Source organism: Oerskovia flava, from assembly GCF_026163685.1.
Lineage (GTDB): Bacteria > Actinomycetota > Actinomycetes > Actinomycetales > Cellulomonadaceae > Oerskovia_A > Oerskovia_A flava.
Window position 1 is genome coordinate 1 of the sequence record NZ_JAOXSR010000003.1, and the last position, 226709, is coordinate 226709.

General features: G+C 73.0%; 206 protein-coding genes and 4 pseudogenes (1 of these 210 running past the window's edge). 103 read left to right on the top strand and 107 right to left on the bottom strand.

Annotated features, from left to right (window positions below; all coding sequences use genetic code 11):
- From OHL10_RS06915 to OHL10_RS06945, 7 genes are all read left to right on the top strand, one after another.
- A partial coding sequence (locus OHL10_RS06915; protein ID WP_265521468.1) for a sugar phosphate isomerase family occupies window positions 1-366 on the top strand: 366 nt, incomplete at its 5' end.
- Between the two features lie 161 nt (window positions 367-527).
- Window positions 528-2762 carry a sialidase family protein gene (locus tag OHL10_RS06920; RefSeq protein ID WP_265521469.1) on the top strand — a complete coding sequence of 745 codons (2235 nt, stop codon included), beginning with the start codon at window positions 528-530 and terminating at the stop codon, window positions 2760-2762.
- Window positions 2763-2835: 73 nt separating this feature from the next.
- Window positions 2836-3411, top strand: a complete 576-nt coding sequence (locus OHL10_RS06925; protein ID WP_265521470.1) for a DUF2087 domain-containing protein — start codon at window positions 2836-2838, stop codon at window positions 3409-3411.
- 32 nt (window positions 3412-3443) lie between these two features.
- Window positions 3444-3968 carry an aminoacyl-tRNA deacylase gene (locus OHL10_RS06930; RefSeq protein WP_265521471.1) on the top strand — a complete coding sequence of 175 codons (525 nt, stop codon included), beginning with the start codon at window positions 3444-3446 and terminating at the stop codon, window positions 3966-3968.
- Between the two features lie 120 nt (window positions 3969-4088).
- A complete protein-coding gene (locus OHL10_RS06935; protein WP_265521472.1) occupies window positions 4089-4496 on the top strand; it encodes an STAS domain-containing protein in 408 nt (135 codons plus the stop codon).
- Between the two features lie 90 nt (window positions 4497-4586).
- On the top strand, window positions 4587-5804 hold the full coding sequence (locus OHL10_RS06940) for an exonuclease SbcCD subunit D (RefSeq protein WP_265521473.1): 1218 nt from the start codon (window positions 4587-4589) through the stop codon (window positions 5802-5804).
- Window positions 5804-8878 carry an AAA family ATPase gene (locus OHL10_RS06945; RefSeq protein ID WP_265521474.1) on the top strand — a complete coding sequence of 1025 codons (3075 nt, stop codon included), beginning with the start codon at window positions 5804-5806 and terminating at the stop codon, window positions 8876-8878. Before OHL10_RS06940 ends, OHL10_RS06945 begins: the two co-directional genes overlap by 1 nt.
- Before the next feature lie 35 nt (window positions 8879-8913).
- On the opposite strand, the gene rbsD is transcribed toward OHL10_RS06945, so the two are convergent.
- The 9 genes and pseudogenes from rbsD to OHL10_RS06990 form a co-directional block, all read right to left on the bottom strand.
- A complete protein-coding gene (gene rbsD / locus OHL10_RS06950; RefSeq protein WP_265521475.1) occupies window positions 8914-9297 on the bottom strand; it encodes a D-ribose pyranase in 384 nt (127 codons plus the stop codon).
- Window positions 9294-10256, bottom strand: coding sequence for a ribokinase (locus OHL10_RS06955; protein ID WP_265521476.1), 963 nt, complete (start codon window positions 10254-10256; stop codon window positions 9294-9296). The genes rbsD and OHL10_RS06955 overlap by 4 nt, the downstream gene beginning before the upstream one ends.
- Window positions 10253-11215 carry a substrate-binding domain-containing protein gene (locus tag OHL10_RS06960; RefSeq protein ID WP_265521477.1) on the bottom strand — a complete coding sequence of 321 codons (963 nt, stop codon included), beginning with the start codon at window positions 11213-11215 and terminating at the stop codon, window positions 10253-10255. Before OHL10_RS06960 ends, OHL10_RS06955 begins: the two co-directional genes overlap by 4 nt.
- Before the next feature lie 92 nt (window positions 11216-11307).
- Window positions 11308-12297, bottom strand: coding sequence for an ABC transporter permease (locus OHL10_RS06965; protein ID WP_265521478.1), 990 nt, complete (start codon window positions 12295-12297; stop codon window positions 11308-11310).
- Complete coding sequence (locus tag OHL10_RS06970) at window positions 12294-13340, bottom strand: sugar ABC transporter ATP-binding protein (RefSeq protein WP_322645534.1); 1047 nt, start codon at window positions 13338-13340, stop codon at window positions 12294-12296. Before OHL10_RS06970 ends, OHL10_RS06965 begins: the two co-directional genes overlap by 4 nt.
- Window positions 13326-13838: pseudogene (locus OHL10_RS06975) on the bottom strand (ATP-binding cassette domain-containing protein); the annotation flags it as partial. The gene OHL10_RS06970 and the pseudogene OHL10_RS06975, both read right to left, overlap by 15 nt.
- Window positions 13835-14851, bottom strand: coding sequence for a LacI family DNA-binding transcriptional regulator (locus OHL10_RS06980; RefSeq protein ID WP_265521479.1), 1017 nt, complete (start codon window positions 14849-14851; stop codon window positions 13835-13837). The gene OHL10_RS06980 and the pseudogene OHL10_RS06975, both read right to left, overlap by 4 nt.
- Before the next feature lie 172 nt (window positions 14852-15023).
- A complete protein-coding gene (locus tag OHL10_RS06985; RefSeq protein ID WP_265521480.1) occupies window positions 15024-15341 on the bottom strand; it encodes an ArsR/SmtB family transcription factor in 318 nt (105 codons plus the stop codon).
- Complete coding sequence (locus OHL10_RS06990) at window positions 15338-15808, bottom strand: SRPBCC domain-containing protein (RefSeq protein ID WP_265521481.1); 471 nt, start codon at window positions 15806-15808, stop codon at window positions 15338-15340. Before OHL10_RS06990 ends, OHL10_RS06985 begins: the two co-directional genes overlap by 4 nt.
- Before the next feature lie 216 nt (window positions 15809-16024).
- Between OHL10_RS06990 and OHL10_RS06995 the strand changes: the two genes are divergently transcribed.
- Entirely contained in the window at window positions 16025-16186 is a 162-nt protein-coding gene (locus OHL10_RS06995) for a hypothetical protein (RefSeq protein ID WP_265521482.1), read from the top strand.
- A gap of 20 nt (window positions 16187-16206) precedes the next feature.
- Here OHL10_RS06995 and OHL10_RS07000 read toward each other — a convergent pair whose 3' ends face one another.
- Together OHL10_RS07000 and OHL10_RS07005 are read right to left on the bottom strand one after the other, a co-directional pair.
- Window positions 16207-16965: a uracil-DNA glycosylase gene (locus OHL10_RS07000; RefSeq protein WP_322645528.1), complete on the bottom strand. Its 759-nt coding sequence runs from the start codon at window positions 16963-16965 to the stop codon at window positions 16207-16209.
- An 80-nt stretch (window positions 16966-17045) separates the two neighbouring features.
- On the bottom strand, window positions 17046-18296 hold the full coding sequence (locus OHL10_RS07005; RefSeq protein WP_265521483.1) for a multidrug effflux MFS transporter: 1251 nt from the start codon (window positions 18294-18296) through the stop codon (window positions 17046-17048).
- Window positions 18297-18560: 264 nt separating this feature from the next.
- Here OHL10_RS07005 and OHL10_RS07010 point away from each other — a divergent pair, with 264 nt between their 5' ends.
- On the top strand, window positions 18561-18959 hold the full coding sequence (locus OHL10_RS07010) for a VOC family protein (protein WP_265521484.1): 399 nt from the start codon (window positions 18561-18563) through the stop codon (window positions 18957-18959).
- On the opposite strand, the gene OHL10_RS07015 is transcribed toward OHL10_RS07010, so the two are convergent.
- On the bottom strand, window positions 18893-19615 hold the full coding sequence (locus OHL10_RS07015; protein WP_265521485.1) for a helix-turn-helix transcriptional regulator: 723 nt from the start codon (window positions 19613-19615) through the stop codon (window positions 18893-18895). The two genes, OHL10_RS07010 and OHL10_RS07015, sit on opposite strands and share 67 nt — an antisense overlap.
- A 117-nt stretch (window positions 19616-19732) precedes the next feature.
- Window positions 19733-20518 carry an LLM class F420-dependent oxidoreductase gene (locus OHL10_RS07020; RefSeq protein ID WP_265521486.1) on the bottom strand — a complete coding sequence of 262 codons (786 nt, stop codon included), beginning with the start codon at window positions 20516-20518 and terminating at the stop codon, window positions 19733-19735.
- Between the two features lie 184 nt (window positions 20519-20702).
- On the opposite strand from OHL10_RS07020, the gene OHL10_RS07025 reads away from it, so the two are divergent.
- The 8 genes from OHL10_RS07025 to OHL10_RS07060 all read left to right on the top strand — a co-directional run bounded on the left by OHL10_RS07025 (window position 20703) and on the right by OHL10_RS07060 (window position 28202).
- The gene (locus OHL10_RS07025) at window positions 20703-21392 is read left to right on the top strand and encodes an LmeA family phospholipid-binding protein (protein WP_265521487.1); all 690 of its coding nucleotides are present in this window, start codon (window positions 20703-20705) and stop codon (window positions 21390-21392) included.
- A gap of 108 nt (window positions 21393-21500) precedes the next feature.
- Window positions 21501-22802 (top strand): D-arabinono-1,4-lactone oxidase, encoded by a 1302-nt coding sequence (locus OHL10_RS07030; RefSeq protein WP_265521488.1) that lies wholly within the window; start codon window positions 21501-21503, stop codon window positions 22800-22802.
- Window position 22803: 1 nt separating this feature from the next.
- The gene (locus tag OHL10_RS07035) at window positions 22804-23481 is read left to right on the top strand and encodes an esterase/lipase family protein (protein WP_265521489.1); all 678 of its coding nucleotides are present in this window, start codon (window positions 22804-22806) and stop codon (window positions 23479-23481) included.
- Between the two features lie 67 nt (window positions 23482-23548).
- The gene (locus OHL10_RS07040) at window positions 23549-25123 is read left to right on the top strand and encodes a sodium-dependent transporter (RefSeq protein WP_265521490.1); all 1575 of its coding nucleotides are present in this window, start codon (window positions 23549-23551) and stop codon (window positions 25121-25123) included.
- Window positions 25120-25287 carry a methionine/alanine import family NSS transporter small subunit gene (locus OHL10_RS07045; protein WP_265521491.1) on the top strand — a complete coding sequence of 56 codons (168 nt, stop codon included), beginning with the start codon at window positions 25120-25122 and terminating at the stop codon, window positions 25285-25287. Before OHL10_RS07040 ends, OHL10_RS07045 begins: the two co-directional genes overlap by 4 nt.
- 171 nt (window positions 25288-25458) lie before the next feature.
- Complete coding sequence (locus OHL10_RS07050) at window positions 25459-26379, top strand: ABC transporter substrate-binding protein (RefSeq protein ID WP_265521492.1); 921 nt, start codon at window positions 25459-25461, stop codon at window positions 26377-26379.
- Window positions 26380-26424: 45 nt separating this feature from the next.
- On the top strand, window positions 26425-27426 hold the full coding sequence (locus tag OHL10_RS07055) for an amino acid ABC transporter permease (RefSeq protein ID WP_265521493.1): 1002 nt from the start codon (window positions 26425-26427) through the stop codon (window positions 27424-27426).
- 11 nt (window positions 27427-27437) lie between these two features.
- A complete protein-coding gene (locus tag OHL10_RS07060; RefSeq protein WP_265521753.1) occupies window positions 27438-28202 on the top strand; it encodes an amino acid ABC transporter ATP-binding protein in 765 nt (254 codons plus the stop codon).
- 51 nt (window positions 28203-28253) lie between these two features.
- On the opposite strand, the gene OHL10_RS07065 is transcribed toward OHL10_RS07060, so the two are convergent.
- Window positions 28254-28490 (bottom strand): hypothetical protein, encoded by a 237-nt coding sequence (locus OHL10_RS07065; protein ID WP_265521494.1) that lies wholly within the window; start codon window positions 28488-28490, stop codon window positions 28254-28256.
- 56 nt (window positions 28491-28546) lie between these two features.
- Window positions 28547-29503, bottom strand: a complete 957-nt coding sequence (locus OHL10_RS07070) for a hypothetical protein (protein WP_265521495.1) — start codon at window positions 29501-29503, stop codon at window positions 28547-28549.
- A gap of 138 nt (window positions 29504-29641) precedes the next feature.
- Here OHL10_RS07070 and OHL10_RS07075 point away from each other — a divergent pair, with 138 nt between their 5' ends.
- A complete protein-coding gene (locus OHL10_RS07075) occupies window positions 29642-31132 on the top strand; it encodes a carboxylesterase/lipase family protein (protein WP_265521496.1) in 1491 nt (496 codons plus the stop codon).
- 109 nt (window positions 31133-31241) lie between these two features.
- Complete coding sequence (locus tag OHL10_RS07080) at window positions 31242-34925, top strand: TM0106 family RecB-like putative nuclease (protein ID WP_322645529.1); 3684 nt, start codon at window positions 31242-31244, stop codon at window positions 34923-34925.
- A gap of 76 nt (window positions 34926-35001) precedes the next feature.
- Here OHL10_RS07080 and OHL10_RS07085 read toward each other — a convergent pair whose 3' ends face one another.
- The 7 genes from OHL10_RS07085 to OHL10_RS07115 all read right to left on the bottom strand — a co-directional run bounded on the left by OHL10_RS07085 (window position 35002) and on the right by OHL10_RS07115 (window position 41910).
- Window positions 35002-35808 (bottom strand): SCO4651 family lipoprotein, encoded by an 807-nt coding sequence (locus OHL10_RS07085; protein WP_265521497.1) that lies wholly within the window; start codon window positions 35806-35808, stop codon window positions 35002-35004.
- Window positions 35809-35976: 168 nt separating this feature from the next.
- Window positions 35977-36180 (bottom strand): cold-shock protein, encoded by a 204-nt coding sequence (locus OHL10_RS07090; protein WP_265521498.1) that lies wholly within the window; start codon window positions 36178-36180, stop codon window positions 35977-35979.
- A 213-nt stretch (window positions 36181-36393) separates the two neighbouring features.
- Window positions 36394-37389, bottom strand: a complete 996-nt coding sequence (locus tag OHL10_RS07095) for an ABC transporter ATP-binding protein (protein ID WP_265521499.1) — start codon at window positions 37387-37389, stop codon at window positions 36394-36396.
- On the bottom strand, window positions 37386-38447 hold the full coding sequence (locus OHL10_RS07100) for an ABC transporter ATP-binding protein (protein ID WP_265521500.1): 1062 nt from the start codon (window positions 38445-38447) through the stop codon (window positions 37386-37388). Before OHL10_RS07100 ends, OHL10_RS07095 begins: the two co-directional genes overlap by 4 nt.
- Entirely contained in the window at window positions 38447-39346 is a 900-nt protein-coding gene (locus OHL10_RS07105; protein WP_265521501.1) for an ABC transporter permease, read from the bottom strand. The genes OHL10_RS07100 and OHL10_RS07105 overlap by 1 nt, the downstream gene beginning before the upstream one ends.
- Entirely contained in the window at window positions 39343-40287 is a 945-nt protein-coding gene (locus OHL10_RS07110) for an ABC transporter permease (protein WP_265521502.1), read from the bottom strand. The genes OHL10_RS07105 and OHL10_RS07110 overlap by 4 nt, the downstream gene beginning before the upstream one ends.
- Window positions 40288-40356: 69 nt before the next feature.
- Window positions 40357-41910, bottom strand: coding sequence for an ABC transporter substrate-binding protein (locus OHL10_RS07115; RefSeq protein ID WP_265521503.1), 1554 nt, complete (start codon window positions 41908-41910; stop codon window positions 40357-40359).
- Between the two features lie 124 nt (window positions 41911-42034).
- Between OHL10_RS07115 and OHL10_RS07120 the strand changes: the two genes are divergently transcribed.
- On the top strand, window positions 42035-42679 hold the full coding sequence (locus OHL10_RS07120) for a DUF1028 domain-containing protein (RefSeq protein WP_265521504.1): 645 nt from the start codon (window positions 42035-42037) through the stop codon (window positions 42677-42679).
- An 18-nt stretch (window positions 42680-42697) separates the two neighbouring features.
- Here the strand turns inward: OHL10_RS07120 and OHL10_RS07125 are convergent, their stop codons facing one another.
- A complete protein-coding gene (locus OHL10_RS07125; protein ID WP_265521505.1) occupies window positions 42698-43312 on the bottom strand; it encodes a helix-turn-helix domain-containing protein in 615 nt (204 codons plus the stop codon).
- A gap of 244 nt (window positions 43313-43556) precedes the next feature.
- On the opposite strand from OHL10_RS07125, the gene OHL10_RS07130 reads away from it, so the two are divergent.
- Together OHL10_RS07130 and OHL10_RS07135 are read left to right on the top strand one after the other, a co-directional pair.
- Window positions 43557-44846, top strand: coding sequence for an ABC transporter substrate-binding protein (locus OHL10_RS07130; RefSeq protein WP_265521506.1), 1290 nt, complete (start codon window positions 43557-43559; stop codon window positions 44844-44846).
- 221 nt (window positions 44847-45067) lie between these two features.
- Entirely contained in the window at window positions 45068-45781 is a 714-nt protein-coding gene (locus OHL10_RS07135; RefSeq protein ID WP_265521507.1) for a class I SAM-dependent methyltransferase, read from the top strand.
- Between the two features lie 127 nt (window positions 45782-45908).
- Here the strand turns inward: OHL10_RS07135 and OHL10_RS07140 are convergent, their stop codons facing one another.
- The 5 genes from OHL10_RS07140 to OHL10_RS07160 form a co-directional block, all read right to left on the bottom strand.
- A complete protein-coding gene (locus OHL10_RS07140; RefSeq protein WP_265521508.1) occupies window positions 45909-46682 on the bottom strand; it encodes a LytR/AlgR family response regulator transcription factor in 774 nt (257 codons plus the stop codon).
- 6 nt (window positions 46683-46688) lie between these two features.
- A complete protein-coding gene (locus OHL10_RS07145; protein ID WP_265521509.1) occupies window positions 46689-48017 on the bottom strand; it encodes a histidine kinase in 1329 nt (442 codons plus the stop codon).
- The gene (locus OHL10_RS07150; protein WP_265521510.1) at window positions 48004-49704 is read right to left on the bottom strand and encodes a sodium/solute symporter; all 1701 of its coding nucleotides are present in this window, start codon (window positions 49702-49704) and stop codon (window positions 48004-48006) included. The genes OHL10_RS07145 and OHL10_RS07150 overlap by 14 nt, the downstream gene beginning before the upstream one ends.
- A complete protein-coding gene (locus OHL10_RS07155) occupies window positions 49701-50036 on the bottom strand; it encodes a hypothetical protein (protein WP_265521511.1) in 336 nt (111 codons plus the stop codon). Before OHL10_RS07155 ends, OHL10_RS07150 begins: the two co-directional genes overlap by 4 nt.
- A gap of 73 nt (window positions 50037-50109) precedes the next feature.
- Window positions 50110-50571: a hypothetical protein gene (locus tag OHL10_RS07160; protein ID WP_265521512.1), complete on the bottom strand. Its 462-nt coding sequence runs from the start codon at window positions 50569-50571 to the stop codon at window positions 50110-50112.
- A gap of 268 nt (window positions 50572-50839) precedes the next feature.
- Between OHL10_RS07160 and OHL10_RS07165 the strand changes: the two genes are divergently transcribed.
- The 3 genes from OHL10_RS07165 (at window position 50840) to OHL10_RS07175 (ending at window position 54072) form a co-directional block, all read left to right on the top strand.
- A complete protein-coding gene (locus tag OHL10_RS07165; protein WP_265521513.1) occupies window positions 50840-51163 on the top strand; it encodes a DUF4212 domain-containing protein in 324 nt (107 codons plus the stop codon).
- A complete protein-coding gene (locus OHL10_RS07170) occupies window positions 51160-52836 on the top strand; it encodes a sodium:solute symporter family protein (RefSeq protein ID WP_265521514.1) in 1677 nt (558 codons plus the stop codon). Before OHL10_RS07165 ends, OHL10_RS07170 begins: the two co-directional genes overlap by 4 nt.
- A gap of 783 nt (window positions 52837-53619) precedes the next feature.
- A complete protein-coding gene (locus OHL10_RS07175; RefSeq protein WP_265521515.1) occupies window positions 53620-54072 on the top strand; it encodes an Hsp20/alpha crystallin family protein in 453 nt (150 codons plus the stop codon).
- A 39-nt stretch (window positions 54073-54111) separates the two neighbouring features.
- Here the strand turns inward: OHL10_RS07175 and OHL10_RS07180 are convergent, their stop codons facing one another.
- The 5 genes from OHL10_RS07180 to OHL10_RS07200 form a co-directional block, all read right to left on the bottom strand.
- Window positions 54112-55038 (bottom strand): ABC transporter ATP-binding protein, encoded by a 927-nt coding sequence (locus OHL10_RS07180; RefSeq protein WP_265521516.1) that lies wholly within the window; start codon window positions 55036-55038, stop codon window positions 54112-54114.
- Window positions 55035-56009 (bottom strand): ABC transporter ATP-binding protein, encoded by a 975-nt coding sequence (locus OHL10_RS07185; protein WP_265521517.1) that lies wholly within the window; start codon window positions 56007-56009, stop codon window positions 55035-55037. Before OHL10_RS07185 ends, OHL10_RS07180 begins: the two co-directional genes overlap by 4 nt.
- Complete coding sequence (locus tag OHL10_RS07190) at window positions 55999-56985, bottom strand: branched-chain amino acid ABC transporter permease (RefSeq protein ID WP_265521518.1); 987 nt, start codon at window positions 56983-56985, stop codon at window positions 55999-56001. The genes OHL10_RS07185 and OHL10_RS07190 overlap by 11 nt, the downstream gene beginning before the upstream one ends.
- 14 nt (window positions 56986-56999) lie before the next feature.
- Window positions 57000-58424, bottom strand: coding sequence for a branched-chain amino acid ABC transporter permease (locus OHL10_RS07195; protein WP_265521519.1), 1425 nt, complete (start codon window positions 58422-58424; stop codon window positions 57000-57002).
- Window positions 58425-58670: 246 nt separating this feature from the next.
- Complete coding sequence (locus OHL10_RS07200) at window positions 58671-58808, bottom strand: hypothetical protein (RefSeq protein WP_265521520.1); 138 nt, start codon at window positions 58806-58808, stop codon at window positions 58671-58673.
- A 7-nt stretch (window positions 58809-58815) separates the two neighbouring features.
- Between OHL10_RS07200 and OHL10_RS07205 the strand changes: the two genes are divergently transcribed.
- Genes OHL10_RS07205 through OHL10_RS07220 form a run of 4 tightly spaced genes read left to right on the top strand, consistent with a single transcriptional unit; the run spans window position 58816 to window position 63503 of the window.
- The gene (locus OHL10_RS07205) at window positions 58816-60276 is read left to right on the top strand and encodes an amidohydrolase family protein (RefSeq protein WP_265521521.1); all 1461 of its coding nucleotides are present in this window, start codon (window positions 58816-58818) and stop codon (window positions 60274-60276) included.
- A gap of 37 nt (window positions 60277-60313) precedes the next feature.
- The gene (locus tag OHL10_RS07210; protein WP_265521522.1) at window positions 60314-61981 is read left to right on the top strand and encodes a S41 family peptidase; all 1668 of its coding nucleotides are present in this window, start codon (window positions 60314-60316) and stop codon (window positions 61979-61981) included.
- Window positions 61978-62772 carry a uracil-DNA glycosylase family protein gene (locus tag OHL10_RS07215; protein WP_265521523.1) on the top strand — a complete coding sequence of 265 codons (795 nt, stop codon included), beginning with the start codon at window positions 61978-61980 and terminating at the stop codon, window positions 62770-62772. Before OHL10_RS07210 ends, OHL10_RS07215 begins: the two co-directional genes overlap by 4 nt.
- The gene (locus tag OHL10_RS07220) at window positions 62769-63503 is read left to right on the top strand and encodes a DUF4440 domain-containing protein (RefSeq protein WP_265521524.1); all 735 of its coding nucleotides are present in this window, start codon (window positions 62769-62771) and stop codon (window positions 63501-63503) included. The genes OHL10_RS07215 and OHL10_RS07220 overlap by 4 nt, the downstream gene beginning before the upstream one ends.
- A gap of 15 nt (window positions 63504-63518) precedes the next feature.
- Here OHL10_RS07220 and OHL10_RS07225 read toward each other — a convergent pair whose 3' ends face one another.
- Window positions 63519-63806, bottom strand: a complete 288-nt coding sequence (locus OHL10_RS07225) for a hypothetical protein (protein ID WP_265521525.1) — start codon at window positions 63804-63806, stop codon at window positions 63519-63521.
- A gap of 220 nt (window positions 63807-64026) precedes the next feature.
- On the opposite strand from OHL10_RS07225, the gene OHL10_RS07230 reads away from it, so the two are divergent.
- Genes OHL10_RS07230 through OHL10_RS07250 form a run of 5 tightly spaced genes read left to right on the top strand, consistent with a single transcriptional unit; the run spans window position 64027 to window position 70787 of the window.
- Window positions 64027-64461: a hypothetical protein gene (locus tag OHL10_RS07230; protein ID WP_265521526.1), complete on the top strand. Its 435-nt coding sequence runs from the start codon at window positions 64027-64029 to the stop codon at window positions 64459-64461.
- 30 nt (window positions 64462-64491) lie between these two features.
- Window positions 64492-66039, top strand: coding sequence for an outer membrane protein assembly factor BamB family protein (locus OHL10_RS07235; RefSeq protein ID WP_265521527.1), 1548 nt, complete (start codon window positions 64492-64494; stop codon window positions 66037-66039).
- Between the two features lie 28 nt (window positions 66040-66067).
- Entirely contained in the window at window positions 66068-67528 is a 1461-nt protein-coding gene (locus OHL10_RS07240; protein WP_265521528.1) for an outer membrane protein assembly factor BamB family protein, read from the top strand.
- A gap of 32 nt (window positions 67529-67560) precedes the next feature.
- Window positions 67561-69798, top strand: a complete 2238-nt coding sequence (locus tag OHL10_RS07245; protein WP_265521529.1) for a S9 family peptidase — start codon at window positions 67561-67563, stop codon at window positions 69796-69798.
- The gene (locus OHL10_RS07250; protein ID WP_265521530.1) at window positions 69795-70787 is read left to right on the top strand and encodes a hypothetical protein; all 993 of its coding nucleotides are present in this window, start codon (window positions 69795-69797) and stop codon (window positions 70785-70787) included. The genes OHL10_RS07245 and OHL10_RS07250 overlap by 4 nt, the downstream gene beginning before the upstream one ends.
- A gap of 26 nt (window positions 70788-70813) precedes the next feature.
- Here OHL10_RS07250 and OHL10_RS07255 read toward each other — a convergent pair whose 3' ends face one another.
- The gene (locus OHL10_RS07255) at window positions 70814-71725 is read right to left on the bottom strand and encodes an NAD(+)/NADH kinase (protein ID WP_265521531.1); all 912 of its coding nucleotides are present in this window, start codon (window positions 71723-71725) and stop codon (window positions 70814-70816) included.
- Window position 71726: 1 nt separating this feature from the next.
- Window positions 71727-72755 (bottom strand): SPFH domain-containing protein, encoded by a 1029-nt coding sequence (locus tag OHL10_RS07260; protein ID WP_265521532.1) that lies wholly within the window; start codon window positions 72753-72755, stop codon window positions 71727-71729.
- Window positions 72756-72844: 89 nt separating this feature from the next.
- Here OHL10_RS07260 and OHL10_RS07265 point away from each other — a divergent pair, with 89 nt between their 5' ends.
- From OHL10_RS07265 to OHL10_RS07275, 3 genes are all read left to right on the top strand, one after another.
- A complete protein-coding gene (locus tag OHL10_RS07265) occupies window positions 72845-73603 on the top strand; it encodes an NUDIX hydrolase (protein ID WP_265521533.1) in 759 nt (252 codons plus the stop codon).
- Window positions 73604-73742: 139 nt separating this feature from the next.
- On the top strand, window positions 73743-75005 hold the full coding sequence (locus tag OHL10_RS07270; RefSeq protein ID WP_425498975.1) for an inorganic phosphate transporter: 1263 nt from the start codon (window positions 73743-73745) through the stop codon (window positions 75003-75005).
- A gap of 14 nt (window positions 75006-75019) precedes the next feature.
- Window positions 75020-75334, top strand: coding sequence for a hypothetical protein (locus tag OHL10_RS07275; RefSeq protein ID WP_265521535.1), 315 nt, complete (start codon window positions 75020-75022; stop codon window positions 75332-75334).
- 27 nt (window positions 75335-75361) lie between these two features.
- Here the strand turns inward: OHL10_RS07275 and OHL10_RS07280 are convergent, their stop codons facing one another.
- The 6 genes from OHL10_RS07280 to OHL10_RS07305 all read right to left on the bottom strand — a co-directional run bounded on the left by OHL10_RS07280 (window position 75362) and on the right by OHL10_RS07305 (window position 80245).
- Complete coding sequence (locus tag OHL10_RS07280) at window positions 75362-75976, bottom strand: DUF1775 domain-containing protein (RefSeq protein ID WP_265521536.1); 615 nt, start codon at window positions 75974-75976, stop codon at window positions 75362-75364.
- A complete protein-coding gene (locus OHL10_RS07285) occupies window positions 75973-77670 on the bottom strand; it encodes a copper resistance protein CopC (RefSeq protein ID WP_265521537.1) in 1698 nt (565 codons plus the stop codon). The genes OHL10_RS07280 and OHL10_RS07285 overlap by 4 nt, the downstream gene beginning before the upstream one ends.
- Window positions 77671-77677: 7 nt before the next feature.
- The gene (locus OHL10_RS07290; RefSeq protein ID WP_265521538.1) at window positions 77678-78355 is read right to left on the bottom strand and encodes a YcnI family copper-binding membrane protein; all 678 of its coding nucleotides are present in this window, start codon (window positions 78353-78355) and stop codon (window positions 77678-77680) included.
- A gap of 102 nt (window positions 78356-78457) precedes the next feature.
- Window positions 78458-79009 (bottom strand): hypothetical protein, encoded by a 552-nt coding sequence (locus OHL10_RS07295; RefSeq protein ID WP_265521539.1) that lies wholly within the window; start codon window positions 79007-79009, stop codon window positions 78458-78460.
- 143 nt (window positions 79010-79152) lie between these two features.
- Window positions 79153-79773: a hypothetical protein gene (locus tag OHL10_RS07300; protein WP_265521540.1), complete on the bottom strand. Its 621-nt coding sequence runs from the start codon at window positions 79771-79773 to the stop codon at window positions 79153-79155.
- A 10-nt stretch (window positions 79774-79783) separates the two neighbouring features.
- Window positions 79784-80245, bottom strand: coding sequence for a MarR family winged helix-turn-helix transcriptional regulator (locus OHL10_RS07305; protein WP_265521541.1), 462 nt, complete (start codon window positions 80243-80245; stop codon window positions 79784-79786).
- 115 nt (window positions 80246-80360) lie between these two features.
- Here OHL10_RS07305 and OHL10_RS07310 point away from each other — a divergent pair, with 115 nt between their 5' ends.
- Window positions 80361-80810: a nuclear transport factor 2 family protein gene (locus OHL10_RS07310; RefSeq protein ID WP_265521542.1), complete on the top strand. Its 450-nt coding sequence runs from the start codon at window positions 80361-80363 to the stop codon at window positions 80808-80810.
- Here the strand turns inward: OHL10_RS07310 and OHL10_RS07315 are convergent.
- Together OHL10_RS07315 and OHL10_RS07320 are read right to left on the bottom strand one after the other, a co-directional pair.
- Complete coding sequence (locus OHL10_RS07315) at window positions 80794-81588, bottom strand: transglutaminase-like domain-containing protein (RefSeq protein ID WP_265521543.1); 795 nt, start codon at window positions 81586-81588, stop codon at window positions 80794-80796. The genes OHL10_RS07310 and OHL10_RS07315 overlap by 17 nt on opposite strands.
- Before the next feature lie 55 nt (window positions 81589-81643).
- Window positions 81644-82882, bottom strand: coding sequence for a glycoside hydrolase family 3 N-terminal domain-containing protein (locus tag OHL10_RS07320; RefSeq protein WP_265521544.1), 1239 nt, complete (start codon window positions 82880-82882; stop codon window positions 81644-81646).
- Window positions 82883-83156: 274 nt separating this feature from the next.
- On the opposite strand from OHL10_RS07320, the gene OHL10_RS07325 reads away from it, so the two are divergent.
- Entirely contained in the window at window positions 83157-85703 is a 2547-nt protein-coding gene (locus tag OHL10_RS07325; protein ID WP_265521545.1) for a DUF5979 domain-containing protein, read from the top strand.
- Window positions 85704-85739: 36 nt separating this feature from the next.
- On the opposite strand, the gene OHL10_RS07330 is transcribed toward OHL10_RS07325, so the two are convergent.
- Window positions 85740-86153, bottom strand: coding sequence for an SRPBCC family protein (locus OHL10_RS07330; RefSeq protein WP_265521546.1), 414 nt, complete (start codon window positions 86151-86153; stop codon window positions 85740-85742).
- Window positions 86154-86286: 133 nt separating this feature from the next.
- On the opposite strand from OHL10_RS07330, the gene OHL10_RS07335 reads away from it, so the two are divergent.
- Together OHL10_RS07335 and OHL10_RS07340 are read left to right on the top strand one after the other, a co-directional pair.
- On the top strand, window positions 86287-87852 hold the full coding sequence (locus OHL10_RS07335; RefSeq protein WP_265521547.1) for a tyrosinase family protein: 1566 nt from the start codon (window positions 86287-86289) through the stop codon (window positions 87850-87852).
- Between the two features lie 3 nt (window positions 87853-87855).
- Window positions 87856-88635, top strand: coding sequence for a copper chaperone (locus OHL10_RS07340; protein WP_265521548.1), 780 nt, complete (start codon window positions 87856-87858; stop codon window positions 88633-88635).
- Here OHL10_RS07340 and OHL10_RS07345 read toward each other — a convergent pair.
- From OHL10_RS07345 to OHL10_RS07370, 6 genes are read right to left on the bottom strand one after another with little or no spacing between them, the layout of a single operon-like run.
- Window positions 88625-89782, bottom strand: a complete 1158-nt coding sequence (locus tag OHL10_RS07345; protein WP_265521549.1) for a threonine aldolase family protein — start codon at window positions 89780-89782, stop codon at window positions 88625-88627. The genes OHL10_RS07340 and OHL10_RS07345 overlap by 11 nt on opposite strands.
- A gap of 30 nt (window positions 89783-89812) precedes the next feature.
- Window positions 89813-91495, bottom strand: a complete 1683-nt coding sequence (locus tag OHL10_RS07350) for an ABC transporter ATP-binding protein (protein ID WP_265521755.1) — start codon at window positions 91493-91495, stop codon at window positions 89813-89815.
- Between the two features lie 14 nt (window positions 91496-91509).
- A complete protein-coding gene (locus OHL10_RS07355) occupies window positions 91510-93189 on the bottom strand; it encodes an ABC transporter ATP-binding protein/permease (protein ID WP_265521550.1) in 1680 nt (559 codons plus the stop codon).
- Between the two features lie 3 nt (window positions 93190-93192).
- Complete coding sequence (locus tag OHL10_RS07360; protein ID WP_265521551.1) at window positions 93193-94218, bottom strand: ABC transporter substrate-binding protein; 1026 nt, start codon at window positions 94216-94218, stop codon at window positions 93193-93195.
- Complete coding sequence (locus tag OHL10_RS07365) at window positions 94215-95027, bottom strand: ABC transporter ATP-binding protein (RefSeq protein WP_265521552.1); 813 nt, start codon at window positions 95025-95027, stop codon at window positions 94215-94217. Before OHL10_RS07365 ends, OHL10_RS07360 begins: the two co-directional genes overlap by 4 nt.
- Window positions 95024-96142 (bottom strand): FecCD family ABC transporter permease, encoded by a 1119-nt coding sequence (locus OHL10_RS07370; protein ID WP_265521553.1) that lies wholly within the window; start codon window positions 96140-96142, stop codon window positions 95024-95026. Before OHL10_RS07370 ends, OHL10_RS07365 begins: the two co-directional genes overlap by 4 nt.
- Window positions 96143-96390: 248 nt before the next feature.
- On the opposite strand from OHL10_RS07370, the gene OHL10_RS07375 reads away from it, so the two are divergent.
- The 3 genes from OHL10_RS07375 (at window position 96391) to OHL10_RS07385 (ending at window position 98249) form a co-directional block, all read left to right on the top strand.
- Entirely contained in the window at window positions 96391-97269 is an 879-nt protein-coding gene (locus tag OHL10_RS07375) for a hypothetical protein (RefSeq protein WP_265521554.1), read from the top strand.
- 66 nt (window positions 97270-97335) lie between these two features.
- Window positions 97336-97968 carry a hypothetical protein gene (locus OHL10_RS07380; RefSeq protein WP_265521555.1) on the top strand — a complete coding sequence of 211 codons (633 nt, stop codon included), beginning with the start codon at window positions 97336-97338 and terminating at the stop codon, window positions 97966-97968.
- Window positions 97965-98249: a hypothetical protein gene (locus tag OHL10_RS07385; RefSeq protein WP_265521556.1), complete on the top strand. Its 285-nt coding sequence runs from the start codon at window positions 97965-97967 to the stop codon at window positions 98247-98249. The genes OHL10_RS07380 and OHL10_RS07385 overlap by 4 nt, the downstream gene beginning before the upstream one ends.
- On the opposite strand, the gene OHL10_RS07390 is transcribed toward OHL10_RS07385, so the two are convergent.
- The 8 genes from OHL10_RS07390 to OHL10_RS07425 all read right to left on the bottom strand — a co-directional run bounded on the left by OHL10_RS07390 (window position 98222) and on the right by OHL10_RS07425 (window position 107704).
- The gene (locus OHL10_RS07390) at window positions 98222-98632 is read right to left on the bottom strand and encodes a YchJ family protein (protein ID WP_265521557.1); all 411 of its coding nucleotides are present in this window, start codon (window positions 98630-98632) and stop codon (window positions 98222-98224) included. The genes OHL10_RS07385 and OHL10_RS07390 overlap by 28 nt on opposite strands.
- Window positions 98629-100335: an alpha-amylase family protein gene (locus OHL10_RS07395; RefSeq protein WP_265521558.1), complete on the bottom strand. Its 1707-nt coding sequence runs from the start codon at window positions 100333-100335 to the stop codon at window positions 98629-98631. Before OHL10_RS07395 ends, OHL10_RS07390 begins: the two co-directional genes overlap by 4 nt.
- Window positions 100332-101327 (bottom strand): TIGR03885 family FMN-dependent LLM class oxidoreductase, encoded by a 996-nt coding sequence (locus OHL10_RS07400; protein WP_265521559.1) that lies wholly within the window; start codon window positions 101325-101327, stop codon window positions 100332-100334. The genes OHL10_RS07395 and OHL10_RS07400 overlap by 4 nt, the downstream gene beginning before the upstream one ends.
- A gap of 81 nt (window positions 101328-101408) precedes the next feature.
- Window positions 101409-102329, bottom strand: a complete 921-nt coding sequence (locus OHL10_RS07405; RefSeq protein WP_265521560.1) for a glycoside hydrolase family 19 protein — start codon at window positions 102327-102329, stop codon at window positions 101409-101411.
- 277 nt (window positions 102330-102606) lie between these two features.
- Window positions 102607-104214, bottom strand: coding sequence for an asparaginase (locus OHL10_RS07410; RefSeq protein ID WP_265521561.1), 1608 nt, complete (start codon window positions 104212-104214; stop codon window positions 102607-102609).
- Window positions 104215-104374: 160 nt separating this feature from the next.
- Window positions 104375-105508 (bottom strand): ScyD/ScyE family protein, encoded by a 1134-nt coding sequence (locus tag OHL10_RS07415; RefSeq protein ID WP_265521562.1) that lies wholly within the window; start codon window positions 105506-105508, stop codon window positions 104375-104377.
- 256 nt (window positions 105509-105764) lie between these two features.
- Window positions 105765-106088 carry a hypothetical protein gene (locus OHL10_RS07420; RefSeq protein WP_265521563.1) on the bottom strand — a complete coding sequence of 108 codons (324 nt, stop codon included), beginning with the start codon at window positions 106086-106088 and terminating at the stop codon, window positions 105765-105767.
- A gap of 164 nt (window positions 106089-106252) precedes the next feature.
- Window positions 106253-107704 carry an LVIVD repeat-containing protein gene (locus OHL10_RS07425; RefSeq protein ID WP_265521564.1) on the bottom strand — a complete coding sequence of 484 codons (1452 nt, stop codon included), beginning with the start codon at window positions 107702-107704 and terminating at the stop codon, window positions 106253-106255.
- Between the two features lie 145 nt (window positions 107705-107849).
- Here OHL10_RS07425 and OHL10_RS07430 point away from each other — a divergent pair, with 145 nt between their 5' ends.
- Window positions 107850-108617, top strand: a complete 768-nt coding sequence (locus OHL10_RS07430) for a DUF305 domain-containing protein (protein ID WP_265521565.1) — start codon at window positions 107850-107852, stop codon at window positions 108615-108617.
- 19 nt (window positions 108618-108636) lie between these two features.
- Here OHL10_RS07430 and OHL10_RS07435 read toward each other — a convergent pair whose 3' ends face one another.
- Genes OHL10_RS07435 through OHL10_RS07445 form a run of 3 tightly spaced genes read right to left on the bottom strand, consistent with a single transcriptional unit; the run spans window position 108637 to window position 110374 of the window.
- Window positions 108637-109140, bottom strand: a complete 504-nt coding sequence (locus OHL10_RS07435) for an ASCH domain-containing protein (RefSeq protein WP_265521566.1) — start codon at window positions 109138-109140, stop codon at window positions 108637-108639.
- 5 nt (window positions 109141-109145) lie between these two features.
- Window positions 109146-110132 carry a phosphotransferase enzyme family protein gene (locus tag OHL10_RS07440; RefSeq protein WP_265521567.1) on the bottom strand — a complete coding sequence of 329 codons (987 nt, stop codon included), beginning with the start codon at window positions 110130-110132 and terminating at the stop codon, window positions 109146-109148.
- 56 nt (window positions 110133-110188) lie between these two features.
- On the bottom strand, window positions 110189-110374 hold the full coding sequence (locus tag OHL10_RS07445) for a hypothetical protein (protein ID WP_265521568.1): 186 nt from the start codon (window positions 110372-110374) through the stop codon (window positions 110189-110191).
- Between the two features lie 116 nt (window positions 110375-110490).
- On the opposite strand from OHL10_RS07445, the gene OHL10_RS07450 reads away from it, so the two are divergent.
- Window positions 110491-111825 carry a hypothetical protein gene (locus OHL10_RS07450; RefSeq protein ID WP_265521569.1) on the top strand — a complete coding sequence of 445 codons (1335 nt, stop codon included), beginning with the start codon at window positions 110491-110493 and terminating at the stop codon, window positions 111823-111825.
- A gap of 48 nt (window positions 111826-111873) precedes the next feature.
- Here the strand turns inward: OHL10_RS07450 and OHL10_RS07455 are convergent, their stop codons facing one another.
- Complete coding sequence (locus OHL10_RS07455; RefSeq protein WP_265521570.1) at window positions 111874-112551, bottom strand: histidine phosphatase family protein; 678 nt, start codon at window positions 112549-112551, stop codon at window positions 111874-111876.
- A gap of 249 nt (window positions 112552-112800) precedes the next feature.
- Between OHL10_RS07455 and OHL10_RS07460 the strand changes: the two genes are divergently transcribed.
- The 10 genes from OHL10_RS07460 to OHL10_RS07505 all read left to right on the top strand — a co-directional run bounded on the left by OHL10_RS07460 (window position 112801) and on the right by OHL10_RS07505 (window position 128475).
- Window positions 112801-114696, top strand: coding sequence for an alkaline phosphatase (locus OHL10_RS07460; protein ID WP_265521571.1), 1896 nt, complete (start codon window positions 112801-112803; stop codon window positions 114694-114696).
- Between the two features lie 120 nt (window positions 114697-114816).
- Window positions 114817-115929 (top strand): hypothetical protein, encoded by a 1113-nt coding sequence (locus OHL10_RS07465; protein ID WP_265521572.1) that lies wholly within the window; start codon window positions 114817-114819, stop codon window positions 115927-115929.
- 119 nt (window positions 115930-116048) lie between these two features.
- Window positions 116049-116651: a hypothetical protein gene (locus OHL10_RS07470; RefSeq protein ID WP_265521573.1), complete on the top strand. Its 603-nt coding sequence runs from the start codon at window positions 116049-116051 to the stop codon at window positions 116649-116651.
- A gap of 68 nt (window positions 116652-116719) precedes the next feature.
- A complete protein-coding gene (locus tag OHL10_RS07475) occupies window positions 116720-118390 on the top strand; it encodes a hypothetical protein (protein ID WP_265521574.1) in 1671 nt (556 codons plus the stop codon).
- Window positions 118387-119250: an alpha/beta fold hydrolase gene (locus OHL10_RS07480; protein ID WP_265521575.1), complete on the top strand. Its 864-nt coding sequence runs from the start codon at window positions 118387-118389 to the stop codon at window positions 119248-119250. Before OHL10_RS07475 ends, OHL10_RS07480 begins: the two co-directional genes overlap by 4 nt.
- Window positions 119247-119831, top strand: a complete 585-nt coding sequence (locus OHL10_RS07485; protein WP_265521576.1) for an MmcQ/YjbR family DNA-binding protein — start codon at window positions 119247-119249, stop codon at window positions 119829-119831. The genes OHL10_RS07480 and OHL10_RS07485 overlap by 4 nt, the downstream gene beginning before the upstream one ends.
- Before the next feature lie 78 nt (window positions 119832-119909).
- Entirely contained in the window at window positions 119910-120206 is a 297-nt protein-coding gene (locus OHL10_RS07490) for a nucleotidyltransferase family protein (RefSeq protein ID WP_265521577.1), read from the top strand.
- A gap of 455 nt (window positions 120207-120661) precedes the next feature.
- On the top strand, window positions 120662-121795 hold the full coding sequence (locus OHL10_RS07495; protein WP_265521578.1) for a multicopper oxidase domain-containing protein: 1134 nt from the start codon (window positions 120662-120664) through the stop codon (window positions 121793-121795).
- Between the two features lie 78 nt (window positions 121796-121873).
- On the top strand, window positions 121874-125884 hold the full coding sequence (locus tag OHL10_RS07500; protein WP_265521579.1) for a ThuA domain-containing protein: 4011 nt from the start codon (window positions 121874-121876) through the stop codon (window positions 125882-125884).
- A 110-nt stretch (window positions 125885-125994) separates the two neighbouring features.
- Window positions 125995-128475 (top strand): OmpL47-type beta-barrel domain-containing protein, encoded by a 2481-nt coding sequence (locus OHL10_RS07505; protein ID WP_265521580.1) that lies wholly within the window; start codon window positions 125995-125997, stop codon window positions 128473-128475.
- A 79-nt stretch (window positions 128476-128554) separates the two neighbouring features.
- Here the strand turns inward: OHL10_RS07505 and OHL10_RS07510 are convergent, their stop codons facing one another.
- Both OHL10_RS07510 and OHL10_RS07515 read right to left on the bottom strand, forming a co-directional pair.
- Entirely contained in the window at window positions 128555-129097 is a 543-nt protein-coding gene (locus OHL10_RS07510) for a hypothetical protein (protein WP_265521581.1), read from the bottom strand.
- Window positions 129094-130203 (bottom strand): WXG100 family type VII secretion target, encoded by a 1110-nt coding sequence (locus OHL10_RS07515; RefSeq protein WP_265521582.1) that lies wholly within the window; start codon window positions 130201-130203, stop codon window positions 129094-129096. The genes OHL10_RS07510 and OHL10_RS07515 overlap by 4 nt, the downstream gene beginning before the upstream one ends.
- A 222-nt stretch (window positions 130204-130425) precedes the next feature.
- Here OHL10_RS07515 and OHL10_RS07520 point away from each other — a divergent pair, with 222 nt between their 5' ends.
- The gene (locus tag OHL10_RS07520) at window positions 130426-130707 is read left to right on the top strand and encodes a helix-turn-helix domain-containing protein (RefSeq protein ID WP_265521583.1); all 282 of its coding nucleotides are present in this window, start codon (window positions 130426-130428) and stop codon (window positions 130705-130707) included.
- A gap of 569 nt (window positions 130708-131276) precedes the next feature.
- On the top strand, window positions 131277-133184 hold the full coding sequence (locus OHL10_RS07525) for a DUF2075 domain-containing protein (RefSeq protein ID WP_265521584.1): 1908 nt from the start codon (window positions 131277-131279) through the stop codon (window positions 133182-133184).
- A gap of 35 nt (window positions 133185-133219) precedes the next feature.
- On the opposite strand, the gene OHL10_RS07530 is transcribed toward OHL10_RS07525, so the two are convergent.
- A complete protein-coding gene (locus OHL10_RS07530) occupies window positions 133220-134005 on the bottom strand; it encodes an excalibur calcium-binding domain-containing protein (RefSeq protein ID WP_265521585.1) in 786 nt (261 codons plus the stop codon).
- A gap of 300 nt (window positions 134006-134305) precedes the next feature.
- Between OHL10_RS07530 and OHL10_RS07535 the strand changes: the two genes are divergently transcribed.
- Entirely contained in the window at window positions 134306-135553 is a 1248-nt protein-coding gene (locus OHL10_RS07535; RefSeq protein ID WP_265521586.1) for an ATP-binding protein, read from the top strand.
- Between the two features lie 214 nt (window positions 135554-135767).
- Here OHL10_RS07535 and OHL10_RS07545 read toward each other — a convergent pair whose 3' ends face one another.
- The gene (locus tag OHL10_RS07545) at window positions 135768-136664 is read right to left on the bottom strand and encodes an HNH endonuclease (protein WP_265521587.1); all 897 of its coding nucleotides are present in this window, start codon (window positions 136662-136664) and stop codon (window positions 135768-135770) included.
- An 89-nt stretch (window positions 136665-136753) separates the two neighbouring features.
- A pseudogene (locus OHL10_RS18720) lies at window positions 136754-136924 on the bottom strand (response regulator transcription factor); the annotation flags it as partial.
- A 402-nt stretch (window positions 136925-137326) separates the two neighbouring features.
- Between OHL10_RS18720 and OHL10_RS07550 the strand changes: the two are divergent.
- Window positions 137327-139501 carry a family 43 glycosylhydrolase gene (locus tag OHL10_RS07550; RefSeq protein ID WP_265521588.1) on the top strand — a complete coding sequence of 725 codons (2175 nt, stop codon included), beginning with the start codon at window positions 137327-137329 and terminating at the stop codon, window positions 139499-139501.
- A 79-nt stretch (window positions 139502-139580) separates the two neighbouring features.
- Here the strand turns inward: OHL10_RS07550 and OHL10_RS07555 are convergent, their stop codons facing one another.
- Both OHL10_RS07555 and OHL10_RS07560 read right to left on the bottom strand, forming a co-directional pair.
- Window positions 139581-139925: a hypothetical protein gene (locus OHL10_RS07555; RefSeq protein WP_265521589.1), complete on the bottom strand. Its 345-nt coding sequence runs from the start codon at window positions 139923-139925 to the stop codon at window positions 139581-139583.
- Window positions 139909-140895 carry a hypothetical protein gene (locus tag OHL10_RS07560; RefSeq protein ID WP_265521590.1) on the bottom strand — a complete coding sequence of 329 codons (987 nt, stop codon included), beginning with the start codon at window positions 140893-140895 and terminating at the stop codon, window positions 139909-139911. Before OHL10_RS07560 ends, OHL10_RS07555 begins: the two co-directional genes overlap by 17 nt.
- 120 nt (window positions 140896-141015) lie before the next feature.
- Here OHL10_RS07560 and OHL10_RS07565 point away from each other — a divergent pair, with 120 nt between their 5' ends.
- The 5 genes from OHL10_RS07565 to OHL10_RS07585 all read left to right on the top strand — a co-directional run bounded on the left by OHL10_RS07565 (window position 141016) and on the right by OHL10_RS07585 (window position 145847).
- Window positions 141016-141396: a hypothetical protein gene (locus OHL10_RS07565; RefSeq protein ID WP_265521591.1), complete on the top strand. Its 381-nt coding sequence runs from the start codon at window positions 141016-141018 to the stop codon at window positions 141394-141396.
- A 95-nt stretch (window positions 141397-141491) separates the two neighbouring features.
- Entirely contained in the window at window positions 141492-142151 is a 660-nt protein-coding gene (locus OHL10_RS07570) for a DUF305 domain-containing protein (RefSeq protein ID WP_265521592.1), read from the top strand.
- A gap of 76 nt (window positions 142152-142227) precedes the next feature.
- Window positions 142228-142917 carry a histidine phosphatase family protein gene (locus OHL10_RS07575; RefSeq protein ID WP_265521593.1) on the top strand — a complete coding sequence of 230 codons (690 nt, stop codon included), beginning with the start codon at window positions 142228-142230 and terminating at the stop codon, window positions 142915-142917.
- 159 nt (window positions 142918-143076) lie between these two features.
- Window positions 143077-145221, top strand: a complete 2145-nt coding sequence (locus OHL10_RS07580) for a purple acid phosphatase family protein (RefSeq protein ID WP_265521594.1) — start codon at window positions 143077-143079, stop codon at window positions 145219-145221.
- 107 nt (window positions 145222-145328) lie between these two features.
- On the top strand, window positions 145329-145847 hold the full coding sequence (locus tag OHL10_RS07585; RefSeq protein ID WP_265521595.1) for a heme-degrading domain-containing protein: 519 nt from the start codon (window positions 145329-145331) through the stop codon (window positions 145845-145847).
- A 24-nt stretch (window positions 145848-145871) separates the two neighbouring features.
- Here the strand turns inward: OHL10_RS07585 and OHL10_RS07590 are convergent, their stop codons facing one another.
- Both OHL10_RS07590 and OHL10_RS07595 read right to left on the bottom strand, forming a co-directional pair.
- Complete coding sequence (locus OHL10_RS07590; RefSeq protein WP_265521596.1) at window positions 145872-146537, bottom strand: hypothetical protein; 666 nt, start codon at window positions 146535-146537, stop codon at window positions 145872-145874.
- A 79-nt stretch (window positions 146538-146616) separates the two neighbouring features.
- Window positions 146617-148902 carry a hypothetical protein gene (locus OHL10_RS07595; RefSeq protein WP_265521597.1) on the bottom strand — a complete coding sequence of 762 codons (2286 nt, stop codon included), beginning with the start codon at window positions 148900-148902 and terminating at the stop codon, window positions 146617-146619.
- 183 nt (window positions 148903-149085) lie between these two features.
- On the opposite strand from OHL10_RS07595, the pseudogene OHL10_RS07600 reads away from it, so the two are divergent.
- A pseudogene (locus OHL10_RS07600) lies at window positions 149086-149196 on the top strand (mycothiol transferase); the annotation flags it as partial.
- Window positions 149197-149222: 26 nt separating this feature from the next.
- Here the strand turns inward: OHL10_RS07600 and OHL10_RS07605 are convergent.
- Together OHL10_RS07605 and OHL10_RS07610 are read right to left on the bottom strand one after the other, a co-directional pair.
- Window positions 149223-150020, bottom strand: a complete 798-nt coding sequence (locus OHL10_RS07605; protein WP_265521598.1) for a hypothetical protein — start codon at window positions 150018-150020, stop codon at window positions 149223-149225.
- A gap of 90 nt (window positions 150021-150110) precedes the next feature.
- Window positions 150111-150728, bottom strand: coding sequence for a DUF6318 family protein (locus OHL10_RS07610; protein ID WP_265521599.1), 618 nt, complete (start codon window positions 150726-150728; stop codon window positions 150111-150113).
- A gap of 152 nt (window positions 150729-150880) precedes the next feature.
- Here OHL10_RS07610 and OHL10_RS07615 point away from each other — a divergent pair, with 152 nt between their 5' ends.
- Window positions 150881-151354: an AAA family ATPase gene (locus OHL10_RS07615; RefSeq protein WP_265521600.1), complete on the top strand. Its 474-nt coding sequence runs from the start codon at window positions 150881-150883 to the stop codon at window positions 151352-151354.
- Window positions 151355-151506: 152 nt separating this feature from the next.
- On the opposite strand, the gene OHL10_RS07620 is transcribed toward OHL10_RS07615, so the two are convergent.
- Together OHL10_RS07620 and OHL10_RS07625 are read right to left on the bottom strand one after the other, a co-directional pair.
- Window positions 151507-151932, bottom strand: coding sequence for an Hsp20/alpha crystallin family protein (locus OHL10_RS07620; protein WP_265521601.1), 426 nt, complete (start codon window positions 151930-151932; stop codon window positions 151507-151509).
- Between the two features lie 56 nt (window positions 151933-151988).
- On the bottom strand, window positions 151989-152936 hold the full coding sequence (locus OHL10_RS07625) for a hypothetical protein (RefSeq protein ID WP_265521602.1): 948 nt from the start codon (window positions 152934-152936) through the stop codon (window positions 151989-151991).
- Window positions 152937-153070: 134 nt separating this feature from the next.
- On the opposite strand from OHL10_RS07625, the gene OHL10_RS07630 reads away from it, so the two are divergent.
- Entirely contained in the window at window positions 153071-153517 is a 447-nt protein-coding gene (locus OHL10_RS07630) for a PASTA domain-containing protein (protein ID WP_265521603.1), read from the top strand.
- A gap of 68 nt (window positions 153518-153585) precedes the next feature.
- The gene (locus OHL10_RS07635) at window positions 153586-155109 is read left to right on the top strand and encodes an amidohydrolase (RefSeq protein WP_265521604.1); all 1524 of its coding nucleotides are present in this window, start codon (window positions 153586-153588) and stop codon (window positions 155107-155109) included.
- A 59-nt stretch (window positions 155110-155168) separates the two neighbouring features.
- On the opposite strand, the gene OHL10_RS07640 is transcribed toward OHL10_RS07635, so the two are convergent.
- On the bottom strand, window positions 155169-156416 hold the full coding sequence (locus tag OHL10_RS07640; protein WP_265521605.1) for an exonuclease domain-containing protein: 1248 nt from the start codon (window positions 156414-156416) through the stop codon (window positions 155169-155171).
- A 48-nt stretch (window positions 156417-156464) separates the two neighbouring features.
- Between OHL10_RS07640 and OHL10_RS07645 the strand changes: the two genes are divergently transcribed.
- The 4 genes from OHL10_RS07645 to OHL10_RS07660 all read left to right on the top strand — a co-directional run bounded on the left by OHL10_RS07645 (window position 156465) and on the right by OHL10_RS07660 (window position 161068).
- Window positions 156465-157517, top strand: coding sequence for a zinc-binding metallopeptidase family protein (locus OHL10_RS07645; protein WP_265521606.1), 1053 nt, complete (start codon window positions 156465-156467; stop codon window positions 157515-157517).
- Between the two features lie 10 nt (window positions 157518-157527).
- Window positions 157528-158352, top strand: a complete 825-nt coding sequence (locus tag OHL10_RS07650) for a hypothetical protein (RefSeq protein WP_265521607.1) — start codon at window positions 157528-157530, stop codon at window positions 158350-158352.
- 158 nt (window positions 158353-158510) lie between these two features.
- Window positions 158511-160241: a M20/M25/M40 family metallo-hydrolase gene (locus OHL10_RS07655; RefSeq protein ID WP_265521608.1), complete on the top strand. Its 1731-nt coding sequence runs from the start codon at window positions 158511-158513 to the stop codon at window positions 160239-160241.
- Between the two features lie 185 nt (window positions 160242-160426).
- Window positions 160427-161068 (top strand): dihydrofolate reductase family protein, encoded by a 642-nt coding sequence (locus OHL10_RS07660; RefSeq protein WP_265521609.1) that lies wholly within the window; start codon window positions 160427-160429, stop codon window positions 161066-161068.
- Between the two features lie 37 nt (window positions 161069-161105).
- Here OHL10_RS07660 and OHL10_RS07665 read toward each other — a convergent pair whose 3' ends face one another.
- The 3 genes from OHL10_RS07665 to OHL10_RS07675 form a co-directional block, all read right to left on the bottom strand.
- The gene (locus tag OHL10_RS07665) at window positions 161106-161816 is read right to left on the bottom strand and encodes a DUF429 domain-containing protein (RefSeq protein ID WP_265521610.1); all 711 of its coding nucleotides are present in this window, start codon (window positions 161814-161816) and stop codon (window positions 161106-161108) included.
- A 2-nt stretch (window positions 161817-161818) separates the two neighbouring features.
- Window positions 161819-162145 (bottom strand): hypothetical protein, encoded by a 327-nt coding sequence (locus OHL10_RS07670; protein ID WP_265521611.1) that lies wholly within the window; start codon window positions 162143-162145, stop codon window positions 161819-161821.
- Between the two features lie 65 nt (window positions 162146-162210).
- Window positions 162211-162867 carry an NAD(P)H-binding protein gene (locus tag OHL10_RS07675; RefSeq protein WP_265521612.1) on the bottom strand — a complete coding sequence of 219 codons (657 nt, stop codon included), beginning with the start codon at window positions 162865-162867 and terminating at the stop codon, window positions 162211-162213.
- Window positions 162868-162962: 95 nt separating this feature from the next.
- Here OHL10_RS07675 and OHL10_RS07680 point away from each other — a divergent pair, with 95 nt between their 5' ends.
- Window positions 162963-163961 (top strand): adenosine deaminase, encoded by a 999-nt coding sequence (locus tag OHL10_RS07680; RefSeq protein WP_265521613.1) that lies wholly within the window; start codon window positions 162963-162965, stop codon window positions 163959-163961.
- Window positions 163962-163985: 24 nt separating this feature from the next.
- Here OHL10_RS07680 and OHL10_RS07685 read toward each other — a convergent pair whose 3' ends face one another.
- The 3 genes from OHL10_RS07685 to OHL10_RS07695 are packed head-to-tail and all read right to left on the bottom strand — an operon-like array spanning window position 163986 to window position 167081.
- Window positions 163986-164873 (bottom strand): ABC transporter permease, encoded by an 888-nt coding sequence (locus OHL10_RS07685; RefSeq protein ID WP_265521614.1) that lies wholly within the window; start codon window positions 164871-164873, stop codon window positions 163986-163988.
- On the bottom strand, window positions 164860-165834 hold the full coding sequence (locus OHL10_RS07690) for an ABC transporter ATP-binding protein (protein ID WP_265521615.1): 975 nt from the start codon (window positions 165832-165834) through the stop codon (window positions 164860-164862). Before OHL10_RS07690 ends, OHL10_RS07685 begins: the two co-directional genes overlap by 14 nt.
- Entirely contained in the window at window positions 165831-167081 is a 1251-nt protein-coding gene (locus tag OHL10_RS07695; protein WP_265521616.1) for a LolA family protein, read from the bottom strand. Before OHL10_RS07695 ends, OHL10_RS07690 begins: the two co-directional genes overlap by 4 nt.
- Window positions 167082-167185: 104 nt before the next feature.
- Between OHL10_RS07695 and OHL10_RS07700 the strand changes: the two genes are divergently transcribed.
- The 8 genes from OHL10_RS07700 (at window position 167186) to OHL10_RS07735 (ending at window position 175970) form a co-directional block, all read left to right on the top strand.
- Window positions 167186-167848 (top strand): response regulator transcription factor, encoded by a 663-nt coding sequence (locus tag OHL10_RS07700; protein WP_265521617.1) that lies wholly within the window; start codon window positions 167186-167188, stop codon window positions 167846-167848.
- Window positions 167845-169242, top strand: a complete 1398-nt coding sequence (locus OHL10_RS07705) for a sensor histidine kinase (protein WP_265521618.1) — start codon at window positions 167845-167847, stop codon at window positions 169240-169242. The genes OHL10_RS07700 and OHL10_RS07705 overlap by 4 nt, the downstream gene beginning before the upstream one ends.
- Window positions 169243-169396: 154 nt before the next feature.
- Window positions 169397-170488, top strand: coding sequence for an ABC transporter substrate-binding protein (locus OHL10_RS07710; protein ID WP_265521619.1), 1092 nt, complete (start codon window positions 169397-169399; stop codon window positions 170486-170488).
- A gap of 8 nt (window positions 170489-170496) precedes the next feature.
- The gene (locus OHL10_RS07715) at window positions 170497-171549 is read left to right on the top strand and encodes a FecCD family ABC transporter permease (RefSeq protein ID WP_265521620.1); all 1053 of its coding nucleotides are present in this window, start codon (window positions 170497-170499) and stop codon (window positions 171547-171549) included.
- Window positions 171546-172586, top strand: a complete 1041-nt coding sequence (locus tag OHL10_RS07720) for a FecCD family ABC transporter permease (RefSeq protein ID WP_265521621.1) — start codon at window positions 171546-171548, stop codon at window positions 172584-172586. Before OHL10_RS07715 ends, OHL10_RS07720 begins: the two co-directional genes overlap by 4 nt.
- A complete protein-coding gene (locus tag OHL10_RS07725) occupies window positions 172583-173398 on the top strand; it encodes an ABC transporter ATP-binding protein (protein WP_265521622.1) in 816 nt (271 codons plus the stop codon). The genes OHL10_RS07720 and OHL10_RS07725 overlap by 4 nt, the downstream gene beginning before the upstream one ends.
- Window positions 173399-173554: 156 nt before the next feature.
- Window positions 173555-174922, top strand: a complete 1368-nt coding sequence (locus OHL10_RS07730; protein WP_265521623.1) for a hemolysin family protein — start codon at window positions 173555-173557, stop codon at window positions 174920-174922.
- The gene (locus OHL10_RS07735) at window positions 174915-175970 is read left to right on the top strand and encodes a hemolysin family protein (RefSeq protein WP_265521624.1); all 1056 of its coding nucleotides are present in this window, start codon (window positions 174915-174917) and stop codon (window positions 175968-175970) included. The genes OHL10_RS07730 and OHL10_RS07735 overlap by 8 nt, the downstream gene beginning before the upstream one ends.
- A 76-nt stretch (window positions 175971-176046) precedes the next feature.
- On the opposite strand, the gene OHL10_RS07740 is transcribed toward OHL10_RS07735, so the two are convergent.
- The gene (locus tag OHL10_RS07740; RefSeq protein WP_265521625.1) at window positions 176047-176355 is read right to left on the bottom strand and encodes a hypothetical protein; all 309 of its coding nucleotides are present in this window, start codon (window positions 176353-176355) and stop codon (window positions 176047-176049) included.
- A gap of 164 nt (window positions 176356-176519) precedes the next feature.
- On the opposite strand from OHL10_RS07740, the gene OHL10_RS07745 reads away from it, so the two are divergent.
- The 3 genes from OHL10_RS07745 to OHL10_RS07755 all read left to right on the top strand — a co-directional run bounded on the left by OHL10_RS07745 (window position 176520) and on the right by OHL10_RS07755 (window position 180530).
- A complete protein-coding gene (locus tag OHL10_RS07745; protein ID WP_265521626.1) occupies window positions 176520-177320 on the top strand; it encodes an ATP-binding cassette domain-containing protein in 801 nt (266 codons plus the stop codon).
- A 65-nt stretch (window positions 177321-177385) separates the two neighbouring features.
- Window positions 177386-179905 (top strand): YhgE/Pip domain-containing protein, encoded by a 2520-nt coding sequence (locus OHL10_RS07750; protein ID WP_265521627.1) that lies wholly within the window; start codon window positions 177386-177388, stop codon window positions 179903-179905.
- A gap of 25 nt (window positions 179906-179930) precedes the next feature.
- Complete coding sequence (locus OHL10_RS07755; protein ID WP_265521628.1) at window positions 179931-180530, top strand: TetR/AcrR family transcriptional regulator; 600 nt, start codon at window positions 179931-179933, stop codon at window positions 180528-180530.
- Here the strand turns inward: OHL10_RS07755 and OHL10_RS07760 are convergent, their stop codons facing one another.
- Entirely contained in the window at window positions 180531-181148 is a 618-nt protein-coding gene (locus OHL10_RS07760; RefSeq protein ID WP_265521629.1) for a class I SAM-dependent methyltransferase, read from the bottom strand.
- A gap of 85 nt (window positions 181149-181233) precedes the next feature.
- Between OHL10_RS07760 and OHL10_RS07765 the strand changes: the two genes are divergently transcribed.
- Window positions 181234-181911, top strand: a complete 678-nt coding sequence (locus OHL10_RS07765; RefSeq protein WP_265521630.1) for an MOSC domain-containing protein — start codon at window positions 181234-181236, stop codon at window positions 181909-181911.
- 50 nt (window positions 181912-181961) lie between these two features.
- Here OHL10_RS07765 and OHL10_RS07770 read toward each other — a convergent pair whose 3' ends face one another.
- Window positions 181962-182531: a PH domain-containing protein gene (locus OHL10_RS07770; RefSeq protein WP_265521631.1), complete on the bottom strand. Its 570-nt coding sequence runs from the start codon at window positions 182529-182531 to the stop codon at window positions 181962-181964.
- Between the two features lie 40 nt (window positions 182532-182571).
- Window positions 182572-183225: a histidine phosphatase family protein gene (locus OHL10_RS07775; protein WP_265521632.1), complete on the bottom strand. Its 654-nt coding sequence runs from the start codon at window positions 183223-183225 to the stop codon at window positions 182572-182574.
- Window positions 183226-183427: 202 nt separating this feature from the next.
- Here OHL10_RS07775 and OHL10_RS07780 point away from each other — a divergent pair, with 202 nt between their 5' ends.
- The 3 genes from OHL10_RS07780 to OHL10_RS07790 are packed head-to-tail and all read left to right on the top strand — an operon-like array spanning window position 183428 to window position 184980.
- Complete coding sequence (locus tag OHL10_RS07780; protein ID WP_265521633.1) at window positions 183428-184042, top strand: DinB family protein; 615 nt, start codon at window positions 183428-183430, stop codon at window positions 184040-184042.
- 56 nt (window positions 184043-184098) lie between these two features.
- Window positions 184099-184776 carry a DsbA family oxidoreductase gene (locus OHL10_RS07785; RefSeq protein WP_425498976.1) on the top strand — a complete coding sequence of 226 codons (678 nt, stop codon included), beginning with the start codon at window positions 184099-184101 and terminating at the stop codon, window positions 184774-184776.
- 33 nt (window positions 184777-184809) lie between these two features.
- Window positions 184810-184980, top strand: coding sequence for a hypothetical protein (locus OHL10_RS07790; RefSeq protein WP_265521634.1), 171 nt, complete (start codon window positions 184810-184812; stop codon window positions 184978-184980).
- Window positions 184981-184998: 18 nt separating this feature from the next.
- Here the strand turns inward: OHL10_RS07790 and OHL10_RS07795 are convergent, their stop codons facing one another.
- Window positions 184999-185928 (bottom strand): DNA-3-methyladenine glycosylase family protein, encoded by a 930-nt coding sequence (locus OHL10_RS07795; RefSeq protein WP_265521635.1) that lies wholly within the window; start codon window positions 185926-185928, stop codon window positions 184999-185001.
- A gap of 116 nt (window positions 185929-186044) precedes the next feature.
- The gene (locus OHL10_RS07800) at window positions 186045-186641 is read right to left on the bottom strand and encodes a ribonuclease H family protein (protein WP_265521636.1); all 597 of its coding nucleotides are present in this window, start codon (window positions 186639-186641) and stop codon (window positions 186045-186047) included.
- A gap of 150 nt (window positions 186642-186791) precedes the next feature.
- Between OHL10_RS07800 and OHL10_RS07805 the strand changes: the two genes are divergently transcribed.
- A complete protein-coding gene (locus OHL10_RS07805) occupies window positions 186792-187502 on the top strand; it encodes a DedA family protein (protein ID WP_265521637.1) in 711 nt (236 codons plus the stop codon).
- Here the strand turns inward: OHL10_RS07805 and OHL10_RS07810 are convergent.
- Window positions 187495-187866, bottom strand: coding sequence for an FKBP-type peptidyl-prolyl cis-trans isomerase (locus tag OHL10_RS07810; RefSeq protein WP_265521638.1), 372 nt, complete (start codon window positions 187864-187866; stop codon window positions 187495-187497). The two genes, OHL10_RS07805 and OHL10_RS07810, sit on opposite strands and share 8 nt — an antisense overlap.
- A gap of 161 nt (window positions 187867-188027) precedes the next feature.
- Here OHL10_RS07810 and OHL10_RS07815 point away from each other — a divergent pair, with 161 nt between their 5' ends.
- Window positions 188028-189110, top strand: a complete 1083-nt coding sequence (locus tag OHL10_RS07815; protein WP_265521639.1) for a VIT1/CCC1 transporter family protein — start codon at window positions 188028-188030, stop codon at window positions 189108-189110.
- A gap of 46 nt (window positions 189111-189156) precedes the next feature.
- Entirely contained in the window at window positions 189157-190866 is a 1710-nt protein-coding gene (locus tag OHL10_RS18625; RefSeq protein WP_322645530.1) for an acyltransferase, read from the top strand.
- A 61-nt stretch (window positions 190867-190927) separates the two neighbouring features.
- Here OHL10_RS18625 and OHL10_RS07825 read toward each other — a convergent pair whose 3' ends face one another.
- A complete protein-coding gene (locus tag OHL10_RS07825) occupies window positions 190928-191905 on the bottom strand; it encodes an LLM class flavin-dependent oxidoreductase (RefSeq protein WP_265521640.1) in 978 nt (325 codons plus the stop codon).
- A 120-nt stretch (window positions 191906-192025) separates the two neighbouring features.
- Here OHL10_RS07825 and OHL10_RS07830 point away from each other — a divergent pair, with 120 nt between their 5' ends.
- From OHL10_RS07830 to OHL10_RS07840, 3 genes are all read left to right on the top strand, one after another.
- Window positions 192026-193285 carry a hypothetical protein gene (locus OHL10_RS07830; RefSeq protein WP_265521641.1) on the top strand — a complete coding sequence of 420 codons (1260 nt, stop codon included), beginning with the start codon at window positions 192026-192028 and terminating at the stop codon, window positions 193283-193285.
- A gap of 85 nt (window positions 193286-193370) precedes the next feature.
- On the top strand, window positions 193371-194774 hold the full coding sequence (locus tag OHL10_RS07835) for a hypothetical protein (RefSeq protein WP_265521642.1): 1404 nt from the start codon (window positions 193371-193373) through the stop codon (window positions 194772-194774).
- Between the two features lie 156 nt (window positions 194775-194930).
- Window positions 194931-197414, top strand: a complete 2484-nt coding sequence (locus OHL10_RS07840) for an AAA family ATPase (protein WP_265521643.1) — start codon at window positions 194931-194933, stop codon at window positions 197412-197414.
- Here OHL10_RS07840 and OHL10_RS07845 read toward each other — a convergent pair.
- Window positions 197401-198783: a GntP family permease gene (locus OHL10_RS07845; RefSeq protein WP_265521644.1), complete on the bottom strand. Its 1383-nt coding sequence runs from the start codon at window positions 198781-198783 to the stop codon at window positions 197401-197403. The genes OHL10_RS07840 and OHL10_RS07845 overlap by 14 nt on opposite strands.
- A 45-nt stretch (window positions 198784-198828) precedes the next feature.
- Complete coding sequence (locus OHL10_RS07850) at window positions 198829-199305, bottom strand: gluconokinase (protein WP_265521757.1); 477 nt, start codon at window positions 199303-199305, stop codon at window positions 198829-198831.
- Between the two features lie 242 nt (window positions 199306-199547).
- Here OHL10_RS07850 and OHL10_RS07855 point away from each other — a divergent pair, with 242 nt between their 5' ends.
- Entirely contained in the window at window positions 199548-200240 is a 693-nt protein-coding gene (locus OHL10_RS07855) for a FadR/GntR family transcriptional regulator (RefSeq protein ID WP_265521645.1), read from the top strand.
- A gap of 101 nt (window positions 200241-200341) precedes the next feature.
- On the top strand, window positions 200342-201841 hold the full coding sequence (locus OHL10_RS07860) for a sugar porter family MFS transporter (protein ID WP_265521646.1): 1500 nt from the start codon (window positions 200342-200344) through the stop codon (window positions 201839-201841).
- A gap of 37 nt (window positions 201842-201878) precedes the next feature.
- Here the strand turns inward: OHL10_RS07860 and OHL10_RS07865 are convergent, their stop codons facing one another.
- Window positions 201879-202607, bottom strand: a complete 729-nt coding sequence (locus OHL10_RS07865) for a response regulator (RefSeq protein ID WP_265521647.1) — start codon at window positions 202605-202607, stop codon at window positions 201879-201881.
- A complete protein-coding gene (locus tag OHL10_RS07870) occupies window positions 202604-203944 on the bottom strand; it encodes a sensor histidine kinase (RefSeq protein WP_265521648.1) in 1341 nt (446 codons plus the stop codon). Before OHL10_RS07870 ends, OHL10_RS07865 begins: the two co-directional genes overlap by 4 nt.
- Before the next feature lie 138 nt (window positions 203945-204082).
- Between OHL10_RS07870 and OHL10_RS07875 the strand changes: the two genes are divergently transcribed.
- Window positions 204083-204886: a GAP family protein gene (locus OHL10_RS07875; protein WP_265521649.1), complete on the top strand. Its 804-nt coding sequence runs from the start codon at window positions 204083-204085 to the stop codon at window positions 204884-204886.
- A gap of 68 nt (window positions 204887-204954) precedes the next feature.
- Here OHL10_RS07875 and OHL10_RS07880 read toward each other — a convergent pair whose 3' ends face one another.
- The 6 genes from OHL10_RS07880 to OHL10_RS07905 form a co-directional block, all read right to left on the bottom strand.
- The gene (locus OHL10_RS07880; protein ID WP_265521650.1) at window positions 204955-206439 is read right to left on the bottom strand and encodes a flotillin family protein; all 1485 of its coding nucleotides are present in this window, start codon (window positions 206437-206439) and stop codon (window positions 204955-204957) included.
- 81 nt (window positions 206440-206520) lie between these two features.
- Window positions 206521-206991, bottom strand: a complete 471-nt coding sequence (locus tag OHL10_RS07885; protein ID WP_265521651.1) for an NfeD family protein — start codon at window positions 206989-206991, stop codon at window positions 206521-206523.
- A 185-nt stretch (window positions 206992-207176) separates the two neighbouring features.
- The gene (locus OHL10_RS07890) at window positions 207177-208190 is read right to left on the bottom strand and encodes a phosphotransferase family protein (RefSeq protein ID WP_265521652.1); all 1014 of its coding nucleotides are present in this window, start codon (window positions 208188-208190) and stop codon (window positions 207177-207179) included.
- 72 nt (window positions 208191-208262) lie between these two features.
- On the bottom strand, window positions 208263-210071 hold the full coding sequence (locus tag OHL10_RS07895) for a pyruvate dehydrogenase (protein ID WP_265521653.1): 1809 nt from the start codon (window positions 210069-210071) through the stop codon (window positions 208263-208265).
- Window positions 210072-210159: 88 nt separating this feature from the next.
- Complete coding sequence (locus OHL10_RS07900; protein ID WP_265521654.1) at window positions 210160-211131, bottom strand: NAD(P)/FAD-dependent oxidoreductase; 972 nt, start codon at window positions 211129-211131, stop codon at window positions 210160-210162.
- 49 nt (window positions 211132-211180) lie between these two features.
- The gene (locus OHL10_RS07905; protein ID WP_265521655.1) at window positions 211181-212050 is read right to left on the bottom strand and encodes a class I SAM-dependent methyltransferase; all 870 of its coding nucleotides are present in this window, start codon (window positions 212048-212050) and stop codon (window positions 211181-211183) included.
- Between the two features lie 47 nt (window positions 212051-212097).
- Here OHL10_RS07905 and OHL10_RS07910 point away from each other — a divergent pair.
- Window positions 212098-212613, top strand: a pseudogene (locus OHL10_RS07910) (helix-turn-helix domain-containing protein); the annotation flags it as partial.
- A 54-nt stretch (window positions 212614-212667) separates the two neighbouring features.
- On the opposite strand, the gene OHL10_RS07915 reads toward OHL10_RS07910, so the two are convergent.
- The 3 genes from OHL10_RS07915 to pgm all read right to left on the bottom strand — a co-directional run bounded on the left by OHL10_RS07915 (window position 212668) and on the right by pgm (window position 216583).
- Complete coding sequence (locus OHL10_RS07915) at window positions 212668-213966, bottom strand: MFS transporter (protein ID WP_425498977.1); 1299 nt, start codon at window positions 213964-213966, stop codon at window positions 212668-212670.
- A gap of 96 nt (window positions 213967-214062) precedes the next feature.
- Window positions 214063-214809 carry a hypothetical protein gene (locus OHL10_RS07920; RefSeq protein WP_265521656.1) on the bottom strand — a complete coding sequence of 249 codons (747 nt, stop codon included), beginning with the start codon at window positions 214807-214809 and terminating at the stop codon, window positions 214063-214065.
- A 91-nt stretch (window positions 214810-214900) separates the two neighbouring features.
- A complete protein-coding gene (pgm, locus tag OHL10_RS07925; protein WP_265521657.1) occupies window positions 214901-216583 on the bottom strand; it encodes a phosphoglucomutase (alpha-D-glucose-1,6-bisphosphate-dependent) in 1683 nt (560 codons plus the stop codon).
- A gap of 105 nt (window positions 216584-216688) precedes the next feature.
- Here pgm and OHL10_RS07930 point away from each other — a divergent pair, with 105 nt between their 5' ends.
- Together OHL10_RS07930 and OHL10_RS07935 are read left to right on the top strand one after the other, a co-directional pair.
- Window positions 216689-217513 (top strand): DUF5926 family protein, encoded by an 825-nt coding sequence (locus tag OHL10_RS07930; RefSeq protein ID WP_265521658.1) that lies wholly within the window; start codon window positions 216689-216691, stop codon window positions 217511-217513.
- A 338-nt stretch (window positions 217514-217851) separates the two neighbouring features.
- The gene (locus OHL10_RS07935; RefSeq protein WP_265521759.1) at window positions 217852-218571 is read left to right on the top strand and encodes a glycosyltransferase family 2 protein; all 720 of its coding nucleotides are present in this window, start codon (window positions 217852-217854) and stop codon (window positions 218569-218571) included.
- Here OHL10_RS07935 and OHL10_RS07940 read toward each other — a convergent pair.
- Together OHL10_RS07940 and OHL10_RS07945 are read right to left on the bottom strand one after the other, a co-directional pair.
- Window positions 218513-223090, bottom strand: a complete 4578-nt coding sequence (locus OHL10_RS07940; protein ID WP_265521659.1) for a hypothetical protein — start codon at window positions 223088-223090, stop codon at window positions 218513-218515. The genes OHL10_RS07935 and OHL10_RS07940 overlap by 59 nt on opposite strands.
- Window positions 223091-223175: 85 nt before the next feature.
- Window positions 223176-224324, bottom strand: coding sequence for a diacylglycerol/lipid kinase family protein (locus OHL10_RS07945; protein WP_265521660.1), 1149 nt, complete (start codon window positions 224322-224324; stop codon window positions 223176-223178).
- A 141-nt stretch (window positions 224325-224465) separates the two neighbouring features.
- On the opposite strand from OHL10_RS07945, the gene serS reads away from it, so the two are divergent.
- Together serS and OHL10_RS07955 are read left to right on the top strand one after the other, a co-directional pair.
- Window positions 224466-225740 carry a serine--tRNA ligase gene (gene serS, locus OHL10_RS07950; RefSeq protein ID WP_265521661.1) on the top strand — a complete coding sequence of 425 codons (1275 nt, stop codon included), beginning with the start codon at window positions 224466-224468 and terminating at the stop codon, window positions 225738-225740.
- A complete protein-coding gene (locus tag OHL10_RS07955; protein WP_265521662.1) occupies window positions 225740-226573 on the top strand; it encodes an HAD family hydrolase in 834 nt (277 codons plus the stop codon). Before serS ends, OHL10_RS07955 begins: the two co-directional genes overlap by 1 nt.
- A gap of 103 nt (window positions 226574-226676) precedes the next feature.
- Here the strand turns inward: OHL10_RS07955 and map are convergent, their stop codons facing one another.
- Window positions 226677-226709 carry the 3' portion of a type I methionyl aminopeptidase gene (gene map / locus OHL10_RS07960; RefSeq protein WP_265521663.1) on the bottom strand. Its footprint extends 747 nt past the window's final position, so 33 of the gene's 780 nt are visible here — the last part of the coding sequence; the start codon falls outside the window, past its right edge; its stop codon occupies window positions 226677-226679.

A 226709-nucleotide genomic window follows, 5' to 3' on the forward strand; every position in this document is an offset into this window, starting at 1 on the left:
TTCAACGAGCCGGGGTCGTCGTTGGCGTCGCGGACGCGGATCAAGACGTTGACGGCGCAGACGCGTGAGGACAACGCGCGGTTCTTCGACGATGACATCGAGCAGGTGCCGCAGCACTGTCTGACGCAGGGGTTGGCGACGATCATGTCGGCGGGGCACCTGGTGCTGCTGGCCACGGGCAAGGGCAAGGCGGAGGCGGTGCACCAGCTGGTGGAGGGTCCGGTGAGCGCGTTGTGGCCGGCGACGATCATGCAGATGCATCCGCACGCGACGGTGCTGGTCGACGACGCTGCGGCGTCGCGGTTGCAGCTCGCGGGGTACTACCGCCAGACGTACCTGTCCAAGCCCGGCTGGCAGGGGCTCTAGACCTCCACGCATCTCTTGACCCGGCCGGGGGACCGCGATACCTTCTGGACGTCAGACATCTGACATCATCTCTCCAGCAGGACTCGGCAGCGTCGCCACGATCCGTTCCCTCAGGGGCCGTCCGGCCCGCGCCGAGCCGTGCACCGACCGGAAGGAACGGCATGATCGGACACCTCCGCAGACCAGCCCGCCGTGCGCTGGCCGTCGCCACCGCCCTCACGCTCGGGGTGAGCGCCGCCGTCGTCCCCGCGACGACCGCGGCCGCGCACCACGAGACCCCCGCCCCCGACTACGACGCCGCCCCGGCGACGGGTGGCGCGGGCACCTACACCGAGCAGCAGCTCGCGACCAACGGCCAGGGCGGCTTCCCGAACTACCGCATCCCGGCGCTCACCGTCACCAACAGCGGCGACGTCCTCGCGTCCTACGACGGCCGGCCCACCGCCGCCGACTCGCCCGGCCCGAACTCGATCCTCCAGCGGCGCTCCACCGACGACGGCGTCACGTGGGAGCCGCAGGAGGTCGTCGCCGCCGGGAAGACCACGGCCCCGATCGAGGGCTACTCCGACCCGAGCTACATCGTCGACCGCGAGACCGGCACGATCTTCAACTTCCACGTCAAGTCCTTCGACGCCGGCTTCGGCAGCTCTCAGCCCGGCGTCGACCCGGCCGCGCGGAACGTGATCCACGCGAACGTCGCGCAGTCCGACGACGACGGCCGCACCTGGACGCACCGCACCATCACCGCTGACGTCACGGGCGACCTCGGCTGGCGCTCGCGCTTCGCGGCGTCCGGGCAGGGCATCCAGCTCAAGTACGGCGAGCACGCCGGACGGCTCCTGCAGCAGTACACGATCATCAACGCGGCCGGACAGTTCCAGGCCGTCTCCGTGTACTCCGACGACCACGGCGCGACGTGGGAGGTCGGCGCGCCCGTGGGGACGGGCATGGACGAGAACAAGACCGTCGAGCTGTCCGACGGTCGTGTCATGCTCAACTCCCGCGACTCCGCGGGCTCCAAGTACCGCAAGATCGCGTACTCGACCGACGGCGGCCTCACCTACGGCCCGGTGACGATCGACACGGAGCTGCCCGACCCGACGAACAACGCGTCGATCGTGCGCGCCTACCCCAACGCCCCGCAGGGGTCCGACGAGGCCAAGGTGCTGCTCTTCTCGAACGCGGGCTCGACGACGTCGCGCAGCAACGGTGTGATCCGCTACAGCGACGACGACGGCGACACGTGGTCCGTCTCGCGCGTGTTCCAGCCGGGCGGGATGGCGTACTCGACGCTCGCGACGCTGCCCGACGGCACGGTCGGCCTGCTCTACGAGCCGAACAGCGGCAACGGGGGCATCCGCTTCGCCAAGCTCGACCTCGACTGGCTGCTCACGCCGCCGACCGTGACGCCCGGCGAGATCGAGGTCACCGGTGGGACGGTGACGAACCCGCAGTCGGACGCCTACGAGGTCGGCGACGTCGTCACCTACAGCTACACGGTCACCAACCTGTCGGACGCCGTCACGACGGTCTCCCCGACGGGGAACCTCGAGCGCTTCGACCCGGTGTCGGGCGCACCGAACTGCCGGTACCGCAACCTCCCGGCCCGCGGCTCGTACACGTGCACGTCGGCCCGCCGCACGCTCACGCAGGCCGACCTCGACGCGGGGCACTTCACCCCGCAGACCACGTGGACCTCGACCTCGGGCACCGACGTGACGACGGTCGAGCACACCGGGCAGAGCGTGTACTTCGGGGCGCCGGGCAACATCGTGGTCACCGGCGGCGAGGCGGCCGAGACGCAGGACACCTACGCCGTGGGCGACGTGCTGCGCTTCACCTACACCGTGCGGAACCTCTCGACGGCCGTGACGACCGTCGTGCCCACGGGCAACCTCGCCGGCCTCGACCCGGCGCAGGGCGCGCCGAACTGCCGCTGGCGGAACCTCGCGGCGGAGGCGTCGTACACCTGCACGTTCGCCTACCACGAGGTCACGCAGGCCGACCTCGACCGCGGGTCGTTCACCCCGGTGACGACGTGGACGTCGACCTCGGGCACGGACGTCACGGTGGTCGAGCACGAGGGGGAGACCGTCGCGCTCGACGCGGCCTCCGCCGTCGACCTGGCGGTCGCCGCGACCGTGCGCTGCACCGCGGGCAAGGCCTACCTGGCGCTGACGGCACGCAACACCGGGGACGAGCCGGTCGACGTCGTGCTCAGCTCGCCGTACGGCGAGCGGTCGGTCACCGCGGTCGCACCGGGCCGCTCCGCCTACCAGTCGTTCGCGACCCGCGCCGTCGACGTCGACGCGGGGGTGGCCAGCGCCGTCGGCTCCCTCACCGAGGGTGCACCCCGGGGGGTCGAGGCCGCCTACGAGGGGACGAGCTGCGCCTGAACCTCGGGGCACGTGACAGGTGGGGCCCGGTCGTCCGACGACGGCCGGGCCCCACCCGTCCTACGCTCGTGCCATGAGCAACGAGTGGCGGCAGGTCGTGGCCGCGCTGGCGGACGAGGACCGGCTGAGGCTGTTCGCGCGGATCGTCGACGGTGGCCCGGACCCGCTCACCGCGGACGGACTGACCACGGACGACCGCCGCCGGTTGAGCACCTTGCGCGCCGCGGGGCTCGTGTCCGTGCAGGACGAGACCCTGCGAGCGGAGCCCGGGCGGTTCCGGGAGCTCCTCACGGCGGCCGCGTCGGCCGAGCCGGAGCCGCCCACAGGTCCGGAGCGCTTCCTCACGGACGGACGGCTCCAGGGGATGCCGCGGCGCCGGCGGGACCGGGAGGAGGTCGTGCGCTACCTCGCCGCCCAGGTGCTGGCGCTGCACGAACCCGTCAGCGAGCGCGCGCTCACCGACCGGTTGCACCGGCGCACGGCCGACCCGGTCGGGCTGCGCCGCGCCCTGGTCGACGCCGGGCTCGTCACCCGCACCCGCGACGGCGCGGAGTACTGGCGCACGACGGTCACCGAGTTCGACAGCGGGCTCGAGCCCGACACCGGGCTCGACGAGCAGGCCGAGGAGCAGGGCGCCGAGAACCCGTGACCCCCGGCGCGTCGCGCCGTAGTCTCGTCGCCATGAGCGAAGAGCGCGCACGCGCGGCGCTGGAGTCCTCGGGCATCGAGTTCACGGTGACGCGGCACGGACCGGTCAGGTCTCTCGAGGAGGCTGCTGCCGCGCGCGGCGTGGCGCCGGGCGACATCGTCAAGACGCTCGTGGTCCGCCGGGGCGAGGACGACTACCTGTTCGTCCTCGTGCCGGGCGACCGGGGGATCTCGTGGCCCAAGCTGCGGGCGCTGCTGGGCGTCTCGCGCCTGTCGATGCCGGACAAGGACGTCGCCCGCGAGGTCACGGGCTACGAGCGCGGGGCGATCACGCCGTTCGGCTCGACCCATGCCTGGCCGGTCGTCGCGGACACCCGTGTGGTCGCGAGCGTGGGCGACGTGTCGCAGGATGGGGTGCCTCGTGGTGAGGTCGGCGGCGGCGCGCAGCATCGCGTGTCGATCGGCGGCGGAGCGCACGGGGTGGCGGTCACCGTCGACGGCGCACGGCTCGTGGAGAGCCTGGGGGCGCGGGTCGCGGACGTGACCGAGCCGCTGTGAGAAAGAACCTCACGCAGGTGCTCCCGGCGCCTTCCGGGAACACACCCGCAGTGACTACGGTTGCACCGACGGGGCGGATCGTGAGGACCTCGTTACCGACTGATGGAGCCACGGAACCGCATGGACGGCACTGACACTGAGACAGGCAATGCTCCCGCAACCTCGGGGATCTCGTACCAGCCGACGGAGTCTGGTGCGGTCGTCACGCTGTGGGGGGACATCGACGCCGCGCTGAGGACGCGCGCGAGCGAGACGATGGCCCGCGTGATCGAGCGCCCCGGTCCGATCACGGTCGACGTCGCCGGCGTCGACTTCGTCGACTCGTCCGGCATCGCGTTCGTCCTCCAGCTGTACATGGTGGGACGCGAGGAGGGCTTCCCGGTCGAGCTGCGGGACCCGCCGCCCGCCGTCGAGGAGCTGCTCGAGATGATCGGGATCGGCGGTCAGATCCCGGTCGTGCGCTCGTCGTCCCCGACGATCACCTCCGGGGCGTCGGTGACCACACCACGCACGGTCAGCGCCGGCTGAGCGGTCCGGACGAGCGGTCCGGACGAGCGGCCCCGACTCCCGGCGGGTCGCCCGCCGGACCTGTGGGTAGGCCGCGGTACGGTCGCGGCCATGAGGATCCTGCACACGTCGGACTGGCACCTGGGGCGCACGCTCCACGGTGTCGACCTCATCGAGCACCAGGCCGCGTACGTCGACCACCTCGTCGAGCTGACCCGCACCGAGGGCGTCGACGCGGTGCTCGTCGCAGGTGACGTCTACGACCGCGCGATCCCGCCGGTGGACGCCGTCTCGCTGCTGTCCGACGCGATCTCGCGCCTCGCCGAGCACGCCGCGGTCGTCATGACGCCCGGCAACCACGACTCCGCCGTCCGCCTCGGCTTCGGTGCGGGCATCATGCGTCCGGGTGTGCACGTGCGGGCCTCGGTGCCCGACGTCGGTGCGCCCGTCCTCCTCGACCCCGCCCGGGGCGGGGGTCCGGTCCTCGTCTACCCCCTGCCGTACCTCGACCCGGACGCGGTGCGCCGCGAGCTCGCGGACAGGACGGGTCCCGACGAGGAGGTGACGCCGCTCGCCCGCTCGCACGAGGCGGTCACGGCGGCCGCGATGCGGCGGGTCGGTGCGGACCTCGCCCGCCGCCGCGACGCGGGGACGAGCGCGCCGGCCGTCGTGATGGCGCACGCGTTCGTCGTCGGCGGGCAGGCGTCGGAGTCGGAGCGCGACATCCGGGTCGGTGGTGTCGATTCCGTCCCCGCAGGAGTCTTCGGCGGGTGGGGCCTCGACTACGTCGCGCTCGGCCACCTGCACGGCCCCCAGGTCGTCACGGTCCCCGCGGACCACCCGCCGGTCGCGCGGTACTCCGGGTCGCCCCTCGCGTACTCCTTCTCCGAGATGCACCAGAAGAAGTCGACGGTCCTGGTCGACCTCGCCGCGCGCACCCCGGGCGCCGCGCCGCCGCACGTCGAGCTGGTCCCGGCGCCCGTCCCCCGCCGGCTCGCCGAGGTCACCGGGACCCTCGAGGACCTGCTCGGCGCCGCCGGTGAGCCGCACGTCGAGGACTGGTCGCGGGTCGTCGTCACGGACCCCGCGCGGCCCGCCGAGCTGTTCGCCCGCGTCCGGGCACGGTTCCCCCACGCCCTCCAGATCCAGCACCGCCCGCCCGCCACCGCCGAGCGCGAGACCATCGCGCTGATCGGCGCGGGTCACGACCCGCTCGAGGTCGCGCGCGACTTCGTCGACCACGTCACGGGCGCGCCCCCGAGCCCGGACGAGGACGCCGCGCTGCGCTCCGCGCTCGAGCTCGCCGTGGCGAGCGAGCGGAGCGCCTGATGCACCTGCACTCGCTCACGCTCCGGGCGATCGGGCCGTTCCCCGGCGAGCACCGGATCGACTTCGCCGAGCTCGGCGCGTCCGGGATCTTCCTCCTCGAAGGCCCGACCGGTGCGGGCAAGTCCACGATCATCGACGCCGTCGTCTTCGCGCTCTACGGCAAGGTGGCGTCCGAGGCGGCGAGCGAGGACCGCCTGCGCTCGGCGTACGCGCCGGACGACGTCGAGTCGTTCGTCGACCTCGTCTTCGAGACGGGCTCGGGCGTCTACCGGGTCCGCCGCACGCCCGAGTTCCGACGAGCGAAGAAGCGCGGCACCGGGACCACGACGCAGCAGGCCGGCGTCCGGCTCTGGCGGCTCGCGACCGTCCCCGAGCCGCCGCGGCCGGGCACGGACGAGGAGCCGCTCGGCGAGCTCGTCTCCGCCCGCCTCGACGAGGCCGGCGCCGAGATCCAGCGGGCGGTCGGGCTCGACCGCCGGCAGTTCGTCCAGACGGTGGTCCTCCCGCAGGGAGAGTTCGCGAGCTTCCTGCGGGCCGACCCCGAGCAGCGCCGCGGCCTCCTGCAGAAGGTCTTCGGCACGGAGGTCTACGAGCGGGTGCAGGCGCAGCTCGCCGACCTGCAGCGCACGGCGCAGAAGTCCGTCAGCGCCGCACGCACGGCGGTGACCGGAGCGGTCGAGCACTTCTGCGGCGCCGCCGGGCTCGCGACGGACGCGGTCGATGCCCTCCGGTCGTCCGACGACGAGGCCGCAGCGGACCTCGCCCGCGTGCACGTCGGGCAGCTCGCCGCCGCCGCGGGCGACCTCGCGGCGCGCGAGCTCGCCGCGAACGCCGTGCTCGTCGCGGCGCGCGCCGACCTCGACGCCGCCCGAGAGCTCGAGTCCGCGACGTCCCGCCGCACCGCGCTCCGCGCCGAGCAGGCGGTGCTGGTGGGGCGCGCACCCGAGGTGAACGCCGACGTCGTGCGGCTGGACGCCGCGCGCCGAGCCACCGTCGTCGGACCGGCGCTCGACGGGGTGCGCGCCGCGGAGCGAGAGCTGGCCGCCGCGCAGGAGGCCCGGTTGCTCGCCCGCACGGGCGTCCCGGAGCGGCTCGCGGACAGCGACGTCAGCGCGCTCGAGGCGATCCGGTCCGACGTGGCGGCAGCCACCGTGCGCCTCGAGCGGCTGCGGCCGATCGGTGCGGAGCTGCCCGCGCAGGAGCGCGAGCTCGTCGACGCGCGCAAGGACCTCGCCCGCGACCAGGAGGAACGGGCGCGCCTCGCCGCCGACCTGGCCGAGCGGCCGGCCGCTCGCACGGCGCTCGACGCACGGATCGCCGAGCTCACCCAGGTCGCCGGTGAGCTGCCGCTGCACCAGGAGCGTGTGCTCTCGGCCGAGGCCGTGCTCACCGCCGCGCGGCACGTCGACTCCACGCTCGTCGAGCTCACGGAGGCGCGCGCACGCCGTGACGCCGCCGCCCGCGCCGCGACGACGGCGGTCGACACCGAGCGCGCCGTGCGGACGGCGCGCATCAACGGCATCGCCGGAGAGATCGCGACGGGCCTGGTCGACGGCGACCCGTGCCCCGTCTGCGGCTCCGCCGACCACCCCGCCCCGGCCGTGGTCACACCGGACCACGTGAGCAGCGAGGACGTCGAGGCGGCCGAGCACGTCCGCGCCGCGGCGGAGGAGGCGCTGCAGGTCGCGGGCGCGGCCGTCCACACGCTGACCGAGCGGCTCGAGGCCCACCGGCGCGCGGCCGGCGGGGTCGACTCCGCGGCCGCGGCCGAGCGCGTCGCCCAGGCGCGCGGCGCCGTCGCCGCCGCACAGCAGGCGGCGACCGAGCGCCGGGCGGCGGCGGCCCTCCTCGCGGACCACGACCTCGAGACGGCCGCGCTCACCACCCGTGCCGCCGAGCTGGCCGAGCACGTGGCGTCCCTCGACGCACGGCTGGGGTCGCTCGCCGAGCAGGTCGCCCGCCGCCGGGAGGAGATCACCCACGAGATCGAGGCCGCAGGCCCGCTGCTCGAGGAGACCGAGCTCCCGGACGTGCTCGCCGACGAGGGCTCGCCCGCCAACCCCGTCGCCGTGCTCGAGGGCGCCCTGCGCGACCGCGCCCGGTCGATCGACGCGCTCCTCGAGGCCGAGCACGACGTGCGGGCCGCGACCCGTTCGGTGGCGGACCGGCAGGCCGAGCTCGTGCGGGTGACCCGGGAGAACGGCTTCGAGGACGTCGCCGCCGCCCGGGCCGCACGCCTCGCCGGGCACGAGGTCACGGAGCTGGAACGCAGGATCGCCCAGCACGAGGCCGCGGTCGCGCGCGTCGAGTCCGGGCTCGCCGAGCCGCAGGTCGCCGACCTCGCCGAGGACGTCCTCGCCGACGTCCCGGCCGCGCGGGCGACGGTCCGGCAGGCCGAGGCGGAGGCTACCGGCCTCGCGCGCCAGCACGAGTACGCGAGCCGTCGCGCGGCCTCGGCCGCCGAGGCGTGCACGGGCATCGAGCGACACCTCACGGCGTGGGAGTCGGCCCGTGCGCAGGCTGCGCCGGTGGCGCGGATGGCCGCGCTCACCTCGGGTGCGGGCGGGGACAACACCAAGGCGCTGTCGCTCGCGACGTTCGTCCTCGTACGACGCTTCGAGGACGTCGTCGCCGCCGCGAACGCCCGGCTGCTCGAGATGTCCGGGGGCCGCTACGAGCTGGTGCGCAGCGACGAGCGCGAGGACGTGCGCACACGCCGCACCGGGCTCGCGATGAAGGTCGTCGACCACCGCACGGAGGCGGCGCGGGACCCACGCACCCTCTCCGGCGGGGAGACCTTCTACGTCTCGCTGTGCCTCGCGCTCGGCCTCGCCGACGTGGTGACCGCCGAGGCCGGGGGAGTGGAGCTCGGGACGCTGTTCGTCGACGAGGGCTTCGGGACGCTCGACCCCGAGACGCTCGATGCCGTCCTCGGTGAGCTCGGCAAGCTCCGGGCCGGGGGCCGTGTCGTGGGCGTCGTGTCGCACGTGGAGGCGCTCAAGCAGTCGATCGCCGAGCGCATCGAGGTGCGGAGACTACCGAGCGGCGCCAGCGCGCTGAGCGTGCGGGCCTGACCGCACCTGACTCCCGGCTGTCGCCGGCCGAGGTGTCAGAACGGCACGCCGCAGCGCAGCACGACGTTGGCGAACGGTGTCGCCTCGCCGGTGCGGACCACGAGCGCCGCGGCGTCGAGCACTTTTTTCAGCGTCTCGTGCGGCACGAGCTCCGGGGCGAGGCCACGCTCGCCGAGCCAGGTGCTCACCACCGTGCCGGTGCTCTCCGTGGCGGCCAGGCTGCCCTCGACGACGATCTCGCCGAGAACCGCGTCGAGGACCTGGGTGAACCCGGGAACGCCGTGCACGAGCGCCAGGTCGACGACCGTCGCCGACCGCGGCAGCGGCAGCCCGCAGTCGGCGACGACGACGAGGTGCCCGTGGCCGAGGCGGGCCAGCCCTTCGGCGAGGGCGGGGTTGAGGACACCGGTGCGCCTCACGCGGTGACCTCGGGCAGCTCGTCCGCGCGACCCGGGTAGGACGACTGCGCCCCGACCGACCGCACCGCGAACGCGCCCACGCGCGCCGCGAACCGTGCCGCCGTCACGAGGTCGTCACCGGCGGCGAGTCCGTGCGCGAGCGCGCCGACGAACGCGTCGCCGGCCCCGGTCGTGTCCACGGCGTCCACGCGCGGGGACGGCACCGGGACCAGGAGGTCCCGCGCGCCGACGAGCGCCCCCCGCGGTCCGAGCGTCATGACGACCGACCGCACCCCGCGGGCGAGGAGCGCGGTGACGACCGCCTCGTCCGTGCCGGCACCGTCCGGCGCACCGTCCGACGCGCCGAGCGCCCGCGCGACGAGCGCGGCCTCGTGCTCGTTGACCACGAGCGGGTCCGCGGCGAGCAGCACGTCGGGGTCGACGTCGATGACGGGGGCGAGGTTCACGACGAGCCGGCCGCGGGTCGCGCGCGCCGCCTGCTCGATCCCGCTGCGCGGGATCTCGCCCTGCAGCACCACGACCGCCGCGTGGGCGACGACGTCGTGGTGCGCCCGGACGGCGTCGGCGTCCACCGTGGCGTTGACGCCGGGGATGACGACGATCGAGTTCTCGCCGTCGGCCGCGACGGTCACGAGCGCGATGCCCGTCGTCCCGCTGCGCACGGCGAGCGCCGACAGGTCCACCCCCGCCTCCCGCAGGCCCGCCAGGGCGGGCTCGGCGAACGCGTCGTCGCCGACGGCCCCGACCAGCGCGGTCGGCGAGCCGAGCCGCGCCGCGGCGACGGCCTGGTTGGCGCCCTTGCCGCCGGGCAGGACGTCCATGCTCTCGCCGAGGACCGTCTCGCCCGGCGCGGGGTGCGCGGCGACACGGGCGAGGAGGTCGGCGTTCGTCGACCCGACGACGACCACGCGGGCGGGCGGGCCGTCGTGCGGCGGGGAGGAGGGGGTGGGAGTGGTCACTGCAGGAAGTCTCCGACGTTCTCGGTGGTCACGGTCTGCACGGGCACGGGGATCTCGGAGTCGACGGCTTCGCCGGCCAGGACCTGGGCCATGACCTCGACGGCCTGGCGACCGAGCTCGGTGGGCTGCTGGGCGATGGTCGCCACGAGCGTCCCGGACTCCACCGCGGCGAGGCCGTCGTCGGTGCCGTCGAACCCGACGACCATGACGTCGTCGCCGGCGCGGTCGCCGAGGGCCTGGATGGCGCCGAGCGCCATCTCGTCGTTCTCGGCGAAGATCCCGACGGTGTCCGCGTGGGACTGCAGGAGGTTCGTCGCGACGTCGAGCGCCTGCGCACGGTCGAAGTTCGCGGTCTGGGTCGCGACGACCTCGATGTCCGGGAACTCCGCGATGCCCTCGGCGAAGCCCTGGCCGCGGTCGCGGCTCGCGGAGGTCCCGGCGACGCCCTGCAGGACGATGACCGTGCCCTCCTCGCCGATCGCCGCGGCGAGCGCCTCGGCGGCCTGGCGTCCGCCGGCGACGTTGTCGCTCGAGACGAGGGACGTGATCTCGGCGCCGTTGACGGCGCGGTCCACGCCGACGACGGGCAGGTCGGCGCCGAGGGCGGGCTGCACGGCGGCACCCGCGGCGTCGGAGTCGACGGGGTTGACGATGACGCCGTCCGCGCCGCCGGTGACGGCGTTGGCGATCTGGTTCGCCTGGGTGGTGCTGTCGTTCTGCGCGTCGACGACCTCGAGGTCGATGCCGAGCTCGTCGGCGGCCTCCTGCGCGCCGTCGCGGACGTCGACGAAGAACGGGTTGTTCAGCGTCGACAGCGCGATGGTCACGCTCTGCCCGGCGGCTGCGTCGTCGCCGCCCTCGGCGGCGCCGCCGTCGCGGCCGCACGCGGCGGTGGTGGCGACCAGCACGGCGCTGATCGTGATGGCGGTGGTGAGCCGTCCTCGCTGGGAGAACTTCATCGTTCGCTCCTTCGTCGTGGGCCGGGTGGCCCGTGATGCCTGGGGGTCAGGCGGGTGGGGGTCGGGGGTGAGGGGGGTGGTCGTGCGGGTGGCTAGTGGCGGGTGTTCTTGCGGCGCAGGACGTCGATGCCGACGGCGATCGCGATGACGAGCCCGATGACGACCTGCTGCCAGAACGACGAGACGTTGAGGAGGTTGAGCCCGTTGCGGATGACGGCGAGGATGAGCGCGCCGACGAGCGTCCCGGACACGCGCCCCACACCACCGGCGAGCGACGCGCCACCGATGACGACGGCGGCGATCGCGTCGAGCTCGTAGCCCGCCGCGGCCTGGGGCTGGGCGGAGTTGAGCCGCCCGGCGAGCAGCATGCCCGCGAGCGCGGCGTAGAGGCCGGCGAGCGCGAAGACGGTCACGAGGACGCGCTTGACCGGGATGCCGGAGAGGCGTGCCGCCTCGGCGTTGCCCCCGACCGCGTACATGGAGCGGCCGACGACGGTGCGGTTGAGGATGAACGCGGCGACGAGCCCGGCGGCGGCGAGCACGAGGATCGGCACGGGGATCCCGGCGACCGTGCCGCCCAGGAACGACACCTCGGGCGACGTGGCGATCGGGCGCCCGTCGGACACGACGAGCGTGAGGCCGCGGGCGACGCTGAGCATCGCGAGGGTCGCGATGAAGGACGGCAGCCGGCCGAACGCGATGGCGATGCCGCTGATCGAACCGAGCGCCGCACCGGTCGCGAGCCCGGCCACGAGGGACGTCCAGCCGGGCATCCCGGCGGACGAGTACACCCAGGCGGACGCCATCGCGCTGAACGCCGCGACGGACCCGACCGACAGGTCGATCCCGCCGGCGACGATCACGAACGTCATGCCGAACGCGAGGACCGCGATCGTGGACGCCTGGATGCCGATGTTGAGCAGGTTCGGCCCGGTGAGGAAGTTCGGGGTCGCGATGAACAGCGCCAGGCACAGCAGGACGAGTCCCACGAGGGCGCCGTTGTTCGCGAGGAACGCGCCGGCCGTGGTCCGCAGCCGCGACGACGAGGTCGGGGACGTGGTCGAGGTGGTCGGTGTGGTCATGGGCTCGTTCCTTCGGTGTGATCCTCGGCGTCGCGGTCGACGTCCCGGACAGCCAGGGCCATCACGCGGTCCTGGGTGGCGTCCTCGGCCGAGAGCTCGCCGGCGAGGTGCCCGCCGCTCATGACGAGGACGCGATCGCTCATCCCGAGGACCTCGGGGAGGTCGCTCGAGACCATGACGACCGCGCCGCCGTCGGCCGTGATCGCGTTGATGAACTCGTAGATCTCGACGCGCGCGCCGACGTCGACGCCGCGCGTGGGTTCGTCGAGGAGCAGGACCTGCGACCCGGCGAGCACCCAGCGGGCGAAGACGATCTTCTGCTGGTTGCCGCCGGACAGGTCGCGCGCGGTCTGGTCGATGTCCCGCATGCGGATGCGCAGCCGGTCGGCGACGTCCTGCGCGCGGCGGCGCTGGCCCGAGCGGTCGACAAGTCCCGAGCGGGCGGTCGAGCGCAGGGTCGCGTAGCCGATGTTCTCGTTGACCGACGCCCCGAGCACGAGGCCCTGGGTCTTGCGGTCCTCGGGCACGTGCCCGAGGCCGGCGGCGATGGCCCGGCCCACGTCCTTCGCGGGAAGCGTGCCACCGCGGACCGTGACCGTGCCGGAGTCGTACGGGTCGGCGCCCGCGACGGCCCGCAGCAGCTCGGTGCGCCCGGCCCCGACGAGACCGGCGATGCCGACGACCTCACCGGCCCGCACCTGGAAGCTGATGTCGTCGACGACCCCGTGACGGGTCAGGTGCTGCACGTCGAGCAGGACGTCGGCCGGGCCCGCGTACTCGCGGCGGCGCGGGTGGTGGTCGGCGATGTCGCGACCCACCATGAGCCGCACGAGCTCGTCCTCGTCGGTCGACGCGGGGACCTCGGCGACGAGCGACCCGTCGCGCAGCACGCTCACGTCGTCGCCGATCCGGGTGATCTCCTCCAGGTGGTGGCTGATGAAGACCATGCCCACGCCGTCGGCCCGCAGGTCCTGGACCACCGCGAACAGGGCGTCGATCTCACCGTGGGTGAGCGCCGCCGTCGGCTCGTCGAGGATGAGCATCCGGGCGTCCAGGCTCAGCGCCTTCGCGATCTCCACGAGCTGCTGACGGGCCACGCCCAGCTCGCCGACCGGCTGGTCCACGTCCACGTCGAGGCCGATGCGGTCGAGCGCACGGCGCGCCGTGGCACGCATCGTGCGCTTGTCGAGCAGGCCGCCGCGCGAGGGGAGCCGGCCCATGAGCACGTTCTCCGCGACCGACATCGTCGGCACGAGGTTGAGCTCCTAGTGGATCGTCGCGATCCCGTGGGACTCGGCGGCGCGCACGCCGTCGAGCACGACAGGCTCCCCGTCGACGAGGATGCGACCCGCGTCGGGCTGGTAGATGCCCGACATCATCTTGATGAGCGTGGACTTCCCGGCACCGTTCTCGCCCAGGAGGACCTGGACGTGCCCGGGCCGCACGTGCACGGTGACGTCGTCGATGACCCGGACGGGGCCGAACGACTTCGAGACGTTCTCGAGGGTGAGCAGCGGCGCGCTGCTCGGGCTGGCGGTCATGCGGTCCTCCGCAGGTCGGGGGCGCCGGTCGAGCCGCGCACGACGAGCGTCGTGGGCAGCACGGCCGAGGTGACGGGCTCACCGGCCAGCACGTCGCGGATCATCTCCACCGCGAGCGCCCCCATCCGGGCCGGGTCGTGCGCGATCACGGTGAGCGCGGGGCTCACCAGGCGGAACGTGTCGATGTCGTCGTAGCCGACGAGCGAGAGCTCCGAGCCGATCTGCACCCCGCGGTCCCGGCAGACCTGCAGGACGCCGAACGTCATGAGGCTGTCGGCCGCGAGGATCGCCGTCGGCGGCTCGTCCAGGCCGAGGAGGAGCTCCGCGCCCTCGACACCGCTGGCCACCTGGAAGTCGCCCTGGTGGACGAGGCGCGGGTCGGTGTCGAAGCCGTGCTCGGCGACGGCGTCGCGGTAGGCGAGCAGGCGCTCGCGGCCGGTCGACGTCTCCTGCGGGCCGGCGACGTACCCGATGCGGCGATGGCCGAGCTCGGCGAGGTGACGGGCGGCGTCGGCGATCCCGGTCCGGTTGTCCGAGGTGACGCTCGGGACGTCGACGCCGTCGATCGTGCGGTCGACGAACACGACCGGCATCCCCAGGGTGAGGATCTCGCGCAGGCTGCCGCTGCCGTCGCCCTGCGGCGCGACGATCATGCCGTCGACGCGCTGGGAGACGAGCAGGTCGAGGCACAGGTCCTGCTGGTCCGTGCTCTCGTTCGCGTTGCACAGGAGCGTGGCCATGGTGGCGGCGAGCGCGCTCTGCTCGACCGTGTGCGCGATCTCCGCGAAGAACGGGTTGCGCACGTCCGAGACGAGCACCCCGATCGTGTTGGTCCGGGTCTTGCGCAGCGAACGGGCCTGCGCGTTGAGGCGGAAGCCGAGCTCGCGGGCGGCGTCGTCGACGCGGCGGCGCGAGTCGGGCGAGGTGGCGGGGTGGCCGGACAGGACGCGGGACGCGGTCGCGACGGACACCCCGGCTCGCGCCGCGACGTCGCGGATGGTCACCGACTGCATCGCAGCCTCCTCGCTGGAACGGAACGTCAGTGGTCTGGTCGGTCCTGCATGTAACCGATTCCATGGAACCGATTACACGGAGAGTACGCCGCAGGGCACCGGACGTGCAAGCGTGCACGTCAGGTGCCCTGCGGGGTGGGGAGGCGGGGTGGTTCGGCGGGTGGGCAGCCGGTTACGGCGCCTCGGCGATGCGACGGATCGCGGCGAGACGGCGGTCCCACTCGGTGCCGATGGCCTCGAGCGCCCGGGCCGTCTCCGTCAGCCGTGAGCCGACGGCGCGGTGCCGCACCTCGCGACCCGCCCGGTACGACTCGACGAGGCCGCACTCGGCCAGGACCGCCAGGTGCTTGGTGATCGCCTGCCGGGTCACCGGCAGGCGATCGGCCAGCGCGGAGGCGGACAGCTCCGCGCTGCCGAGCTCCTGGAGGATCGCCCACCGCGTGTCGTCGGCCAGCGCGGCGAACACGGGCGTGAGGGTCGTCGTGCTCACGACGCGGGCTGCGCGTCGAGGAAGGCCGCGAGCTCGTCGAGCTCGCTGGTCCAGCCGCCGCGGTTGCTCTCCATCGACGCGACCGGGTCACCGAGGTGCTCGAACCCGGACTCGACCACGCGCAGCACCGTGGCCGCGCCGTCGGCCTCGAGGGTGAAGCGCACCAGGGTCGAGCCGTCGGGCCGCAGCGGCTCGCCGGCGACGTCGCTCCACGTGAAGGCGAAGGTGGTGGGCTCGTCGTACTCCTCGATGCGGATCGCGAAGTCGCCGTGCCCGTCGAAGCCGACGGACCCCTCGCCGCCGACACGCAGGTCGGGCAAGGAGGCGCGCTGGCCGAACCACTGCGCGACGAGGTCGTCGCGGGTCAGCGCCGCCCACACCTTCTCGCGCGGGGCCCGGATGAGCACCGAGCGCGTCACCTGGAACGCCTCGGAGTCGATGACTGCCTGCTGGTCGGTGGTCGTCATGATCGTCCTCTCGGGAGGCGTTGTGTGCAACTCCAGAGTTGCACATGCTTACCCGTACATGCAACCCCTTGATTGCACGTGGGTCGCGGGCCTCGCCGCTGCTGCACCGGGTGTCACAAAGTTGCGCCGCGCCGCTCTCCACCAGGGAGCGGACCCGCCACCGGGCCGCAGGTGGCCGCCGACGCACGCGGCCCTGGGAAACGAGGGAGAGCTCACATGGCAGCACCGATGCCGCCGACGTCGCCGCTCGAGCGGGAGCTGCGCCGGATGGAGATCCTCGCGCGTCGCGAGCAGCTGCGCGTCGTCGGCCGGATCCTGCCGCGGCTCACCGAACGGCGCCGGCTGAGCACGCCGGAGCGCGCGCGACCCGGCCACTGAGGCGCGGTCGCCGCGACCGGTCAGGCGGCGAGCTCGCGAGCACGCAGCAGCACGGCGTCGAGCATCGCGGGCGTCAGGCGACCGGTGAAGGTGTTCTGCTGGCTCACGTGGAAGCACCCCACCAGCGTGAGCGTGCGAGCGTCCGGTGACCCACCGTCGTCGGGCACCCGCGTGAGCGTGACCTCCGCGCCGTGCGCGAACCGTGGCCGCGGGCGCGGGACGCTCCATCCCTGCTCGGCGAGCGTCGTGAGCAGCGCCTGCCACCCGAACCCGCCGAGCACGACGGCGACCCGCACCACCTCGCCGAGGAGCTCGATCTCCCGGCCCAGGTACGGGCCGCACGCGTGCCGCTCGGCGGGCGTGGGCTTGTTGTCGGGCGGTGCGCACCGCACCGGGGCCGTGACGCGGATGCCGGTGAGCCGGAGGCCGTCGTCGGCGGACACCGACGTCGGCTGGTTCGCGAACCCCGTGCGGTGCATCGCCGCGAACAGGAAGTCGCCGCTGCGGTCACCCGTGAACATCCGGCCCGTGCGGTTCGCGCCGTGCGCCGCCGGAGCGAGCCCGACGACGAGGACCCCCGCCCGCTCGTCACCGAAGCCCGGCACGGGGCGGGCCCAGTAGTCGTCGTCGCGGAACGACGCCCGCTTCACGCTCGCCACGTGCTCGCGCCAGGCCACCAGCCGCGGGCAGGCACGGCACTTAACGAGCGTGGCATCGAGGTCCCGGAGCGTGGTAGCGGTGCCGGCGGTCAGGGGGTAGTGAGGGTCGGCGGGGTCCACCTGCTCATCCTGCGCCCCTCCCGCGTGCGTCGCGCCCCCGGCGCGCGGTCTCGGGACGGGGAGGGCTCGGGACGGCGGGCTCAGGCCGGTGCGGGACGCCAGGTGCGCAGCAGACCGAGGACGAGCAGCCCGGCGATGGTGATGACGGCGAACATCACGGCCGCCATCGTCACGGCGGGCTCGCCGCCGAGCAGGCCCGGGACGGGCGCGATCCCCGCACCGATGCCGAACTGCATCGCGCCCAGGAGGGCTGCGGCGCTGCCGGCCCGGTGGGCGTTGCGCTCCAGCGCGATCGCGGGGACCGCCGGCATGACGAACCCGGCCGTCCCGAGCGTGAGCACGAGCAGCGCGACGAGCACCGTGAGACCGGCACCCGCGAGCGCCGCGCCGAGCAGCGCCGCGGACAGCACGAAGCCGGCCGCGACCGCCACCTTGAGGATCGCCTCCGGCGTCACGCGGCCCACGAGGGCGCCGTTGATCTGGCTGCCCGCCGTCACCGCGATCGCCCCCAGGCCGAACACGACCGCGTACTGCTGCGCGCTCATGCCGAACCCGTCCTGGAAGACGAACGTCGACGCCGAGATGTACGTGAACATCGCGGCCATGTAGAAGCCCATGACGAGCGCCAGGCCGAAGAACGACCAATCGGTGACCAGGCTCCGGTACGAGCGCAGGGCCGACACCGTGCCGCCGCTGCGACGCATCGTCGCGGGCAGGGACTCCTGGAGGCGGAAGAACACGATGGCCAGCATGATCGCGCCGAAGACCGCGAGCGCGACGAACATCAGACGCCACGAACCGAGCAGCAGGAACTGCGCACCGATCGTCGGCGCCAGGATGGGTGCGACCCCCACCACGAGCATGAGGCGGGCGATGACCTTGCCGACCTGGAAGCCCTCGAAGTTGTCACGGACGATCGCCATCGACAGCACCATCCCGGCCGCCGCCGAGAGCCCCTGCACGAACCGCAGACCCGTGAGCATCCCGACCGAGCCCGCGAACACGATGCCCGCCGAGGCGAGGACGTACACACCGAGCGCGACCAGCAGCGGCGCGCGGCGCCCGACGGCGTCCGAGATCGACCCGACGAGGAGCTGCCCCAGCGCGAGACCTGCCAGCGTCGCGGTCAGCGTGAGCTGGACACGGCTCTCCGTCGTGCCGAGCTCGGTGACGATCTGCGGGAACGCGGAGAGGTACAGGTCGATCGTCAACGGACCGATCGCGGTCAGCGCCGACAGCAGCAGCACAAAGCCCGCGGCGATCCGCGTCGGCTTCTTCACGGCTGTCGCCGCCGCGGGGTCGGTCGCGGCAGCAGGGTCGGCTGTGGCCACGGTGGGCGCTGCAGGGGGAGAGGTCGTCACCCAGGCCGCAACGCCCGCCACCGGAACCTTGTTCCCGCACGCCGTACGCCATCCACAACCTGAGACCCGGTCTCTGCCCTCCCCCTACCCCCCCCGCCGAACACGACGTTGCTGCCGTTCTGGCGGACTTCGCGGCAGCAAGGTCGTGGTCGACGCCGAGGAACGTCGTGGTCGGCGGGTACCTGGCCGTTTCGTTCAAGAGGTGGGGCGGGGGAGCGGCCTAGCGTCGGGGCCATGACACTGACACTGGGATTCATCGGCATCGTGACGCGCGACATGGCGGCGTCGCTGAGGTTCTACCGTGCCCTGGGGGTGCCGATCGCCGAGGTGCACGACGACGCCCCGCACGTGGACGCGCAGCTCGACGGTGGCGTGGCGCTCGCCTGGGACACGGTCGACACGATCCGCGGGTTCGACCCGGGCTACGAGCTCCCCTCGGGTGGGCACCGCATCGCCCTCGCGTTCGACAAGGGCACCCCGGCGGCGGTCGACGAGGCCTTTGCCGAGCTGGTCGCCGCGGGGTACGCGGCGCACGTCGAGCCGTGGGACGCGCACTGGGGGCAGCGCTACGCGACCCTGCTCGACCCGGACGGCAACTCGGTCGACCTCTTCGCGGCGCTCGCCGCGAACTGAGCCGGGGTCGCGCCGACCAGCCTCCGGAACTCCCGGGTGAGGTGCGGCTGGTCGGCGTACCCGGACGCGACGGCGGCGTCGCTCAGCGTCGCTCCGCCCTGGATGAGCGCCTGCGCGCGCTGCACCCGCTCGATCCGTACGAGCGCGCCGTAGCCGTACCCGAAGCGCGCGAGCATCTGCCGACGGAACTCCCGCTCCGACCAGGACAGCTCTGCCGCGGCGCTCCGCGCAGACGTCCCGCGCTGCGCTCTGCGCCGCACCTGCGCCGTCCACCCGGGGGCCGGTCCGAGCGGGAGGTCGGCCCGTTCGAGCAGGCCCAGCGCCCGCGGCGACGACCTGGCGCGCAGCAGCACGTCGCGCAGCGTCGAGACGGTCTCGCCCCCCGAGACGTCGCGCAGCGACACCAGCTGGTCCCGGAGCTCGGCCAGGTCGAGCGGCAGGGTCGTCGTCGCAGCACCTGGCGCGAGGCGGATCCCGACGGTGTCGTCGTCCGCGTCGGGGAGCGTCGAGATCCACCGCGTCGAGGGCCCGGCCACGAGGATCTCCTCACCGCGCAGGATGAGGTCGACGCACCCGTCCGCCGAGATCGCGGCCGGCCCACCACCGCGGGACCGCCACAGGACCGCACCCGACGCCATCAGTTCCTCGGAGTACACGGCACACCCTCCCTGCTCGTCCCCCCGTCTCGATCACGCACCTAAGAGCGGTCGAGCACGACGTCGCTGCCGTTCTGACGGACTTCGCGGCAGCAGGGTCGTGTTCGGCGGGGGCTCTTAGGACTGCGCGTCGCGCCAGTTCAGCCATTCCTTCGTGAGGGAGAGGTCGTAGTCCGGGCCGCTGGTGTCGGTCGTGAAGAGCGTGGCGCCTGCCGCGACGAGGTCGTCCGCGACCTCCGACGGCGGCCTCGACACCCCGACCGACCGCTCGACGAGGGTCGTCGTGTCACGCCCGACGGCCGCGCCGTGCTCGTCGAGGATCCCGCTCTTGCGGGCGAGCGTGGACGCGTCGCCGAACGAGTGCCAGACGTCGGCGTGCTCGGCGACGATGCGGAGCGTCTTCTTCTCCCCGCCGCCGCCGATCATCACGGGGATGTCGCGGGTCGGGGCAGGGTTCTTCGCCGCCCACCGGGCGCGGATCCTGGGCATGGCCGACGCGAGGTCCCCGATGCGCGACCCCGCCGTGCCGAACTCGTAGCCGTACTCGTCGTAGTCGCGCTCGAACCAGCCCGCGCCGAGCCCGAGGATCAGCCGGCCCCCGGAGATGTGGTCGACCGTGTGCGCCATGTCGGCGAGCAGGTCCGGGTTGCGGTAGCTGTTGCACGCGACGAGCGCACCGATCTCGACGCGCTCGGTCTGCTCCGCCCACGCGGCGAGCATCGTCCAGCACTCGAAGTGCTTGCCGTCAGGGTCGCCGCTGAGCGGGAAGAAGTGGTCCCAGTTGAAGATGATGTCGACCCCCAGGTCCTCGGCCCGCAGCACCGCGTCGCGGATCTGCGCGTAGTCCGCGTGCTGGGGCTGGAGCTGGACACCGATGCGGAACGGTCGCTGCGAAGACGTCATACGCAGCAATCTACGACCCCCCGCCACTCCTCACCGCCCCCGCCCGCCCCGGCGCCGTCGCCCCGCCGCCGTCGACCACGACGTTCCTCTCCGTCGACCATGACCTTGCTGCCGCGAAGGCCGCCAGAACGGCAGCAACGTCGTGGTCGGCGGGGGCGGGGTGGGGCGGAACTAGGGTGGGCGCATGAAGCGTCTGGTCGGTGGGGTTGTCGCGGTGGTGGTCCTGCTGGCGCTGGGGGTCGTGGTCGACCGGGTCGCAGTCGGGGTGGCGGAGAACCGGGTGGTCTCCTCGCTCGAGGAGGGCGCCGACGCCGTCAGTGGTGCGACGGCGGACGTCGCGGGCTTCCCGTTCCTCACCCAGCTCGCAGCGGGCCGGTTGTCGGACGTGGTCGTGACGGCCGAGTCGGCGACGTTCGGCGGGTACACCGTGACGGACGTGCGCGCCGAGGCGAGCGGCATCTCGACGGCGGAGCCGTACGTCGTCGAGCAAGGCACTGCCTCGGCGCTGCTGGGGATCGACCAGGTGCAGGACGCGGTGCGCGAGCAGTCGCGGCTCGCGGTGGACGTCAGCGCCGACCGCTCGGCGCTGCGTCTCGACCTCGACGCGTTCGGACTCGAGGTCGCGGTCGCCACGCGCGTGCGGGTCGCGGGCCCGACGACGATCGCGCTCGACATCGAGACCGTGACGCTCGGCCCGGCGGTCGTGTCCGTCGACGACCTGCCCGGTGTGCTCGCGGACGCCCTGACCGATCTGGAGGTCGCGCTCGAGCTCCCGTCCGGTGTCGCGCTCGAGCAGATCGTCGTGGAGGGCGACGCGCTCCGCGTCGACGTCACGGGCACCAACGTTGTTCTCGACGAGCTGGTCACGTCCTAGACCCCCCGCGCCGAACAGGCGGTTTCTCGGCACGACGGCCGCGACGTGCCGAGAAGCCGCCTGTTTGGCACCCGGGTGGGGCCGGTGCGTGCGTGGCACAGTAGGGCCGTGACGACGACGCACCCGCACAGCCCGCGACCGACGAACTGGGCCCGCAACCTCACCTACTCCTCCGCCTCGCTCGCCCGCCCGGCGACGCTCGAGGAGCTGCAGGACCTCGTGGCGGCGAGCCCGCGCGTGCGGGCGCTCGGGTCTCGGCACTCGTTCAACGACGTCGCCGACACCCCGGGCGTGCACGTCCAGGTGGACCTGCTCGACGACGGTCGCCCCGCCGTCGAGATCGGCCCCACCTCGGACCCCACAGCAGCGGGCACCACCCACGTGTCGGTGAACGCCGGTCTGCGCTACGGCGAGGTCTCGCGCCACCTGCAGGACCACGGCCTCGCGCTCGGCAACCTCGCCTCCTTGCCGCACATCTCCGTCGCCGGTGCGGTCGCCACGGCGACCCACGGGTCGGGTGACGGCAACCAGAGCCTGGCGAGCGCCGTCGTCGGGCTGGAGATCGTCACGGGCGACGGCGAACTCGTCACGCTGTCCCGCGGCGACGCGGACTTCCCGGGCGCGGTGGTGAACCTCGGTGCGCTCGGGGTCGTCACCCGCCTGGTGCTCGAGGCGTCGTCGACGTTCGACGTCCGCCAGGACGTCGACGAGGCCCTGCCGTGGGACGACGCCGTGGAGCACTTCGACGCCCTCACGGCCAGCGCCTACTCGGTGAGCATGTTCACCGACTGGGGTCCTGACGGCGTCGCGATGCTGTGGCGCAAGTCCCGCCTGGCGCCGGGGACCGAGGGGTCCGCGCCCGCCGTCGCTCCCGGTGCGCGGCGCGCCGAGGTGCCGCACCACCCCGTGCCCGGCATCGACCCCGTGCACTGCACAGCGCAGCTGGGGCGGCCGGGGCCGTGGAACGAGCGGCTCGCGCACTTCCGCCTCGACTTCACGCCGTCCAACGGCGACGAGCTGCAGTCCGAGTACCTCGTGCCACGCCGCAACGCACTCGCCGCGATCGAAGCCCTGCGCGCGCTCGGTCCGCGGATCACCCCGCTGCTGCAGGTGGGAGAGATCCGCACCGTCGCCGCCGACGACCTGTGGCTCAGCCCGTTCGACGAGGACACCGTCGGCTTCCACCTCACGTGGTTCCAGCGGCCCGACGACGTCGCTCGCGTCCTGCCCGCCATCGAGGACGCGCTCGGCCCGCTCGGGGCACGACCGCACTGGGGCAAGGTCTTCACGGTCGCGCCCGCGACGCTGCGGGAGCTGTACCCGCGGTTCGGGGACTTCCGGGCGCTCGCGGACCGTCTCGACCCGACCGGCAGGTTCCGCGGCGGGTACGTGGCGGAGCTGCTCGGCTGACGTGCGGGTCGCGACGGCGGGGTGGGCGTGGGCGGCCGACTACGCGTACGCGGCGCGGCGCCAGCTGCGCCGGGTGTTCTCGCGCGCCGGGCTGCCGGTGGGCGACGGCGGCCGGGCACCGGTCGTGCTGCTCCCGGGCGTCTACGAGACCTGGCACTTCCTCGAACCTGTCGCCCGGGAGCTCGCCCGCGGCGGGTACCGGGTGAGCACCGTCCCCGGGCTCGGCGACAACCGTCGTCCGGTGGCGGACGCCGCCGGACGCGTGGCCCGGTACCTCGAGGAGCAGGACCTGCGCGACGTCGTCCTCGTCGCGCACAGCAAGGGCGGGCTGGTCGGCAAGCAGGTGATGGTGTCGGGCAGCGGTCACCGGGTGGCGGGGATGGTCGCGATCGCCACGCCGTTCCGTGGGTCGCGCTGGGCGCGCTACGTCGTAGGCCGGACCTTGCGGGCGTTCGCACCGGGGGACCCGGTGCTGCGCGCGCTCGCTCTCGAGCTCGACGTCGACCGACGGATCACGGCCGTGTACCCGCAGTTCGACCCGCACATCCCGGAGACCGGGAGCCTGCCGGGCGCCCGGAACGTCGAGCTACCCCTCGCCGGCCACTTCAGCCCGCTCGGCACGAGGCTGCTCGTCCGCACCGTGGTCGACGAGGTGGCCCGGCTCGAACGCCAGGACTAGGCTTGAGGACGTCCGCGTGAGCCGGCAACGTCGCCGTGCTCCTTTCCCCGACAGAACGAGGAAGCTCGTGACCGCATCGAGTGGTGCTCCCGCGGCGGCAAGGCCCCGCGAGCAGTGGACAGGACAGGTCGGGTTCATCCTGGCCGCGATCGGCTCGGCAGTCGGTCTGGGGAACATCTGGCGGTTCCCCGGCGTCGCCTACGAGAACGGTGGCGGCGCCTTCCTCATCCCGTACTTCGTCGCCCTGCTGACCGCAGGCATCCCGATCCTGTTCCTCGACTACGCGATCGGCCACCGGTTCCGCGGGTCGCCCCCGACGGCGTTCCGTCGCCTGACGAGGGGCGGCGAGGCCCTCGGCTGGTTCCAGGTGATGATCTGCGTCGTCATCGCGCTGTACTACACGGCGGTCATCGCCTGGGCGCTGAGCTACTTCGTCTTCTCGTTCGACCTGCGCTGGGGCGACAACCCGGGCGCCTTCTTCACCGGGGAGTACCTCCAGGTCGCGGACCCGGGGATCAGTCTCGACTTCGTCCCGGGTGTGCTCATCCCGCTCGCGGCGGTCTGGGTGATCGCGATCATCGTCCTCATGGCCGGCGTGGCGCGCGGTGTGCAGCGCGCGAACGTCATCTTCCTGCCGCTCCTCGTCGTCGCGTTCCTCATCCTCGTGGTGCGGGCGCTCTTCCTCGACGGCGCGGTCGACGGCCTCAACGCGCTCTTCACCCCGGACTACTCGGCGCTGGCCGACCCGAACGTGTGGATCGCGGCGTACAGCCAGATCTTCTTCTCGCTGTCGATCGCGTTCGGGATCATGATCACCTACGCCTCCTACCGCAAGCGTCGCGCGAACCTCACGGCGCCGGGCTTCGTGGTGGCGTTCGCGAACTCGTCGTTCGAGATCCTCGCCGGCATCGGGGTGTTCGCCACCCTCGGCTTCTTCGCCTTCCAGCAGGGCGTGACGGTCCCGGAGCTCGAGGGGCTCACGGGCGTCGGGCTGTCCTTCGTCACGTTCCCCGCGATCGTGTCGCAGATGCCGGGCGGCCCGCTCTTCGGAGCACTGTTCTTCGGCTCCCTGACGATGGCGGGCTTCACCTCGCTCCTGTCGATCCTCCAGGTGATCTCGGCCGGGTTCCAGGAGAAGTTCGGCCTGTCGCCGCGGCAGGCGGCGCTGCGCATCGGTGCGGTGGCCGCGGTCGTCTCGATCCTGCTGTTCTCGACGACGACCGGCCTCCACGCCCTCGACACGGCCGACCACTGGGCGAACAACATCGGCATCGTGGCGTCCGCCGTCCTGTCGTCGGTCCTCGTCGTCTGGGTGCTGCGCCGCGGCGGTGAGCTGCGGCACCACCTCAACGCGGTCTCGACGTTCCGTCTCGGTGGCTGGTGGACGTTCCTCGTCGGTGTGCTGGCCCCGGTGATCTTGGGCTACATGCTGGTCTCGCGGATCGTCACGCTCATCAGCGAGGGCTACGAGGGCCTGCCCGGCTGGTACCTCCTGGTCGTCGGCTGGGGCGCCGTGGCGTTCATCGTCCTGGCGGCGCTGGTGCTCACGGCACTGCGCTGGAAGCGCAGCCCCGACGACTTCGTGCCCTGGCCGACGTTCGGACCGGGCGTCGACACCGACCACAAGGAGGTCCGGTCATGACCGGCGAGGCGACCATCTTCCTCGTGCTGGCGATCGTCATCGTGTGGGGCGGACTGCTCGCGAGCATCCTGTTCCTGCGGTCCCGGCCCGACTCCGACTCCATCCCGGAGGGTGGCGAGGACGACCACCGCGAGGACGACGCACCGGTCGAGCGCGACACCTGACGGCGCCGGCCGCCCGGTTTTGCCTCGGCCCGGCCCGCGGGGTCACACTATGAGGCGGACCTGTCGCAGCCGACCCTCGCTGCGCGGACCGCTTCCCCGACGACGTGCCGGTCATCGCCGGCCCCCGCAGGGTGCGCGGTTCGTCCCCGACACCCTCCGGGAGACCTCTCGATGCGCACGCTTCCTGCCCTCGTCGCCCTCGCCGCGGCCTCGACCCTCGTGCTGTCCGGCTGCACGGACGCCTCCCAGACGGGCGCCGGCACCGGTGACCCCGCGGCCGACCAGGAGGCCGCGTTCGACACGTCGGCCGTCGAGACGGTCGACGAGATCGCGGCGCTGCTGCCCGCAGACGTCGCCGAGTCGGGCACCCTGCGCGTCGGGTCGAGCACGGACTACGCGCCCGCCGAGTTCATCGGCCCCGACGGTCGCACCCCTGTCGGCTACGACATCGACATCATCACCGCGGTGGGCGCCGTCCTCGGCCTCGAGGTGGACGTCCAGTCGGCCGACTTCCCGTCGATCATCCCCGCCCTCGGCTCGAAGTTCGACGTCGGGATCTCCTCCTTCACGATCACCGAGGAGCGGGTCGCCCAGGCGAACATGATCAGCTACTTCAACGCGGGCGAGGCGTTCGCCGTGCTCGCCGGCAATCCCGAGGGCATCGACCCGGCCGACGTGTGCGGCTACACCGTCGCCGTGCAGACCGGCACGGTCGAGGACGAGGGCGCCGACGCCCTGAGCGCCGAGTGCGAGGCCGCGGGCGACGAGCCGCTCGACGTGCTGCGCTACGACAGCCAGGCCGACGCCACGACGAACGTCGTGGGCGGCAAGGCTGACATCCTCTACGCCGACTCGCCGATCGTCGCGTACGCGGTGCAGCAGACCGAGGGCGCGCTCGAGCCCCTCGGCGACACGTTCGCCTCGGCACCGCAGGGCGTCGTCACGGCGAAGGACGACACCCAGCTCGCCGAGGCCGTCCAGGCCGCGCTGCAGCACCTCGTCGACGACGGCACGTTCGCCGAGATCCTCGAGACCTGGGGCAACGAGGACGGCGGGCTCGAGACGATCGAGCTCAACCCGACCCTCCCCTGACGAGCGAAGCGACCGGGCGGCAGCGCCCGGCGAGATGAGGCAGTCATGGCCGTGACCACCGAGGGCGCGAAGGTGCCCGACGACCGGGTCCCCGAGCGGATCCACGCCGTCCCCGTGCCCCGTCCCGGGAGGTGGGTGGCCGCCGTCGTGCTGCTCGTCCTCGCGGCGATGGCCGTGAACGGGCTGGTGACGAACGAGAAGTTCCGCTGGGACGTCGTCTGGCTCTACCTGCGCGACGTGCAGATCGTGCGCGGCGTCGGGTGGACGCTGCTGCTGACGTTCTCCTCGATGGCGATCGCGATCGTGCTCGCGGTGACTCTCGCGATCATGCGGCGCTCGGACAACCCGGTGATGCGCAGCGCGAGCTGGTTCTACATCTGGTTCTTCCGGGGCACGCCGATCTACACCCAGCTCGTGTTCTGGGGGCTCATCGGGGTCCTGTACCCGCGGCTGAGCGTCGGGGTCCCGTTCGGCCCGGAGTTCTTCGTCTTCACGACGTCGGACGTCATCACCGCGATGTGGGCGGCGATCCTCGGGCTCGCGCTCAACGAGGCGGCGTACCTCGCGGAGATCGTCCGGGCGGGGCTCGGGTCGGTCGACCCGGGCCAGGCCGAGGCTGCCAAGGCCCTCGGTATGGCCGACGCCGCGATCCTGCGCCGGATCGTGCTGCCGCAGGCGATGCGGGTGATCGTGCCGCCGACGGGCAACGAGACGATCTCCATGCTCAAGACGACGTCGCTCGTCCTCGCGGTGCCGTTCACGCTGGACCTGACGTTCGCGTCCGGCGCGATCGCGAACCGGACGTTCCTGCCGATCCCGCTGCTCCTCGTCGCGGCGATCTGGTACCTGCTCATCACGAGCATCCTCATGGTCGGGCAGCACTACGTGGAGCGTTACTACGGTCGTGGTTTCGGCGAGACGTCCCGCCCTGCCCGGCCGGGGCCGCGAGGACCGCGGGGACGCGACGGGCGGCCGAGCCGCCAGGCCGCGATCGCGGCGTCGGGCACGACCAAGGACGCCGACCCCTTCCTGGAGGTGACCCCGTGACGGACGTCCCGATGGTGGAGATCACCGGTCTGCACAAGGCGTTCGGCGACGTGCACGTGCTGCGCGGCGTCGACCTGGAGGTCACGCGCGGCTCGGTGTGCGTCGTCCTCGGCCCGTCCGGGTCCGGCAAGTCGACGCTGCTGCGTTGCGTCAACGAGCTCGAGGAGATCACGGCGGGGCGCATCCACGTCGACGGTGAGCTCATGGGCTACCGCGAGGTGACGAGCCGGGGCCGCACGCGTCTGCACCGGCTGCATCCGAAGGTCGTCGCGCGGCAGCGCTCCGGCATCGGCATGGTCTTCCAGCGCTTCAACCTGTTCCCCCACATGACCGCGCTCCGGAACGTCATGGAGGCACCCGTCCAGGTGCGCCGCCGGTCGAAGGCCACGGCCCGTGCCCGGGCGGTCGAGCTGCTGGAGCGCGTCGGCCTGACCGACCGCGCCGACCACTACCCGTCGCAGCTCTCCGGGGGTCAGCAGCAGCGGGTCGCGATCGCCCGCGCGCTCGCCATGGACCCCGAGCTCATGCTCTTCGACGAGCCGACATCGGCCCTCGACCCGGAGCTCGTCGGCGAGGTCCTGGCGGTCATGCGGGACCTCGCGGCGAGCGGCATGACGATGATCGTCGTCACGCACGAGATCGGGTTCGCCCGTGAGGTCGCGGACACGGTCGTCTTCATGGACGAGGGCCGGATCGTCGAGCAAGGTTCGCCCGAGCAGGTCCTGGGCAATCCCTCGCAGGAGCGGACCCGGGAGTTCCTCGCGCACGTGCTCTGACGCGCGCGCTCCGGCTCACGCACCGCAGACGAGCGGACGGCGGCCGTCCCGTCAGCTCGCGAGCGCGCGGCTCTCGTCGACCGGGAGGGTGCGCTGCGGCAGCGGCTCGGCGTCGCCCGGCGTCGCCACGACGGGGTCGAGACCGGTCGCGCTGCCGGACGCGACCGGCTCGTCGGTGGCCGCGCCGTCACTCAGCGCGCGGGCGAGGTGGATCAACGGGCGTGTGCGCTCCAGCTGCTCCACGAGCTCGTCGTAGAGGGGTGTCTCGTCGTCCGCAATCTTCAGCACCCTCCTACGGTCCGTGATGGAGACCGATTTCGCTACCCGAAGCGCCGGGGCGTGCCCTACCCGCCCCACCAGCTCCAGCCGCCGTCGTCGTCACCGTCGTCGTCACCGTCACCGTTGCCGTTGCCACGACCCCGGTCCCGGTCCCTGTCGGACAGGTCCTGCTCGCGCTGGTCGAGGTCGCTCTGCCGCTGGTCGAGCTCGGAGGCGCGGCCGTCGAGCGCGGTCCGCGCCTCGGAGATCTCCGACTCCTGGGAGGCGACCGCCTTCTCGCGGTCCGCGAGTTCCTCGCGCGCCGTGGCGACCTCCGCCTGGAGCTGCTCCAGCTCGGCACGCTCGGCCTCGATCTGGCTGCGCTCTGCCGCGGCCTCCTCCTGGATCCGCTCGGCCGCGGCACCGACGCGCTCGGCCTCGGCCTGCGCCGTCATCGTCACGCCCAGACCACCGAGCAGACCGACGGCGACCCCCGCGACCCCGAAGATGATGGGCACGAGCCAGCGTCGCCCGCCGGACTCGGTGCTCGACCCGTGTTCCGACCCTTCCTCTGCCGCGGGAACCGACAGACCCAGGGGGCCGACGGGACCGGACGGGACGGGGGCGACGCGGGGGGCCGACGCCTGCATCGGCGTCGCAACCGGCGTCGGGCCTGACGGCCGGTGCACGGGCGGGTACGTGGCCTCCGTGCGCACCGCGGGCATCACCATCGTCGAGCTCGCGGCAGGCACGTGCGCGGGTGTCAGCGCCTGACCGTGCGTCGACCCCTGGGTCGGTACGGATCCTCGGTCCAGCGGCGCGGTCGGAGTCACGACGTCGTGCCCCTGGTCTCGCATCGACCGGCGGGGTGGCACCGTCACGACGGGAGGCGGCAGCGGCGGTGACGCCGCGGCGGCGTCGTCGGTCCAGAACACCCACCCGGGCGGCGCGGGCGGCCAGGACGGGTCCGGGTGCCACTGGTCCGTCGGGGTGAAGCCGGGAGGTGTGGGCCAACCCGGCGGGGGGTTGAAGCGCACGGGCATGGCTGCTCCTTCGGCGAGGCGGTCGGCGACGTACGGTCGACGGGGAACACTATGGAGCAGGCGGTGCCTCGGGTGCCAGTCGCTCCCACGTCCCGCCCATGGCCCGCCCCCGTCCCGCCCGCACCGGAAGGACCGTCCATGAGCACCGAGGCACCTGTCGTGCGCACCCGCTCGGGTACGGTCCGTGGCGTGCGACGCGGTCCGTCGTCCGCCGCGTTCTGCGGCATCCCGTTCGCCGAGCCGCCCGTCGGTGAGCTGCGGTACGCCGCCCCCGTGCCGCGCGCACCGTGGGGCGGGGTGCTGGACGCGACGGCCATGGGCTCGACGCCGCAGCGCCGCCCGCTCGCCGAGATCACCGCGATCCCGGAGCCGTCCGTCCCGGGTGACGACACCCTGCGCCTCAACGTGTTCACGCCCTGCCCGGGAGACGACGCCGCCCGGCGTCCCGTCCTCGTGTGGTTCCACGGCGGCGGCTACGTCGCGGGCTCGCCCGCCTCACCCTGGTACGACGGCGCGGCGTTCAACCGCGACGGCGTCGTCACCGTGAGCGTGTCCTACCGGTTGGGCTTCGACGGCTTCGGGTGGCTGCCCGACGCCCCGCCCAACCGTGCGGTCCTCGACTGGATCTGTGCGCTCGAATGGGTGCGGGACAACATCGCCGCGTTCGGTGGGGACCCCGACCAGGTGACGATCGCGGGCCAGAGCGCCGGCGGGGGCGCCGTCCTGACCCTCCTGGCGCTGTCCCGGGCGCAGCAGCTCTTCCGGCGCGTCGTCGCGCACTCCGCTGCGCTCGGGGACGTCCCGCTCGACGCGGCGGAGCAGACGACGCGGCGGCTCGCGGACGTGCTGGGGGTCGAGCCGGTCCGGGCCGGGTTCCTCACCCGCACCGAGGCGCAGGTGCTCGACGCGCAGCGGACGGCGACCGCTCCCGACCGGGCCACGGGGCCCCGGGACGTCCTCGGCAGGCTCGCCGCCCGGTCGGGGGGCGTCCTCGCGTTCGGGCCCGTGGTCGACGGCGAGACCGTGCCGCTCCCCGTGGTCGAGTCGCTGCGCCGGGGGACCGGGGCGGACAAGGCCCTGCTCGCGGGCACCACCGCCGAGGAGATGAACGACGTCGCGTCCTCCCTCCCGCGGCTCTTGCGGGTCCTTCCCGCGACCCTCGTGCTCACCCGCACCGGCCTCTCCCGTCGGGTGGCTGCGCAGTACGTGCGCGACCGACGCGGCCTCGGCACCGCCGGTGTGCTCGGCCAGCTCTTCACCGACCTCGTGCTGCGCGGCCCGCTCACCGAGTACACCGCCGCGCACGCCGGTGACACGTGGGTCTTCGACTTCCGGTGGCCCAGCCCGGCGCACCACGGGAGCTCGCCCCACTGCCTCGACCTGCCCTTCGCGTGGGACTGCCTGGCCGCGGACGGGGTCGAGCGCAGCACCGGCCCGCACCCGCCCCAGGTCCTCGCCGACGAGATGCACGGGGCGTGGGTCCGGTTCGTGAGCACCGGCGACCCCGGCTGGCCGCAGTACGCCGCCCCGGACTTTCAGGGCCGCGTGCTCGACGGCCGTGTGCCCGACGACGACGGCGGGGTCGCGGGGGACCTGTACCGCGCCGAGCGCGCGCTCGCCGCCCGCTGAGGCGTTCCGTGGGCGGTCCGTGGGCGTCGGCTGGTAGAACGGACACCAGCCGGCGACCAGCCGGTCTGCCGACCTCCCGCCGGCACAGACCTGACGCACGGAGGCGCCGGTGTTCCTCGTCGACGAACCGCTCGCCCCCCGCGCGGACGCCACGTCATCCGGCACAGCACCCGGCACATCGCCTGGCGGGGCCGCGGTGCGCACCCGGACCCTCGTGCACTCCGTGAGCGACCTCGTGGTCGCCGCCGAGTGCGAGTACCGCCTCCTCTGCCGCCTCGACGAGACCCTGGGCCGGGTACCGGCCCGCGAGCCGGGCGACGACGCGATGCTGGACCGCACCGCGGCGCTCGGGGAGCGCCACGAGCTCGCCGTCCTGGCCGACCTCGAGCGGCAGCACGGGCCGTTCGACCCCGCGACGGGACGTGGTGTCGTCCGCATCGAGCCCGCGCGCCGCTCGACGTACGCCGAGCTGGCCGACGCCCATGCGCACACGCTCGCCGCGCTCGAGGCCGGCGCCGACGTCGTCTACCAGGCGGTGCTCTTCGACGGCGAGTTCTCCGGGCGGGCGGACTTCCTCGTCCGGCGCGGCGCGGCCTACACCGTCGTCGACACCAAGCTCGCCCGCCGCGCCAAGGTGCCCGCGCTCCTGCAGGTCGGGGCGTACGCCGACCAGCTCCTCGCCGCGGGGGTGCCCGTCGCGCCGACCGTGTCGCTCGTGCTGGGGGCGGGCACGTGGTCCGACCACCGCGTCGCGGACGTCCTGCCCGTCTACCGCGACCGTCGTGCACGGTTGACGGCCCTCACCGCGGCCCATCTGGCCCGCACCGACCCGGCACCCTGGGACGACCCGGACGTGCAGGCGTGCGGGCGCTGCGACCGCTGCGGTGAGCAGGTCGCCGCACGCCGGGACGTGCTCCTCGTCGGCGGCGTCTACGAGACGCAGCGCGAACGCCTCCGCGGCGCGGGCATCACCACGATCGACGAGCTCGCCGCCGCGACGACGGGACCCGCGGACATGCCGCACGACCGGTTCGTCCAGCTGCGTCGCCAGGCCGCGCTCCAGCTCGGCGACCCCACGGACGACGCCGCGTGGGCGCACGGCACCGTCCGGTGGGCCGACGCGAGCGGACCGCGCGAGCTCGCCTGGCGCATCGACGACCCCGCACCCGTCCAGCGGCTCCCACCGCCGAGCGCCGGCGACCTCTTCTTCGACTTCGAGGGCGACCCGCTGTGGAGCGACGACGACGGGACCGACTGGGGGATCGACTACCTCTTCGGCTGGGTGGAACGCCCCTCCACGCCGGGTGCGGACCCTCCGTTCCACGCCCTGTGGGCGCACGACCTCGTCGCCGAGCGGGACGCGCTGATCGCGTTCGTCGACCACGTCGCCGACCGGCGACGCACCCACCCGGACCTGCACGTCTACCACTACGCGGCCTACGAGAAGACGCACCTGCTCGCCATCGCCGCGCGCCACGGCGTGTACGAGGAGGAGGTCGACGACCTGCTGCGCGACGGCGTCCTCGTCGACCTCTACGCGGTCGTGCGCCAGTCGCTGCACATCGCGAACAAGTCCCGCTCCATCAAGAAGCTCGAGCCCCTCTACATGGGTGACGAGCTGCGCACGGGCGACGTGACGGACGCCGCGGCGTCCGTCGTCGCCTACGCCGAGTACTGCGCGCTGCGGGACGCGGGCAGGGCCGCGGAGGCCGACGCGCTGCTGCGGGGCATCGCGGACTACAACCGGTACGACTGCGTCTCCACGCTGCGCCTGCTGGAGTGGCTGCAGGGCGCGGTCCAGGGCGCTGATCGCGCCGAGCCCGTGCGGGAGACCGCACTCGGGCCCGTCACCCCGCCCACGGATGCCGATCCGGCCCTGCCCGCCGAGCCGTCCGCAGGGCTCGTGCTCGAGGAGGAGATCCGGGGGGTCATCGGCGAGGACCGGGCCCGCCGGGACGACGTGGCCCAGGCGCTCGCGATGTACGGCGCCGCGGTGGGGTACTACCGGCGCGAGGCCAAGCCGTTCTGGCACGAGCACTTCTCGCGGCTGACCATGCCCGTCGACGAGTGGCTGGGTCGGCGCAACGCGTTCCACGTGGAACGCGCCGAGGTCGTCTCCGACTGGTCGGTCGAGCCCGGCCGGCGCAATCCGTCACGGCTGCTCGAGCTGACCGGCCGGCTGCCGGAGGGGACCGACCTGCGGGCCGGTGCCGCGCCCTACCTGCTCTACGACCCGCCGCTGCCGCCGTGCGCCAAGACCTCCGCCGACGGCTCACGCGGCTGGCTCACGGGTGCGTCCGTCCTCGCCGCAGATCGCCGTGCCACGACCGTCGGGGAGCGTGACGTGCTGCGCGTCCGCGAGCAGCTCCCGGGCGGGGCCGAGCCCTTCGACGCCGTCCCCATGGCCCTCACCCCCGCTGCTGGTCCCGGGACCGCCCCGCTCGAGGCCGCCACCGAGGGCGCCGCACGCAGCGCGCTCGAGCGGTGGCGGGCGGACGGGTCGCTGCCGCGCGGGGCGGCGAGCGACATCCTCCGGCGCACGCCCCCACGGCTGCTCGACGGCGCCCCGCTCCCGACGGTCGAGGACGGAGACCTGGTCACGGCGATCACCGCGGCCCTGGTCGGGCTCGACGAGTCGTACGTCGCGGTCCAGGGGCCGCCCGGGACGGGCAAGACGTACGTCGGGTCGCGTGTCGTGGCCCGGCTCGTCGAGTCCGGCTGGCGGGTCGGGGTCGTCGCGCAGTCGCACGCGGTCGTCGAGAACATGCTGCGCGCCGTCGTCGCGGCCGGGGTCCGGTCCGAGCTGGTCGCGAAGAAGAGGGCCGCCGACGGGTCGTCCGACACCGCGGTGTGCGCCGAGCTCGCAGGGCCGGCACTCGCAGCGTTCGCCGCCGAGCCTGGGCCACGAGTCGTCGGCGGTACCGCGTGGGACTTTGCCGGGGAGCGCATGCCGCCCGGCGGGCTCGACCTGCTCGTCATCGACGAGGCCGGGCAGTTCGCCCTCGCGAGCACGGTCGCCGTCGCCCGGAGCGCGCAGCGCCTGCTGCTCCTGGGGGACCCGCAGCAGCTGCCGCAGGTCAGCCAGGGAACGCACCCCGAACCCGTCGACCGGTCCGCGCTCGGCTGGCTCACCGACGGGCACGACGTCCTCCCCGCCGACCGCGGCTACTTCCTGCCGACGACGTGGCGGATGCACCCCGCGCTCGCCGCCGCGGTCTCGGCCCTGTCGTACGAGGACCGCCTGCACGCCCACCCCGTGGCGGCCGCCCGCGACCTCGACGGTGCGCGCCCGGGGATCCACCACGTCCCCGTGGAGCATCGCGGAAACCAGGTGAGGTCACGCGAGGAGGCCGATGAGGTCGTCCGGCAGGTCGAGCGCTTCCTCGGCCGCGCCTGGACCGCCGCCGGCGTCACCCGACCGCTCGACGAGGGCGACGTGCTCGTGGTCGCGGCCTACAACGCGCAGGTGCGGGCCGTGCGGCAGGCGCTGGCCGCCGCGGGGCACGCGCAGGTGCAGGTCGGGACGGTCGACAAGTTCCAGGGCCGGGAGGCGCCCGTCGTGATCGTCACCTTCGCGGCGTCCTCCGCCGGCGACGTCCCGCGGGGGATGGGCTTCCTGCTCTCGCGCAACCGGGTCAACGTCGCGGTCTCGCGCGCGCAGTGGTGCGCCGTCGTGGTCCGGTCGCCCGCCCTCACGCAGTACCTGCCGCACTCGCCCCGCGGGCTCGAGGAGCTGGGTGCCTTCATCGGCCTGTGCGAGCGGGGCGACCGACCGGGCGCAGAGGGTGGCTGACGAGCACGGCCCGGTCACGCCGTAGGGCGTGACCGGGCCGTGCTCGTGGAGCGGGTCGGTCAGTACAGCGGACCGGTCAGAAGAGCGGCTCGGTCGTGATCTCGTCGGCGCTCGGCGCGACGACGTCGAGGTCCTCGCCCCAGTTGCTCATCGTCATCTCGCTCGTCGACCCGGCGACGTCGAAGGTGACCTTGCGCATGAGGTCGTCGGCGTCGATCCAGTACTGGTACGTGATCTCCTCAGGCAGCTCGGCCCCGGCGGCCTGCTCCTCCATCATCCCGCTGACCTTCGCGACGTCGACGACCACGTCGTAGGGCTGCGAGGGCACGCCGTCGATGTCGACCGGGTCGCCGGCCTTCTCGACGCTCTTGATGGCACCGTCGAGGTCACGGATGCTCTGGTTCGGGTCCATCTGCTCGGTGAGCCCGTCGAAGGACTGTGCCAGCGGGTCCTCGGGGTCCGAGGGGTCGACCTGGACGAACAGGCCGCCGCTCAGCTCGCCCATGTTGACGTAGAACATCTCGTCGACGACGCGGATCTCCATCTCGTCGCTGCCCGGGATGGTCATGGTCATCGCCATGTCCATGGTCGACTCGTGGATGACGAGGTCCCCGAGCATCTCCATGGTCATGCCCTCGGCCTCCATCACCATCGACATCGTCACGGAGCCGGCAGCGACCTGGGCGTCGACGATGCGCTGCGCGAAGTTCTCCGGGGTCAGCTCCTCGTCCGAGGACTCCTCGCCAGCAGCCTCCTCATCGGTGGACCCGGTGGTTCCGGAGCCGGACGGCTCGGTGCCGGTCGAGCACGCGCCGATCCCGAAGAGGCCGAGCGTGAGGACGGAGAGGGTGGCGACGGTACGGACGGTGCGTGCTGAGCGCATTGAGCAGACTCCCTGGATGCAGAACCGGCACGACGGACGTCGCACCGCGGACGTGCGGGAGGTTGCTGACGACCCCCCGCGCACGAGTGCCCCTGGTCGCGGAACGACCAGGGGCACTCGGTGATGATGATGTGGTCAGCTCACCCGGAGGTCAGCCGACCGACAACGTCAGACGAGGCGGATGTTCTCCGCCTGGGGGCCCTTGGGGCCCTGGGTGACGTCGAACTCGACGCGCTGGTTCTCCTCGAGGGTACGGAAGCCCTGGGCCTGGATGGCCGAGTAGTGCGCGAACACGTCAGCGCTGCCGTCCTCGGGAGCGATGAAGCCGTAGCCCTTCTCGCCGTTGAACCACTTCACGGTTCCTACTGCCATGGTGTTACTCCTTCAAGAGTCGGGATCACACCCCCGCACCTCGCGGGGAGTACATCACGGTGTTCGTCGTCAACTCTTGGGGTAACAAGGTCCGCTAGGGTTCCGCCGGGTGACGGCAACCTGCGCGCGAGGACAAGCGAGGCACTGCAATCTCGGGAACTACGGTACAGGGTTCGGGACGGTTGTGCTATGCGCTGACCCAGAGAATTTTTGTCAGGTTCCCGCGGGCACACGCTCGCCTGCCCGGACGCAGGCCGCGACGTGTCCCGCCCCCAGCCCGACGGGCTCCGGGACACGCTCCGCGCACACGTCGATCGCCAGGGGGCAGCGGGTGCGGAACACGCAGCCCGACGGCGGGGAGACGGGGGAGGGCACGTCGCCCCGCAGGAGGATGCGTCGCCGACCGCGCTCGACGACGGGGTCGTCCGCCGGGATGGCCGACAGCAGCGCCTGTGTGTACGGGTGCCCCGGCGCCGCGTAGATCTCCTCCCGCCCGGCGCTCTCCATGAGGCGCCCGAGATACATGACCTGGACGCGGTGGCTCATGTGCTCGACGGCCGCGAGGTCGTGCGAGATGAACAGGTACGACAGGCCGAGGTCGCGCTGGAGGTCCTGCAGGAGGTTCATGATCTGTGCCTGGACCGAGACGTCGAGCGAGGCCGTGGCCTCGTCGAGGACGACGATCTCGGGATCGCCCGCGAGGGCGCGGGCGATGCACACCCGCTGACGCTGGCCGCCCGAGAGCTCGTGCGGGTAGTGGTCGGCGAACCGGCGTGGCAGCCCGACGAGGTCCAGGAGGTCCGCGACGCGCCGTCCCCGCTCACGACCCGGCGACAAGCGGTGGATCTCGAGCGGCTCGCGCACGCTGTCCTCGATGGTCCGGCGCGGGTCGAGCGAGGCCAGGGGGTCCTGGAAGACCATCGTCACGCGGCGCCGCAGCTCACGCAGGGAAGGTCCGCGGGCGGACGTGACGTCGTGCCCGTCGAGCAGGATGCGCCCCGCCGTGGGCGGCACGAGCCCGAGGAGGGCGTTGCCGATGGTCGACTTGCCGCTGCCGGACTCGCCCACGAGTCCGAGCGTCTCGCCGTGGGCGAGCGAGAAGGACACGTCCTCGACGGCGTGGACCCAGGCCTTGCGCCGTTCGGTACGGACCGGGAAGCGCACCTGCAGCCCCTCGACCTGCAGCAGGGGTGCGTCGTGGACGCTCATGCGGTCTCCTCGGGGTCGAGCGGCGCGTCCCGCACCGGCGTCGCGCAGAACGAGCGCACGAGGTGCCCCGGGGCCAGCGGGACCAGCTCGGGGCGGTGGGTCGCGCAGCGGGGGTCGGAGCGCAGTGTGCAACGGTCGTAGAACACGCACCCGGCCGGCAGGCTGCGGGGGTCAGGGGGCGATCCGGGGATCGTCGTCAGGTGGCCGCCCGCGGACCCCAGGCGTGGCCGCGAGGCGAACAGCCCTTCGGTGTACGGGTGCGAGCGCTGCGCGAAGAGCGTCAGCACGTCTGCCTGCTCGACGACCTGGCCGCCGTAGAGGACGACCACCTCGTCGGCCAGGCCGCCCACGACGCCGAGGTCGTGGCTGATCCACACGACGGCGGTGCCCAGGCGCTCCTGCAGGTCCCGCACGGCGTCGATGATCTGGGCCTGGATCGTCACGTCGAGCGCGGTCGTCGCCTCGTCCGCGATGAGGACGTCCGGGTCGCAGGACAGCGCGATCGCGATCATCACCCGCTGCCGCATCCCGCCCGACAGCTCGTGCGGGTACGCCCGCAGCCGCCGCTCGGGGTCGGGGATACCGACCATCTCGAGCAGCTCGAGGGCGCGGCCGCGGGCTGCGCGCCGGGTCATCCCCAGGTGCTCCTCCAGGCCTTCGGTGAGCTGCCGCTCCACGTCGAGGATGGGGTTGAGCGACGTCGCCGGGTCCTGGAACACGAACCCGATCCGGCGTCCGCGCACCGCGCGCCGGCCCGCGGGCGAGAGGGTCAGCAGGTCCTGACCACCGCCGTCGGGCAGCGTGGCCGACGCCGGACCGTCCGGACCTCCGGACGACCGGCCCGACGAGTGGGGCGCGCCGAGCACGGCACGACCCGTCACCTGGGCGAGCGGCGGGCCGACCAGCCCGGTCGCGGCGAGCACCGTCATGGACTTGCCCGAGCCGGACTCGCCGACGATCCCGAGGGTCTGGCCGTGCTCCACCGACCACGAGACGCCGCGCAGGATCTGCGCGTCCTTGATCCGTACGTGCAGGTCCTGCACCGAGAGGGCGGGCATCAGTCGTTCACCGTCTTCCGGACGTCGAGCACGTCGCGCAGCGCGTCGCCCACGAGGTTGAGGGCCAGCACGGTCACGAAGACCGCGAGGCCGGGGAACACGCCCATCCACCACGCCTGGTCGAGGAACGCCTTCGCGTCGAACAGCATGCGCCCCCACGACGGCGCGGGCGGCTGGACCCCGAGGCCGAGGAAGGACAGGGCGGCCTCGGAGAGGATCGCGAACGCGAGCGAGAGGGAGGTCTGCACGATGATGGGCGCGCTGACGTTCGGCAGCACGTGCCGCACGATGACGCGGCCGGGGTGCGCCCCGAGCGAGACGGCGGCACGCACGTACGGTTCCTCGCGCACGGACAGCACGCTCGCGCGGGTCACGCGCGCGAAGATCGGGACGTAGACGACGCCGATCGCGATCATCGCGGTCGTGAGGCCTGGTCCGAGGACCGCCACGATCGCGATGGCGAGGAGCATCACCGGGAAGGCGAACATCACGTCCGCGACGCGCATGACGACGGTGTCCGGCCAGCCGCCGAAGTACCCCGCGACGAGCCCGAGCAGGACGCCCACGACGAGCGCGATCGTCACCGACACGACGCTGACCTGCAGCGAGACCGACGCGGCGAGGATGACCCGGGACATGACGTCCCGCCCCAGGTCGTCGGTGCCGAAGGGGTGCGCCGTGCTCGGGGGCTGCAGCGCGCGGGAGATGTCGACGGCGTTGGCGGGGTAGGGCGCGAGCTGCTCGCCGAAGAGGGCGCACACGACGAGCACCGCGAGGACGACGAGCCCCGCGACCGCGACCTTGTGGTGCAGGAGCGCGACGAGCGAGCGCACCCAGGGCGCGCGGCGTCGGGCCGTACCGTGCGTGGGCTCGGGGGCGAGCCGGGGGGTGGTGGTCATCGGGACACCTTGATCCTCGGGTCGACCCGTGCGTAGAGCAGGTCGACGACCAGGTTGACGAGCAAGAACATCGCCGCGACCAGGAGCACCGCTCCCTGCACGACCGGGTAGTCGCGTGCCGCGACGGCGTCGAGGACCAGGCGCCCGAGCCCGGGCCACGCGAAGACGACCTCGACGACGATCACGCCCCCGAGCATCGTCGCGAGCTGGACGCCGACGATCGTCAGGACGGGCACGAGCGCGTTGCGCACCACGTGCCGGCCGAGGACGACGCGCTCGCGCAGCCCCTTCGACTCGGCCGTGCGCACGTGGTCGGCGCCGAGCACCTCGAGGACGGAGGAGCGGATGTACCGCGTCATGATCGACCCCGCGACGAGGCCGAGGGTGACGGCGGGCATGGCCACGCGCCGCGCCCACTCGACGGGATCCTCGGTGAGCGGCACGTAGCCGGACGGCGGGAGCCAGCCGAGCGTGGAGGAGAACAGCAGGATGAGCAGCATCGCCATCCAGAAGTCCGGGACGGAGACGCCGACCTGGCTGACGATGCGCACGATGACGTCCGACGCCTTGCCGTGGTGCAGGGCGGAGTAGACGCCCAGGGGGAAGGCCACCACGAGCGCCACGACGAGGCCGGCGACGGCGAGCGAGACGGTCGCGGGGAGGCGGGACAGCAGGATCGTCGTGACGGGCTCGCCCGAGCGGAAGCTCACACCGAGGTCACCGGTGAGGGCGCTGCCGAGGTAGGCCACGTACTGCTCCAGCAGCGGTCGATCGAGGCCCGACGCCTCGCGCAGGGCCGCGTAGACGTCCGGGTCGTACCGGGTGCCCATGGCGATGCGTACCGGGTCGCCGGGGACCAGGTGCACCAGCGCGAAGACGACGACGGTCACGCCGAGCAGGACGACGAGGGAGTGCCCGACGCGTCGCAGGACGAACGCCACAGGGATCCTTCCGTGATCGGGCCGGCGCGGGGGCGGCGCCGGCCCGATCGGTTCGGGGGGTGGGGCAGGTCAGCGGTCGAGGCTGACGTCCGCGAAGCGGATCGCGCGGTCACCGCGGGCGACGTAGCCGACCACGTCCGGCGACCAGGTCTGCACGACGGCCGGGTTGTAGAGGTAGATGTAGCTGGCGTCGTCCGCGATCTGGGTGGCCGCCTCGGCGTAGATCTCCTGGCGGGCCTGCTCGTCGGTCTCCGTCCGGCCCGCGTCGAGCAGGTCGTCGACCTCCGGGTTCGAGTACCCCTGGTAGTTGTTGGGGCCGTCGGTGTGGTGCTGGCCGTAGTAGAAGTCGTCCGGGTCGATGTTGCCCAGCCACCCCAGCATGAGCATGTCCCAGTTGCCCTGGCCCTGTTCGTCGAGCCACGTGCCGAAGTCGAGGCTGCGGATCTCGACGGCGATCCCGACCTCGGCGAGCTGGCTCTCGATGACCTGGGCCGCCGTGACGGTCTCCGGGTAGTCGGCCGTGACCATGAGGTCGATCGTCAGGTCGTCCACGCCAGCCTCGTCGAGGAGGTCGCTCGCCCGCGCGGTGTCGAGGGAGTAGGTGTCGTACTCGGTGTACCAGGCGCTGCTGACGGGGATCGCGGTCTGGTTGACGGTCGCGTTGCCGTACATCGTCGCCTCGGTGATCGCGTCGCGGTCGATCGCGTACGCGATGGCCTGCCGGACCCGGACGTCGTCGAACGGTGGGTTCGCCTGGTTCGTCGCGAGGTACCAGTAGTCGTTGGAGCCGACCTGGGCGATGTCGATCGAGGAGTCCTCCATGAGGGACCCGACCTGCTGGGGCGGCACCGAGTCCGTCCAGTCGATCTCGCCCGCGGCGAGCGCGGCGAGCGCCGTGGTGGGCTCGGGGATGAACTGGAAGGTCACACCGTCGAGGTGGGGCGCGCCGCCCCAGTGCTCCTCGTGGGCGACGAGCTCGATGCGCTCGCCCGAGGAGTAGGCCGAGAGCTCGAACGGGCCGGTGCCGACCGGCTGGGTGGTGATCTCGCCGGACTCGACGTTCTCCTGCTGGACGATCGCCACGCCCTTGTAGCCGCCGATGCTGGCGAGCAGGTTGGGCGAGGGGTTCGTGACCGTGATGACGACGGTGCGCTCGTCGGTGGCGCTGACGTCCTCGACGGCGGCGAAGCGCCACGAGCTGGCCAGCTCCTCGTCCATGATGCGCCGGTAGGAGTACACGACGTCGTCGGCGTCGAACGCCGTGCCGTCGTGCCAGGTGACGTCGTCGCGCAGCGTGAAGGTCCACGTGAGCTGGTCGTCGCTGATCTCCCAGGACTCGGCGAGGGCGGGCTGCATGACGAGGTTCTCGTCGGGGGCGACGAGGGTGTCGAAGACGTTCTCGAGGACCTGGAACGAGAAGTAGGAGCTCGTGGACTGCGGGTCGAGCTGGTCCGGCTCGCCGGCGATCGCGGCGACGAGGATGCCACCTGCGTCGCCCGAGCCGCCCTCGCCGGAGCCGTCGACGTCGACACCCTCACCGGGGCTGCAGGCTGCGAACAGGGCAGCGGTCGCGACGGTCGCCACCACGGCCAGTCCCGCTCGCCTCGTGGTGCGTGTGGTCATGGTTCGTCTCCTCGTTCGTCCGGGGTGCCATCACCATAGTGAAGGTTTCATCATTCTGTTAGCGTGGTCAGCGGGATGCAAGGAGTCGGCACGAGCCGTAACACAAACGTCACATGGGAGTTCGATGACCTTCTCGATCGTCGCGCGGAGTGCCGACCACGCCTGGCTGGGTGTGGCGACGGCCACCCGGTCGCTGGCCGTGGGTGCGGCCGTCCCCGCCGCCGCCGCGGGCGTCGGTGCGCTCGCCACCCAGGCGTTCACCAACCGTGCCTTCCGTGCCCAGGGCCTGGAGAGCTTGCGGGACGGCGCGGCTCCCGACCACGTCCTCGACCTCCTCGGGCAGGGGGACCCCGGCTGGGCGCGCCGACAGGTCGCGATCGTCGACGCCCGGGGGCGCTCCGCCGTCTGGACCGGGCCCGGCTGCACCGCGTGGGCGGGCTCCGAGCACGGCGACGACTATGCCGTCGCGGGCAACCTCCTGACGGGATCGCAGGTCGTCGAGGCGATGGCCCGCACCTTCGTGGCCGCGGACGGCTCGACCGCCTTCGCGCACCTGCTCGTCGACGTGCTGCGCGCCGGCCAGGCGGCCGGCGGTGACGCGCGTGGCCGGCAGAGCGCCGCCCTCCTCGTCGTGCCGTGCCAGGGTGCCCCGGGTACGCCGGCGCACGTGGACCTGCGGGTCGACGACCACGCGGACCCGGTCGCCGAGCTCGCGCGGCTGCTCGACCTGCACGACGCGGACCTGCCCGCGACGGTCGACCCGGCCTGAGCCCGGTGCGACGTCCGGTCAGGTCGCGTAGGGCGTGACCGAGCCGAGCACGACGGTCGGCCCGTCGGCGAGGTTCGCCCACCAGTGGGCCTGCGTGCACTCGTACGTGATCGAGTCGCCCGGGCCGAGCTCGTGCCGGTCCGCGCCGAGCGTGACGAGCAGCGCCCCCGAGAGCACGTGCACGCACTCGAGGCCGAGGTGCCGGAACGGACGGGACTCGTTGGTGAAGCCCGGCGGCATCTCGGTGCGGATCACCTGCAGGGGCAGGTGCAGGTGGGGCGTGAGGAGCTCGCGGACCATGCCGGGCGGGTCGTCGTCGGACGGGTCGAGGTCGGGCATCCGGGTCCGAGCGCTCGCGCGCACCACGGGGTCGACCCGTTCCTGAGCGCCCTGCAGCAGCGCCACGAGCGGCATGCCCAGCCCGTCGGCGAGCCGCGTGAGGGTCTGGAACGACGGGTTGCCCTGCCCGCGCTCGAGCTGGGAGACGAGCCCGAGGCTCACGCCCGAGCGGTCCGCGAGCTGCTCGACCGAGAGCCCGAGACGCTGCCGCGTCCGCCGGATCTCGCTGCCGAAGGCGCCGATCCCTGCACCGGTCGAGGTGCTTCGCCCGTCCGGCTCCCTGTGCGCGCTCACCCTCGCATCGTAGGGGGAGCGTTCCCATGACGCCGCCCACGCCGCGCGTCGTCAGCCGTGCTTCGGCGCGTGAGACCCAGGTCACAGCGTTGTAACGATCTGCGAGACGCGACCGATCGATACACCATCGTCACATTGGCCAACTACGGTTCACCGCACCGAGCGGTCGACTCGACTGCGCACCACATCAGCACGGCACATCGGATTCCACCCGGATCCTCGGTCTCCCGCAAAGGGGAATGGAATGACTCAGCGTAAGTTCGTTCATCGGGGTATCGCGCTCGCTGCGGCGGTCACCCTGGCACTGACGGCCTGTGGCGACGGCAACGGCGGGTCCGACGACCCGACCGAGGGCGAGGGTGGCGGCTCCGCAGAGCCGCTGGTCGTCGGAACCCTCCTGCCGATCACCGGCACGCTCGCCTTCCTCGGCCCGCCCGAGGTCGCCGGCGTCGGTGTCGCGGTCGACGAGATCAACGAGGCCGGCGGTGTGCTCGGCAACGACGTCGAGCTCGTCGAGACGGACTCCGGTGACACCACCGACCTCAACGTCTCGACGCAGAGCGCGACCGAGCTCATCAGCCAGGGCGCGAACGTCGTCATCGGCGCGGCCTCGTCCGGTGTGTCGCTCAACGTGGTCGACCAGCTCACCGAGGCCGGCGTCATGATGATCTCCCCGGCCAACACGTCCACGACCCTGTCCGGGTACAGCCCGCTCTACTCGCGCACCGCCCCGCCGGACACGGTGCAGGGCGCCGCGCTCGGCTCGCTCATCCTGGACGAGGGCTACACCCGCGTCGGCATGCTCGTGCAGAACGAGGACTACGGCACGGGCCTGCGCAACGTCGTCGAGGACACGCTCACCGCCGGTGGCGGCGAGATCGTCTACGGCGGCGCGGACGGCGGCCAGGAGTTCCAGCCCGGCGAGACGAACTTCTCCGCGCAGGTCACGTCACTGCTCGCGCAGGAGCCCGACGCGATCCTCATCATCGCGTTCGACGAGACCCAGGCCATCATCAGCGAGCTCGTCGGCCAGAACTGGGACATGACCACGACGTTCTACACGGATGGCAACACGGCCAGCTACGAGGACGGGTTCGACGCCGGCACGCTCGCCGGTGCGCTCGGCACCATCCCCGGCGCCCGGGCCAACGACGAGTTCCGTGCGCTGCTCAGCGACTGGTACGAGGAGAACGAGGGCAGCCCGCTCACCGACTACTCCTACGGTCCTGAGTCCTACGACGCCGTGATCCTCGCCGCGCTCGCGGCGATCCGCGGCGGGGCTACCGACGGCCAGACGATCGCCGACAACCTGCGCGCCGTCTCCGGCTCGGAGGAGGGCTCGGTCGAGGTCGCGACCTTCGCCGAGGGTGTCGAGGCTCTCGAGAACGGCGACGAGATCAACTACCAGCCGGTCTCGGGTGTCGGCCCGATCAACGAGGACATGGACCCGTCGTCCGCCTTCATCGGCATCTACGAGTTCGACGACAACAACGTCCCGATCTACCAGCGCTCGATCGAGGGCAACATCGGCTGACGTCCCTCCGCTCCACCCGGACCGAGAGGCCCGGCACCGTCACGGTGCCGGGCCTCTCGCGCGTGGGACGCTGCGTCGGGACGAGGCCTCACGTGCCGAGCTCGTGCGACGGAATGCTGTGGAGTTCGGGCTCAACGTGTGAGCGTCCTGGCGTCACAGCCCCGTCATCGCCGTGGCCGGGATAGCGTCCCGGCATCGGACCGTCCGAGCGAGGGGGCACCATGAAGGCCGACCACTACGATCACTTCGCGGCCAGGTACGACGCCGAGAACGCGTCGAGCCTGCTCAACGCGTACTACGACCGGCCGGCCATGATCCGCCTCGCCGGCGACGTGCGCGGCCGACGCATCCTCGACGCCGGGTGCGGCTCCGGGCCGCTGACAGCGGCGCTGCGCGACAGGGGCGCCGTCATGACCGGGTTCGACGGCAGTCCCGCGATGATCGAGCTCGCGAGCCGCAGGCTCGGCGACGACGTGCCGCTGCACGTCGCGGACCTCGCTCGGCCCCTGCCGTTCGCGGACGGTGCGTTCGACGACGTGGTCGCCTCGCTCGTGCTCCACTACCTCGAGGACTGGGTGGCGCCGTTGACGGAGCTCCGGCGGGTGCTCGCGCCTGGTGGTCGGCTCATCATCTCGGTCAACCACCCGACCGCCAGCGTGGTCAACTTCCCGGGCGAGGACTACTTCGCCACCCGGCAGTACTCCGAGGAGTTCCTGTTCGACGGCGCGCCGGGCGTGCTGACGATGTGGCACCGGCCGCTGCACGCGATGGTCGACGCATTCACGGCCGCGGGCTTCGGCATCGAGATCCTGAGCGAGCCGCGGCCCTCACCGCAGACCCCGCCCGAGCTGCTCCCACCACGCATCGTCAGTGGTGAGCGCTCGGCGTTCTTGTGCTTCATCTACTTCGTCCTCAGGAGCAGGGCCGACAACTGACACGGGGGATGCCGCGTTCGCCACGGCGAGGAACGTGGCCGCCGGGACGAGCAAGGCGCGCACGGCCACCGTGCTGCGCACCATCGTCGCGACCCCGGCCCGCCTCGCGACGACCGGACGGGCATGGCTACATGCCGAAGCGGCGGCGCAGCTCGCGCGCGTGCCGTCGCGAGACCTCGACGCGCGAGCGCTGCCGGTCGGCCATGACCACCACCAGCGAACCCTGGAAGTCCGGGACCAGCTCCCGCACGTGGTCGAGGTTCACCAGGTACGACCGGTGCGCCCTGAAGAAGTGCCCGCGCAGGCGTCGCTCCAGTTCGTTGAGGGACATGGTCACCAGCAGGCGCTCGTCGGCGAGCTTGAGGTAGGAGTACCCGCGAGCCGCGCTCGCGTACACGATCGAGGCGCCGTTCACGAGGACCGTGCGCCCGTCCTTCTGCACCGGGATGCGGACCAGCGGCTCGACGTCACCGCGCGGCGCCGGGTCGGCGGACGACGGCGGAGCGGAGGCCGTGATCCCGGGCGCCGCGCCGTCGTCGGGGCCCAGCGCCCGGTCCAGCGCCCTGCGCAGCCGGTCCGCGTCGAAGGGCTTGAGGAGGTAGTCCGCCGCGGCGAGGTCGAAGGCATCGACCGCGTGGTCCGGGAAGGCGGTGGTGAAGATGACCTTCGGGGGGTCGGGCCGGTGCCGCAACGTCGCGGCGACCTCCAGCCCGGACCCACCGGGCATCCGCACGTCCAGCAGCACCAGGTCGTAGTCGAGCGAGCTCAGCAGGAGCAGGGCCTCCTCGCCGTTGGTGGCCTCGCCCACGACCTGGACCTGCCCGACCTCCTCGAGCAGGTAGCGCAGCTCGGCCCGCGCAGGGGCCTCGTCGTCGACGATCAGGGCCTTGGGTCGCATCATCGGGCGTCACCTTAGCGGGATCTGCAGGTCCACGGTGGTCCCCTTCCCCGGGGTGGAGGCGACGTCGAACGAGTAGCGGTCGCCGAACAGCGAGTCGAGACGTTGGGAGATGTTCCACAGGCCGACACCCGAGTGCTGCAGCCCGGCGGTGCCGGGACGTTCGCCGGCCAGCAGCCGGTCCAGCACCGTCGGGGCCATCCCGACGCCGTCGTCGGAGACGCGGATCGACGTGGTCCGGGTCAGCGGGTCCACCCGGGCCCGCAGGTGGACCGTCCCGCCGGTGACCGAGTCCGCGATCCCGTGCTTGACCGCGTTCTCCACGATCGGTTGGATGACCAGCACCGGCACCCGCGCCGTCAGCACCTGCGGGTCGAGGTCGTAGCGCACGCGCAGCCGGTCGCCGAACCGCGCCTGCTCCAGCGAGACGTACGTCCGCACGAAGAAGTACTCCTGGCTGAACTCCGCGAAGTGGCCGTCCTGGCGCACCGCGTAGCGGAAGAAGTCGCTCAGCCGCAGCAGGAGCTGGCGCGACTCCTCGGGGTCGGTGCGCGACTTCGAGGCGATGGTGTTGAGGATGTTGAACAGGAAGTGCGGGTTGATCTGCGCGCGCAGCGCGTCGAGCTTCGCGTCCGAGGCGAGATGACGCTCCCGGTCCATCTCGGCCAGCTCGAGGTGCAGCGACAGCATGGACGCCATGTCGTCGACGAGCACGCGCGGTGCCGGCTCGTCGTGGACCCGGTAGACCTTGAGCGTACCGACCACCCTGTCGGCGACGGCCAGCGGAGCGACCACCGCGGTGCGCAGCGGGCAGTCTGGCTCCGGGCACCCGATCCCGTCGCGGCCGTGCACGACGACGGTGCGCTTCTTGCCGATGGCCAGGCGGGACACCCGGGTCTGCAGCGTCCCGCCCACGTGGTGGTGGTCCGCGCCCGGTCCGACGAACGCGAGCACCTGCTCGGTGTCCGTGATGGCGATGGCGTCCCCGCCGAGGAGCGGTCGGATGAGCTGGGCGGTCCTGCGCGCAGCGTCGAGGGTGAGGCCGTTGCGCAGCGGCATCGAGCGGCCCGCGGCGGCGATGGTGAGCCCGTCGCGCACTCCGCGCGGGTCTCGCGGTCGGCGCGCCGAAGATCGCGACCGCTTCCGTGTGGTGGCCCCGCTGCGCGGCCCACGCAGGGCGGACGGGTACCCGAGCACCACGACGGTGGTCACCACGAGCCCCGCCGCCAGGGTCGGCAGCACCCCGAGGGCGGGAGCGACCAGGACCTGTGTGATCAGGTAGACGGCTCCCCACGCCACGACGAGCACCCCGGCCAGCAGCCGGCTACCCCCGCGCACGTCGCTCCCTCCGATCCGCTCGTTGCCGCCGGTTCTCCGCCACGACCAGCCGAGCCAGGCGCTCCGCGTGCCGGTCCGCGGCGGTGCCGTGCATGATCAGCCAGGACTTCTCCACGTCCGGTGGCGGTGTGGTGCGCAGGGAGACGAACACGGCCACGGCGGCAGCCAGGGGAGCCGCCACGAGGGTGGGCGTCACCAGCGCCTCGCGCAGCAGCCCACCGGTGGCGAACAGTCCCGCCGTGAACATCGCCACGGCGACGCCCATGCCCGTGACCATGCCCGCCACGGCGCCCGCCGCCGTCGACCGCGGCCACCAGATCGCGAGCAGGAACACGGGGGTCAGCGCCGACCCGGCCACCGCGAAGGCCCACGTCACCATGGTCGCCACGATCGACGGTGTGGCCGCGGTGAAGGTCTCGGGCCGGAGCATCAGTCCCAGGCAGGCCGCCGCGCAGGCGGTGGCCAGCGTGGTGATCCGGCCGGCCAGGACGGCCTGGCGCTGGGTGGCGCGAGGGTTGATGTGCCGCTCGTAGACGTCGTGGCCCCAGGAGGCGGCGGCGGCGAGGAGCAGTCCGGCGATGGTCGACATCACCGCGATGAGGGCGCCGGCCGCGACCACGCCCAGCCCGGCGTCGCCGCCGTAGATGCGGCCGAGGACTGGCAGGGCGTGCTCCGGGACCCGCAGCACCCCGTCGACGGTGAGCTCCGCGAGCCATGGGTGGTCGTCGACGGCGGTCGGGACGATCTCGCGGGCCGCCGTGCCGAGCATGACCGCCAAGGAATAGAAGACCCCGGCCAGGCACAGCACCCACACCGTGGTGGTGCGGGCGGCGCCACCGGTGGGAGACGTGAAGTAGCGGTTCATGACGTGCGGCAGCCCTGCGGTGCCCATCGCGAGCGTCGCGATGAGGGCGAACTGGCCGAGGCCGCCGTAGCGGGCACCGGGCTGGCCGAAGACGGCGGGGTCTCCCGGGTGCAGCGCGTTCTGCTCGGTGGCCAGCCCGCCGCCGTCCGCCGGGTTCTCCAGCGGGGCCGTCGACAGGTCGGCGACGGCCCCGCCGTAGTGGAAGCCCTCGCCGACGACGGTCGCGGCGAGCCAGATGAGGGCGCAGAGCAGCAGCAGGAACTGCACCGCCTGCGTCCAGGTCGTGCCACGCATGCCGCCGAACGCGACGAGCCCGCTGACCACTGCGGTGGAGACGAGGATCCCGGTCGCGTACGGGGACAGGCCGAAGAGCCCGGAACCCACGAGCAGCTCCCACGTGATCCCCGAGCCCACGGCCTGCGGCACGAGATAGGAAAGGATGACGAGCTGGACCACGCCGACCGCGACGAGCCGGACCTTCTCCGACCCCAGCCGGCGGCCCAGGAAGTCCGGGATGGAGAACTCGCCGAACCGGCGCAGCGGGGCCGCGACGAAGAGCAGCACCGGGACGAACCCGGCGGCGAAGCCCACGGCGTACCAGGCGCCGTCGAGGCCGGTCGCATACACCGCGGCGGCGACGCCGAGGAACGACGCGGCTGAGAAGTAGTCCCCGCAGATCGCCCACGCGTTGGTCGCGACCCCGACCCGCTGGCCCGCCAGGTAGAAGTCGACGGTGGACGCGCCCCGCGGACGCATGACGACGGCGACCGCGGTCAGCAGGACCAGGACGCCGGCGAGCGTCAGAGCGCTGGGCCCGGTCACGGGTGCTCATCTGTCGGGTCGGGGCCGATGGCGGGGCTGTCGTCGCGGGTGCCGTCCAGCATGCGGTGCTCGACCGCCGACGACAGGCGTGCCGCGGCGATCCCGAGGACGGCGAAGAACAGGTAGAGGCCGAAGGCGGCCACGAGGAACCCGGGGCTCATGCCGCCCGCGAGCCGTGCCTGCGACCACCAGTCCAGCGTGAGCGAGAGCACCGGGAAGGCCGCGACGGCGAGGAGGAAGACGACGAAGTAGCCGACCGCCACGCGCCGTAGCGTGCGGAAGGTGGCATCCACCTCCGCAGGGGTGTGCTGCGCGCCGACGTCGTCGTCCATGACCGTGCACCTTACGGAGCGTCGGCCCTCTGGACCAGTGCCGGGTGCCGCGTCGGGTCGGTCCAGGACCGAGTCATGACGGCGCGACGCCAGGCGTGCGCACCAGTCGGACGGCCGTGGCCAGCAGGATCACCGCTCCGCCGGTGACCATCACCAGCCCGATACCCGGCATGGCCTGTCCCCAGGCATCGGTCGCGACGCTGATCTGGACGAGCCGGACGAGCTGCCAGCCGGCCACGAAGGCGACGCCGGCACCGGCCACGATGCTGTGCGACACCGCGACCCAGCGCCGGGGCAGCAAGGCGCCGGCCACGGCGATGAACCCGCCGCACAGTGTCCACAACCCGGGCCCGGCCGTGCCGCTGATGCTCCCGACCGGCGTGATCACCCAGGGCAGGAGGCTCCCCACGATCACCACGAGCGCGCCGACCAGGAGGCCGATGCTGCCAGGGTGCAGGATCTGCTTGCGCTGCGTCCGCGTCCGACCCCCTGCGCGGAGCAGGTTGCCGAGGGATGCGCTCGTCGTCGAGGCCATGGACCGACTGTAGGTGCGCAGGCCCTCGTCCGGACCCGCGGGTCGGCGAACGGTCCTGGCGGTTCAGCGAGCGGTCGATACCGATCGGCGAACGGTCGTCGGGCGGTGGTGCACCGGTCGGGAGCCGTCCGGAGCCGTTCGCGGGACGGTCCCTGCCGTCGGGCGACCAGGTCTTGTGAGCAGTGCGAACGGTGCGATTCGCTCGGCCGGTACGGGGACGTTCCCCGGGCGACGGTGCCCGGGGTGAACGCGACGAAGGGAGCGTCCGATGACCGACAGCACGCGAGAGGTCTCGCCAGATCCGGGGCCGCCACCGATCAACGGCTGGCGGCAGGAGTACTGGAAGAAGAACCTCCGGCTGATGGTGGTGCTGCTCAGCATCTGGTTCCTCGTCTCGTTCGTCTGCGGGATCCTGCTGATCGAGCAGCTGAACAACGTCGTCGTCCTCGGGTTCCCGCTGGGGCTGTGGTTCGCACAGCAGGGATCGATCTACACCTTCATCATCCTGATCCTGGTGTACACGCTGCGCATGGACCGGCTCGATGACGAGTTCGGTGTCGCCGAGCGCGACGGGGAGGGGAACCGGCTGTGAACGAGATCCAGATGTGGTCGCTCGTCTTCGTGGGGTTGTCGTTCGTGGTCTACCTCACCATCGCGTGGCGCAGCCGGGTGAAGGAGACCAAGGGCTTCTACGTGGCCGGCCAGGGCATCCCGGCCGTCGCCAACGGTGCGGCCGTCGCAGCGGACTGGATGTCCGCGGCGTCGTTCATCTCCATGGCGGGCCTCATCGCCTTCATGGGGTCGGACGGCTCGGTCTACCTCATGGGCTGGACGGGTGGCTACGTGCTCCTGGCCCTGCTGCTCGCGCCCTACCTGCGCAAGTGGGGAAAGTTCACCGTCCCGGAGTTCGTCGGTGACCGCTACTCGGAGTACGTGCGGCTCATCGCGGCGGTCGCCGCGATCATCGTGTCCTTCACGTACGTGGTCGGCCAGATGCGGGGTGGCGGCATCGTGTTCAGCCGGTTCCTCAACCTGTCCATCGAGGGCGGGGTGGCCGTCGCCGCGGCGATCATCTTCCTGTACGCCGTGCTGGGCGGGATGAAGGGCATCACCTGGACCCAGGTGGCCCAGTACACGGTGATGATCGTCGCCTACCTCATCCCGGCGTGGACCATCGCGCAGAAGATGACGGGCTTCCCCGTGCCGCAGGTGACGTTCGGCCAGATCCTGGCCGAGCTCGACGCGCTGAGCGAGAAGTTCGGGCTCGCCCAGTACACCGAGGCGTTCGCCGCCCGGCCGCAGCTCGACGTCTTCCTGGTGACGTTGTCCCTGATGATCGGTACGGCCGGCCTGCCGCACGTCATCATCCGGTTCTACACGACCAAGTCCGTCCGTGGCGCACGGTTCTCCGCGTTCTGGGCACTGTTCTTCATCGGCCTGCTGTACACGACGGCACCGGCCGTGGGCGCGTTCACCAAGCTGAACCTCATGCAGTCGGTCGACGGCGTAGCGGTCGCCTCGTTGCCGGCCTGGGTGAACAACTGGGCCGCGACCGGTCTGGTGAGCGTCTCCGAGAACGCCTCGACCATCTCCACGTTGAGCAACGACCCGACGTCGGGCGCTGACCTCATCGTGAACAACGACATCCTCGTGCTGGCCACGCCGGAGATCGCCGGCCTGCCGGCGCCGATCGTCGGCCTGGTGGCTGCGGGCGGGCTCGCAGCGGCGATGTCGACGGCGGCCGGGCTGCTGCTCGTCATCTCGTCCTCCGTCTCGCACGACCTGTACTTCCGGGTCGTCAAGAAGGAGGCCTCGGAGTCGCAGCGCCTGCTCGTGGGCCGTGTCGCCATGGGGGCCGCGGTCGTCGTGGCGATCTACGGCGGCATCAACCCGCCGGCCTACGTCGCCCAGGTGGTCGCCTTCGCATTCGGGCTGGCAGCCTCGACGTTCTTCCCGATCCTCGTGCTGGGGATCTTCTGGAAGCGGGCCAACGCCATCGGTGCGGCGTCCGGCATGGTCACCGGTCTGGTGTTCACGGCGTCGTACATGATCTACACCCTCGACGTGTTCGGAACGTCGGCGAACGAGCACGTGCTCGGGATCTCGCCGGAGGGCATCGGGGCCATCGGCGCGCTGGTGAACATCATCGTCACGGTCGTGGTGTCGAAGCTCACGGCGCCACCGTCGGAGCACATCCAGGAGATGGTGGAGGGCATCCGCTACCCGGCTGCGCGGGTGCAGACGCCCGTTCACGAGACGGAGTAGCAGCTCCTTCAGCCGCCGTCGAGTGTCGAGGTTCGGACCGTTCTGCCCGCTCAGCGCGGTCCGAACCTCGACACTCGACGGCCACGTCGCGCGTCGTGAGGGTTGTGCGGCCTGTGAGGCCGAGCGTGCGCCCCAGGGCATAGAGCGCGAAGAGGACTGTTGCTGCGGTGACGGTCCAGAGAAGGGCGTCGCTGCTCTCTGCGGGAACGACGCAGATCAGTTCGCCACCTGGGCCGCCGGGCTCGATCACACACGGTCGAGCCGACCTCACCCAACCCCTAGCCATGACCCAAGGTGGGATCCATGTCGACGGTCGCTCCGGCCCGCGGCTTCCTGCTGACTGGCGCGGTGGCCCTCCGAGCGGAGGCCACGTGGAGCACGATCGGCGCGGCTCTCGGCACGACCCGTCAGGCCGCGTGCACCTGCGCTGGACGAGATCACCGCACCTGCTCTCAGAAGGCGACGCGCTCTGGACGTTCTACCTCGACCCTTCGGCGCACTACGCCAACAGGATGCGGCGCTGTGCGCCGTGTCGGTCGTCCGCGGCGCGACCGTTGTGGGGCCCCTCCTGGCTCTCCATCGTCACTCCCGCACCCCGCGAGGGTGGTCGCCGTCGTCCCTCCGCCCTCTCGGCGTTCGCCGACAGCGATCACGCACCTCTGGCACTCGCCATGGGTGAGTGCTAAAACTCTGTCTGTAGCCACCTGGCCGGGGCTCCTGGCTCCGGGTCGGGTACGCGACGACCTCGACGGTCGAGGTCGCACGACGAGGAGGTGATGCGTGATGGCTACCCGTTGGGACCCCGTGCAGGAGATGGACCGGCTCTTCGCCTCGATGCTGACCACGAACCGCGACGCGGCGCCGATGCCGATGGACCTGGTGCGCGAGGGCGACCACTACGTCCTGGCCCTGGACCTGCCGGGCGCGGACCCGGGGACGATCGACGTCTCGGTCGAGGACCGCTCCCTGACGATCCGCGCCGAGCGGACGGCGCGCTCGGGCGAGGCGGACTGGCTCGTGCGCGAGCGCCCGTCGGGCACCTTCGCCCGCCAGCTCACGCTCGGTCGCGGGCTCGCGCTCGACAGGATCTCCGCGAGCTACGCCGACGGCGTCCTGTCGCTGACGATCCCGGTGAGCGAACAGGCGAGGCCGCGCCGGATCGAGGTGTCGCACTCGTCGCCCGCGACCCAGATCGCGACGGGCGAGACCGTCGAGCACGAGGCCGGCACGAGCTGATGGGGACGGCCCCGGGCGCCCGGCAGGGCGCCCGGGGTGTCAGCGGTCCTGAGGCGTGGGAGAGGACGCGGGAGCGGACGGCGGGGTGGTCGACGGCGGGGTGGTCGCCGTCGCCGCTGCTGACGCGGCGTCTGCCGCCGCGGACGCTTCCGCGGCCGCGTCCACCCGGGCCGTCTTGGCAGCCTTCTCGTCCTCGGCGAGCGTGCCGAGGTACAGGGAGATGACCTTCGGGTCGTTCATGAGCTGACGACCGGTGCCCGTGTACGCGTCCCGGCCCTGGTCGAGCACGTAGGCGCGGTCGCAGATCTGCAGGCACCGGCGGGCGTTCTGCTCCACCATGATGATGCTGACGCCCGACTTGTTGATCATGCGTGTGCGCAGGAACGTCTCGTCCTGGCGCACGGGCGACAGCCCGGCCGACGGCTCGTCGAGCAGCAGCACGGACGGCTTCATCATGAGCGCGCGCGCCATCGCGACCATCTGCCGCTCGCCGCCCGACATCGACCCGGCGCGCTGCGAACGTCGCTCCGCCAGCGTCGGGAACAGGTCGGCGATGAACTCGAACCGGCGGTCGAACGTCTTGGGGCGCAGGAACACGCCCATCCGGAGGTTCTCCTCGATCGTCAGGGAGGGGAACACGTTGTTCGTCTGGGGGACGAAGCCCACCCCCTGCTCGACGAGCACGTTCGCCTTGCGGTTGGTGATCTCCTTGCCCTCGAGCATCACCCGGCCCTCGCGGACGTTCACGAGACCGAAGAGCGCCTTGAGGAGCGTGGACTTGCCGGCACCGTTGGGCCCGATGATGCCGACGAGCTCGCCCTGGGCGACCTCGATCGAGCAGTCGTTGAGGATGTTGACGCCCGGGATGTAGCCGGCGACGAGGTGCTCGGCGCGCAGCAGGGGTTCGGGCGTCCCGGGTACCGGGGCCGCCGGGCTCGTGGACGTCTCCTGCGTGGTCTTGCTCATCGCTGCTGCTCCTCCTCCTCGAGACGCGCCAGGAACTTCGGGTCGAGCAGCGCGTCGTCACCGAGGTCGGTGTCGTGGTGGGCTCCGAGGTAGGCGTCGATGACGGCCTGGTCCTCCATGACGGAGTCGGGCGGGCCCTCGGCCACGATCCGGCCCTCGGCCATGACGACGACCCAGTCGGAGATGTGCCGGACGGCGTGCATGTCGTGCTCCACGAAGAGCACGGTCATGCCGTCGTCGCGCAGTGTCTGGACGTGGCCCAGCAGCGACTGCACGAGGGCCGGGTTCACGCCCGCCATGGGCTCGTCGAGCATGATCATCGTCGGGTCGGTCATGATCGCCCGCGCCATCTCGAGGAGCTTGCGCTGACCGCCGGACAGGCTGCCCGCGAAGTCGCCCGCCTTGGTGTCGAGCTTGAAGCGCTCGAGGATCTCGAGGGCCTTGACGGTCAGCTCCGCCTCGCGGCGCTTCCACAGCGGTCGGACCAAGGACGCGAAGAGGTTCTCGCCGGGGTTGTCGGGTGCCGCGAGGAGCATGTTCTCCAGCACGGTGAGCCGGGACAGCGCCTTGGTGAGCTGGAAGGTACGGACCATGCCGGTACGCGCCACGCGCGCGGCACTCTTGCCGGCCAGGGACGTGCCGTCGAAGGTCCACCGCCCGGAGCTGGGCACGTCGAACCCGGTGAGCAGGTTGAAGAACGTGGTCTTCCCGGCGCCGTTGGGACCGATGAGCGCCGTGATGGCGCCGCGCTGCACCTCGAGGTGGTCCACGTCGACGGCGGTCATGCCGCCGAAGTGCCGCTCGACGTCGTCGACGACGAGGATCGAGTCCGGCTTGACGCTGCCGGGCTCGGTCTTGACGTGCCGCAGGTCGCGGGCGGCCGACAGGGCGTTCGGGGTGATGGGCTGGTCCGCGGCCGCGGCCGCGGCTGCGGACGCGGCCGCCGCGACGGGCAGGGTGTCACCGGACATTAAAAGCCAGCTCCTTCTTGTTCCCGAGGATGCCTTGTGGCCTGAAGATCACGAGGAGCATGAGGGCGACGCCGACGAGCGCACCACCGATCTGCTCGATCTGCGTGGAGGAGACGATCTCGGGCGGCAGGACCTCGCGCATCGAGCTGCGCAGAAGCATGTACGTCCCGAAGAACAGCATCGACCCGAGAACCGGCCCGAAGATCGTCGCCGCGCCGCCGAGCAGCAGCACGGTCCACACGAAGAAGGTCATCGACCGTCCCATGGCGTCGGGCTGCACGGCGCGGGGCAGGACGAACAGGATGCCGGCGAGCGACCCGGCGCAGCCGCCGAGGATGAGGGACTGCATTTTGTACGCGTAGACGTTCTTGCCGAGCGCGCGCACCGCGTCCTCGTCCTCGCGGATGCCCTTGAGCACCCGGCCCCAGGGGCTGCGCGTGAGCATCCACAGGAGCAGCACGGCCACGAGGACGACCGCCCAGGCCACCACCCGGACCCACCAGGAGTCCGACCCGTTGTTGGCGTAGGTGAGAGGGCCCAGCGAGGACTGCCCGTCCGGCAGGAAGGACAGCTCCTGGAACGTCTGCTTGAACGAGTTGCCCGTGAGGCCCGACGAACCGCCGGTCCAGTCGTTGAACACGGTCGACCGTCCGATCATCCGGACGATCTCCGCGGCGGAGATCGTGACGATCGCGAGATAGTCCCCGCGGAGCTTGAGCGTGGGGACACCGAGGATCGCGGCGAAGATCGCCCCGGCGGCGAGCGCGATGGCCACGGCCAGCCAGAAGGGCGCTCCGGCGATCGTCGCGACCGCGAAACCGTAGGCGCCGAGCAGCATAAAACCTGCCTGGCCCATGTTGAGCAGTCCGGTGAAACCGAAGTGCAGGTTGAGCCCGATGGCGGCGAGCGCGTAGGCGGCGGTGGTCGGGGCGAGGAGCTCGCCCAGGACCTGCGTGAGGATCCGGGTCCAGTCCATGATGTGGCTTCCCTTCAGCCGATGCGCTCGCGGCGTCCCAGCAGACCCTGGGGCCGCAGGAGGAGGACGAGGATGAGGATGACGAGCGCCGTCGCGTACCGCAGGTCGCTCGGGAGGAAAAGGTTGGAGAGCTCGACGACGAGCCCGATGACCATCGACCCGATGAGGGCGCCGAAGGCGGTGCCGAGCCCGCCGAGCGTCACGGCGGCGAACATGAGCAGCAGCATCTGCATGCCCATCATCCAGTTCGTCGTGCCGAACACGAGGCCGTAGAGCATGCCGCCCAGGCCCGCGAGCGCGGTGGCGAGGATCCACACGATGCGCACGATCCGGTCGGTGTCGATGCCGGTCGCCGAGGCGAGCGCCGGGTTGTCGGACACCGCGCGGGTGGCCTGCCCGATGCGGGTGCGGGTGAGGAACCACGCGACGGCCGCCAGCACGACGAGCGCGATGCCCATGGAGATCCACGAGGCGCGGGTCAGGGTGAACGGTCCGACCGTCCAGGACTGCGGGTTGGTCGTGAGGATCCGCACCGAGCCGGCACCGATGAACAGCTGGATGAGGAACTGCAGGGCGATCGAGAGTCCGATCGTCACGATCATCATCTGCACGACGGGGGTGCCCCGCCGTCGGAGCGGTTTCCATATCCCGGCGTCCTGAGCCCAGCCGGTCGCACCGCACACGAGGATGGTCAGGAGCGCTCCCACGATCAGTGGCAGGCCCAGCACGTTGACGAAGAGGAACGCCGAGACGGCACCGAGGGTGACCTGCTCGCCGTGCGAGAAGCTCGAGAGCCGCGTCGTGCCGTAGATGAGGCTCAGGCCGACGGAGGCGAGGGCGAGGAGGAGACCGAACCGCACCCCAGACCCGAGCTGCTGCCAGAACTGGCGCGCCGTGACCGACCCGTCCGGGCGTGGCTCGGCGGCGGTGCCGGGCCCGTCCGCGACGGTGTCGTCGGTCTCCTCACCCCCCGCGCCGCCGGTCGCGGTCGGTGCCGGGCTGGCCTCCGACTCACCGAGGCGGAACGCCACGCGGGTGGTGGAGCCCGTCTGCGCGCGGATCGTGAACTCGGTGGCGGCCTCCTCGGCGAGGGCCACGCCGTCGGGCAGGGAATCGACGTCGAGCGTCACCACGTAGGTGCCGGCGCCGGGGACGGTGGCCGAGGCGGGCTGCCCCTCCGCCGTCTGCAGCTCCTGCGTGAAGCCCTCGCCCTCGACCATGACCGTGGCGCCCGTGACGGGCGAGTTGCTCGCGTCCAGCACGACGACCGCGACGCACGCGGTCTGGTCGTCGGGCGCGCACGGGGCGGTCGCGGAGTGGGCCGGCGTGGCGCCGAACGTGGTGCCGAGAAAGACGGCGAGGAACGAGGCGACGGTGGCGACGAGGACCGTCGCGAGACGACCGATCCGGGTCGGGGCGGTCGCGTGCACGGCTGTCATGTGCCGGGCCTCCGGGGGTGGGAAGGTGCGTTGGTACGAGCGAAGGACAGCGGGGCCGGTAGACCTGCACTGCGTGCTCGTCTGCCGGACCCTAGGGCGTGCGTGTGTCGGTCGGGTTACCGAAAGATACCCAGCGTGTGGCGTGGCTCACCTCTCAGGGCGTCACGATTGAGTAACGACTGAACATTTCCGCCGGGCAGCACCCCGGACCGCTCCCCGAGCGGTGGTCCGCGCTCGGCGCTACCGTCACAGGTGGGGCAGGCGCACGGCGCCCGCCGCGAGGAACTCGGGGGTACCGCCGATGTGGGCGATCCGCGGACGGGTCGTGGCGCTTGCGGACGACCGCGCCACGAGAGGCTCGTCGAGGAGCACCGGTGCGTTCACCGGCCGGGTGTGGATCGACGACGACGGCCGGATCGCCGCCGTCACCCGTAGCACCCGCCCAGGACCCCGCCGCTTCGACGGCTGCCCCGTCGTGGACGTGTGGCCCTCGCTCGTCATGCCCGGCCTGATCGACTTCCACAACCACCTCGCCTACGACACCCTCCCGCTGTGGACCGAGCCCTCGCAGACCCAGCCGTTCGCGCACCACAGCTCCTGGCCCCGCGCCGCCACCTACGCCGCGTCCACGACCTGGCCCGCCTACGCCCTCGCCACCGCCTGCCCGCAGGAGCTCCTCGCGTACGTCGAGACGAAGGCGATCGTCGGCGGCACGACCTCGATCCAGGGCTCCCCGCCGATGAACCGCCCCCGCGACGGGTGGCTCGTGCGCCAGATCGACGACGAGAGCTTCGGCACCGGCGACCGGAACATGGTCCTCGTCTCGGTGCTCACCGCGACTCCCGCGGCGCTCGCGGACCGCGCGAACCGGATGCGCGCGGGGTCGCTGTTCGTCTACCACTGCGCGGAGGGGCGTCGTGGCAGCCTCGTGGCGCGCGAGTACACCGACGCGGAGGCAGCGGGCTGCCTGCAGCCGCAGTTCGTCGCGATCCACGCCAACGCGGTGGACGGGCAGGACTACGCGCGCTGGCGCGACGCGGGGGCCGTCGTCTGGTCGCCGTTCTCGAACCTGTGGCTCTACGGCGAGACCACCGACGTGCCCGGCGCACGCGCCGCCGGACTGACGGTGTGCCTCGGGTCGGACTGGGCGCCGTCGGGCACCAAGCACGTGCTCGGGGAGCTGAAGTCCGCGCGCATCGTGGCCGACCACCTGGGCTGGGACCTCGACGACGAGACGATCGTGCGCATGGCGACGTGCGACGCCGGGGACGTCCTGGCTCGCGGGTGGGGGCGGCAGACGGGGCGGATCCGGCCGGGGGCGATCGCCGACCTCGTGGTGGTGCGGGCGCCCCGCGGCGCACCGCCGTTCCGGACGATCGTCGGGGCCACCGAGGACGACATCGACCTCGTGGTGATCGACGGCGTCGCGCGCTACGGCACGCCCGCGCTCACGGCCGCCGCGCACGCGCCCGACCTCACCCCGCTGCCCGTGGGGCGGCGGTCCATGCGCCTGAGCCTCACCCGCCCCGACGACGGCGTCACCCGGTGGACGTGGGGCGACGTCACCGACCGGCTCGAGGAGGTGCGCGCCGACCCGCGGAGGGAGATCGAGGGCGCGCGGGCGCGCTTCGCCGCCTGGGGCGGGGCGCTCGACGACCCGGACGCGCCGCTGCGGCTCGCGCTCGACATGCCGACCGGGCTCGGCCCGGTCGGTGGCCTGCCCCGCGACCTGTCGGCCATCTCGGTGCCGCCGCTGGAGTCGCTCGTGCACGACGACGCGTGGCTGGCCTCGGTCGGCGGGCGCGGCTTCCACGGTGGCGTCCTCGACGCCCTCCGTGACTACTACGGGTGATCCACGGGTGATCCGCGGGTGAGGGACGGAGACTGCCATGACCCGTCAGGACGTGCGGGCGGCGCGCGAGGGCGAGCCCCTCGGCGTCGACGCGTGGCGCACGACGCACCTCGACGGTGGTGAGCGACTGCAGGTCGTCGACACCGTCGCGACCGTCCTCGCCGGGGTGTACACCCACCTGCCCGCCAAGCGCGCCGCGTACGCGAGCGACCCCGTGCAGGCGCTCGTCCTGCTGCGCCGGCGGGCCGTCGAGCTGTCCGACGCCGAGTTCCACCTCGCCGTGACCGGGATCCTCGCGGGGCTGCGGGACGCGCACACCCGCTACCTGGGGCCGGCGGCCCTGCGCGGGCACGTCGCCGTCCTGCCGTTCCTCGTCGAGGAGTACGGGCCGCCGCACGACCTGCACCACCTCGTGAGCACGGTGAACGCGGAGGCGACGAGCGCACCGGTCGATCCCGGCTTCGCCGCGGGCGTCGAGGTGCTCGAGTGGAACGGGGTGCCGATCGCGCGTGCCGTCCAGGTGCACGCCGACCGCGAGTCCGGGGGCCGGGCGGACTCGCGCCGCGCGCGGGCGCTGGAGTCGCTGACGTTCCGGGCGCTCGACTACGGGCCCCCGCCCGACGAGCACTGGGTGATCGTCGGGTACCGGACCGAGGACGGGTCGTTCGCCGAGGCGCGCTTCGACTGGCGGGTGGTCGAGCCGGGCCGGGCGGGCACGGCGGTGCGCGCCGCGTCCCGCGGCGCGCTCAAGGTGGCCGTCGACCCGGCGGCCGAGGCGGTGCGCCGGGCGAAGAAGCTCCAGTTCGTGCCCGGGCTCTGGGCCTCCGACGACGCCCCGGCTGCCCCGGCCCGTCCGGCCGACCCGGTGCCTGTCGCCGGGGAGTGGATCGAGACACCGATGCAGGACGTCGTGGCCGCTCGTGCGCTCGACGACGAGATCGGGCACCTGCGGCTGTGGTCGTTCGACCTGGACGACGACGACGCCTACCTCGACGAGGTGACGCGCCTGCTGGGCCTGCTGCCGACCGGCGGGCTCGTCGTCGACCTGCGGGGGAACCCGGGTGGGCTGGTGTGGGCGGCCGAGCGGGCGCTGCAGCTCTTCACGGACCGCCCGGTCGTCCCGACCCGGTTCAGCCTCGCCGCGACCCCGCTCACCCGGCAGATGGCCGCCAGCCCGTTCAACCGCATGGAGCTCGAGGCCTGGCACGACTCCCTGCAGGACGCCGTGAGCACCGGCGAGCTCTACGCCCAACCGCTGCCGCTGACGGACCCGGCCTGGTGCAACGACCGCGGTCGGGCGTACCCCGGGCCCGCCGTCGCGGTCGTCGACGCGAACACCTACTCCTCGGGCGACCTGTTCGCCGCCGGGTGGGTGGACAACGACATCGGGCCGCTCGTGGCGGTCGGCGCCGCGACGGGCGGGGGCGGGGCGAACGTGTGGACCCTGACCCAGCTGCGCGACGCCCTCGTGGGGACGGACGTGACGCTCGGGCCGCTGCCCGCCGGCGCGGGCATGACGGTCGCGATCCGCCGGGCAGTGCGCTCCGGGCGGGGTGACGGCATCCCCATCGAGGACCTCGGGGTGCCCGGGCAGCCGTACACGATGACCCGGGACGACCTCCTGCACGCCAACCGCGACCTCCTCGCCACCTGCCGGTCCCTGCTGGTGGGTGGGCCACCGTCCGACACCGGAGAGGCACCATGATCGACTTCGATCCCGGCCCGCCCCGCTCGGTCGCGCGGATCTTCGCGCGCATGCCGAGCTACGCCGCGCACAGCTACCTGTTCTGGCACGACTGGGGCCCGGTCTTCTACCGCGGCCGGCTCGACCGCTCGGCGCGGGTGCTCGTCGTCGCGTCCGACCCCGGGCCCACCGAGCGGATCGCGTGCCGCACGCTCGTCGGCGACGCCGGGCAGCGCGTCCAGGGCTTCCTCACACGGCTCGGGCTGACCCACGGCTACGTCGTGCTCAACGCCTTCGCCTACGCGATGCGGCCCTCGACCGCGGCGCGCGCGTCCCGGGCGATCTTCGCCGACCCCGCCCACACGCGGTGGCGGGCCGACCTCTTCCGGCGCGTGACGGGCCCGCAGCTCCAGGCGGTCGTCGCGTTCGGCGCGCACGCCCAGCGCGCCGTCCAGCTCTGGGACGCCGTCCCGGACGTCCCGGTGGAGCGGCTCCCGCACCCGTCGAGCCGCGACGGCCGGGTCCTCGTCGAGTCCTGGGGTGCGGGCCTGGCCCGACTGCGTGCCGTCGTCACGCCCGACGACGACGGGGACCCGACCGGCCCCACGTACGGCGAGACCTTCGCCGAGGAGGACTACGCCCCGATCCCGCGGCGGGACCTGCCGTTCGGGATGCCGGACTGGGTCGGCGACGACGCGTGGGGTCGGGCCGCGACGCCGAAGCACCACAACTGCGTCCACCGGCCGTCGTCGGACCCCGTGCGCACGCTCGTGTGGCGGGCCCCGGAGAACCACGGCACCGTGGGCCCATGACTGCTGTCGTCCCGTACCTGGTGGTCCCCGACACCCGTGCCGCGGTCGCCTGGTACCGCGACGCGCTGCACGCCGAGGAGGTCGGCGAACCCTGGGTCATGGACGACGGCCGCGTCGGGCACGCCGAGCTGCGCGTGGGAGGCGGGACGCTCTACCTCGCCGACCCGTTCCCCGAGATGGGCGTCGTCGCGCCGTGGGGGTCGGAGTGGCCCGTGTCGCTCGTCGTGGAGGTCGACGACGTCGAGGCCACCCTCGCGCGCGTCGAGGCCTCGGGCGGTCGCCGCGACCGTGACCCCGACGTGGTGGACGGCGTGCTGTCGGTGTGGGTCGTGGACCCCTTCGGGCACCGCTGGCACCTCACGGCGGCCGTGGTGGGCGCCGACCCGCGCACGCTCGAGGAGCAGGGCTGGCGCGCGCTCTCGACCGACGGCGCCACCGCGACCGCGTTCTACGACGAGGTCCTCGCCGACGCGCCGCTGTTCCTCCTGCCCGGGGGGCTCCGGCTCGACGACCGCGCCCGCATCCTCGGGTCGATGGGCGGGCCGCCGTGGTCCGCGCACGAGCTGTCGGACGTGCGGGTGCTCCCGCTCGGGGACGACGGCGCCGTCGTGACCTACGGCGTCGTCGCCCGGCGCGACGGGTCCGACGAGTACTCCGCGCTCGTCACCAGCACCTATGCCCGGGTCGACGGCGCGTGGCGGCTCGTCGTGCACCAGCAGACCCCGCGCTGACCTGCCGAGAAGCGGTCACGGATCGGCGAGGCTGACGACGGCCGCGGCCGGGCCCCCGCACAGGATGCCGTGGGGGCGCTCCACGATCCGGTAGTCCGGCTCGACGAGACGTTCGGCGACGACGGTGCTCGTCGCGGAGTCGACGACGCGCACCTCGACCGTCGCGGCGCCCTCGACCGCAGCTCGCCAGACCGGGCCGGCAGGATCCGCGTCCTCTCCCAGCCAGCACGCCTCGGACTCGACGGGGCACCGCACTTCCACCTCGTGGTCGTCGCGATCGGGCCAGTCGTCGTCGAGTCTCACCTCGAGGGTCGTCCCGTAGCCGATCGCCGGACAGGCCGTCGAGACTGAGCACCCGGTGCCCAGCACACCCATGACCACGGTGACCACCGCCGTTGGGACCACCCGCCGTCGCGTCCGCACTCCTGCCCCCTTCGATCGTCGTGTCCTCAGGACTATGTCCCACGAAGGCGCTTCTGCGCACGCGACCACGGGACGCGGCCCTCCTCGTTACGCTCGTCCCGTGCCCCTTCGACGACGCCGGACACCCGACCGCCACACCTTCGAGCTGGTCGGCGACGTCGAGGACCAGGACCTGGAGGGTGAGGGCACCGAGGTCACCGGCGAGCCCGCAGACCCGGAAGCAGGGCCCACGCCCCGGTCGCCCCGCCGTCGCCGGGTGGTCGTGGCCGGCGCCGCCGCGCTCGCTCTCGTGCTCGGCGGTGCGGTCCTGGTGGACACACGTCAATCCCGTGCGCAGGAAGTGCGGCTCTCCGCCGCGCGCGGTGGAGTGCTCCCGCTGCTCACGGAGCCGTCGATCCTGTGGAAGGTCGAGGCGACCGACGGCGTCGCGAGTGTGGAAGGTGAGCTCGAGGACACCTCGCTCAGCGGCTATCCGTTCACCCTGCAGGGTCGGCTGTTCTTCATGACGGACAACAGCCTCCTCCGCATCGGCTGAGCGTCGATCCCGCGTCGCTAGGCTCGTCCCGTGCCCCTTCGACGACGCCGGACACCGGACCGCCAGACCATCGAGCTGGTCGACGACGTCGAGGACTGGGACCTGGAGGACGAGCATCCGCAATCGCCTGCCGCGCACACGGGTCCAGGGACTCCCAGGGGCGCCGGTTCCGCAGCGGGTGCGGGAGGGGCGGCCGTGCCCGACAGGCCACGCCGCGGCCGGGTGCTCGTGGCGAGCGCCGGCGTCCTCGCCCTCCTGCTGGGTGGCGCGGTCGTGGTGGACACGGTGCGGTCGCGTGCGCAGGACGACCGGCTCGCGGTAGCGCGCGGCGGTGTGCTCCCGCTCCCGGTGGCGCCGTCGACGCTGTGGACGGTCGAGGCGCCGATCGGTGCGGCGAGCGTCCCGGGCGCCCTCGTCACGGTGGTCGGCGAGGTGGCCGTCGGGCTCGACCTGGACACGGGCGCGGAGCTGTGGCGCACCGCGCTCGGCGCCGACGCCTCGTGCGGTTCGTCGAGCTGGCTGCCGGACCGCCACGAGACGGACGACCTGGTCTGCGTGACGGGCCAGGAGCCTGCGCGGGTGCTCGTCCTCGACCGCGACGGGCAGGTGCTGGCCGACCGGGAGCTGGACCCGTCGCGCGGGCTCGCCGTCCCCGGTCCCGGGGTCGACCTCGTGCGGGTCGTGCGGACGGGCGACGCCGTCGGCGACGGCGAGGTCCTCGACGTCGACCCGTCCACGGGCGAGACCGAGCCGGTCGAGGACGGTCGGGACGTCGTCGTGCGCCTCGAGGACGCCGTCTCGGGCGAGGTGCGGTGGGAGGAGACGGTGCCCTTCGAGCCGGACACCTGGCGGTGCAGCACCTGGGAGGGGGACGAGGCCCGGGCGACCCGCGAGAGCCTGTGGGTGATCGGCGGCGGCCGGACGTTCACCGTGACGGGGTGCGGGGTGAGCGCCTCGTACGACACGTCCGGGCAGCGGCTGGACGATCCCGGCACGCTCGACGACAGGGTCATGGAGGCGGTCGGCGGCGGATTCCTGCGGGTCGCCGACACCCGGCACGGGGGCGTCGAGGAGAGCGAGCTGTTCGGCCCGGACGGGTCCGTGGTGCGCGTCCCGGGCGAGATCCTCGACCCGCAGTCCACCGACGGCGGCGACGTGGACGTCCGGCTGGTCGTCGAGCCAGGAGCGGCGGCGCGTGCCGTCGACGGGTCCGGGGGCGAGGCGTGGACGATTGAGGGCACGGTGCGACCCGACCAGGTGCTGGCGCATGCGGCCGGGGTCGTCGTTGTGTCGAGCAACGGGGGGACGGCCGGGCTGGACGCCGCGACCGGCCGCGAGCTCTGGAGCCGGGCCGCGGAGGAGGACCGGTACGTCCTGCGGGCCATGACCGACGGGGCGAGCGTGATCATCGCCCGTGCGCGGTCGGACGGGATGTCGAGCGTCCAGGTGCAGGCGATCGACCTCCGCGACGGCAGCCTCGTGTGGGAGATCGACGACACCTCGCTGAGGGGCTACCCGATGACGGTCCAGGGTCGGTTGTTCCTCTGGACCGGCAACAGCATCACCCGCATCGGCTGAGCCGACCGTCGCTCGCTAGGCTCGCCCAGTGCCCCTTCGACGACGCCGGACACCTGACCACCACACCTTCGAGCTGGTCGACGGCGTCGAGGACCGGGACCCGGAGGGTGCGGACTCCGGGATCACCGGCGAGCCCGTCGATCCAGAAGTAGAGAGCATGCCTGGGTCGCGTCGCCCTCGACGGGTGGTCGTGGCCGGCGTTGTCGCGCTCGCCCTCGTGCTGGGCGGCGCTGTCGTGGTGGACACCGTGCGCTCGCGTGCTCAGGACGACCGCCTCACGGTGACGCGCGGCGGCATGCTCCCGCTCGACACGGCGCCGTCGAGGATGTGGAAGGTGAAGGCGACGGACGGTGTGGCGAGTGTGGGTGGCGCCCTCGTCACGGTGGTGCGGGGCGAGGTGATCGGGGTGGACCTCGACACGGGGGCCGAGCTGTGGCGCACCGACCTCGGGGCACCTGCGTCGTGCGGGCCGTCGTCGTGGCGGGTAGAGCCCCAGGTGTCCGACGGCCTGGTCTGCGTCACCGAGGAGCCGTTCCGGGTCGTCGTGCTCGGAGACGGCGGGCGTGTGCGGTCTGATCGTGCGCTGGACACGGCGGACGGCCCCGCGTCTCCCGGCCCTGGGATCGATCTCGTGCGGGCCGTCCGGACGGGAGAGCCGGGCGCCGCCGGTGAGGACCTGGATGTGGTCGTGCGCCTCGAGGACGCGATCTCCGGAGAGGTCCGCTGGGAGGAGACGACACCGTTCGAGCCCGACTCGTGGGCGTGCACGACGACGGAGGGCGGCCTGACGATGGTGAACTCCCAGCCCCTCCAGGTCTACGGGGGTGGGGGGATGATCGAGGTGTACGGCTGCGGGGTCGGAGCGACGTTCGACGTGAAGGGGCGCCGGCTGGACGACCCCGGCACACCGGAGGACAGGGTCTGGCCGGCGCTCGGCGGTGGGTTCCTGCGTGTCGTCGGCAGCCCCGACGGCACCGGCGTCCAGGAGAGCGAGCTGCTCGGTCCGGACGGACCGGTGGTCCGCGTGCCCGGCGAGATTCTCGACCCGATGTCGGCGGACGGGGACGTGGACGTCTGGCTGGTCGTCGAGGAGGGCGGCACGGTGCGCGCGGTCGACCGGTCGGGCGGCGCGCTGTGGACGGCCGAAGGTCTGGATCGACCCGACGGGGTGCTCACGCACGCCGCCGGGGTCGTCGTCGTGTCCTCCGCGCAGGGCACAACAGGGCTGGACGCGGCGACCGGCCGAGAGCTGTGGAACCAGCCGGACGACGGCACGTACGACGTCGCCGGGGCGATGACCGACGGGGACAACGTGATCATCGTCCGCTCACCGGTGGACGGTGCGTTCGGCGTCACGGTGGAGGCGCTCGACCTCGGCGACGGGAGCACGAGCTGGACGCTCGACGACAGCCCGCTCGAGGGTTATCCGCTCACCGTGCAGGGACGGTTGTTCCTCATGGACAACAGCACGGTCACCCGCATCGGCTGAGCGTCGTCACCTCCGGGCACTACCCTGGCGGGATGCCCGACGACGTCACTCTCCGTCCCGCGCCCGCCACCACCTCCGAGCCGACCAGCACCCCTGAGCCGCCTGTCGCGCCGCGTCGCCCGACGCCGCGCAGCCACCACGGCCACGAGATCGTCGACGACTACGAGTGGTTGCGTGAGAAGGAGTCGCCCGAGGTGGTGGCGTACCTCGAGGCGGAGAACGCGTACACCGAGTCCGCGACCGCGCACCTCGCGGACCTGCGCAGCAGGCTCTTCGACGAGATCAAGAGCCGTACGCAGGAGACGGACCTGTCCGTGCCGGTGCGTGAGGGTGCGTGGTGGTACTACGCGCGGACGGTCGAGGGCCAGCAGTACCCGATCCGTGCGCGCGCGCCGATCGCCGACGGCGCGGCGTGGGAGCCACCCGTCCTGGAGCCGGGTGTGCCGGTCCCGGGCGAGCAGGTGCTGCTCGACGACAACGTGGCGGCGCAGGGGCACGACTTCTTCTCGCTCGGCTCGTTCGACGTCTCCGCCGACGGGAACTTGCTCGCGTACGCCGTGGACACGGTCGGCGACGAGCGGTACACGCTGCGCGTCCGCGACCTCGTGGCCGGGGAGGACCTGCCGGACGTGGTTCCCGGGACGTTCCCCGGCGCGACGTTCTCGCCGGACGGCGCGTACGTCTTCTACCCGACGGTCGACGACGCGTGGCGGCCGCACAAGATCTGGCGGCACACCGTCGGCACGCCGGCGGACCAGGACGTCGTCGTCTTCGAGGAGCCGGACGACCGGTACTGGGTGGGCATCGGCCTGACGCGTTCGCGGCGGTTCCTGCAGATCGAGCTCGGCTCGAAGATCACGTCCGAGACGTGGCTGCTCGACGCGCAGGACCCGACGGGTGAGTTCCAGGTGGTGTGGCCGCGGCGCGAGGGTGTGGAGTACTCGGTCGAGCACGCCGTGCTGCCCGCCACGTGGCCGGCTCCCGGTGGGGCGCAGGGCGGGGACGTGCTGCTCGTGTGCCACAACGACGGCGCGGTGAACTTCGAGCTCGTCGTCACCGGTGTGCCGACGCCCGGGGAGGTGCTGCGCCCCGAGGACGCGACCGTCGTCGTCCCGCACGACGAGGCCACGCGCCTGGAGGGCGTCGACGCGTTCGCCGGGCACGTCGTCGTGTCCTACCGTCGGGACGCGCTCGCGCGGCTCGGCGTCGTCCGCCTCGACACCCCGGCGCCCGCGGGACCGTGGCAGGTCGAGGAGATCGTGTTCGACCAGCCGCTGTTCACCGCGGGCATCTCGAGCAACCCCGAGTGGGACCAGCCGACCGTGCGCCTCGGCTGGACGACGTTCGTGACCCCTGCGACGGTCTACGACTACACGGTCGCGACCGGCGAGCTCACGCTCCGCAAGCGCCAGCCCGTGCTCGGCGGCTACGACCCGGACGACTACGTCCAGCAGCGTGAGTGGGCGGTCGCCGAGGACGGCACCCGCGTGCCGATCTCGCTCGTGTGGCGGCGCGACGCGCTCGGCCTGGACTCGACCGGCACGGGCGCGGACCCCGCGCCGCTGCTCCTCTACGGGTACGGCTCGTACGAGATCAGCATCGACCCGGGCTTCTCCGTCGCCCGGTTGTCGCTGCTGGACCGCGGCGTCGTGTACGCGGTCGCGCACGTGCGCGGCGGCGGCGACCTGGGGCGGGCCTGGTACGACGACGGCAAGCAGCTCACCAAGCGCAACAGCTTCACCGACTTCGTCGCCGTGGGTCGCCACCTGGTCGACGCGGGCTGGACGAGCCCGTCGCGCATGGTCGCCCAGGGCGGCTCGGCGGGCGGTCTGCTCATGGGCGCCGTGCTGAACCTGGCCCCCGAGCTCTTCACGGGGATCGTCGCGCAGGTGCCGTTCGTCGACCCGCTGACCTCGATCCTCGATCCCTCCTTGCCGCTGACCGTCATCGAGTGGGACGAGTGGGGCGACCCGCTGCACGACCCCGAGGTCTACGCCTACATGCGCGGGTACTCGCCCTACGAGAACGTGCCTGACGACGCCACGCACTACCCGCGCGTCCTCGCCGTCACCAGTCTCAACGACACCCGCGTGCTGTACGTCGAGCCCGCGAAGTGGACCGCCCGGCTGCGCGCGGCCGGGGCACCGGTGCTGCTGAAGACCGAGATGAGCGCCGGGCACGGCGGCGTCTCCGGTCGCTACGAGCGGTGGCGCGAGGTGGCCTTCGAGGACGCCTGGATCCTCGACGTCCTCGGAGTCGCGGCGCGATGACCGTGGGTGCGGGTGGGGCCGCGACGACGCCCGACCCGCAGGCCGGGCATGTGGCGACGCCGCCGGGGAGGCTGACGCTGCTGCTGCGCCCGTTCGGCTACCTCGTGATCGGGCTCGTCTGGACGACGATCGGGCTCACCGTCCTCGGCCTGTACCTCACGGTCGCCGCCAACGGCCTGCTCGAGCCGCCCGAGGACCAGTGGCCGTGGGCCGAGCTCGCTACGGACCCCGGTCCCGTGCTGGGGCGGCTCGTCGTGGCGACGCCGCTCGTCGTCGTGCTCGCGGGACCGGTCGCCTGGTACCTCTCGTGCACCGTCTGGCCCCCCGCGGCGCTGTCCTTCGTGTACGTCGGGCGTGCGCTGCGGCCGTCCTACCGGGACGACCGTTTGTCCTTCACGAGCCGCGTCGTGTCCGGGACGACGCTCGGCCCGCCCGTGCCGGGACCCGTGGCTCTGCCCCTCCAGCCGCAGCGTCGTTCGCGACCCGCACAGACGCTCCTGCGCTTCTACGCCTGCGGCTGGAACCCGGACCTCCGGGAGTTCTGGCCCGCGGTGCCGGGCGGCGTCGCGTGGGTGCTGGCGAGCGCCGGTGCGTCGACCGCGCTGCCCGCCGCCTGGAGAGCGGGCCTCGTCGTGGCCGCGGTCCCGTTCGCGTTGTGGTCCGTGGTGCGGCTGCGCCGGGTGTGGACGTGGCGGTTTCACCAGGAGCGCGTCCGCCAGGGGCGACGCGAACGGTGGATCGAGCAGCACGGTGACCGGCGGAACCTGCGGGAAGGGCCGCGCGTCGTGCGCTCGCGGCCGCAGTCGGCGGAGCACCGGGCGAGCGTCGAGGCGGAACGTACCGAGGCGCGCACGGGCGTGGACCGGTTGACGAGCTTCTCGAGCGACGAGATCGGTGAGCGTCGCGAGGCCGTGCTCCGTGCCCGTGAGCGGCGGTTGGGTGACGACGCCGAGTCCGGTGGGACGCCGTCGGACCGTCCCCGCCGCTGACCGCCCCGTGCTCGCCACGTTCCCGGTCAGCGCACGAGGCGCAGGCGCTGCCGGCCGACGCGGACGGTGATCTCCTGCCCCCAGGAGGCGACCAGCCGGTCGCTCTCCATGCCGTCGCCGAAGACGACGAGCTGGTCGGTCGCGACCGTGACCGTCAGCGCGTCGCCGTCGTCGAGCGCGCCCGCCGTGAGCGAGGTGCCCGTCGCGGGCGACGGCCACGCCTCCCGGACGAACCAGGCGAGCCCCGGGTCCTGTGGCCCGGGCAGTGGCAGGACACCGCCCGCCGCGCGGTCCCGCGCGATCGACGCGCACCAGCCCGTCGCTCCCGTCCCGGTGGCGACGATCAGCCCCGACGACGACTGGGTCTCGTGCCGGACACCGCCGTCGTCGTGGACCGTCAACCGGTAGCGCGCCGACTGGTGCGAGACGTGCCCGACGAACACCTCGTTGAGCGCCGTGAGGTGCTGCCCGTCGTCGAGGTCGGCCCGCACGGTGGTCAGGCCGTCGACCGCGACCTCGTCCGGCGTCGCGTCGAGGCGGGCCAGCAGCCGGACGGCGGCCGCAGCGTCGTGCCGCACGAGCACCCCGGGGTTGGTGCCCGGCTCCGGGTCCACGCCGAGGACGACCTGGCCCGTGAGGTACTTCGCGACGTTCGCGACCAGCCCGTCCTGCCCGACCACCACGACGACGTCCTCGGGCGCGACGAGGAACCGGCTCAGGTCCGTGCGCTCCACGTCGGCCCGGGCCCATCCCTCCGGCAGCGCGGCGGTGACGGCCGCGCGGGCCCGGGCGACGGCGTCGTGCCGGTCCTGCACCTCCCCGAGCGTGCGGCCCCGCGCACGCAGGAAGAACTCGGCCTGCCCGCGGGTGGAGTGCCGGTCGAGCAGCTCGTCGAGCTCGGTGCGTCGGTGCACGACGACGGCCCGTCGCCGCAGCACGTCAGACCCCCTTCCCGGTGCCTGCGCCCGCACCGACCCCCTGGGCGAGCGCGCCGAGCGCGCCGGTCAGCAGGTCCGGCGTGATCGTGAGGTTCTGCACCTCCGGCAGCGACCCCGCGGCCTCGCGCAGCGCCAGGGCGAGGAGCGTGCCCGGAGCCATGGCCTCGTACACCGCCATGCGCGCGGCCTCGCTCGCCGCCTCCGCCTCGCCCACGGTGCGCACCTGGTGCGCCCGCGCCGCGGTCGTCAGCTCGGCGCGCTCCGCGCTCGCCTGGGCCTGGACCAGGGCTGCAGCCGCCGCTTCCTCGGCCTCCCTCCGCGAGTTCGCGCCCTCCTGGACGACGAGGCGCTCCCGGCGGGTCGCCAGCTCGATGCGGCTGGCGAGCTCGTTCTCGGCGATCGTCGCCTCGCGCTCGACCGCGAGGGCTCGCCGCTCGTAGGTCGCCCGGTCGGCCTCGGCCTGCACGTGCTCGCGCACCGGTGTCTGCAGGGCGCGCTCGACGTCGGCCTCGGGCCGGATCGCCAGGACGTGGACCCCGAGGACCTCGATGCCGGTCGAGCGCAGCCGCGCGTCGGTGCCGAGGGCCTCGACGAGCAGCGCCCGCACCCGGCTCACGCCGTGCTCGAGGACGTGCGCCATCGGCATGGTCGCGAGGAGGTCGGTCGCGTGGCTCTGCGCGAGCTGGGCGACGATCGTCGCGACCTGGTCGCGCCCGGTCGTCGTGCAGGCCCCCGTGTCGGGGTCGACGCCGAAGTCGAGCCGCTCCGAGACGGTGATCGGCTCGCCGAACCGGTAGGTGACGTTGACCTGGACGGTCACGTCCTGGTGGTCGCCGGTGGTGACGTGGAACAGGGCCGGCAGCTCCTGGTCGTCGACGGGCACCTCGCTGAGGACCGAGGTGCCGGGGCGGAACCAGAAGGCCTGCCCGACGCCCTGGTGCACGACGCGCCCGCTCTTGAGGTGCACGACGTAGCCCGTGGGGCTGCCGAGGAAGTGCCGGAGCCAGGGGTAGCGCTGGACGGTGGCCATGATGCTCTCCGATCGTCGGTTGATGTCACTCTGACGATAAATGGCCCACGTCTTCGTGTCAACCTGACGATAAGGGGTAGGCTGGGTGCATGAGCTCTCGCGACTCCGCGCCCCCGGGGGCTGCCCGCCTGCCCGTCACGGTCGACGTCGTCGCCCTCACGGTGGCCGACGGCGCGCTGCAGGTCCTGCTCGTCACGCGCCTCGTCGAGCCGTTCCGCGGTGCGCTCGCGCTGCCCGGCGGGTTCGTGCTGCCGGGCGAGACGCTCCCCCAGGCAGCGGCTCGCGAGCTGGCCGAGGAGGCCGGCGTCGAGCCGCCCGGGCACCTGGAGCAGCTCCGCACCTACGGGCCGCTCGGCCGCGACCCGCGCGGCCCGGTGCTCACCGTCGCGCACCTGCTCCTCGCCCCGGCGTTCGGTGTGCTCGCCGCGGGCAGCGACGCCGAGCGGGCCGAGTGGGTCCGGGTCGACGAGCTCGCCGGGCGGTCCCTCGCGTTCGACCACGCCCGGATCCTCGCCGACGGCGTCGAGCGGGCCCGAGCCAAGCTCGAGTACTCGACGCTCGCGACCGCGTTCTGCGGTGCGGAGTTCACCGTCGCCCAGCTCCGCGCGGTGTACGAGGCCGTCTGGGGCACGCGGCTCGACCCGCGCAACTTCCATCGCAAGGCCATCTCCACGCCGGGGTTCCTCGAGGAGACCGGCCGGGTCACCCGTGGCGGGACCGGTCGGCCCGCCGTGCTCTACCGGCTCGGCCCCGCCGCGGGGCGGGCTGCGGGGCTCGACCCCGACGACGCGCCGGCGAGCGTTCCCGCCGTGCTCAACCCCCCGCTCATGCGGCCGTCCGCGCCCTGACGTCTCCCTGCGGGATCGTTGCGGTCACGGGTCTGTAGCAGGTGTTCGAACAGGGCCTTCGAACGCCCGGTGAACGGTGGATGAACACTCGAAGAAGTATCCACAGGATGGTCGAGGGCGGTTGTTCACTACCCCCACCATGGAGGACGTGACCGAGACGATCCTCCTCGCGCTGGTGGTCGTGACCGCGCTGGCTTTCGACTTCACGAACGGCTTCCACGACACCGGCAACGCGATGGCGACCTCCATCGCGACCCGCGCCCTCAAGCCCAAGACTGCCGTCCTGCTGTCGGCCGTCCTCAACATGGTCGGTGCCTTCCTGTCGCTCGCCGTCGCGGCGACGATCGCGAAGGGCCTCGTCGACGCGAACGTCATCACCCTCGAGGTGGTGTTCGCAGGCCTCGTCGGTGGCATCACCTGGAACCTGCTCACCTGGCTGTTCGGCATCCCGTCGAGCTCGTCGCACGCGCTCGTCGGCGGTGTGATCGGCTCGGTCCTCGCCGCCGTCGGCACCTCGGGCGTCATCTGGTCCGGCGTCATCGCCAAGGTGATGATCCCCGCGCTGCTGGCCCCGACGGTCGCGATCGTCGTCGCCGCCGTCGGGACCTCCCTCGTCGCGCGGCTCACCCGCGGCATCCCGAAGGCCACGACGGAGCGCGGGTTCCGCTGGGGCCAGATCGGCTCGGCGTCGCTCGTCTCCCTCGCGCACGGCACCAACGACGCGCAGAAGTCGATGGGCATCATCCTGCTCGCCCTCATCGCGGGCGGCGCGGTCCCGAGCGACTCGAGCGTGCCCTTCTGGGTCATCTTCTCGTGCGCCTTCTTCATGGCGCTCGGCACCTACCTCGGCGGCTGGCGCGTCATCCGGACCCTCGGCAAGGGCCTGGTCGAGATCGACTCCCGCCAGGGCATGTCCGCCGAGACGTCCTCGGCCGCGGTCATCCTCCTGTCGAGCTACTTCGGCTACTCCCTGTCGACGACGCACGTCGCGACCGGCTCGATCCTCGGCTCGGGAGTCGGCATGCCCGGTGCCAAGGTCCGCTGGGGTGTCGCCGGCCGGATGATGGCCGCCTGGGGGATGACCCTCCCGGCCGCCGGCCTCGTCGGCGCGGTGTGCTTCTGGATCCAGGACGGCATCGGCGGCTTCCTCGGTACCGCGGTCGTCTTCGCCATCCTCGTCGCGACGTCCGCCGCGATCTGGCTCGCCTCGCGCCGCAAGCCCGTCGACCACACCAACGTCAACGACGAGTGGGAGGAGTCGGGCGACGCCGCGGCGCAGCCCGCCGAGCTCCCGGTGACCCCCGGCACGGACGCCGCGTCCGTGCTCGCGACGACGGCCGCTCCCGCAGAGGCCTCCGTGCCCACCGACGACGCACCCGAGCCCGCCCGGGCCAGGGCCTGAGAGGACCGAGGACCATGACCGAGTTCATCGAGTTCGACGCCCTGCTCAAGGTCGTCGTCGCCGGCCTGATCGTCGGGGCGGGCCTGCCCGCCCTCTTCGCCGTGGGTGTGCGCATGCTGTCCCCGACCGGCGGTGAGCCGCCGGTGTCCGAGCTGACGGCGTCGGGCACGGCGGTCAGCGGTGGTGCCGCCGAGGGCGGGACCACCCTCACCACCACGGCCCCCTTCCGCCCCGCACCCGCACGCATCGCCGTCGCGGTGCTGTGCTTCGGCACCGTCCTGGCGGGCGTCGTGGTGGGGATCTACTTCCTGGCCAGCGGCGGCCACTGACCGCCAGCACCACGACCCCGCCCCTCGTCAGCCCCTCGACGTCGCGATCCGGTCGCGCCGGACGTACCAGGAGGCGGCGACCCCGCTGCCGATGCCGACCGCCCCGATCCCTGCGAGCAACGCAGCGACGTCCACGCCGCCGTCGGCGGACGGGGGGGCGGCCGGGCTCAGGACCGCTGCGGTCGCGACGAAGCTCGGTGCGGGGTGGGCGCCGGCAGGGTCGGTGTCCGCCCACGCGTACTGCGCCCCCGAGGGGCAGTGCTGGGTCGTGGGGAAGACGAACGCCTGGCCGATCTCACCGGTCACCCGGACGTCGAGGGTGAGCTCGGCCCGGTCCCCGTCGGGGACCGGGTCCCCCGTCCAGCTCACCGCGCCCTCGCCGAGCGTCGAGGTCCAGCCGTCCGGCTGGGACGCGCCGACGGCGACGACGCCCGTCGGCAGCGCGACGTCCACCCGGTCGGTGGCCTCGCCGTCGCACCCGTGGTCGAAGGTGAAGGTGAGAGTCACGGTCCCGTCGGGCTGTGGCGCCACGGACTCGATGATCACGTGGGCCTGCGCCGTCGGCGCACCGACGAGCAGCAGCAGGCCTGCCAGTGCGCCGACGGCCGTCAGCCGGGCGAGCGGTCGTGGGTGCGTCGTCATGGTGCGGTGACCTCCAGGGGGACCGTCACGATCGGGTTCTCGTACTTCGAGGTGCGCACGCTCACCGTCATGGTCCACGAGCCCGGCATCGGGACGTCGAGCGGGGCTTCGTAGGTGCCCGGCCCGGTACGGGTCAGCGGGCGGGCGAACGGCCCGATGGCGGGCTCGTCGAGGGTGATCTCGAGCTCGGGGTCCGCGACGGGGTCGATCGGCTCGCCGTCCGCGTCGAGCAGGGCGAGCTCCAGGGAGTTCACACCGACCGTGCCGGGCGTGACGCGGGCCGTCAGGAGCCCGTCGCCGAGTGGTTGCTCGGCCGCCAGGCCCTGCGCCGGCACCTCCTGTCCGGCGGTGCCGTCGGCGAGGGCCGGGCTCGTCGGTGTCGGGCTCTGGGAGACGAGCAGGCCCGTCACGGCGAGAACGGTGACCAGCAACGTCGCCTCGCCGCCGACGGTTCGCCGCAGGAGCCGGCGGCTGTCCGGTCGGGTCGCGACGTCCGGGACGAGCCGGTACCGGTTCCAGGCGGCGATCAGGACGAGGCACAGCGCGAGCCCCAGCTTGACGAGCAGCGTGCGCCCGTACCCGGTGGTCACCAGCGCGTCGACGCTGCCCAGGATCCGCCAGCCCAGGATCATCCCGGTGAGCGCGAGCACCAGGACGAGCCAGGCGCCGAGGGTCGAGAAGCGCGACACGGTCGCCGCGGCCCGGCGGTCGGACACCCTGCCCGCCGGTGCGAGGGTGAGGGTGAGACCGATGATCCCGCCCAGCCACGCCGCGCCCGTCAGCACGTGCAGCATGTCCGCGCTCACGACGAGCCACGCCGGGCCGAAGGTCCGGGTGTGCCCGACGACCGTCAGCGAGCACAGGGCGAGCACGCCCGCCCCCACGGCGACGCCGGCGGGCCAGGTCGACCGTGAGGCGCGGCCTGCGCGCGGGGTGAGCGCCACCGCGGCGACGGACCCGCCGATCCCCAGGGCCGCGGCGAGCGCGACGTCGGACCCGGCGCCGGTGCGCCACATCCCGAGGTCGAGCAGCGCCGCCGGTGTCCCACCTGCCTGCCAGGCAGGGGTCAGGGGGATCGACAGCGCGAGCGCCGGCACGGCGACGACGAGGGCGCTGCGGCGCACACGGGCGAGGCGAGCACGCAGGTGGGGCATCCCTCCGGGTGTCGCGCGCAGCACGAGGAGCTCGAAGAGCACGGTGCCCACGAGGACGAAGAGCCCGAGGGAGATCGCGGCCTGGTCGGCGACCTGCAGGGCGGCCAGCGCCGGGCTGGCGGATCGGACCTCGGCGGCCACCGACTGCTCGCTCGGCGTCCCGACGGAGAAGGAGAACGCCCCCGCGACGGGATGGGTGTCGAGCGAGATGACCCGCCACGAGACGACGTAGGTGCCGTCGCCGAGCGTCTCGCCGGGCTCGACGACGACGGTGGTGTCGAGCGCCGTCACGGTGGCGTCGACCGGGGCGCCGTCCGCGTCGAGCAGCGCGGTCGCGCCGTCGACGGGTTGCACGGGCTCGTTGAACGTGATGACGAGGGAGTCGGGTGCCTCGTCCAGCACGGCGCCGTCCTCGGGATCGGTGCCGACGAGGACGGCGTGCGCCGCGGCGGGGCCTGCTCCCGTGAGGGTGAGCAGGACCCCGACCGCGACGACGACCGCTGTCGACACCACTCGCCGCAGCGCTGCAGCGGTGGTCACGAGCGACCTAGCTGGTCGCGCGGCGCGAGCGCAGGAACGCCGCGCCGCCGAGCAGGAGGCCGGCGCCACCGAGGGCCAGCGCGACCCACGACACGGCGGAGGTCGACCCGTCCACCGCGGCGTCTGCCTGTGCCTCGCCCTCCTCGTCGGCGGGTGCGGCAGTGAGCTCGAACATCGGTGCGGGCATCTCGAGATCACCCAGGTCCTGGCCCTCGGCAGGGAGCTGTACCCAGGCGCTCTCGCCCTCCTCGCAGGTCTGCACGGCCGGGAACACGAGCGTGTCCCCGGCGCTGTCGGGGAGCTTGACCGACAGCACGAAGGCGTCGCGGTACCCGTTCGGGAGCGGGGTGTCGGTCGTGTAGACGACCTCGGCGACGCGCTCGGTGTACTGGCCGCCGTGACCGTCGTCGACGGGTTCGTCGAGCGTGGCCATCACCTTCTCGATCTCCCAGCCGGGGTTGACCGTGGGGGTGACGGTGATGATCTGCTCGGGGATCTGCAGGGAGACCTCGGTGGTCGCGGACTCGCCGCAGCCGTGGGGGACCCCGAAGGTCAGGAGCGCGTAGGCGCCGGCCGTCGTGGTGTCGGGGACGACGGTCACGTGCGCGGACGCGCTGCCGGAGCCGACCAGGACCAGGCCGGCGGTGAGGGCGCCGGCGGCGCCGGCGTGCAGGAGCTTCTTCATGATGTGCCTCTCGGTGGTTCGACGGCGCACTCGACGAAGGGCCCGGGACGGGGCCGTCGTCGAGGCGCGGGACGTCGAGGACGTCCCGGGGGTATGACAGGGTCAGCGGAGCACGCAGAGGGCCGGAGGCCCTCGCTGCTGCACCGCCCCCCGCACCACGACGCGTCGCGGTACGTGCACCGTGGAGGGGAAGCTCCGCGACGCGCGGGCGACGAGCGCTCGCGGCGCGCCCGGGACCCTGTCCCGTGCCAGCCATGCCCACAGTCGCCACAGCACGTCGTCCCCGTACCGGAGAGCGATGCCGACGACCACCGTCACCGCGACGTGGGCCAGGAGCATCCGCCCGTGCGCCGCGTGCGTCGCGTGGACGGCGATGCCGGAGAGTGCTGGTCCGAGCTCGGCGCACCGGTCGAGGACGAGGTGCAGGACGACCTGTCCCGCCCCGAGGAGGCCCATCAGCCGGACCAGGCTCAGGCGTCGCCGGGCCATCGGTCCGACCGCGACCGCCGTGAGGACCCCGAGGGCGACGAGCGGGACCACACCGGGGTCGGCGCCACCGGCCCACCGGTGGGAGAGCGCGGACAGCGCGACGAGCGCGACGGCGAGCAGCACCGCTCGCGCACCGCGCATCAGTCCCACACCGGGTGACGTCATGGTCGGGGCCCTTCGGCTGTGCGGGGACGCCGGGCGCGGACGTGAGCTCGTCGCGGCACGCAGGCGTCGTCCAGGGAGGTGGTCGTGCCCGCTCACCCGGGTGCGCACGAGCACGTGCGCCGTCGCGGCGCACGCCTCTGTGGTCAGGCGGGGAGGGGCAGACGGACCGGAGGGCCCCGGCGTGGCGCGGCCGTGCGGACCAGCCTCGCGAGCGCCGTCGTCCGGACGGGTCCGGTGGGTGTCGTCCGGGCTCGCGCGGGCGTCGACGGTCGGAAGACGTCGGTCAGCGCCGGCAGCAGCCACGACCACACGGCCAGCGCGAAGCCCGCGGCACGCTCGCTCGCCACCAGCGCGACCGCGGTGAGCAGCACGGCGGCGGCGTGCGCAGCGAGCATCGGTGCACCGACGCCGTGCGTCGTGTGCGCGACGGACCCGGTGGCAGCACCCGCGAGCGCGGTCGTGCCGTGGTGGGTCATCACGCCCGGCAGGGAGGTCCCGGCCGGTGGTGCCGCGAGGATCGAGAACCCGTGGTGCAGCACGAGCTGGAGCAGGGCGAGGAGCGGAACCAGCACGAGGACGCGTGCGCGGGCCCGGGCCGCCGCGGAGGACACCGCGACGGTGAGCGAGCCGAGCGCGAGCAGGCCCAGCCCGGTCGGCAGCTCGCCGCCGCCGGTCGCGTGCGCCGTGGCTGCGACACCGAGCGTGGTGGTCGAGAGCAGCACGGTGCGCAGGAGGTGCGCCGCACGCCGTTGCTGCTCGTCCACGCGCGACACCCTACCCGTCGACCGTCAGCGACGTCGGGCGGCGGGTCACCAGCATCGTCAGCAGGGCCGTGAGACGTTCGCGCTCGGTCTCCGAGAGCGGCTCGAGCAGGTGGTCCTGCGCCGCCGCGAGGACGCTCTCGAGTGCGGCGAGCCGCTGGCGACCCTCGGGCATGAGGATGACGAGGTTGCGACGGCGGTCGGCCGGGTCGTCCCGGCGCTCGACGTAGCCCTCGGCAGCGAGGCGGTCGACGAGGGCCACCATGTCGCTGCGGTCGATGCCGCACCGGCGGCCGAGGTCCGCCTGGCTGCCGGGCCCGAACTCGTCGAGCGCTGCCAGCAGTGCGAAGTGCGAGCGGTGGGCGCCGACGGTGCTGAGCTCGTCGGTCACACGGCGGGACGCGTCCAGCGCCGCCTGGTTGATCAACCAGCTCGGCAGCTCGCGCAGTCGCGCCGGTGCGCTCTCGATGTCCACCGCAGCAGCCTATCTTTTCGTGGGCGAGACCCCTTGTGGGTAGCACCAACGACCTCTGCTGTTGGCGCTACCCACAAATCCGTTGGCAGTGCCAACGGTGAGCGAGGAGGTCGCCATGCCCGTCCCCGAGGTCCACGCGTGCTGCGACCGTGACCGGATCACGACGCTCGTCCACCGCCTCGGCGCCGCGCTCGACGAGGGGCGGTTCGAGGACCTGCGGCCGCTGTTGACCGAGGACGCGGCAGCCCACACCCCCGGTGGTGTCGCGGCGGGGATCGACGCCCTCGTCGCCCAGGCCGCGCGCAACCACGCGCCGGGCGACGGCATCCAGCACGTCATCAGCAACGTCCTCGTCGGTCTCGACGGGGACCGTGCGCAGGTCCGGGCGAACCTGGTGGCCACGTTCGCCCGGCAAGCACCCGACCCGGACCGCCCCGTGACCTTGGGAGCGGTCTACCGCTTCGAGGCGCGCCGCACCGCGGCCGGGTGGCGGCTCACGTCGGTCCGCTCGACGCCCGTCTGGTCCTCCTTCGCGCCGGTCGGCCGGTTCAGCGCAGCACGCTGAGCCGGGTCCCGTCGTCGGCCGGCAGGGTGCCGGCGCTGGTCGCGGTCACCTCGAGCTCCTGGAGCGTGATCCGGCCGCCGTAGCTCGACAGGAACGCGGTGTCGGCGGCGTCGCGGCCGGTCGCGATGCGCAGCAGCGTGCTGCGCGGCGCCAGTCGCGTGGCGTCCACGACGTGCCACGACCCGTCGACGTGCGCCTCGGCCACCGCATGGAAGTCCATCGGCTCGAGCCCGGGCGCGTACACGGACACCAGGCGTGCCGGGACCTCCATGGCGCGCAGCAGGCCGACGACGAGGTGGGCGTAGTCGCGGCACACCCCGGTGCGCGTGAGGACCGTGTCGATCGCCCCGTCGGTCGGTCCGCTCGAACCCGGTACGTACGCGAGGTGCTCGAACACCCAGTCCACGACGGCGTCGAGCAGCTCCGCCCCCGACAGCCCGCCGAACTGGTCGACCGCGAAGGCGAGCAGCTTGTCGGACTCGGCGTAGCGGCTGGGTCGCAGGTACTCGACGAGGTCGGCCTCGGCGACGGGCGGGGGGTCGTCCTGCCCGGCCACGGTCGCGCGGTACTCGATCGCGGTCCGGCCCGCGGGCGCCTGCACGCGGTGCACCCGGGTACCGTGGCGCGTCTCGATCTCGGTGACGTCGAGGGCGACCCCGCCGCGGACGTCGAGCTCCTCGTCGAGCGTGTACGCGCCGCGGGGGACGGCGACGGACAGGACGAGGTCGGTGGGGTCGTCCGCGTCGAGGACGAGGTGGGCGGTGACGGTGCGGTGCACGGGGTGGGCCTTCCGTAGGGACGTGCGGCGTGCTGCGGGTCGGTCGGACCGCGGCTCAGCGGTCGAGTCTCTCCTTCGCGGCGAGTACTCGCAGCACGGCGGCGTCGACCTGCGCGGCGAAGTCGGCGTCGTCACGAGCCCGCTCGACCATCGCGTCGGCCATCTCGGCGACCACGCCCGGGTCTGCGGACGCCAGGACCATGTCCCCGCCCGCGGCGATCGTCAGCACGGCGCGCTCGGCCGGGCTCCACGCCTGGACCTGCACGGCCGCGGACACGTCGTCGGTGATGACCACGCCCTCGAAGGCGAGCTCGTCGCGCAGCAGGTCGTCGACGACGACGGGGGAGAACGCCGCAGGCACCGAGTCGTCGATCTGCGTGTAGACGGCCGTCGACGTCATGACGAACACCGCACCTGCGTCGATTCCGGAACGGAAGAGGTCGACCGACGGGTCGTCGCGCGTCGTGGTGTCGTCCACGACGTCGGCCGCGGTGTCCGTGTTGGCGGTCACGCGCCCGAGGCCGGGGAAGTGCTTGATCGTGGCGTCGACACCCGAGGCGACCATCCCGGCGGTGAACGCGTTCCCGTGGGAGGCCACGACGTCGGGCGTGAAGCCGTAGTTGCGCTCGTAGTACCCGATGGGCGGGTTCTGGGCCGCGGTCTCCTCGGGGACCAGGTCCATGACCGGCGCCAGGTTGAGGTTGATGCCCGTCGCCGCGAGCTCCGCGCCCCACGCGGTCGCGTCCTCCTCGAGCGCGGCGGGGTCGAGCGCGGACTGGTCGAGCGCCGTCGGGACGTCGGAGAACCCGTCACCGCGCAGCACCTGGACGTACCCGCCCTCCTGGTCGGTCGCGACGAACATCGGGGTGCCGTTCGTCGTCTCGTCCGACACCAACGACGTGAACGACTCGACGAGGTCGGTCACCGGCCCGGCCCCCTCGCTGCTGCGGCCCGCGACGAACACGTTCCCGACGTGCAGGTCCGTCACGGCGTCGTAGCTCGCCTGCTGGGGGCCGCTGACGTCCACGCCCACCATGAGGAGCTGGCCGACCTTCTGCTCGATGGTCCAGCCCGCCAGCGGGTCGGCGTCCGGCTCGGGCGGCGGCGACGGGTCCGGTGAGGGGTCCTCGATCGGCGCGTCCGACGTCGCGGCGCCCGTCGTCGGCGGAGCGGGCTCCTGCCCGCGGTCCGCCCCGGGGCCCAGCGTGAACCATGCGACGACCCCCACGAGCGCTGCCGCGAGCACACCGACGACGCTCCACACGACCGTCCGACGTCCCTGACCTGTCTGCACGCGACACCTCCGCGGGCAACGGTAGTGGTCAGCGCCGTGGTGCCTGTCACCGCGGGTGCGGACGCTCAGGGTTGTCGGCAGGACGGTCGTCAGCGCGGGTGGTGGTGGGGTGCCCGTGGGATGCTGGTGCGCACCATGGTGACCTACATCACTGACTCGTTCTCGTCATGATCCGGTCCCGCCGTCGTCCCATCTCGTAACCACCTCGTACTAACCTGCACCTGGCGGACGTCCCGACCACGGACGTCGCCGTCGCCTCACCACCGGAGCACCCATGACTTCTCCAGGCATCTCGAGCCGACCCGGTCCCGCCCGCCGTATCGTCGCGGCCGCTGCCGCCGCTCTCCTCGCCCTCACCGGTGCGGCGGCGCTCGCGGTCGGGCCGCAGGCGTTGCCCGCCGCGGCCGACCCGGCACCCCAGTGCCCGCCGGACGGGGAGTTCCCCGGCATCGGCAACGACCCGCTGTGGACCGACGACAACGTCGCGGTCTACGCGGGCGGCAACTACACCGCGACGGGTGGCGCGGCCGAGTCGGAGGGTCTGCTGCTCGTCCGCGGCGACGCCACGTTCGAGGCACCCGGGAACTTCAGCGTCGGGACGGTCGGGGCCGGTTCGCAGATCGTCCCGACCGGCGGCTCGGTGATGCTCGCCGTCGGTGGCGACATGACCGTGGCCGACGGTACGAGCGTGACCGTCGGGTCGCTGGTGCCGGGCGGCGGCGCCGTGAACGTGGGCGGCAGCCTCACCGCCTCCGGCGCCCTGAGCACCGAGGGGACCGACGGCGCGCCGGGCGCACCGGTGCAGACCGGCCTGGGCCAGGCGGCCGCCATGGCGCCGTACGCGACCTTCCAGGACGTCGTGGTCGACGCCTCGGCGGACCTCGCCGCACTGCCGGGGACCCCCGCCGACGTGACCGGCAACCAGCTGCGCATCACGGGCCCCGGGGCCGGCGAGCCCGCTCCCGAGCTCTTCGTCGTCACGGTCGACGCGGCCGACCTCGCGGGCGTGACCGAGATCTACGTCGACGACATGCCGCAGTGGACGCCGATCGCGGTCAACGTCACCGGCACCGCCGACGTCACCTTCTCGCCGAACTACGTCGCCTGGAACGGTGACCGCGTCGACGGCACGACCTCGCCCGACATCGGCAACGCGTCCTCGGCGCTCCTGTGGAACTTCGCGCAGACGCCGACCCTCGAGATCGGTGGGTCCAGCCAGTTCATCGGGACGATCCTGGCGCCGGCGGCGGACACGACGATCACCGCGAGCACCAACGGTCGTGTGCTCGTCGGTGGCGACCTGACGACGTCGGGCGTGGGCAACGAGCAGCACAACTACCCATGGATCGGCCCCGGTCCGTTCGCGTGCGTCACGGGCGGCACCTTCACGGTCGTCAAGGAGGTCGTGGGCAGCGGTGCGCAGAGCGTCCCCGCCGACACGGAGTTCACGGTCGACTACTCCTACGAGGCGGACGGCAGCACCGTCACCGGCACCCTCGTCGTCCGCGCCGACGGCGTCCCCGTCACGGGCCCGGCCGGGCTCGCCGAGGGCACCGTGGTCACGCTGGCCGAGGGCGACCTGCCCGACGTCGACGGCGTCACCTGGGGCGCGCCGGTCTTCACGCCCTCCGCGTCGGTCACGATCGGTGCCGACGAGACCGTCGCCGTCACGCTGACGAACACCGCCGACACCGTCGACCCGACGCAGACCGGTGGTTTCACCCTCGCCAAGGACGTCACGGGCGAGGCGGCCGGCGCCGTTCCCGACGACACCGAGTTCACGGTCGGGTACTCCTACGAGCTGGCGGGCGAGACCGTCACCGGCACGCTGACGGTGCTCGCCGACGGCGCGGTCGTCGCCGGCCCGCAGGACCTGCCCGCAGGGACCGAGGTGACCTTCACCGAGATCGACCTCCCCGAGGTCGACGGCGTCCTGTGGGGCGAGCCGGTCTTCGCGCCGTCCGCGACGATCACCGTGCTCGACGGCGAGGACGTCGCGGTCACCCTCACCAACACCGCCCTCGTCGCGGACGAGACCGGCGGCTTCTCGATGCTCAAGGTCGTCGACGGCGACGGTGCCCCGCTGGTGCCGGCCGACACCGAGTTCTCGGTGTGGTTCGGCTACGAGCTCGGTGAGGTCCTCGTCGTCGGCGAGCTCGTTCTCCTGGCCGACGGCACCGTGACCGAGGGCCCGCAGGACCTGGCGGACGGCACCGAGGTGTTCTTCGCCGAGGCCGACCTGCCCGAGGTCGCGGGCATCACGTGGGGCGAGCCCGTGTTCAGCGTGGACGGCGAGCCCGGTGACACCCTGACGATCGGGGCGGGCGAGCAGACCGAGATCACGCTGACCAACACGGCGGTCTCGCAGGGCGCCGTGGGCGGGTTCTCCGTGGCGAAGTCCGTCACCGGCACAGCCGCGTCGACGGTCCCCGACGACACCGAGTTCACGGTCGCCTACGCCTACGAGCAGGACGGCGAACCTGTCACCGGGACGCTGGCGGTCCTCGCCGACGGCACGGTCGTCGACGGCCCGCAGGACCTGCCGGCCGGGACGGTCGTCTCGCTCGACGAGGTCGACCTGCCGGCGTTCGACGGCGTCTCCTGGGGCACCCCGGTGTTCACCGTCGACGGTGACCGGGTCACGACCGTGACCGTCCCGGTGGACGCGTCGGTCGAGATCGAGCTGACGAACACCGCGACCGGCACCGGTGGCGCGCTCGCCACCACGGGTGGCGACGTCGCCGTCCTCGCGACCCTCGCCGGCCTGCTGGTCGGTGGCGGCGTGCTCACGCTGGTGCTCGCGAGGCGCCGTCGGGCCTGAGCCTCCTCGCGGCACCCCGCCCGTGACGCTCGCCGGTCAGTCGTGACCGGCGAGCGTCGCGAGCGCCCGGCACCAGGTGTCCTCGGCTCGCCGGACCCGCTCGGGGCTCGCCACGTTCTCCTGCACGACCCGCACGGTGGTGCCCGCGTCGTCGGGCTCGAGCGTGATGCTGATGTCGTGGTAGTTCTCGGGCACGTCCTCGAGCCCGGTGGCGGGCGAGTAGTGCGTGAAGCGCAGCAGGCGCGGACGCTCCACCGCCACGACCTGGCCCCAGTCCGCGAACTCGCGGCCCATGTAGTGGCCCTCGAACGTCACCGGGCTGCCGGGCCGGAAGTCGGTCTCCACGTTCATCCCCAGCATCCACCGGGCGCCCGGGTGGAGCATCTCGGACCAGACGACGGCCGGCGGCCTCGCGACGTGGATGCTGCAGGTGGCGGTCAGTCCCGGCATGGTGGCTCCTCGACTCTGGGGTGCTCCTGACGGTAGCGCCACGACGCTGCTCCAGCAGCCCGGCGGCTGCATCAGACGGTGCTGCTGCTCCCTCCCTGCTGTGGAGAGGTCGTCGCGTCCGACGGAGGGCACCATGTCCACACTGCACCAGGTAGCACCCGACTCGTCCACCGCTCCACGGGGCCGCCACCGCACGGCGCCGCCCGCGTACGTGCGCCGCGACGTGTGGAACCTGCAGCCCCCGGGTGCACCGCCGCACCCGGTGCTCAGCGCCTACGCCGCTGCCGTCCGCGCGCTCAAGGAGGGGCCCGACGTCGGGCACCTGTCCTGGACCCACCACACCCAGGTGCACGGCATGGTCCCGGACCCGCTCGACGGGCTGCGCAACGAGTGCCAGCACCAGACCTGGTACTTCCTGCCGTGGCACCGCGTGTACCTGTACCACTTCGAGGCGATCTGCCGGTCGATCATCCAGGGCATGCCGGACGTGTCCGACGAGGTGAAGGACACGTGGGCGCTGCCCTACTGGGACTACGACCGCGGGCCTGCGGACGACCCCGCTCGCACGCTGCCGCTCGCGTTCCGCGAACCCGTCGTGGACGGCGCCCCGAACCCGCTGTTCGACGACGCGCGGCGGCCCGGGATCAACGCGGGGAACCTCGGGCTCGGCCTGCACAGCACGACCGCCGTCGCCTGGTTCGCCGAGCAGCACTTCACCTCCGAGCACATGGACGTCCCCACGTTCGGCGGACCCGTCACCGGCTTCATGCACAGCGACGGGCCGGCGCTCGGGGCGGTCGAACGAACCCCCCACGGCGACGTCCACGTGGTCGTCGGCGGGCCGGGCGGGTCGATGTTCAGCTTCGAGCGCGCCGGCGGCGACCCGATCTTCTGGCTCCACCACGCGAACATCGACCGGTTGTGGGAGGTGTGGCGCACCCACGTCGGCGTCGACCCGGACCTCGAGCGGCTCACCGAGTCGTTCGAGTTCCTCGACGTCACCGGCGCCCGGCGTGTCCTCGACTGGGCGGACGTCTTCGACACCCCGACGCTCGGGTACACCTACGAGAGCACCGACGTGCCCGACTCCGTCCTGCGCGACCGCGCCCGCCGCGGGATCCGCCCCGAGCGGCCCGCGCCACCGATCGCCGGACGGGGTGTCGGCCCGGACGAGCCGGGGGACGCCGAACGGCGCGCGCCGGCCGGACCGACGGCTCCCCCGGAGGTGGTCGCCGTCAGCGAGGCACCCGTGCACCTGCGCCGGCACGGCAGCGACGAGCTGGACCTCGGGCTCGGCGACCGGGAGCGCCGACAGGCCCTGCGCGCCACCGACCGGCCGGCCGACACCGGTCCCGAGCGGCTGCTGCTCGTCCTCGAGCACATCACCGCGAGCGCACCCCCGACCGGCCCGTACGCCGTGTACGCCGGCCCGGAGCAGGACGAGGCGGCGTTCGTCGGGACCCTGCCGCTGTTCGGCCTCGTGGAGTCCATGTCCGACGCGGCCTCCCACGGCCTGACCTACACGTTCGACGTCACGGAGGTGGCGCGCGAGCTGCGCGCGCAGGGCCGCTGGGACCCGGCCTCGCTACACCTGTCGTTCCGCTCGTTCGAGGAGGAGTCGGGGGAGCCGGACCAGGACGGCGGGGAGCCGGAGATCCTCGTCGAGACCGTCCGCCTCCTGGTGCAGGGAGACGGGTGACGCGTGCGCGCCCGGCATCCTGAGATCCCGCTGCTCGTCGCCGCGGCCGCCGCGTGGGTCCCGCTGGCCGTGGCGCTGTGGTGGCCGGGAACGGGCGGTGAGCCGCCCGGGGCGTGGGCCGCCGTCGGGCACCCGGGGCACGACGGCGCACCGACCCCGGCCGCCGACCTCGCCGTGGCCGTCCCGCCCGGCGGCGCGGGGAGCGGGGCGCTCGCGGGCGTCGCCGTCGGGTTCGGCCTCTGGACGCTCATGGTGGCGGCGATGATGCTGCCCGGCCTCGTCCCGGCGGCCCGGTACGCGGCGTTCGTGAGCGACCGCCGTCGTCGGCAGCGGACGATCGCCCTGCTCGCCGCCGGGTACGCCGCTGCGTGGGCGCCGCTCGGGGTCGTCGTCGCGGTGGCCCACGCGCTGGCGCCGGTCCTGGTCCCGGCGTCCTGGTGGCCTCTCGTCGTCGCGGTGCTGCTCGTCGGTGCGGCGCTCTGGCAGCTCGGTGGTCCGGCCCGGCGCGCCCTGCGCGCGTGCCACCGGACTCTGCCCGTCCGGTACACCGGGCGGGCGGCGGACCGCTCGGCCGTCCGTTACGGGTGGCACCACGGCGTGGTGTGCCTGCGGTTGTGCGGGCCGCTGATGGCGGCGGTCGCGGTTGCAGGTCACCCGCTGCTGCTCACCGTCGCGGCCGCGCTCGTCGTGTGGTCCCAGAAGCTCGTCCGCGGTGCGGAGTCCGCGCGGCCCGCGATCGCCACCGGGCTCGTGCTCACCGCGGTGGTCGTCGTCACCGGCTGAGGCGGGCGGTCTCCGTGCGCACGGCGTCGGTGAACGCGTCGACGTCCTCCGGGGTGGTGTCCCACGAGCACATCCAGCGCACCTCCACGAGGTCCGTCGCGGGCAGGTCGAGCCGCTCCGCCGCGCTCGCCGGCGCCGGCCCCCAGTCGTAGAACGCGAAGCGCTCGCGCAGGGCGGCTGCGGCGGTCCGGGGCAGCACGGCGAAGAGCGCGTTCGCCTCGGTCGCCTGGGTGAACGTGAGGCCGTCGGCGTCGTCGAGGGCCGCGCGCAGCCGGGAGGCCATCGCGTTCGCCCCCCGGGCGTTGCGCCGCCACAGGGGCTCGCCCGCGTCGTCGGGCTCGAACAGGGCGAGGAGCTGCGCCGAGACGTACCGCATCTTCGACGCCAGCTGCATGGTCATCTTGCGCACGTGCTCGATCCCGGTCGCGCCCTGATCGGCACCGGTGCGCGGGCCCAGGCCCGCGTCCTGGGCCGCGTCCTGGTGCAGGACGATCACGGCCTCGCCGATCAGCAGGCCGTTCTTGGTGCCGCCGAACGACAGGACGTCGACCCCGGCGTCGGTCGTCAGCTCGCGCAGGGACACCCCGAGGGCGGCCGCCGCGTTCGCGATCCGGGCGCCGTCGACGTGCAGACGCAGCCCGTGCGCGTGCGCCCGGTCCGCGACCGCCCGCACCTGCTCGGGGGTGTAGACGGTGCCGAGCTCGGTCGCCTGCGTGATCGACACGGCCAGCGGCTGCGCCCGGTGCGGGTCGCCCAGGTCGCCGACGTGCGCGTCGACGACGTCGGGCCCGAGCCGACCGTCGGGCGCGGCGTGCGGCAGCAGCTTGAGCCCGCCGACACGCTCCGGGGCCCCGTTCTCGTCGACGTGGACGTGGGCGTGCTCGGACGTGATCACCGCACCCCAGCGCGGCAGCACCGACATCAGCCCGACGACGTTCGCGCCCGTCCCGTTGAGCACCGGGTGCACGACCGCGTGCTCACCCAGCTCCGCGCGGACGGTCTCGCGCAGGCGCGCGGTCCACGGGTCGGCGCCGTACGCCGGGACGTGCCCGGCGCTCGCCGCCGCGACGGCCGCGAGGACCTCCGGGTGCGCGGGCGCGTAGTTGTCCGAGGCGAACGACGAAGGATGGGCGGCGACATCAAACACGCCCCCACCTTAGGCGCCGGACCCCCCGCGCTAGCCGAACAGGCGGTTTCTCGGCACGACGCGCTGATCCTGCCGAGAAACCGCCTGTTCGGCGGGGGAGGGGAGGTGGAGTTCGCGGTCCGCGGCGTCGATCGTGGCCTTTCGGTGCGCGACGACCAGCGTGGCGCGGTGCTGGGACGCGGCGAGCAGCTCCATGAGCGCGGCGTCCGCCTCGTGGTCCAGCGACGCGGTGGCCTCGTCGAGGACGAGCACCCGCGGGTCGCGCAGCAGAGCGCGCGCGATGGCGACGCGGGCGCGCTGGCCGCCGGAGAGCCCGTGCCCGTGCTCACCGACGGGGGTGTCCAGGCCGAGCGGCAGCCCGACGTCGGGGCGCAGCAGGCCCGCGTCGTGCGCCGCCCGCTCGACCACCGCGTCCGGGGCGTCGGGATCGCCGAGGACGATGTTCGTCCGCACGGTGCCGCGCAGCAGCGGGGAGGACTGCGGGACGACGGCGACGAGCCGGCGCAGCGTGTCGTCCGGCAGGGTGCGCACATCGACTCCGTCGACACGGACGGAGCCCGCGTCCGGGTCCCAGAGCCGCAGGGCGAGCCGGGCCGCGGTCGTCTTGCCCGCCCCGGACGCCCCGGTGAGCGCCACGACCTCGCCGGGTCGGACGTGCAACGAGAGCCCGGTCAGGACGGGCCGGGCGCCGTCGTAGGAGAACGTCACGTCGTCGAGGACGAGGCCCTCCTCATGGTCGGCCGAGCTGTTCGCGGCGCCCCGCCCCGCCGCGCTGTCCGAGCCGACGGCGGGAGCCAGGTCCAGGACGTCCGTGATGCGGGCGGCCGCCGCGCGCAGGGTGCCGGTGTTGCGCAGCAGGTCGGCGATCTGGGCGGCAGGCCCGAGCCCGGCGACGGCGACCGTCACCGCGAGCGGCACGTTCGACGGCTCCACGGCTGCCCCGTCGAGCAGCGCGACGCAGATCGCACCGAGCGCCGCACCCGCGAAGAGCAGGTCTTCCGCGCCGCGCTCGGCCCCGAGGCGCGAGGCCTCGCGCACCTCGAGGCGGCCGAGGGTCCGGGTGCCGGTAGCGACCCGGCCGAGCTGGGCGCCGAGCGCGTCCGCGCCGGAGAGCTCGCGCAGCCCGCGCACGGTGTCGATCACCTGGGTGCGCAGGTGCGCCCTGCCGGCGGCGAGCGCCTCCCCGTCCCGGCGTGCGCGCCGGGCCGTGGCGCGCGGGACCACCACACCGACGACGAGGAGCGGCACCCACACGAGCAGCAGCAGGGGAGAGATCGTGGCCGACGCCGCCGCACTGATGCCGAGCACAAGTCCCGCACCGACCGTCTGCGCGATCGTGTGCGCGTACAGCCACTCGAGGGTCTCGATGTCCGCCACGACCGTGGTCGTGAGGTCGCCGGAGTGCCGGTGGCGCCTGCGTGCCGGCAGCGCGCGGCGCAGGGACGCGAAGACCCGGCCCCGCAGCACCCCGATGAGCCGGTACGCCAGGTCGTGCGACACCCACGACTCGCGCCAGGCGGCGCCGGCCGCGACGGCGCACAGGCCGGCGAGGATCCCCGCGGTCGGGGCGAGGGCGACGGGTTCCCCGGCGACGACCCGTCCCACCGCCACGGCGAGCCCCAGCGCGACGGCGAGGACGGCGACCTGCGCGACGACGTTCCACACCACGGTCTCGACGAACAGCCGCCGGTGGGTCGCGACGACCGGCAGCATGCGCAGCACGGACCTCATCGGACGGCCCCCGCGAGCACCTGGGCGGTCGGCGGACCGTCGCCGGTGGTGACGACGCGACCACCGTCGAGCCCGACCCACCGGTCGGCGTGCACGCACGCCCCGGGCCGGTGCGCGACGACGATCGTCGTGCGGTGCGCGTCCCGCCGGGCGACTGCCCCCACCAGCCGGCGCTCGGTCGCGGGGTCGAGCGCCGACGTCACCTCGTCGAGCACGAGCACGGGCGCCCGCGAGACGAGGGCCCGCGCCACGGCGAGCCGCTGGCGCTGACCGCCCGAGAGCTGGGCGCCGTCCTCGGCCAGGACGGTGTCGTAGCCCTGCGCCAGGGCCAGCACGACGTCGTGCACCTCGGCGGCCCGGGCGGCGTCCTCGAGCTCGGCGTCGGTCGCCTCCGGGCGGTACAGGCGCAGGTTGTCCGCCACCGTCCACGCGAACAGCACCGGGTCCTGGGGGACGACGACGACGCTGCGTGCGCGGGCGGTCCGGTCGAACGTCCGCAGGTCGACCCCACCGACGTGCACCGTGCCGCGGTCGGGGTCGACGTCACGCTCGAGCAGCCGCACGAGCGTGCTCTTGCCGGACCCGGACGGCCCGATCACCGCGACGGTCTCGCCGGGGGCGACCCGCAGGGTCACGTCGCTGACGCCGACGCCGGTCCCGGGGTAGCGGTACGTCACGTCCGTCAGGTCGACGCCCGCGGGCGAGGTCGCGGGCGCGTCCCGGGTGCCGTCGTCGGGCACCGCGGGCCGCGCGGACAGCAGGCGCTCGATGCCGTCCATCGCGGTGAGCCCGAGGTACCCGGCGTGCCAGTGCCGCGCCAGGTCGGACACCGGGCGGAAGCACTCGCGCGCGAGGAGCAGGACGACGACGGCACGGTCGGCGGGCAGCTCGCCCGCGATCACGCCGCCGAGCGCGACGACGACCGCGAGGACCGTGCCGAGCTGCATCGCCAGCACGCTCACCCCGGTGTCCACGAGGGACAGGCGCAGCTGGTCCATGGTCGAGCGACGCAGGGCCTCGGCGCGGTCGCCGAGGCGGTCCCCGGTGCGCCCGGCCGCGCCGAAGGAGCGCAGCAGCGGCACCGACTGCAGCGCCTCGACGTAGTCGCCCGCGAGCTCCTCGAACCGCTGCCAGCGGCGCCGACCGTGACGCACCAGCCGCACGTCGCCGAGGCGCGGCAGCAGCACGGCGACGACGGCCGCCGCCGCGAGCACCCAGGCCGCTGCGGCGGAGTAGGTCGCCACGAGCAGCACGACACCGGCGGGCACGACGGCCACGACGACGAGCTGGGGAAGGTAGCGGGTGCAGTACGCGTCGAGCCCGTCGACGCTGTCCAGCACCGTCGCCGCCACCCGCCCGGAGTCCCGCTCCGCGACGGGCACGGCGGGCAGGCGGTCGAGCAGCCGGGTGCGCAGTCGCACACGCACCCCGACCCCGACGCGTGCCGCGAGGGGCGCCTGCGCCGCGGTGAGGACGGCCCGGGCCGTCGCGACCACGGCCAGGGCGGCGAGCGTGGGCACGACGTCCCCGGTCCCGCGCACGACCGCTCCCACCGCGGCGCCCGCGCCGACCGCGAACGCGACGTGCAGCGCACCGAGGAGGACGCCCGCACCGGCCAGGACGGCGATGCCACCCCGGGCCGCGCCGGCGATCCGCAGAAGCTGACGGTGGAGCACCGGTCAGAACGCGTCGGGGTAGAGCTGCTCGGCGATCTGCCGCACGATCGAGACGTTGCCCAGCGTGCCGGGGAAGACGTCGGCGCTGGAGACCGCGATGAGACGGTCCTCGCGCACGGCCGGCATGTCGGGGAACGTCGTGGTGAGGTACGCGCGCGTCGCGGCCTCGTGCGCGTCGTCGTAGACGGAGAAGACGAGCGCGTCCGGCTCCTCGGCGGCGAGGGACTCCGGCGTGATCGTCGCCGCGAAGAAGTCGGCGAAGGCCGGCTGGTCGGGTGCGTAGACGTTGTCCGCCCCGGCCTGGCGCAGGATGTCGTACTCGACGCCCGCGCCGATCGCGGACAACGTCGTGCCCTCCACGTAGACCTGGGCGACGCGCAGCGGCTCGACGTCGGCGACGGCCGCACCGACCTCGTCGAGCTCGGTCTGGCTCTGCGCCACGAGCTCGGCGGCGGCGTCCTGCACGTCGAAGATCTCCCCGAGGTTCTCGAGGTCGGTGAACAGGTCGGTGACCTCGGCGGTCATCCGGCGCTCGGCGCACCCACCGGTGGCGACGTACACGGCCGACCCGGCCTGCTCGAGCTGGTCGATGCTCGCGAAGCCCTGCTCGGCCGTGAACTCGTACGTCGTGGGGGAGTAGACGAGGTCGGGCTCGACGGCGAGGAGGTCCTCCCGCGCGGGGGGCATGACGTCGCCGATGACCGGCACGCCCTGCGCCAGGTCCGCGACGTCGTCGGGCAGGGCCTGCGCCCCGGCCTGCGCCTGGCCGGCGAGGCGGTCGGCGAGGCCGAGCCGCAGGAGCAGCTCCGTCTGGGCGGGGTGCATCCCGACGGCGGCCGCCGGCGCGTCGTCGATCACGATCTCGCGGCCGCAGTTCTCCAGGGTCACGGGGGCGTCCTCGTCGCCGGACGCGCCGGGTGCCGGGTCGGCCGCGACCGACTGGCCGCAGCCGGCCAGCAGGGCGACGGCGACGCCGAGCACCGCGGTGCGGCGTGCGGTGGGCGACGGAAAGGAACGGGAGGTCGTCATGGGTGGGTGCTCTCTGCTCGGGGGACGGTGATGCGGTCGGGCGTGCCTGCGGCACGCGCCAGGGGTCGGAAGGCGAAGACGGGTGGGTCGCCCAGCACCTGCACGTCGATGGCGAACGTCGTGCGCACGAGGTCGGGAGTCAGGACGACGCCGGGAGCGCCGTGGGCGACGACGCGTCCGGCGGCCAGCACGACGACACGGTCGCAGTACTGCGCGGCGAGGTTGAGGTCGTGCAGGGCCGCGACGACCGTGCGGCCGAGGCCGCGCACCGTGCTCATGAGGTCGTGCTGGTGGCTGATGTCGAGGTGGTTGCTCGGCTCGTCCAGCACGAGGACGGGGCTGCGCTGCGCGAGGGCGCGCGCGAGCATGACCCGCTGGCGCTGCCCGCCGGAGAGCGTGGCGACCATCCGGTCGGCGAGGTCGTCGACCTCGGTGCGGCGCATCGCCTCCTCGACGATGGCGACGTCCTCCGCGGTGTCGCGGCCGAACGTCGCATGGTGCGGGCCCCTGCCGAGCAGCACGGTCTCGTACACGTCGAGGTCGAACTCCGTGCTGGGGTCCTGCAGCATGACCGCGACCCGGCGCGCGGCCTCGCGAGTGCTCAGCGTGAGCATGTCGTCGCCGCCGACGCGCACGGCACCGGCGCTCGGTCGCACCGCCCGGTAGAGGGTGCGCAGCAGCGACGACTTCCCGCTGCCGTTGGGGCCGACGAGGCCGATGATCTCGCCGGGCTCGACGACGAGCGAGGCGTCGCGCACGACGTCGCGTCCGCCCAGCGTGACGGTGACGCCCTCGATCTCGACCCTCATCGGCCGAACCCGGCCCGCTCGGACCCGGCGCGGCGCATGAGCCACAGGAAGAACGGCGCCCCGACGAAGGCCGTGAGGATCCCGAGCGGGATCTCCGTCGGCGCCGCGACGGTCCGCGCCAGCAGGTCCGCCGCCATGAGGAACACCGCACCCCCGAGCACCGTCACGGGCAGGGTGCGGCGGTGGTCCGAGCCCACGGCGATGCGCGCGACGTGCGGCACGACGAGCCCGACGAAGCCGATGCCACCCGCCACCGACACGACGGCGCCGGTGAGCAGGGACGCCACGACGAGCAGCACCCCGCGCAGCCGGGTCGCGTCGACGCCGAGCGAGGCTGCGGACTCGTCTCCGGTGAGCAAGGCGTTGAGGGAGCGCGCGAGCCCTCCGGCGACGACGCACCCGACGACGAGCGCGATCGTCGGCCCGACGAGGCTCGTCATGGTCGCGGCCGAGACGCTGCCCAGCAGGAAGAACAGCACGCTCACGACGTTCTGCGCGTCGGTCGAGATCGTCAGGTAGCTCGTGATCGCGCTGAACAGGCTGCCGAGCGCGACGCCCGACAGGATCATCCGGGTGGGGGACAGCGCGCCGTCCTTGCGGGCGAGTGCCGCGACGCACCCGCACGCCACCAGCGCCCCGATGAACGCCGCGACGTTGAGCGAGAGCCCGCCGACGGCCGCGGAGCCGAGGACGATGACGAGGACCGCGCCCACGCTCGCGCCCGACGAGACCCCGAGGATGTACGGCTCGGCGAGCGGGTTGCGCACCGTGACCTGCATGAGCGCCCCGGCCAGCGCGAGACCCGCTCCGGCGAGACCCGCGAGCAGCACCCGCGGGAGGCGGAACTGCCACACGGCCTGGTCCTGCAGCGGGGTCAGCGACCCGTCGCTCATCCACGGCATCCCCGGCACGAGGTGGCCGACGACGATCTGCGCCGCCTGCAGCGGCGTCACCGCCACCGACCCCACCGCCCCGGAGACGACGACGAGCAGGAGCGCGACGACGGCGAGCGTCGTGGTCAGCAGGGCGGCGCGCCGGGCGAGCGGATGCGGACGGTTCGGGGCCCGGCGCACGGGCGTGGAATCTGCCGACGAGCGCCGGAGGGCTTGAAGCACACAGCGACGATACTGAGAACTGATATCAGCACCAAATCGCACGAGTGGCCAGAGGTCGCCGAGAAACCGCTTGTTCGGCGTGGTGGGGGTGGTCCGTGGAGAGAACTCCCCATCGTGCGTCGTCGCCCGCGCGGCTAGGGTGAGCGCGCTGGTACAGGAGGCCTGTGGGGGCCACGAACGATGGGAGTCGCGTGAGCCAGGGGTTGTGGGGCGCTGACATCCAAGGACTGCGTCAGCTGGCGGGTGACATGAGCGCGGCTGCTGACCGGCTGCGGACCATCGGGTCGACCGTGTCGCCGCAGGTGTCGGGCAGCGCCTGGCAAGGGCCGGACCAGGCGCAGTTCCTCAGCACGTGGAACGGCACGAGCTACCCGCTGCTGCTCAGCACCGCCGAAGCGCTGAGCGTGCAGGCGGACGCGCTGATGCGCAACGCGGACGACCAGGAGGGCACGAGCGATGCCGCCGGTGGCGGCATCGGCGGCGGGTCCGGCGGTCCGGGAGGCTCCGGTGGCTCGGGCGGCACGGGTCCCGGCGGTGGTGGCGGCGGTGGAGCCGGCTCCGAGGACGACTCCGGCTGGCTCTTCGGCTTGCCCGACTGGGTCGGGACGGCGTCGACGCTCGCCGGGACCGTGGTCGGTGCGGCCGATACCGCAGTCGGCCTCCTCGACGAGTTCGGCTACATCGCGCAGGGCTCGCGGTTCCTCACGGGTGCCGCGGGTGTGCTGTCCCTCGTGACCATGGCGGACGGCATCGCCGAGATGTACTCGGGCATCACCGAGGGCAACGGCTGGGCGACGGCCGACGGCGTAATCAGCACCGCGATCGGCGGCGCCGGCGCCACGGTGGCGGTCCTCGCCCTCGCCTCGAACCCGGTCGGCTGGGCGGTGGCGGCCGGCATCGGCGTGGCAGGCGTCGTGTGGGGCGGCCTCAACCTCCTCACGCCCGAGGGCATGGAGACCACCGAGTGGATCGGCGGGATGGCGAGCGACGCCTGGAACGCGACGACCGGGTTCGTCGGCGACGTCGGGGGCAACGTCGTCTCGGGGCTGAGCTCCGCGGCGGACGCGACCGCCAGCTTCGTCGACGACGTGACCGCACCCCTTCGTAGACTGAACCCGTTCGGCTGACCCGAGCTCTCGACCAGCACCACCCGCCCGTGACGGCCCGCGCACCGATTCGACCCAGGAGACACCTTGGCACCCGCAGCGACCTTCCCCGTGACCACCTTCGAGCTCGTCACCCTGATCTCGCTCCGTGAGGGTCCGGCGGCGACGCAGTCCGCGGCGAGCCTGCGCCTGCCGGACCCGGACGGGCCGCTGCAGCCCCGCAAGGCCGGCCTCGCCTCGCTCCTCGCCCGAGAGCTCGTCACGATCCAGGACGGCACGATCACCGCGGTGGGCAACGCCGGCGGTGTGGCCGGCGCGCTCACCGCAGCGGACCGTTGGATCGAGGTCGGGATCGTGCGCGGCACGTCGTCCGACGCCGCGATCCTCGTCGGCGCCGGCGCCGGCGGTGTGATGATCACGCCGCGCGGGTTCGACGTGTGGGACGCGTTGCCCGTCAACGAGGGCACGGACCTGGTCGAGGGAGGTGTCGACCTCGCCCGGCGGGGGATCGACGTCACGCCCGCCGGCGAGGCCGTCGCCGCGAGCGTCAAGGTCACCACCGCGGCGGGGTCGACGAGCGCGAGCGTGCGCAGGGAGGCTGACGGTACCTGGCAGCTCGCGACCGAGCCCGCGGACGCCGAGGGCCGCCTCACCGTCCAGGACGTCCGGCTCACCGACCAGGCGGCGGCGATGGCCGCCCTGCTGGAGGCGCTGCGATGAGCCAGGTCCCGGTGCCGCCGTCCGACGAGGAGCTCCGCCACCAGAAGCTGGTGCGCAGCGCCCCGGCGATGGCACGGTGGATGCTCCTGATGGCGGCGATCTGCTTCGCTTTCACCGTCGCCCTGCTCGTGGGCCTGCTCGGCGGCAGCTACGACGGGCAGGTGAACTACGCCCGTTGGTTCGGTGTGGGTCTGTTGCCTGCCGCCGGGGTGTTCTTCCTGTGGGGGTGGAGCAAGGTCCGCCGCGGCCCGGTCTACCGCAAGACCGACGCGTCGAGGTAGAACCACCGTCCGTCCCGGCGGACGAACCGGCTCACCTCGTGCAGCTGCCCGCGCCCGCCCGCGGTGTCGCGGTAGTGCGCGACGAACTCCACCACGCCCGACGCGTCGAACGGGCCGCCGTGCTCGGTGGCGAGGATGTCGAGCCGGCGCCACACCAGGTCGTCGTCGAGGTCGAGGCGTTCCGGGCGCGTGCTCGGGTGCCACGAGGCCAGCAGGTAGTCGGCGTCGCCCGTGACGAACGCGGTGTAGCGCGAGCGCATCAGCGCCTCGGCGGTCGGTGCGTCCTTCGCCCGCGAGACGAACCTCCGGCAGCAGACCCCGTACAGGTCGCCGGACAGGCACGGGCAGCGTGCGTCGTCGGCGAGCGGCCGGGCGGCCGTCACAGCAGCCGCCGCGACCCCGGCTCGCTCACGCGCAGCCAGCGGTAGCCGTAGGCGTCGAGCGACACCTCGGTCCGCCCGCCCGGCCCGACGGCGCACTCGCCGTCAGCCAGCAGGTCCACCAGGCGAGTCCCCTCCGGGGCGTCCCCGCTGCCCGTGCCGGCCAGCGTCAGCGGCACGACCACTGGCTCGGCCGCGAGGTTGTGCAGCGTGATCATCGACGCATCTTCCCACGTGGTGCGCAGCACGACGACGGTGGCGTGCGGCTGCTCGACGACCTCGGGCGTGCCCCAACCGAGCTCGGGGCACTCGCGGTAGCGCCGCACGAGCGTCTGGACGAACGCGAGCAGCGAGTCAGGGTCGCGGCGCTGGTCGGCGACGTTGACGTGCTCCGGGGAGAACCCGCCCTCCACGACGGGACCCGCCAGCCGGCTCGGCGCCGCGCGGGAGAAGCCACCGTTCTTCTCGGACGTCCACTGCATGGGCGTGCGGACCGCCATCCGACCGGCGGAGGCCAGGTTCTCGCCCATGCCGATCTCCTCGCCGTAGAACAGCACGGGCGTGCCGGGCAGCGAGAAGAGCAGCGAGTAGACCATCCGGACCCGGCGCGGGTCGCCGTCGAGCATGGGAGGCAGCCGGCGGCGCAGCCCGCGACCGTAGAGCTGCATGTCCTCGTCGGGCCCGAACGCCGCGAACACCTCGGCGCGTTCGTCGTCCGTGAGCTTGTCGAGGGTCAGCTCGTCGTGATTGCGCACGAACGTCGCCCATTGGGCGTCGCGCGGGATGGGCGGACGCGCCTGCAGCGCACCGACGAGCGGACCCGCGTCCTGACGTGCGAGCGCGAGGTACATCGCCTGCATGGCGTTGAAGTCGAACTGCAGCGTCAGCTCGTCGCCGTCGGTGTCACCGTCGCCGTCGTCGTCACCGAAGAACAGCCGCTGCTCGTCGTACGGCAGGTTCACCTCGCCCATGAGGATCGTGTCGCCGCCGCGCCGCGACAGGAACCGGCGCAAGGACTTGAGGTAGTCGTGCGGGTCCTCGATCGCGTCGCCGGGCGTGGCGGCGGCGTCCGCGAGGAAGTACGGGACGGCGTCGACCCGGAACCCGGAGATCCCCAGCTCGACCCAGAACCCGATGACCTTGGCGATGGCGTCTCGCACCAGCGGGTTCGCCGTGTTGAGGTCGGGTTGGTGGTGGTAGAACCGGTGCCGGTACCACTCACCCGTGCCCTCGTCGAGAGTCCAGATCGCGTCCTCCTGGTCGGGGAAGACGACCTCGTCGCTCGTGGGCGGCGGCTCGTCGGACCTCCACACATAGAAGTCGCGGTAGGGGCTGCTCGTCGAGCGCCGTGCCGAGCGGAACCACGGGTGCTTGTCGGACGTGTGGTTGACGACGAGGTCCACGATGACGCGGATGCCGCGGTCGCGCGCCGTGCGGACGAGCTCGACGACGTCGCCCGCCTCCCCGAGGCGTGGGTCGACGCCGTAGAAGTCGGTCACGTCGTATCCGTCGTCCCGGTCAGCGGTCGGGTAGAACGGCATGAGCCACAGGCACGTCACCCCGAGGTCGGCCAGGTGGTCGAGGCGCTGGAGGAGGCCCGGGAAGTCGCCGACGCCGTCGTCGTCCCAGTCCATGAACGTCTCGACGTCCAGGCAGTACACGACGGCGTTCTTCCACCACAGGTCACCCGTGTCGCGGATCCTCATGAGCTCTCACCAGCCGTCTCGTCGGTGCCGAACGCCGCCGAGAGCCGGGGGAGGAGCTCGGCGCCCGCGACGTCGAAGAACTCGTCGAACTCCTGCCCGACGTGGTGGAGGTACACCTCGTCGAACCCGACCTCGACCAGCTCGGCGATGCAGTCGGCCAGGCGCTCGGCGTCGTGCTCGACGAGCACGGTCCGCCGCAGCGCCTCCTCCGACACCACCCCGCGGGCGGCGTCGAACGACTCGGGCTCGTCGAGGTCCCAGCTCACGGGCGGCGGCAGGAGGTTCGCACCCCACTGGTCCTGCGCCGTGCGCAGCGCCACCTCGTCGGACCGGCCCCAGGAGACGTGCACCTGCAGCGCGGTGGCGCCCCGCCCGCCGGCCGCCCGGTAGGAGCCCACGACGTCCCGCAGGGTCTCGACCGGCTGGTTCACCGTGACGAGGCCGTCGGCCCAGTCGGCGTGCCGTGCGGCGGTCGCGGCGGTGACCGCGGGCAGGACGAGGCGGGGCGGGACGTCGGGCAGCGTCCACAGACGAGCGTGGTCGACGGTGACCGAGCCGTCGTGGGTGACCTCCTCGCCGTCGAGCAGCGCACGGACGATCTCGACGCACTCGCGCAGCCGGGTGTCGCGGTCGGGCTTGCTCGGCCAGCCGTCGCCCGTGATGTGCTCGTTGAGGTTCTCCCCCGACCCCATCGCCACCCAGAAGCGGCCGGGGAACATCGCGGCGAGCGTCGCGACCGCCTGGGCATAGACGGCCGGGTGGTACCGCTGGCCGGGGGCCGCGACCACCCCGAACGGGAGGTCTGTCGTCGCGAGCGCGGCCCCGAGCCAGGCCCACGAGAAGGCCGAATGGCCCTGCCGCAGGCTCCAGGGGGCGAAGTGGTCGGAGCACATGCCCGCCCTGAAGCCGACGTCCTGCGCGGTGCGAGCCGCCTGCAGGAGCGCGGTCGGGTGGACCTGCTCGTGGGAATGGTGGAAGCCGATGGTCACCATGCGACTGTCCTACCGTGGTTCGGCGCACCTCGCGCGACGTGCGCCGAACCGTCGCGGGCCGGACGCCCGCGGTGGTGCCGGTCAGCAGTAGAGGTTCGACCCCGTCGTCGTACCGAGGATCTGCGCGAACCGCTGGAAGGTCGTCACCCGGCTCTGCACCTGGCCCGGGTTTCCGCCGTTGCACTCGATGCTGCCGTTGATGGAGCGGATCGACTCACCGAACCCGGAGCCGCCCACGATGGCCTGGTGACCCGACATCGTGCCCGCACCGGACTGGGTGTTCCAGAACCACAGGCCCGTCTTCCACGCGATCTCGGAGTTCTGCTCGACGAGGTACGGGTTGTTCAGCAGGTCGATCCCGAGGGCGTCACCGGCCGCCTTGTAATTGTAGTTCCAGCTCAGCTGGATCGGGCCCTTGCCGTAGTACGCGCTCTGGCCGGCGGGGCAGCCGAACGGCTGGGACTGGTCGCAGTAGTGCGGGTAGTTCGCCGTGTTGATCTCCTTGATGTAGACCAGCCCGCCGGTCTCGTGGGAGACGTTCGCGAGGAACGCCGCCGCCTCGCGCTTGGCGATCTCCGGGCCGCCCGCGTTCGCGAAGTTCGGGTACGCCGACAGCGCGCCGACCAGCCCGGCGTACGTGTAGAAGGAGTTGCGGTTCGGGAACATCTGCTGGAACTGCGCCTCGGAGACGACGAAGCCCGAGGGGTTCGGCTCGGGGTCCGGCCCGGGACCCGGGCCCGTGCCACCGCACGCACCCTGGCTGCGCCACACGCCCCACTGGCCCGTCGTGCCCGGCGTCTCGCCCTGCGTCCACCAGCCGGCGACCCAGTTCTGGCCGCCGTGCGAGACGACCGCGCCGCCCGTGTAGACCGCCGACGAGCTCCACGCCGCCGCGCACGTCGCCGCCGACGCCGTGGCGGCCGGTCCCGCGACCGTCCAGGTCAGCGCCGTCGTCAGGGCCAGCACCAGCGCGGCGAGCAGCGCGACGGGTCGCCGGAGCACCGGTGCCGAGGCCGGTGGGGAAGAGGAGGTCGAGTGAGATGTCGTGCGTCCGTGGGCCATGGTCGAGCCTCTCGTTCGTCGATGGGTCACGAACGAGCCTGTGCGACCCGACGCCGGGTGGACAACCTACGTAGTGGACATCCCGTACATGTCCCCCACGCCCCACGCCACCCCCGGGGCGCCGAACACGGGGCTACTGCCGTTCTGGCCGGCAGAACGACAGCAGCCCCGGGTTCGGCGGGGAGGGGGTGGGGTTGGCGGGGGGAGGGAGTCGGGGTTAGGGGCAGGTGATGGCCGGGTAGGCGGCCGTGGAGACTGTCTCGATGGGTTGGCCGTCGACGATCTTGGTGGCGGTGAACGTCGCCTCGCCTGCTGCGAGCTCGGGATCCCGGAGGGTGAAGGCGTGCTTCGTGGACGCACCGGGGGCGAGGGTGCGGAACGAGTGGTCGCCCGCCGGGCTGGTCACCGTGACGTCGACGGGCGCGGTGTCGGTGTTCGCCACGCTGAGCGTCACTCGCGGCTTCTTCGCGATGCAGGTCGTCGCGGCGGCGCCGGTGAAGAGCACGGGGTCGGGTGCGCCCGGGCCGGGGTCCGTCGTCGCGGCGGCCTCGGACTGGTCGAAGGTCGGCGACCCGACGCTGGCGAACCAGCCGCGTGCGGTGTCGAGGTCGTCGGTGAACGCCCTGCTCAGCAGGAGGAGCAGCCGCGCCTTGACGGCCGTCAGGTCACCGCCGGAGATGACGCCGTTCCCGGCGCTGTAGCTCGATCCGGAACCGGTGCGGGTCGTCGTCACGAACCACACGCCGTGGTCGCGGATCGCGGCAGTCCGGGCCTGGCCCATCGCCGACGAGATGCCGCCCGCGCCGGTCCCCGCGGTGACGATGCCCTCGACGCCCGCACCGGCGAACGCCGTCACGGCCTCACCGCCGGCCTGCTGGTAGGACATGAGGATCTCCACGCGAGGCAGGTCCGACGCGGCGATCTCGTCGAGGTCGAACGGCGTGAACCACTCGTCGGTGTCGCACGCGAGGACACGGGCGGGCGCGCGGCCGAGCGTGATGTTCGGTCCGTCGATCCACCCGAGGACGCCGTACTCGCGGGACTGGAAGGTGTCGTTGCGGTACGAGTTGGACTTGGTGACCTCGCGGGCCGCCTGGATCTCGTCGTTGAGCATGAGCACCGTGCCGAAGCAGAACGTCTGCTGGCTCGCGGCGAGCAGGATCGAGCTGTAGAGGTTCGCGGGCCCGTCCGAGCCGAACAGCGCGTCCTCGGCGGGGGTGTCGCCCGAACCCCACGGGCGCATCGCGCCCGACGTGATGACGGGCTTGCGGGACTGCACGGTGAGGTCGAGCCAGTAGGCGAACTCCTCCTGGGTGTCGGTGCCCGTGGTGACGACGACGGCATCCGCGGTCTCGAGCTGCTTCTCCACCTCCGCCGTCAGCGCGTGGAACTGCGCGATCGAGTACCCGGACGAGCCCGCGTTGCCGAACTGCACGGCGCTGACGTCGGCGATCGCGTCGATCTCGGGTCGCAGCGTGTCCAGCAGGTCGTCCATGAGGTAGGTGCCGGCGCGGTAGCTCGTGTAGGTGTCGCGGCCGGTCGCCTTGCCGGCGAGGGTGCCGCCCGTCGCGACGACGACGACCTTGGGCTTGCCCTCGGCGGCCTTCTCGGTGGCGGCACGGTAGGACGTCGAGGCGATGCCGAGCGGGTTCTGCGCCGAGGCGAGGACGGGTTGGGTGGCACCGGCGGCCTGCGCGAGCGCCGCCCCCGAGCGCGAGTCGGCGACGGTGTAGGCGATGGTGGCGACGAGCGCCGCGAACGCGAGCGCGGCGGCGAGCGCGATAGCGACGAAGCGGGCGGGGACGGTCAGTGTGAGCGTTCTCAACGGAGGCCTTTCGGTCAGGACGACTGTGGCCCTGCCGACAGTAGGAGTGCGGTGTTTCGGTCGAGTTGCCCGGACGTAAGAACGGTCGCCGAACACGACCTTGGTGCCGTTCTCATGGCGAGAACGGCACCAACGTCGTGTTCGGCGAAGAGGAAGGTCGTCAGCGGCCGTGGCCGCGGTGCTTCAGATCGATGCGCACGAGGTGCCCGTCGGGTGGCTGCCCCTCACCGGGGAGCACGTTGGTCGTCGCGAGCAGGCGCTTGCCGTCCCACTCGAGGCCACCCGGGAGCGGTACCTCCACGACGGTCCGCGGTCCGCCGCGCTTGACCTCGGAGACCCGCCCGCCGAACATCTCGGCGACGTAGACGGTCCCCTTGCTGGTCACGGCGAGGTTGGTCGCACCGACGAACCCGGACGCGATCTGGCGTACCTTCCCGTTGCGCGGGTCGACCGTGTAGACGGCGCCGCGCGCCCCGAGGCTCTCGTCCTCCGGGCCGCCCGGCAGGGTCGACACGTAGAGCGTGCCGCGGGGGCCGACCTCGACGTCGGTCGGCACGGACTCGAACCAGTACTTCTCGCCGACGACGCAGTCCGGCCACCCGAGCTCGGCCGCCGCCTCGGCGGTGACCACCGCCGGCTGGGCGGGGAGCACGGCGACGGTGCGGACGCGCCCGCGGTCGCTGATCGACAGGATCGCGTTCATGCCGGCGTCGGCCAGGTACGTCGTCCCGCGCGAGGTGGTGGTCGCATAGGGGTGCGCGTCGACGACGCCCGTGTACAGGGCGGGGACCGGCACGTCGGGAACCTGGGCGACGCACGCCGGGTCGGTCCGGCGCAGCCCGTAGGTGATCTTCCCGTCGGGGTTGCGGCGTTCCTCGTACGCACGGATGTCGGCGAGGACGCGGGGTGAGCCGACCGGCTCGCCGGACCGGTTCGTGCGCAGCGTCGAGACCGTCGCGGTCGAGCCGGCGTCCGCGAAGACGGTCTCGGTGAAGGTGATCGTGCGGTGCGCGTACGACACCCCGCCCACCTCGGCGCCGTCCGGTGACGCGTAGAGAACCGTGGGTGTGCCGTCGCGGTCGACCGAGGTCAGCAGCCCCGCGAAGTTCTGGGTGACGTAGGTGGTGCCGCGTGGTCCGACTGCCAGGCTCAGCGGGGTGACGAGGCCGGTCGCGATGTCGGTGGTGACCGGTGGACGGGGGTCGTGCTTGCCGCCGTGCGCGGCGGCCGGTACTGCAGAGAACAGCAGCGTGGCGGCGGCGGTGGCCGCGACGACGGTGCGAAGGCGTCTCATGGGTGCTCCAGGATCCAGCGCCCGCGTGGAGGCAGAGCTGGGCGTCGTGCGTGCGGAGCCTGCGGCGGGGCGCGGTGACGGGGTGTCGTCCGTGCGGACGAGGTGGCGCGCGCCGTAAGGGCGGTGCCGTGGGCCGGCGTGGGCCGGTCGGGACTCTGTGCGTCGCCAGTGAGCACAGCACTTCCGAGTGTGCACCCGCACGTGGCGCGTGCGCCAGGACATGGCGGAGTCATCCCAGGTGGTGGGGCCGCCCTTCTCAGACCGGCCGGGCGTGGGTGCGGGGCGCGGACGCCGGGACGAGGACCCCGGTGAGGTGCTGCACGGCGGCCGTCTCGCCGTCGTCGAGCACCCCGGCGGCGCCGTGCAGGGCGTGGGCCAGCAGCTCGAGATCGGTCTGGAGCGAGCGGTGCAGGGGCGCCCAGGTGCGCCAGAGCGTCGCGACGGCGTCGGCGAGCGCCGGGTCCCCGGCCGCTCCGGCCGGATCGGGGAGGGGCGCGCTCACGCCGTCGAGCAGGCGCGCCGCGCTCGCGGCCCGCGACCCGGCGCCGGCCAGGGCCTGCGTGTCGATGATCGACGTCATGCCACCCCCTGTTCGACCGCGAACCTAGCAAGGTTCGTCCCCCGCACCGGGATTGTCCACAGGCCCGTGCACGACGGCGGCCGGCCCCGTGGAGGGACCGGCCGCCGGTCGGGTGCAGCCTTGGTCAGGTCAGGTCAGGTCAGGTCGGGTCAGGTCAGGCTTGGTCAGCGCCGGAACATCGGCTGCGACTGCGGGTTGAACTCCTCGTAGCGGTAGCCCTGCGCTCCCGCAAGGCGCTTGTCCTTGACCTCGAGGACGTCGAGGCCCATCTGGATGTCGTTCGAGTAGATGTAGCCGTTGTAGTAGTACGCCGACCACGACCCGCCAAGGATGAGGCGTTCGTCCGAGAGCGGGCCACGGTCGAACCAGGCGATCTCGGTCGGGTTGGCCGAGTCCGTGAAGTCCCACACCGACACGCCGCCCTGGTACCAGGCCTGGACCATGATGTCCTTGCCCTTGACCGGGATGAGCGAGCCGTTGTGCGCGACGCAGTTCTCGGTGTTCGACTGGCTGCGCGGCAGCTTCCAGTAGCTCGCGAACTCGAGGTCGCCGTCGACGATGTCGTAGATCGCGTTGGCGCCCTTCTCGTCCCCGATGGTCTCGTTGCAGGTGGGTGCGCCACCGCCGCCGAGCTCGTCGGTGAACACGACCTTGGTGCCGGCGTTGTTGAACGTCGCGGAGTGCCAGAACGCGAAGTTCTCGGTGTCGCGGACCTGCTCGACGACCTTCGGCTTCTCCCGGTCCTTGATGTCGAGAAGGATGCCGTCGCCCATGCACGCCCCGGCAGCGAGGTCCTTGGCGGGGTAGGCCGTGATGTCGTGGCAGCCGCTCGTCTCCCGGGAGTACCCGCCGGCGGGGTTGCCGCCGTCCGGGAAGAGCACGGGCTCGGCGACGAGTCGCGCGGAGGCGGGCTTCTTCACGGGGATCTTGACGATGCTGATGAGGTCGTGCGGCGGTTGGCAGTCGGGGAACGCCGCGTTGGGGCTGTACGACGAGACGTACACGTACAGGTCCTTGCCGTTCTTGCTGGGCGCGAGGGTGTGGGTGTGGGATCCGCACTTGGTCTCGACCGAGCTCACGTACCTCGGCTTCTTGGGGTCGGAGATGTCGAAGACCTTGATGCCCTCCCACGAGTCCTTGATCGTGGCGGACTGCGCGACGTTGTCGCACGTGTCGGTGCTGCGCGAGGAGTCGGTGCTCAGGACGAGCAGGTTCCCGCTGACGGAGATGTCGTTCTGCGATCCGGGGCACACGACCTGGGCGACCTGCTTCGGCTTGCGGGGGTTGCGGACGTCGTAGACCGTGAACCCCTCGTAGTTGCCGGCGTAGGCGTAGTGACCCTTGAACGCGAGGTCGCTGCTGTAGGCGCCCTCGGTGGCGAAGGCCCCGTTCTTGGGGATGTTGGCAAGGAGCTTCATGTTGCTGCTGGACGCGACCTCGCCGACTCCGAGGACGGCGTCGGAGTCGTCCAGGGTGGCGATGCTGTCGGCGAGCAGGCTGCTCGTCGTGGCGGGTTCGGCGTCGGGGGAGCCGTCGCCGGGTTCGTGCGCGAGCACCGGTCCGGTCGCGGCCAGGGATGCTGCCATGACGAGACCGGTCAGGGCTCCGACTGCCACCACACGGCTCGTACGCCGTCGTGTTATGTGACTCATGGGCGAAATACCTCCTTGGTAAGGTCCGACCAGGATCTTCCAGAGTGACCTGCGCCACAAGACGAAGACGGACTTTCTGGTGAGTTTTTACACGAAGGGAACATTGACCGTGGATCTTCTCCCGGCCCGACGCCGTCGCCTCACCCCTCGTCGCCTCGCTCGCCCTCGCCTCGCCCGCGCTGGTGCGGCGCTCCTCGGCGTGCTGGCGATCGCCGCGGCGTGCACGGCCTCCACCCACGAGGAGGAGCCGACGACGGAGGCGCTCAGCGAGGTCGTCCAGCCGGGTCGCCCGGGCGAGGAGAACCGCACGCTGAGCCCGGAGGAGTACGGCCCGCAGTCCGAGTGGAACGACGCCGACGTCGCGTTCGTGACCCTCATGATCGACCACCACCTGCAGGCCCTCGAGATGGCCGACCTCGCCACGACCCGTGCGCAGGACGCCGACGTCGCCGGCCTCGCCGAGCGCATCACCGCCGCGCAGGGACCGGAGATCCACGCGCTCGTCGGCTGGCTGCAGGGCCGCGACCTCGCCGTTCCCGTGGCGGCGGCCGAGCTCGACGGCACCGGCCCGCGCAACCCCGGCGGGGCCGGCAGCACCGGCGGCCACGCGGGCGACCATGCCGGCGAGCACGACGGCTCGACCCCGCACGGCATGCTCAGCGCCACGCAGATGGAGGCGCTCGCGGGCGCGACCGGCGCCGAGTTCGACCGGCTGTTCCTCGAGGGGATGATCGTCCACCACCAGGGCGCGGTGGAGATGGCGCAGACGGCGATGGTCGACGGCACCGACCTCTACGCGGGCGAGATGGCGGCGGACGTCGCGAGCGGCCAGGACGCCGAGATCGCCCGGATGCAGCAGATGCTCGACGGGCTGTGACCCGACGGGGTGCGAGCGCTCAGTCCGCGAGCGCGGGCGGCCACACGACCCGGAACCGTTCGAGGACGATCTCGTCCTGCTCGCTCCACGTGGCGCCGCGTGCGGCGCACGTCCGCTGCCAGTAGCGGCGGTGCTCGGTCCGCCAGGTCGCCAGCGTCCGGTCGTCCTCGCCCTCGTCGTGGGCGAAGGCCTCGTCGACGTCCGCGAACCGCGCGAGCCGCAGCTCGATGGTCCGCAGGACCGCGCGGGGGGCGCCGGCGCCGTCGCACGCGACCCAGTGCGCCCCGACCCGCGGCAGGGCCTCGCCCCGCGCGGCGAACTCGTCGACGAGCTCCGCCGTCGCACGCTTGGGACCGTGCGTGACGAGGCGCAGCAGCGCGGCGCTCAGCTCGACCGAGTCCCCGAAGCGGTCGACGACGTACTCGTCCCCGGCGCGCACGGCCTCGGGGTGCGCCGTGGTGTAGTCGGCCCAGAACCGGGCGGCGGCGGTCGTGTCGAGCGGGGCGGGCGGGGTGCGGGGCACGGCGGTCAACCTCGGGAGCGGGACTGGGGGTCGGGCAGGGGGTAGCGTTCGGGCGTCGCGGCGGCGAGGTCGAGGAGGTAGGCGCGCTGCCGGGCGTCGGCCCATGCCGCGTCGTCGGAGTCCTCGAGGACCCACGTGCCCTCCTCCCAGAGCATGTGGTCGACGGCGGCGGGCCACAGCGCCCGCTCGGCGGCGGTCAGCTCGACGTGGGTCAGGTAGGCACCGGCGAACGTCGCCCACTCGTCGGCGGTGAACAGTCGCCCGGGCGCGCCCGCGCACTCGGTGTGGAAGAGGACGAGCGCCATGGCGAGGTCGAACAGCCGCGGCTCGACGCCGCCGTTGTCCGGGTCGACGAGCACCGGGCCGTCCGTGGCCGTGAAGACGAGGTTGTTCGCCTTGTAGTCGCTGCTCACGCCGGTTCGCGGCAGGTCCGCGTCCCGGAGCGCGGGCAGTGCGCGGTCCCACCACCGCTGCCCGAGCGCCCGCACGGACGCGGCCAGCTCGGGGTGGTCGGCCAGCACCACGTCGAGCGTGGCCAGGTCGGAGGCGACGTCGTCGGCGTCGGTCGTGGGCCACTCGTACGAGCGCAGACCCGCCGTCTCGGCCCCGCCGCCCGACCCGCCCGCCGCGTGCAGACGGCCGAGCAGGTCACCCGCCGCCCGGATCTGCTCGACGGTTCCCTCGTACGCCGCGCCCTCGGCCCACGGGTAGACGACCCACCAGTCCTCACCGACCTGCCGCGGGTCGCCAATGCTGACGACCACCGGCACGCCCGTGGCCGCGAGCGACCGGGTCCAGCGGGCCATGGCGTGCGCGCGGTCGGCCCTCGCCGCGGTCCGCTTGACGACGACCGGCACGCCGTCGGTCGACCTCGCCCGGTATACCCGCGCCCACGGGGTCAGGGAGGTGGGCTCGACATCGTGCAGGTCGAACGCCTCGGCCAGGTCGGTGACGGTCGGCGAGGAGTCGGCGGGTTCCGGTGCGGCACTCATGACCCGGACAATACGGGCCGCGCGGCGGCGTCGCCGACAGTTTTTCCGGGTGCCGCTCAGGCGAGGCGCTTGGCCTTCGCCGTCAGGCCGTCCACGGAGCGCAGGGCACGCGAGGTGGTGGTCGGTCCGTCGTGCTTCGCCTCGTTGCGGTTCGCCAACGCGCGTGCCAGCCGGCCGACGACCGGGACGAGCACGAGCACGATGACGAGCGTGCGCAGGCGTCGTCCGAGAAATGCCCACATGGTGGTCCTCCAGAGGTCGGTGCCGTCGGATCTCGACGGTCTTCGACAGTAGGCACGGTCGCGGGCGCTCGCGCGCTGCGTGGGGTTGCGGCGGTGCGATGAGGCAGGATGCTCCCGTGTACCTTGCCACCCACCTGCCCCACGACCAGCTCGTCGACCGGTTGCGCGCCGCCGGGGTCGAGCACGGCCGCGTCGGACCGACCGACGAGCGCGGCTGGACCTTCGCCGACGTCGAGATCGAGCCGGCGACGAGGCCCGAGGCCCCCACGCTGACCGAGGCCCTGGCGGTCGTGGACCGTGCTGTGCCCACGCCGTGGGTCGCGCTGCTCGACATGTGGTCGGACGACGTCCCGAACGCCGTCGCGGGGGTGCTGGCCACGCGGGAGCAGGCCGGGCGCTCCGCCGTCGTCACCTGGGCGGACACCGCCGCAGATGACGACATCGATGCGGATCTGCGCCTCGGCGGCGACCCGGCGGACGTCCTCGCGGCGATCGATCGCCTCCTCGGTCTGCAGATGCCGGCCGCGCAGGCGGCGGACGAGCTGGCGGGAGCGGTGGACGTCGACGACCTCCTCGGTGCCGTCGGACGGGTCGCGGTCCTGCCTGTGACCGACGCGGACGACCTCGGGCCGTCCGCGCACCTCGTGCGGAACGACCCGGAGTTCGTACGCGCGTCCCTGCGTCGTGTGCCGCAGGCGTGGCTGCGGGTGCCGGACGACCGGACGAGCGTCGTCGTCACGGCGACGACGACGGCGGTGCCCGGGTCCGACGCGCACGTCCAGGCGGCGGTCGCCGAGTCTCAGCTCCTGATGCACCTGGGTGAGGCGCTCCGCGAGGACGAGGCGGTCTTCAGCGTGTTCCGCCTGGGTCGGACGACGTCCTGGGCGCTGGCGTCGCCGGGCGGGGTCTCGCACCACGGGAACTGGGACTCCCCCTGGTCCTACCTGGACGACCCGTCGGGTGGCCACGGGGCGGGTGAGGCGTTCGCCGCGGCGTTCGGCGAGCCGCTCGACCCGATCCGTGCCAGGGCGCTCCTCGCCGCGTCGACGTGGGACGGAGACCCGCTCGCCGAGCTCGTGCACCAGTACCGGCTCCCGGCCGTGCTGCTCGACGCGGTGGGCGACCCCGAACGGTTCCGGCACGGCGCCGAGCGCGTCGAGGGCGTCGCACTCGGCGGGGAGATCACGCCCGCCGAGCGGTCGGTGCTCGCCGCTCGGGCGCCGCGCCGCTCACCGGCGCGTCGGGCCGTCGACGTGGCGCTCCTGCTGGTCGGCCTCGCGCTGTTCGGGATCGGGTTCGCACTCGTCGTCACGGACGGTGAGCTCCTCGGCGCGACCGCCCGGCCCTGGTACGCCATGCCGGCGTGCTGGGTGGGCGGCATCCTCGCAGCGATCGGCGGCCTCTCGCTCCGGAGCGAGAGGACGCGGCACCGCCGGTTCGTCGGGGACTGACGCGCGCCGGACGGCGCGAGCCCAGCGGGGCTCACGCCGTCCGGTCGCTCAGCCGTGCGTGGCCAGGACGGCGGGAGCCGGTGCGGGACGAGCGGCGACGGCACCGTGCCCGGCGAGGTCGACACCGGCGGTGACGACGCGCGCGACGCTGCCGTCGACCTCCACGGTCGAGACCGATGCGTTCGGCAGCGCGACCAGCCCGGTCGGGTCGATCGTCGCGAGGTAGGCGCCGAGCGTGAGCCCGTGCCCGACGACGAGCACGTGCCGGTCGGCCGACCCGTCGTGGGCCGCCGCGTCGTGCGCCGCCACGATCCGGGCGAACACGGTGCGGACCCGGCCCATGAACTCGGCACCGGACTCCCCGCCGTCGAGCCCGGGGTGCGTCCCGGCAAGCATCGCCGGGACGAACTCGGACCACGGCTGCACGGCGTCGAGCTCGTGCTCCGGGCGGCGCTCGAACACGCCGAACGACAGCTCGCGCAGGTCCTTGTCGACCGTGAGCGGCTGGTCGGGGTGGTGACGCAGGAGCTCGACGGCGGTCTGCACCGCACGGCCCTGCGGCGAGGAATAGACGGTGTCGAACGTGTGCCGCGCGAGGTGCTGGGCCGTCACCCGCACGCCGGCACGTCCCGTCCGGGTCAGCGGAGAGTTGCACGAGCCCTGCAGATGCCGGCGTGCGTTGAAGTGGGTCTGCCCGTGGCGGACGAGCGTCAGTGTGAGGGTCATCGTCGGTGCGCCCTTTCGTCTGGTTCGGTCCTCCGGACGCTAGCCGTGGCGGACCACGGTCAGCCGACGGTCAGGGGCTGCCCCGGCAGCCGTCCGGTGAACTCTGCGTGCCGTCGCCGGGCGGTGCGCGGACGTCAGTCGCTCTTCGCACCGATGGTCCTGAGTGTTCACCGGTGAGTCATGTGTCCTGGTTTCACTCGGGTGGTCGGTGGGCGTATGCCCGTCGAATCCACAACAGGGGAAGAGAACATGACTTCACGTCTCCCGCGGAAGTGGCTGCAGGTCGCCGGAATCGGTGCCGTCGCCACGGCCGTCGCGATCGTCCCGGTGGCCCCCGCTGCTGCCGACGAGCACGAGGGCCCCAAGAACGTCATCATCCTCATCGGTGACGGCATGGGCTACAACCACGTCGATGCCGCGAGCCTCTACGAGCACGGCACGTCCAACCACCAGGTGCACGTCGACCCCGAGGCCGGCACCGTCGAGCACCTGCCGGGCACGCCCTCGCAGGTCTACGAGCACTTCCCGGTCCAGGTGGGCATGTCGACCCACGCCGCGAACGGGCGCGCCGAGTACGACCCGACCAAGGCCTGGGCCGACTTCGACTGGATCGCCTCGGGCGCCACCGACTCCGCCGCTGCCGGCACCGCGATCGCCACGGGCGTGAAGACGAACAACGGCGCGCTCGGGATCGACGTCGACGGCAACGCCGTGAAGAACGTCGCCGAGCGTGCCGCCGAGATCGGCAAGGCGACCGGTGTCGTGTCCTCGGTGCCGTTCAGCCATGCCACCCCCGCCGCGTGGGGCGCGCACAACGGGAGCCGCAACGACCTGCACGGCATCTCCGCGGAGATGCTCGCCGGCCCGCTGGACGTCATCGTCGGCGCGGGCCACCCGATGTACGACGACGGTCACCAGCCGCGCGAGACCCCGCGGTTCGACTACCTCAGCGAGAGCATGTGGAACGACCTGAACGACGGGCAGACGCCGTTCACGTTCGTCGAGGAGACCGAGGACTTCGAGGCGCTCGCCGCCGGCGAGGACGTCCCCGACCGGCTCTTCGGTCTGGTGCAGGTCGCCTCCACGCTGCAGCAGGCACGCCCGGGCGACTCGGCCGGCACCCTGCCGTTCGAGGTCGAGCAGAACGACGTGCCGAGCCTGGCGACCCTGACCGAGGGTGCGCTCAACGTCCTCGAGCAGAACGACGAGGGCCTGTTCCTCATGGTCGAGGGCGGCGCGATCGACTGGACCGGTCACGCCAACGAGACCACCCGCAACATCGAGGAGACGCTCGACTTCAACGACAGCGTCGAGTCGGTCGTCGAGTGGGTCGAGACCGAGAGCAGCTGGGACGAGACGCTCGTCATCGTCACGGCCGACCACGAGACCGGCTACCTCGACGGGTCGGCCTCCGACCCCACCTGGACCCCCATCACCGGGGCCAAGGGGCAGCTCCCCGACCAGAAGTGGTTCTCGGGCAACCACACGAACCAGCTCGTGCCGGTCTTCGCCAAGGGCGCGACCTCCGAGCTGCTGGAGTCCTACGCCACGGGCGAGGACCCCGTGCGCGGCGCGTACCTCGACAACGTCGACCTCGCCCGCGTGTCGTTCGAGACCTGGGGCTACGAGGACGGCCCGGTCGAGGGCGGCATCCCGCTGCGCGCGACCGTCCCGCAGGCCGGCACGGTCGAGGGCTCGCTCACGATGAGCGTCGCCGACTTCGGCGACGGGGTCGAGCTGACCGGCGGCGCGAACGTCGGCGACCGCCTGCGCTTCACCGGTTCCCTGCCGACGGTCTCCGTCTCCGACTCCCGCTCGAACGCCCAGGCGGGTCAGGGCGGCTGGGCCGTCTCCGGCCAGGCCGGTGACCTCACGGCCGGTCCGCGCGTCCTGCACGCCGACCGCCTCGGCTGGACGCCGGGTGTGCTCACGGCCAAGCCCGGCGTCTCCGCGGGCGAGAAGGTCGCGACGTCGCTCGGCGGCGGCTCCGGCCTCGCAGCCCCCGCGGCGCTCGCCACGGCGACGTCCGACGGTCGTCTCGGCACCACCGACCTCACGGCCGACCTGGCCCTCGAGGTCCCGGTCGACACGCAGGCCGGGGAGTACGAGGGCGCCCTGACGGTCTCGCTCTTCCCGGTCGACTGACGTCGATCCCACCAGCCGACGGCGCCGGTCGCCGCGGCAGCACGGGCGCGGCGGCCGGTCAGTGATGTGTCACTGACCGGTCGTCGCGTCCGCGCGACCAGCCACCTCCCAGGAGCTCGTATGACCTCGCAGCACCACGCCGTCCGCCGTCCCGTCCGTGCTCTGGCCCTCGCCGGCGCCCTGCTCGTCGCCGCCGCGCCCGCCGCGTCCGCTCTGACGACAGCGCCCACGGCGCCCACGGTGTCGGCGAGCGCCGACGAGGACGAGCCCGCAGCCCGCACGACGTGGGCGATCGAGCCCGCCGACGCCGACGGGCCCGACGGCCGGGTGTCGCTGCGCCACGTCGTCGAGCCCGGTGCCGAGGTCACCGACCACGTGGCCCTGCGCAACTTCAGCGAGCACGCCGTGACCTTCGACGTCTACGCGAGCGACGGCGTCGTCACCGCCGAGGGTCAGTTCGACCTCCTGCCCGCCGGGACGGACCCCGTCGACTCCGGCGCGTGGATCTCCATCGGCGACGCCGACGGCGAGCTCGGCGCGCCGGGCGAGGCGCAGCGCGTCGAGGTCGAGCCCGAGGCCACCGTGACGCTGCCCGTCGCCGTCCGCGCCCCGGACGACGCGACCCCCGGCGACCACCCGGCCGGCATCGTTGCGTCCCCCGCGCGGGACGACGCCGGCGGGGTCGAGCTCGACACCCGCGTCGGCGCGCGGCTGCACCTGCGCGTCGCGGGTGACCTCACCCCGGCCCTCGCCGTGCAGGACGTGCAGGCCACCTACGCCCCGTCCTGGAACCCGTTCGCCCCCGGCGAGCTGCGCCTCGACTACACCCTCGCCAACACCGGCAACGTCCGCCTCGGCGGCGAGGTCACCGCCTCCAGCGCCGGCCCGTTCGGCTGGGCGGCCCGCACGGCCGACGGCACACCGCAGCGTGAGGTCCTGCCCGCGCAGGAGGCGGGCGGCGCCGTCGTGCTCGACGCCTGGCCCCTCGGACGCCTCGGCGGCGACATCACCGCCGTGCCCCTCGTCGTCGGCGACGACGAGGTGAGCGTCCCGCTCGAACGCGCCGTCGCGCCCTACACCGCCTGGGCGCTCCCGTGGGTGCAGATCGCGCTCCTGGCGCTCGCGGTCGGCACGGTGCTCGCCGTGCGGCAGATCCGCCGCCGCCGCGAAGCGCGCACCCAGGCCCGCATCGACGCCGCCGTCGCGGCCGCACGCCGGACCGCGCCGGCCTGACCCTGCGTCCCGCCCGGCTACCCGTGACCCAGCAGCGTGGCGTCTGGTGGGCGGCGCCGGTGTTCGGGAGGATCGACCTCGCGCCGGTGTCCGCCGGCGAGGGGGCCGAGGAGGACCGGATGAGGACGACGCGCGGAACGACGCGACGGGCGGGCCGGGGGCCACGGGCCCTGCTGGCCGGGCTGACCTCCCTGACCGTGGTCGCCGGGTGCGGGCTGCTGCCGAGCGACGGACTCCGTGCCGGGGACGGGAACGAGGTCTGGGGTCCTGGCGGCTCCGGCGTCGCCGTCCACGACAAGGAGCCGGGGGATGTCGTGTGGTTAGGCCTCGAGACGGTCTGCTCGCTCGACGACGAGACGCGGATCCTCCAGATCGAGCCGGAGGTGGCCGGTGGGGAGGGGACGGTCGACTATTTCCTGCGCCCGTGGTCGCCACCCGCGGACGGCGTCGGTGCGGCGTACGAGGAGCCGACCGGACTCGTGCCGGTCGACGGTGCGCAGGTTTCGACGCGGTGCGCGTCGGGCGACCCGGTGCCGACCCAGCTGATCGCCCGGGTCGTGCGGGAGACCGAGGACACGTTGGTGGTGTCGGGTCACCGGGTCGTGTTCCACGGCCCCGGCGGACGGCGGCACCTCGACCTGGGCATCGTCGCCGTCCTGTGCGGGGACGACGAGACGTTCGACGACACCGAGGACTACCCCCGCGAGCTCTGCGTCCGGTGACCCCCTCCACGCGGGACGTGCGCCACTAGGCTGACGGCGGTGAGCCGGCTCGACGCGGAGGGGTGCGCATGGTGCAGATCACGGCGACGGTGGACGGTGCGGAGGGTGTCCCGGTGCCGCTGCTGTGGCTCGGTGCGGAGTCGCGCCAGCCGCGCGCGCGGGTGCTCGGTGTGCTGCCGCGCTCGGTGTTCGTCGCGCAGCCCGCGGCGATCCTGCGCGACCTCGTCGGGTTCTCGGACGTCGTCGAACCCCCGGCCGAGGCCCTGACCGAACGCGTCGCGCGCGAGGGCGCCGCCTCGAACGCCGTGTTCGGCGAGACGCCGGAGACGTGGAGCCCGCTCGGCAGCACCGACGTGCCCGACGGCGCGGCGGCGCGCCTCGCGGGTTGGAGCGACGGCCCGGTCGCGGCGCAGGCGGCCGACGACCCGCGGCCCGGTCTCGCGGTGGACGTCGACGCCGGGTCGTGGACCACGGTGACGTGGCGCACGACCGACGGCACGTGGGCCACGACGACGGCGTACGCACCGGACGCGTTCGTCGCCGTCCTGCCGCCCGGGACGACCGAGGTCGCGCTCGACCTGTCCGACGACCTCGACCTCACCGACGAGGTCGATCGCGCAGCCGGTCTCGACCGTGCCGCCGACGAGGTCGCCGCGCGGTGGCGCGCGTACCTGGGGGAGGGGACGCGCGTCGTCGACGGCGAGGAGCCCGTCACGGCCGAGGACCCGGTGGTGCGGCTGCGCCTGCCGTGGACGGCGCGCGCCGGGTACGTCGTGGGCCGGCTGCTGCGGCGGTGGACGCGCGGGACGCTCACATCGCCCACCGACCCGTCGTTCCGCTTCCGGCTCGCGCGGCACACGGACTCCGCGCCCGACGTAGTCGCGGCCTGCCCCGAGCTCCACGCCGCCGACACCGCGGAGGTGATGGTCGTCGTCGCGCACGGGGTCATGGGGTGCGCGGTCCCCGTGGCGGGCGTCGTCCACGAGGCCCTGCGGGCTGCCGGGCTGGACGTGCCCGTCGTGCGGTACGAGCACGACACGTGGCGACCGGTCGCGCACAGCGCGCATGACCTGGCCACCGGACTGCGGGCGGTCGGCGCACGGGAGGTCCTCGTCGTCGGGCACTCCCGCGGCGGGCTCCTCGCCCGCCACGCCCAGACCCTGCTGCCCGACGACGGCCCGCACCTGCGGATCATCACGCTCGGTGCGCCGTTCGCCGGGACCCCGCTCATCGCCGCCGCCGAGCAGGGTCGCCGCGGCCTCGGGGCGGGCGTCGCGGCGCTCGCGGGGCTCGGGGGACCGGTCGTGGACATCGCGACGCAGGCCGTCCTCGGGAACCTGCGCCACCAGCTGCCCGAGGGGATCCGCGACCTGCACGAGGAGTCGAGCTTCCTCGGCCTCCTGCGGGCGCTGCCGTCGCCGACGCTGACCGCCGTCGCGGGGGAGGCCGACCCGCAGGGCGTCGGTGACTCCTGGGGGTTCGGCGACGGCGCGTTCGCCGCGTTCTTCGACGGACCCAACGACCGCGTGGTGTCGGTGGCCTCCGCGACAGCCGCCACCGACGCGTCCCGGGTCGTCGTCGCGTGCGACCACTCGTCCTACGCCCACGTCGACGTGGTGCGGGCGCTCGTCGTCGACGCGACCCGTGATCTCGCGCGCGGCACGGGCGGCCCGCATCGATCAGTTTCCGACGGTCCGGACCGATCAGTTCTCGAGCAGGGAGACGTCTACCAGCCATGACCACGACGACACACACCCTCGAGGCGCCAGGCGCCGTCCTCACCTACGACGTCCACGAACCGTCGGCGCCCAGCGCGCTGACGCCCGTGGTCGTGTTCGGCTCCCCGATGGGAGCCTCCGGGTTCGCCCAGCTCGTCGAGCACCTGGGCGACCGCACCGTCATCACGTACGACCCGCGCGGCGGCGATCGCAGCACGGTCGCACCCGACGGCGAGGTGACCGTGCCGGCGCAGGCGGACGACCTGCACCGGATCGTCACCGCCCTCGGGCTCGGACCGGTCGACGCGTTCGGCTCGAGCGGCGGAGCCGTCGTCGGGCTGTCGTGGATCGAGCAGCACCCCGAGGACCTGCGCACGTTCGTCGCGCACGAGCCCCCGCTGACCGCGCAGCTCGAGGACCGCGACATGGCGGCGGCCGTGCAGGCCGACATCGTCGAGACGTACCAGCGCGAGGGGTACGGGCCCGCGATGGCGAAGTTCATCCAGCTCGTCATGTACGCCGGGCCGCTGCCCGACGACTACCTCGACCAGCCCGCGCCGGACCCGGCCATGTTCGGGCTGCCCACCGAGGACGACGGCTCGCGCGACGACCTCCTGCTCGGCAAGAACCTCGCCACCATGCCGTCGTACGAGCCCGACGCCGACGCGCTGCGCAGCACGTCCGTACGGCTCGTGCCCGCCCTCGGCAGCACGGGCGAGGGCAGCATGGCGTGGCGCGGTGGGGTCGCGCTCGCGACGATGATCGGCGTCGACCCGGTCGTCTTCCCCGGCGACCACGGCGGCTTTATGGTCAGCGAGTTCTCGCCCGACAACGACCCGGCCGCGTTCGCCGCGACGCTGCGGGACGTCCTCGCGGGATGACGACGCTCGCCCAGCTGCGCAAGGCGGCGCTCGCCCTGCCCGAGGTCACCGAGGAGCCGCGGGCGGGGGCCGTCGCGTTCGTCGTGCGGGGCAAGGTGTTCGCCGCCGCGACGACCGGCGGCGTCGTCCGGCTCCATCTCGCGGCCGAGGACGCCGCGACCGTGCGCGCCGAGCACCCGACGGCCACGCCCCTCACCCGGGCCGAGACCGTGCTCGGGGCGCAGGTGCCCCTCGCGGACGTCAACGGCCAGCAACTCAACCACTGGGTGCGGCGGGCCTGGTTCGCCCGCGCGCCGCAGCGCCTCGTCGACTCCGTCGCGGCGACCGACTCCGCCGCCCCCGGCACGGTCGGCGACCTCCCCGCCACCATCGGCGGCCCCGCCACCCAGGCCCTCGCAGGAGCGGGCTACCGGACTCTCGCGGACGTCGCGGCCGTCCCCGACGCGACCCTCCTGGCTCTCCACGGCGTCGGCCCCAAGGCCGTCCGCCTCCTCCGCGCCGCGGCCCCCCGCCGCGCCCCCGCCCCCCGCCGCGCCCCCGCCCCCCGCCGCGCCCCCGCCCCCCGCCGAGCACGAGGTTGATGACACTTTGAGCGGCTTCGCGACAGCAAGGTCGTGGTCGACAGCGAGCAGAGTCGTGGTCGACGGCGGGGCGGGGCTGTGAGCGAGCACGTGTCCGTCCTCGACGAGCTGCTGAGCCGACGCGACGCGGTGGTCGACGTCGCAGCGCGGCACGGCGCACGCAACGTGCGGGTGTTCGGCTCGGTAGCGACGAGGACGGACACCGCCGACTCCGACGTGGATCTCCTGGTGGACCTCGACGACGGGGTCGGGCTGATGGCGCTCGGCACGCTCCAGGTCGAGCTCGAGCAGCTCCTCGGGCGTCCTGTCGACGTCGTCCCGGCGCGGTCCTTGCGGCCTGCGGTCAGAGCGGCCCTGGTCCTGATCCCGCTCTAGCCGAAGGCCTCGCAGGGCCTGTCCGTCGACCAACATGCGACTTTTGCTTGTGAATGACAGAACTTTCGCGCACCTGTTGACACCGCTGTCGTTGTGGGGTCTGATGTAAACAGTTGCCCCTGGAATCCACCGGGGGACCGGGACTCTGGCTCAGGGGAAGTCGGGCTCCCGGACCGACCGCCGGCGCGCACGCATCGACGCGTGCTCCGGCTGGGCCGCACGGCCCCGGACCTCGACCCGCCGCATCGTTGCTGCGCGTGCCGAACCCCGCACCGTGTTCCACACCGTGTCCGCACCACACCCCGCAGCGCGGGGTGTCACGTCCATGCCCTGATCTCGCCCGGCCGCCCGCACCGCGGGTGCTTCGACCCGACGACCTGCAGAACCGCGACGTCACGCACAGTCATCCAGGCGCCCTGCGCCTGTTTGGCGTGCCCGCGTCCGGAAGGAGACCTGTGAACGAGCCGATGACCGACGTCGTCACTCCAGATCCCACGACCCCCACCAAGCCGCTCTCCCGCCGCGCGCTCCTCTTCGGGGCCGGAGCGGTCGCCGCCAGCCCGGCGGTCGCTCTCGTGCTCGGCTCGGGCGGCACCGCGGCGCCGGCGTCGGCCGCCACCCGGGCGTCGATGCCGTCCGCGATCCAGAGCTTCGCGACCACCGCACCGCCCGCGCGGGTGCAGGTGTCGGCCGAGCCGGTGGCCGGCGTCCGACGCATCACCATGTACGCCGAGCGGATCGACGCCCGCACGGTCGGTTACGGGCTCGCGCCCGGCGAGGCCACGGTGCCGGGCCCGGTCCTCGAGATGTGGGAGGGCGAGACGCTCGAGATCGAGCTCGTCAACACGACCGACCAGCGGCTGTCGATCCACCCGCACGGCGTGAACTACGACGTGAACTCCGACGGCAGCCCGTTCAACGACTCGTTCAACGAGCCGGGCGAGACGCGCGTGTACAGGTGGGAGACGGTCCCGATGCGTCGCGACCGCGGCATCTGGATGCCCGGCAGCGCGGGCTACTGGCACTACCACGACCACGCGTGGGGCGAGCACGGGACGCCGGGCGTCGCGGCGGGTCTCTACGGGGCGCTCGTCGTGCGGCGGATCGGGGACGTGCTCCCGCAGAAGCAGTTCACGGTCGTCTTCAACGACATGCTCGTCAACCAGAAGATGGCGCCGGACACGCCCATGTTCGAGGCGAACCTCGGCGAGCGGGTCGAGTTCATCTGCATCGGGCACGGCAACACGTTCCACACCTTCCACCTGCACGCGCACCGGTGGGCGAACAACCGGACGGGGCTGCTCACGGGCAGGGACGACCAGAGCCAGGTCGTGGACAACCGCGACCTCAACCCGGGCGACTCGTTCGGCTTCCAGGTCGTGGCGGGGCTCGGCGTCGGGGCGGGCGCGTGGATGTACCACTGCCACGTCCAGTTCCATGCCGACGGCGGCATGGCCGGGATCTTCCTCGTGCGCAACGCCGACGGCAGCATGCCGCCCGGCGCCCAGGAGTCCATCGATCGCTTCCAGCACCACGGCGCGCACCCGATCCCGCCGGTCCCGGGCGTGCCCGACCACTCCGGCCACTGACCGCACCTCCCGCTGTTCCCGGGCTCGCCCGGGCGTACCGATGACCGATGCACCGCACCGATGACAAGGAGCCAGAGAGTGCTGTCCAGACACGTACCTCCCCCGTCCACGAGAGGACGCTCCCGGACGGGAGCCCTCAGAACCCTGGCCGTCGGCCTGACGAGCGCAGCGCTCGTCGCCGGCACGGCCCTGCTGCCGGCGTCTGCCCAGCCGGGCGCAGTCCCCGCCACCCAGCCTGCCGCGAACCCCGCGGCCGCCCCCGCGGCCGTCCCGGCGGCACCGGTACCGGGCGCCGCCCTCGTGCGCGTCCTCGTCTTCCACGGCGACCCGGACGAGCAGGACGACCCGGTCGTCGAGGCCACGGCTGCCCTCGCCCAGATCGGCGCCGAGCACGGGTTCGAGGTCGAGGCGTCGTCCGACCCGGCCGTCTTCTCCGAGGCGACGCTCGGTGACTACCGCGGCGTCGTCATGCTCTCCTCGGAGGGCATCGAGCTGAGCGCCGCGCGCGAGGCGGCGCTGCGGGCCTACGTGAACGACGGCGGCGGGTTCCTCGGCGTGCGCGACGTGGCTCGTGCGCAGGACGCGTCCCAGTGGTTCACGGGGCTCGTCGGTGCGCGGATCGCCGGCGCGCAGCCGGACGCCGCGGACGTCGCCGAGGTCACCGCGACTGCGGAGAACCCGCCGAACGAGATCGCGACGAAGCTCATCGACGGCGATCCCGGCACCAAGTGGCTCGCGTTCGAGCGCACCGCGACCATCACCCTGCGGCTCGAGGAGCCGCTCGAGCTCGCGCGCTACACGCTGATCTCGGCCAACGACTCCGCGGGTCGCGACCCGCAGAACTGGACGCTCCAGGGCTCCAGCGACGGCGAGACCTGGGAGGACGTCGACGAGCGCAGCGACGAGGACTTCCCGCAGCGCTTCCAGCCCCGCGACTTCGAGGTCGAGAGCGACACCGCCTACGGGTGGTTCCGCCTCGACATCACGCAGAACGCGGGGGACGGACTCACGCAGCTTGCCGAGATCTCGCTGTTCGACGACGAGTCCGTGAACCAGCCCGCACCGGAGCTGCCGGTCGAGACCCGGACCGTCGACCTGATCGACCGCCAGCACCCGGCGACGGCGGACCTCCCGCTCACGTGGGAGCGGGACGACAAGTGGCTCGACTGGGCCGACAGCCCGGCCGGCCAGGTCCACACGGTCGCGCAGCTCGAGCCCGGCCCCGACGCCGGACCGACGACGTCCCCCTTCCACCCCGTGTCCTGGTGCCGTGACTACGACGGCGGCCGGTCCTTCTTCACCGGGATGGGCGGCACGGCGGAGAGCTGGTCGGACGAGACGTTCCGCCAGCACGTGCTCGGCGCGCTGCAGTGGACGACGGGCGCCGTGCGCGGCGACTGCCAGGCCACGATCGCGGCCAACTACACCACGGAGCGCCTCACTTCGACGAACGCCGCGGGCGAGCTCGACCAGATCGGTGAGCCGCACGGCCTGACGACGGCGCCCGACGGCACGGTCTTCTACGTCAGCCGTGGCGCGTGCCCGACCGGACCGATCCCGTCGTGGGACGACCCCGACGTCGGGCTGGGCTGCGGCACGATCCACGAGTGGGACCCGGAGACGGGCGAGGCGAGCCTCCTCACGACGCTCGAGGTCATGGGCAACCGTGGCAGCGGCAGCGAGCTCGTGAAGAACGAGGAGGGGCTGCTCGGCATCGCGCCGGACCCGGACTTCGCCGAGAACAACCACCTGTACGTCTACTGGATGCCGCACGAGTCGATCGACCGTGAGCGCCGCGTCGGGCTGCGGACCGTCTCGCGGTTCACCTACGACCCGGCCGGCCCGAGCATCGACCAGGAGACCCGCGTCGACCTGCTCGAGTGGGAGACGCAGATCCACAGCTGCTGCCACGCGGGTGGCGGCATGGCCTTCGACGACGACGGCAACCTGTACATCGGCTCGGGCGACGCGAACTCCTCGGGCGGGTCGGACGGCTACTCCGGGAACAACTGGACCCAGGAGTACGCGGGGATCAGCTTCCAGGACGCGCGCCGCACGTCGGGCAACACGAACAACCTCAACGGCAAGATCCTGCGGATCCACCCTGAGGAGGACGGCTCGTACTCGATCCCGGACGGCAACCTCTTCCCGGAGGCGGACGACCCGGGGGACAAGACGCTCCCCGAGATCTACGTCATGGGCGTACGCAACATCTCGCGCCTGCAGATCGATCCGGACACGGACTGGCTGACGGCGGCCTGGGTCGGACCCGACGCCGGTCAGCCGAGCCCTGAGCTCGGCCCGGCGAAGTACGAGACGGCGACGATCATCACGTCCGCCGGCAACCAGGGCTGGCCGTACTGCATGGGCAACGGGCAGCCGTACCGTGACCGCAGCAACGAGGACGCGAGCGTCCTCACCGGCTGGTACGACTGCGACAACCTGAAGAACGAGTCTCCGCGCAACACCGGTCTGGTCGACATCCCGCCGGCGCGCGACAACATGATCTGGTACTCGCCGAGCGGTGGCGGGCCGGTCTTCCCGATCGGCGACGACGGCGTCCCCTCCTACGTGGACGACGAGGCGACGTACACGCTCCCGTGGCTGCGCGGTGGTGGTCAGGCCGTCATGTCCGGGCCGACGTTCCGGGCCTCGCAGGTCGACGAGGGCAGCGACGTCGCGTGGCCGTCCTACTGGGAGGGCAAGTGGTTCCTCGGTGACCAGTCCAACCCGAACAACCGCGTCGCGGTGACGGTGAACCCGGACACCGTGGAGGAGCAGGGCGCCCCGGCCTTTATGGAGGACCTGCGCCACATCCTCCCGGGCGGCCGCGGTGACACGCTGCTGCAGAGCTGGATGGATGCGACGTTCGGTCCGGACGGCGCGCTGTACCTGCTCGACTACGCGGGCGGGTTCTTCAGCCTCGACCCGAACCAGAAGCTCCTGCGGGTCACGTACGACGGCGGGGCTCCCACCCCGGCGCCGGCCGCGACCGGGGCGAGCATCCAGGGCGACCCGCTCACGGTGGCCTTCACCGGCGCCCGCTCCGGCGGCGTGGCCTACCACTGGGACTTCGGGGACGGGACGACGTCGACCAAGGCCAACCCGCGGCACACCTACCCGCGGGTGGGAGAGTACGAGGCGACGCTGACGGTCACCTACGCCGACGGCACCACCGCCACGGTCACCGCCGACGCGAGCACCACGTGCACGCTGCCGGACGACCGCGAGACGGTGTTCTTCGGCGAGTTCGACTCCGGGGTTCCCAACCTCGACCTGGGTGGCTGCACCATCGCCGACCTGTTCCAGGACGAGAAGGAGTGGGACACCCACCAGAAGTTCCTGCGGCACGTGCGGTCGGTGGCCAAGAGCCTGTTCGACGACAGCCGCATCACGGGCGCGCAGCGCAACGCCCTGGTGAACGCGGCGGCGCGCTCGCAGATCGGCGTCGACCCGGGTGGGTACCGCACGATCTTCGACGGGACGAAGGAGTCGTTGTTCGACTGGGTCCAGCTGCCGGGCGGGCGGTTCGAGCTCCGGCCGGACGGCTCGCTGCGGTCCGAGGGTGGGCTCGGGATGCTCTGGTACGAGGCCGAGGAGTTGGGTGACTTCTCCATGAAGATGCTCTTCCGCGACGTCTCGCAGGGCAGCACGTTCGCGAACAGCGGCGTGTTCACCCGGTTCCCCGACCCGACGGCACCCGGCGACGCCGAGTGCGCCGAGGGGCAGTCGCCGGCGTGGGTCGCGATCTCGTGCGGTCACGAGATCCAGATCTACGACGGCCCGACGGGCGAGACCCAGAAGACGGGCTCGGTCTACAACTTCGACCCGCTGACGCTCGCCGAGGCCGGGGTGACGCCGAAGGGTGAGTGGAACGAGTACGAGATCCGGGTGGTCGGTCAGCAGTACACGATCATCCGCAACGGCGTGGTCATCAACGAGTTCGAGAACTCGCCCGGCCAGGAGTCGTCCCGCGCGGGCGACCCGCCGACGGACCTGCGCCAGTTCGAGCGCGGATTCATCGGGTTGCAGAACCACGGTGCGAACGACTTCATCGAGTTCCGCGACATCCGGATCGCCGACCTGTAGCACCCGGTCGGGCAGGCGGGGTCGGCACGGCCGGCCCCGCCCGCCCGGCGCACGGCCGCGCCCGCGGCACACCATCTGCCCGCACCTCGACGTAGAGGAGTGCACCACCCATGGAACGACCTATCCCTCGTGGCGACGTCCGTCGCCACGGCACCAGACGGCTCATGGCCGTCGTGGTCGCCGGCCTGACCGCAGCCGCGGTCGTCGCCGCGACCCCGGCGAGCGCTGTCCCCGTCTCCACCGGCACGTCCACCAGCCCGGCGACGGGGGTCTCCGTACCCGCGGACGTGACCGTCGCGGCCGAACAGGTCCTGCGGTGGACCGGGGACAACAGCATCGACACGTACCCGGTGGCGCCGGCGACGGCGGTGGCCGGCCCGGCCACGATCGTGTTCGAGAACAGCCTCGCCACCGGCAGCACGTTCGGCATGAGCCACACGCTGACCTTCGACACCTCGACGCCGGGCTACAACCACGACGTCGACCTCGACATCCTCGCCAGCCCGTTCGACGCGAACGGCGGGCTGCACGAGCGAGAGGTCGTGCTGACGCCCGGCACGTACCGCTACTTCTGCGCGATCCCCGGCCACGGCCAGATGTGGGGCGAGCTCGTCGTCACGGACGGCGGCGGGGGTGAAGAGGACACCACGCCTCCGACCGTCACCGCGACCGTGACCGGCGAGCAGGACGACGACGGCGCGTACGTCGGCGGCGCGACCGTCACCCTCGACGCGTCCGACGACGACTCGGGCGTCGCGGGGGTCGAGTACGACCTCGACGGCGCGGGCTGGCAGGCCTACGACGAGCCGTTCACGGTCGAGACCGTGGGGGAGCACACGCTCTCCTACCGGGCGACCGACGCCGCGGGCAACACGTCCGAGGCCGGCACCGCGACCTTCACCGTCGTCGAGGGCGGCGGTGAGGAGGACACGACAGCCCCGACCGTCACCGCCGAGGTGTCAGGCGAGCAGGACGAGGACGGCGCGTACGTGGGTTCCGCGACGCTGTCGCTCGCCGCGGAGGACGAGGGCTCGGGCGTCGCCTCGATCGAGGTCGACGCGCACGGCGGGCACTGGATGCCGTACACCGCGCCGCTGGCGTTCACCGAGCCGGGTGAGCACACCGTCTCCTACCGGGCGACGGACAACGCGGGCAACGTCTCCGAGGTCGGCACGACGACGTTCACGGTCGTCGCGGACGACGGCGAGGAGGACACGACCGCCCCGACGGTCACGGCCGAGGTGAGCGGTGACCGCGACGACAACGGGGACTTCGTCGGCTCCGCCAGCGTGACCCTCACGGCGACGGACGACTCGTCCGGTGTCGAGAGCGTCGAGTACGACCTCGACGGCGCGGGCTGGACCGAGTACACCGCGCCCGTGGTGGTCGACGAGGTGGGCGAGCACGAGATCGTCTACCGGGCGACCGACGTCGCCGGCAACGTCTCCGAGGAGACGGTGACGACCTTCACGGTCGTGGCCGACGGCGGCGAGGACACCACCGCGCCGACCGTCACCACCGAGGTCAGCGGCGAGCAGGACGAGAACGGCGCCTACCTGGGCTCCGCCGCGGTCCTCATCAACGCCACGGACGACGGCTCGGGCGTCGCGTCGGTCGAGTACGACCTCGACGGGGCGGGCTGGACGGAGTACACCGAGGCCGTCGTCATCGACGAGCCGGGCGAGCACACGCTCTCCTACCGGGCGACGGACGAGGCGGGCAACGTCTCCGAGGTCGGCACCGTCCTGGTGACCGTCGTGGCCACCGACACGGGCGACACCGTCGCCCCCGAGGTCGACTACCGGGTCTACGGCCAGCTCAACGACGACGGCGAGTACGTCGGCACGGCGTTCGTCCGGCTGCACGCGACTGACGACGACTCCGGCGTCGCGTCCGTGGAGTACCAGATCGACGGCGGCGAGTGGATCCGCTACGGCAAGCAGATCCCGCTGCGGGCGCCCGGCGCGCACGTCGTCACGTTCCGCGCGACGGACGTCGCGGGCAACGTGTCGGCACCGCAGAGCGTCACCGTCGTCCTCGAGGGCGGCGAGGACCCCGGCGACGTCGAGGGTCCCGAGGTGACCGCGGGCGTGGGCGGCAGCCGTAACCGCGACGGCGCGTTCGTCGGCCGTGCGACCGTGACGCTGACGGCCGTCGACGAGGAGTCGGGCGTCGACCGCACCGAGTTCCAGGTCGACGGCGGCTCGTGGCAGCGCTACGCCGCACCGTTCGTCGTCGCGGCCGACGGCCAGCACGTGGTGCGGTACCGCGCGGTCGACGGCGCGGGCAACGTCTCCAGCGGCGAGGTGACCTTCACGGTCGTCGAGCTGCTGCGCGACCGATGCCCGGGCTCCGACGTGCGGCCGACCGTCATCATCGACGGCATCGACAGCACGGTGGAGAACTTCGACGACGGCGAGGGCTGCACGGTCAACGACCACATCGCCGAGGACGACCAGTACCCCACCCACCGCGAGTTCGTCCGCCACGTCCGCGAGGTCACCCGTGACCTGGTGGACGAGGGCGTCCTGATCGGCGCCGAACGCCAGCAGATCATCGCGGCGGCGGAGCTGTCGAACATCGGCCGCTAGGCCATTCGCCGAACACGGGGTTGCTGCCGTTCTGAGCCTCAGAACGGCAGCAACTCCGTTGTCGTTGGCGAGGAACCTTCTACTCGCCGAGAGTGACCAGGACCAGCGTCGCGTCGTCGACGTTCAGGTACGCCGTCGCGACGAAGCCCGACTCCGCGAAGCGCTCGTTCAGCTCCGGGCCGGTGAGCAACGGGCCGTCGGGCAGCGACGGTTCGAGCGCGGCGATGACGTCCGGTGCGGTGGTCGTCTCCTCCGGTGTCGTCTCGTCCGCGAGGGCCTGCGCGACCGCCGGGTCGAGCTGCACGACGGCGTCGATCCAGTACGTCGTCGGGCCCGGGACATCCGGGTCGCCCGTCGTGCCGGACAGCCACGTCGCCCCGACCGGGGAGCCCAGCGCGGAGAACCGCTCCGTGAGCGGCTCCAGATCCGTGCGGATCTCGCCCGTGCCGTTCTTCGCGGTGTCCTCTGCCATCGTCGTCTCCCTCGTGCCATCGGTGGTGCGATCGCCCGGTTCGGTCGTCGGCGAGCAGGCGGTGAGCGCCAGCGCGAGGGCGAGGGCCGCCGTCGGGCCGGCGGCGCGCCAGGTGCGGCCGGATCGGGTCGGGGTGCTCGCGGTGCTCATCGTTCCTCCGGGACGGGCTCGGCGAGGACGGACTCTGCATCGCCGATCGTCCACGTGACGGTGAACTGGACACTACCGGAGCTGTTGAACGGCTGGGCCCAGCCCAGCTCGGTGAAGCGACCGTTCACATCGTCGGGAGCCCCGGATGCGATGTCCGCCTGCCCGGCGTTGAAGTTGTACCGGTCCTCCGCATGGACCGTGACGACCATGCTGGCCTGGTCGCCGTCGACGGTCACGTCGGCGCTCGACCACTGCTGGTAGCCACCGATGGTCTTCTGCCAGTTCTCGGTCTCGGGGTAGTGCGGGGCCGCTGAAGCGTCGCCCGTCATGGAGAAGTTGGTGTGTCCCTGAGCGATGAGCTCCTCCGCGCCGAGCTGGGCGTTCGCTACCTCGGCGTCGACGTTCGCCGTGACCGATGCATCGCTCTCGTACGCGCTCGCGTAGTCGAACGCGTAGTCCTCACCCGAGTTGTCGAGGTAGTGGCGGTAGATCGCCCCAGCGTCCTGGAGCCCGGGGTGCACGCGCGTAGCCTCTCCCTTCGCGTTCCACTCGGCCCACGACATGCGGTCGTCCCAGGTCGGGTTGTCGTCGGACGCGTACTCGAAGTCCTCGTCCCACTCGAGGTCCGGGCGTGTGGGATCGCCGACGACGTAATGCTCGCCCCCGGCGACTCCTGGTGCGTCACCGGGGTCCGAGGTGTCTGGATCGCCCGGGCTCATGGGTGCTGTGGGGCTGAAGCTCACCGGCACCACCATCGCGACCGGACCGCCGACTCCGCCGCCCCCGCCCCCGTGGCCGGGGACGACCGACGGCGTAGCGCCGCCAGCACCTTCGGAGCCGTCGGTGCTCGCCGACTCTTGTTGGTCGGCGTCCAGTCGCAACGACTCGGCGGCACCGGACAGCGACACGGCGCACGACCGGAGCGCCTCCATGCACATACCGTCCCAGACACCGCGGAACTCGTCGCTGTCCCGGCCGGTCCAACCGGTCGACGCCACCACCGACGACAGCCTCGAGGCGAGTGACGTCAGCGACTGCGCCGAGCCGTCCAACTCCGCCGCCAGTCGCCGCAACCCCTCGACGTCCGCACCCCACATGTCCGACATGGGCCCCCTTCGGTCCGACGTACACGGTAGCCCGGCGCCGTTCACATCAACCATGGGCACCCGTCCCCATGCAGGTCACGGCATCTCCGGAGCTGGCGGGTTGCTGCCCGAGGTGGTCGCTGAGGCAGCCGCGCGCGGCCCGGTCCAGGACCAGCCGGGGCCGTGACGTCGATAATGAAGTCACCCACCTTGACTTCGATATCGACGTCACCGGAGGTGAGCATGGCGGTCCGTCTCGAGATCACCAGTCCTGAGCTGTTGCGGTTCGCCCTGCAGCAAGGGCGCCTCGTGCGAGGCGTGAGTCAGCGGCAGTTCGCGGACGAGCTGGGCATCGGGCAGAAGTGGGTCTGGGAGATGGAGGCCGGCAAGCCCGGTCTGCTGATGGAGCGACTCTTCGCCATGCTCGAGGCGGCGGGTGTCAACCTGTTCGCCGAGATCAACGACGGCGGGCCGGTCGACGCGGGCGACTTGCCGTCGAGCGGCGAGGAGAATGCTCATGGGTGAAGCGCGAGCGGTCGCTCACGTACAACACGGCGAACGTCGACCAGGCGTACGCCGCGACGTCGCGCAGCATGGCCGGGCTCCGCGGGGCAGTGTTCGCCGGCGCGACGGGTCGGCCGTCCCCGGGTTCTACTGCTACACCCGCGGGGTCCAGCAGGCGGCAGGTCCGATGGGCGCCCTGGCTCGCAATGCGCGCTGACTGATGCACGACGGCGCGGGGAGGGTCACGCGTGACGACTCGCCCCGCGCACGGCATGGAAGGCCTTGATCGCAGCGCGAGAGTTGAGCGCCCGAGCCTTGGTGGACGACGGGGCGTGGAGGCTGCTTGTCCTTTGGCGCACGGTACCTGCGCACTGATTCCACTCGGCACCTTGTGTCAGTGGGTCAGGTCGATGTGCGCTCAGCTCACGTTAGCCCGGCGAGCCGATCATCCTCATGGGCTCACGCAATCCAGGAGTTGCCAGCGACAGGCTCCGAGGTCGTAGCATTCCCATCGACCCGCGGTAACCGACGAGCTTCCTCTACGGACATGCTTCCCGCCGCACGATTCTTCGTGCTGCCCAGGAGCGTCCGTGTCCGGAACAGTCAGGTATTCAGCTCGCGCTCTGGCGGAGCTTGCCGCATCCGATGTGTCCCTCGTCGAGAAGCATCTTGAAGAGCACTTCGTCATGCAGGGTTTGGGGGTGCCAGGAATGGCGGAGCGGCGGTCGTGGCAACGCTCGCTCCCTGTGCTCGCGCGTGACCTGGCGGACGCCGGGCTGCACGATGTCGAGGTGCTGCTCGAGTACCGGTTGCCGCTGTCTTCGAAGCGAGCAGACGTGGTGCTGGCCGGGACGAACCCACGCACGGGTGCGGAGTCGTACGTCGTCGTTGAGCTTAAGCAATGGTCTAAGGCGCGGCTTGACGACGACATCGAGTCCCTGGTGCGTGTCGAGGGCTCACCGCGGTCCCATCACTTGCACCCGAGCGTCCAGGTCGGCGGTTACGTCGACTTCCTGCGCGACTTCACGGCAGTCCTGCACGACGAGCCGGAACGTCTCACCGGCGTCTCGTACCTGCACAACGCAGAGGACGTCGGGGTAGCGGACCTGGTGGACGCGGCCGTTGCTGCGACGTACCCGCTCTTCACCTCCTCGTCCCGAGGCGCGTGGCTCGACTACTTGCGGAGCAGGCTCGCCCCGTCGAGTGGTGCAGATGCCGCCGATCGTCTCCTCTCCTCGTCGGTTCGACCGTCCAGGCAGCTCCTCCAGGTCGCGGCGTCCGAGATCCGGGACCGGGAGAACTTCACCTTGATCGACGAGCAGCGAGTCGCCTACGACCTGGTCATGAAGGCGGTGCAGCGCGCGGCCCGCGACAACACGAAGACCGCAGTGGTCGTCTCAGGCGGCCCAGGTTCGGGCAAGAGTGTGATCGCCCTGTCCGTCCTGGGGGAACTGGCTCGTCGAGGCAAGACTGTTCTTCATGCGACGGGTTCTCAGAGCTTCACCCAGACGTTGCGAAAGGTCGCAGGTAAGGGGTCGACCGCGACGCAGCGCATGTTCATGTACTTCAACAGCTTCATGGCAGCGGAACAGAACGCGCTCGATGTGCTCGTCCTCGATGAAGCCCATCGAATTCGTGACAAGTCGGTCAACCGCTACACGCCAAAGGCGATTCGGGAGAAGGCCCGTCCGCAGATCGACGAGCTGCTCGACGCAGCTCGTGTCCCGGTCTTCCTGCTCGACGAGCACCAGGTGGTGCGGCCTGGGGAGAGCGGGACTGTCGACACCATCCGATCGGCCGCTGAGTCACACGGCATGCGGGTCGAGTACGTCAGCCTCGAAGACCAGTTCCGCGCAGGCGGTAGTCAGGTGTACGTCGAGTGGGTGCTTCGACTGCTCGGTCTCGTGGACGGTGGACCGGTCCCGTGGACGGGCGACGAACATTTCGAGCTCCGAACCGCCAGGTCACCCCGGGAGCTGGAGGTCGCCCTCGACGTGTATCGCGAGAAGGGGTTCGGGGCGCGCATGACGGCCGGCTACGCGTGGCGGTGGAGCGACCCGAGATCCGACGGCACATTGGTCTCTGACGTCGTGATCGGCGAGTGGTCGAAGCCGTGGAACGTGAAGGGCGACCGTGCGGTCGGAGACGCGCCGCCCTCGCCGCTCTGGGCGACATCGCCCGGTGGCTTCGGACAAGTCGGCTGCGTGTATACCGCCCAGGGTTTCGAGTACGACTGGAACGGCGTGATGTTCGGCCCCGACCTGGTCTGGCGTACCGACCGGTGGGTGGCGCGACGCGAGGAGAACAAGGATCCGGCCTTCAGGTCGCGCAGCCAGGTGAGTGACGAGCAGTTCGACGCGCTAGTCCGCAACGTCTACAAGGTACTTCTGACCCGCGGCATGGTCGGCACGATCTTGTACTCGACGGACCCGGAGACGCTGGCTCTTCTCGAGAGGTTGATTCCCCCGGGCACGCGTGGAGTCGAGTCGGAAGACTAGATGGTCAAGCCCCGATCGGTCGCCACGCACGCTGACTACTCGCATCCCACACCGTCGCCGTCTCGGTCGAGAGAACGGGAGTACCCGGGTTCGCCCACGTACACGGGCGCGGCGCCGGCTGCGCGAGCCGCAGTGCAGTTTTCGTAGTAGACCGAGGTCGATGGGCTATCCGTGGTTGCACCGCTACTGCCCGAGCCGACCAAAGGTGCGGCCGCTTCGGCCTGTTCGACGGCAGTCTCGCGGCTCTCAACTTCCTTCGCCTGGGACTCGACCTCCTGAATGCGGGTGTCGAGCGAATCAGATCGGGATTCGATGTCCTGTTCTCGCTCGTCGAGTGCAGACTCCCGAACGGTCAGCTCGGCGTCGTGAGAGAGGGCTGCGGTCAGCTGCTCGTCGAGAGCTTTTTGCTGCGCTTCGAGTGCTTGCTGCTCTTCGGAAAGTGCAGTCTTGGCGGTCTCTAGCGCCTCCTGCTCTGCGTCGACGGAGGCGCGTTCCTCGCTGGCGGCTTCCGCGACCTCCTGTGCCTCTCGGATTGTGCTGGACGAGTTCCCAGTGCCGAGGACCCATCCGAGCATGAACAGGCTGACGCCTGCACCGGCAAGGATGAGGCGTCGGGTCCGCCGCTTCGGTCGACCGGGTGCGTCATCGCTGTCTGGGTTCCTCGATGCGGCGAGCGTCGCAGATTCGACCTCGCGCTCCGGCCAGAAGTTCCAGCCCGCGGGAGCCGGCGGCCAGCTGGGGTCTGGCTTCCACGTGGAATCGGGCTTCCAGTCTTCCGGCGGAGTGGGCCACCCGGGCGGAGGATTGAAGACGCGGTCCATGGTGCACATCCCTGTGTTGAGCACTGCGACGTACCGGGGCCCGGGACTTGTAGCGGTGCTTTGCGGCGTGTCGAGAACGCTAGACCCTGCGTGTACTTGGCTGCGAGCGTGGGTGCGGGTGAATGTGAGCGCTCAACGTCCTCAGCCGACGGCACTCGATGGCCATTGCTTGCTGAGCCCAGTGCGGTCCACCGTGCCGCCAGCTGCGCCGCTGGATGGAGCGTAGGAATCATGCTGTAAGAAGGGTAGGGATCCTGCTAGATGTAGCGTAGATGCCCTGCTAGATGTAGGTTAGCGCCCATGGAGGAGTACCGTCGAAGAGTTCTCGACACTGTCCTGGACGACCTTCAGCCCGCGCTCAGAGCCGTTGTCATCCAGGGTGCGAAGGGCGTGGGCAAGACGGCGACAGCGAGCCGTCGGGCTCGGACGGTCATCCGTCTCGATCGTGAGGTCGAGCGGACGAGTTTCGCTGCGCAGCCCGAACTGATCGCGGAGTTGCCGGGACCGGTCCTGATCGATGAGTGGCAGCGATGGCCGGAGTCGTGGGACGTCGTGCGCAGAGCTGTAGACGACGGGTCGCCGCGCGGTCATCTCCTCCTGACGGGCAGTTCGGCACCACGTGGAGCGACGGTGCACTCGGGCGCGGGGCGCATCGTCCCGTTGCGCTTGAGACCCCTGAGCCTCGTGGAACGCGGCGTTGCCGAGCCCACGGTCAGCCTGGCTGCCCTGCTCGCTGGTGAGGCGACGATCACGGGGGAAAGCGAGGTGCGGCTCACGGACTACGCGGACCAGATCGTCGCCACCGGGTTCCCCGGCATCTACGACGAGCCGGCCCGGACCCGTCCGGCCCTGATCGACGCCTACCTCGAGAACCTGGTGCAACGGGAGTTCGCCGAGCAGGGCTATCCGGTGCGTAAGCCGCAGGTCTTGGCCGCGTGGTTGGCTGGCTACGCGGCCGCCACCTCGACGACGACGCAGTACAGCCGCATCCTCGACGCAGCCACACCGGGAGAGGGCGACAAGCCAGCTCGGAGCACCACCATCGCCTATCGAGACGTCCTCAGTGGACTGTGGGTCCTGGACCCACTCCCCGCCTGGCTGCCCACGCGCAACGAGTTCGATCGCCTCGCCAGCACGCCCAAGCACCAGCTCGCGGACCCCGGGCTCGCCGCAAGGCTGCTGCGCGCGTCTGCGTCGTCGCTGGTCCTCGGACGGCGCGACCACCTCCTCGGTCCGCTGTTCGAGCACTTGGTCGCACTCTGCGTCCAGGTCTACGCGCAGGCGAGCAACGCGGCTGTTTCCCACCTGCGCACACGGAACGGGGACCACGAAGTCGACATCGTGGTGGAGGACATTGAGGGAAAGGTCGTCGCCATGGAGGTGAAGCTCACGCCAACCCCTACCGACGCCGACGTGAAGCACCTGAGGTGGCTGCGGCAGAAGCTGGGCGACGACCTGGCGGACGCGGTCGTCGTCACCACCGGGCCGCGTGCGTACCGCAGGCCGGACGGGATCGCCGTCGTGCCGGCGGCGTTGCTCGGCCCATGAACAACACGACCGCATAGGGAGAAAGGGGGCTCGTCCGATCTGAGGGTGTAGACGGGGTCTGAAGCCGCCGGCCTCCAGGAGTGATCGGGCGGTGTGTCAGGTTGCGTAAGCCGAGGGCGGAGCCACGCAGGTGTTCGAGTCGGCCGTTGATGGTCCCCGCCGGACCGTGCACGGAAACTCGCCCGGCTGCTCTCCCAGGCTCTCGTGGATGACGCTAGCGGGTCGGGTGGGATCCGAAGCGTTCGAAGCGCCAGGCGAGCAGTTCAGGATCTGGCCGGTCCGCACGTCGTCGTGGAACGGTGATGCGGCGGTTATGCATTTCTTGAAGCCCGTGCTTGAGCATCGGGCCGTCGATCTCTGCGAGTAGGTCGAGCGCGATGCGCACTTCACCGTCAGGCGTTACGCCGAGCATGTTCTGGTCGTAGGCGGCGTGGTGGATCTTGCAGAGTGCCAGGCCGTTGTTCACCGTGGGCAGTCCGCGTTCGTCGCTGTCCGGGACGATGTGCGCGGCGTCGAGGAGCGCTCCGTGCTTGAGCTCGCAGATGGCGCACCGGGTGTCGTAGGCGACGAGCACTCGTGTGCGGAACGCGGGTTGGTGCAGGCGCTGCCTCGCGAGGCGCAAGGCGTACTCACGCTGTGGCGTTGTGAGGTGCCGAGCGTCGGGGATGAAGCGAAACGCCTCGTCGAGGGCGATGCGGAACTGGCGGTTCTCCGGTTCGTCGTCTACGACATACACGGGCGCGACGGGTGTGTAGATGTTCGCGACTTCCTTGCGGAACAGGATCAAGGGCATGCCAGTGTCCATTGCGTGGCGGAGTTTCCGATTGTCTCCGCTCCACGGGTCACCGCTGCGGTAGGCGTAGTGCAGGAGGCCGTCCTCGGACTCGGTGTCGTCGTAGGGTCCGTCGGCTGCGCTGACGATCGAGAGCGTCGAGGCAAACGCCTGAGGGTTGCGGATACCGCGCGAGTAGTCGATGACCGGCAGCTTCTGGCCGTCGATGTGGAAGTCGAGCAGCTCGGCTCGGTGGAGGAAGCCGCCGTTTGCTGTCGCGCGTTCCTGCACCCACTGGATGATCCTGGTACGGAGCGCGGCTTCGACGACTGAATCCATGTGGGCAGCTCACCAGGCGTTCAACGTAGGTTCAAGTGTCAACCGGGTGAAGTTCGAGCAGAGAGTCCGTTTCGCACGCTAGAGAGCGGCTACAACAGTCTCGCCCGCACGAGGACGACAGCGAGCTGAACCTGGCCCGTCACTCCCAACCTTGCGCTGGCGCTCGACAGGTGAGTCTCCACTGTCGCGTCGCTGAGGAGTAACTGCTGAGCGATCTCCGCGTTGGACAGTCCGTTCACAACGAGCTTCGCAACGTCGAGCCCCCTCGGTGAGTGCCGCGAGCCGTTCTACACGTCGGCTGGCGGCGCCGGGCGCGGCATTCACCTGCGCCATGACGGTCTTCGCCACGCGTGACGAGAGTGCGCCTTCGCCGGCGGCGACAGCGCGGACTGCGGCGACGATCACCTCTGGCCCGGAGTCTTTGGTGAGGAATCCACCTGGCCTGTCGGCCTGCCCTGGAGGAGGCGTGCCAGGCTCAGCTCTCGCGGAACGCCGGCGCGCCTCCTGCGGCAATTGCGCGGGGTCGGTGTGCTGAAGCGCGCGTGTGCCCAGTTGTTGGCTTGTGCACGAAGTTGTTGACTCCTGTGGATGCGCCCGGGAGACTCGGAACTCCTGGGCGATGTTGCCCCGGGCTACAGCCCCTCACCGTCGAGAGGACACCCATGAGGTCACGCACCTGGAGTTCCCGTTCCTTGGCCACGCTCGCTGCGAGTGCGCTCGTCGCGGTCGGGCTCACCGCGGCGGGTGGTGCTGCCACCGCGGCGCCGGTCCCCGCCGCCCTCACGGCAGCCGCCGCCGAGCGACCACCCGTGATCGAGCCGGTGATCGACGACAACTTCCCGGACCCGGACATCCTGGTCGTGGACGGTGTCTATCACGCGTACGCGACGAACTCGGACGGACGGAACGTGCAGCACCGCACGTCGACGGACCTGGTGACGTGGACGGAGCAGCCGGACGCTGCGCCGGAGCTGGGTGCGTGGGTAGGGGAGTGCAGCTTCTCGCCGGGTGGTGCGACGGACCGGTGCGTGTGGGCGCCGGAGGTGGCGGAGGTCGAGGGCGGCTACGCGCTGTACTACACGGCGCGTGACGCGACGACGCCGCGCCAGTGCATCGGCCTGGCGCTGTCCGTCTCGCCGTACGGGCCGTTCGAGCCCGTGGGCGACGACCCGCTCGTCTGCCCCAACGGTGAGAACGGCACGGAGGACCTGGGTGGCGCGATCGACGCGGGCACGTTCCGCGACGGCGACCAGCTGTACCTGCTGTGGAAGGCGGACGGGAACTGCTGCGCGGGCAAGACGGCGATCATGTTCGCGCAGCCGCTGTCCGCGGACGGCGTGACGCTCACCGGCCCGCCGACGGAGCTGATCCGCGTGGACCGTGCAAACGAGGGCAGCGTCGTCGAGGCGCCGACGCTCATCGAGCGCGACGGCACGTACTACTTCATCTTCTCCGCGAACGACTTCTACGGCGGTGCCTACCGGACGGCGTACGCGACGTCTGACAGCGTGCTCGGCCCGTACACCAAGGCGACGACCGAGCTCATGACGAGCGACCGCTTCCAGGGCGACGTGCGCGGCCCGGGCGGGCAGGACGTCGTGACCGCCCCGGACGGCGGCACCGCGATCGTCTTCCACGGCTGGGACCCGACGTTCTCCTACCGCGCGATGTTCGTCAGCGACCTGGAGTGGTCGGACGACGGTGTCCCGTCGGTCGCGGACGCGTCCGACCGCTACCAGGCAGAGGACGGTGTGCTGACGAACGCGCGCGTCGTGGCCGACGGCAGCGCGTCCGGCCTGGCGAAGGTCGGCGGCATGGACTTCGCCGACAGCTCAGTCGCGGTCGAGGTCTTCGCCGACGAGGCGGGCCCCGCGATGCTGGGCATCCGGTACGCGAACGGATCCGTCGACGGCGGCGGCCAGAACGTCGCGTCGAGCGGCACCGTCGCGATCAACGGGCAGGACACCGGGACCGTCACCTTCGCCCACACGACGTGGGGCAACTGGCAGAGCGTCGAGCACCTCGTCGACCTCGACGCCGGCTGGAACACGGTCACCCTCACGCGCGGCACGTTCTTCACGGAGATCGACGCGATCGACGTCTACGACGCCACGCACGAGCCGACGCCGGTCGTCCCGCCCGTCATCCCGGCCGACGCCGACCGGTACGAGTTCGAGGACGGCGTCATCACCCGTGGCTCGGTCGGGTCCGCGGCCGGTGCGTCCGGGGGCCAGAAGGTCGGCGGGCTCGACTTCGCCGACAGCTCGGTCGCGCTGCAGGTGCACGCCGACGAGGCCGGGCCGTTCACGCTCGCGGTCCGGTTCGCGAACGGTTCCGAGCGCGGCGGGTACACGCTCGAGTCGAGCGACACCGTCACCGTCAACGGCGAGGACGCCGGGACGGTCACGTTCTGGCACACCAGGTGGGGCAACTGGCAGAGCGTCGAGCACGACGTCGACCTCGAGGCCGGCTGGAACACCGTGACCTTCACCAAGAGCACCTGGTACACCGAGCTCGACGCGCTCGACGTCTACCCGCGCGAGGCGCCCCCGGCGGAGATCGACGTCGCCGTCACGGGTGAGTCGCGCTGCGTCGGCGGGTCCCCGTACGTCGTGGTCCGCGCGCAGAACACGAGCGACACGGCGCTCGCGGTGTCGCTCTCGACGCCGTTCGGCGAGAAGGCGTTCGACCAGGTCGCGCCGGGCGCGAGCGCGTTCCAGTCGTTCAAGGTCCGCGGGTCGCTCACCGCGGGCGAGGCCACGGTCACCGCCACGGCGTCCGACGGCACGTCGCGCACGCTGACCGCGGGCTACGCCGCCCGCAGCTGCGGGGCGTAGTCCCCGCGGCACGGCACGGCACGGGCGGCACGGCACACCGGCGGCGAGCGCCGCCGGACGCGGGGGAGCGGGCGAGGACCTACGCGGTCCTCGCCCGCTCCAGCTCGTGCACCCGCTGCTCGAGGACGGTGAGCGTGGCGTCGTGCTCGGCCTGCTCGCGCCCCAGCCCGGCCAGCTTGCCGGCCACGCCGCCGACGACGGTCCCGGCCAACACCAGCGCCACCCGCCCGCGGACGCCGCACGCCCGGGCGACGACCGCCGTCGTGCCTGCGCCGAGGACGGCGCCGGCTGCGCCGCCGGCGCAGCCGCAGGGGTCGGGGAGGCGCTCGGCCCACAGGTCGGACTCGCGCCAGGTCATGCCGGCGTCGCGGCCGCGGTCGAGCAGCTCGTAGACGTGCGTGGACACCTCAGAGGTACGTGACATGGGGGCTGCTCCTGACGATCATCCGCTGGAACGGGCTGAGGTTGTCGCCCCGCGCCCCCTGCAGGCCTTGCGGGTGCAGAAGGTTGGTCGGGTCGTCGGTGTGCATGAGGCCGCACGCGTGCCCGATCTCGTGGGCGAGGGTGTTGTGCCAGCCTGTCCCGCCGCCACCGGGAGGGGTCGCGGGGGCGAGCTGGCCGCGCTCGACGGCGACCCAGTCGGCGAGCGGGCCGGCCGAGCAGCCGGTCTCGGTGTCGCCGACGCTGCGGACGACGAACACCGCGATCGGCGCGCCGTAGCGCAGGGTGCGCGCGAGGTTCTCGTCGGGCATGGCGTCGGTCATGATCTTCTGGAAGTAGGCGCCCGCGCCCGTGAGGTCCTCGCCGAGCAGCCCGACGCCCGTGTCGATGTGCAGCGCGTTGTCCGGCGCGGGCGTCTCGATGACGTGCACCGTCGTCCGCACGGCGACCTCGGCCCGCGCGCGCAGGATGCGCTCGGTCTCCCGAAGCACCCCCGCGGCGTCCTGCGGCGTCGCGAGCAGACCCTCGCGCCGGCTCGTCAAGAGGAAGACGTGCAGCCGAAGGCGCTTGGTCGGGCGGATGCCGAAGAGTCCCGCGACGCCGTCGACGATCCCAACGAACTGGCTGATCACCCACGACCCGAGGCCGAGGGCCCAGCGCGCGATCGGCCCGATGAGCGGCAGGTTCCACAGCTTCTGCGCGACGAACGCCACCCCGTCCCAGATCTTGACGGCGATCGAGATCGTCACGCACACCACCCGCGTGACGACGCGCACGAACGTCTCGACCACCCACTCGATGATCTCGACGAGCTTCTTGATGACGCCGCACAGCCAGCTGAGCGGCCAGGGCAGCTTGCGGCAGACCCGCGAGAGCTGCTCGACAACCTTCTTCACGGGGCGAGTGACGGTCTCGGTGATCTCCTCGGAGACCGTGCGGCAGCGTTGGACCATGCCAGTGTCCTTCTCCCGACGGCGAGGCGCGGCCGGGCGGTCGCGTCACCCGGAGGGAGGCCCGACCTTGCCCCGTTGATACGCATGCTGCCGAGCCCCGCGAGCTAGGCTGAATCTGCTATGCATCTGATCACCACCCTCCGTTCGCTGCTCGCCGCACCACGGCGAGGGGTGTCCGGTGCGCTCCTGATCGCGGTCCTCATCGCGGGCGTGGTGTCGATGCACTCGATGAGCGGTTCGCCGAGCGTTCACCTCCCGCCCGCCGGAGTCGTCACGGCGCACGAGGTCCAGCACGCGGACCACACCACGCACGACGCGCACGACATGACGACGGCCATGTGCCTCATGGTGCTCGTCGTCCTGCTGACCCTCGCCGCCTCGCCGGCGAACGTCCTCCACGCGGTGATGCGACCGCTCGCCCGACTGGCCCGTGCGGTCGCGCCGAGCTCGCGGCCGGCGCCGGCACCGTCCTTGCACGCGTTGGGCATCTCTCGGACGTAGGAGCACACGCCCCTCGATCCCTCTGGGGTCGACCGTTCCGCGACCCTTCCGGGCCGCGCCGTGTGCCACTACACCGAACTGAAAGGCCGTGAACCATGAAGCGCATCCTTGCGCCCAGCCTCGTGCTGGCGACCGCACTGACCCTCTCCGCCTGCACCGACGACTCCGGCACGGACATGCCGGGCCACGACATGCCCACCATGTCACCGTCACCGTCCGGGTCACCCCGTGACGACCGGGGCGACCAGGAAGGCGAGGCGTTCAACCACGCGGACGTGATGTTCGCGCAGATGATGATCCCGCACCACGAGCAGGCCATCGACATGTCCGACCTCATCCTCGCCAAGGACGGGATCGACCCGCAGATCACCGACCTGGCCACGCAGATCAAGGCGGCCCAGGGCCCGGAGATCGAGCAGCTCACCGCCTGGCTCGACGAGTGGGACGCACCCGGACCGGACTCCATGGGCCCCGGCGACATGGACCATGGCGACATGGGTGGTGACATGGGCGGCGGCATGATGGACGGCATGATGAGCGAGGAGGACATGCAGGCGCTCGAGAGCGCCGAAGGTGCCGACGCCGGCCGGCTGTTCCTCGAGCAGATGATCGTCCACCACGAGGGAGCCATCGTGATGGCGCAGACCGAGATCGACGCCGGGGTCCACGAGGGCGTCGTCGAGCTGTCCCGCTCCATCGTCGACTCCCAGACGGCCGAGATCCAGACGATGCAGGACCTGCTCGCCGCCATGTGACCCCTGGCGGTGCCCGCGGTCTGTCCGTGCCGGGCGTGCGGTCTAGGGTGGCGGGAGACCTCGAACCCGGAGAATCATGCGCCTGCTCCTCGTCCGTCACGGACAGACCCCGTCCAACGTCGCCGGCCTGCTCGACACCGCCCTGCCCGGCCCCGGCCTGACGCATCTCGGCCGTGCGCAGGCCGCGGCGATCCCGACGGCGCTCGCGGACAGACCGGTCGACGGCGTCGCGGTCTCGACCCTGGTGCGCACGTCGCTGACGGCAGGCCCGCTCGTCGCGCACCGGGGGATCGAGCCCGTCGTGCTCGACGGCCTGCGGGAGATCGACGCGGGCGACCTCGAGGGGTCCGCCGACCACGACCACCACATGCGCTACCTCGAGACCGTCTTCGCGTGGGGCCGCGGGGACCTGCGTCGCCGCATGCCGGGCGGTCCGGACGGCCACGGGTTCCTCGACCGCTACGACGACGCCGTCGCCCAGGTCGCGGCGACCGGTTGGGCGAGCGCCGTCGTCGTCTCCCACGGTGCGGCGATCCGCTCCTGGGTGGCCGCGCGGGCGGTCGGGGTGGACCTGGAGGCCATCGCCAGCACACCCTTGGCCAACACCGGGCTCATGGAGCTCGAGGGGCACCCGACGTCGGGCTGGCGCCTCGTGCGCGCGTCCGACGGCCCGCTCGGCGGGCGACACCTCGATGCGCCCCTCGCGGACGACCCTGCCGGCGAGCCCGTGGACGAGGTCGAGGAGCAGGCCGAGCACGAGGCCTGAGCCTCCCGGCTCGGCCCGCCATCCGATGGCCGGGCCCCGTTCACCGCCCGGTCGCCCGATCGACATCCGCCGTCCTTAGGTTGACAGCGCTTCCCCGTCCAGGTCCGGCGCTGGTGGTCAGCCCGTCGTCGCACGGGCCACCGACCAGCGAAGGAACCCATGAACACGCACCCCTCCGGGCGCTCGCGCGCGTTGTCGCGCACGACGGCCTCGACGCTCGCCCTGACGCTTGTGGGCACGGCGCTCGTCGCCGCCGCGGCCGGTTCGGCGTCCGCCGACGACGCCTCGCTCCTGTCCACCAGCGACACGACCTGGCGCTACCTCGACAACAACACCAACCCGGCCGGTGCCGACCCGGACCAGCAGGTCTGGGCGGCGACCGGCTTCGACGACTCCGCCTGGAAGTCGGGCACGGGCGCGTTCGGCGCGAAGCGCGGCCAGCCGACCGGGATCGGCGCGAACTTCCCGATCAACACTCTCCTCACGCAGTACATCGAGGGCACGACGACGAGCGCCCCCACGTTCTTCTTCCGCACCGACATCGACCTCACGGCAGCGGACCTCGAGGGTGTCCCCGCGTTCGCGGGCGAGATCGTCTACGACGACGCCGCAATCGTCTACGTCAACGGCGAGGAGGTCGCGCGCCTCGGTGACGACGACCGCCGGATCACGCAGAACGTGCAGTACCACGGCAACAGCCGCACGGACCCGGTGACGAGCTCGTTCATCGTCGATGCCGACCTGCTCGCGCCGGGGGAGAACACCGTCTCGGTCGCGCTGTACCAGGACGCGCCGACGAGCTCGGACATCTACCTCGACGTGCGCTCGCTCGTGCCCACGCAGGGCGAGGTGCGCGACGTCGCGCTCATGGTCGGTGCCGACGAGACGCAGGCCAACCTCGCGTGGTTCGCGACGCTGCCCGCGTCCGGCGAGGTGCAGTGGGCACCCGAGGACGCCATGATCGGGGACACCTTCCCGGCGGACGCGGCCACGGCGTCGTCCACCACGGGACCCGCCGCCGACGGCGCGAACTACCACCACGCGACCATGACCGGCCTCGAGGAGAACACCCGCTACGTGTACCGCGTCGGGGACGGCATCAACGGCTGGAGCGAGCCGACGACGTTCGACTCCGGCACGTTCTCCGACGAGTTCAGCTTCCTGTTCTTCGGTGACCCGCAGATCGGGGCCGGCGGCAACGTCGCGAACGACGTCGCCGGCTGGACGAACACGGTCGACGTCATGACCGAGCGCCACCCGGACGCGTCGTTCCTCCTGTCGGCCGGCGACCAGGTCGAGCACGCGGGCAGCGCCCAGCAGTACACGGGCTTCCTCTCGCCGCGCCAGATGCGGGAGGTGCGGTTCGCCGTGACCGACGGCAACCACGACACCGCCAGCGCGCTCTACGACCAGCACTACTTCACGCCCAACCTGTCGACGCAGCAGCGCCGCAACTACTGGTACGGGTTCAACGACATGCTCGTCGTGACGCTCGACTCCAACGACACGAACGCCGCGCAGATCGCCGGGCACAGCGCGTTCCTGCGCGACGTCGTCACCGAGCACGGCGACGACTACTCCTGGGTCGTCGTGACGTTCCACCACTCGATCTACAGCCAGGCGTTCCACTCGCGCGACGCGGACGTGATCCGCCTGCGCAACGGGCTGTCGCCCGTGTTCAGCGAGCTCGGGGTCGACGCCGTGTTCGCCGGCCACGACCACATCTACACGCGCAGCCACCTCATGGAGGGCACGACGCCGGTCGTCCCCGGCGAGACGCCCGCCATCGGCGACGTGCTCACCCCGGACGAGGACCAGGTCCTCTACATCACGGGCAACTCCGCGAGCGGCTCCAAGTACTACGGCTTCGACGGCCAGAAGCCGTGGACGGCGCTGTGGGAGCAGGAGCGCACGCCGAGCTACTCGAACGTCGAGGTCACGCCCGAGTCGTTCACGATCACGACGTACGAGACCTCGACCGCCCGCGTCATGGACGAGGTCACCCTGCAGGCCGACGCCGGCCCCGAGCTCGTCGACGTCTCCGCGACCGGGCGCTGCGTCGCCGGCACGGCGTACGTCGCCGTGCGCGCCACGAACGGCGAGGACGTGCCGCTCGACGTCACGCTCGCCACGCCGTTCGGCACGCGCGAGATCAGCGCGCTCGCCCCGGGCAAGGCCGCGTTCCAGCAGTTCACGACGCGTGCGGCGGCGGTGGACACCGGCACCGTCGAGGTGCGGGCCACGCTGCCCGACGGCGGCGCCACCCAGGCGCTCGATGTCCCCTTCGAGGCGATCACCTGCTGATCCGCGTCTGACGACCACGCCCCGCCGGGCGTCCGGACCTCCGGACGCCCGGCGGGGCGCTGTCGTTCCCGGCCCGCGCGGCGACGAGGCCGTGCCACGATGGGCGCATGACCTCCTCTGCCTCGACCTCGCCCTCGTCCTCGCACTCGTCCGTGCGGGCCGACGACCTGACCGCCCTCGTCGCGACCCTCGAGCAGCAGGAGCGCGACCTGGTCTTCGCGACGTTCACGCACGACGACGCGTGGCGGCTCGGGTGCCTGCTCGTCGAGCTCGCGACCGAGCGCGGGCTGGGCGTGACGATCGACATCCGCAAGGGACCGCAGCAGGTCTTCCACGCGGCGCTCGACGGCACCACACCGGACAACGACAGCTGGATCGAGCGCAAGGTGCGGGTCGTGCAGCGGTTCGGGGCGTCGTCGTACCTGGTGGGGCGGCGCTCCGCGGCGCGCGGGACGACGTTCGCCGAGCAGCACCAGCTCCCCCTGCAGGAGTTCGCCGCGCACGGCGGCGCGTTCCCGGTGCGGGTCGAGGGCGTCGGCGTCGTCGGGGTCGTCACCGTCTCCGGCCTGCCGCAGGCCGACGACCACGCGCTCGTCGTCGAGGCCGTCACGACGTTCCTCGGCTGAGCCCCGCGGACGACGCGCGCGGGCCTACGCCTCGGACGCGGCGCGCTCGCTGACGATGGTCGTGACGATCCGGGTCACGGCCGGGTGCTCGGGTGCGGAGCCGAACCCGAACCGCACGGGCGGGTCGACCGGGCGCAGCGCGCCGAGGTCCTGCCCGTCCCAGGTCGTGGTCGCCCCGACGATCGTCCGCACGTCGCTCGCGCCGTAGTGCTCGACCCGGTCGCCGCCCGCCGTGCCGCGGGTGCGCACGCCGTGCAGCAGGACGCGCGCGAGCGGGTCGCTGAGCGCCGTGAAGCGCGGTGACGTCGTGACGGGCCGCGGGACGAGGTGCAGCAGCGTGCCGAGCGCGGTCCGTCGCCCGAGGGTGAGGGTCGCGGTGAGCGGGCCGGCGGTGACGTGCCACGGGGTGCGCGGGACGCGAGGGCCGTGCACCTGCGGCGGGGCGTCCACCGGGACGCCACCCACGCTGACGGGCACGATCTCCACCCGGTCGAACCGGTAGGTCGTGGCGACGAGGTCGGCGACCTCTGGTGTCGGGGCGAGCAGCACCCGCTCGCCGTCGGGGTGCTCGACCATCACGTCGGCGAACGCGCCGAGCGGGCTGGTGTCCCACCGGCCGACGACGACGCGCGTGCCGGACTCCGTGCCCCACCCGGCGATGTGCCCGGAGAACCGCCACGTCTGCGTCATCCCGGCAGCGTAGGCACGTCCCACCCCACCGGCACGCCAGGAGCACCCCGTCCGGACGGGCCCCCTGCGACGCCCGCGATCAGGGCGCGCACGTCGACTGGTCGAGCTGACGGCTGACGCCGGACATCGCGTCGAACGTCCCTTGGTACAGGCTGCGCCGGTGGTCGGGCGGGCCGCCGCGCAGGTCCTCGTCGCGGGCGACGGGCGGGAGCAGGTGCGCGTGCTGCTCGGCCGCTGCGGCGGCGCTCGTCCCGTCGGCCACGGCCTGCGTCACGGCGTAGTCGTAGGTGTGGATCGCGACGACGTCGTAGAGGGAGGCACCCTCCCCGATGGTCGTGACGACCTGGTCGCTGTGGTTGTCCGTCGACAGGTCGAACACCAGGTCGGACCCGGACCGGACGATGACGGTCTGGACGACGTCGGCCGTGAACCCCCCGATGGCGTCCGAGACCGGTCGGGGCACCGGGAGCACGCTGGCGACGTCGCTGAAGAAGGTGATCCGTGCGGCGGCCAGGTCGTCGCGCTGCTGGGCGTCGAGCAGGTCGGCGTTGGCCTGCCCGCCGCTGATGACGCCGAGGTCCTGCATCGCGCTGTCGATGATCGCGCGCTGCGTCTCCTCGTCGTGCGCCGTCGTCCCGGGACCGTAGGCCGCGGCCAGCATGGTGCGGTGGTGCGCCGCGGACAGCTCGTCCCAGCGCCGCGCGCCCACGTTCGCCGCCTCGGCACGGTCGGCGCCCGACGTCAGGGCGATGACCGCCGACAACGAGGCGGGGTCGATGAGCGGGGCGACGCGGGTGCCGCTCTGGTCCGGTGCCGGGACGCGGACCACCTCCGGCAGGACGCACGACGTCGTCGGGTGGCCGTTCCCGTCGCTGAGCCCGAGGCGCAGCACACCCATGTACGGCGCGTAGGTGTCGACGACGTGGACCACGGCCTCGTCGCTGAGCGACGTCCGCAGCAGTCCCTGGGGGAGCGCGATGGTCGCGTCGGCGACGAGCAGCGCCGCCCGCTCCTGCTCGGCCGTGCGGTCGCTCGCCGCCCCGGTGAGCACCGCCTCCCGCAGCGTGCCGGTGAGGGCAGTGCCGTCGTCGGCCCACCCGAGGAACGGGGCAGTGCCGAGCCAGCGCTCGACGCGGTCGCGCCCGAGGGCAGGGTCGCCCGCGGGGGCGAAGAAGTCGAGCGCGGCGGACCCGCCCCGGGCCAGGCCCCCGAACGCGACGACGTGGAGGTCGGCCGCGTGCGGGTCGTCGCTGTAGGGCGCGACGAGCAGGGGCTCGCCGCGGTTCGCGGCGCCGGGGAAGAGGCTGTGCGTGCGGGCGTGGTCGTCGAGGCGTTCGGCCGCACCGAGATGGACGCCGGACGGCACGGTGCGCGCGCCGAGCAGGAGCGCCGCCCACGACGACCACGGCTGCAGGTGCATGCCCGCCGGGGGATCGGCGTCGTCCACGACACGCTGCCCGAGCGCGTGCTGCTCGGCCGCGGTGAGCGTCTGCGACCACGTGCCGAAGCCGTCGCGGACCGCGGTCACCACGGTGCGCTGCTGCTCCATGAGCGGGTCGCCCTCGTGCGAGCCGAACGCCGCGAGCAGCGCGTACACGTCGCCCGGTCCGGTGTCGGCGTAGAACCGGGACCAGAAGACCTCGTCGCCGTCGTGGTCGGCGACGAGGCGCGCCAGCTCGGCCGTCGCGTCCTCCCGCCCGGCGGCGTCCAGCGTGCCGCCGACGCCCAGGGCGAGCGCGAGCTCCGACGCCTGCGCCCCTCGCGCCCACGACGCCCGGAACCGCACGAGGTCGAGCCCGGCGGCGAGATGCCCGGAGAGCGCCCGGGCGTCGGACAACGGCTGGATCTGCGCGGCCGCGCGGGCCGAGGCCGCGCGCTTGTGGTCGCGCGCCGCGCGCCACGCCTGCTCCGCGTGCCCGACGTCGGTGCTCGCCTCGATCCGCCGCGTCGCCGCGTCGTTGGCGCGGGCGGTGGCAGTGACCAGGTCGCTGCCGAGCGACAACTCCCAGCGTGCGGTCAGCTCGACCTGCGCCCAGTGGAGTCGGCGCGACTCGGCGACCTGGCGCCGGGCGATCGCCCGGAGTGCGTCGTCCTGGGTGGTTGTCAGGACGGCGGCGTGGACCGTCAGCGTCGCGGCGGCGGCCTCCAGGACCTGGGCCGTGGTGGTCAGGCGCGCCGTGATGTCCTCGACCCGGCCGCGCGCGAGGGTCGCGGCGCCGTTGCGCTGCTCTGCCAGCGCGGCACGCACGGGCGCCGCCGCGCGGGTGGCGGCAGCGAGCGCCTCGGCGACGGACCGCAGGCGACCCGCCGTGCTGGTGAGCTCGGCGGGTCGGCCGGTGAGCGGTTGGAACTCGACGTCGTGCACGTGCACCCCCTCGGTGGTGCAGCGAACGTAGCAACGGCGCGGTGCCGTCCGACGGTTGTCCACAGGCCCGATGATGAGACGGTGCCTCCGCGAAGACACCTTGAACGGAGGACCTCCGTCATCGGCTCGACGAGCACGTCACGTACGTCGAGCACGTCTGGTTCAACCGGGCCCTGACCGGGCCGAGGCGCCCGCGCCCTGTGGGCCGTCTACACGCACATGCTGCGAGAGCTCGCCCAGCACTGCGGGCACGCCGACATCTTCCGCGAGCAACTCCTCGCCGCTCGCACCTGAGCCGCAGCTCTGGCCGGTGCCGGTCCTCAGGGGAGGGGGTCGGTGACGAGGCGGGAGCGGGCTTCGAGGATGGTGAGGGGGTCGGCGACGGTCGTGGTGGTGGCGGTGCCGGGGACGTCGGTCCAGGTGGGGGCGCCGGTGATCTGGAACTGTCCGGTCCAGGTGGTGGTCAGCGTGATGGTGACGGCGTCGGCGGGCTGGTCGTAGGTGTGGGTGACGCTGTGGTCCGGGTAGGGCGCGCCGGGGTCGGTGGTGGTGAGGGGGCCCGTGCCGTCGCCGTAGTCCCAGGTGTACTCGCCGGGTTGGGCGCGCAGCGTGACGGGGATGCCGAGCAGGGCGGTGTCGAAGGTCTGGACGGTGGGTTCGGCGTACGTGATGGTCTCGACGTTGACCAGGGTGCGGCCGCCGGGTGGTTGCACCGTGACGGGTGCGGGCGTGATGGGCAGGGTCGCGAACTCCCGGGCAGCTTCGTCGAGGAGGTCCTCGGGGGAGATGCACTCCTCGTCGCCGACGAGCTCGGAGTCGTCCCAGTCGGTGGTGGTGCCGTCGTCGTTGACGCTGCGGGTCTCGCGGATGAGGCCGCCGAGGCGGAACTCATCGGCGTCGCACTCGATGCCGGTGTAGGCGAGCTGTTCACCTTCGCTGCAGTCGAGCGCGATCCGGGTGACGAAACCCTCCAGGTTCGCCAGCAGGCACAGCGCCGGCGTCGCACGGAGGTACCGGGTGGTGGCCGGACCTCCGTCGCTGCCCGCCTGCTCGTAGGTGCCCCCTCCCCGCGTCGCGATCTCTGCTTCGACGTTGACGGATGTGCTCTGCGCATCCACATTCCCGGCCGTGTACACCGGGTCAGTCGCTCCTGTCGTGCCCATCAGGACGAATGCGGAGGCGGCGATAGCCGCAGCATGGAACATCGTTCACGACTCCGGAGCGATTGCGACCTCGACTATCACCCAGTCTCCGTCTTGTCGGCCGACCTCGACCCGATTCACTTGCGACGAGCTTTCGGCTTCGAAGAGCTCGTCTCCGGCAGAGTCCGTGATGACGGTGCGCGCTTCGTCGGTCTTCAGGTCGAAAGGGAAGATGCCAGTGACAGAGTCTTGGAGGTACGTCTCGACGATCTCAGTCGTGATCTCACCACCGGTGAAGACATCGCCTCGAGATGCGATCGTCTCGGCCTGCTCGAGCCCAGATGCGCAGTAGCCGCAGGATTCGTAGGAAAGGGACTCCCATTCCTCGGTATCGCCGGTGACCATGATGTAGGAGCGAAGCGAGAGGAAGTACTCGGCGGCTGCGGCGGCGCCTTCGGCGTCGTCGCGTTCCATCGCGGCGGGGCGTTCGGGTTTCGCAGGGCCGGTCTCGGTGGGTTCCGGTTCGGGCTCGGGTGTGGTGGTCTCGGCCGTGGTGGTCGGCTCGGGGTCCGGTGCGGGTTCGGGGTCGGCGGTGCACGCACCCAGCAGCAGTGCTGTGGTGAGGATGGCGCCGGGGGCGAGCAGCCGCCGTCGGGCATCGGGTGTGGACGGGACGAGACGCATCGGACCCCCTGCAGGTCGAGGTGGAGCGACATCAGCGTCAAGCCGGCCGCACGAGCCGGTCCAGAACCTACCCAAACCGTCGGTGGCGGCGAAACCCCATGTCCCGTTCTGTGGACAAGCCTTCGCGGCGACGCGGGGTCTACCCTCCAGGTGTGGCGCGGATCCTGGTGACGGGCATGTCGGGTGCGGGGAAGACGACCCTGCTCGACGAGCTCGCGCGGCGCGGGCACCGGACGCTCGAGACCGACGTCGGCGGGTGGGAGCGCCCGACCGGCTTCTGGGACGAGGCGCGGATGTCGACCTTCCTCGCCGAGCACCCGGACGTGGTGGTGTCCGGCACGGTGGAGAACCAGGGCGCGTTCTACGACCGGTTCGAGCACGTCGTGCTGCTCAGCGCACCCGTCGAGGTGCTGATCGAGCGGGTCACGACACGCACGACCAACCCGTACGGGCGCTCGCCTGAGGACCAGGCCGAGATCCGCCGCTACGTCGTCGAGGTCGAGCCCCTGCTCCGCGCGGGAGCGGACGTCGAGCTCGACGGGCGCCGCCCGGTCTCCGAGCTGACGGCCGAGATCGAGCACCTGCTGCGGCCCGGGCACCAGAGCGGTCCGCAACCGATGTCCTAAGAATTGAGGACATCGGGACATCGTGCGGGTGGGCAACGCGAACGGGGCCGGCGTGCGCCGGCCCCGTCGGGTCACCGGGCCGCGAGCTGAAGGGGGGTGGCTCGCGTCCCGGGGTCTGTGCGGGCGGCCGGGTTCACCGGCCGCCCGGGAGGTCACGCGGCGTTCGTCGTGACCTCGATGCGCTGCGGCGTCGTGCCGGCGTACACGCCGGCGACCGTGATGGTCAGGACGCCAGCGTCGTAGGCGGCGCGCACGGCGTCGGCCTCGGCGGTACGCGGCAGGGTCACGACGCGGCGGAACTCGCCGAACCGGACCTCGCGGACGCGACGGCCCTCGGACTCCTCGGTGCGCTGGTCCTTGCGCTCGCCGCGGACGACGAGCTTGCGGCCCTCGACCTCGACGGTGACGTCCTGCGCCGGGTCGATCCCGGGCAGGTCGAACCGCGCGACGAGGTCCTCGCCGTCCTGGTACACGTCGGCGGCGGGCGAGTACCCGTCGGACGCGGCCGCGGAGCGGGCGGTCCACAGGCGCAGGGCGCGGTCGACGTCGACGAGCGGGGTGGTGAGCGTGGCGGTCATGATCTCTCCTCTGGTGGGGTGGAACCTCTGACCGGTACAACTTGAGCCACCCCGGCTCAATTCCGGTTCCGGGTTCGCCCTCGACGAACGTCCCGACCCGTCCCGCCACCATTGCCTTCACCGTGGCCGCCGCCGTCCGCGTTCTCGCGCGCAGCGACCGCGCGGTCGAGCGCGTGGCGTGCCTGCGCCAGCTCGTCGGCGGTCCGGTCGCGCGCGTCCGTCGCCTTCGCGAGCTTCGCCGACAGCCGCTCCACCTTCGCCGTGAGGTGCTCGTGCTCCGCCTCCAGCTCGCCGACGGCGGTGCGCGCGTCGTCCTCGGCCCGCTGCGCCGCGGCGACCTCCGCGGCCCGCTCCTCGGCCTGCGCGGCCGCGCGCGCCCGCGCCTCCTCCGACGCCTCCCGCCCGGCCTCGTCCTCTCCGGGCTCGGCGTCCTCGACCGCGGCGTCCTCCGCCGTGCCGTCCTCGGCATCCTCGGCGTCCTCGAAGTCCGCGGGCTCGCCGTCCTCGTCGACGAGCCCGAACCCCACGTGCTGGAGGGTCCGTGACAGCCGGCCGGCGCGGACGGCCGCGGCGGCGCCCGGGTCGGCGACGGCTGCTCCCAGGGTCTCGGCGAGCTTGCGCAGGGAGTCCGCCGTGACCTGGCGACCGTCGATCTCGCCGGTCCGCGCGATCTCGTCCACCAGCGCACCGACGCGGTCGCGGCGTTCCTGGTCGAGGCTGCGCAGCCGCGACCGGTCGCGATCGCGCGTCGCGGCACGGAGCCGGTCGCCCAGCGCGGCGAGGTCCGCGACCTCGGCGGCCCACGTGCGCGCGACCCGGTTGGCGACCCACGCCGCGACGGTCGGCTTCTTGAGGGCCTTCACGGACTTCGCAGCATCCGCGTCCCCGTCCGCGGCGAACCGCGCGGCAACCGCGTCGCGGGCGGCGACGAACTCCTCGAGCGGCAGCGCGAACAGGGCGCTGACGGGGTCGGTGTCGTCCGGGCCGGGCCCGCGCCTGCTCATCACCTCACTGTGCCACCGCGGGCGCCCGGCTGCAGGCAGGTCAGCGCCCGCCGCCACGGTCTCCGACCCGCGCCCAGGCGCGAATCCCGACCGCCCCGTACCCTGAGAGCGACCATCGTTGTTCAGGGGGAACAGTGCGCCGCGTCGTGATCGTCAGTAGTTGTCTTGCCGTGGGACTGTTCCTCGGCGCCTGCGCACCGCCCGAGGGTGGCCCCGGTCAGCCCGGCGAGCCGAGCCCGACGGCGCCCGTCCCCACCCCGGACCCCGACCCGACAGATCCCGGTCCGACCGTCCCGGACGGTCCGCCACTGTCGGCAGACGGCGTCCGGCTCGACGTCGACATCGCCCCGTGGTTCGAGGTCCCCGACGCCGCCAGTGGCACGGTCCGCGACGCCGTGGCGGTCTTCTCCGACACCCCGGAGATCAGGCTCGACCTCGTCGACGCCAGCGGTAGGGACCGCACGGTCCCGCCCCGTTCGGCGTGGAAGGTCTGCGGGCAGGACCCGGCTGCGGGTGCCTTCGTCGCCGGTGGGACGGTCGTCACGGTGACGGGCCTGCCGCCCGGCCAGCGCTGCCCGTAACGCACCGGACCCGCGCGCCGCGTACTCTCCCGTCAGCAGCACCCGCGCCGCGGACGAGAGAGACACCCATGTACGACACCTTCCGCCTGACCGGCGCACGCCTCGCGGGGGCCACTGACCGCGTGACGATCGTCGTGCGCCACGGTCAGGTCATCGCCGTCGAGCCCGACGGCCACGCCACCGCGGTCGAGCCCGACGGCACGTCACCCCGCGGCGCGGTCGAGTCGATCGACCTGGACGGCCGCACGGTCGTGCCCGGGCTGTGGGACGCGCACGTCCACCTCACGCAGTGGGCGCTGGCGCGGCGCCGGCTCGACCTCTCGGCCGCGACGTCCGCCGCCCAGGTCGTGGACCTCGTGCGCGAGCGGCTCCACGTCGACGCCGCCCACCGCGGGGGACCACCGACGTCGCCCACCCCGCTCGTGGGCTTCGGGTTCCGTGACGGGCTGTGGCCCGACGCCCCGACGGCGACCCTCCTCGACGAGGTCGCCGGCGGCCTCCCGGTGGTGCTCGTCTCGGGCGACCTGCACTGCGCCTGGGCCAGCACGGCCGGTCTGCGGTTCCTGGGCATCACCGACCACCCGACGGGCGTGCTGCGCGAGGACGAGTGGATGGCGCTGCAGGGCACGCTCGACCAGGTGCCGACCGACGTCGTCGACGGCTGGGTCGCCGAGGCGGGCCGGGCGGCGGCCGCGCGCGGTGTCGTCGGGGTGGTCGACCTGGAGATCGCGGACAACCTCAGCGTCTGGCGCCGCCGCGCGGCCGCCGGGTTCGACGCGCTGCGGGTGCGCGCCGGCGTGTGGGAGCCCCATCTCGACCGCGTGCTGCGCGAGGAGCTGCACACCGGCGACGTCGTGGCCGGCACCGGCGGTCTCGTCGCCCAGGGGCCGCTCAAGGTCATCACGGACGGCTCGCTCAACACCCGCACCGCGTTCTGCGCCGACCCGTACCCCGAGGTCGTCGGGTCGCACGACCACGGCATGCTCACCGTCGCGCCCGACGAGCTCGTCCCGCTCATGCGCCACGCCCGCGCCCACGGCCTGACGTGCGCGATCCACGCGATCGGCGACCGGGCCAACACGTTCGCGCTCGACGCGTTCGCCGCGAGCGGCGCGCGCGGCTCGGTCGAGCACGCCCAGCTCCTCCTGCCCGACGACGTCCCTCGCCTGGCAGCGCTCGGTCTCACCGCGAGCGTCCAGCCCGAGCACGCCATGGACGACCGGGACGTCGCCGACATCTACTGGGCCGGCCGCACCGGCCGGGCGTTCCCCCTGGCCGACCTCGTCGCGGCCGGGGTGCGCCTCACGCTCGGCTCGGACGCGCCCGTCGCCCCGCTCGACCCGTGGGTCGCGATCGACGCGGCCGTGCACCGCGCCCGCGACGGACGCGACCCCTGGCACCCCGAGCAGCGGATCGACGTGCGCACGGCGCTCGCGGCGTCGGTCGACGGCGTCCCGCTCACCATCGCTGCCGGGCACCAGGCCGACCTCGCGATCCTCGACGCCGACCCGCTGGCGCCGGGCGCCTCGCTGCGGGACCTGCCCGTCGCGGGCACGCTCCTCGGCGGGCGCTGGACGCACCGCACGTTCTGACCGAGGCCACGGCTCCCGGCGACCTCGGCCCCCGGGGGTGATCTCGGTTCCCGGCGACTTCAGCGCACGCGTGCGCCGGCCACCAGCAGGTCCGTGAAGGCGCCCTCGCCGACGACGGGGATGCCGTACCGGCGGGCGGTGCGGGCCTTGGTGGACAACGAGTCCGGGTCGGCGGCGACCACGAGCCGGGTCCGCTTCGTCACGTACGCCCAGGGGGCCAGCCCCGCGGCGCGGGCGTCGTCCTCCCAGTCGTCGCGCGGGCGTGCCATGGATCCCGTGAAGACCACCTCGTCACCGCTGCGCAGCACGAACCGCGGCCGGCCCGCGCGCCGTGCCTCTCCGCCGGCGAACGCGCGCTCGATCGCGGTCTGGACCTCGTCGACGTCGAGGCCGACCTGCCCGGCGACGGTGTGCAGGTCGCCCACGACCTCGTCGGCCGGGAGACCGTCGGCGAGGCGGGTGCGGGCCACCGCCTCGAGGTACCCCCGGTGCAGCTCCTCCACCTCGGCGCGCCCGAGCCGCGCCGCCCGTACCGCCGCGAGCAGCTCGACCCGCTCCGTCACCGAGACGTACCGGTCGAGCAGGGCGTCGTCGAGCAGGGCGAGGTACCGCTCGACGGCACCGGCGTCCGCCGCCGCACCCGGCGTGCCCGCCGGCGTCTCGTCCAGCCCGCTGAGCCAGTGCCGCGTCGGCCGGCTCGCGCCGCGCTGCACGGGCACGAACCCGTCGCCACCACCCGGCCGGGCGGGGACCCCGGCCTCCGCCGCGGCCTGGAACGCGGTGCCCCACCACGGGTCGTGGGGACCGGCGCCGAGGTAGAACTGCAGCAGCCCCGCGGTGGCGCGGGCGTCCCCGAGGGCCGAGTGCGCGCCGTCGTGCACCACGCCCGCGGCCTCGCACAGCCGCGCCAGCCCGCGCGCGGCGGACGGCAGGTACGTGCCGGCGAGCTGCATGGTGCACAGGCACGCCAGCGGGTCGATGCTCACGCCCAGGCCCGCGCGCGCGAACTCCGCGCGCAGGAACCGGGTGTCGAAGCTCGCGTTGTGCGCGACGAGCACCCGCCCCGCGAGGAGCTCCGCGAGCACGGGCCCGACGACGGCGAACGTCGGCGCGAGCACGACGTCGGCCGCGGCGATCCCGTGCACGTGCTGCGGGCCGAGGTCGCGCTCGGGATTGACGAGGGTGCACCACTCCTCCTCCACCCGGCCCGCCTCGTCGAGGAGGACGACGGCGACCTCGGCGACGCGGTCGTGCAGGCGGGAGGAGAAGCCCGTGGTCTCGAGGTCGACGACAGCGAAACCGGGCACGGGGACCAGGATGCCAGGTCCGGACCCGTCCAGGGGTTACCGTGCGGTGTGCGCGCCTTCTCCTGCTCCCGGTGCGGGAGCCTCGTCGGGTTCGACGACCGGACCTGCCTGTTCTGCGCGTCGCCGCTGGGATACGTCCACGGCATCGACCGCATGCGCGCGCTCGACGACGACGGCGCCGCCCGCTGGGAGGGCGTCCGGCGGGTCCCGTGCGCGAACACCGCGATCGGCTGCAACTGGCTCGTGCCCGACGGCGAGGGTGCCTTCTGCATCGCGTGCCGCCTCGTGCGCCGCCACCCGCACCCCGGCGACGAGCTCGCGACGGAGCAGTACTCCCTCGCGCTGTTCGCCGAGCGGCGCCTGCTGTTCCAGCTGCTGGAGAACGACCTGCCGATCACCGGCCACGACGAGGTCGACGGCGGCCTGGCGTTCGACCTGCTGTCCTCGACGACCGGCCCGCGGGTGACGATCGGGCACGCGAACGGTGTCGTGACGATCGACCTGTCCGAGGTCGGCGACGCCTACCGAGAGTCGTTGCGCGTCAAGCTCGGGGAGCCGTACCGCACGATGCTCGGGCACTTCCGTCACGAGATCGGGCACTACTACTGGCAGGTGCTGGTCTCGGGAACCCCGCTGCTCGCCCGGTGCCGTGAGCTGTTCGGCGACGACTCGACGCCGTACAAGGCCGCCCTGCAGAGGCACTACTCCGAGGGCCCGCCCGACGGCTGGCAGGACGACTACATCTCCGAGTACGCCACCATGCACCCGTGGGAGGACTTCGCCGAGACCTGGGCCCACTACCTGCACATCACGGACACCTTGCAGACCGCGGCGTCGTTCGGCATGAGCCTCGGCGGCCTCATCGGTGACAAGCTCGCGCCCGAGCTGCTCGGGGCGCTCACGACGGCGCCGGGGTACTCGTCCACGGGCTACCGGGAGATGGGGATCGACCGCATCCTCGACGTCTGGCACCCGCTCGCGATCGCGTTCAACCAGATCAACCGGTCCATGGGCAAGGACGACCTGTACCCGTTCGTCATCACGAAGCCGGTGCGGGAGAAGCTCTCGTTCGTGCACGACGTCGTCGCCGCGCGTCGGTAGCATCCGCGTCGTGCCCCTGCCGCGCCTCCCCGTGCCGAGACTCCCGCTGCCCCGCCTCTCCGTGCTCCGGCTGCGTGCGCCCCGGGTGTCCCTGACCGACGACCTCGTCGCCGACTGGGTCGCCCGCGCGCTGGAGGTCTACCCGCGCCCGACGTACCCCCTCACCGCCGAGTGGGACGCCTCCGTCGCGGGTCTCGTGCGGCAGGTGCCGTACGTCCCGCGCGTCGCGACCCGGCCGCTGGACCTCCTGGACCGGTTCGGGTCCGTGCACGCCGGTCCCACGAAGGTCGGGCTCGACGGCGACGAGGTCGAGTGGGAGCGCGTCGTCGAGATCCGCACGCAGCCCGCCTGGGCGAGCCTGTCCGCCGACGCGCTCGAGGCCAACCTCGCCCAGTACCTGGGCGTCCTGCCGCCGCTGCCCGGCCGGAGCTGGGTCCTGCGCAAGATCTCCGAGCTCGTCGTCTCGCTCTACCTGGCGGTCGTCCCGGTGCCCGACGAGCTGGTGGACCTCATCGCGGAGCCGAGCACCGACGTCGGGCAGGACGACCGCCCGTCGCTCCTGGACCGGGTCGTGTCCGAGATCGTCTACCGGCGCCGGTTCGGCCAGGGCGAGGCGACGGCCAGCACGACGGCGGTGCTGCTGCAGCTCGCGTTCCCCGGCGCCGCGGACGCGATCTGCCGCACGGCCGTCGACCGCGGTGTGCCGGTCGTGCACGTCCCGGCCGACGAGAGCGAGATCGGCGTGATCGTCGCCCGCGCCGCGACGTGGCGCGCGACCGCGCTCGGGCTGCGAGAGACGGCGCTCGGCCTGCGCCCCAGGCTGCCCCTCCCCTGAGGACGGGGTCTTCCGCAGCCCGCATCCAGGCCATACGCTCGCACTTCACGAACCTTCGCACAACGGTGCGTCGTGCGCGCGCCTGGGCTCTGCTCGTGCATGCCCGTACGCGTTCGTACGGGAGGGGGGTCGGCGGGGGGACCAGTCGAGGAGGACGTGTGAGAGCTCGAACGATCGCCGTGTCCGCTACCGGTGCCGTGTGCACCCTCGCCTTCGCCGGCCTGGTGGGTCCGCCCGCCGCCGCCGAAGACCCCGTACCCATCGAGGATCTCGTCACGGGCGCGGCCGTCATGGAGCACCTGGAAGCGTTCCAGGACATCGCCGACGCCCACGGCGGCAACCGTGCGCTCGAGACACCCGGCTACGAGGCGGCCGCCGTCTACGTCGAGCAGGTGCTCACCGCTGCCGGGTACACACCCGAGCGCCAGTACTTCACGTTCGAGGAAGAGGTTGTCGACGAGTACGAGCTGACCGTGCCCGGCGTCGAGATCGACCTCATCGGGTACCCCGCGGCGTTCGCGCCCGACACCCCGGCGGGTGGCGTCACCGGCCCGCTCGTCGAGCCCGCGGACGAGCTGCGCCACGGGTGCGACGCCACCGCCTGGGACGGTGTCGACGCCGACGCCGCAGTCGCCCTCGTCAGCCGCGGGACCTGCCCGTTCGCCGACAAGGTCGCCGCCGCGGCCGGAGCGGGGGCGTCCGCCGTCGTGCTCTACAACAACGCCGCGGGCGTGCTGAACCCGACGCTCGGCGCCGAGAACGACGCATGGGTCCCGACGGTCGGCCTCACCCAGGAGCAGGGCCAGGCCATCCTCGCCGTGCTCGCCGAGGGGCCGGTCGACGCGACGTACGTGCTGCAGACGTCGCTGCAGACGTTCGAGACCTTCAACGTGCTCGCCGAGACCCCGACGGGCCGCGCGGACAACGTCGTGATGGTCGGCGCGCACCTCGACAGCGTCGAGGACGGCCCGGGCATCAACGACAACGGGTCCGGCTCCGCCGCGATCCTCGAGACCGCGGTCCGCCTCGCGGAGACCGGGGACCTCGAGAACCAGGTCCGGTTCGCGTGGTGGGGCGCCGAGGAGGTCGGCCTCATCGGCTCCTGGCACTACGTCGAGGACCTCGTCGAGAACGACCCGGCCGCGCTCGACGACATCGCGACGTACCTCAACTTCGACATGGTCGGTTCGCCGAACTACGTCATCGGGGTGTACGACGCCGACGAGTCGACCTACCCGGCGCCCGTCCCGGTGCCCGACGGCTCGGTCGAGACCGAGTCCGTCTTCACCGACTACTTCGACTCGATCGACCAGCCGTGGGTGGACACCGAGTTCTCCGGGCGTTCCGACTACCAGGCGTTCATCACCAACGGCATCCCCGCCTCGGGGCTGTTCACCGGCGCCGACGGGTCCAAGACCGCCGAGGAGGTCGCGCTCTTCGGCGGGACCGAGGGCGTCTTCTACGACCCGAACTATCACTCGCCGGCCGACACGATCGAGAACGTCGACCCCACCGCGCTCGACATCATGTCGAAGGCGATCGCGTACGCCACCGCGTCGCTCGCGGAGGACACGTTCGCCGTCAACGGGGTCGGGTCCCCGCGGATCGACGACGTGCGCGCCACCACGCGGTGCCTCGCCGGGACGGCGTACGTCGCTCTGACCGGGGCCAACGGTGAGGCCGCACCGACCGACGTCCGGCTCGTCACGCCGTTCGGTGACAAGAAGTTCGACGCGCTCGCGCCGGGCAGGAACGCCTACCAGTCGTTCACCACCCGGTCGTCGTCCGTCGAGGCGGGCACGGCGACGGTCATCGCGTACCAGTGGCGCAATGGCGACCCGGTCTACCAGCGCTACGAAGTCCCGTACGAGGCCACCTCCTGCAACTAGCGAGAGCCTCCCGCCGAACACGAGGTTGGTGCCGTTCTGCGTGCGAGAACGGCACCAATCTCGTGTTCGGCCGCTAGGAGGGTCGTTCTGGGGGAGAGGGGCGGGCCGCGATGAGTTTCGTCGGAGGTGGCGGTCTGATGGGTGAACCTGACGACGCGAGGGTCGACGGGAGGAGAGAGAAGACCATGAAGCTCACGGTGCACGAGTTCTTGTCCCTGGACGGTGTGATGCAGGGGCCCGGGGGGCCCGACGAGGACCGCAGCGGCGGTTTCGAGAGCGGCGGGTGGATGGTGCCGTTCGCCGACGAGGAGTTCGGCGAGATCGTCGACGGCTGGTTCCGGCTCACCGGCGAGGTCCTCTTCGGCCGCACGACCTACGAGATGATGCACGGCTACTGGCCGCAGGTCACGGACCCGGACAACCTCGTCGCGACGCAGCTCAACTCGCTCCCGAAGCACGTGGTCTCCACGACGCTCACGGAGGTGACGTGGCCGGGCGCGCACCTCGTCGAGGGCGACGTGCTCGACGCCGTCCGTGCCCTCAAGGCGAAGCCCGGCGGTGAGCTCCAGGTGCACGGCAGCCACGGCCTGGTCCGGACCCTGCACGACGCCGGGCTCGTCGACGAGTACCGGCTCCTCACCTTCCCCGTGGTGCTGGGCGAGGGAAAGCGCCTGTTCGACGCCGGAGCCGCACCGTCCACGTTCACCGTTGCCGAGGTGCGCACCACGCAGGCCGGTGGGATCTACCAGGTGCTGCGTCCCACCGAGCGGGCCGAGCAGCAGGGCAGGGAGTTCGTCGTCGAGGACGGCCGCGAAGCCGTCCGCTGACGCAGGCGTGCTGACGGGGTGCGCCGGGCGTCGGCCGTCAGCCCCAGATCGCGGCAGGCCACCCGTCGCTGAAGCGCTCGGGCTCGTCCGGGTGGCTGACGGCCTCGCCACGTGCGACGCGCAGCGCCGACCAGGCCGCGGCCGCGGCGTCGAGCACGTCGTCGGGCGCGGCGCGGCCCAGCCCGCCCAGGTCGCGGGGCAGCTCCACGTCCGCGGCCGTGAGCAGGTCACGCCGCCACACCTGACCGGCCCACGTCTTCTTCGCCGCCTCGAGCGGGGCCCCGGCCATCAGGCGGAAGCTCAGCTCGGGGTGCACCTCCACCACGCGCGGCCGGTCGTCGCCGCGGACCCACCCGTCGACGTCGAAGATCTTCGTCCGCAGGTGGTAGGCCTGCTGCGAGATGCCGAGGCCCGTCCGCATGACGTTCGTCGCCGACGCCAGGGCGTGGGTGGGCTCGCCCAGGGCGGCCCGGGTCGGGGTCATGAAGACCGAGGAGCGACGCGGGCCCAGCAGCCGGCGGACCTCGACGTCGGCTGCCCGCACCGACGCGTCCGGCAGCCCGACGGGGATGTCGATCCCCACCACGGCGAGCTCGCCGTCGGGCGGCGTGGCGGCCTCGACGAGTTCCGCGATCGTCGCGGCGTGAAAGGCGTCCACGTCGACCGGCGACGCCCCGTCCCCGGCCTCGACCAGACGGACACCCACCCACCCGCCGGGGCACGCGTCGGCACCCAGCCCGGCGACCATGCTCAGGACCCGGCCAGCGCGCCGACGAGCGCGATCTCGAAGGCCTCGACGGACCCGTCCATCTCCTCGAGCGCCGCCGCGTCGAGGAGCACGGTGACCCGGCCGTCGTCGGGCACCGCCGCGACGAGCGGCAGGCGCGTGCCCGCGAGCGCCGCGACGAGGTCGGCAGGGACCTCGTCGCGGTGCAGCAGCTGCACCGCGAGACCCGTCCGGGCGACCATGGCGTCCCAGGCGCGCTTGCGGCGGACCGGGGAGTGCGTGATGTCGCACAGGGCGCAGTGCGCGCGCCCGGCGAGGTGCCCGACGACGTAGCGCAGCTCCCCGAGCACGCCGCCGTCCGCGTCGTAGACGCCGACGATCCGAGGGGCGGTCCGGCCGGCGCCCTGGCCGCCGCTCAGGCGAACGCCTCGGGGACGGGCGTCTCGCCGTCGGTGAAGCGGATGAAGCGGCCGACCGTCGAGGGTCGGCGCAGCACCTCCGCGACGACGAGCGCGACGTTCGCGCGGGAGACGTTGCTCTCGGCACCGGTGGGGCGCTCGTCGTCCGCCAGGACGCGGATCGTGCCGGTCGGGGTGTCGGTCGTCAGCGTGCCGGGGCCGAGGATCGTCCAGTCCAGTTCGGTGCCGCGCAGGTGGTCGTCCGCGGCGAGCTTCGCGTCGGCGTAGGCGAAGAAGGAGCTGTCCTCGGGGACGCCGTGGTCCGGCAGCGAGCCGATCCACGACACCATGACGTAGCGCTGGGCGCCGGCCGCGGCGGCCGCGTCCATCGTGCGCTGCGCGGCGTCCCGGTCGACGGCGTACGTCCGGTCGGGGTTGCCGCCGCCCGCGCCGGCGGACCACACGACGGCGTCGTGTCCCTGCAGAGCGGCGGTGATCTCCTCGGTCGAGGCGTGCTCGACGTCGAGCAGCAGCGGCTCACCACCGAGCTCGGTGACCAGCGGCAGCTGGCTCTCGGAGCGCACGACACCGCTGACGCTCGCGCCGTGCTCGACGAGCAGCGGGATGGCCAGGCGCCCGACCTTGCCGTGGGCGCCGATCAGTGCGACCTTCATGCGTCGTCCTCCAGGGGGTGTCGGTGTGCGATTCCTCCACGCTGCCGCCATCGGGTCCGTCGCGCCAGTCAGGGGCACCTCGATAGGTTGAGGCGATGGTCACCGCATCCGTCCCGCCGTCCGCCGAGCTCCACCTGCACATCGAGGGCACGCTCGAGCCGGAGCTCGTGCTGGCGCTCGCGGAGCGCAACGGTGTCGAGCTGCCCTACCGTGACGCGGCGCAGCTGCGGGCGCAGTACGAGTTCACCGACCTGCAGTCCTTCCTCGACCTGTACTACGCGAACATGGCCGTGCTGCGGACCGTCGAGGACTTCGCCGACATGACGCGCGCCTACCTCGCCCGCGCGGCCGCGGGCGGCGTCCGGCACGCGGAGATCATGGTCGACCCGCAGGCCCACCTGGTGCGCGGGGTGGACCTCGAGACCTGCATCGGGGGCATCGCGGGCGTGCTCGAGACGAGCGAGGAGGAGTTCGGCGTCTCGACGCTGCTCGTCGCGGCGTTCCTGCGCGACCGGCCGGCCGACGAGGCGCTGGGCGTCCTGGAGGACCTGCTCGCGATGGACGCGCCGATCGTCGGCATCGGCCTCGACTCCGCCGAGGTCGGGTACCCGCCGTCGCTGTTCGTGGCGCTCTACGAGCGTGCCCGGGCCGCGGGGCTGCGCCGGATCGCGCACGCGGGCGAGGAGGGGCCGCCGTCGTACGTCTGGGAGGCCCTGGACCTGCTGGGGGCCGAGCGCATCGACCACGGTATCCGCAGCCTGGAGGACCCGGCGCTGGTGGACCGGCTCGTGACGGAGCGCACGCCGCTGACGGTGTGCCCGCTGTCGAACGTGCGGCTGCGCGCCGTGGACACGCTCGGCGACCACCCGCTGCCGGAGATGCTGCGCCGCGGCCTCAACGTGTCGGTGCACTCCGACGACCCGGCGTACTTCGGGGGCTACCTCGACGACGCCGTCGGCGCTGTGACCCGGACGTTCGACCTGAGCGTCGCGGACCGCGCCCGCCTGGCCGCGAACTCCGTCCGCTCGGCCTTCCTGCCTCCCGCCCGGCGTGACGCCCTGCTCGAGGAGATCGAGGAGTGGGCGGCCGGGTAGCCGGTCGGGCTCCCCGGCCGGGCGTCAGGAGCTGACGTCTGCCGTGGTGAAGCGGCTCCAGGCGAGCGCCCCGAAGATCGCGACCCACGCACCCTGGACCGCCAGGCCCTGACCGAGCACACCGAGGTCGATCTGGGTGCGCAGCAGCTCACCGACGTCGAGCCAGTGGTGGGTGAGCAGCGCGCCGTGGATCGCGGAGAGCTGCGGCAGCGCGTCGAGCACGCCGGAGACGATCGCGACGACGACGGTCGCCGCCATCGCCGCGACGGGCACCTCGGTGAGCGTCGAGAAGAACAGCCCGAGAGCGACGAGCCCCGTGAGGGACAGCCCCACGTACGCCACGATCCCGGCCGTCCGGGCCAGGCCCTCGGCGGCGGAGACCGTGTCCCCGGACAGCAGCGTGACGTCACCGATCCCGAAGTACGCCGCGCCCGTCACGAGCCCCGACAGGGCGATCGCGAGCACCGTGCAGGCCGCGAACACGAGCACGGCGAGCGCCTTCGCGGCGAGGAGCCGGGTGCGCGGGACGGGCAGGAGCAGCAGGTAGCGCAGGGTGCCGGCCTGGGCCTCGCCCGCGACGGCGTCGCCGCTGACGATGCCGATGACGAGCGGCAGCAGCAGCGGCAGGCACGCGACGAGGGCCGTGAGGACGAGGAACAGCCCGTTGCCCGTGACGCGGTCGACGAACGGCGGGCCGCCCGCGCTGATCGCGGTGTCGCGCGTGACGAACAGGACGGTGCCGAGGAGGACGGGCACGAGGGCGAGCCCGACGAGCAGCACGAGGTTGCGGCGGCGCCCGAGCACGAGCCGCAGCTCGCTGCGCAGGAGCCGGCCGAACGCGCCGCGCGGGGGAGCGGGCGTCTCGGCGGGCGCGCCGGGCCTCTCGGCCGCGGCGAGGTCAGCGAGCGACATCAAAACCCTCCCCGGTGAGCTCGACGAACAGCGTCTCCAGGCGGGGGCGCCGGACCTCGAGTCCCACGAGATCGAGTCCGGCGCCGACCATCGCGGCGGAGATCTTCTCCGGTGCGACCATCCCGAGCCGGGCGGTGAGCGTGCGTCCGTCGCGGCGCACCCCGGTCAGCCCGAGGTCGGCGAGGAGCTGGGTGGCGCCGTCGAGGCAGGGTGCGGTCGTGGTGACGGCCACGGTGCTCTCGCCGTCGGTCGCGAGCTGCTCAGGCGGCCCCTGCACGAGCAGCCGGCCACGGCTCATGACCCCGACGTGCGTGCACACCTGCTCGATCTCCCCGAGCAGGTGCGACGACACGAGGACGGTCGTCCCGGCGTCGGCCAGCTCGCGCAGCAGGTGGCGCACCTCGCGCGTGCCCTGCGGGTCGAGGCCGTTGGTCGGCTCGTCGAGGACGAGCAGGTCGCGCGGACGCAGCAGCGCCGCGGCCAGGCCGAGGCGCTGCTTCATGCCGAGCGAGTACTGCCGGTAGGGCTTGCGCGCGGCGGCGCCGAGGCCGACGCGTTCGAGCGCCGCGGCGGCCCGCAGGTCGCGGCTGCGGGGGTCGGCGGTCGCGTCGGCGGCGTCGAGCCGGTCGAGGTTGGCCCGCCCCGAGAGGTACGGGTGGAACGCCGGGCCCTCGACGAGCGCCCCGACGTGGGGCAGGACCCGCGGCCCGGCGCCCGGCATCGTCTCGCCGAGGAGGGTCGTCGTGCCCGACGTCGGGCTCACCAGTCCCAGCACCATGCGCAGCGTGGTCGTCTTGCCGGACCCGTTCGGCCCGAGGAACCCGTAGATCGCGCCGTGCGGCACCTCGAGGTCGATCCCGTCCACCGCGACCTGACCGGAGCGGAAGCGCTTGGTCAGGCCGCGGGTGCGGACGGCGGGCTCCGCTGCCGTCCCGTCGGCGGGTGCTGATGGCCCCGTCATGCGAGGTCGCGCAGGACCTCGGCGGGGACGGCCCCGGCGAGGACGCGGCCGTCGTCGGTCACGAGCACGGACAGCAGGGCCGAGGTGAGCAGACGGCCCTCGGGGACCTCCTGCGTGAGCTGGTCGTAGAGCGCGGCGGCGTCGATCTCGGGGACACCCGGCACGGTGCCTTCCTCGCCGACGAGCTCGCCGTAGAGGTCCTGGGCGCCCTCGGAGCCGAAGCTGCGGTCCATCCCGGGCAGCGCGGTGGCGGCGGCGGGGTCACCGGCGAGCAGGCCCTCGATGTCCACGCCCTCGACCTCGACGACGGTCTCCCACCCGAACCCGCTGACGGCGACGCCGTCGAACGCGCCGAGATCCTTGAGGTCCTCGGGGTCGGTGCCCTCGTGGTCGGCGGGGTCGGGCAGCGGTACCTCGACCTCGGTCGTCGTCGCGCCCGGGGGTGCGGTGAAGTCGAAGACCGCGTCGTCCGGCGCGGTGAACGACACGTCGGTGAACCCGACCTCCAGTGCGGGGGTCTGGGTGTCCCCGGTGGCCCACACCTGGACGCGCAGCGGCGCGGAGGTCTCGGCGTCGACCGCCACGAGCACGCGGTCGACGAGCGTGCCGTCGGTGCGGGGCACGAGCCCGAGCTGGTAGGCGTCGCGGCCCGCGACCTGGGTGGCCGTGCCGACGGAGACGTCGGTGGACAGCGCAGCGTAGGCGAGCAGCGCGTCGGCGGCCTCGGCCGGGGTCGGCAGGTCGCCCGCGACCTCGGGGGCCGCGCCGGACCTGGCGGCGTCGTCGAGCTCGCCGTACCGCTCCAGGTCGTCCGCGTCGACCGTGTAGTGCACCACCTCGTCGTCGCTGGACGAGTACGTCCACGCCTGCGGCCCGTCCCGGACGACCGAGAACTCGGACAGGGAGCCGAGCAGGGCGGCGCGCGAGCGGTCCTCGCCGTCCGACCACAGCCGGATCGTGGAGCTGCCGCCCAGCAGGTCGAGCGGGCTCGCGCCCTGCACCTCGCTCAGCGGGAGGTCGGGCAGGCCGAGGCGCGCGGTGTAGACCACCGTGCCGGACAGCGGGACCGGCTCGGCCTCGGCGACCTTCACGAGCAGCTCGGCGGGGGTGAGCTCGGGCAGGTCGGAGCTCGCCGAGGCGATGACCGACGGCGCCACGAACGCGCCGGCGACGACGGCGGCCACGCCCGCCGGGACGGCCCAGCGGGCACGGGGGGACAGGGACCGGGCGGGAGCGGTGGATGCCATGACGCCACCGTCGCACAGGCGACCTGAGACGACGCTGAGAGAGTGACCGCGGGCAGGGCGCGTCCCGCGCGCGCCGACGGCGCGGGCGGTGACATGCTGGCCGCGTGCGCGTGCTGGTGGTCGAGGACGAGCGGGGCGTCGCCCGCGCGCTGCGTCGTGGGCTCCTCGCGGAGGGCTTCGCGGTGGACGTCGCGCTCGACGGCCGGCGGGGCCTCGACCTCGCGGCGTCCGGGGAGTTCGACGCCGTCCTCGTCGACATCATGCTCCCCGGCCTCAACGGGTACGACCTCGTGACGCGGCTGCGCGCGCTCGAGGTGTGGACTCCCGTGCTCATCCTCAGTGCCAAGGACGGCGAGTACGACATCGCCGACGGACTGGACGTCGGTGCCGACGACTACCTCACCAAGCCCTTCTCGTTCGTCGAGCTCGTCGCGCGCGTGCGGGCGCTGGTGCGGCGCGGCGCCCAGGCGCGCCCCGCCGTCCTCACGGTCGGCGAGCTCACGCTCGACCCTGCGACGCGGGTCGTCACCCAGCGCGGGTACGAGGTCGCGACGACGGCCCGCGAGTTCGCCCTGCTCGAGTACTTCATGCGGCGCCCCGGCCACGTGGTGAGCAAGAGCGAGCTGCGCGACCACGTGTGGGACGCCGTCGGCGACGACCTCAACATCGTCGAGGTGTACGTCGGGTACCTGCGGCGCAAGCTCGGCCAGCGCGTCATCGAGACTGTGCGCGGGGCCGGGTACCGCATGGTGGTGCCGCCGACGTGACCGACGGCGCCCGACGCCGCGGGCTGTCCCTGCGCGCCCGGCTCACCGCGCTCGCGGCGCTGCTCCTCGCGGTCGCGCTCGTCGCGGGGGCCTTCCTGCTGTCGTGGGTCGTCTCGCAGGGGCGGCTCGCGGCACTGGACGACGTCGCGCGCGACCGGGCGCTGCTCGTGGCGCGGCTGGCCGAGAGCGACCAGGTGCCCGACGTGCTGCCCGTCGCCGAGCCGGGGGAGGTCGCCCAGCTCCTCGGGCCCGGGGGAGAGGTCCTCGCGTCGTCGGGGTCGGCGAGCCGCACCCTGCCGATCGTCCCGGCCGACGAGCTCGCCGCGCTGCGCGCCGAGGCGGTGACGACCGGGGAGCCCTTGGTGCGCACCACGGACCGCAGCGCCTACGACTCCTCGGCGCGGGTCGCCGTCGTGCCCGCGGTGCGCCCGGGCGAGGCGGCCGGGGACGGGGCGGCCCGGCACGGGGAGGTCACGGCCGTCGCGAGCATGCCGCTGCGCGAGGTCGAGGGCGTGGTGCGTGCGCTGCGGCTCTCCCTCGCGCTGGTCGTGCCGCTGCTGACGTTCGTCGCGGCGGGGGTGATCTGGCTCGTGCTCGGGCGCGCGCTCGCGCCGGTGGAGGAGCTGCGGCGCGGGGCCGACGCGATCGCGCGGTCCGGCGGGCCCGGGTCGCTGCCCGTGCCGCGCGCGGACGACGAGCTGGGCGCGCTCGCCCGCACGCTCAACGCGATGCTCGACAGCCTGCGCGCCGCCGAGGCGCGGCAGCGGTCGTTCGTCGCCGACGCGGCCCACGAGCTGCGCTCGCCCGTCGCGGGGCTGCGCGCGAGCGTCGAGGTCGCACGCCTGCACCCGGACGCCTACCCGACCGGTGAGCTGGCCGCCGAGCTGACCGACGAGGTGCTGCGCCTCGGTGCGCTCGTCGACGACCTCCTCGTCCTCGCCCGGCTCGGCGCGCTGCCGGTCGTCCACGAGGAGATCGACCTCGGTGACCTCGCGCGCGAGGTGGTCCGCGCGTCGGGTGCGGGCGCGGGTGGCGGCCTGGACGTCGAGGTCCGGGGGGCCGGCCGGGCACGGGGGGAACTGGCCGCCGTCGGGCGGGTGCTGCGCAACCTCGTCGACAACGCCGCCCGTCACGCGGCGACGCGGGTGGAGGTCACGGTCGGGGACGGTGCGCTGGGCGTCGACGACGACGGGCCGGGCATCGACCCGCAGGACCGCGAGCGGGTGTTCGAGCGCTTCACGCGGCTCGACGAGGCGCGCGAGCGGGACGCGGGCGGCACGGGGCTCGGGCTCGCGATCGCCCGCGAGACCGCGCGCCAGCACGGCGGCGACGTCACGCTGACCACCTCCGCGCTGGGCGGCCTCCGCGCCGAGGTCCACCTCCCGCGCTCCTGACCTCCCCCCACCTCGGCGGCCTGGGGTGAGGTGCCAGGTGTGAGGTAGTCGGGGTTGGGGGCGGGCGGGTGCTGAGGTTAGCCTTGCCTCGGCCCGCCGTCGGCGGCTCGTCGGCTCGCCCCGCCGCACCATCCACATCCTTCGAGGAGCACCCGTGCGCGCACACCTGCACCGCACCACCTCTCGCCGCCGGACCCGGTCCCGCGAGCTCATCACCACCGCAGCCACCGCTGCCACCCTCGCGCTCGTCCTCGCAGCCTGCGGCGGCACCGACGACGCGACCGGCACCGACGACACGGATGCTGGGTCGGACGAGGCACCGACCGCCGAGGGCGCGTTCCCGGTCACCCTCGAAGGAGCGCTCGGCACCGCCGAGATCACCGAGGCCCCCGAGCGGGTCGTGACGCTCGGCTGGGGGGCCGACGACATCGCGGTGTCCCTCGGTGTCGTGCCCGTGGGCGTCGAGGCCGACGACTGGGCCGGCGACGAGAACCGCCTGCGCCCCTGGTTCGTCGACGCCGTCGAGGAGGCGGGGGCCGAGCTGCCCGAGGCCATCACCATGTACCCGGAGCTCGACGTCGAGGCGATCGTCGCCCTCGAGCCGGACCTGGTCCTCGCGCCGCAGACCGGCATCGACCAGGCGACCTACGACCAGCTCGCGGCCTTCACCGACGTCGTCGCCTACCCCGAGGGCCCGTGGATCACGCCGATCGACGAGCAGATCGAGATCGTCGCCGCAGCCCTCGGCAAGCCGGACGAGGCGGCCGGGCTCGTCGACGGGATCGACCAGGCGCTCGCCGACGCGGCCGCCGAGAACCCCGACTTCGCCGGCACGCAGATCGCCTACGTCTACGGCGGCAACGAGCAGGGCGCCCTGAGCGTCTACGTGCCGGGCGACCCCCGGATCGACACCTTGCTGGGGCTCGGCTTCGAGCTCGCCCCGTCCGTGGCGGACCTCGAGCCGCCGGCCGGCAGCTTCACGGTCGACTGGGGCCTCGAGAACGCCGACCGCCTCGACGACGTCGAGCTCCTCTTCACCTGGTTCAACACCGCCGAGGAGCAGGAGGTGACCGAGGCGCAGCCGCTCTTCGCCTCGATCCCCGCGTTCGCCTCCGGCGCGTACGTCCCCATGCTCGACACCCAGCTCGGCATGGCCGTCACGACCGGCACACCCCTGAGCGTCCCGTGGGCGCTCGACGAGTACGTCCCGCTCATCGCGGACGCCGTCGCGCAGGTCGAGGACTGACCGTCCCGGTGCACCCCACGACGACCGACGGCGCGCGAGCCGGGGCCGAGCCCCGTGCGCGCCGTCGGCGTCCCGGCTGGGCGCTCGCGGCCGGTCTCGCCGGGGCCCTCGCCCTCGCGGCGCTGGTGACGGGCCTGAGCCTGGCGGTCGGCTCCAACCCGCTGCCGCTCGACGCGGTGTGGCGCGCGCTCGTCGCGCCCGACGACTCGTTCGCGACGACGGTCGTCGCCTCCCGCGTGCCGCGCACGATCCTCGGCCTGCTCGTCGGTGCGGCGCTCGCCGTCGCGGGCGCGCTGATCCAGGGCATCACCCGCAACCCGCTCGGTGATCCCGGCCTGCTCGGCGTCAACGCGGGCGCCGCGGCCGCCGTCGTCACGGTCACGGCCGTCACGGGCTCCATGATGGTCGGCGTCGCGGTCCTGCCCGTCGCGGTCCTCGGGGCGTTCGGCGCCGCCGTCGTGGTCTACCTCGTCGGGTCCGGTCGTGGCGGACCGACGCCCGTGCGCCTCATCCTCGCCGGCGCCGCGATCACCGCGGCGCTCACGGCGTACGTGCAGGCGATCGCCTTCACGAACCCGACCGTCTTCGAGAGCTACCGCTTCTGGGTGGTGGGCTCGATCGCCGGCCACCCGCCGAGCACCGTGACGATGATCTGGCCGGTCGTCGTCGCCGCCCTCGTCGTCGCGCTCCTGCTCGGTCGGCCCCTGAACACCCTCGCGCTCGGGGACGAGACCGCCCGCGCCCTCGGCGCGAGCGCCGGTCGCACCCGCCTCGTCGGCGCGGTCGTCGCGACCGTGCTCTGCGGGGTGGCGACCGCCGCCGTCGGCCCGATCGCCTTCGTCGGCCTCGCCGTGCCGCACATCGTGCGCGCCGTGACCGGCTCCGACCACCGCTGGCTCCTCGCCTACTGCGTCGCCCTCGGCCCGGTCCTGCTGCTGGGCGCCGACGTCCTGGGCCGCGTCGTGGCCCGCCCCGGCGAGCTGATGGTCGGCGTCGTCACCGCGTTCCTCGGCGCACCGGTGCTCTACTTCGCCGTGCGGCGCAGCGGGAGCGGGCTGTGAGCGCGCCCGACGCCGGCCGCTGGCTCACCCTGCCCGGCCTCGCCCTGCCGTGGAACCGTCGTGCGACCGGCGTCGCCGTCCTCGCGCTGCTGGGGGTGGGCGTCGCGACGCTCCTCGCGCTGACGCTCGGCGAGCTCGGCGTCGCGCTCCGCGCGCTCCCCGCGGTGCTCGCCGGCGAGGGGTCGCGGATCGAGCAGTGGACCGTGTTCGACAACCGGCTGCCGCGGGCCCTCGTCGCGATCGGCGCCGGCGCCGCGCTCGGCATGTCCGGGGCGATCTTCCAGTCGGTGACCCGCAACCCCCTCGGGAGCCCGGACATCATCGGGCTCAACGCCGGCGCTGCCGCGGGCGCGGTCGCGACGTCGCTCGTGTGGCCCGGCGTCGTCCCCGTGCCGGTCGGGGCGCTGCTCGGCGGAGCCGTCGCCGTCGGGCTCGTGCTCCTCGGCTCCGGCCGGGGCTTCGCCGCTCCCTACCGCATGGTGGTCATCGGCATCGGGGTGGGTGCGATGGCGATCGCGTTCGTCCAGTACGCGATGACCCGGGCGCGGCGGGAGGACGCCACCGAGATCGCGGCCTGGATCAGCGGCAGCCTCGCGGCGCGCAGCTGGTCGGACGTGACCCTCGTCGCCGTGGCGCTCGTGGTCCTCGTGGTGCTCGCGCTGCTGTGCACCCGCGGGCTGCAGCAGGTCGAGATGGGCGACGACGTCGCGCTCGCCCTCGGGTCGCGGCCGGGGCGGGTGCGGGCCGGCGCCGTGGCGGTGGGCGTCGGGCTGTCGGCGGCCGCGGTCGTCGTCGCGGGGCCGATCGCGTTCGTCGCGCTCGTCGCACCTCAGGTGGGCCGCCGGCTCACCCTGTCGACCGGGCCGGGGCTCGTCGTCGCCGCGGCGCTCGGAGCGCTGCTCCTGAGCGTCGCCGACCTGCTCGCCGTCCACCTGCCGTGGACCTCGCCGCTACCCACAGGGATCGTGACCGCCGGGCTCGGCGGGGTGTACCTCGCCGCGCTGCTGGTGCGCGAATGGAGAAGAGGAACGACATGAAGGCACCGAGCACGGAACCCCTCGAGACCGGCGACGCGCCGTTGCGGGGCCGGGACCTGCGCCTCGCGTACGACCAGCGGGTCGTCGTCGACGGCCTCGACGTCGAGGTGCCCGCCGGGTCGTTCACGGTCATCGTCGGCCCGAACGGGTGCGGCAAGTCCACTCTCCTGCGTGCCCTGGGCCGCACGCTCACCCCGCGGCACGGGGTCGTCGAGCTCGCGGGCCGACCGATCGGCGACTACCCGAACAAGGAGGTCGCGCGGCGCCTCGCGCTGCTGCCGCAGAGCCCGATCGCCCCCGAGGGCATCACGGTCCGTGACCTCGTCGGGCGCGGACGCTACCCGTACCAGACCCTGCTCCGGCAGTGGTCGGCCGCGGACTCCGACGCCGTGCGCGACGCCCTGGACGCGACGGGCACCACCGACCTCGCGGACCGGAAGGTCGCCGAGCTCTCGGGCGGGCAGCGGCAGCGGGTGTGGATCGCGATGATCCTCGCGCAGGACACCGATCTGCTGCTCCTCGACGAGCCGACGACGTTCCTCGACATCACCCACCAGGTCGAGGTGCTCGACCTGTGCGCGCAGCTGCACCTGGCGGGCCGCACGGTCGTCGCGGTCCTGCACGACCTCAACTTCGCCGCCCGCTACGCGACCCACATGATCGCGATGCGCGAGGGGCGGATCGTCGCGACGGGCGACCCGCACGACGTCGTCACGGCGAAGCGCATGAGCGAGGTGTTCGACCTGCGCTGCCGCGTCATCGAGGACCCGGAGTCCCGTACCCCGCTGGTCGTGCCGCTGGTGGGTCGCTGAACGGGCTCCGAACCTCCCGCTGGAACCTCGGGCCCCCGAACCCGTATCGTCTTTGCCCATGGACTCCTCATCTCCGAGTAGGTGGCCCTCCGGGGCCGCCTCCGACCACCAGCAGACCGCTGTCGATCCCGACGCCACCGAGGTGGCCGACCGGTGTTGACCGAATGGCTCCTGGTCCTCCTCGTCGTTGTCCTCATCACCGCGAACGCGTTGTTCGTCGCCGCAGAGTTCGCCTTCGTGACGGTCGATCGCCCCACGATCTCGCGGCTGGCCGACTCCGGTGACCGCCGGGCGGCATCGGTGCGTACCGCGCTGAAGTCGCTGTCCACCCAGCTCTCGGGCGCGCAGCTCGGCATCACGGTCACCAGCCTGGTCGTCGGCTTCATCGCGGAGCCGTCGATCGCGACGCTGCTGCGTGTCCCGCTCGGGGCGACACCTCTGTCCGAAGGGTTGAGCGCAGGCATCGCGCTCACGGCCGCGTTCCTCATCGCCACGGCCACGCAGATGGTCTTCGGCGAGCTCGTCCCCAAGAACTGGGCGATCGCCGAGCCCGTGCGGGTCGGCCGGGCGGTCGCCGGCGCGCAGCGTGGCTTCACCTGGTTCATGGGTCCGCTCATCCGCGTGCTCAACGGCTCGGCGAACCGGATCGTGCGGGCGCTGGGCATGGAGCCCCAGGAGGAGCTGGCCTCGGCCCGTTCCGCCCAGGAGCTCGGTGCGCTCGTGTCGCGCTCCGCGCAGCACGGCAGCCTCGACGAGCAGGTCGCCCGTCGCCTCGCCCACTCCGTCGAGCTCGGCGAGCGGACGGCGTCGGACGCCATGACCCCGCGTCCGCGTGTGCGGTTCCTCGACGCGACCGACCCGGTCGCGGACGTCCTGCGCCTGGCCTCGCGCTCGGGCCACGCCCGTTTCCCCGTCCTCGGCGAGGACGTGGACGACGTCGTCGGGGTCGTGCACTTCAAGCACGCCCTGGCGGTCCCTGCGGCCGAGCGCGAGACGCGCCCCGTGGGTGACATCGTGCGCGCACCCCACGCCGTGCCGTCGACCATGCCGCTCGACGCCGTGCTCGAGGTGCTCCGCGAAGGGATGCAGCTCGCCGTCGTCGTCGACGAGTACGGTGGGACGGACGGCATCGTGACCCTCGAGGACATCGTCGAAGAGCTCGTCGGTGAGATCGAGGACGAGCAGGACCGCCCGATCGGCCGCCATCGGCAGCTCGCGGACGGCAGCTGGTCGCTGTCCGGGCTGCTGCGCCCCGACGAGGCGGGTGAGCTGACCGGGCTCGAGCTGCCGGAGGGCAGGGAGTCCGACACTTTGGGCGGTGTCGTCACGGAGGTCCTGGAACGCTTCCCCGAGATCGGCGACGAGGTACTTCTCGAGGCGCGCAGCACCGCCGATCCCGACGAGGACGGCCTGCCCACCCCGGTGTCCGTGCGGTTGCGCGTGACCCGCCTCGACGGACGCCGGGTCGACCGGCTGCTGCTCGCGGTCGAACCCCCTGTCCAGGAGGAGGCCGACCGTGGCTGATACCGGTGCACTGCTGCTCGGTCTGGCGCTCCTCGTCGGGAACGCCTTCTTCGTCGGCGCGGAGTTCGCGCTGATCTCGGCGCGCCGCACGCAGATCGAGCCACGGGCGGCCGAGGGTTCGCGGCCCGCCCGGATCACGCTGCGCGCCATGGAGCACGTCTCGCTGATGATGGCCGGCGCCCAGCTCGGCATCACGATGTGCTCGCTCGGCCTGGGCGCGGTCGCGGAGCCGGCCGTCGCCCACCTGCTCGAGGTCCCGCTCGCGGCGGTGGGCATCTCCGGTGCCGCGCTGCACACGGTGGCGTTCATCATCGCGCTGACCATCGTCGTCGCGCTGCACATGGTTCTCGGCGAGATGGTGCCGAAGAACATCGCCATCGCCGGCCCGGAACGCTCCGCGCTGCTCCTCGGGCCGATCCTCTACGGCATCGTCTGGATCCTCAAGCCGCTGATCGTGACGCTCAACTGGATCGCGAACGTGGTCCTGCGGGCCATCAAGGTGGAACCCAAGGACGAGGTCACGTCGGTCTTCACGGCCGACGAGGTCGCGGCCTTCATCGCCGAGTCCCGGCAGGAGGGCCTCCTGGACGCGGAGGAGCACAGCCTGCTCGCGAGCGCGCTCAACATCAGCGTCGAGACGGTGGGAGCCGTCGCGGTGCCCCTGAGCGACCTGGTCGTGCTTCCGCACGGCGTGACCGCCGCGCAGGCGGAGGCCGAGTGCGTACGGACCGGGTTCTCCCGGTTCCCGGTGGCCGGGCCCGATGGCTCCATGGCCGGGTACGTCCACCTCAAGGACCTGCTCGACGTCGCGCCGGAGCGTGCCGACGACCCGGTCCCGGCACGGTGGATCCGCCCGCTGGCCTCGATCCCCGTCGCCACGACGCTCGAGGACGCGCTCAGCGCCATGCAGGCGCGCGGCGCGCACGTCGCCCTCGTCACGAAGGACGGCGCGGTCGTCGGAGCGGCCATGCTGGAGGACGTCGTGGAACGCCTCGTCGGAGAGGTGGCCGACGCGGCCCAGACCGGTCAGGTCGGAGGCACGGCCTGACACGCTGAGGCGGTACGGGCCGTGCGCGGGGACCCCCGTCGACCATCTGGTCGGCGGGGGTCTCGCGCGTGCGGGGTCAGCCTCGTGGACGCCAGCCGTCGGCGGGGTACCACCGGCCGCCGTAGCGTCGCGTGAGGCGCGGGTTCGAGACCTGCGCGAGCTCCGCGACGCCGTCGGCCACCGTGGCGGCGACGGCCCGCGCCGCGTCGTCGTCGGTGGCCAGGTACCGCACGGTGATGCGGGCCTGCCCCGCGACGACGCCGACGTCGGACGCCTCGACGGTCGTGTGCCGCCGGGCGACGTCCGCGGCCGCCGGCAGGACCGCTTCGGGTGCCGTGCCGGGGTGGAGCATGCCCACGGCGAGGCTGACGCGGTAGGAGTGCACGGCTCCACGGTGCCACACCGCGGGCGGCACCGTGCGGGCGAGGTGAGCGACGTCACGACGACGACGGCGGCGCGCGCTTGGCAGGGAGTGCCGGGAGGCGTAGTTTTGAACTGACCGGTCAGGCTAAATGAGTGATCGGAACCCCACCGCCAGGAGCTGACCCCATGAACGACCCCGCAGCACGCCACCTCGTCGTGCAGGACGCCACCGAGACGTCCGCCGAGTCGCCCACCGAGTCGCCCACCGAGACGTCCGCCGCGTCGCCCACCCAGGCACCCCCCGCCATCAGCGCGTTCGGGCTCCGGCTCCACGGGTCCCGGGGCCTCGTCTACGGTCCGCTCGACCTGGACGTCCAGGCCGGGGAGCTCGTCGTCCTCCAAGGGCCGCAGGGCGCCGGGCGGACGAGCCTCCTGCTGACCCTCGCCGGCCGGATGGTCCCCGACCTGACGGGGGACGGCTGGCTGCACGTCCTCGACCACGACCTGCCCCGGCAGCGAGTCGCCCTCCAGCGTCGCGCGGCGATCGCCGGCTTCGCGGGCATCGACGACCTCGACGACGCCGTGACGGTCGCCGACAGCGTGCGCGAGCGCCTCACGTGGCTCGCGCCCTGGTACCGGCGCACCCCGCGCGTCACCGACGCCGTCTACCGCGAGCTCGCCGGGCCCGTGTTCGGCGACCGTGAGCCTCCCGCGCTCGACTCGATGGTCTGGGACCTCGACGAGGTCGACGCCCTGCTCCTGCGCATCACGCTCGCCCTCGCCCAGCGGCCCGCGCTGCTCGTCGTCGACGACCTCGACCAGGTGCACGACAGCGCCCGCCGCCAGCTCGTGTGGACCCGGCTCGAGGCGCTCTGCGCAGCCGGGCTGACCGTCGTCGGCTCGGTCGCCTCCGCCGGCGAGGCCGGCGCCGTGCGGTGGGAGAGCCTGCCGCAGGTCGTCCGCCTGACCACCGGTCCGTCGGTCTGACGACCAGACCTCCCCACCCGCCGAACACCTACACCCTTACCCCACCCCCTGGACGGACTGCTCTCGTGATCTCCCTGACCTCCACCGGTACCGAGCTGCGGCGCTTCCGCCGCGGCCTGCTGCCGAAGCTCGCCCTCGGCGCGATGGTGCTCGTGCCCCTGCTCTACGGTGCGATGTACCTGTGGGCGTTCTGGGACCCGACGGGCAACCTCGACCGGCTGCCCGTCGCGATCGTCAACGCCGACACCGGCGCCGAGCGGGACGACGGCGAGCTGCGCGCCGGCGACGACATCACCTCGACGCTCGTCGGCTCGGGTGACCTGCAGTGGGCCGAGGTGGACGCGGACGAGGCCGCGAGCGGGGTGCGGGACGGAACCTACTACTTCGCGGTGACGGTCCCCGAGGACTTCTCCGCGCGGGTCGTGAGCGCCGGCGGGGACGACCCGCAGGCCGCGCAGATCATGGTCACCTACAACGACGCGAACTCGTTCCTCGCCTCGACGCTGGGCCGTGGCGCGATGGAGCAGGTGCAGGCCGCGGTGCGCGAGGAGATCGGGGCGCAGGCCGTCGACCAGGTCCTCGTCGGGCTCGGCAGCGCCCGGGACGGGTTCGCCGAGGCGTCCGACGGCGCCCTGCGCCTGACGGCCGCCGGCGGCGAGCTCACCGACGGCGCGGCCCAGGTCGCCGACGGCGCCGACTCCGCCGCGGACGGTGCCGGCTCCCTCGCGGAGGGCATCGGGACCCTGACGGCCGGGCTGGGCACCGCCGTCGACGGGGCGAGCGCCCTGTCCGACGGCGCGGGTGACCTCGCCGAGGGGACGAGCACCCTCGCGGGTGGAGCCCGCGAGCTCGCCGGGGGGACCGGCGACCTCGTCGGCGGCGCAGGTGCGCTCGCGAGCGGGGCGAACGACGCCACGGCGGGAGCCGCCCGGCTCGCCGACGGTGCGGCGGACGCCGGTTCCGGTGCGCGCGCCCTCGCGCAGGGTGCGTCCGCGACGCAGGCAGGTGTCGAGCAGCTCGCCGACGGTTCGGGCCGGCTCGTCGAGGGCTTCGAGGGCGATGGCGGCCTGGTCGACGGCACCGACGCCGCGGTGGCCGGGGCGGAGCGGCTCGCCGACGGCAGCCGTCAGGTCCAGGCGCAGGTCGCCACCCTCGCCGGCAGCGTCCCGCAGCTGCGCGAGCTGCTCCAGGGGAACGTCGCGCTCCTCGAGGCGTTGCCGGCCGAGGCGCAGACGCCGCAGACGCAGGCGCTGCGCGCCGCGAACAGCGACGCGCTCGACGCCCTGCCGGCTGACGGCGAGCTCGCGGCCGGGGCCGCCGGGGTGCAGGAGCTCGTCGACGGCGCCGACCAGCTCGCGACGAGCAGCAGCTCCGGTCTGCCGGCGCTCGCCGCCGGGGTCCGGGAGGCGTCCGACGGCGTGGCGGCCCTGGACGCCCAGCTCCGTCCCGGCGCGCAGACCGGGTCCACGACGGTCCGTGACGGCGTCGACGGGCTCGCGGCGGGCGCGGCCGAGCTCAGCGGTGGGCTCGGTGACCTGGGCGACGGCGCGCGCGATCTCGCCCGCGGCAGCAGTGCCCTGGCCGCGGGCGCCGGTGCGCTGACCGACGGCGCGGCGCAGGTCGACCAGGGCGCGCAGTCGCTCGCGGGCGGTGCGGTGCGGGTGGACGGCGGTGCCGGTCGCCTCGCGGACGGGGCGAGCAGCCTGACCTCCGGTGCGCGCGAGCTCGCGGACGGGTCGGGCGCCGCGGCGTCGGGTGCGGACGAGCTCGCCGCGGGCACCCGGGAGCTCGCGGACGGCGCCGGGCAGGTGGCTGACGGCGGCGGGCAGCTCACCGACGGTGCGCAGGACCTGAGCGACGGACTGGCGGACGGCGCCGAGGCGATCCCGGACGACTCCGACGCCCTGCGCACCCAGCGCGCCGACGTGCTGAGCGCACCGGTCACCGTCGCGGACACCGACGTCGCCGCGGCCGAGGGCTTCGGTGAGGGCTTCGCCCCGTTCTTCGTCCCGCTGGCGCTGTTCGTCGGTGCGCTCATCACGTGGTTGCTGCTGCGTCCGCTGCCGTCGCGCGCGCTCGCCACGCCCGCGTCCGGCTGGCGGATCGCGCTCGCGGGGTACCTGCCGGCGCTGGTCGTCGGCGCGGCGCAGGTCGTGGTCATGCTCGCGGTCATCCACTACGGCGTGGGGATGCAGATGACGCACGCGGCCGGGACCGTCGCCTTCACGATGCTCGTCGCCGCGACGTTCCTCGCCCTGCAGCAGGCGCTCGTCGCGCTGCTCGGCGCGGCGGCAGGAAAGGTCGCGATCCTCGCGCTGCTCATGCTGCAGCTCGCGTCCTCCGGCGGGACCTACCCCGTCGAGACGACGCCCGCGTTCTTCCAGGTCGTCCACCCGCTGCTGCCCATGAGCTACGCCGTGGACGGGTTGCGGCAGACCATCACGGGTGGTGTCGACGGGCGGCTGTGGGTCGCAGTGGTCTATCTCGTCGCCGTGCTGCTAGCGTCGCTGGCGATCAGCGCCTGGCGGGCAGGGCGTCTGCGCACCTGGACGCTCGACCGTCTGCACCCGGCGCTCGTGATCTGACGCCCGAGGACGAAGGCAGACCGACGTGACCACGCAGAGCACCCCCGTGCCGTCCCGGCGCGAGCAGGCCGGCGCCGCTCGTCGCGCCGGGACACGGCAGCAGATCATGGACGCGGCCGTGCGGCTCATCGCCGACCAGGGCTTCACGGCGACGTCGGTGGAGGACATCGCGGCCGCGGCCGGCGTCGCCAAGGGCAGCGTCTACTACAACTTCGGGTCGAAGTCGGACGTGTTCGAGGCCGCCCTCGCGAGCGGCCTCGAGCGGCTCACTCGCTCGCTGCGGGACGCGCGCACCGGGCTCGCCGGCAAGGCGGCGCTCGACGCGCTCGTCGGCTCGGTGCTGCAGCAGGTCGCCGCGCACCCGGACTTCGCGAAGCTGCTGGCCGCCGAGGTGTTCCGGGTGGGCCGCGAGTGGCAGGAGACCGTGGGGCACATCCGCGCCCAGGTCATCGAGTTCTACGCGCAGGCCCTGCGGGAGGCGCTCCCCGACCGGGACGTGTCGCTCCTCGCCGCGGCGGCGTTCGGCGCGACGCTCGTCGCGGGCCTCGAGTGGCTCGTCTTCCAGCCCGGGCGGAGCTTCGAGGAGGTCCGGGCCGCCGTCCTCGAGCTCACGGCCGGGATCTGACTAGGCGTCGCCGGCCGAGAGCACCGCGACGAGGAAGTCGGACCCGTCGTCGAACGGCCGCAGGTCCCACGTGGAGAGCATGAGGTCCACCCGCAGGCCGGCCCGGCCGGCGTCGGCGACGAGGTCCGCGAACGGGTAGCCCCGCCCGGCCCCGAAGCCGACGACGGCCCGGCCGCCGGCGGCGAGGTGCGCGCGGAACCGGCGCAGCACCTCGACCTCCGTGCCCGGTGCGAGGAACGTCAGGACGTTGCCCGCGCACACGATCGCGTCGAACGGCTCCGTCACGCCCTCGGCCGGCAGGTCCAGCTCCGCGAGGTCACCGACGCGCCAGTCCGGACCCGGGTGGTCGGCCCGGGCGGCCTCGACGAGGACCGGGTCGACGTCCACGCCCACGACGGTGTGGCCGCGACGCGCCAGCTCGCCGCCCACCCGACCGGGTCCGCACCCGGCGTCGAGCACCCGGGAGTCCCGGGGGAGCATCGCGTCGACGAACCGCGCCTCCCCGGCGAGGTCCGCGCCGTCGGCCGCCATCCGCCGGAAGCGCTCGACGTACCAGGTGGAGTGCTGCGGGTCGGCAGCGGTGCGCTGCTCCCAGCGGGTCGGGCGGGCGGTGCTCATCGGGGCTCCTCGTGCGGTCGTGGGGCGGCGCGGTGGCGTCAGGGTCTCTCGCCCGCGCCGACGTCCGGGGTGCCAGAATGGGCACATGCCTCCCGTTGCCGCCGCAGGTGAGCTCCTCGCAGTCTGCCGTGTCCACGCCCTGCAGGCCGACCCCGGGCCGGTCGGCGTCACCGCCATCGACAAGCGCCCCGTCGACGGGCCGGTGAAGGTGCGCGCGTTCGGGGTGTACGGCGACGTGCAGGCTGACCGCGCCAACCACGGTGGCCAGGAGCAGGCGGTGTACGCCTACGGGCAGGACGACGCCGACTGGTGGTCCGAGCAGCTGGAGCGCGAGATCGAGCCCGGCCTGTTCGGAGAGAACCTGCGGGTGCGCGGCATCCCCGTCAGCCACGCGGTGGTGGGGGAGCGCTGGGCCGTGGGCTCCGCGCTCCTCGAGGTCACCCAGCCGCGCACGCCGTGCGCCACGTTCGGCCGCCGGATGGGCGAGGACCGCTGGGTCAAGCGCTTCGCCCAGGCGAACCGGACGGGCGCCTACCTGCGCGTCGTCGAGACGGGGACGATCACGGTGGGCGACGCCGTCGAGGTCACGTACCGTCCCGAGCACGGTGTGACGCTCGCCGACTGGTTCGGCGCCTGGGCGAGCGGCGACGCGACCGAGCCCGCCCGCCGTCTGCTCTCCGCGCACGCGTGCGGGGACATCTGCCTCACCGAGGAGATGCGCGCACGGGCCGAGCAGGCCGCCGGCCGCCTCGTCGAGGACTGACCCGTCGGCCGACCCGCCGGCCGACCCGCCAGCTCAGGAGCCGGGGCGGCTCAGGCCGGGCGGCGCGGGATGCGCCCGCCACGAGGGGCCTGAGGGCCGCGCGGCGGTTCGTTCGGCGGCCACTCGCCGTCGTCGGAGCCGTCGTCCGCCGAGAACAGCAGGTTGTGCAGCCGGGTCCGCACCTCCTCGACGCGCGGGACGTCGTACAGCGTCATCCCCGCCTTCTCGGTCGCGTCGGAGATGACGAGCGTCCCGCACCCGAGCATGCGGTCGATCAGGTCGCGCTCGGAGTTGACGTCGTTGATGCGGTAGAGCGGGATGTCCCGCCCGACACGGGTGATGATCCCCGAGCGCATCGCGATCCGCTTGTTCGTCACGACGTACGTCGTGGTCATCCACCGCAGGTGCGGCACGACGATCCAGATGATCGCGGCGAGCCCGGCCACACCGACGACGATCCACAGGACGATCGGGTCCGGCGGGGCGAGCACGACGAGAGCGACCACCGCGGCGACGAGCAGCAGCAGGACGAGGAACGGTGCGAACAACGCCTTGACGTGCGTGCGCAGCGTCATGACCACGGTCTCGCCCTCAGCGAGGTTCTTGTGAATCTGGCCCATGGGGGTCATGGTGCCATCTCCAGGGCCGGAACGGTGCAGGTCAACCGGCCGGAGGAAGGTTCCAGCCCTCGATCGTGCGCAGACCGTGACCGTGGCCGAGCAGGCTCACCGCGGCGGTGCCCAGCTCGAAGCGCGCGGCGAGCGCCGGGTCGACCCCCAGCCACACCGCGGTGAGCACGCGCAGGACGTGGCCGTGCGCGACGACGAGGACGTCCCCGCCGTCGTGCAGGGTCGGCTCGACGCGCTCCAGCACACGGGAGACGCGGGCGGCGACGTCGTCCAGCGACTCCCCGGGCCGGCCGCCCGGCGGGAGGGCGACGTTCACGCCGTCGCGGAAGATCTGCCACTCGCGCCCGAGCTCGTCGCTCACGTCGGCCGCGGTGCGACCGTCGACGGGGCCGTAGTCCCACTCGGCGAGGTCGTCGTCGACCGGCGCGTCCGGGAACCCGGCGAGGTCCGCGGTCCGCCGCGCTCGCTGCAGCGGGCTCGTGCGCACGACGGCGAAGCCCCGGCCGCGACGTTCACGTCGCCGCTCGAGGTAGGCGCCCGCCGCGACGGCCTGCTGCTCGCCGGCCGCGGTGAGCGGGATGTCGGACCGCCCCGTGTGCTGGCCGGTGATGCTCCACGCGGTCTCGCCGTGGCGGAGCAGGACGAGCTGGGGGTCGGGTGCTGGTGCGGCGGCCTGTTGGCTCACGGGCGAGCCCTTCTACGAGTGGACGAGGGCCGGTCGTGCGTGGCCTCCGCCATTCTCCCCGACCGCGAGCGCGCCGGCCCCGCGACCCCGTGCGCAGCCACCGCGGTGGGTCTTGACGGCGGGGGCCGGGTGCGCCAGGCTTGTCGAACACGTGTACGAACGTGCGGGAGTGCCGCCGACCATGTCGACGAGGAGAGGTCGTATGTCCACCGAGCCAGGCCCCGTGTACGGCAGTCCGGAGTTCGACTGGTCCATCCTGACCGTCCCGACGCCGCTCGCCATGGCCCGCGGTCAGCTCGGCTTCTCCTGGCTCGAGCTCGCGGGTCGGCTGGCGACCCTCACCCAGGACGAGCTCGACTGGGAACCCGGCCTGGACGCCCTGCGGGTGGTCCGGCGCGGGACGCAGCGCACGCCGCGGACGCTCGGCACGGGGGAGTGGGTCGCGGAGTGGCCGGCGGGGGCCGACTCGCCGCAGCCCCGGACGATCGGCTGGTTGGTCGCGCACCTCACCGAGGGCTTCTTCGAGCGGTGGGAGTGGACCTTCGGCGAGAGCTCGGCGCGGCGGGAGGACGTCGAGGTCTCGGGCGACGTCACCGAGGCCGTCGCGGGCCTGACCCGGTGGGTCGAGGCCTGGCGCGCCGGGGTGGACGGACTCGACGAGGACCAGGTCTTCACGGTCGGGCTCAGCCAGGCGACGGAGATCGACGCCCAGGCACCGTTTGGGCACCTCGTGCTCCACATGAACCGCGAGCTCATCCATCACGGCGCCGAGATCATGGTCCTGCAGGACCTCCACCGTGCGGGGCGCCGCACCTGATCCGCGTGTGATCCTCGCCCGGTTCGCGCCGGTCGGGGAATCCACGGACGGACGCGATGGTTGGCACCAGCGTGAACGAGAAGCTGACGATCGACATCTGGTCCGACATCGCCTGCCCGTGGTGCTACGTGGGCAAGCGGCGCCTCGAGACGGCCCTGGCACAGCGCGCGGCCGCGGGGGACGATCGCGAGGTGGAGATCGTCTACCACTCGTTCGAGCTGGCCCCGGACACCCCGGTCGACTTCGCCGGCTCGGAGGTCGACTTCCTCGCCGGGCACAAGGGGATGCCGCCGGCCCAGGTCGAGCAGATGCTGGCGCAGATGACCGAGCTCGCGGCCGCGGAGGGCCTGGCCTACGACTTCTCCGCGCTCCAGCACACCAAGACGCTCAAGGCGCACGAGCTGCTGCACCATGCCAAGGCGCAGGGCAAGCAGCTCGAGCTGAAGGAGCGCCTGCTCAAGGCGTACTTCACGGAGGGGCGCCACGTCGGGCGCGCCGACGAGCTCGCCGACCTCGCCGCAGAGGTCGGGCTCGACCGGGACGAGGTCCTGCGGGTCCTCGAGTCGGGTGAGTACGCCGCGGACGTCGAGGCCGACATCGCGCAGGCCCGCGCCTACGGCATCTCCGGGGTCCCGTTCTTCGTCGTCGACGGCCGGTACGGGGTCTCGGGAGCGCAGTCGCCGGACGTGTTCGTCCAGGTGCTCGAGCAGGCGTCCGCCGACCGGGCTGCCTGAGCCCGACCCGTCCGACCCTCGAGGAGAGCACTGATGACCGACACCCCGTCCGCGTCGCACCCGGTGGCGAACCCGCGCCGCACCATGCTCCCGCACGTCGCGGCCCCGCGGGCCGCGACGACCCCGCCCGCGCAGGCCCTCACGATGGTCGGTGACGTCGACGGCGCCGTCTGCGTCGACGGGGTGTGCGCACTGCCGGAGTAGCGGCCCCGTGCCGGGGCGTCAGTTGCCCCGGTGGTCCTGGATCGACAACCGCGGCCCGCGTCGTGGCGCCCGGCCGAGCCCGGACACCTCCATGAGCCGCACCACGCGGTAGCGGTGGGGCGCGTAGGGCGCGAGCAGCTCGAGCATCCGCGCGTCGTCGGCGCGCTCGCGGGCGAGGGCCCAGCCGACGGCCGTCGACAGGTGGAAGTCGCCCACCGACACCGCGTCGGCGTCCCCGAGCGCGCGCTGCGCGACCTCCGCGGACGTCCACACGCCCACGCCCGGGATCGCCTGGAGCCGGGCCCGCGCCGCGGTGGGCTCGAGGTCGACGCACCCTTCGAGCGCCCGGGCACGGCGCGCGGCGGCCACGATCGTGCGCGCCCGGCCGGGGTCCACACCTGCGCGGTGGAAGTCCCAGGACGGGATCGTGGCCCATGTCCCGGCGTCGGGCACGACGCGCAGGTCGCCGGGGGCGGACGCGGGACCAGGCGCCGCCTCGCCGTGGCGGCGCACGAGCCAGGACCAGGAGCGCCACGCGGCGACCGTCTGGACGCGCTGCTCGAGGATCGCGGGGACCAGCGACTCGAGGACGCGGCGGGTGCGGGGGATCCGCAGGCCGGGATGGCGGCGGTGCACGTCGTGCAGCGGCGGCGGGGGAACGAACGAGTCCGCCTCGTCCTGCTCACCGAGCAGCGCGGGCAGGTGGCTCAGCGCCTCGGCCGCGCCCGGACCCCATGCCTGCCCGACGACGGTCCGCGCCCCCGTCTGCTCCAGGCGGCACGTCGCGGGTCCGTCGGGCACGCGGGTCGTGCGCCAGATCGCGCCGTCGCCGGTGCGCCGGAACGTCGGGTCGTACGGACCGCGGGCGAGGCGGTCCAGCGTGCGGTGCAGGTCGAGCGGGCGGTCCGACACGAACCGTTCCTCAACCCCCGCTGGTGCGACGAACACGCCCCCATCCTCCCACCCCACCCGTCACCCATCCGCCGAACACGACGTTGGTGCCGTTCTCGACGCGAGAACGGCAGCAACGTCGTGTTCGGCGGCGAGGAAGGTCGTGCTCGGGGTCAGTCGAAGAGGGTGTCCATGTCCCACGGGTCGGCCTGCTTGACCGTGCGCTCACCCGGTGCCCGGTCGTCGCCCGATGGGGTGCGGCCGTCGCCCGACGCGCGGCCCTCGCGGGCCGCGGCGGGGACGAGCTCCGGGACGAGCGTGCTGTTGACGTCGCCTCGCCCGGCGGCCCACTCCTGGGCGGCGAGACCGGCGAGCTGGTCCGCGCGCTCGTTGAACGGGTCGCCCACGTGGCCGCGGACCCAGCGGAAGCGGACCGGGCCGCGACGAGCGGTGATCGCGGTGTCGATCGCCTGCACGATCTCGAGGTTCTTCACGGGGGTCCCGCCCGCCGTCTTCCAGCCCTTGCGCTTCCACGCGACGACCCACTCGGACGAGCACTTGATCGCGTACTGGGAGTCGGACTCGATGAGCAGCGGCTGCTCCCCGGGGTGCGACCGGACCGCCTGGAGCAGCGCCGTCAGCTCGGCGATCTGGTTGGTCCCGCTCGCTGCGCCGCCGGAGTCGAAGGTCCCGTCGTGGTTGATCCACGCCCATCCGATCGCGCCGCCCGGGTTGCGCAGGCAGGAGCCGTCGGTGCTGACAGTGATCACAGTGCGTCCTCGCTCGAAGGAGAAGGTATCCGTCGGGGGCCATTGTCCCCCGCGCGGCCACCTGCACGTGCACGTGCCCGGGGACACCTCAGGGTCGAACCGGGGGCATCACCCATGGTCGCGGCGTCGTCCACCACCCAGGCTGGGTCCATGAACCTGATCGCCTCGTTGTGGGGTCGGCTCGAGGAGTGGCTCTTCGCCCTCGTGGAGTCGGTGTGGGCGCTGCCGACGCTGTTCGTCACGACGGCGGTCGACGGGTTCTTCCCGCCGATCCCGGGCGAGACGGTGATCGTCATGCTCGCCGTCGCGGCGCGGTCAGGGCACGACGTCGCGCTGTGGGCGGTGCTCCTCGTCGCGGCGGCGGGTGCGTGGTGCGGCGACCAGATCGCGTACTCGATCGGTCGCGCCGTGGGCACGGAGCGGGTGCGCCTCCTGCGCGGGCCGCGCGGGCGGAGGGCGGTGGCGTGGGCGTCGGCGCACCTGCTGCGCCGGGGCGCGGCGTTCATCCTCGCCGCGCGGTACGTCCCCGTCGGCCGGACGGCGGTCAACGTCACAGCGGGTGCGGTGCGCTTCCCGCGGCGGCGGTTCATGGTGATCTCCGCGCTGGCGTCCGCGCTGTGGGCGGCCTTCTCGGTCGTCGTCGGAGTGCTGGCGGCGCACTGGTGGGGCGCGCAGCCCTTGCTGGCCGTCGTCGTGGGAGTGGGAACGGGCACGCTGCTGGGTGTGGTCGTGGACCGGGTCGTCGCGCGCCGGCAGCGCCGGCCGCGGCCGCTCCCGAGCGCCGCCGCCGGACGACGAACGCCCCTCCCCGGTGCGGACCGGGAAGAGGCGTTGGTACGTCGTCGGGCGAGCGTCAGCTGACGCCCAGCAGGTCGATCACGAAGATGAGGGTCTTGCCGGAGAGGCGGTGGCCCCCGCCGGCCGGGCCGTAGGCGAGCTCCGGCGGGACGACGAGCTTGCGACGCCCACCGACCTTCATGCCCGGGATGCCCTGCTGCCAGCCGGCGACGAGGTTGCGGAGCGGGAAGTTGATGGACTGGCCGCGGTTCCAGGAGGCGTCGAACTCCTCGCCGGAGTCGTGCTCGACACCCAGGTAGTGGACGTTCACGGTGGAGTCGGGGCCGGCCGCGGGGCCGTCGCCGACGACGATGTCCTCGATGACGAGCTCGGTCGGTGCGGGGCCCTCGGGCGCGTCGATCTCGGGGCGGGTGAGTTCGTTGGTCATCCTCTGATCCAACCCCGCGCGGTCGGGGTCGGTCAACGCGAGGGGGTGCCGGCCCGTCGTCGGGCAGGCTGTCCGGGGGGACGGCCGCACTTCGAGAGCGGGGCGGACCCCCTGGGCATGTGCGGACGGACGAAGTCCGCCGGTCCCGGTTCCTTGCGATCATGGGGGACGTGACCACACCCCCACCGACTGCGCGCGACGTGCGCCGCTGGCGCCGCAACCTGGCCGACGAACGTGCTGAGGCGGCGGTCTACCGCGACCTGGCGAGCCGCCGCACGGGCGAGGAGCGCGAGATCCTCCTCGCGCTCGCCGAGGCCGAGGGGCGCCACGAGCGACATTGGCTGGAGCTTCTCGGGGACGACGTCGGTAGGCCGCGTCCCGGACAGTGGCGCACCCGGGTCCTCGGCTGGCTCGCCCGCCGGTTCGGCGGGGTGTTCGTCCTCGCGCTCGCCCAGCGGGCGGAGGCGCGCTCGACGTACGAGACGGACGCGGACGCGACCGCCGCGATGGCCGCGGACGAGCGCATCCACGAGGAGGTCGTGCGCGGCCTGGCCACGCGGGGCCGCAACCGGTTGTCCGGCACGTTCCGCGCGGCGGTGTTCGGCGCGAACGACGGCCTGGTGTCGAACCTCGCGCTGATCCTCGGCATCGGGGCGTCCGGCGCGGCGAACTCGGTGGTGCTGCTCTCGGGGCTGGCCGGCCTGCTCGCAGGCGCGCTGTCGATGGGCGCGGGGGAGTACGTCTCGGTGCGGTCGCAGCGGGAGCTGCTCGACGCCTCGACCCCGAGTCCCCAGGCGTCCGCCGCGCTGCCGGACCTCGACGTCGACACCAACGAGCTCGCGCTCGTCTACCGGGCCCGCGGCCTCGACCCCGCCGCGGCGCAGGCGCACGCGGCGGAGGTCCTCGCGACCTACACGTCGAAGACGACGATCGCGCCCGCCATGCAGGGTGACGAGCACGAGACCCACGGCACGGCGATGGGCGCCGCTGTGTCCTCGTTCCTCTTCTTCGCCTCCGGGGCCGTCATCCCCGTGCTGCCCTACCTGCTGGGCCTGCACGGTCCGCAGGCGGTGCTCGTCTCGTGCGTCCTCGTCGGCCTCGCGCTCCTCGCGACCGGCGCGACGGTCGGCCTGCTGTCCGGGGCGTCACCCGTGAAGCGGGCGCTGCGCCAGCTCGCCATCGGGTTCGGTGCGGCGGCCGCGACCTACGCTCTCGGGCTGATCTTCGGGGCGACCGTCACCTGACGAGCGTGCCTGCGCCGCCGGCGCGCGCTGTGGAACAGTGGACGCCGTGCCCGGAGCCCTGACCCCCGACTTCGCCCCCTGGTCCTTCGACTCGACCGCGACGCCGGAGCAGCGCGCGGCGAACGACGACCGGGTCCGTGCCCTGCGGGACGCGGGCCACCCGGTCGGGGACGGGTGCGTCGTGTCGGGTCTCGCCGACGTCGACGTGGAGTCCTTCGCGCTCGGCGACCGCAGCTACCTCGCCGCGCACACGCACGTCACGGGCGACGTGACGATCGGCGCCGACTGCTCGGTCAACGTCTCCGCCGCGGTGCGCGGCCTCGTCCGGATCGGCGACGCGGTCCGGATCGGCAGCCACACGAGCATCCTCGGGTTCGACCACGCGTTCGACCGGACGGATGTGCCGGTGTTCCGGCAGGGTCTGACCTCGCGGGGCATCACGATCGGCGACGACGTGTGGATCGGCAGCCACGTCATCGTGCTCGACGGCGTCACCGTCGGTGCGCACGCCGTCATCGGTGCCGGCGCGGTCGTGACCCGCGACGTCCCCGCGTACGCCGTGGCCGTCGGCAACCCCGCGCGCGTCGTGCGCGACCGCCGCACCGGCGAGAAGCCCGCCGCACCCGACGACCTGGGTCGTCGCCTGGAGGCGTTCGGGTCGGCGGCGCTCGCCGGCATCCCGGCGTTGCTGGAGCGGGCCTTCGACGGCCACCGCTACCGCGACGCCCCGGGCGTGCCGCCCACGGTGCGGGCCCACTGCGACGCGGTCGAGCTCGCGGCGCTCGCGGGCGTCGTGCCGGCGCAGCTCTCGCGCGACGAGCACGTCGCGCGGCTGCGCGGCCTGGTGGGACCCACGGGCTGGGTCCCCGAGCTCGGCCTGGTCACGGACGCGGGGAGCGGCGGGCTGCCCGGCGGGGAGCCCGACGACGGGGTGCCCGACGGCGCGTGGCCGGGTGGTCCCGGCGCCTACCACGTGCTGTGCGTGGGTTATGCGCTCGACCTTCTCGGCGCCCGGCTCCCGGCCGTCCCGTACACCGGTGCGCAGGCCGACGAGGTGACCGCGCTGCTCGAGGAGCTGTCGTGGTCGTCGAACGCCTGGGGTGCAGGGTCGACGGTCGACACGGTCGGCACCGCGCTCACCTGGGCGCGCGAGATCGGCGCTCTCGTCCCCGCCGGCGCCCGCGAGGCGCTGGTGGGATGGCTCGTGGAGCATCGCGACCCGGTCACCGGGCTGTGGGGTTCTCCTCGCGCACAGGACGGGTGGCGTGAGCCCGTCAACGGGACCTACCGCCTGGTGCGCGGCACGTTCGCCCAGTGGGGGTCCCACGTCGGGCTCGGGCGCGAGCTGACCGACACCGTCCTCCGACACGCCGCGACGGGAGTCCTCGACGGCTCGCGCGTGACCGCCTGCGACGCGCTCGACGTCGTCCACCTGCTCTGGTGGGCGCGCCGCTGCGGCGCCGACGGCTACCGCGTCGATGCCGTCGACGCGGTCGCGCGCCAGGTGCTCCAGGGCGTCACCGGGCAGTGGGCACCCGAGGGCCTGGCCTTCGCCCCCGCGGGCCCGCGCACGGGCGCCGGAGGGACGTCGTCGGGTGTGCCGGAGGGCGCCCCGAGCCTCCAGGGCACCGAGATGTGGCTCGCGACCGCCTGGTACGCGGCCGACCTGCTCGGCCGCTCGGGTGTCCTGGGGTACACACCGCGCGGCATCCATGCCGCCGCGCCACGCGACGTCGGCCAGGCGTCGCGCCGCTGAGCGCGAGCTCCCCGGCGCGCCGCTGCGCGCGAGCTCTCAGAGCACCACTACGCGCGAGCTCTCAGAGCACGGTGGCCAGCGAGTCGAGGGCCGCGATGCGGTCGGCGCCGAGCGGTGTGAGGACGGCGCTCGTCACCCCGGCGGCGAAGAGCGCGTCGATCGTGGCCCGAGCCTGCGGCGGGGTGCCCGCGACGGCGAGCCGTCGTACCCAGGCGTCCGGGAGGCGCTCGACGAACTCCTCCCGGGTAGCGCACGCCGCTCGCAGAGCGGCGAACTCGTCCGCGAAGGGCAGCGGGTCGATGTGCGGACGCCAGTCGGGTTCGCCGATCCACGCGAGACCCTCGCGGGCCTGCGCGAGGGCGGCGCCCTCGTCGTCGGAGACCGCGGCGACGTTGTAGGCGACCAGGCTGTGCGCAGCCGGCGCGTCGATCGCGCGCAACGCGGCACGGGCGTACTCGGGGGTCGTCGGCTCGGCGAGGATCGTGCCGTCCGCGACGCGGCCGGACAGCGCGAGCGAGCGCGGGCCGCGGACACCCAGGAGCAGGGACGGCGGGACGGGCGGGACGGTGGCCGGGTCGAGCGCGACCCCGTCGACCTGCACGTACCGGCCGGCGACGTCGACGCTCGTGCCGCCCAGCAGCGACCGGAGCGTGGTGACGTACTCCTCGAGCAGGGTCAAGGGGCTCGCGGGCCAGGCGCCGACCGAGCGCATCCAGCCCGGCATGCCGTGGCCGACGCCCGCGTCGACCCGGCCCGGGAAGAGCTCGGCGAGGCTCGCGAGCTCCATGGCCGCGAAGGCCACGTTGCGCGCCCCGACGGGCAGGAGGCCGATCCCCACACGGACGCGAGCCGTGCTCGCCAGCACCGCGGCCGCCTGGGCGATGCCACCGCGGAATCCCAGGTCCTCGACGATCCAGACCTCGTCGAAGCCGAGCGCTTCGGCGCGGCGCGCGAACGGCAGGACCTGGTCGCGGGGCAGGTCCCGGGGGAGCATCACGCCGACGGCGCCTGTGCGGGGGGTGGTGGTGGGTGTGGTCACGACGGCAAATCTACCCGGTCGAACGTCCGGTGCGGGTGAAATCGGCTCGCCGGTTGGCGGGCCTGCGGCGCCGCACCTACTGTGTGTCACACGTCTCATCCGAGCACTGATTGGACGGGCATGCAGGGGTCGAGCGACGCCACGGTCGCCGCAGCGGGGGTTACCCGGACGCGGCGCTGGCTGGCGCGCGGCCTGTTCCTCGGAGCCGGCCTGGGGCTCGGCCTGGCCGGGAGCATCGCTCTCGCCGGCGGCGCCACCGCCGCGGAGAAGGACCCGCTGGGACTGGGCAAGGTGCTGGCACCGGTGACGGACACCGTCAAGGACGTCGTCGTCGAACCTGTCCTGGAGCCCGTCGTCAAGGACGTCGTGGTGCCGGTCGTGGAGAAGGCGACCAAGCCTGTCGCCCCCGTCGTCGAGAAGGTCGTCGAGCCTGTCACGAAGCCGGTCGTCGAGAAGGTCGTCGAGCCGGTGACGAAGCCCGCTGCGCCGGTCGTCGAGAAGGTGGTCGAGCCGGTCGCACCCGTGGTGGAGGCCGTCGCTCCGGTCGTGGAGACCGTGACGAAGCCCGTCACCGGGGTCGTCGAGCCGATCGTCGCCGACGTCGTCGCCCCCGTGACGACGTCCGTCGCGCCGGTGACAGACCCCCTGCTGGAGGCCGTGGCGCCGGTCGTGGGTGGCGTGAGCGGGCCGCTGGCGCCGGTGCTCGACCCGGTCCTCGGCGCGGTCAAGCCTGTGACGGACCCCGTCCTGGGTGCGGTCGGCCCGGTGCTCGACCCGGTCCTGGGCGTGGTCCAACCGGTCGTGAACCCCGTCGTCGACCTGGTGCACCCGGCCCTCCCGCCCGTGCTCGACGCCGTGACTCCCGCAGTCCCGCCGGTGGACGACCTCCTGACACCTGGCGTCCCGCAGCCCGCCCCGGGACTCGCCCCCGTGCTGCCGGAGATCGTCTCGGTGGCCGGTGCCGGCGCCGGTGCGGTCGTGGCGGCCCCCCGTGCGGCCGGACCGCCTCCGGCTCGCGACGTCGGGGTCACCCCACCCTCCGTCGGCATCCTCGGCGGCACCGCACCAGGAGCAGGCCCGACGGCGATCGGCGCCCTGATGCCGTCGGCTGCCGTCGTGAGCGACAGCTCTGCCCAGATCTCGGCAGGCTGGTCCGGCACGCTCCGCGCCGCCTCGCCGCTCGGCGACCCGGCCCAGCTCGGCGCCTCGCTCGGTGGGGGCTCGTTGAGCTCCTCCCAGCGCGGTGGCGCCGGAGCCGACACGGCCCTCCTCGTCGCCGCGGGCCTCCTCGCGATGGCCGGACCCTGGTGGCTCCCCGTCGCTGCCCGCCGACTGCGTCTTCCCCGAACCCTCGTCGAGGTCCCCGTCTCTCCTGCCTGAGGTGGACGTCCCGCGCCCCGCGCGCGGAACGCCTTCGGCACAGCCCTCCGGGCGTGCCTCCACCTCGAGCAAGGAGAGATCACTCATGTCTACTTTCATCAGGCGTGCGCTGAGGACAGCGCTCGTCACAGGCGGCCTGCTGGTCGCAGGGGCCACAGCGGCCCACGCATCCGAGGGCGAGCTCCTCGGAGACATCGAGCTCGACCTGTCGGTCGACGTCTCGCTCAGCGAGGTCGCGGACGTCCTGCCCGACATCGCGGTCGACGCCCCCGTCACCGTGCCCGTCGACGTGAACGACGTCGCGGTGGCGGTCCTCGGGGACGCCACGGTCGAGAGCGCACCGGCTTCCGAGCCGGCCCCGTCCCCGGCGCCTGCGCCTGTGCCCGAGCCGGCTGACGTCTCGGTGAATGCCCCGATCACGGTTCCGGTGAACGTGTCGGACGTCGCGGTCGCCGTCCTGGGTGACGCTGCCGTGGAGTCGGGCTCGCAGGAGCCCGCTGAGGAGCCCGCTGAGGAGCCGGCTGAGGGGTCGGCGTCGGGTTCGGACGTGTCGGTGAACGCACCGATCACGGTTCCGGTGAATGTGTCGGACATCGCTGTCGGTGTGCTGGGTGACGCCGTGGTCGGGTCCTCCGGCGGAGGCTCGGACGGGCCTGCGCAGGAGCCGGCTGAGGGGTCGGCGTCGGGTTCGGACGTGTCGGTGAACGCACCGATCACGGTTCCGGTGAATGTGTCGGACATCGCTGTCGGTGTGCTGGGTGACGCGGTCGTCGGTGCAGGCGCGACCGGCGGCTCCGACGGGCTCCTGGGTGGCGGACTGGACCTCGACGACCTCCTCGCCGGGGACGGGCTGCTCGACCTCGACGGCGTGCTGGACCTGGACGGTCTGCTCGACGGTGACGGTCTGCTGGGCGTCCTGCCCAGCATCGACCTGAACGTGCCGGTGACGGTCCCTGTCGACGTCTCCTGCCTCGCCGTGGGCCTGCTGGGCGACGCCTCGGCCGGATGCGCGGCGGCGCTCGTGCCGACCGACCCGACCGACCCGACGGATCCCACGGACCCGACGGATCCCACGGACCCGACGGATCCCACGGACCCGACGGATCCCACGGACCCGACGGATCCCACGGATCCCACGGACCCGACGGACCCGACGGACCCGACGGACCCCACCGACCCGTCCGACCCGACGACCCCGGGAACGACGACCCCCGTGGTCAACGTGGTGGTCCCGGGTGCCGGTTCAGGTAACGCCGGCTCTGGCGTCGGTTCCGGTCTCGCCTCCGGCTCGGGCGCGACGAGCGCGAGCGGAGCGGCCACGGCGGGTGCGCAGGCCGCGCCCGGCGCGCTCGCCACGACGGGTAGCTCGGACATGGGTCTCCTGCTCATGGCCGGGATGTTCCTGGCCATGGGTCTGGCGACGCGTGCGCTGCGTCGTCGGTCGTGGACCGCGGACCCCGCGGCCTACGAGACGCGACTCCGCGGCTGACGGAGCCGCCGTTCGCCGGGCCGTCCGGGTCACCCCGGACGGCCCGGCCTCCCGGCCGACCGCGCCACTGCGCCCGGTCGCGCCCCACCTCACAACAGCCGTCGCGGGATCGCCGCGCCGGCCCTGAAGCTGCCTCCGCAGAGCAAGGGTGCTGCTATGTCGAACGGTTCACCTCGTCGTCGTTCCCGAGACCGTCGGTACGACGACGGCCCCCCGCACGGAGCCCGTGGTCGCGGTCTCGTCTCCGCGCCACCGCACCAGGTCTGGACAGAGCTGCGCACCGTCGAGCTCGACGCGCTCCGGGAGGTCGCGTGCGCCCGGCCGACGACGTCGCAGGTGGGAGTCCTCGTCGTCGGTCCGGAAGGGTCGGGCCGCACGACCCTCCTCAGCAGGTTCGCGGCGAGCCTCGACGGCGTCGTGGTACGGGTGTCGGCGCGCCCGACCGACGGCGCGCCGCTGCGGCTCGCGCGCAGCGTCGCTCGTCAGCTGGCGGACGCGGCCCGCCACGGCGCCGCCGTGCATCCGCGCCTGCTGGAGCTCGCCGACGCGGCCGACAGCACCAAGACCGGCACGCTCTCGCAGGAGCCGGCCCTGACCCCCGACCAGGTCGAAGGCGAGGCCACGCCGTGCTGGGTGCTCATCGACGACGTCGAGCACACGGACCCGGACGGGCGCCGAGTGCTGGCGCTGCTCGCCACGCACGGTGCGGCGCTCGGGTGCGGGGTCGTGGCGACGGCGCTCGCCGGCAGCAGGGTGCCGGAGCTCCATGGATGGTCCCGGGTGCCGTTGGCGCCCGCCCGGCAGCGGCACGTCGCCGAGGCGGCCCTGCGCACGCGGGGGGTGCACGTGCCGGACGAGGTCGTTCGGGAGGTCCTGCGGGCGGGGGAGGGGAGCCTCGCCGTGGTGGACGAGATCCTCGGGTCGCTCGGCACCGCCCCCCTGCACGGGACGGGTTCCCTGCGGGACCCGCTGCCGCTCGGTCCGGTCGCGCGCGCCACGGCGCGCCGCCGGTTGGACCGCGTCCCGACCGTCCACCTGCCGCTCCTGCGCGTGGTCGCGGCCGTCGGCCGCCTCGACCTCGCGATCGCCGACCTTCTCGCGGAAGGCTCGCGCTGGCCGTCCGTCTGCCAGGTCCCGCCGGGGGTGCTGACCGTCCGCGGCGGACGGGTCCGGCTCACGTCCGAGCTGGTGCGAGGGCTGCTGCGTGAGCGCATGACGCCCGACGACGTCGCGGCGGTCCACCACAGGGTGCTCACCGAGTGCGCGGGGATGGAGGACGCGGAGTCGACGCGGCTGCGCCGTGCCGCCGCGTCACCGCACACCCCGGAGCTGGCGGACGATGTGCTCCGGTCGGCCGAGGAGGCGCTCGCGCAGGGCGAGGGCCGTCGTGCCCGAGAGCTCCTTGACCTCGGTGCGCGGCACGTCGCGGTGCGCCACCGCGCGCGGCTCGCCGTCCTCGAGGCACGTGTCGCGTTCGAGCGGGGTCACCTCGACGACGCCGTCGTGCTCAGTGCGCGTTCGCTGCCGAGGCTGCCGCCGTCGCCGGAGCGGCTGCGGATCGGGCGGGTCCACGTCATCGCGTCGACCCTCGTGAGCGGCGACGTCCCGGTCGACCTCGCGCACCGGCTGTGCCGTGAGCACGCCGGGACCGAGCCTGAGGAGACGCTCGGGTTCGCCTACGAGGTCGCGCAGATGTGCGTCCTGGCGGACCGCCTCGACGACGCGAGCGACTTCCTCGCCGTCACCGAGGGGATGTCCCCGATGTCGCGGCACGATCTCGCCGTGCACCAGCTCCTCGGCCAGCAGATCACCCCAGACGACCACTCGGCCAGGGCGATGCGCGACACCCGGGTCCGGGGGTTCCGCACGGACTACGAGCTCGTCGTGCGGGTGTGCGACCTGCTGCGATCCGGGCACAGCGCCGAGGCGTCGCAGGCGCTCGGCGCGGTCTCGCGCGAACGTGTCTCGGCGACCACGCGGCTGCTCCTGGCGATCGCGGGCTGCGAGGCGCTGCGCGCCGGGGGTCAGCCCTATGCGCTGCGGTCCGTGCTGCAGGAGCTCGACGCGTCCGTCTCGCTCGGGCGGTTCGCGACGGGACGCCGGGTGGCCCTCTGGTTCGAGACGGCGGCGTCCGCCGGGGCGTGGGTGCCCGACCACGTCGAGGTGGTGGCGCAGACCTGGCTGCGAGCGGCCGACGTCGGGCCGGCGCAGGCGAGGGTTCTGCTCGCCCGCGGCTGGTGGCACCTCGCGTGCGGGCGGTCCGAGCCCGCGCTCCAGGACCTGCTGCGGGCGTGGCGCTCGTGCGACGTGCCGGGTGTGCCGGCCCACCGCGGCGAGCACGAGGTGCGGGCCGCGACGAGCGTGCTCCTCGTCGACGCGCTCGTCGCTCGCGGGCGGCCCGACGACGCGAAGCGGCACCGCGCAGCGGTCACCTCCTCGCCGGAGGTGCTCGGTGCGGCGGCGCCGCTCGTCGCCGCGGTGGGTGCGGCGTTCTGCGACCCGGACGCCGACGAGGGGCGGTACGTCGAGATCGCGCAGCACCTCCACGACGGGACGCACTCGCCGTGGTTGCGCCAGGTCGTCGCGGCGGCGTGCGAGCGTCGGCTCGTCGGGGACGTGCTCGCCGTCAGGCGAGCGTGAACGCCAACCAGGCGAGCGCGAAGCCCATGACACCGATCGCAGTCTCCATGACGGTCCACGTGCGCAGGGTCGTCTTGACGTCCATGTCGAAGAACCGGCCGACGAGCCAGAACCCTGAGTCGTTGACGTGGCTGAGGACGACGGACCCGGCGGCGACCGCGAGGACGATCGCGGCGAGCTCCACCGCGCCGTACCCGCCGGCGGCGACGGCCGGGGCGATGAGTCCCGCTGCGGTCGTCAGGGCGACGGTCGCGGAGCCCTGGGCGACGCGCAGGATCGCCGCGACGAGGAAGCCAGCGACGATGACGGGGAGGCCGAGGTCGGAGAGCACGTCGGCCAGGGCGTCGCCGATGCCCGTAGCCCGCAGGACGCCGCCGAACATGCCACCGGCACCGGTGATGAGGATGACGGAGGCGACGGGGCCGAGTGCCGAGTCGAGGGTCTTCTCGAGCGCGGTGCCGCTCACGCCACGGCGGCGTCCGAGCACCCAGGAGGCGACCAGGACGGTGATGAGCAGCGCGACAGGCGTCGCTCCGATGGCGCGCAGGGCCTGCACGACGAGGCTCTCGCGGTCGACGAGTCCGGCCACGGCGGCGGCGTCGAGGCCGGTGTTCGCGAAGATCAGCACGAGGGGCAGCAGCAGCAGGAGGATGACCGTGCGGAACGCCGGCGGGTTCGCGATCTGGTCGTCGTCGGCGCGGCCCAGCAGGTCCGGGACGGGCAGCACGAACCGGCGACCGGCCCAGCGGGCGAAGAGGTAGCAGGTGACATACCAGGTGGGGACCGCGATGACGAGCCCGAGCGCGATGACGACGCCGATGTTCGCGCCGAGGAACTCGGACGCCGCGACCGGACCGGGGTGGGGCGGCACGAAGATGTGCATCACCGAGAACGCACCGGCGACGGTGAGCCCGTAGAGGAGCAGCGACCCGCCGAGGCGGCGCGCGACGGAGAAGACGATCGGCAGCATCACGACGAGGCCGGCGTCGAAGAAGATGGGGAACCCGAAGATCAGGGAGGCCACACCGAGGGCCAGGGGCGCGCGCTTCTCGCCGAAGCGGTTGATGAGCGAGTCGGCCATGACCTGGGCGCCGCCGCTCGTCTCGACCAGCCGACCGAGCATCGCGCCGAGCCCGACGAGGAGCGCGACGCCGGCGAGCGTGCTGCCGAACCCGGCCGTGAGGATCTCGACCACCGACCCGGTGGGGAGCCCGGCGGCGAGCGCGGTGAGGAGGCTGACGAGGATCAGCGCGAGGAACGCGTGCACGCGCAGCTTGATGATGAGCACGAGCAGGACGGCGATCGCGCCGGCGGCGATGGCGAGCAGCGGGCCGGCGGTGAGCGTCTGGGTCCAGTCTTCGGGTGGCATGAGGTCTCCATCGACGGGTGGGTACAGGCGGGCGGGTGCTGCGGTTCAGGCGCGGGCGTCGAGGACCTGTCGGACGATCTCTTCCGGGGTGAGCCGGACGTCGATCGTCAGCCCGTCCTCGTCGTCGTCGAGGGGTTCGAGGGTGGCGAGCTGGGACGGGAGCAGCGACGGCGGCATGAAGTGTCCGGTCCGGCGCTGCATCCGCTCGGCGATCATCTCGACCGTCCCGGCGAGGTGCACGAACCGCACGCGCCCGTGCGCCTCGCGCAGCAGGTCGCGGTAGCTGCGGCGCAGTGCCGAGCAGGTGACGACGGCGGAGGTCCCCGCGTCGGCCTGCTCCGTGAGCCAGTCCCGCATCTGCTCGAGCCAGGGCCAGCGGTCCTGGTCGGTCAGCGGGGTGCCGGCGGACATCTTGTCGATGTTGGCCTGCGGGTGGAACTCGTCGGCCTCGGCGTAGGGCCGGCCGGTGCGTTCGGCGAGCAGTGCGGCGACGGTGGTCTTGCCGGACCCGGCGACGCCCATGACCACGAGGTGCTCGGGTGCGCCGGGTTCGAGCGCGGCACCGGTGGTGCGGGTGTCGAGGAGGTCGGGCGTTGCCTCGGCGTACGGGGTGACGTCTGCGTCCATGGGTCTTCGCTCTCTGCGATGCGGTGTGACGGCGGTGTCGTGACGGCGGTGTCCAGGTGCGCGATCGAGCATGAACCATTGGTGACACCTTTGGCAAGCCAATGGTGCGACCAATCCAGGAGCCGTACTCTCGTCGCATGACTGCGACCGTGCTGCATACCCCGGTCCTGGACGCGCTCGGCGAGCGCATCGCGAGCGGGGTCGCTCCTGCGGGTAGCACACTGACCCTCGAGTCGATCGGGGCGGAGTTCGGCGTCTCCCGCACCGTCACGCGCGAGGTCATGCGCATGCTGGAGAGCCTAGGCATGGTGCGCTCACGTCGCCGGGTGGGGATCGTCGTCCTGCCCGCCGACGACTGGAACGTGCTCGACCCGCGGGTGATCCGCTGGCGGCTCGCCGGCCCGGGACGTGTCGACCAGCTGCGCACCCTCACCGAGCTGCGCTGCGCCGTCGAACCGCTCGCCGCGGCCGGGGCGGCCCGCCACGCCACCGACGACGCCCGCGCCGAGCTCTTGTCGCTCGCCGACCGCATGCGCGAGCTGGGAGAGGCCGGCCGGCTCGAGGAGTTCCTCGAGCTCGACGTCCGGATGCACGCGGTGCTGCTGCGGTCGAGCGGCAACGAGATGTTCGCCGCACTGACCGGCGTCGTCGCGGCGGTCCTCGCCGGCCGCACCCATCTCGGGCTGATGCCGCACGAGCCGGTCGACGAGGCGCTCGCCCTCCACGAGGAGGTCGCGCGTGCTGTCTCCGCCGCGGACCCGGTGCGCGCCGAGGCCGCGATGGCCCGGCTCGTCGGCGAGGTCCGCACCGCGCTCGATCCGCTGCCCTGAGCCGCGCGTCCGGCCCGGTCGGGGCCCGCGCGTTCGACGAGCGGGCAGGTGCGGCCGTCACTAGTGTCGAAGGTGATGTCACGGCCGACGGGAGACCCCTCATGAGCACAGGCAGCGGGACGCACAGCAGCTCCGGACCGGGCTCAGGCCCTGACCCGACGGCAACGTCCCGGCTCAACGCCCGGGTCATCGGCATCTGTCTCGCCGCGGCGCTCGGCGGGTTCCTCTTCGGCTTCGACACGGCCGTCATCAACGGAGCGGTCGACGCCCTCGCCGACGAGTTCTCCCTCAACGCCGGGCTCAAGGGCTTCGCGGTCTCCTCCGCGCTCATCGGCTGTGCTGTCGGCGCCTGGTTCGCCGGACCGCTCGCGAACAAGCTCGGGCGCGTCAAGGTCATGCTGATCGCGGCGAGCCTGTTCCTTCTCTCCGCGATCGGGTCCGGGCTCGCGTTCGGCGTCGGCGACCTCATCCTCTGGCGGGTGATCGGTGGCCTGGGTGTCGGTGCGGCCTCCGTCATCGCCCCCGCCTACATCGCCGAGGTCTCGCCCGCGCGCGTGCGCGGGCGGCTGGGCTCGCTCCAGCAGCTCGCGATCGTCACCGGAATCTTCGTCGCCCTGCTCTCGGACGCCTGGCTCGCGGAGAGCGCGGGCGGCGCTGCCAACACGCTGTGGCTCGGTCAGGAGGCGTGGCGGTGGATGTTCATGGCCGAGGCCGTCCCGGCGATCGCCTACGGCGCCTTCGCCCTGCGACTGCCCGAGTCGCCCCGCTATCTCGTCGGCAAGGGTGAGATCGAACGCGCGGCGCACGTCCTGCGGGACTTCACCGGCGTCTCTGACGTGACGCACAAGATCGAGGAGATCGAACGGTCCCTGAAGTCCGACAAGAAGGCGTCCCTGCACGACCTGCGCGGCAAACGTCTCGGCCTCAAGCCGATCGTGTGGTCCGGCATCCTGCTGTCCGTCTTCCAGCAGTTCGTCGGCATCAACGTGATCTTCTACTACTCCACGACGCTGTGGCGGTCCGTCGGCTTCACCGAGAGCGACGCGCTCACCATCACCGTCATCACGTCCGTGACGAACATCGTCGTGACCGTCGTCGCGATCATGCTCATCGACAAGATCGGACGTCGGCTGCTGCTGCTCATCGGGTCGTCCGGCATGTTCGTCTCGCTCGGGCTCATGGCGATCGCGTTCTCGAACGCGACGCTCGAGACCGCCGCGGACGGCACGACGTCGGCCACTCTCGACGGCGCGTGGGCGACCGTCGCACTCGTCGCCGCGAACGCCTTCGTCGTGTTCTTCGGGGCGTCCTGGGGTCCGGTGGTCTGGGTGCTGCTCGGAGAGATGTTCCCCAACCGGATCCGCGCGAGCGCGCTCGCGGTCGCGGCGGCAGCCCAGTGGATCGCGAACTTCGCCGTCTCGACGACCTTCCCCGCGCTCTCGGACCTGGGCCTGACGTTCGCCTACGGGCTGTATGCCTTCTTCGCGCTGCTGTCGTTCTTCTTCGTCTTCAGCAAGATCCCGGAGACCCGAGGTCAAGAGCTCGAGGACATGCGCGACGACGCGATCATCAAGCGCGGCAAGATCGTCGAGCCCGCCTGAACGGCGAACTTCGCCTGACCCGTGCCGCGAGCACGGGTCAGGCGAGGCCCTCGTCGCGGGCGACGATCGCGGCCTGCATCCGGGAGACGACCCCCAGCTTCGCGAGGATGCGCGACACGTGCGTCTTCGCGGTGGCCTCGGTGATGAACAGCTCGGTGGCGATGGCCTGGTTCGACAGCCCCCGGCCGAGCACCCGCAGCACGTCGACCTCCCGCGGTGTCAGGTCTGCGATCCGCGACGAGGCCGCGGTCCCGCTGCCACTGCCTGGCGCCGTCCCGTCCGCTGCTGTGCCCGCGTGCGACGGCGACCCCGTGCGCTCGGCGGTATAGGAGGCGAGGACGCGGCGCGTGACCTCGGGTGCGAGGACGCCGTCGCCGCGCGCGACCCGGCGGACGGCGTCGAGCAGCGCGGCCGGCTCGGCGGTCTTGAGCAGGAACCCGGCGGCCCCGGCGCGCAGCGCACCGTCGACGTACTCGTCGAGGTCGAACGTCGTGAGGACGAGGACCTCGCCGGTGCCCTCCGCGGTGATGGTGCGCGTCGCCTCGATGCCGTCGGTGCCGGGCATCCGCAGGTCCATGAGGACGACGTCGGGACGCAGGGCGCGCGCGTTCGCTACGGCAGCCGAGCCGTCGGCCGCCTCCCCGACGACCTCGATGTCGTCGGCCGCGTCGAGCAGCAGCCGCAGGCCGGCGCGGATCGCGGCGTGGTCGTCGGCGACGAGCACGCGTACGGCACGGTCCGTGCCGTACGCGACGCCGGGGGTCACGGCGCCTTCTCGGTCACGGTGTCGGTCGCGGTGCCCAGGCGAGCCGGGACGGGGATCGTCGCGCGGACGCACCAGCCGCCGTCCGGTGCGGCGCCGGCCTCCAAGGTGCCGCCCAGACCCTCGGCCCGCTCACGCATCGTCAGCATGCCGGTCCTCGCGCTGAGGGACGGGTCGACGAGCGGGTCGTGGACACCGGGTGCGTCGTTGCGAACGACCAGGACGATACGCCCGCCCTCCCCGCCGGTGCCCGGTCCGTCGGGCGCTCCCTCGTGCCGCAGCCGCACGGCGACCGCTGCGCCCGGTGCGTGCTTGACGGCGTTCGTCAGCGCCTCCTGCGTGATGCGGTGCAGCGCCTGGTCCGCCGCGGCGGGCAGGGCCGCGGTCGTCACACCGTCGGAGTCGTCGAGGTGGACCTGCGCCCCGGTGGCCCGGGCGGCGTCGAGCACCGCATCGATCCGGCCGATCCGGCCCGGTGCCGCGACGGGGTCCGCGCGTTCGTCGCGCCGGGCGTCGGTGCGCAGGAGGAGGATCATCGAGCGCATCTCCTCGAGGGAGGCGACGGCGCTCGTCCGGACCTGCTCGAGCGCCGCCCGGTCCCGTGCGGCGGTGGGCGGCGCGGCGAGCGCGGCCCCGGAGTGGATCGCGATGGCGGACAGGTGCGACGCGATGACGTCGTGCAGGTCGCGGGCCATCGCCGCGCGCTCCATCTGGACGGCCTCCTGGCGGTCGAGCTCGCCCAGGCGTTCGAGGTCGGCGGCCCGGGCGCGCTCGAGTCCGACCTCACGGGCTGCGGTCGCGGCGGCCAGCGCCGCGAGATCCGCGCGCTCGCGCTCCAGCTCGGCGAGCTCGCTCTTCTGGCGCACGTTCGTCGCCCACCACAGCGGCACCAGCAGGACGGCACCGAGCTGCAGGCCCGTGAAGACGAAGGAGCGCACGTCGCGCGAGGCCTCGCCGGCGGCGACCGAGGTGACGACCGTGACGGCGACAGCCGACCCCCACAGCCAGGCGCGCGCCGTCGGGCTCGACCACAGGGCCGCGGCGTACAGCAGGTCCCAGAGGACGAGCATCATGGCAAGGCTGCCGCCCCACCACAGGTCGACGCCCATCAGCAGGAGCCCGGCGCCGAGCGCCAGCATCGGCCGGGACCGCTTGACGAGCAGGAGCGAGCACCCGGCGGCGAGCAGCAGCAGGTGCCACCAGGGCTCTGGGTCGACGGTGCCGAGCGGGTCGGGGCCGTCGACGAGGTCGACGAGCCCCACCTGGTGGAGCAACCATCCCAGGGCGAACGTCACGACGGCCGTGAGCACGTCCTTGCGGTGATCCTCGGTGCGCCACACCTGTCCATCTCAGCACAGCGGGCCCTGGAGGGGATCGGCCGAAGGGAGGACGGGGGATCCGGCCGGGCTCGCGTCGGGGCGGGAGGGTCCGTCCTTCGGCCGACGACGGCGGCGGGCCCTGGAGGGGAAGGTCGGGTCATGAACCTCCTGGTGGACCTTCCTCTCGGCGGACCGGGGGCCGGCCTCGCCGCGCTCGCCGGTGTGCTCGTCGTGCTGGCGCTGATCGACTCCACGAGCTTCGGGACGCTCCTGATCCCCGTGTGGTTGCTCCTGGCGCCCGGGCGGCTGCGGGCCGGCCGGGTCCTCGCCTACCTCGCCACGGTCGCGGCGGCGTACCTCGGGGTGGGTGTCGTCGTGCTGCTGGGTGCGGGCGCGTTCCTCGACCGGTTCGGTGACGTGCTCGAGACGAGGCCGGTCCTGATCGGGCAGCTCGTGCTGGGGATCGGGTTGTTCGCGCTGAGCTTCCGCGTCGACGGCAAGCGGGCGCGCGCCCGGCAGGCGGGCTCGGGGCGCCTCTCCCGGTGGCGCGAGCGGGCGCTCGGCGCCGCACCCGCGGGCGGTGCCGGGGGAGCGGGCGGGGGAGCGCCCCGGGTGCAGACACGGACCTCGATCCTCCCGCTGCTGGGGCTGGCGCTGACCGCGGTCGCGCTCGAGGTGGCCACGATGCTGCCGTACCTCGCCGCGATCGGCCTCGTGACGTCGTCGGGCATCGGGTGGCCGGGCTCCGCTGCTGTGCTCGCGGCCTACTGCGTCGTCATGGTCCTGCCGGCGCTCGTGCTGCTCGCCGCCCGCCTGCTCGCCGCCCGGCTCGTCGACCCCTTCCTGCACCGGCTGGACCGCTGGTTGACCCGCAACGCCGCGGGCATGACCGGCTGGGTGCTCGGGATCGTGGGGGTGCTGCTCACTCTCGACGCGTTCGGCCGCCTCGGGTGGACAGGCTGACCGGTCGAGCATGCGACTGTGGCCCGCCCGGAGCTCCGGACGGGCCACAGCCACATGCTCGGGGGACGTCAGCTCTGCGTTGCGGACCCGTTCGTGCCCGTCGACGCGGGCTTGCTCGCGCCCGGGAGCGTGCTGCCCGCGAGCCCGGCGATGAGCTGGTTGATGTCGACACCGGTGAGCTGCTTGACGACCTCCTGGCCCTCGCCCAGCACCGACGCGACGTTCTTCGTGATCGCGGACGCGCCGTCGGTCGAGATGACGGTCATGCCCTGGATCTTGCTGATCGGCTCGGCGGCGGCGCGGACGATCTCCGGCAGGCGCTCGATGAGCTCCTGGACGAGAGCTGCCTCGCCGTACTTCTTGAGCGCCTCGGCCTTGGCGTCCGTGGCGATGGCCTCGGCACGACCCTCGGCCTCGGTCGCGGCCGCGCGGGCCTCACCCTCGGCACGGATACCGGCGGCCAGGGCGACCTGACGGTCACGCTCGGCCTCACCCGAACGGCGCACGGCCTCGGCCGACGCCTCGGCGTCCTGGATCGCCGCGGTCTTGTTCGCCTCGGCGATCGTGGTGCGCTTGTACGCCTCGGCCTCGGTCGAGGCGTTGGTGGCGTCACGGCGTGCGTTCGCGTCCTGGACCTCGGCGTACGCCTTGGCCTCGGCCGGCTTGCGGATCTCGATGTCGAGCTTCTCCTGCGTCACGCGGGCCTGCTCGGCGAGAGCCTCGCGCTCCTGCTGGGCGACCAGGCGGTCCTGCTCCGCGCGGGCGAGCTGACCGGAGGCGTCGGCCTCGGCGTTGGCGCGGTCGGTGTCGGCCTTGATGATGGCGCGCTTGAGGTCGAGAGCCTTCTGCCGCTCGGCGATCTGCTCGGCCGCCTCGATGGCCGCGAACTCGGACGCCCGCTGCGCCTCGGCCTCGGAGACCTCGGCGACCTGGCGGGCGCGGGCGTTCTCGGCGCGCCCGAGGTTCGCCAGGTAGTCGGAGCCGGGCGTCGAGATGTCGGAGATGTTGAGCAGGTCGACCTGGAGGCCCTGCTCGGAGAGGTCCGTCTTCGTCGAGTCGACGACGCGGTCGGACAGGCCCTTGCGGTCCGAGATGATCTGCTCGATCGTCATGTCGCCGACGATGGAGCGCAGCGAGCCCTCGAGGGACTCCTTGATGATCTCGGTGAGCGTGCCCTGCTGGGAGAGGAAGCGCTGGCCGGCACGGCGCACGCCCTCCTCGTCACCACGGACCTTGAAGTTGATCGACGCCTTGATGGCGATCTTGATGCGGTTCTTGTCCACACCCTCGACGGTGATGCCGATCTGGCGCTGCTCGAGGGAGATCGAGAAGCCCTGCTGCAGGATCGGCCACACGAACGTCCGGCCGCCGACGACGACCTTCTGGCCGGTGCCCGAGGCCTCCTTGCGGCCCGCGCCGCGGCCGACGATGATCAGCGCCTCGTTCGGCGGGACCCGCCGGATGCGCTTGGAGATGAAGATGACGATCGCGAAGAACGCGACGATGAGCGCCACGACGGCGATCGTGGTGATGAAGTTGGAGTCGTCGGTCATGGTCAGCGCGGAGGCGCTGCTCCTTTCGTGGGCGCCGCGGTGCGGCGTGCGGGTGGTGAGGTGCTGCGGTGGGGCGGGTGCTCAGTCGTTCGGGAAGTGCTGCCGGACGCGCACCCGCGACCCGGACTGCTCCACGACGACGACGCGCGCGCCCTCGGGGACCGGCTCGTCCGACCAGGCGAGGCGGCGCTCGAGCTCGTGCGCGGCGTCGAGCGAGACCTCCCCGCGGGAGGGGTCGATCGCCGTCGTGGCGACGCCCTGGATTCCGACGAGCGAGACGGGCACGCCGTCCTCGGTGTCCTTCAGCCGCTTGATGAGGACCTGCACGAGCAGGACGGCGACGATCGCGACGACCGCGGAGCCCGCGTAGGCGAGCCACATCGGGAGGCCGTTGGCCGCCACGATGGCACCGATCGAGCCGTAGACGATCGCGCCGACACCGAGCGAGGTGCCGGAGACCGCGCCGTCCCCGAGCTCGAAGAGCTCGCCCACGAGCAGGGACAGCACGACGAGCGCGAGGCCGATGCTGCCGATGATGATGAACGTGAGCAAGGTGCCCCCTGTCGTCGGGCGCGGTGCGCGGGTGGGCGCCGGTGCGCGGTGTCCGGTGCGTGCGACGAGCAAGCGGTTCGCTTGGTGCTCTCGTGAACGCGACCGAACTCTATCGTGACGAGGTGCCGACGTTCAGGGGTGACCATGGGGACAACTCCCCCGTTCTCGGCTCGTGGACACCTGCGTCAGCGCTCGAGCTGGTCGAGCATCACGTGGAGGTTCGCCCGCGCCGTGTCGCGGTACCCGGCGACCCAGTCGCCCTCGTACGCCCGGGGGACCACCTCGACCGCGAGGACCGCCGCGAAGTACGCGCGGTACAGCAGCAGCCGCACGTCCGGGGAGGCGAGCGTGCTCGCCCCGGGCCGCTCCGGCCCGCCGACGGCGGCGCTCACCGGCAGCGTCCCGCCCGCCTCGCGGTAGCCGGCCGCGAGGTCCGGGTCGACCGGTCCGATGCCGAGCTGGTCCGCGCCGACGAGCTCGTAGAGCGGGTCTCCCCACAGGGCGCGCTCGGCGTCGACCACACCCGCGACGGTCCGGGCGACCGGGTCGAGGAGCACGTTGCCCGGCCACAGGTCCGCGTGCACCAGGTGGGGGACCCGGACCTCGGCGAGAGCCGTGTGATGGTGCGCCGCGACGTCGTGCAGACGGTCGAGGGGGAGGTGCACGTCCCAGCGGTCCGCGTCCTGCCGGAGCGCCGCGACCATACGCGCGAAGGCCTCCGGCCAGGTGCGGGCCGCCAGGCCCGACTCCGGCGCGGGGTACCCGAAGGCGTCCCCGGTGACGGTGTGCAGGCGGGCCATGTAGGCGCCGAGGTCGCGGCGGGCCGCGGCGTCGGTGGCCTCGTCGAGGCCGAGCCCGTTCCACACCTCACCGTCGAGGAACGTCACGACGAGCGCGTCGCCGTCCACGTGCGTGCGCGTACGGTCGGCGTGCAGGACGCGGGGCATGAGCAGGTCGGGGCGGTCGCCGGCCCGGCGGTACACCGCCTCCTCCGTCCCGAGGATCCCGTGCTCGTAGCGCAGCAGGCGCGAGGTGTCCGCCGGCGTGACCTTGACGACCACCCGCCGGCCGTCGGTGAGGTCCGCGCGGAACGTCGCGGCGAACATGCCACCGGCGAGCGGCGCGCTCCGCTCCACCTGACCCACCGGGTCGAGCAGGGCCGCGAGCTGGTCGTCGCCGACCGCAGTCTTCGTGAGCACGTGCCGAGCGTAGGGCGTCGTGCTCGGCCTGTCACCGGTGCCAGCGCCCGTGACAGGGCGGGAGGCTGCTCGTCAGGGCCTCGGGACGTTGCGGAGGTTCGACCGTGCCATCGACACGACCTCGCCCATGCCGCCGCCGAGGATCTCCTTGCTCATCGCGGCGGCGAAGCCGCGGACCTGGCCCGCGGTGATGGTCGGTGGGAGGGACAGGGCCCGCGGGTCGGTGACGATGTCGACGAGGGCGGGCCCGGGGCGGGAGAGCGCACCCTCGAGCGCGCCGCGCACGTCCTTCGGGTTCTCGACCCGCACCGCGGGTATGCCGATCGCGGTGGCGACGGCCGCGTAGTCGACCGACGGGGACTCCGTCCCGAACGCCGGCAAGCCGTCGACGAGCATCTCGAGTCGCACCATGCCGAGGCTGGCGTTGTCGAACAGCACGATCTTCACGGGCAGCGCGTACTGCCTGATGGTGATGAGCTCGCCGAGCAGCATCGCGAGCCCGCCGTCGCCCGCCATGGCGATCACCTGGCGGTCACGACCCTCACCCTGGGCCGCGGCGGCCACGCCGATCGCGTGCGGGACGGCGTTGGCCATGGACCCGTGCAGGAACGAGCCGATGACCCGGCGGCGCCCGTTCGGGGTGATGTAGCGCGCGGCCCACACGTTGCACATGCCCGTGTCGACGGTGAACACGGCGTCGTCGGACGCGACCTGGTCGAGGACGTCGGCCACGTACTCGGGGTGGATCGGCGTGTGCGTCTCGACCTTCTTCGTGTAGGCACCGACGACGCCCGACATCGCCTTCTCGTGCTTCGCCCGCATGCGGTCGAGGAACGCGCGGCTCTTCGCCTTCTTCACCAGCGGCAGCAGCGCACGCACGGTGGCTCCCGCGTCGCCGACCACCGCGACGTCGAGACGCGTGCGGCGACCCAGGTGGGTGGGGTCGACGTCCACCTGGGCGGTGCGGACGTCGTCGGGCAGGAACTGGTCGTAGGGGAAGTCGGTGCCGAGCAGCACGACGAGGTCCGCCTCGTGGAGGGCGTCGTGCGCGGCGCCGTAGCCGAGGAGGCCGGACATCCCGACGTCGAACGGGTTGTCGTACTGGATCCACTCCTTGCCGCGCAGCGAGTGGCCCACGGGGGCGGCGATCTTGTCCGCGAGGGCGAGGACGTCGTCGTGCGCGCCGCGGACCCCGACGCCCGCGAAGATCGTGACCTTCTTGGCGGCGTCGATCGCCTCGGCCAGCTCCTGCACGGCGCGCGGGTCCGGGACCGACGTCGGCGCGTACGGGCGGCACGCGAGGTCCGCCACAGGGGCGGGTGCGTCCAGGTCCGCGACGTCGCCCGGCAGGGTCAGCACCGCGACGCCGGGTCCACCGAGGGCGTGGTGGATCGCCGAGGCGATGACGCGCGGCGCCTGCTGGGCGGAGGAGATCAGCTCCGAGTAGACCGAGCACTCGGTGAACAGGCGGTCCGGGTGCGTCTCCTGGAAGAAGCTCGTCCCGATCTGCGCGCTGGGGATGTGGCTCGCGATCGCGAGCACGGGGACCTTCGAGCGGTTCGCGTCGTAGAGCCCGTTGATGAGGTGCAGGTTGCCCGGCCCGCACGACCCGGCGCACACCGCCAGGCTGCCCGTGACCTCGGCCTCGCCCGCGGCGGCGAACGCGGCCGCCTCCTCGTGGCGCACGTGCACCCACTCGATGCCCTGGCCCTCGCGGTCGCCGGAGTTCGAGCGTCGGACCGCGTCCACGATCGGGTTGAGGCTGTCGCCCACGATCCCGTAGATGCGCCGGACCCCCGCCTCGATGAGCTGGGCGACGAGCAGGTCCGCGACCGTCCGGTCGCGCTGGTCCTGGGGTGAACGACCGATTCCGAAGGGCATGACGTACCTCCACGAACTGGGGACGGGACGTCTCCCATCGTGCGCCGGGAGCCGCCGGGCCGCAGCGCGAGGCGGCGACCCGGCGGCGTCACGCCCGTGCGGAGAACGGCGCCCGACGCCGCTCGGCGGCCCGTTGGGCGTCCTCCTGGACGAGCTCCGCGTTGATCCCGGCGCCAGCCATGACCCCTGCGGCCGCCGCCGCACCGACCATCGCGGACAGGTCGCTCGTGTTCCCGGCGGCCCAGACACCCGGCACGGTCGTCTCCCCGCGGGGACCCACGGGCACGAACCGGCCCATCGGGTGGTCCTCGAGCGTGCCGCCGAGCTGCTCGAACAGCTCACCGCGCGCCACCATGCGCGGCCCGACGACGACGGCCCCGGCCGGGAAGGCCGACCCGTCCTCGAGCACGACGCCGCGCAGTGCGCCGTCCTCGACGTCGAGGCGCGCGACCGTCCCCTCGACCACGCGCACACCCAGCGCGGCGAGCTGCTCCCACGTCGCGTCGTCGGGCTCGGGCGCCGTGTGCAGGTACAGGGTGACGTCGTCGCTGAGCTGACGGAACAAGAGCGTCTGGTGGACGCTCATCGCGCCGGACCCGAGCACGGCGATGCGCCGTCCCCGGGCCTCCCAGCCGTGGCAGTACGGGCAGTGCAGGACGTCGCGCCCCCACAGCTCGCGCACACCGGGCACGTCGGGCAGCTCGTCGACCAGGCCGGTCGCGAGGAGCAGGCGCCGGGCACGCACCGTGCTCACCTCTCCGCCCGCGCCGTCGATCTCGACCTCGAACTCTTCCCCGGCACGCCGGGCGCTGGTCGCCCGGCCCGACCGGATCTCCGCGCCGTAGGACTCGGCCTCGCGGCGGCCGGTCGCGAGCAGCTCGAGGGGCGCGACCCCCTCGCGGCCGAGCAGGTTGTGGGCGCCCGCGGCGGGGGCGTTGCGCGGCTCGCCGGCGTCGATCACGACGACGGAGCGCAGGGAACGGGCGAGCGTCACCGCGGCGGAGAGGCCGGCGGCTCCGCCGCCGAGGACCACGGCGTCGTAGGTGCGGGTGGTAGGCATGTGCTGCTCCTGGGTCCGGGGTGGTCTGCGGGTGGTCTCTGCGGGTGGTCTAGCGGTGGGTGCTGTGCGGGCGCCGGGCCGCCCAGAGCGTGCGTCCGCTGCGCGCGCCCGGACCGTGCGGTGGGGGAGAGTCCGGCGCGGCGAGGAAGCCGTCGATCGCGGCGCGGTCCTCGGGGTCGAGGTGCTCGGCGAGCCCGGTCCGCTGGCGCTCGAGCACGACACGGACCCAGCGGGTGACCTCCGGGCCCGGTCCGGGCTCGGAGCGGAGCTCGTCGCGGGAGAGCACCTCGAGCCCCGCGGCCCGCAGGAACGGGGTCCAGTCCGGGTAGCGGTTCCACCCCGCGTGGGCCAGGGCCTCCTCGAGGCGTCGCTCGAACCCGGGGCGCGCCGCTCCGTCGGGCAGGACGGGGGTGGTGGCGGTCATCTCGACGACCGCGACCACGCCGCCGGGGGCGAGCGCGTCGTGCGCGCCGCGCAGGAGGCGCTCGGGGTCGACGACGTGGTGCAGCGAGGAGGCCGCCCAGACGAGGTCCGGGCCGGCCACGGGCGGCCAGCCGTCGTCGAGGTCGGCCTGCACCGTCCGGACCCGGTCGCCGATCCCGGCGGCGTCCGCGGCGGAGCGCAGGCGCGTGAGCATCGCCGCGGACGAGTCCACCGCCACGATCTCGGCCGCGGGGAATGCCTGCGCGAGGAGCAGCGTGCCGGTCCCCGTGCCTGCGCCGAGGTCGACCACCCGTGCGGCACCGGGCGCGAGCGCGGCGGTCCGGGCCACGACGTCGGTGAGCAGGTCGGCGAAGGCCGTGGCGTCGAGGTCGAGCAGCTCCGCCATCGCCTCCTCGGAGCGGTCGGAGCCGGGCTGCGGGTCGTGCGGATGTGGGTGGGGAGCCGGGCGGTGGTGCGGGGGGTGCGGTGTCGCCATGCCTCCACGGTAGGCGAGCTGTGCGTGTGGAGCATAGAGTCTTGCTCATGACGCAAGAAGTGGATCTGGACGCCGTGGTGCGCCAGCGAATCCGGGGGCTGCGGCTCGCACGCGGCTGGACGCTCGACTCCCTCGCCGCGCGCTGCTACCTCAGCCCCTCGACGCTCAGCCGGATCGAGACCGGCCACCGTCGGATCGCGCTCGACCAGCTCGTCCCGATCGCCCGTGCGCTGGGGACGACGCTCGACCAGCTCGTCGAACCGGTCGACGACGAGGACGTCGTGATCCGGCCCGAGCCGCAGCGCCACCCCGGTGTGACGATGTGGGTGCTCTCGCGCGAGCGCGCCGGCACGACAGTCGCCAAGATGCGCATCACGACCGAGCGCCCCGCCGGGCCGGAGCACCAGCAGGTCCACCCGGGGCACGACTGGTTCACGGTGCTGTCCGGCACGGCCGTGCTCTACCTCGCCGAGCGGGTCATTCTCGTCGAGGCGGGGCAGGCAGCGGAGTTCTCGACGATGGTGCCGCACTCGTTCGGCGCTCGCGGTGGTCCCGCCGAGATCCTCACGATCTTCGACCCGGACGGCGAGCGGGCCCACCTGAGCCAGGTGGCCGGCTCACCGCCGGCCGACCGGCTCCTGGACGGCTCCGCGCCGCAGCCACGGCAGGGCCACGAGGGTCGCGACGACGGCCAGCCCCGCCGCGGCGACGACGACCTCGAACCCGGCGTGGGACCCGGCCGCCTCGATCCGTGAACCGGCGACCCATGCGCCGATCGAGACCCCGACACCCAGCGAGGTGCCGACCCAGGCGAGGCCCTCGGTGAGCTGCTGCGGCGCGACGATGTTCTGCACGAGCCCGTTGCCGTTGATGAGCGTCGGGGCGATCGCGAAGCCCGTGACGAACATGACCGCGGCGAGCACGGGCAGCGACGTGACGAAGAAGAACAGCGAGACCCCGGCTGCGAGGCCGAGGATCCCGATGACGAGGCGCCTCGACAGGGGCGAGACCCAATGCCTGGCGCCGTACAGCAGCCCTGAGATCAGGGACCCCGTCGCGAAGATCCCGAGGATCAGGCCCGCGACGCCCGGGCTGCCCTGCTCCTCGGCGAACGCGATCGTCGAGACGTCGGTCCCACCGAAGACGATGCCCATGGCGACGAAGATCAGCGCGAGCACGACCATGCCGGGTGAGCGCATCGCCGACCGGCTGCGGCGACCTGGCACCGGCGGCGCGACGGGCGGCTCGGTGGCGCGCTGCGACAGGAACCACAGACCGCCGACGACGGCGCCCACGAGGGGCACGATCAGCCCCGCGGACGGCGTGACCGACGTCGCGAGGACGGTCGCGAGGACGGGGCCGACGACGAACACGAGCTCGTCGAACGCTGACTCGAGCGAGTAGGCGGTGTGCAGGCGGCGCGGGTCGTCGAGCACGTACGACCACCGGGCGCGGACCATCGACCCGTACGACCCGGCCGTACCGCCGGCGATCGCGGCGAACACGTAGAGCGTCCACTCCGGCTCCTGGCGCACCGCGGTGACGACGAGGCCGCTCAGCCCGAACGCCGCGGCGGCGAGCATCGGCAGCATCACCCGCCGCTGGCCCTTGAGGTCGACGAGCCGCGCGATCTGGGGCGAGCAGATCGCCTGCGCGACGATGAGGACGGCCGCGACCCGCCCGGCCAGCGCGTACGAGCCGTAGAGCCCCTGGACCATGAGGATCGTCCCGATGCCCACCATCGACATCGGCAGGCGGGCGATGACGGCCGAGACCGAGAACGACCATGCGCCGGGGACGCTCAGGACGGCCCGGTAGGGGTTGCGCGACGGCCGCGTCGAGGGCGGGGGAGAGGTGGCGTCCTCGACCGGGGGCGTGGTGCTCTCGTCAGGCGCAGGAGTGGGATCTTGGACCACCGTCCCAGTGTGGCACCGCAGGGACCGTCCAGGCGCGGGAACGCGGGCGGCGCCGCGGACCCGGAGGTCCACGGCGCCGTAGCGGTGCGAGATGCGTCAGCTGATCGTGCCGGTGCCCTCGACCTCCTGGCGCACGTCGTGGCGCAGGTCGCCCGCACTGTCGACGGGCACGAGGACCGCGGAGAAGGTGATCGGCGAACCGGACTGGTAGGCGAAGTTCTGCCCGTACGAGAACGTCTGGCCGGGCTCGAAGACGTACACCGACGGGTCCACGTAGGAGCCCGCGGCGAGCCCTCCGTCGTTGACCTCCTGGGCCTCGAACAGCTCGCTGTCGACGATCGAGTCCATGCCCTGCATGTACGGCCAGTCGTCGTAGCGCGCGCTGATGTTGACAAGGCTCGAACCGAGCTGGATGGGCTCGTCGCCGGTGTTCGTGATGACGTAGTTGACGAAGACGATCTCGTCACCCTCGTCGATCAGAGGCTCGTTCGTCTCCGGGTCCGCGAACTGCCCGGTCTTCGTGGCCTCCGTCGTGCCGACCTGGTAGACGTCGACCTGGAAGTCGTCGCCGCTGAGGCTGCTGATCTGCTCACCGGGCGTCGTGACGGGGTTGGCCCACTCGGGCACGTCGCCGGAGGCGGACGAGTCCACCTCCTCGGCGTCCTCGGTCTCCTCCTCAGCCGGCTCCTCGGTCTCTTCCTCGGAGACGTCCGCGTCGTCGGCGGTCTCCGCCTCGGTCGTGGCGGTGGCGTCGGCGGGAGTCTCGGAGTCTGCGCAGGCGGCGGAGCCGATCAGGACCAGCCCGGTGACGGACAGAGCGGCAAGGGTGCGGGGGATGCGCATGGTTCTCTTCTCGTGAAGGGTCGGGTGCTCACCGCAACCTTAGGTGGGACACCACTCTTGGCGCGCCCCCCGACCATGGGGAGAACTCCCCTCAGCCGCCGAGAGCCTCGCCCACGACCTCGCGGGCCTCGCCCTGGACCTGCGCGAGGTGCTCGGCCGAGACGAACGACTCCGCGTAGATCTTGTACACGTTCTCGGTGCCGGACGGCCGGGCGGCGAACCACGCGTTCTCGGTCGTCACCTTGAGCCCGCCGATCGCGGCGTCGTTCCCCGGGGCCGACGTCAGGCGCGCGGTGATCTCCTCGCCGGCGAGCGTCGTCGACGTCACCTGCTCGGGGCTGAGCCTCGCGAGACGGGACTTCTCCTCGAGCGTGGCGGGTGCGTCGACGCGCGCGTACCAGGACTCGCCGTACCGTCCGACGAGCTCCGCGTGGTGCTGGGAGGGTGTGCGCCCGGTCGTCGCGAGGATCTCCGAGGCGAGGAGCGCCAGGAGGATCCCGTCCTTGTCGGTGGTCCAGACCCCGCCGTTCGTGCGCAGGAACGACGCGCCCGCGGACTCCTCGCCGCCGAACCCCACCGAGCCGTCGAGCAGGCCCGGGACGAACCACTTGAAGCCGACGGGCACCTCGACGAGCCGGCGCCCGAGGCCTGCGGCCACCCGGTCGATGAGCGCGGAGGACACGAGCGTCTTGCCGATCGCGGCGCCGTCGCCCCACCCGGGCCGTGCGCCGCCGTAGAGGTAGTCGATCGCGACCGCGAGGAAGTGGTTCGGGTTCATCAGCCCGGCGTCGGGCGTGACGATGCCGTGGCGGTCGGCGTCCGCGTCGTTGCCCGTCGCGATGTCGTAGGTCGTCGTCGCGTCCGGGTCCGTCATCGAGCGGACGAGCGAGGCCATCGCGTAGGGCGACGAGCAGTCCATCCGGATCTTGCCGTCCCAGTCGAGCGTCATGAACGCCCAGCGCGGGTCGACCTGCGGGTTGACGACCGTGAGGTCCAGCCCGTAGCGCTCACCGATCTCACCCCAGTACTCGACCGACGCGCCACCGAGCGGGTCGGCGCCGATCGCGACGCCGGCACCCCGGATCGCCTCGAGGTCGACCACGGAGGCGAGGTCGTCCACATAGCTGGTGAGGAAGTCGTGGCGGTGCGTCGTCGTCGCCTCGAGCGCGCGCTCGAGCGGCATGCGCGCGACCTGCCCGACGCCGGAGCGCAGCAGCTCGTTCGCACGGTCCGCGATCCAGCCGGTCGCCTCGGACCCGGCGGGCCCGCCGTGCGGCGGGTTGTACTTGAACCCGCCGTCGCGCGGAGGGTTGTGCGACGGGGTCACGACGATGCCGTCGGCCAGGCCGGGGCCGGACGTGCGCACGCCCTGCGCTGTCGCGGCCTCGTTGTGCAGGAGGATCGACTGCGAGACAGCCGGTGTCGGGGTGTACGAGTCGCGGGCGTCGATGTACGTCTGCACGTCCGCCGCCGCGAGGACCTCCAGGGCCGTCTGCCAGGCCGGCAGCGACAGAGCATGGGTGTCGCGGCCGATGAACAGGGGGCCGTCGGTGCCCTGCGAGCGCCGGTACTCGACGATCGCAGCCGTGATGGCGATGATGTGCGCCTCGTTGAACGCGTGGTCGAGGCTCGCACCGCGGTGACCCGACGTGCCGAACACGACCTTCTGCGCCGGGTCGTCGACGTCCGGCGACAGGTCGTAGTAGGCGCCCACCACGGCGTCCACGTCGATGAGGTCCTGGTCGAGGGCGAGGCTGCCGGCGCGAGGGTCCATGGGTCGATCCTGCCAGGCCCGAGGTCGTCTGACACGCCCCGACCACGGTGGATGTCCCCGACGGCTCGGCGCGGACGAGGTGGGCGCGTGGATAGACTGCGACGCATGGCCAAGAACACCACCCCCGACTTCGTGCTGCGTCCCTTCGAGGGGCTCCCCGGTGAGACCGACTGGGTGGCGATGCGCGAGGTCGTGCCGTCGGCCAGTGCGACCGCCCGAACCACCCCGGAGCACGGTGCGCGCGACGTGCTGGTCGTGACCGTCCTGCCCGCCGGCTGGGCGGCCCTGCACCGTCAGGACGGCACGATCCTGCTCGCCGTGCAGACCCTCGCGGGCTCCGGCGACACGAGCCGCGACCTCGCCGCCGTGCTGCTCGAGGCCATCGACGCCGAGCCGGGGACGTCCATCGAGATGGGCGCGCTGCCCGGTGCCGGTCCGCGCCTGCAGGACGTGCTCGACGTCGAGGTCCCGTTCGAGGTCACCGTCCACGAGGACTTCGCCTACTGGCTCGACCCGAGCACCGAGGTCACACCCGACATCCAGGCGTCGCTCGACCAGGCGGCCGAGACGATGGTGCCGACCGTGAAGCTCGAGTCGGTCGACTCCGCCTACTGGTGCTCGATGAACCGTGAGTTCCTGCGCTGGGCGTTCCCCGCGGACGAGGACTCCCTCATCGACGCGATCTCCCGCCTGCACGCCCGGCGCGAGTCGGGTCTCGGCGGCGGCAAGTTCGTCGGCGCGTTCCGTTCGAGCGGGCTGCTCGTGCCCGTGTGGGAGCTGCCCCGTGGGACGACGGCGAGCGACCTGGAGGAGCCCGCCGTCGCGTTCCGCGACAGGCTGACGGCGGCGCTCGAGGTCTCGGAGCCGCTCGACGGGAACGAGCGTCGTGCGCGGGCGGGGATCGTCTCCCGTCAGGTCACGCTTCGCTGACCAGTTCACGCGTTCCCTTTGCGAGCCCGTAGACTTCTGGGCGACTTCACCACCGCAGGCGTGGCATTCTGCGGCCCACTCTTTGCACTACTAGGCTGGACGGCGTGAGCGAAGACCATCGGTCGACCGAGACGGGGACGAGCACGGAGGCCCCTGAGGGAGTCGGCGCGCCTCCGGGCGCCAGGTCTCCGGGCCGGGGTCCCGCACCCCGCACAGCGACCGCCACGACCCGTGCGGCGACCGCCACGACCCGTGCGGCGACCGCCACGACCCGTGCGGCGACCGCCAAGACCCCCCGGACCGCGCCCGCGCAGGGTTCACGCCGGCTCAAGCAGCGCGTGGCGGTCATCATCCCGGCGAAGGACGAGGCGCGGCGCATCGCCGCGACCGTCCGTGCTGCGAAGGCGATCCCGCACGTCGATCTCGTGCTCGTGGTCGACGACGGGAGCGAGGACTCGACCCAGCACGTCGCGCGCGAGGCGGGCGCCGTCGTCGTGCGGCACTCGCACAACCGCGGCAAGGCCGCAGCGATGGAGACCGGGGCCGCGGTCGTCGCGATGCGCGACACGGCCGACCGGCCGCAGCGCCTCCTGCTGTTCGTCGACGGCGACCTGGGCGAGACGGCCGTGAACACGGCTCCGCTCGTGGCGCCCGTGCTCGACGGCGTCGCGGACGTCGCGATCGCACTGCTCCCGCCGCAGCCCGGTGCGGGCGGGCGGGGGATCGTCGTGGGTGCAGCGCGCCGCGCGATCCAGTCGATGACGGGGTGGACCCCGACGCAGCCGCTGTCCGGGATGCGCTGCCTCACGCGCGAGGCGTTCGAGGCGGCGACGCCGCTCGCGCACGGCTGGGGGGTGGAGACCGGCATGACGATCGACCTGCTGCGCAAGGGCTACGTCGCGATCGAGGTCCCGTGCGACCTGCGGCACCGCGCCTCGGGCAGCGACCTCAAGAGCCAGCTGCACCGTGCGGCGCAGTACCGCGACGTGCAGCTGGCGGTCAACGCCCGGCGCGTGCGCGCGGTCGCCGGAGCGTTGAGCGGCCGCCGGGACCGGTAGTCCCCGCCGGCCCGCCGAGCGGGTCGGGTGTGCTGCGCAGCGCGAGCATCCCCATGAGCGGCAGGGCCGCGACGAGCATCACGGTCGCGATCCGCACGCCGTAGTCGTTGACGATCGCGCCCCCGACGGCGGCGATGAGGAGCCCGACGAGCACCGGCCGGACGAGCGGCCACTGCTCCTCGACCCGCTCGAACCACCGCGGGCGCATCCTGGGGCCGCCCCACAGGACGAGTGCCGTGGCGATCACCAGGGCGAGCGTGACCCAGGCGGGGATCCCGTTGGTCACGGTCGCGGCCGCGTACCCGCCCTTGCGGGCGATGGTCTCCCACGCGGTCCCGTCGATCGCGGACTGGACGAACAGCCCGAGGTGCGTGCGCTCCGCCGCGGGCCGGAGCCAGTCGGCGATGCCGATGGCGGCGACGACGGCGACCCCGCCGATCCCGATGAGCGCGAGGCGAGTCCAGGTGACGCGCACGTCCGCGACCGCGAGCACCACGATCGCCGCGGCGGGCACGAGCACGAGGCCGCCACCGACGTCGGCCCCGAGGGTGGGCCACAGGTCGACGATCAACGCGACCGCGCCGATGCCGATGGCGGACCAGATCGCCGCGCGGCGTCGTCCCCGGTGCAGCAACCAGGTGGCGAGAGCCGCGGCCGTGATGAGCGCCGCGACGACGTACACGGAGTAGGTGGGGTTCCCGAAGCCGTAGTAGCGGCCGCCGAGCGTCGGGGCCGGGCCGAGCGGGCTGCCGCGGTGCAGGGGTGTGCCGAGCACGGCGTCGAGCGTGAGCACCGCGAACGTGATGCCGCTGATCAGGGCCGGCCCCACCCAGGCCGGTCGCCAGGGCGCGAGCGCCCCGAGGCCGGCGACGATCGCGGTGCAGCCGACCAGCGACAACCACATCACTACGCCCGGGTCGTCGAAGCGCCACCACGACCAGGTCGTCATGAGGAAGAGCCCGGCGGGCAGCGACGCCAGGACGAGCATGGTCCCGTCGAGCGCGGATCGTGCACGGCGCGCGGCCGTCGGGGAGCGTCGGGCGAGCCGCGGGCCGAGGACGAGCGCTCCCGCGAGCAGCACGATCGCGACGTACAGCGGCACGGTCGTCACGCTGCCGGCGACCCCGCGCAGCGTGTGGTCCCGCACGGTGAGCTCGGCGAGCTGGTCGACGGCGGTGGCAGCGTCGGTCGGCCGCGGTCCGGCGGGCACGAGCGGCGCCCCGGTGAACTCCGGCGGGTTCGGTGCGTCGACGGCGCCGAGGAGGGTCGTCGGCAGGTCGAGGAGGCGGACGGCCCCCTCCCAGCGCGTCGACGCGGCGGAGAGGAAGCGTGGCTGCGACTGCCCGTCGCCGTCCACGAGGCCGATGCCGAGGGACGGACGCCCCGGAGCGGGGTTGCCGGTGTCGACGACGATGACGGTCGCGTCGGCGGGGATCGACTGCAGGACACGGCGCACGGTGGTGTCGACCGCGCGGAGGGCGTCGTCGCGGCCGTCGACCCCGGTCGCTCCGGCGGCGAGCGCCGCGGGCACGGACTCGGGGTCCGGGTGGTAGGGAGCGGCGCCCGCGTCGACGATCGTCACGGGGCACGCGAACGACTCCGCCGGGGTGCGCAGCGCGGTCTCGAGGTCGCGGTAGCGCTCCACGGTGCCGTCCGGGCCGGCGAGCGCGAGCGCCGCACCGGGCCCGACCGCCGTCGTGCAGGCGCTCGCGCCCCCGAGCGACGAGGCGAGGACCCCGAGCTCGGGGTTGAACTCGGACGCGGACTGACGGTCCACGAGGTCAGCCCAGCCCTCGACGGTCGCGTCGCCCTCGCTGCCGGGCGTGACCGTCCAGGGCGCGCACTCCCAGGTGCCGTCGACCCGTTCGCCCGTCACGGCGCCACGGCCCGACGACAGCGACAGCCAGCCGCCCGCCGGGCACTGCCCGTTCGCGCCGCTCGTCCCGACGGCGACGCCGGCCGCGCTCGCGCCGTCGCGCAGGAGACCCCACAGGGTCGGGGTGGTGGTGCGCGAGACGTCGGCCCAGCGGACCCCGCCGGTCCCGACGACGACCACGGGTGAGCCGTCGGCCGTGACCGACGTGCCGCGTCCCGAGGTGACGTCACCGGCCGCGACGAGCGGCGGGGGAGCCGGGACGGCGACGGCCGCGAGCAGGAGCGTCGCGAGCAGCCCGCCGCCGGTCGCGAGCAGGACGCCGGGCATCCGCCGCAGCGGAGCCTGCTGCTCGATCTGCTTCTCCACCGGTCCCGTTGCCGGGCCGAACCACTGCGCACCGCACCAGGAGACGGCGAGCATCCCGAGGCCCACGAGGAGGACGACGCCCGCGACGACGATGCCCGAGTCGTTGAGGACGGTCCCGACGGCGGCCGCGACGACCACGCTGGTCACCACGGGACGCAGCAGCGGCCAGGTCTCGTACGCGCGGCGCAGCGGGTCGGGACGGAAGCGCTCGGGCCCGACGAGGGCGAGGCACAGGGCGACGATCGCGACGGTCGCCAGCGCACCGAGCGGGTTGGCGACGGTTGCCCAGGCGCCGCTGGCCTTGGAGACGAGGACGCCGTACGCCTCGCCGTCGAGCACGCGGTCCACGAACTGCCCGAGGTGTGAGCTGGTCCCCGGGCGGGCCCAGTCGATGACGGCGACGACGCCGACGACCGCGAGCGTCGCGGCGGCGGCACCGAGCGCGCGCTTGGCCGTGACCGTGGCTCCCGCGACACCGAGCAGGAGCACCACGAAGGCCGGGACCAGGGCGAGGATGCCGCCGAAGTCCGCGCCGAACGCGGGCCAGCCGTCGACGACGGTCGTCACGACCCCGACCCCCGCGGCGAGCCCCAGCGCCGCCCGGCGTCGCCCGCGGGCGAGCAGGAGGGCGGCGAGTGCCCCGGCGAGCACGAGCGCGCTGGCGGCGTACACGGAGAACGCGGTGTTGCCGAAGCCGTAGTAGCGGGCGCCGAGCGTGGGGGTCGCGCCGAGGATCGACCCTTGCTGCAGCACCGTGCCCGTGAGCCCGTCGACGGTCAGGACGAGCCAGGTCAGACCTGCGGTCGTGGCGCCCAGCCGCCAGGGGCTCGGCGGCAGCAGCCGGGACAGGCCCCAGGCGCCGAGCGCGAGGGCGAGGGTCGCGACGATGGACCACAGGGTCGCGGCGAACATGGGCGCGGACCAGCCCCACCAGCGGGAGAGCGCGGCGAGGTAGGCGCCTGCGGGCGCACACGCGGCAAGGAGCAGGACGGCGGTGCTGACCCTGCGCGTCACGGGGCCCGGCCACGCGGGGCGGGCACCGGGGGACGCCAGCCGGTGGGCGCGGCGTCGGGCAAGGAGGAGCGCGCCGACCGCGGCGGCCCCGGCGAGGCCGACGACGACCACGAAGACCGGCATGAGGTGCGGGATCGTGTTGGTCATCTCGGTGAGGTAGCGGCGGTTCTCCACCGTCCGCACCGGGCTCATCCGGCGTTCGGCGTCGACGACGAAGGGCGAGCCGTCGAGCTTGTCCACCGGGGCGCCCGCGGCCTGCGCCGCGGTCGCGGCGAGGTCCGCGAGGGTGATGATGCCCGGACGGCGCGTCGAGTCGGACACCAGCCAGCCGGCGGGCCCGCCGCCCTGGTGCCAGTCGACGACGACCTGCAGCCCGTGCTGCTCGACCGGGGTGTCCGAGACGCCCGCGACCACGACGCGCCATCCGGCCGGGACGGTGTCCACGAGCCAGTGCAGCACGTCGTCGAGCTCGTCGAGGGCGGCGCGGCGGTCCGTCGGCTCGTACGGGAGCTCACCGAGGTCGACCATCGTGACGGGGCAGCGGACGAGCTCGTCGTCGTCGAGCTGCGCGAGGTCGGGGACGTACCGCTCGACGTGACCGTCCGTGTCGGCGAGGGCCAGCGCGGCCCCGGGCCCGACGGCGGTCGTGCAGGTCCCGGCCTCGGCGATCCGCTCGCCGATGGTGCCCGGGACGCCGTACGCACCGGGGTGCTCGGCCGGGTCGGCGGTCAGGGACGACCAGTCGGCGACGTCGTGCGGGGAGGGGTCCTCGGCGCCGGCCTGCGAGGGCGCGACCTCCGGGACCGGCGGGCAGTCGACGGGCACGTAGGAGGGCTCGGTGTCCTCCGGGGCGTCGTCCGCGGTGGTGCCGTCGTCGGACTCCGGTGCGTCGCCGCTCGCGGACTCCTCCTGCGGGGCGAGGGTGCGTCGGCCGGCGGAGAGCGTGAGCCACGCGTCGAGGGGGCACGTCTCGGGGTTGACGGTGCGCACCGAGATCGAGGCCACCGAGCCTTCGGAGATCATCCGCCACAGGGTGGGTGTGCTCGTGCGGTCGACGTCCGTCCAGTGCAGGCCGCCGGTGCCGACGACGACGATCCCGTCCGCCGCAGGGGTCACGACCTCGTCCTCGGTCGACGCGTGGGCGGCCGCGGGGGCCACGAGCGCGGAGGTCAGCGCGAGCGAGGCGACGAGGAGGGCGCGCCACGGGGCGGCGGCACGAGCAGGAGCGGCCGCGCGGGGGCGGTCGGACGACACGAGGGGCACCCTGCCAGGGTACGGGGGCGCCGGCGTCCGGCCGGTGGGTCAGCGGTGGACCGGGACACAACGCCCCGGAACGTTCACGAGGCGGTCACTGCACCCGCACCACGAGCGCCCCGGGGTCGACGCGCGAGACGAGCTCGACGGCCTTGCCGAGCACGTCACCGTCCACCTGCGCCTGCTCGCCGCCCTCGACGCGGACGTGCACACGCTTGGCCCGCGCGTGGTCGATGCGGCCGATCTTCGCGGGCAGGTCGTTCCGCAGCCCGAAGCCCTGCATGACGACCTCGCCGAAGAGCTGGGCCCAGCCCACGATCCCGCCGCGGGTGTCGATGGCCGCGATGTCGTGGACGCCGTCGTCGATCACGGCGTCAGGCAGGAGAGTGATGCCGCCGGGCAGCTTGCCGCAGTTGCCGATGAGCAACGAGCGCAGCCGCGCGCTGACGACGGGCTTGTCGTCGAGGGTGATCTGCGCGCGCATGCGGCTGCCGTGCAGGTGTCGGATCCCGGCGACGAAGTACGCGACCCAGCCGACGCGCGCCTTGAGGTCGTCGTCGGCGTCGGCGACCATGGCCGCGTCGAAGCCGAGCCCGGCGATGACGAGGAAGATGTGCTCCTTGTCCGTATCGAACGGCGTCCCGGTGGCGTCGGCGGTGCCCTCGGGCGGCTCGCTGGTGACGGGGTCCTCGGCGTACTCGAGGATCTGGGTCCAGCCGACGTCGATCGGCCGGTCCTTGCCGGCGATGACGATGCGCAGCGCGGCGACGGCGTCGGTGACGGGCAGGTCGAGGTTGCGGGCGAGGAGGTTGCCCGTGCCGACGGGCAGGAGGCCCATGGGCTTGCCCGTGCCGGTCAGCGCCTCGGCGACGGCACGGACGGTCCCGTCGCCGCCGACGGCGACCACCACGTCCGCACCCTTCGACAGGGCGTCCTTCGTCTGTCCGAGCCCGGGGTCCTCGACGGTGGTCTCGAGCCACAGCGGATCGGGCAGCGCGGCCTCGGCGAAGGCGCGCCGGACGGTCTCCTCGAGGTCGCCGACCCCCGGCTTGGACGGGTTCGCGACGAAGGCGACGAGCTCGCGCGAGTCCTCCTGCGGAGTCGCCCGGCGCCCGGACGCTGCGCCCGCGCGCGCGTCCTGCCGCCTCATCCGGCCCTGCTCGATGAAGATGCCGAGCGCGACGACGAGCGCCGCGACGGCGATGACGATCGCGACGATGCCGAGCCAGAATTCCCATGCCATGTGGCACACCGTAGCCGCCGCAGGGCGCGGTGGCGCTGGCAGGGCCCGCGCGGGACCGTCAGCCGACCGGGTACGTCGGCAACCACGGCGGCCGTGCCGGACCCGGCAGGACCGGGGTGCGCAGTTCGTTAGGCTGCACGGGTGATCGATCTTCGACTTCTGCGCGACAACCCCGACGTCGTCCGCGCCAGCCAGGTGGCCCGCGGTGACGACCCCGACCTCGTGGACGCGGCGCTCGACGCCGACGCACGCCGTCGGGCCGCCCTCACCGACTACGAGCAGCTGCGTGCCGAGCAGAAGTCCCTCGGCAAGAAGGTGGCGCAGGCCCAGGGCGAGGAGAAGCAGGAGCTCCTCGCGCACACCAAGCAACTCTCCGCCGACGTCAAGGCGCGCCAGGCCGACTCGGAGGCCGCCGACGCGGAGCTCAAGAAGCTGCTGTACTCGATCTCCAACGTCATCGCGGGCGCGCCCCCCGGCGGCGAGGACGACTACGTCGTCCTGCGCGAGGAGGGCACCATCCGCGACTTCGCGGCCGAGGGCTTCGCCCCGCGCGACCACCTCGACCTCGGCGAGGGCCTCGCCGCGATCGACACGGAGCGCGGCGCCAAGGTCTCCGGCGCGCGGTTCTACTACCTCACCGGCGTCGGCGCCCGCCTCGAGCTCGCGCTCCTCAACGCGGCGATGGACCAGGCGCTCGCGGCGGGCTTCACGCCCGTCATCACCCCGACCCTCGTACGGCCCGAGGTCATGCAGGGCACCGGGTTCCTCGGCGCGCACGCGGACGAGATCTACCGGCTCGAGAAGGACGACCTGTACCTCGTCGGGACGAGCGAGGTCGCCCTCGCCGGCTACCACTCGGGCGAGATCATCGACCTCACGGCCGGGCCGCGACGCTACGCCGGGTGGAGCGCCTGCTACCGCCGCGAGGCCGGCTCGCACGGCAAGGACACGCGCGGCATCATCCGCGTGCACCAGTTCCACAAGGTCGAGATGTTCAGCTACGTCGCCCCGGAGGACGCCGAGGCCGAGCACCAGCGCCTGCTCGCCTGGGAGGAGGCCATGCTGCGCAAGGCCGAGCTGCCCTACCGCGTCATCGACACCGCCGCGGGCGACCTCGGGTCGAGCGCGGCGCGCAAGTTCGACTGCGAGGCGTGGCTGCCCACGCAGGAGCGGTACCTCGAGCTGACCTCGACCTCGAACTGCACGACGTTCCAGGCGCGTCGCCTCGGTGTGCGCGAGCGGACCGAGGCCGGGGACACCCGCACGGTCGCGACGCTCAACGGCACGCTCGGCACCACCCGCTGGATCGTCGCGATCCTCGAGAACCACCAGCAGCCCGACGGGTCGGTGCGCGTCCCCGAGGGGCTGCGGCCCTACCTCGGCGGCCTCGAGGTGCTCGAGCCGGTCGCGCGCTGATGACCGAGGTCCGGGGCGGGGGAGCCGACGGTCCGCTGCTCGTCGCGCTCGACATCGACGGCACGCTCATGTCGTACGACCAGGAGCTGTCGGAGGACGTGCGCGACGCCGTGGCGGACCTGCGCGCCGGCGGGCACCACGTCGTCCTCGCCACGGGCCGCTCGCTCCTCGCGGTCACCCCTGTCGCGGAGATCCTCGGGATCGACCGCGGCTGGGTGGTCGCGTCCAACGGCGCCGTCACGGCGCGCCTCGACCCCGACGCTCCCGAGGGCTACGTGCTCGAGGACGTCGTGACGTTCGACCCCGGGCCCGCGCTGCGGCTGCTGCGCGACCAGCTTCCCGGCGCCCGCTACGCGGTCGAGGACATCGGTGTCGGCTTCCGGATGAGTGAGCTCTTCCCCGACGGCGAGCTCGAGGGTGTGCACCAGGTGGTGGACTTCGACGACCTGTGGGCCGGCGAGGTCACGCGTGTCATCGTGCGCAGCCCGGAGAGCACGAGCGACACGTTCCACGAGCTCGTCGAGCACCTGGGTCTCGACGACGTGACGTACGCCGTCGGCTGGACGGCCTGGATGGACCTCGCGCCCCTCGGGGTGTCCAAGGCGACGGCCCTCGAGCAGGTCCGGCGCGGGCTGCACGTCCAGCCGCACCGGACGGTCGCGATCGGCGACGGGCGCAACGACGTCGAGATGCTCGGTTGGGCCGCGCGCGGCGTCGCGATGGGCCACGCCGACGCGGTGGTGCGGGCGGCGGCGGACGAGGTCACCGGCAGTATCGACGACGACGGTGCCGTCACCGTCCTCCGCGGCCTGCTCCCCTCCCCGCCGAGATAGAACTCTGGCTGCCGAGGTAGAACTCTGGCTGCCGAGGTAGAACTCTGGTCGCTGACCAGGGTTCTACCTCGGCGGCTGCCGTTCTATCTCGCGGACAGGGGTTCTATCTCGCGGTGAGGACGACCGGGCCGTCCTC

What these genes read in the sequence shown, in the direction of transcription:
- OHL10_RS06920 (WP_265521469.1), top strand. Translation starts at nt 528, where the DNA reads ATGATCGGACACCTCCGCAGACCAGCCCGCCGTGCGCTGGCCGTCGCC.
- OHL10_RS06925 (WP_265521470.1), top strand. Translation starts at nt 2,836, where the DNA reads ATGAGCAACGAGTGGCGGCAGGTCGTGGCCGCGCTGGCGGACGAGGAC.
- OHL10_RS06930 (WP_265521471.1), top strand. Translation starts at nt 3,444, where the DNA reads ATGAGCGAAGAGCGCGCACGCGCGGCGCTGGAGTCCTCGGGCATCGAG.
- OHL10_RS06935 (WP_265521472.1), top strand. Translation starts at nt 4,089, where the DNA reads ATGGACGGCACTGACACTGAGACAGGCAATGCTCCCGCAACCTCGGGG.
- OHL10_RS06940 (WP_265521473.1), top strand. Translation starts at nt 4,587, where the DNA reads ATGAGGATCCTGCACACGTCGGACTGGCACCTGGGGCGCACGCTCCAC.
- OHL10_RS06945 (WP_265521474.1), top strand. Translation starts at nt 5,804, where the DNA reads ATGCACCTGCACTCGCTCACGCTCCGGGCGATCGGGCCGTTCCCCGGC.
- OHL10_RS06960 (WP_265521477.1), bottom strand. Translation starts at nt 11,215, where the DNA reads ATGAAGTTCTCCCAGCGAGGACGGCTCACCACCGCCATCACGATCAGC.
- OHL10_RS06965 (WP_265521478.1), bottom strand. Translation starts at nt 12,297, where the DNA reads ATGACCACACCGACCACCTCGACCACGTCCCCGACCTCGTCGTCGCGG.
- OHL10_RS06970 (WP_322645534.1), bottom strand. Translation starts at nt 13,340, where the DNA reads ATGCTCATCCTCGACGAGCCGACGGCGGCGCTCACCCACGGTGAGATC.
- OHL10_RS06980 (WP_265521479.1), bottom strand. Translation starts at nt 14,851, where the DNA reads ATGCAGTCGGTGACCATCCGCGACGTCGCGGCGCGAGCCGGGGTGTCC.
- OHL10_RS06990 (WP_265521481.1), bottom strand. Translation starts at nt 15,808, where the DNA reads ATGACGACCACCGACCAGCAGGCAGTCATCGACTCCGAGGCGTTCCAG.
- OHL10_RS06995 (WP_265521482.1), top strand. Translation starts at nt 16,025, where the DNA reads ATGGCAGCACCGATGCCGCCGACGTCGCCGCTCGAGCGGGAGCTGCGC.
- OHL10_RS07010 (WP_265521484.1), top strand. Translation starts at nt 18,561, where the DNA reads ATGACACTGACACTGGGATTCATCGGCATCGTGACGCGCGACATGGCG.
- OHL10_RS07020 (WP_265521486.1), bottom strand. Translation starts at nt 20,518, where the DNA reads ATGACGTCTTCGCAGCGACCGTTCCGCATCGGTGTCCAGCTCCAGCCC.
- OHL10_RS07025 (WP_265521487.1), top strand. Translation starts at nt 20,703, where the DNA reads ATGAAGCGTCTGGTCGGTGGGGTTGTCGCGGTGGTGGTCCTGCTGGCG.
- OHL10_RS07045 (WP_265521491.1), top strand. Translation starts at nt 25,120, where the DNA reads ATGACCGGCGAGGCGACCATCTTCCTCGTGCTGGCGATCGTCATCGTG.
- OHL10_RS07050 (WP_265521492.1), top strand. Translation starts at nt 25,459, where the DNA reads ATGCGCACGCTTCCTGCCCTCGTCGCCCTCGCCGCGGCCTCGACCCTC.
- OHL10_RS07055 (WP_265521493.1), top strand. Translation starts at nt 26,425, where the DNA reads ATGGCCGTGACCACCGAGGGCGCGAAGGTGCCCGACGACCGGGTCCCC.
- OHL10_RS07060 (WP_265521753.1), top strand. Translation starts at nt 27,438, where the DNA reads ATGGTGGAGATCACCGGTCTGCACAAGGCGTTCGGCGACGTGCACGTG.
- OHL10_RS07070 (WP_265521495.1), bottom strand. Translation starts at nt 29,503, where the DNA reads ATGCCCGTGCGCTTCAACCCCCCGCCGGGTTGGCCCACACCTCCCGGC.
- OHL10_RS07075 (WP_265521496.1), top strand. Translation starts at nt 29,642, where the DNA reads ATGAGCACCGAGGCACCTGTCGTGCGCACCCGCTCGGGTACGGTCCGT.
- OHL10_RS07085 (WP_265521497.1), bottom strand. Translation starts at nt 35,808, where the DNA reads ATGCGCTCAGCACGCACCGTCCGTACCGTCGCCACCCTCTCCGTCCTC.
- OHL10_RS07090 (WP_265521498.1), bottom strand. Translation starts at nt 36,180, where the DNA reads ATGGCAGTAGGAACCGTGAAGTGGTTCAACGGCGAGAAGGGCTACGGC.
- OHL10_RS07095 (WP_265521499.1), bottom strand. Translation starts at nt 37,389, where the DNA reads ATGAGCGTCCACGACGCACCCCTGCTGCAGGTCGAGGGGCTGCAGGTG.
- OHL10_RS07100 (WP_265521500.1), bottom strand. Translation starts at nt 38,447, where the DNA reads ATGCCCGCCCTCTCGGTGCAGGACCTGCACGTACGGATCAAGGACGCG.
- OHL10_RS07105 (WP_265521501.1), bottom strand. Translation starts at nt 39,346, where the DNA reads ATGACCACCACCCCCCGGCTCGCCCCCGAGCCCACGCACGGTACGGCC.
- OHL10_RS07115 (WP_265521503.1), bottom strand. Translation starts at nt 41,910, where the DNA reads ATGACCACACGCACCACGAGGCGAGCGGGACTGGCCGTGGTGGCGACC.
- OHL10_RS07120 (WP_265521504.1), top strand. Translation starts at nt 42,035, where the DNA reads ATGACCTTCTCGATCGTCGCGCGGAGTGCCGACCACGCCTGGCTGGGT.
- OHL10_RS07130 (WP_265521506.1), top strand. Translation starts at nt 43,557, where the DNA reads ATGACTCAGCGTAAGTTCGTTCATCGGGGTATCGCGCTCGCTGCGGCG.
- OHL10_RS07135 (WP_265521507.1), top strand. Translation starts at nt 45,068, where the DNA reads ATGAAGGCCGACCACTACGATCACTTCGCGGCCAGGTACGACGCCGAG.
- OHL10_RS07140 (WP_265521508.1), bottom strand. Translation starts at nt 46,682, where the DNA reads ATGATGCGACCCAAGGCCCTGATCGTCGACGACGAGGCCCCTGCGCGG.
- OHL10_RS07155 (WP_265521511.1), bottom strand. Translation starts at nt 50,036, where the DNA reads ATGGACGACGACGTCGGCGCGCAGCACACCCCTGCGGAGGTGGATGCC.
- OHL10_RS07160 (WP_265521512.1), bottom strand. Translation starts at nt 50,571, where the DNA reads ATGGCCTCGACGACGAGCGCATCCCTCGGCAACCTGCTCCGCGCAGGG.
- OHL10_RS07165 (WP_265521513.1), top strand. Translation starts at nt 50,840, where the DNA reads ATGACCGACAGCACGCGAGAGGTCTCGCCAGATCCGGGGCCGCCACCG.
- OHL10_RS07175 (WP_265521515.1), top strand. Translation starts at nt 53,620, where the DNA reads ATGGCTACCCGTTGGGACCCCGTGCAGGAGATGGACCGGCTCTTCGCC.
- OHL10_RS07180 (WP_265521516.1), bottom strand. Translation starts at nt 55,038, where the DNA reads ATGAGCAAGACCACGCAGGAGACGTCCACGAGCCCGGCGGCCCCGGTA.
- OHL10_RS07185 (WP_265521517.1), bottom strand. Translation starts at nt 56,009, where the DNA reads ATGTCCGGTGACACCCTGCCCGTCGCGGCGGCCGCGTCCGCAGCCGCG.
- OHL10_RS07190 (WP_265521518.1), bottom strand. Translation starts at nt 56,985, where the DNA reads ATGGACTGGACCCGGATCCTCACGCAGGTCCTGGGCGAGCTCCTCGCC.
- OHL10_RS07195 (WP_265521519.1), bottom strand. Translation starts at nt 58,424, where the DNA reads ATGACAGCCGTGCACGCGACCGCCCCGACCCGGATCGGTCGTCTCGCG.
- OHL10_RS07210 (WP_265521522.1), top strand. Translation starts at nt 60,314, where the DNA reads ATGACCCGTCAGGACGTGCGGGCGGCGCGCGAGGGCGAGCCCCTCGGC.
- OHL10_RS07215 (WP_265521523.1), top strand. Translation starts at nt 61,978, where the DNA reads ATGATCGACTTCGATCCCGGCCCGCCCCGCTCGGTCGCGCGGATCTTC.
- OHL10_RS07220 (WP_265521524.1), top strand. Translation starts at nt 62,769, where the DNA reads ATGACTGCTGTCGTCCCGTACCTGGTGGTCCCCGACACCCGTGCCGCG.
- OHL10_RS07245 (WP_265521529.1), top strand. Translation starts at nt 67,561, where the DNA reads ATGCCCGACGACGTCACTCTCCGTCCCGCGCCCGCCACCACCTCCGAG.
- OHL10_RS07250 (WP_265521530.1), top strand. Translation starts at nt 69,795, where the DNA reads ATGACCGTGGGTGCGGGTGGGGCCGCGACGACGCCCGACCCGCAGGCC.
- OHL10_RS07260 (WP_265521532.1), bottom strand. Translation starts at nt 72,755, where the DNA reads ATGGCCACCGTCCAGCGCTACCCCTGGCTCCGGCACTTCCTCGGCAGC.
- OHL10_RS07265 (WP_265521533.1), top strand. Translation starts at nt 72,845, where the DNA reads ATGAGCTCTCGCGACTCCGCGCCCCCGGGGGCTGCCCGCCTGCCCGTC.
- OHL10_RS07270 (WP_425498975.1), top strand. Translation starts at nt 73,743, where the DNA reads ATGGAGGACGTGACCGAGACGATCCTCCTCGCGCTGGTGGTCGTGACC.
- OHL10_RS07275 (WP_265521535.1), top strand. Translation starts at nt 75,020, where the DNA reads ATGACCGAGTTCATCGAGTTCGACGCCCTGCTCAAGGTCGTCGTCGCC.
- OHL10_RS07280 (WP_265521536.1), bottom strand. Translation starts at nt 75,976, where the DNA reads ATGACGACGCACCCACGACCGCTCGCCCGGCTGACGGCCGTCGGCGCA.
- OHL10_RS07290 (WP_265521538.1), bottom strand. Translation starts at nt 78,355, where the DNA reads ATGAAGAAGCTCCTGCACGCCGGCGCCGCCGGCGCCCTCACCGCCGGC.
- OHL10_RS07295 (WP_265521539.1), bottom strand. Translation starts at nt 79,009, where the DNA reads ATGACGTCACCCGGTGTGGGACTGATGCGCGGTGCGCGAGCGGTGCTG.
- OHL10_RS07310 (WP_265521542.1), top strand. Translation starts at nt 80,361, where the DNA reads ATGCCCGTCCCCGAGGTCCACGCGTGCTGCGACCGTGACCGGATCACG.
- OHL10_RS07325 (WP_265521545.1), top strand. Translation starts at nt 83,157, where the DNA reads ATGACTTCTCCAGGCATCTCGAGCCGACCCGGTCCCGCCCGCCGTATC.
- OHL10_RS07330 (WP_265521546.1), bottom strand. Translation starts at nt 86,153, where the DNA reads ATGCCGGGACTGACCGCCACCTGCAGCATCCACGTCGCGAGGCCGCCG.
- OHL10_RS07335 (WP_265521547.1), top strand. Translation starts at nt 86,287, where the DNA reads ATGTCCACACTGCACCAGGTAGCACCCGACTCGTCCACCGCTCCACGG.
- OHL10_RS07350 (WP_265521755.1), bottom strand. Translation starts at nt 91,495, where the DNA reads ATGCTGCCGGTCGTCGCGACCCACCGGCGGCTGTTCGTCGAGACCGTG.
- OHL10_RS07360 (WP_265521551.1), bottom strand. Translation starts at nt 94,218, where the DNA reads ATGACGACCTCCCGTTCCTTTCCGTCGCCCACCGCACGCCGCACCGCG.
- OHL10_RS07365 (WP_265521552.1), bottom strand. Translation starts at nt 95,027, where the DNA reads ATGAGGGTCGAGATCGAGGGCGTCACCGTCACGCTGGGCGGACGCGAC.
- OHL10_RS07375 (WP_265521554.1), top strand. Translation starts at nt 96,391, where the DNA reads ATGAGCGCGGCTGCTGACCGGCTGCGGACCATCGGGTCGACCGTGTCG.
- OHL10_RS07385 (WP_265521556.1), top strand. Translation starts at nt 97,965, where the DNA reads ATGAGCCAGGTCCCGGTGCCGCCGTCCGACGAGGAGCTCCGCCACCAG.
- OHL10_RS07395 (WP_265521558.1), bottom strand. Translation starts at nt 100,335, where the DNA reads ATGAGGATCCGCGACACGGGTGACCTGTGGTGGAAGAACGCCGTCGTG.
- OHL10_RS07400 (WP_265521559.1), bottom strand. Translation starts at nt 101,327, where the DNA reads ATGGTGACCATCGGCTTCCACCATTCCCACGAGCAGGTCCACCCGACC.
- OHL10_RS07415 (WP_265521562.1), bottom strand. Translation starts at nt 105,508, where the DNA reads ATGAGACGCCTTCGCACCGTCGTCGCGGCCACCGCCGCCGCCACGCTG.
- OHL10_RS07420 (WP_265521563.1), bottom strand. Translation starts at nt 106,088, where the DNA reads ATGACGTCGATCATCGACACGCAGGCCCTGGCCGGCGCCGGGTCGCGG.
- OHL10_RS07440 (WP_265521567.1), bottom strand. Translation starts at nt 110,132, where the DNA reads ATGAGTGCCGCACCGGAACCCGCCGACTCCTCGCCGACCGTCACCGAC.
- OHL10_RS07445 (WP_265521568.1), bottom strand. Translation starts at nt 110,374, where the DNA reads ATGTGGGCATTTCTCGGACGACGCCTGCGCACGCTCGTCATCGTGCTC.
- OHL10_RS07455 (WP_265521570.1), bottom strand. Translation starts at nt 112,551, where the DNA reads ATGACCCTCACACTGACGCTCGTCCGCCACGGGCAGACCCACTTCAAC.
- OHL10_RS07460 (WP_265521571.1), top strand. Translation starts at nt 112,801, where the DNA reads ATGACTTCACGTCTCCCGCGGAAGTGGCTGCAGGTCGCCGGAATCGGT.
- OHL10_RS07465 (WP_265521572.1), top strand. Translation starts at nt 114,817, where the DNA reads ATGACCTCGCAGCACCACGCCGTCCGCCGTCCCGTCCGTGCTCTGGCC.
- OHL10_RS07470 (WP_265521573.1), top strand. Translation starts at nt 116,049, where the DNA reads ATGAGGACGACGCGCGGAACGACGCGACGGGCGGGCCGGGGGCCACGG.
- OHL10_RS07475 (WP_265521574.1), top strand. Translation starts at nt 116,720, where the DNA reads ATGGTGCAGATCACGGCGACGGTGGACGGTGCGGAGGGTGTCCCGGTG.
- OHL10_RS07480 (WP_265521575.1), top strand. Translation starts at nt 118,387, where the DNA reads ATGACCACGACGACACACACCCTCGAGGCGCCAGGCGCCGTCCTCACC.
- OHL10_RS07485 (WP_265521576.1), top strand. Translation starts at nt 119,247, where the DNA reads ATGACGACGCTCGCCCAGCTGCGCAAGGCGGCGCTCGCCCTGCCCGAG.
- OHL10_RS07505 (WP_265521580.1), top strand. Translation starts at nt 125,995, where the DNA reads ATGGAACGACCTATCCCTCGTGGCGACGTCCGTCGCCACGGCACCAGA.
- OHL10_RS07510 (WP_265521581.1), bottom strand. Translation starts at nt 129,097, where the DNA reads ATGAGCACCGCGAGCACCCCGACCCGATCCGGCCGCACCTGGCGCGCC.
- OHL10_RS07515 (WP_265521582.1), bottom strand. Translation starts at nt 130,203, where the DNA reads ATGTCGGACATGTGGGGTGCGGACGTCGAGGGGTTGCGGCGACTGGCG.
- OHL10_RS07520 (WP_265521583.1), top strand. Translation starts at nt 130,426, where the DNA reads ATGGCGGTCCGTCTCGAGATCACCAGTCCTGAGCTGTTGCGGTTCGCC.
- OHL10_RS07530 (WP_265521585.1), bottom strand. Translation starts at nt 134,005, where the DNA reads ATGGACCGCGTCTTCAATCCTCCGCCCGGGTGGCCCACTCCGCCGGAA.
- OHL10_RS07535 (WP_265521586.1), top strand. Translation starts at nt 134,306, where the DNA reads ATGGAGGAGTACCGTCGAAGAGTTCTCGACACTGTCCTGGACGACCTT.
- OHL10_RS07545 (WP_265521587.1), bottom strand. Translation starts at nt 136,664, where the DNA reads ATGGATTCAGTCGTCGAAGCCGCGCTCCGTACCAGGATCATCCAGTGG.
- OHL10_RS07550 (WP_265521588.1), top strand. Translation starts at nt 137,327, where the DNA reads ATGAGGTCACGCACCTGGAGTTCCCGTTCCTTGGCCACGCTCGCTGCG.
- OHL10_RS07555 (WP_265521589.1), bottom strand. Translation starts at nt 139,925, where the DNA reads ATGTCACGTACCTCTGAGGTGTCCACGCACGTCTACGAGCTGCTCGAC.
- OHL10_RS07560 (WP_265521590.1), bottom strand. Translation starts at nt 140,895, where the DNA reads ATGGTCCAACGCTGCCGCACGGTCTCCGAGGAGATCACCGAGACCGTC.
- OHL10_RS07565 (WP_265521591.1), top strand. Translation starts at nt 141,016, where the DNA reads ATGCATCTGATCACCACCCTCCGTTCGCTGCTCGCCGCACCACGGCGA.
- OHL10_RS07570 (WP_265521592.1), top strand. Translation starts at nt 141,492, where the DNA reads ATGAAGCGCATCCTTGCGCCCAGCCTCGTGCTGGCGACCGCACTGACC.
- OHL10_RS07575 (WP_265521593.1), top strand. Translation starts at nt 142,228, where the DNA reads ATGCGCCTGCTCCTCGTCCGTCACGGACAGACCCCGTCCAACGTCGCC.
- OHL10_RS07580 (WP_265521594.1), top strand. Translation starts at nt 143,077, where the DNA reads ATGAACACGCACCCCTCCGGGCGCTCGCGCGCGTTGTCGCGCACGACG.
- OHL10_RS07585 (WP_265521595.1), top strand. Translation starts at nt 145,329, where the DNA reads ATGACCTCCTCTGCCTCGACCTCGCCCTCGTCCTCGCACTCGTCCGTG.
- OHL10_RS07590 (WP_265521596.1), bottom strand. Translation starts at nt 146,537, where the DNA reads ATGACGCAGACGTGGCGGTTCTCCGGGCACATCGCCGGGTGGGGCACG.
- OHL10_RS07610 (WP_265521599.1), bottom strand. Translation starts at nt 150,728, where the DNA reads ATGCGTCTCGTCCCGTCCACACCCGATGCCCGACGGCGGCTGCTCGCC.
- OHL10_RS07620 (WP_265521601.1), bottom strand. Translation starts at nt 151,932, where the DNA reads ATGACCGCCACGCTCACCACCCCGCTCGTCGACGTCGACCGCGCCCTG.
- OHL10_RS07625 (WP_265521602.1), bottom strand. Translation starts at nt 152,936, where the DNA reads ATGAGCAGGCGCGGGCCCGGCCCGGACGACACCGACCCCGTCAGCGCC.
- OHL10_RS07635 (WP_265521604.1), top strand. Translation starts at nt 153,586, where the DNA reads ATGTACGACACCTTCCGCCTGACCGGCGCACGCCTCGCGGGGGCCACT.
- OHL10_RS07660 (WP_265521609.1), top strand. Translation starts at nt 160,427, where the DNA reads ATGAAGCTCACGGTGCACGAGTTCTTGTCCCTGGACGGTGTGATGCAG.
- OHL10_RS07665 (WP_265521610.1), bottom strand. Translation starts at nt 161,816, where the DNA reads ATGGTCGCCGGGCTGGGTGCCGACGCGTGCCCCGGCGGGTGGGTGGGT.
- OHL10_RS07675 (WP_265521612.1), bottom strand. Translation starts at nt 162,867, where the DNA reads ATGAAGGTCGCACTGATCGGCGCCCACGGCAAGGTCGGGCGCCTGGCC.
- OHL10_RS07680 (WP_265521613.1), top strand. Translation starts at nt 162,963, where the DNA reads ATGGTCACCGCATCCGTCCCGCCGTCCGCCGAGCTCCACCTGCACATC.
- OHL10_RS07685 (WP_265521614.1), bottom strand. Translation starts at nt 164,873, where the DNA reads ATGTCGCTCGCTGACCTCGCCGCGGCCGAGAGGCCCGGCGCGCCCGCC.
- OHL10_RS07690 (WP_265521615.1), bottom strand. Translation starts at nt 165,834, where the DNA reads ATGACGGGGCCATCAGCACCCGCCGACGGGACGGCAGCGGAGCCCGCC.
- OHL10_RS07695 (WP_265521616.1), bottom strand. Translation starts at nt 167,081, where the DNA reads ATGGCATCCACCGCTCCCGCCCGGTCCCTGTCCCCCCGTGCCCGCTGG.
- OHL10_RS07725 (WP_265521622.1), top strand. Translation starts at nt 172,583, where the DNA reads ATGAAGGCACCGAGCACGGAACCCCTCGAGACCGGCGACGCGCCGTTG.
- OHL10_RS07745 (WP_265521626.1), top strand. Translation starts at nt 176,520, where the DNA reads ATGAACGACCCCGCAGCACGCCACCTCGTCGTGCAGGACGCCACCGAG.
- OHL10_RS07760 (WP_265521629.1), bottom strand. Translation starts at nt 181,148, where the DNA reads ATGAGCACCGCCCGCCCGACCCGCTGGGAGCAGCGCACCGCTGCCGAC.
- OHL10_RS07765 (WP_265521630.1), top strand. Translation starts at nt 181,234, where the DNA reads ATGCCTCCCGTTGCCGCCGCAGGTGAGCTCCTCGCAGTCTGCCGTGTC.
- OHL10_RS07770 (WP_265521631.1), bottom strand. Translation starts at nt 182,531, where the DNA reads ATGGGCCAGATTCACAAGAACCTCGCTGAGGGCGAGACCGTGGTCATG.
- OHL10_RS07780 (WP_265521633.1), top strand. Translation starts at nt 183,428, where the DNA reads ATGTCCACCGAGCCAGGCCCCGTGTACGGCAGTCCGGAGTTCGACTGG.
- OHL10_RS07785 (WP_425498976.1), top strand. Translation starts at nt 184,099, where the DNA reads ATGGTTGGCACCAGCGTGAACGAGAAGCTGACGATCGACATCTGGTCC.
- OHL10_RS07790 (WP_265521634.1), top strand. Translation starts at nt 184,810, where the DNA reads ATGACCGACACCCCGTCCGCGTCGCACCCGGTGGCGAACCCGCGCCGC.
- OHL10_RS07805 (WP_265521637.1), top strand. Translation starts at nt 186,792, where the DNA reads ATGAACCTGATCGCCTCGTTGTGGGGTCGGCTCGAGGAGTGGCTCTTC.
- OHL10_RS07810 (WP_265521638.1), bottom strand. Translation starts at nt 187,866, where the DNA reads ATGACCAACGAACTCACCCGCCCCGAGATCGACGCGCCCGAGGGCCCC.
- OHL10_RS07815 (WP_265521639.1), top strand. Translation starts at nt 188,028, where the DNA reads ATGGGGGACGTGACCACACCCCCACCGACTGCGCGCGACGTGCGCCGC.
- OHL10_RS07830 (WP_265521641.1), top strand. Translation starts at nt 192,026, where the DNA reads ATGCAGGGGTCGAGCGACGCCACGGTCGCCGCAGCGGGGGTTACCCGG.
- OHL10_RS07835 (WP_265521642.1), top strand. Translation starts at nt 193,371, where the DNA reads ATGTCTACTTTCATCAGGCGTGCGCTGAGGACAGCGCTCGTCACAGGC.
- OHL10_RS07840 (WP_265521643.1), top strand. Translation starts at nt 194,931, where the DNA reads ATGTCGAACGGTTCACCTCGTCGTCGTTCCCGAGACCGTCGGTACGAC.
- OHL10_RS07845 (WP_265521644.1), bottom strand. Translation starts at nt 198,783, where the DNA reads ATGCCACCCGAAGACTGGACCCAGACGCTCACCGCCGGCCCGCTGCTC.
- OHL10_RS07850 (WP_265521757.1), bottom strand. Translation starts at nt 199,305, where the DNA reads ATGGGCGTCGCCGGGTCCGGCAAGACCACCGTCGCCGCACTGCTCGCC.
- OHL10_RS07855 (WP_265521645.1), top strand. Translation starts at nt 199,548, where the DNA reads ATGACTGCGACCGTGCTGCATACCCCGGTCCTGGACGCGCTCGGCGAG.
- OHL10_RS07860 (WP_265521646.1), top strand. Translation starts at nt 200,342, where the DNA reads ATGAGCACAGGCAGCGGGACGCACAGCAGCTCCGGACCGGGCTCAGGC.
- OHL10_RS07875 (WP_265521649.1), top strand. Translation starts at nt 204,083, where the DNA reads ATGAACCTCCTGGTGGACCTTCCTCTCGGCGGACCGGGGGCCGGCCTC.
- OHL10_RS07880 (WP_265521650.1), bottom strand. Translation starts at nt 206,439, where the DNA reads ATGACCGACGACTCCAACTTCATCACCACGATCGCCGTCGTGGCGCTC.
- OHL10_RS07895 (WP_265521653.1), bottom strand. Translation starts at nt 210,071, where the DNA reads ATGCCCTTCGGAATCGGTCGTTCACCCCAGGACCAGCGCGACCGGACG.
- OHL10_RS07900 (WP_265521654.1), bottom strand. Translation starts at nt 211,131, where the DNA reads ATGCCTACCACCCGCACCTACGACGCCGTGGTCCTCGGCGGCGGAGCC.
- OHL10_RS07905 (WP_265521655.1), bottom strand. Translation starts at nt 212,050, where the DNA reads ATGGCGACACCGCACCCCCCGCACCACCGCCCGGCTCCCCACCCACAT.
- OHL10_RS07920 (WP_265521656.1), bottom strand. Translation starts at nt 214,809, where the DNA reads ATGCGCATCCCCCGCACCCTTGCCGCTCTGTCCGTCACCGGGCTGGTC.
- pgm (WP_265521657.1), bottom strand. Translation starts at nt 216,583, where the DNA reads ATGGACCCTCGCGCCGGCAGCCTCGCCCTCGACCAGGACCTCATCGAC.
- OHL10_RS07930 (WP_265521658.1), top strand. Translation starts at nt 216,689, where the DNA reads ATGGCCAAGAACACCACCCCCGACTTCGTGCTGCGTCCCTTCGAGGGG.
- OHL10_RS07945 (WP_265521660.1), bottom strand. Translation starts at nt 224,324, where the DNA reads ATGGCATGGGAATTCTGGCTCGGCATCGTCGCGATCGTCATCGCCGTC.
- OHL10_RS07955 (WP_265521662.1), top strand. Translation starts at nt 225,740, where the DNA reads ATGACCGAGGTCCGGGGCGGGGGAGCCGACGGTCCGCTGCTCGTCGCG.